The organism is Chryseobacterium camelliae (assembly GCF_030818575.1).
GTDB classification, from domain to species: Bacteria; Bacteroidota; Bacteroidia; order Flavobacteriales; family Weeksellaceae; genus Chryseobacterium; species Chryseobacterium camelliae_A.
Genome location: NZ_JAUTAL010000001.1, coordinates 3,978,947 through 4,187,050, shown reverse-complemented (window position 1 = coordinate 4,187,050; position 208,104 = coordinate 3,978,947). Strand labels below are relative to the sequence as shown.

At 40.1% G+C, this 208,104-nt stretch carries 200 protein-coding genes, 3 tRNA genes, 3 rRNA genes, 5 pseudogenes and 1 riboswitch (1 of these 212 running past the window's edge); of the genes and pseudogenes, 65 read left to right on the top strand and 146 right to left on the bottom strand.

The window, feature by feature from the left end; genetic code table 11:
- Positions 1 to 76: 76 nt before the first annotated feature.
- The 7 genes from QE404_RS19315 to QE404_RS19285 form a co-directional block, all read right to left on the bottom strand.
- Complete coding sequence (locus QE404_RS19315) at positions 77 to 403, bottom strand: VanZ family protein (RefSeq protein ID WP_307453302.1); 327 nt, start codon at positions 401 to 403, stop codon at positions 77 to 79.
- A 25-nt stretch (positions 404 to 428) separates the two neighbouring features.
- Complete coding sequence (gene gcvH, locus QE404_RS19310; RefSeq protein ID WP_307453300.1) at positions 429 to 806, bottom strand: glycine cleavage system protein GcvH; 378 nt, start codon at positions 804 to 806, stop codon at positions 429 to 431.
- 104 nt (positions 807 to 910) lie between these two features.
- Positions 911 to 7,981: a T9SS outer membrane translocon Sov/SprA gene (sov, locus tag QE404_RS19305; protein ID WP_307453298.1), complete on the bottom strand. Its 7,071-nt coding sequence runs from the start codon at positions 7,979 to 7,981 to the stop codon at positions 911 to 913.
- A gap of 6 nt (positions 7,982 to 7,987) precedes the next feature.
- Positions 7,988 to 8,572: a Holliday junction branch migration protein RuvA gene (ruvA, locus tag QE404_RS19300; RefSeq protein WP_307453296.1), complete on the bottom strand. Its 585-nt coding sequence runs from the start codon at positions 8,570 to 8,572 to the stop codon at positions 7,988 to 7,990.
- Between the two features lie 169 nt (positions 8,573 to 8,741).
- Positions 8,742 to 11,039, bottom strand: a complete 2,298-nt coding sequence (locus QE404_RS19295) for an NADP-dependent malic enzyme (RefSeq protein ID WP_307453293.1) — start codon at positions 11,037 to 11,039, stop codon at positions 8,742 to 8,744.
- Positions 11,040 to 11,055: 16 nt separating this feature from the next.
- On the bottom strand, positions 11,056 to 11,907 hold the full coding sequence (locus QE404_RS19290) for an ATPase (RefSeq protein ID WP_307453291.1): 852 nt from the start codon (positions 11,905 to 11,907) through the stop codon (positions 11,056 to 11,058).
- 84 nt (positions 11,908 to 11,991) lie between these two features.
- A complete protein-coding gene (locus QE404_RS19285) occupies positions 11,992 to 12,255 on the bottom strand; it encodes a hypothetical protein (RefSeq protein WP_100076628.1) in 264 nt (87 codons plus the stop codon).
- 230 nt (positions 12,256 to 12,485) lie between these two features.
- On the opposite strand from QE404_RS19285, the gene QE404_RS19280 reads away from it, so the two are divergent.
- The 9 genes from QE404_RS19280 to QE404_RS19240 all read left to right on the top strand — a co-directional run bounded on the left by QE404_RS19280 (position 12,486) and on the right by QE404_RS19240 (position 22,416).
- Positions 12,486 to 12,944: a GtrA family protein gene (locus QE404_RS19280; protein WP_307453288.1), complete on the top strand. Its 459-nt coding sequence runs from the start codon at positions 12,486 to 12,488 to the stop codon at positions 12,942 to 12,944.
- Positions 12,937 to 13,686, top strand: coding sequence for a lysophospholipid acyltransferase family protein (locus tag QE404_RS19275; RefSeq protein ID WP_307453286.1), 750 nt, complete (start codon positions 12,937 to 12,939; stop codon positions 13,684 to 13,686). Before QE404_RS19280 ends, QE404_RS19275 begins: the two co-directional genes overlap by 8 nt.
- 34 nt (positions 13,687 to 13,720) lie before the next feature.
- On the top strand, positions 13,721 to 15,166 hold the full coding sequence (locus QE404_RS19270; protein WP_307453284.1) for an MFS transporter: 1,446 nt from the start codon (positions 13,721 to 13,723) through the stop codon (positions 15,164 to 15,166).
- Positions 15,162 to 16,214 carry a DUF3810 domain-containing protein gene (locus QE404_RS19265; RefSeq protein ID WP_371935249.1) on the top strand — a complete coding sequence of 351 codons (1,053 nt, stop codon included), beginning with the start codon at positions 15,162 to 15,164 and terminating at the stop codon, positions 16,212 to 16,214. Before QE404_RS19270 ends, QE404_RS19265 begins: the two co-directional genes overlap by 5 nt.
- A 515-nt stretch (positions 16,215 to 16,729) precedes the next feature.
- Positions 16,730 to 18,238 carry a vitamin K epoxide reductase family protein gene (locus tag QE404_RS19260; RefSeq protein ID WP_307453280.1) on the top strand — a complete coding sequence of 503 codons (1,509 nt, stop codon included), beginning with the start codon at positions 16,730 to 16,732 and terminating at the stop codon, positions 18,236 to 18,238.
- Between the two features lie 93 nt (positions 18,239 to 18,331).
- On the top strand, positions 18,332 to 18,508 hold the full coding sequence (locus QE404_RS19255) for a bacteriocin-like protein (RefSeq protein ID WP_307453278.1): 177 nt from the start codon (positions 18,332 to 18,334) through the stop codon (positions 18,506 to 18,508).
- Positions 18,509 to 18,611: 103 nt separating this feature from the next.
- Complete coding sequence (locus QE404_RS19250; RefSeq protein WP_307453435.1) at positions 18,612 to 20,804, top strand: peptidase domain-containing ABC transporter; 2,193 nt, start codon at positions 18,612 to 18,614, stop codon at positions 20,802 to 20,804.
- 312 nt (positions 20,805 to 21,116) lie between these two features.
- The gene (locus tag QE404_RS19245; protein ID WP_307454094.1) at positions 21,117 to 21,518 is read left to right on the top strand and encodes a hypothetical protein; all 402 of its coding nucleotides are present in this window, start codon (positions 21,117 to 21,119) and stop codon (positions 21,516 to 21,518) included.
- On the top strand, positions 21,499 to 22,416 hold the full coding sequence (locus QE404_RS19240) for an HlyD family secretion protein (RefSeq protein WP_307454091.1): 918 nt from the start codon (positions 21,499 to 21,501) through the stop codon (positions 22,414 to 22,416). Before QE404_RS19245 ends, QE404_RS19240 begins: the two co-directional genes overlap by 20 nt.
- A 39-nt stretch (positions 22,417 to 22,455) precedes the next feature.
- Here QE404_RS19240 and QE404_RS19235 read toward each other — a convergent pair.
- The 8 genes from QE404_RS19235 to greA all read right to left on the bottom strand — a co-directional run bounded on the left by QE404_RS19235 (position 22,456) and on the right by greA (position 28,385).
- Positions 22,456 to 22,529, bottom strand: a tRNA-Met gene (locus QE404_RS19235).
- A 44-nt stretch (positions 22,530 to 22,573) separates the two neighbouring features.
- On the bottom strand, positions 22,574 to 22,978 hold the full coding sequence (locus QE404_RS19230; protein ID WP_307454089.1) for a TlpA family protein disulfide reductase: 405 nt from the start codon (positions 22,976 to 22,978) through the stop codon (positions 22,574 to 22,576).
- Between the two features lie 13 nt (positions 22,979 to 22,991).
- A complete protein-coding gene (locus QE404_RS19225; protein ID WP_307454086.1) occupies positions 22,992 to 23,861 on the bottom strand; it encodes a hypothetical protein in 870 nt (289 codons plus the stop codon).
- A 62-nt stretch (positions 23,862 to 23,923) separates the two neighbouring features.
- Positions 23,924 to 24,148: a signal peptidase gene (locus tag QE404_RS19220; RefSeq protein WP_307453269.1), complete on the bottom strand. Its 225-nt coding sequence runs from the start codon at positions 24,146 to 24,148 to the stop codon at positions 23,924 to 23,926.
- 4 nt (positions 24,149 to 24,152) lie between these two features.
- Positions 24,153 to 26,174 carry a T9SS type A sorting domain-containing protein gene (locus tag QE404_RS19215; RefSeq protein ID WP_307453267.1) on the bottom strand — a complete coding sequence of 674 codons (2,022 nt, stop codon included), beginning with the start codon at positions 26,172 to 26,174 and terminating at the stop codon, positions 24,153 to 24,155.
- A 79-nt stretch (positions 26,175 to 26,253) separates the two neighbouring features.
- On the bottom strand, positions 26,254 to 27,441 hold the full coding sequence (gene clpX / locus QE404_RS19210) for an ATP-dependent Clp protease ATP-binding subunit ClpX (RefSeq protein ID WP_307453265.1): 1,188 nt from the start codon (positions 27,439 to 27,441) through the stop codon (positions 26,254 to 26,256).
- A gap of 57 nt (positions 27,442 to 27,498) precedes the next feature.
- Positions 27,499 to 27,888 carry an HIT family protein gene (locus tag QE404_RS19205; protein ID WP_307453263.1) on the bottom strand — a complete coding sequence of 130 codons (390 nt, stop codon included), beginning with the start codon at positions 27,886 to 27,888 and terminating at the stop codon, positions 27,499 to 27,501.
- 26 nt (positions 27,889 to 27,914) lie between these two features.
- Positions 27,915 to 28,385, bottom strand: coding sequence for a transcription elongation factor GreA (greA, locus tag QE404_RS19200; protein WP_294207613.1), 471 nt, complete (start codon positions 28,383 to 28,385; stop codon positions 27,915 to 27,917).
- 108 nt (positions 28,386 to 28,493) lie between these two features.
- Between greA and QE404_RS19195 the strand changes: the two genes are divergently transcribed.
- Positions 28,494 to 28,946 (top strand): hypothetical protein, encoded by a 453-nt coding sequence (locus QE404_RS19195; protein WP_307453261.1) that lies wholly within the window; start codon positions 28,494 to 28,496, stop codon positions 28,944 to 28,946.
- A complete protein-coding gene (dtd, locus tag QE404_RS19190; protein ID WP_307453260.1) occupies positions 28,946 to 29,395 on the top strand; it encodes a D-aminoacyl-tRNA deacylase in 450 nt (149 codons plus the stop codon). The genes QE404_RS19195 and dtd overlap by 1 nt, the downstream gene beginning before the upstream one ends.
- 74 nt (positions 29,396 to 29,469) lie before the next feature.
- Here the strand turns inward: dtd and QE404_RS19185 are convergent, their stop codons facing one another.
- The 32 genes and pseudogenes from QE404_RS19185 to QE404_RS19030 form a co-directional block, all read right to left on the bottom strand.
- Positions 29,470 to 29,982: a hypothetical protein gene (locus QE404_RS19185; RefSeq protein WP_307453259.1), complete on the bottom strand. Its 513-nt coding sequence runs from the start codon at positions 29,980 to 29,982 to the stop codon at positions 29,470 to 29,472.
- Between the two features lie 40 nt (positions 29,983 to 30,022).
- A complete protein-coding gene (locus tag QE404_RS19180; RefSeq protein ID WP_307453256.1) occupies positions 30,023 to 30,556 on the bottom strand; it encodes a hypothetical protein in 534 nt (177 codons plus the stop codon).
- Positions 30,557 to 30,655: 99 nt separating this feature from the next.
- On the bottom strand, positions 30,656 to 32,026 hold the full coding sequence (locus tag QE404_RS19175; RefSeq protein ID WP_307453255.1) for a DUF4153 domain-containing protein: 1,371 nt from the start codon (positions 32,024 to 32,026) through the stop codon (positions 30,656 to 30,658).
- Between the two features lie 53 nt (positions 32,027 to 32,079).
- Positions 32,080 to 32,565, bottom strand: a complete 486-nt coding sequence (locus tag QE404_RS19170) for a Coq4 family protein (RefSeq protein ID WP_307453253.1) — start codon at positions 32,563 to 32,565, stop codon at positions 32,080 to 32,082.
- Positions 32,566 to 32,567: 2 nt separating this feature from the next.
- Positions 32,568 to 32,867: a hypothetical protein gene (locus QE404_RS19165; protein ID WP_307453251.1), complete on the bottom strand. Its 300-nt coding sequence runs from the start codon at positions 32,865 to 32,867 to the stop codon at positions 32,568 to 32,570.
- Positions 32,868 to 32,871: 4 nt separating this feature from the next.
- Positions 32,872 to 33,711, bottom strand: coding sequence for a metallophosphoesterase (locus QE404_RS19160; RefSeq protein WP_307453249.1), 840 nt, complete (start codon positions 33,709 to 33,711; stop codon positions 32,872 to 32,874).
- 14 nt (positions 33,712 to 33,725) lie between these two features.
- Complete coding sequence (locus QE404_RS19155) at positions 33,726 to 33,986, bottom strand: hypothetical protein (RefSeq protein ID WP_307454084.1); 261 nt, start codon at positions 33,984 to 33,986, stop codon at positions 33,726 to 33,728.
- Between the two features lie 79 nt (positions 33,987 to 34,065).
- The gene (locus QE404_RS19150; protein WP_307453245.1) at positions 34,066 to 34,359 is read right to left on the bottom strand and encodes a winged helix-turn-helix domain-containing protein; all 294 of its coding nucleotides are present in this window, start codon (positions 34,357 to 34,359) and stop codon (positions 34,066 to 34,068) included.
- A complete protein-coding gene (locus tag QE404_RS19145; protein WP_307453243.1) occupies positions 34,359 to 34,592 on the bottom strand; it encodes a hypothetical protein in 234 nt (77 codons plus the stop codon). The genes QE404_RS19150 and QE404_RS19145 overlap by 1 nt, the downstream gene beginning before the upstream one ends.
- A gap of 6 nt (positions 34,593 to 34,598) precedes the next feature.
- Positions 34,599 to 35,216 carry a hypothetical protein gene (locus QE404_RS19140; RefSeq protein WP_307453241.1) on the bottom strand — a complete coding sequence of 206 codons (618 nt, stop codon included), beginning with the start codon at positions 35,214 to 35,216 and terminating at the stop codon, positions 34,599 to 34,601.
- Positions 35,217 to 35,357: 141 nt separating this feature from the next.
- Positions 35,358 to 36,122 (bottom strand): enoyl-CoA hydratase/isomerase family protein, encoded by a 765-nt coding sequence (locus QE404_RS19135; protein WP_307453239.1) that lies wholly within the window; start codon positions 36,120 to 36,122, stop codon positions 35,358 to 35,360.
- Positions 36,123 to 36,699: 577 nt separating this feature from the next.
- Positions 36,700 to 37,401 carry an SMUG2 DNA glycosylase family protein gene (locus QE404_RS19130; RefSeq protein ID WP_307453238.1) on the bottom strand — a complete coding sequence of 234 codons (702 nt, stop codon included), beginning with the start codon at positions 37,399 to 37,401 and terminating at the stop codon, positions 36,700 to 36,702.
- A gap of 23 nt (positions 37,402 to 37,424) precedes the next feature.
- Entirely contained in the window at positions 37,425 to 38,165 is a 741-nt protein-coding gene (locus QE404_RS19125) for a DUF4241 domain-containing protein (RefSeq protein ID WP_307453236.1), read from the bottom strand.
- A 174-nt stretch (positions 38,166 to 38,339) separates the two neighbouring features.
- A complete protein-coding gene (gene paaZ, locus QE404_RS19120) occupies positions 38,340 to 40,835 on the bottom strand; it encodes a phenylacetic acid degradation bifunctional protein PaaZ (protein WP_307453235.1) in 2,496 nt (831 codons plus the stop codon).
- A 66-nt stretch (positions 40,836 to 40,901) separates the two neighbouring features.
- Positions 40,902 to 41,516, bottom strand: coding sequence for an alpha/beta hydrolase (locus QE404_RS19115; RefSeq protein WP_307454081.1), 615 nt, complete (start codon positions 41,514 to 41,516; stop codon positions 40,902 to 40,904).
- Positions 41,422 to 41,700: an alpha/beta hydrolase-fold protein gene (locus tag QE404_RS19110; RefSeq protein WP_307454122.1), complete on the bottom strand. Its 279-nt coding sequence runs from the start codon at positions 41,698 to 41,700 to the stop codon at positions 41,422 to 41,424. Before QE404_RS19110 ends, QE404_RS19115 begins: the two co-directional genes overlap by 95 nt.
- 98 nt (positions 41,701 to 41,798) lie before the next feature.
- Positions 41,799 to 42,377 carry a transposase gene (locus QE404_RS19105; protein WP_307453231.1) on the bottom strand — a complete coding sequence of 193 codons (579 nt, stop codon included), beginning with the start codon at positions 42,375 to 42,377 and terminating at the stop codon, positions 41,799 to 41,801.
- A gap of 92 nt (positions 42,378 to 42,469) precedes the next feature.
- The gene (locus QE404_RS19100) at positions 42,470 to 43,063 is read right to left on the bottom strand and encodes an acyltransferase (protein WP_307453229.1); all 594 of its coding nucleotides are present in this window, start codon (positions 43,061 to 43,063) and stop codon (positions 42,470 to 42,472) included.
- A gap of 152 nt (positions 43,064 to 43,215) precedes the next feature.
- The gene (pcaF, locus tag QE404_RS19095; protein WP_307453227.1) at positions 43,216 to 44,424 is read right to left on the bottom strand and encodes a 3-oxoadipyl-CoA thiolase; all 1,209 of its coding nucleotides are present in this window, start codon (positions 44,422 to 44,424) and stop codon (positions 43,216 to 43,218) included.
- Positions 44,421 to 45,188 (bottom strand): hypothetical protein, encoded by a 768-nt coding sequence (locus QE404_RS19090; protein ID WP_307453225.1) that lies wholly within the window; start codon positions 45,186 to 45,188, stop codon positions 44,421 to 44,423. Before QE404_RS19090 ends, pcaF begins: the two co-directional genes overlap by 4 nt.
- 7 nt (positions 45,189 to 45,195) lie before the next feature.
- Complete coding sequence (locus tag QE404_RS19085; protein ID WP_307453223.1) at positions 45,196 to 45,609, bottom strand: PaaI family thioesterase; 414 nt, start codon at positions 45,607 to 45,609, stop codon at positions 45,196 to 45,198.
- Between the two features lie 268 nt (positions 45,610 to 45,877).
- Entirely contained in the window at positions 45,878 to 46,192 is a 315-nt protein-coding gene (locus QE404_RS19080) for a hypothetical protein (protein WP_307453221.1), read from the bottom strand.
- 255 nt (positions 46,193 to 46,447) lie between these two features.
- The gene (locus tag QE404_RS19075) at positions 46,448 to 47,581 is read right to left on the bottom strand and encodes a 3-hydroxyacyl-CoA dehydrogenase NAD-binding domain-containing protein (RefSeq protein ID WP_307453219.1); all 1,134 of its coding nucleotides are present in this window, start codon (positions 47,579 to 47,581) and stop codon (positions 46,448 to 46,450) included.
- Between the two features lie 80 nt (positions 47,582 to 47,661).
- Positions 47,662 to 48,463 (bottom strand): annotated as a pseudogene (locus QE404_RS19070) (enoyl-CoA hydratase/isomerase family protein).
- Positions 48,464 to 48,583: 120 nt separating this feature from the next.
- Positions 48,584 to 49,021, bottom strand: a complete 438-nt coding sequence (paaD, locus tag QE404_RS19065) for a 1,2-phenylacetyl-CoA epoxidase subunit PaaD (RefSeq protein WP_373462513.1) — start codon at positions 49,019 to 49,021, stop codon at positions 48,584 to 48,586.
- Between the two features lie 23 nt (positions 49,022 to 49,044).
- Complete coding sequence (locus QE404_RS19060) at positions 49,045 to 49,725, bottom strand: hypothetical protein (protein WP_307453213.1); 681 nt, start codon at positions 49,723 to 49,725, stop codon at positions 49,045 to 49,047.
- An 11-nt stretch (positions 49,726 to 49,736) separates the two neighbouring features.
- Positions 49,737 to 50,486, bottom strand: a complete 750-nt coding sequence (paaC, locus tag QE404_RS19055) for a 1,2-phenylacetyl-CoA epoxidase subunit PaaC (RefSeq protein WP_307453211.1) — start codon at positions 50,484 to 50,486, stop codon at positions 49,737 to 49,739.
- 72 nt (positions 50,487 to 50,558) lie between these two features.
- Complete coding sequence (gene paaB / locus QE404_RS19050; RefSeq protein WP_027373980.1) at positions 50,559 to 50,840, bottom strand: 1,2-phenylacetyl-CoA epoxidase subunit PaaB; 282 nt, start codon at positions 50,838 to 50,840, stop codon at positions 50,559 to 50,561.
- Between the two features lie 108 nt (positions 50,841 to 50,948).
- Complete coding sequence (gene paaA, locus QE404_RS19045; protein ID WP_307453204.1) at positions 50,949 to 51,890, bottom strand: 1,2-phenylacetyl-CoA epoxidase subunit PaaA; 942 nt, start codon at positions 51,888 to 51,890, stop codon at positions 50,949 to 50,951.
- A gap of 96 nt (positions 51,891 to 51,986) precedes the next feature.
- Positions 51,987 to 53,072: a 2Fe-2S iron-sulfur cluster-binding protein gene (locus QE404_RS19040; RefSeq protein WP_294304689.1), complete on the bottom strand. Its 1,086-nt coding sequence runs from the start codon at positions 53,070 to 53,072 to the stop codon at positions 51,987 to 51,989.
- Positions 53,072 to 54,388, bottom strand: coding sequence for a phenylacetate--CoA ligase family protein (locus tag QE404_RS19035; RefSeq protein ID WP_307453434.1), 1,317 nt, complete (start codon positions 54,386 to 54,388; stop codon positions 53,072 to 53,074). The genes QE404_RS19040 and QE404_RS19035 overlap by 1 nt, the downstream gene beginning before the upstream one ends.
- Before the next feature lie 632 nt (positions 54,389 to 55,020).
- Positions 55,021 to 55,599 carry a TetR/AcrR family transcriptional regulator gene (locus QE404_RS19030; RefSeq protein ID WP_307453201.1) on the bottom strand — a complete coding sequence of 193 codons (579 nt, stop codon included), beginning with the start codon at positions 55,597 to 55,599 and terminating at the stop codon, positions 55,021 to 55,023.
- 465 nt (positions 55,600 to 56,064) lie between these two features.
- On the opposite strand from QE404_RS19030, the pseudogene clpB reads away from it, so the two are divergent.
- The 6 genes and pseudogenes from clpB (at position 56,065) to QE404_RS19000 (ending at position 62,727) form a co-directional block, all read left to right on the top strand.
- Positions 56,065 to 58,660, top strand: a pseudogene (gene clpB, locus QE404_RS19025) (ATP-dependent chaperone ClpB).
- A 252-nt stretch (positions 58,661 to 58,912) separates the two neighbouring features.
- On the top strand, positions 58,913 to 59,464 hold the full coding sequence (locus QE404_RS19020; protein WP_307453198.1) for a hypothetical protein: 552 nt from the start codon (positions 58,913 to 58,915) through the stop codon (positions 59,462 to 59,464).
- A 661-nt stretch (positions 59,465 to 60,125) separates the two neighbouring features.
- Entirely contained in the window at positions 60,126 to 60,509 is a 384-nt protein-coding gene (locus QE404_RS19015; RefSeq protein WP_307454078.1) for a sensor histidine kinase, read from the top strand.
- 127 nt (positions 60,510 to 60,636) lie between these two features.
- The gene (locus tag QE404_RS19010; protein WP_307454075.1) at positions 60,637 to 60,912 is read left to right on the top strand and encodes a sensor histidine kinase; all 276 of its coding nucleotides are present in this window, start codon (positions 60,637 to 60,639) and stop codon (positions 60,910 to 60,912) included.
- On the top strand, positions 60,909 to 61,550 hold the full coding sequence (locus tag QE404_RS19005; RefSeq protein WP_307453195.1) for a response regulator transcription factor: 642 nt from the start codon (positions 60,909 to 60,911) through the stop codon (positions 61,548 to 61,550). Before QE404_RS19010 ends, QE404_RS19005 begins: the two co-directional genes overlap by 4 nt.
- 181 nt (positions 61,551 to 61,731) lie before the next feature.
- Complete coding sequence (locus tag QE404_RS19000) at positions 61,732 to 62,727, top strand: zinc metalloprotease (RefSeq protein ID WP_307453193.1); 996 nt, start codon at positions 61,732 to 61,734, stop codon at positions 62,725 to 62,727.
- An 81-nt stretch (positions 62,728 to 62,808) separates the two neighbouring features.
- Here QE404_RS19000 and gwsS read toward each other — a convergent pair whose 3' ends face one another.
- The 4 genes from gwsS to QE404_RS18980 all read right to left on the bottom strand — a co-directional run bounded on the left by gwsS (position 62,809) and on the right by QE404_RS18980 (position 65,824).
- Entirely contained in the window at positions 62,809 to 63,255 is a 447-nt protein-coding gene (gene gwsS / locus QE404_RS18995; protein ID WP_307453432.1) for a grasp-with-spasm system SPASM domain peptide maturase, read from the bottom strand.
- 109 nt (positions 63,256 to 63,364) lie between these two features.
- Positions 63,365 to 64,240 carry a hypothetical protein gene (locus QE404_RS18990; RefSeq protein ID WP_307453192.1) on the bottom strand — a complete coding sequence of 292 codons (876 nt, stop codon included), beginning with the start codon at positions 64,238 to 64,240 and terminating at the stop codon, positions 63,365 to 63,367.
- Between the two features lie 24 nt (positions 64,241 to 64,264).
- On the bottom strand, positions 64,265 to 64,930 hold the full coding sequence (locus QE404_RS18985) for a TlpA family protein disulfide reductase (protein WP_307454072.1): 666 nt from the start codon (positions 64,928 to 64,930) through the stop codon (positions 64,265 to 64,267).
- 12 nt (positions 64,931 to 64,942) lie between these two features.
- Positions 64,943 to 65,824 (bottom strand): hypothetical protein, encoded by an 882-nt coding sequence (locus tag QE404_RS18980; RefSeq protein WP_307453188.1) that lies wholly within the window; start codon positions 65,822 to 65,824, stop codon positions 64,943 to 64,945.
- A gap of 467 nt (positions 65,825 to 66,291) precedes the next feature.
- Between QE404_RS18980 and QE404_RS18975 the strand changes: the two genes are divergently transcribed.
- The gene (locus QE404_RS18975) at positions 66,292 to 66,669 is read left to right on the top strand and encodes a helix-turn-helix transcriptional regulator (protein WP_307453187.1); all 378 of its coding nucleotides are present in this window, start codon (positions 66,292 to 66,294) and stop codon (positions 66,667 to 66,669) included.
- A gap of 51 nt (positions 66,670 to 66,720) precedes the next feature.
- Here the strand turns inward: QE404_RS18975 and QE404_RS18970 are convergent, their stop codons facing one another.
- Positions 66,721 to 68,586 carry a M1 family metallopeptidase gene (locus QE404_RS18970; RefSeq protein WP_307453185.1) on the bottom strand — a complete coding sequence of 622 codons (1,866 nt, stop codon included), beginning with the start codon at positions 68,584 to 68,586 and terminating at the stop codon, positions 66,721 to 66,723.
- 60 nt (positions 68,587 to 68,646) lie between these two features.
- On the opposite strand from QE404_RS18970, the gene QE404_RS18965 reads away from it, so the two are divergent.
- The gene (locus tag QE404_RS18965) at positions 68,647 to 69,324 is read left to right on the top strand and encodes a response regulator transcription factor (protein WP_307453184.1); all 678 of its coding nucleotides are present in this window, start codon (positions 68,647 to 68,649) and stop codon (positions 69,322 to 69,324) included.
- Between the two features lie 6 nt (positions 69,325 to 69,330).
- Here QE404_RS18965 and QE404_RS18960 read toward each other — a convergent pair whose 3' ends face one another.
- From QE404_RS18960 to QE404_RS18950, 3 genes are all read right to left on the bottom strand, one after another.
- Positions 69,331 to 70,158 (bottom strand): endonuclease/exonuclease/phosphatase family protein, encoded by an 828-nt coding sequence (locus QE404_RS18960; RefSeq protein ID WP_307453182.1) that lies wholly within the window; start codon positions 70,156 to 70,158, stop codon positions 69,331 to 69,333.
- 146 nt (positions 70,159 to 70,304) lie between these two features.
- Positions 70,305 to 72,506, bottom strand: coding sequence for a M1 family metallopeptidase (locus QE404_RS18955; RefSeq protein WP_307453180.1), 2,202 nt, complete (start codon positions 72,504 to 72,506; stop codon positions 70,305 to 70,307).
- A gap of 85 nt (positions 72,507 to 72,591) precedes the next feature.
- The gene (locus QE404_RS18950; protein ID WP_307453177.1) at positions 72,592 to 73,473 is read right to left on the bottom strand and encodes an SDR family oxidoreductase; all 882 of its coding nucleotides are present in this window, start codon (positions 73,471 to 73,473) and stop codon (positions 72,592 to 72,594) included.
- A 258-nt stretch (positions 73,474 to 73,731) separates the two neighbouring features.
- Here QE404_RS18950 and QE404_RS18945 point away from each other — a divergent pair, with 258 nt between their 5' ends.
- From QE404_RS18945 to QE404_RS18935, 3 genes and pseudogenes are all read left to right on the top strand, one after another.
- Positions 73,732 to 75,366, top strand: a complete 1,635-nt coding sequence (locus QE404_RS18945) for a DUF1800 family protein (protein WP_307453175.1) — start codon at positions 73,732 to 73,734, stop codon at positions 75,364 to 75,366.
- Between the two features lie 4 nt (positions 75,367 to 75,370).
- The gene (locus tag QE404_RS18940) at positions 75,371 to 76,990 is read left to right on the top strand and encodes a T9SS type A sorting domain-containing protein (RefSeq protein ID WP_307453174.1); all 1,620 of its coding nucleotides are present in this window, start codon (positions 75,371 to 75,373) and stop codon (positions 76,988 to 76,990) included.
- Positions 76,991 to 77,101: 111 nt separating this feature from the next.
- Positions 77,102 to 79,397, top strand: a pseudogene (locus QE404_RS18935) (GH92 family glycosyl hydrolase).
- Positions 79,398 to 79,483: 86 nt separating this feature from the next.
- Here QE404_RS18935 and QE404_RS18930 read toward each other — a convergent pair.
- Complete coding sequence (locus QE404_RS18930) at positions 79,484 to 79,849, bottom strand: winged helix-turn-helix transcriptional regulator (protein WP_307453170.1); 366 nt, start codon at positions 79,847 to 79,849, stop codon at positions 79,484 to 79,486.
- Positions 79,850 to 79,959: 110 nt separating this feature from the next.
- Between QE404_RS18930 and QE404_RS18925 the strand changes: the two genes are divergently transcribed.
- Positions 79,960 to 80,562 (top strand): FMN-dependent NADH-azoreductase, encoded by a 603-nt coding sequence (locus QE404_RS18925; protein ID WP_307453168.1) that lies wholly within the window; start codon positions 79,960 to 79,962, stop codon positions 80,560 to 80,562.
- Between the two features lie 111 nt (positions 80,563 to 80,673).
- Here QE404_RS18925 and QE404_RS18920 read toward each other — a convergent pair whose 3' ends face one another.
- A complete protein-coding gene (locus QE404_RS18920; protein ID WP_307453167.1) occupies positions 80,674 to 82,005 on the bottom strand; it encodes a dihydroorotase in 1,332 nt (443 codons plus the stop codon).
- Positions 82,006 to 82,216: 211 nt separating this feature from the next.
- Between QE404_RS18920 and QE404_RS18915 the strand changes: the two genes are divergently transcribed.
- From QE404_RS18915 to ribA, 8 genes are all read left to right on the top strand, one after another.
- A complete protein-coding gene (locus QE404_RS18915) occupies positions 82,217 to 83,641 on the top strand; it encodes a lipopolysaccharide biosynthesis protein (protein ID WP_307453165.1) in 1,425 nt (474 codons plus the stop codon).
- A gap of 117 nt (positions 83,642 to 83,758) precedes the next feature.
- Positions 83,759 to 84,775 (top strand): sugar phosphate nucleotidyltransferase, encoded by a 1,017-nt coding sequence (locus tag QE404_RS18910; RefSeq protein ID WP_307453163.1) that lies wholly within the window; start codon positions 83,759 to 83,761, stop codon positions 84,773 to 84,775.
- Positions 84,776 to 84,878: 103 nt separating this feature from the next.
- Complete coding sequence (locus QE404_RS18905) at positions 84,879 to 85,721, top strand: DUF4292 domain-containing protein (RefSeq protein ID WP_307453162.1); 843 nt, start codon at positions 84,879 to 84,881, stop codon at positions 85,719 to 85,721.
- Entirely contained in the window at positions 85,718 to 87,277 is a 1,560-nt protein-coding gene (locus tag QE404_RS18900) for a murein hydrolase activator EnvC family protein (protein ID WP_307453160.1), read from the top strand. Before QE404_RS18905 ends, QE404_RS18900 begins: the two co-directional genes overlap by 4 nt.
- Before the next feature lie 30 nt (positions 87,278 to 87,307).
- Positions 87,308 to 87,526: a twin-arginine translocase TatA/TatE family subunit gene (locus tag QE404_RS18895; RefSeq protein ID WP_307454070.1), complete on the top strand. Its 219-nt coding sequence runs from the start codon at positions 87,308 to 87,310 to the stop codon at positions 87,524 to 87,526.
- A gap of 12 nt (positions 87,527 to 87,538) precedes the next feature.
- Positions 87,539 to 88,153 carry a DUF4254 domain-containing protein gene (locus QE404_RS18890; RefSeq protein WP_307453156.1) on the top strand — a complete coding sequence of 205 codons (615 nt, stop codon included), beginning with the start codon at positions 87,539 to 87,541 and terminating at the stop codon, positions 88,151 to 88,153.
- Entirely contained in the window at positions 88,150 to 88,611 is a 462-nt protein-coding gene (locus QE404_RS18885; RefSeq protein WP_307453154.1) for a hypothetical protein, read from the top strand. Before QE404_RS18890 ends, QE404_RS18885 begins: the two co-directional genes overlap by 4 nt.
- 18 nt (positions 88,612 to 88,629) lie before the next feature.
- Positions 88,630 to 89,226 carry a GTP cyclohydrolase II gene (ribA, locus tag QE404_RS18880; RefSeq protein ID WP_307453431.1) on the top strand — a complete coding sequence of 199 codons (597 nt, stop codon included), beginning with the start codon at positions 88,630 to 88,632 and terminating at the stop codon, positions 89,224 to 89,226.
- A 95-nt stretch (positions 89,227 to 89,321) separates the two neighbouring features.
- On the opposite strand, the gene QE404_RS18875 is transcribed toward ribA, so the two are convergent.
- Positions 89,322 to 89,846 carry a hypothetical protein gene (locus QE404_RS18875; protein WP_307453152.1) on the bottom strand — a complete coding sequence of 175 codons (525 nt, stop codon included), beginning with the start codon at positions 89,844 to 89,846 and terminating at the stop codon, positions 89,322 to 89,324.
- A gap of 112 nt (positions 89,847 to 89,958) precedes the next feature.
- Here QE404_RS18875 and QE404_RS18870 point away from each other — a divergent pair, with 112 nt between their 5' ends.
- From QE404_RS18870 to QE404_RS18850, 5 genes are read left to right on the top strand one after another with little or no spacing between them, the layout of a single operon-like run.
- Positions 89,959 to 91,695: a glycoside hydrolase family 3 protein gene (locus QE404_RS18870; RefSeq protein ID WP_307453149.1), complete on the top strand. Its 1,737-nt coding sequence runs from the start codon at positions 89,959 to 89,961 to the stop codon at positions 91,693 to 91,695.
- Positions 91,696 to 91,699: 4 nt separating this feature from the next.
- Positions 91,700 to 92,848: an N-acetyl-alpha-D-glucosaminyl L-malate synthase BshA gene (bshA, locus tag QE404_RS18865; RefSeq protein ID WP_307453148.1), complete on the top strand. Its 1,149-nt coding sequence runs from the start codon at positions 91,700 to 91,702 to the stop codon at positions 92,846 to 92,848.
- Between the two features lie 26 nt (positions 92,849 to 92,874).
- Entirely contained in the window at positions 92,875 to 94,137 is a 1,263-nt protein-coding gene (locus QE404_RS18860) for a DUF2851 family protein (protein ID WP_307453146.1), read from the top strand.
- Between the two features lie 2 nt (positions 94,138 to 94,139).
- Positions 94,140 to 94,361, top strand: coding sequence for a PspC family transcriptional regulator (locus QE404_RS18855; RefSeq protein ID WP_294207438.1), 222 nt, complete (start codon positions 94,140 to 94,142; stop codon positions 94,359 to 94,361).
- A 2-nt stretch (positions 94,362 to 94,363) separates the two neighbouring features.
- Positions 94,364 to 94,876, top strand: coding sequence for a GNAT family N-acetyltransferase (locus QE404_RS18850; protein WP_307453144.1), 513 nt, complete (start codon positions 94,364 to 94,366; stop codon positions 94,874 to 94,876).
- Positions 94,877 to 95,305: 429 nt separating this feature from the next.
- Here QE404_RS18850 and rrf read toward each other — a convergent pair.
- From rrf to QE404_RS18810, 8 genes are all read right to left on the bottom strand, one after another.
- Positions 95,306 to 95,414 (bottom strand): 5S ribosomal RNA (gene rrf / locus QE404_RS18845).
- Positions 95,415 to 95,592: 178 nt separating this feature from the next.
- Positions 95,593 to 98,345: ribosomal RNA gene (locus QE404_RS18840) — 23S ribosomal RNA — on the bottom strand.
- A 206-nt stretch (positions 98,346 to 98,551) separates the two neighbouring features.
- A tRNA-Ala gene (locus QE404_RS18835) sits at positions 98,552 to 98,625 on the bottom strand.
- 98 nt (positions 98,626 to 98,723) lie between these two features.
- A tRNA-Ile gene (locus QE404_RS18830) sits at positions 98,724 to 98,797 on the bottom strand.
- Between the two features lie 273 nt (positions 98,798 to 99,070).
- Positions 99,071 to 100,587, bottom strand: a 16S ribosomal RNA gene (locus QE404_RS18825).
- Together the 16S, 23S and 5S rRNA genes with 2 tRNA genes alongside form the textbook arrangement of a ribosomal RNA operon.
- Positions 100,588 to 101,556: 969 nt before the next feature.
- Entirely contained in the window at positions 101,557 to 102,291 is a 735-nt protein-coding gene (locus QE404_RS18820) for an SIMPL domain-containing protein (protein ID WP_307453142.1), read from the bottom strand.
- Between the two features lie 72 nt (positions 102,292 to 102,363).
- Positions 102,364 to 103,149 carry a carboxypeptidase-like regulatory domain-containing protein gene (locus QE404_RS18815; RefSeq protein WP_307453140.1) on the bottom strand — a complete coding sequence of 262 codons (786 nt, stop codon included), beginning with the start codon at positions 103,147 to 103,149 and terminating at the stop codon, positions 102,364 to 102,366.
- A 3-nt stretch (positions 103,150 to 103,152) separates the two neighbouring features.
- Positions 103,153 to 103,902 (bottom strand): hypothetical protein, encoded by a 750-nt coding sequence (locus tag QE404_RS18810; protein ID WP_307453139.1) that lies wholly within the window; start codon positions 103,900 to 103,902, stop codon positions 103,153 to 103,155.
- A 185-nt stretch (positions 103,903 to 104,087) separates the two neighbouring features.
- Here QE404_RS18810 and QE404_RS18805 point away from each other — a divergent pair, with 185 nt between their 5' ends.
- A complete protein-coding gene (locus tag QE404_RS18805) occupies positions 104,088 to 107,228 on the top strand; it encodes a UvrD-helicase domain-containing protein (protein WP_307453137.1) in 3,141 nt (1,046 codons plus the stop codon).
- Between the two features lie 122 nt (positions 107,229 to 107,350).
- Here the strand turns inward: QE404_RS18805 and QE404_RS18800 are convergent, their stop codons facing one another.
- The 9 genes from QE404_RS18800 to folE form a co-directional block, all read right to left on the bottom strand.
- On the bottom strand, positions 107,351 to 107,860 hold the full coding sequence (locus QE404_RS18800; RefSeq protein WP_307453135.1) for a ferritin: 510 nt from the start codon (positions 107,858 to 107,860) through the stop codon (positions 107,351 to 107,353).
- A 132-nt stretch (positions 107,861 to 107,992) separates the two neighbouring features.
- Positions 107,993 to 108,439 (bottom strand): hypothetical protein, encoded by a 447-nt coding sequence (locus tag QE404_RS18795; RefSeq protein WP_307453133.1) that lies wholly within the window; start codon positions 108,437 to 108,439, stop codon positions 107,993 to 107,995.
- A 177-nt stretch (positions 108,440 to 108,616) separates the two neighbouring features.
- Entirely contained in the window at positions 108,617 to 109,636 is a 1,020-nt protein-coding gene (locus tag QE404_RS18790) for a hypothetical protein (RefSeq protein ID WP_307453131.1), read from the bottom strand.
- A gap of 135 nt (positions 109,637 to 109,771) precedes the next feature.
- On the bottom strand, positions 109,772 to 112,423 hold the full coding sequence (locus tag QE404_RS18785) for a 4-alpha-glucanotransferase (RefSeq protein ID WP_307454069.1): 2,652 nt from the start codon (positions 112,421 to 112,423) through the stop codon (positions 109,772 to 109,774).
- A gap of 162 nt (positions 112,424 to 112,585) precedes the next feature.
- The gene (locus QE404_RS18780) at positions 112,586 to 113,032 is read right to left on the bottom strand and encodes a T9SS type A sorting domain-containing protein (RefSeq protein ID WP_307454067.1); all 447 of its coding nucleotides are present in this window, start codon (positions 113,030 to 113,032) and stop codon (positions 112,586 to 112,588) included.
- A complete protein-coding gene (locus QE404_RS18775; RefSeq protein WP_307454065.1) occupies positions 112,965 to 113,753 on the bottom strand; it encodes a hypothetical protein in 789 nt (262 codons plus the stop codon). The genes QE404_RS18780 and QE404_RS18775 overlap by 68 nt, the downstream gene beginning before the upstream one ends.
- A 209-nt stretch (positions 113,754 to 113,962) precedes the next feature.
- Positions 113,963 to 115,441, bottom strand: a complete 1,479-nt coding sequence (gene cysS, locus QE404_RS18770; RefSeq protein ID WP_307453125.1) for a cysteine--tRNA ligase — start codon at positions 115,439 to 115,441, stop codon at positions 113,963 to 113,965.
- A gap of 98 nt (positions 115,442 to 115,539) precedes the next feature.
- Positions 115,540 to 116,016 (bottom strand): hypothetical protein, encoded by a 477-nt coding sequence (locus QE404_RS18765; protein WP_307453123.1) that lies wholly within the window; start codon positions 116,014 to 116,016, stop codon positions 115,540 to 115,542.
- A gap of 3 nt (positions 116,017 to 116,019) precedes the next feature.
- Entirely contained in the window at positions 116,020 to 116,685 is a 666-nt protein-coding gene (gene folE, locus QE404_RS18760) for a GTP cyclohydrolase I FolE (RefSeq protein WP_307453121.1), read from the bottom strand.
- Between the two features lie 100 nt (positions 116,686 to 116,785).
- Here folE and QE404_RS18755 point away from each other — a divergent pair, with 100 nt between their 5' ends.
- Both QE404_RS18755 and QE404_RS18750 read left to right on the top strand, forming a co-directional pair.
- Positions 116,786 to 117,943: a hypothetical protein gene (locus tag QE404_RS18755; protein WP_307453119.1), complete on the top strand. Its 1,158-nt coding sequence runs from the start codon at positions 116,786 to 116,788 to the stop codon at positions 117,941 to 117,943.
- 88 nt (positions 117,944 to 118,031) lie between these two features.
- On the top strand, positions 118,032 to 118,457 hold the full coding sequence (locus tag QE404_RS18750) for a hypothetical protein (RefSeq protein WP_307453118.1): 426 nt from the start codon (positions 118,032 to 118,034) through the stop codon (positions 118,455 to 118,457).
- 44 nt (positions 118,458 to 118,501) lie between these two features.
- Here the strand turns inward: QE404_RS18750 and metF are convergent, their stop codons facing one another.
- The 7 genes and pseudogenes from metF to QE404_RS18715 form a co-directional block, all read right to left on the bottom strand.
- Positions 118,502 to 119,458 (bottom strand): methylenetetrahydrofolate reductase [NAD(P)H], encoded by a 957-nt coding sequence (gene metF, locus QE404_RS18745; RefSeq protein WP_307453116.1) that lies wholly within the window; start codon positions 119,456 to 119,458, stop codon positions 118,502 to 118,504.
- A gap of 92 nt (positions 119,459 to 119,550) precedes the next feature.
- Positions 119,551 to 122,266, bottom strand: a pseudogene (locus QE404_RS18740) (vitamin B12 dependent-methionine synthase activation domain-containing protein).
- A 7-nt stretch (positions 122,267 to 122,273) separates the two neighbouring features.
- Entirely contained in the window at positions 122,274 to 123,365 is a 1,092-nt protein-coding gene (locus QE404_RS18735; protein ID WP_307453112.1) for a fatty acid desaturase family protein, read from the bottom strand.
- A 52-nt stretch (positions 123,366 to 123,417) separates the two neighbouring features.
- Positions 123,418 to 124,428, bottom strand: a complete 1,011-nt coding sequence (locus QE404_RS18730; RefSeq protein WP_307453111.1) for a homocysteine S-methyltransferase family protein — start codon at positions 124,426 to 124,428, stop codon at positions 123,418 to 123,420.
- A gap of 64 nt (positions 124,429 to 124,492) precedes the next feature.
- Positions 124,493 to 125,653, bottom strand: coding sequence for an O-succinylhomoserine sulfhydrylase (locus QE404_RS18725; RefSeq protein ID WP_307453109.1), 1,161 nt, complete (start codon positions 125,651 to 125,653; stop codon positions 124,493 to 124,495).
- Between the two features lie 123 nt (positions 125,654 to 125,776).
- Complete coding sequence (locus QE404_RS18720; protein ID WP_307453107.1) at positions 125,777 to 127,321, bottom strand: ACT domain-containing protein; 1,545 nt, start codon at positions 127,319 to 127,321, stop codon at positions 125,777 to 125,779.
- A complete protein-coding gene (locus tag QE404_RS18715; protein WP_307453106.1) occupies positions 127,318 to 128,262 on the bottom strand; it encodes an alpha/beta fold hydrolase in 945 nt (314 codons plus the stop codon). Before QE404_RS18715 ends, QE404_RS18720 begins: the two co-directional genes overlap by 4 nt.
- 59 nt (positions 128,263 to 128,321) lie before the next feature.
- A riboswitch (SAM riboswitch) is annotated at positions 128,322 to 128,428 on the bottom strand.
- Between the two features lie 183 nt (positions 128,429 to 128,611).
- Here QE404_RS18715 and QE404_RS18710 point away from each other — a divergent pair.
- Positions 128,612 to 131,227: an MGH1-like glycoside hydrolase domain-containing protein gene (locus QE404_RS18710; RefSeq protein ID WP_307454064.1), complete on the top strand. Its 2,616-nt coding sequence runs from the start codon at positions 128,612 to 128,614 to the stop codon at positions 131,225 to 131,227.
- Positions 131,228 to 131,429: 202 nt separating this feature from the next.
- A complete protein-coding gene (locus QE404_RS18705; RefSeq protein WP_307453100.1) occupies positions 131,430 to 133,124 on the top strand; it encodes a T9SS type A sorting domain-containing protein in 1,695 nt (564 codons plus the stop codon).
- A 79-nt stretch (positions 133,125 to 133,203) separates the two neighbouring features.
- On the opposite strand, the gene QE404_RS18700 is transcribed toward QE404_RS18705, so the two are convergent.
- The 7 genes from QE404_RS18700 to QE404_RS18670 form a co-directional block, all read right to left on the bottom strand.
- Positions 133,204 to 133,623, bottom strand: coding sequence for an OsmC family protein (locus QE404_RS18700; protein WP_307453098.1), 420 nt, complete (start codon positions 133,621 to 133,623; stop codon positions 133,204 to 133,206).
- Between the two features lie 61 nt (positions 133,624 to 133,684).
- Complete coding sequence (locus tag QE404_RS18695) at positions 133,685 to 135,007, bottom strand: DUF58 domain-containing protein (RefSeq protein ID WP_307454062.1); 1,323 nt, start codon at positions 135,005 to 135,007, stop codon at positions 133,685 to 133,687.
- A 128-nt stretch (positions 135,008 to 135,135) separates the two neighbouring features.
- Positions 135,136 to 136,167 (bottom strand): AAA family ATPase, encoded by a 1,032-nt coding sequence (locus QE404_RS18690; protein WP_307454060.1) that lies wholly within the window; start codon positions 136,165 to 136,167, stop codon positions 135,136 to 135,138.
- An 81-nt stretch (positions 136,168 to 136,248) separates the two neighbouring features.
- The gene (locus QE404_RS18685) at positions 136,249 to 137,412 is read right to left on the bottom strand and encodes a DUF4350 domain-containing protein (protein ID WP_307453096.1); all 1,164 of its coding nucleotides are present in this window, start codon (positions 137,410 to 137,412) and stop codon (positions 136,249 to 136,251) included.
- Positions 137,413 to 137,424: 12 nt separating this feature from the next.
- On the bottom strand, positions 137,425 to 138,222 hold the full coding sequence (locus tag QE404_RS18680) for a DUF4129 domain-containing protein (protein WP_307453095.1): 798 nt from the start codon (positions 138,220 to 138,222) through the stop codon (positions 137,425 to 137,427).
- Positions 138,215 to 139,177 (bottom strand): DUF4013 domain-containing protein, encoded by a 963-nt coding sequence (locus tag QE404_RS18675; protein WP_307453093.1) that lies wholly within the window; start codon positions 139,175 to 139,177, stop codon positions 138,215 to 138,217. Before QE404_RS18675 ends, QE404_RS18680 begins: the two co-directional genes overlap by 8 nt.
- Positions 139,161 to 140,144 (bottom strand): stage II sporulation protein M, encoded by a 984-nt coding sequence (locus tag QE404_RS18670; RefSeq protein WP_307454058.1) that lies wholly within the window; start codon positions 140,142 to 140,144, stop codon positions 139,161 to 139,163. The genes QE404_RS18675 and QE404_RS18670 overlap by 17 nt, the downstream gene beginning before the upstream one ends.
- Positions 140,145 to 140,171: 27 nt before the next feature.
- On the opposite strand from QE404_RS18670, the gene QE404_RS18665 reads away from it, so the two are divergent.
- Positions 140,172 to 140,921, top strand: a complete 750-nt coding sequence (locus QE404_RS18665) for an RDD family protein (RefSeq protein WP_307453092.1) — start codon at positions 140,172 to 140,174, stop codon at positions 140,919 to 140,921.
- A 148-nt stretch (positions 140,922 to 141,069) separates the two neighbouring features.
- Here the strand turns inward: QE404_RS18665 and QE404_RS18660 are convergent, their stop codons facing one another.
- Positions 141,070 to 141,270 (bottom strand): hypothetical protein, encoded by a 201-nt coding sequence (locus QE404_RS18660; protein ID WP_307453090.1) that lies wholly within the window; start codon positions 141,268 to 141,270, stop codon positions 141,070 to 141,072.
- A 13-nt stretch (positions 141,271 to 141,283) separates the two neighbouring features.
- On the opposite strand from QE404_RS18660, the gene QE404_RS18655 reads away from it, so the two are divergent.
- Positions 141,284 to 141,574, top strand: a complete 291-nt coding sequence (locus tag QE404_RS18655; RefSeq protein WP_307453088.1) for a GNAT family N-acetyltransferase — start codon at positions 141,284 to 141,286, stop codon at positions 141,572 to 141,574.
- On the opposite strand, the gene QE404_RS18650 is transcribed toward QE404_RS18655, so the two are convergent.
- From QE404_RS18650 to smpB, 5 genes are all read right to left on the bottom strand, one after another.
- A complete protein-coding gene (locus QE404_RS18650; RefSeq protein ID WP_307453086.1) occupies positions 141,563 to 142,534 on the bottom strand; it encodes a glycosyltransferase family protein in 972 nt (323 codons plus the stop codon). The genes QE404_RS18655 and QE404_RS18650 overlap by 12 nt on opposite strands.
- Entirely contained in the window at positions 142,531 to 143,358 is an 828-nt protein-coding gene (locus QE404_RS18645) for a UDP-2,3-diacylglucosamine diphosphatase (protein ID WP_307453084.1), read from the bottom strand. Before QE404_RS18645 ends, QE404_RS18650 begins: the two co-directional genes overlap by 4 nt.
- A 57-nt stretch (positions 143,359 to 143,415) precedes the next feature.
- On the bottom strand, positions 143,416 to 144,156 hold the full coding sequence (locus QE404_RS18640; RefSeq protein WP_307453082.1) for a YebC/PmpR family DNA-binding transcriptional regulator: 741 nt from the start codon (positions 144,154 to 144,156) through the stop codon (positions 143,416 to 143,418).
- Positions 144,157 to 144,250: 94 nt separating this feature from the next.
- Positions 144,251 to 145,735 (bottom strand): OmpA family protein, encoded by a 1,485-nt coding sequence (locus tag QE404_RS18635; RefSeq protein WP_307453080.1) that lies wholly within the window; start codon positions 145,733 to 145,735, stop codon positions 144,251 to 144,253.
- A 77-nt stretch (positions 145,736 to 145,812) separates the two neighbouring features.
- Positions 145,813 to 146,271, bottom strand: coding sequence for an SsrA-binding protein SmpB (gene smpB / locus QE404_RS18630; RefSeq protein WP_307453078.1), 459 nt, complete (start codon positions 146,269 to 146,271; stop codon positions 145,813 to 145,815).
- Positions 146,272 to 146,394: 123 nt separating this feature from the next.
- Here smpB and QE404_RS18625 point away from each other — a divergent pair, with 123 nt between their 5' ends.
- The 7 genes from QE404_RS18625 to QE404_RS18595 all read left to right on the top strand — a co-directional run bounded on the left by QE404_RS18625 (position 146,395) and on the right by QE404_RS18595 (position 156,040).
- Entirely contained in the window at positions 146,395 to 148,017 is a 1,623-nt protein-coding gene (locus tag QE404_RS18625) for an ABC-F family ATP-binding cassette domain-containing protein (protein WP_307453076.1), read from the top strand.
- 111 nt (positions 148,018 to 148,128) lie between these two features.
- Positions 148,129 to 149,505 (top strand): alpha-amylase family glycosyl hydrolase, encoded by a 1,377-nt coding sequence (locus QE404_RS18620; protein WP_307453074.1) that lies wholly within the window; start codon positions 148,129 to 148,131, stop codon positions 149,503 to 149,505.
- Between the two features lie 232 nt (positions 149,506 to 149,737).
- Positions 149,738 to 151,450 (top strand): single-stranded-DNA-specific exonuclease RecJ, encoded by a 1,713-nt coding sequence (gene recJ / locus QE404_RS18615; protein WP_307454056.1) that lies wholly within the window; start codon positions 149,738 to 149,740, stop codon positions 151,448 to 151,450.
- A gap of 75 nt (positions 151,451 to 151,525) precedes the next feature.
- Entirely contained in the window at positions 151,526 to 152,110 is a 585-nt protein-coding gene (gene nadD / locus QE404_RS18610; RefSeq protein WP_307453072.1) for a nicotinate (nicotinamide) nucleotide adenylyltransferase, read from the top strand.
- Between the two features lie 63 nt (positions 152,111 to 152,173).
- Positions 152,174 to 152,512 carry a DUF3817 domain-containing protein gene (locus QE404_RS18605; protein ID WP_307453071.1) on the top strand — a complete coding sequence of 113 codons (339 nt, stop codon included), beginning with the start codon at positions 152,174 to 152,176 and terminating at the stop codon, positions 152,510 to 152,512.
- A 343-nt stretch (positions 152,513 to 152,855) separates the two neighbouring features.
- Positions 152,856 to 155,114 carry a TonB-dependent receptor domain-containing protein gene (locus QE404_RS18600; protein ID WP_307453069.1) on the top strand — a complete coding sequence of 753 codons (2,259 nt, stop codon included), beginning with the start codon at positions 152,856 to 152,858 and terminating at the stop codon, positions 155,112 to 155,114.
- Positions 155,115 to 155,191: 77 nt separating this feature from the next.
- A complete protein-coding gene (locus tag QE404_RS18595; protein WP_307453068.1) occupies positions 155,192 to 156,040 on the top strand; it encodes an alpha/beta hydrolase in 849 nt (282 codons plus the stop codon).
- A 110-nt stretch (positions 156,041 to 156,150) separates the two neighbouring features.
- Here QE404_RS18595 and QE404_RS18590 read toward each other — a convergent pair whose 3' ends face one another.
- From QE404_RS18590 to QE404_RS18550, 9 genes are all read right to left on the bottom strand, one after another.
- Positions 156,151 to 157,905, bottom strand: a complete 1,755-nt coding sequence (locus QE404_RS18590) for a discoidin domain-containing protein (protein ID WP_307453066.1) — start codon at positions 157,903 to 157,905, stop codon at positions 156,151 to 156,153.
- Positions 157,906 to 157,932: 27 nt separating this feature from the next.
- Entirely contained in the window at positions 157,933 to 158,958 is a 1,026-nt protein-coding gene (locus QE404_RS18585; protein WP_307453062.1) for a hypothetical protein, read from the bottom strand.
- Positions 158,955 to 160,373: an NAD(P)-binding protein gene (locus QE404_RS18580; protein WP_307453060.1), complete on the bottom strand. Its 1,419-nt coding sequence runs from the start codon at positions 160,371 to 160,373 to the stop codon at positions 158,955 to 158,957. Before QE404_RS18580 ends, QE404_RS18585 begins: the two co-directional genes overlap by 4 nt.
- A gap of 148 nt (positions 160,374 to 160,521) precedes the next feature.
- The gene (locus QE404_RS18575) at positions 160,522 to 162,036 is read right to left on the bottom strand and encodes a polyamine aminopropyltransferase (protein ID WP_307453058.1); all 1,515 of its coding nucleotides are present in this window, start codon (positions 162,034 to 162,036) and stop codon (positions 160,522 to 160,524) included.
- Positions 162,029 to 162,244 (bottom strand): DUF350 domain-containing protein, encoded by a 216-nt coding sequence (locus QE404_RS18570; RefSeq protein ID WP_307453056.1) that lies wholly within the window; start codon positions 162,242 to 162,244, stop codon positions 162,029 to 162,031. Before QE404_RS18570 ends, QE404_RS18575 begins: the two co-directional genes overlap by 8 nt.
- Positions 162,245 to 162,453: 209 nt before the next feature.
- Complete coding sequence (locus QE404_RS18565) at positions 162,454 to 163,920, bottom strand: DUF4178 domain-containing protein (RefSeq protein ID WP_307453053.1); 1,467 nt, start codon at positions 163,918 to 163,920, stop codon at positions 162,454 to 162,456.
- 1 nt (position 163,921) lies between these two features.
- Positions 163,922 to 164,281: an S-adenosylmethionine decarboxylase family protein gene (locus QE404_RS18560; protein ID WP_307453052.1), complete on the bottom strand. Its 360-nt coding sequence runs from the start codon at positions 164,279 to 164,281 to the stop codon at positions 163,922 to 163,924.
- A 22-nt stretch (positions 164,282 to 164,303) separates the two neighbouring features.
- Positions 164,304 to 165,227, bottom strand: coding sequence for a citrulline utilization hydrolase CtlX (ctlX, locus tag QE404_RS18555; RefSeq protein WP_307453051.1), 924 nt, complete (start codon positions 165,225 to 165,227; stop codon positions 164,304 to 164,306).
- A 60-nt stretch (positions 165,228 to 165,287) separates the two neighbouring features.
- Positions 165,288 to 166,202 (bottom strand): dimethylarginine dimethylaminohydrolase family protein, encoded by a 915-nt coding sequence (locus tag QE404_RS18550; RefSeq protein WP_307453049.1) that lies wholly within the window; start codon positions 166,200 to 166,202, stop codon positions 165,288 to 165,290.
- 287 nt (positions 166,203 to 166,489) lie between these two features.
- Here QE404_RS18550 and QE404_RS18545 point away from each other — a divergent pair, with 287 nt between their 5' ends.
- A complete protein-coding gene (locus tag QE404_RS18545) occupies positions 166,490 to 166,657 on the top strand; it encodes a hypothetical protein (RefSeq protein WP_307453047.1) in 168 nt (55 codons plus the stop codon).
- 65 nt (positions 166,658 to 166,722) lie between these two features.
- Here QE404_RS18545 and QE404_RS18540 read toward each other — a convergent pair whose 3' ends face one another.
- A complete protein-coding gene (locus tag QE404_RS18540; RefSeq protein WP_307453045.1) occupies positions 166,723 to 168,009 on the bottom strand; it encodes a citrate synthase in 1,287 nt (428 codons plus the stop codon).
- A gap of 87 nt (positions 168,010 to 168,096) precedes the next feature.
- Positions 168,097 to 169,389, bottom strand: coding sequence for a phosphopyruvate hydratase (eno, locus tag QE404_RS18535; protein WP_307453044.1), 1,293 nt, complete (start codon positions 169,387 to 169,389; stop codon positions 168,097 to 168,099).
- 399 nt (positions 169,390 to 169,788) lie between these two features.
- On the opposite strand from eno, the gene QE404_RS18530 reads away from it, so the two are divergent.
- Positions 169,789 to 170,223: a hypothetical protein gene (locus QE404_RS18530; RefSeq protein ID WP_307453042.1), complete on the top strand. Its 435-nt coding sequence runs from the start codon at positions 169,789 to 169,791 to the stop codon at positions 170,221 to 170,223.
- Between the two features lie 79 nt (positions 170,224 to 170,302).
- On the opposite strand, the gene rplQ is transcribed toward QE404_RS18530, so the two are convergent.
- From rplQ to rplC, 28 genes are all read right to left on the bottom strand, one after another.
- Complete coding sequence (rplQ, locus tag QE404_RS18525; protein ID WP_307453040.1) at positions 170,303 to 170,827, bottom strand: 50S ribosomal protein L17; 525 nt, start codon at positions 170,825 to 170,827, stop codon at positions 170,303 to 170,305.
- A 6-nt stretch (positions 170,828 to 170,833) separates the two neighbouring features.
- Positions 170,834 to 171,829: a DNA-directed RNA polymerase subunit alpha gene (locus QE404_RS18520; RefSeq protein ID WP_307453038.1), complete on the bottom strand. Its 996-nt coding sequence runs from the start codon at positions 171,827 to 171,829 to the stop codon at positions 170,834 to 170,836.
- 33 nt (positions 171,830 to 171,862) lie between these two features.
- Positions 171,863 to 172,471: a 30S ribosomal protein S4 gene (rpsD, locus tag QE404_RS18515; RefSeq protein ID WP_100076496.1), complete on the bottom strand. Its 609-nt coding sequence runs from the start codon at positions 172,469 to 172,471 to the stop codon at positions 171,863 to 171,865.
- Between the two features lie 19 nt (positions 172,472 to 172,490).
- Complete coding sequence (gene rpsK, locus QE404_RS18510; protein WP_002983263.1) at positions 172,491 to 172,880, bottom strand: 30S ribosomal protein S11; 390 nt, start codon at positions 172,878 to 172,880, stop codon at positions 172,491 to 172,493.
- A 12-nt stretch (positions 172,881 to 172,892) separates the two neighbouring features.
- Positions 172,893 to 173,270 carry a 30S ribosomal protein S13 gene (rpsM, locus tag QE404_RS18505; RefSeq protein ID WP_040993540.1) on the bottom strand — a complete coding sequence of 126 codons (378 nt, stop codon included), beginning with the start codon at positions 173,268 to 173,270 and terminating at the stop codon, positions 172,893 to 172,895.
- 9 nt (positions 173,271 to 173,279) lie between these two features.
- On the bottom strand, positions 173,280 to 173,396 hold the full coding sequence (gene rpmJ, locus QE404_RS18500) for a 50S ribosomal protein L36 (RefSeq protein ID WP_007839480.1): 117 nt from the start codon (positions 173,394 to 173,396) through the stop codon (positions 173,280 to 173,282).
- A 59-nt stretch (positions 173,397 to 173,455) separates the two neighbouring features.
- Complete coding sequence (infA, locus tag QE404_RS18495) at positions 173,456 to 173,671, bottom strand: translation initiation factor IF-1 (protein ID WP_029297754.1); 216 nt, start codon at positions 173,669 to 173,671, stop codon at positions 173,456 to 173,458.
- Positions 173,672 to 173,674: 3 nt separating this feature from the next.
- A complete protein-coding gene (secY, locus tag QE404_RS18490) occupies positions 173,675 to 175,054 on the bottom strand; it encodes a preprotein translocase subunit SecY (protein WP_100076494.1) in 1,380 nt (459 codons plus the stop codon).
- Positions 175,055 to 175,063: 9 nt separating this feature from the next.
- Positions 175,064 to 175,513, bottom strand: coding sequence for a 50S ribosomal protein L15 (gene rplO / locus QE404_RS18485; RefSeq protein WP_307453029.1), 450 nt, complete (start codon positions 175,511 to 175,513; stop codon positions 175,064 to 175,066).
- Positions 175,514 to 175,610: 97 nt separating this feature from the next.
- Positions 175,611 to 175,787, bottom strand: coding sequence for a 50S ribosomal protein L30 (gene rpmD, locus QE404_RS18480; protein ID WP_007839493.1), 177 nt, complete (start codon positions 175,785 to 175,787; stop codon positions 175,611 to 175,613).
- An 11-nt stretch (positions 175,788 to 175,798) separates the two neighbouring features.
- Positions 175,799 to 176,320, bottom strand: a complete 522-nt coding sequence (rpsE, locus tag QE404_RS18475) for a 30S ribosomal protein S5 (protein WP_007839495.1) — start codon at positions 176,318 to 176,320, stop codon at positions 175,799 to 175,801.
- A gap of 19 nt (positions 176,321 to 176,339) precedes the next feature.
- Positions 176,340 to 176,693, bottom strand: coding sequence for a 50S ribosomal protein L18 (gene rplR / locus QE404_RS18470; RefSeq protein WP_307453027.1), 354 nt, complete (start codon positions 176,691 to 176,693; stop codon positions 176,340 to 176,342).
- A gap of 15 nt (positions 176,694 to 176,708) precedes the next feature.
- Positions 176,709 to 177,254, bottom strand: coding sequence for a 50S ribosomal protein L6 (rplF, locus tag QE404_RS18465; RefSeq protein ID WP_307453026.1), 546 nt, complete (start codon positions 177,252 to 177,254; stop codon positions 176,709 to 176,711).
- 17 nt (positions 177,255 to 177,271) lie between these two features.
- Entirely contained in the window at positions 177,272 to 177,670 is a 399-nt protein-coding gene (gene rpsH, locus QE404_RS18460; RefSeq protein ID WP_100076489.1) for a 30S ribosomal protein S8, read from the bottom strand.
- Between the two features lie 140 nt (positions 177,671 to 177,810).
- Positions 177,811 to 178,080 carry a 30S ribosomal protein S14 gene (rpsN, locus tag QE404_RS18455; protein ID WP_007839501.1) on the bottom strand — a complete coding sequence of 90 codons (270 nt, stop codon included), beginning with the start codon at positions 178,078 to 178,080 and terminating at the stop codon, positions 177,811 to 177,813.
- A 2-nt stretch (positions 178,081 to 178,082) separates the two neighbouring features.
- Positions 178,083 to 178,634 (bottom strand): 50S ribosomal protein L5, encoded by a 552-nt coding sequence (gene rplE / locus QE404_RS18450; protein ID WP_307453023.1) that lies wholly within the window; start codon positions 178,632 to 178,634, stop codon positions 178,083 to 178,085.
- A 13-nt stretch (positions 178,635 to 178,647) separates the two neighbouring features.
- On the bottom strand, positions 178,648 to 178,974 hold the full coding sequence (gene rplX, locus QE404_RS18445; protein WP_307453020.1) for a 50S ribosomal protein L24: 327 nt from the start codon (positions 178,972 to 178,974) through the stop codon (positions 178,648 to 178,650).
- Between the two features lie 20 nt (positions 178,975 to 178,994).
- Positions 178,995 to 179,363: a 50S ribosomal protein L14 gene (rplN, locus tag QE404_RS18440; RefSeq protein ID WP_002983226.1), complete on the bottom strand. Its 369-nt coding sequence runs from the start codon at positions 179,361 to 179,363 to the stop codon at positions 178,995 to 178,997.
- The gene (gene rpsQ, locus QE404_RS18435; protein WP_027381310.1) at positions 179,363 to 179,617 is read right to left on the bottom strand and encodes a 30S ribosomal protein S17; all 255 of its coding nucleotides are present in this window, start codon (positions 179,615 to 179,617) and stop codon (positions 179,363 to 179,365) included. The genes rplN and rpsQ overlap by 1 nt, the downstream gene beginning before the upstream one ends.
- 12 nt (positions 179,618 to 179,629) lie before the next feature.
- Positions 179,630 to 179,815: a 50S ribosomal protein L29 gene (gene rpmC / locus QE404_RS18430; protein WP_089793291.1), complete on the bottom strand. Its 186-nt coding sequence runs from the start codon at positions 179,813 to 179,815 to the stop codon at positions 179,630 to 179,632.
- Positions 179,816 to 179,827: 12 nt separating this feature from the next.
- Positions 179,828 to 180,253 (bottom strand): 50S ribosomal protein L16, encoded by a 426-nt coding sequence (gene rplP / locus QE404_RS18425; protein WP_002983219.1) that lies wholly within the window; start codon positions 180,251 to 180,253, stop codon positions 179,828 to 179,830.
- A 98-nt stretch (positions 180,254 to 180,351) separates the two neighbouring features.
- Positions 180,352 to 181,101 (bottom strand): 30S ribosomal protein S3, encoded by a 750-nt coding sequence (rpsC, locus tag QE404_RS18420; protein ID WP_307453015.1) that lies wholly within the window; start codon positions 181,099 to 181,101, stop codon positions 180,352 to 180,354.
- A gap of 7 nt (positions 181,102 to 181,108) precedes the next feature.
- The gene (gene rplV / locus QE404_RS18415) at positions 181,109 to 181,507 is read right to left on the bottom strand and encodes a 50S ribosomal protein L22 (RefSeq protein ID WP_307453013.1); all 399 of its coding nucleotides are present in this window, start codon (positions 181,505 to 181,507) and stop codon (positions 181,109 to 181,111) included.
- Positions 181,508 to 181,509: 2 nt separating this feature from the next.
- The gene (rpsS, locus tag QE404_RS18410; protein ID WP_002983209.1) at positions 181,510 to 181,788 is read right to left on the bottom strand and encodes a 30S ribosomal protein S19; all 279 of its coding nucleotides are present in this window, start codon (positions 181,786 to 181,788) and stop codon (positions 181,510 to 181,512) included.
- A 2-nt stretch (positions 181,789 to 181,790) separates the two neighbouring features.
- On the bottom strand, positions 181,791 to 182,612 hold the full coding sequence (rplB, locus tag QE404_RS18405) for a 50S ribosomal protein L2 (protein ID WP_072953574.1): 822 nt from the start codon (positions 182,610 to 182,612) through the stop codon (positions 181,791 to 181,793).
- A 22-nt stretch (positions 182,613 to 182,634) separates the two neighbouring features.
- Positions 182,635 to 182,925, bottom strand: coding sequence for a 50S ribosomal protein L23 (rplW, locus tag QE404_RS18400; protein ID WP_089754637.1), 291 nt, complete (start codon positions 182,923 to 182,925; stop codon positions 182,635 to 182,637).
- 3 nt (positions 182,926 to 182,928) lie between these two features.
- Complete coding sequence (gene rplD / locus QE404_RS18395) at positions 182,929 to 183,558, bottom strand: 50S ribosomal protein L4 (protein ID WP_089999871.1); 630 nt, start codon at positions 183,556 to 183,558, stop codon at positions 182,929 to 182,931.
- On the bottom strand, positions 183,549 to 184,175 hold the full coding sequence (gene rplC, locus QE404_RS18390; protein ID WP_294209721.1) for a 50S ribosomal protein L3: 627 nt from the start codon (positions 184,173 to 184,175) through the stop codon (positions 183,549 to 183,551). Before rplC ends, rplD begins: the two co-directional genes overlap by 10 nt.
- Before the next feature lie 381 nt (positions 184,176 to 184,556).
- Between rplC and QE404_RS18385 the strand changes: the two genes are divergently transcribed.
- The 3 genes from QE404_RS18385 (at position 184,557) to QE404_RS18375 (ending at position 188,711) form a co-directional block, all read left to right on the top strand.
- Positions 184,557 to 184,970 (top strand): hypothetical protein, encoded by a 414-nt coding sequence (locus QE404_RS18385; RefSeq protein WP_307453006.1) that lies wholly within the window; start codon positions 184,557 to 184,559, stop codon positions 184,968 to 184,970.
- A 174-nt stretch (positions 184,971 to 185,144) separates the two neighbouring features.
- Entirely contained in the window at positions 185,145 to 185,951 is an 807-nt protein-coding gene (locus QE404_RS18380) for a hypothetical protein (protein ID WP_307454054.1), read from the top strand.
- Positions 185,952 to 186,020: 69 nt separating this feature from the next.
- Positions 186,021 to 188,711: a hypothetical protein gene (locus tag QE404_RS18375; RefSeq protein ID WP_307453002.1), complete on the top strand. Its 2,691-nt coding sequence runs from the start codon at positions 186,021 to 186,023 to the stop codon at positions 188,709 to 188,711.
- A 14-nt stretch (positions 188,712 to 188,725) separates the two neighbouring features.
- On the opposite strand, the gene QE404_RS18370 is transcribed toward QE404_RS18375, so the two are convergent.
- From QE404_RS18370 to QE404_RS18345, 6 genes are all read right to left on the bottom strand, one after another.
- Entirely contained in the window at positions 188,726 to 189,232 is a 507-nt protein-coding gene (locus tag QE404_RS18370) for a low affinity iron permease family protein (RefSeq protein ID WP_307453000.1), read from the bottom strand.
- A 443-nt stretch (positions 189,233 to 189,675) separates the two neighbouring features.
- Positions 189,676 to 189,981, bottom strand: a complete 306-nt coding sequence (rpsJ, locus tag QE404_RS18365) for a 30S ribosomal protein S10 (RefSeq protein ID WP_002661363.1) — start codon at positions 189,979 to 189,981, stop codon at positions 189,676 to 189,678.
- An 18-nt stretch (positions 189,982 to 189,999) separates the two neighbouring features.
- Positions 190,000 to 192,117 carry an elongation factor G gene (gene fusA, locus QE404_RS18360; protein WP_307452998.1) on the bottom strand — a complete coding sequence of 706 codons (2,118 nt, stop codon included), beginning with the start codon at positions 192,115 to 192,117 and terminating at the stop codon, positions 190,000 to 190,002.
- A 6-nt stretch (positions 192,118 to 192,123) separates the two neighbouring features.
- Positions 192,124 to 192,600 carry a 30S ribosomal protein S7 gene (gene rpsG, locus QE404_RS18355; protein ID WP_307452996.1) on the bottom strand — a complete coding sequence of 159 codons (477 nt, stop codon included), beginning with the start codon at positions 192,598 to 192,600 and terminating at the stop codon, positions 192,124 to 192,126.
- A gap of 23 nt (positions 192,601 to 192,623) precedes the next feature.
- Positions 192,624 to 193,037: a 30S ribosomal protein S12 gene (rpsL, locus tag QE404_RS18350; protein ID WP_027381287.1), complete on the bottom strand. Its 414-nt coding sequence runs from the start codon at positions 193,035 to 193,037 to the stop codon at positions 192,624 to 192,626.
- Positions 193,038 to 193,126: 89 nt separating this feature from the next.
- Positions 193,127 to 194,728, bottom strand: a complete 1,602-nt coding sequence (locus QE404_RS18345) for a hypothetical protein (RefSeq protein WP_307452994.1) — start codon at positions 194,726 to 194,728, stop codon at positions 193,127 to 193,129.
- Between the two features lie 116 nt (positions 194,729 to 194,844).
- On the opposite strand from QE404_RS18345, the gene QE404_RS18340 reads away from it, so the two are divergent.
- The 3 genes from QE404_RS18340 (at position 194,845) to QE404_RS18330 (ending at position 196,972) form a co-directional block, all read left to right on the top strand.
- Positions 194,845 to 195,321, top strand: coding sequence for a Dps family protein (locus QE404_RS18340; RefSeq protein ID WP_307452991.1), 477 nt, complete (start codon positions 194,845 to 194,847; stop codon positions 195,319 to 195,321).
- 93 nt (positions 195,322 to 195,414) lie between these two features.
- Positions 195,415 to 196,593 carry a nicotinate phosphoribosyltransferase gene (pncB, locus tag QE404_RS18335; protein WP_307452989.1) on the top strand — a complete coding sequence of 393 codons (1,179 nt, stop codon included), beginning with the start codon at positions 195,415 to 195,417 and terminating at the stop codon, positions 196,591 to 196,593.
- Positions 196,594 to 196,726: 133 nt separating this feature from the next.
- A complete protein-coding gene (locus QE404_RS18330; RefSeq protein ID WP_307452988.1) occupies positions 196,727 to 196,972 on the top strand; it encodes a hypothetical protein in 246 nt (81 codons plus the stop codon).
- A gap of 77 nt (positions 196,973 to 197,049) precedes the next feature.
- On the opposite strand, the gene QE404_RS18325 is transcribed toward QE404_RS18330, so the two are convergent.
- Complete coding sequence (locus QE404_RS18325; protein WP_307452986.1) at positions 197,050 to 197,709, bottom strand: GDSL-type esterase/lipase family protein; 660 nt, start codon at positions 197,707 to 197,709, stop codon at positions 197,050 to 197,052.
- 225 nt (positions 197,710 to 197,934) lie between these two features.
- On the opposite strand from QE404_RS18325, the gene rmuC reads away from it, so the two are divergent.
- From rmuC to QE404_RS18310, 4 genes and pseudogenes are all read left to right on the top strand, one after another.
- Positions 197,935 to 199,428 (top strand): DNA recombination protein RmuC, encoded by a 1,494-nt coding sequence (gene rmuC / locus QE404_RS18320; RefSeq protein ID WP_307452984.1) that lies wholly within the window; start codon positions 197,935 to 197,937, stop codon positions 199,426 to 199,428.
- Positions 199,429 to 199,435: 7 nt separating this feature from the next.
- Positions 199,436 to 199,840 (top strand): hypothetical protein, encoded by a 405-nt coding sequence (locus tag QE404_RS18315; RefSeq protein ID WP_307452982.1) that lies wholly within the window; start codon positions 199,436 to 199,438, stop codon positions 199,838 to 199,840.
- Between the two features lie 41 nt (positions 199,841 to 199,881).
- A pseudogene (locus QE404_RS19355) lies at positions 199,882 to 200,220 on the top strand (CPBP family glutamic-type intramembrane protease); the annotation flags it as partial.
- A 26-nt stretch (positions 200,221 to 200,246) separates the two neighbouring features.
- Complete coding sequence (locus QE404_RS18310; protein WP_307452980.1) at positions 200,247 to 201,023, top strand: TrmH family RNA methyltransferase; 777 nt, start codon at positions 200,247 to 200,249, stop codon at positions 201,021 to 201,023.
- A 250-nt stretch (positions 201,024 to 201,273) separates the two neighbouring features.
- On the opposite strand, the gene QE404_RS18305 is transcribed toward QE404_RS18310, so the two are convergent.
- A complete protein-coding gene (locus QE404_RS18305; RefSeq protein WP_294209696.1) occupies positions 201,274 to 201,612 on the bottom strand; it encodes a hypothetical protein in 339 nt (112 codons plus the stop codon).
- 183 nt (positions 201,613 to 201,795) lie between these two features.
- On the opposite strand from QE404_RS18305, the gene QE404_RS18300 reads away from it, so the two are divergent.
- On the top strand, positions 201,796 to 202,959 hold the full coding sequence (locus QE404_RS18300; protein WP_307452978.1) for a hypothetical protein: 1,164 nt from the start codon (positions 201,796 to 201,798) through the stop codon (positions 202,957 to 202,959).
- Positions 202,943 to 203,527 (top strand): hypothetical protein, encoded by a 585-nt coding sequence (locus tag QE404_RS18295; protein WP_307452976.1) that lies wholly within the window; start codon positions 202,943 to 202,945, stop codon positions 203,525 to 203,527. Before QE404_RS18300 ends, QE404_RS18295 begins: the two co-directional genes overlap by 17 nt.
- Here QE404_RS18295 and QE404_RS18290 read toward each other — a convergent pair.
- Complete coding sequence (locus tag QE404_RS18290) at positions 203,476 to 204,051, bottom strand: 5-formyltetrahydrofolate cyclo-ligase (RefSeq protein ID WP_307452973.1); 576 nt, start codon at positions 204,049 to 204,051, stop codon at positions 203,476 to 203,478. The genes QE404_RS18295 and QE404_RS18290 overlap by 52 nt on opposite strands.
- A 14-nt stretch (positions 204,052 to 204,065) precedes the next feature.
- Complete coding sequence (gene trhO, locus QE404_RS18285; RefSeq protein ID WP_307452972.1) at positions 204,066 to 205,433, bottom strand: oxygen-dependent tRNA uridine(34) hydroxylase TrhO; 1,368 nt, start codon at positions 205,431 to 205,433, stop codon at positions 204,066 to 204,068.
- A gap of 384 nt (positions 205,434 to 205,817) precedes the next feature.
- On the opposite strand from trhO, the gene QE404_RS18280 reads away from it, so the two are divergent.
- Entirely contained in the window at positions 205,818 to 207,347 is a 1,530-nt protein-coding gene (locus tag QE404_RS18280) for a trypsin-like peptidase domain-containing protein (RefSeq protein ID WP_307452970.1), read from the top strand.
- A 60-nt stretch (positions 207,348 to 207,407) separates the two neighbouring features.
- On the opposite strand, the gene QE404_RS18275 is transcribed toward QE404_RS18280, so the two are convergent.
- The gene (locus tag QE404_RS18275; RefSeq protein WP_100076461.1) at positions 207,408 to 207,863 is read right to left on the bottom strand and encodes a hypothetical protein; all 456 of its coding nucleotides are present in this window, start codon (positions 207,861 to 207,863) and stop codon (positions 207,408 to 207,410) included.
- A gap of 3 nt (positions 207,864 to 207,866) precedes the next feature.
- Positions 207,867 to 208,104 carry the 3' portion of a RidA family protein gene (locus QE404_RS18270; RefSeq protein ID WP_307452966.1) on the bottom strand. Its footprint extends 143 nt past the window's final position, so only the last 238 of its 381 coding nucleotides appear in the window; its start codon lies beyond the right edge, outside the window — the gene reads right to left on this strand; it ends in the stop codon at positions 207,867 to 207,869.

Genomic DNA, 208,104 nt, shown 5'->3' with positions numbered 1-208,104 from the left:
ATCAATCATGTTTATTAGCTCAAACCAGGAAAAAAGCTACAAGGAAAAAGTAGAATAAAATAGAACCTGTCTGTAATCAAAAGAAACGTTTGATCAGGATTTTATAAACGGTATACCCTATCAGACAGCCTATGGCATCTGCCACCACATCAAGTGTTTCCATGGATCTGCCCAGTCCCATCTCTTCCTGCAGGATTTCGGTGAGGAAAGCATAGATGAGAATGATCTGAATGAAGTATGAGAACCTGATTTTAGGAAAGGCTGATATGAAACAAAAACCCAAAGCTGCAAAAATACTAAGATGCAGTACCTTATCGATGCCATTGAACATAAACCAGTACTCATGGTTTTCCTCTCCCGGCTTCAGGAGCATAAAAGTAAGAAATGCCCAATAAATGGGCAAAATCTTAATGAATATGTTTGAAATCTTATCCAATGACTTCCTGGTATTCTTCAGCAGAAAGCAATTCGGACTGATCTGCACCATCAGCTAATTCAACTTTGATGATCCATCCTTTTCCATATGGATCTGAATTCAAAAGCTCCGGCTGATCTTCCAGATCTGCATTGAATTCAATCACTTTCCCTGAAACAGGCAAGAATAAGTCTGAAACTGTTTTTACCGCTTCTACACTTCCGAAAACCGCACCTCCTTCAAGATCGTCATCCACAGTATCCACATCCACATATACGATATCTCCAAGCTCTCCCTGAGCAAAGTCGGTGATACCAATGGTCGCTACGTTACCTTCAATTTTGATCCATTCGTGATCTTTGGTGTACTTTAATTCTGATGGTGTGTTCATTTTTAATTTTATTTTGTACAAATGTATTTAAAATTCTATAAGCTTCAAATATCAGATATGAAAAATGTCTTCCGAATTGAAAGACATTTTTTATTTATTGCTTTTTAGAATCCTCCCGAATCCCCAAAAGTGAACGTAGCGGAAAGTCCTGCCCTGATCGTAGATAGCGGGAATGCCGTTGAGATCTTGTACCTTGAGGTCATCTGTTCGTAGAATATCCTCAGGTTAAGGTTTTGCGAGACATTATAATCTGCGGACAGCTTAATATTTAGCAACCGTTGTCCTCCGGTAATCTGTGAATCATCCAGGAGAATATTGGTAATGCTGGTCCGGCTGTCTCTCAGTGAGAAATCTCCTCTGATATTAAGATCGGCACCTTTGGCTTTCCCTCTGCCGCGAACATTGGTCATTCCCAGTGTGAAATTACGGATGATATATCCCACACGAACAACATATTCCGAATTGGCATCTTCGGTTAAAGTATGGTTCACCAATCCGAGGAGCAAAGTCCTCATCCTGTTATACTGTAATCCGAACTGCATATTATTCCTCATGGTAACGTCTACACCGATAAGCGGAGAGAAGTTTTCCACATAACCCACCTGGGCAAACGTAAATGGATTGATGTAATCTCCGTTGACATCGAGGCGTTCCTCCAATGGCTTGTTCAAGCTGTTGAAATAATCGATGCTTGACTGTACACCTCCGGCAGTATAGGTAGCCGTATAGCCGTGAAGCAGGTCGAATTTCGAGAACTGTCCATTGATAATAGGAATATTTCTCAGTCCTGAATAAGTAATTTTCCAGTTCGGCAATGGCAATCCTGCTTTTTTTGCATCTCCAATCTGCTTCGGAGCACTTCCTTCAACAGCAGAACGGAAAGCAGGAATCAGAACATACGCATTGGCAATACTATGCCCCTGGGTAAATCCATCCGCACCTAGGGTACCACCCATTTGCTGGGAAATAATTTTCGCATTCTGCTTGATCGACTGGTACACCGCCTGTCCATCTGTAAATGAGGTCTTCAATAGGATAACGGAGTTGGAATATGTAATCAGATCATTGGCAAAAGTGTAATCAGGATTGGCAAAGCCAGATGCATCAACATAATTGAAGCCTGTGTGGGAAAAATTCCGGTTATAGGTATGGATGCCATTCAGATCTATCCTGAAATCGCTGATCGGAACTATCTGCAAATTAGCTCTCAGTTCCCGTGTAGACATCCTTACATACGGATCTGTCATATATGGGGAATTGCTAACCCATCCGTTTTCCATAACGATACGCCTCACATCAGCCTGTGAACCCAAAAGGAAACCTACGGTAGGTCCGCCTAACGTTTGCCCGTATCCGTACCAGTTCGGTGCAGACAATATTCCGGGAAGCACGGTTCCGTTATTCTCAGAATAATTAATATCCAGCTGCCTGAATGAAGTCAGCAGGTAAGCGGCACTCTGGAAAGGGGTCAGCCTGTTTTTGAATTTATATCTTTTAAAGCTGAACTTATTCTTTTCCCATTGCTGGGTATATGCATTATTCAGGGAATCGATCTCCTGTCTCCTTTTCTGTAGCTTAGTCGAAATATTTTTGAAATACTTGAACTGCCCGAAGAACTTGGTAAAGTCTGCCGTAGCCGTAGCCTGGATAACGTTGGTATTCTGCCCTATCGATCCTAAACTTTCAGGTTTTTGCGTATCCGGGTTGACAAATGAGGTCATTACGGTACTTCTCGCGTTCCAATTGTAGGTGAACCCATAACCCAGTTCCGCATCGATGAAATCCAGGAACGGGAAATACTGGAACGGCAGCTTGTAATTCAGCTGTACCCTGTGGTTATACAACACTGGCCTTCCTGCTCTGAAAACATTTCCGAAGATCGAGGTATTATCCATCATATTCACATCCATGTTATCGTTCAGGGTTCTCATAGCGGAATTAATTTCCAGCTTTAAAGATTTCGTGAAATTAAATCCTAGACCGTATTGCCATCCAAAATAGAAGTTCCTGTTTTTGATAGCTGCAAATTCGTCAGCATAGTTCCCATTCAGGATAGCATCAATATTCCGGAATTCAAGCTCATTGTAATTCCTGTCGATCTCCGTACGGAAGGAAAACCTCGTAGGAACCGGATTGAAATTGAATTCTTTGATCCACCTCAGGTATTTGGTTGACTTGGCTGTATCGCTGATCATTTTGTTGAATGGTTTAACTACCCAAGGCTTAAAGGTATAATTGTAATCAATATATCCTCTCAGATACTGCCTGTAATTTCTCTTGGTATAAATATCCCGGTAGAAATCATCATTGTAAACAGCCGTTACGGATACATTTTCTATATCGTAGAATTTAGGTTTTCTTTGCTGGTTTACCCTTTCCTTTCTCATATTCACTACCCCAATGCTCCTCTGCTGCGTATAGGTTCTCGCCACTTTTTTCAGCTGCTCTTTATTGGCTGCCTTACTGAATTCCACATCGGTATCCAGAGGATTATATTTAGGATCTTCGATAGTCTGGGAGTAGGAATAATTCAGAGGGATTTTCACTCCTGTCTTTTCCGGAAGGAGTTTATCTACATTCACTGCTGTATTGATACTAAATGCCGACTGCGTAGACTGGTTCCTCTCCGCCGGCTTGGAATCGATGTTCCCGAAACCTACAGAAGTATAGGAAGCACTGGTATTAACTACGGCAAAGTCTCCGAGGTTGAAGTTCAGGCTGGCATTTCCAGCATATCCTCCGTCATTTTCAATCTCAGCCAGACGGATTTCATTCACCCACAAAATTCTGCTTATCGTTGTGCCGGATTCTCTGTCGTTTCCATTTCTTATACCGATCATGATGGTCGTTACATTGCCGAGACTTGGCCGCCCTTTGATATAAATCTTTTTAAAATTATCCCCTCCTCCGAACAATGGGTCCTCACGTCTTGCAGCAATTGCTGTCGGGAAGCTTTTGTCTCTCCTTATCTTTGCATCCACGAAATCCTGAATGTCTAGATCCACTTCATTTAACATCGGCCATATTTCCATTGGTGCAGTGGCGGTTTTAGGGGTAATCTGAAGGGAAGCTTCGTATTCATAGTAGTTGTCTGTAGCATCACTACCGAAACGGATGAAGAATTTAGTCTGTTTATCGATTCCGGTTACCCTGTTATCAACATCTTCCGCATGCACAAATAACTTCAGCTTCTTATACCTTCTCATGTCCAGAGTAGTATTCTTAAATACACCTCTCGCTTCTCCTGCTGGAAGGAAACGTGATTTAAGGTACAAAGAAGATTCGTTCTGCCTTTGTGCTCCTGCATTCCCGCTTAAGATCTGCCTGTCGATTCCCGGAGGCAGTACGTATGGTGGCTGGTTCAGGGCATTTTCTTCAATATTTACACTTCCGATTTCAAAATTTTCCGCATCAACCAGCTGTGTTCCTTCATTGTTTGCGGGATCAGTTCCTGAAACGGCAATATTTTTAGGATACCTTCTCCAGTCTGAACGTACCAGATCCATAGTAGCGAACCTCAGCGTAGACGTCTGGTCGAAACCTTTTAACATTAACCTTGCAAAACGAACGTTATTCAGGATAGAAGGATCATGATCACCGCCTGATCCTGCCATATTAACATTGGCAACCGGAATCCTGAACAGGAACCATTTCACCTGTGAAGTCTGCCCGTTCTGGAACTGAGCCTGAACAGTTTTCACATCCACGATATTGTTTTGGCCAAGAGCTAAACTTGACTGATCAAGATTTACAACATATTCATTATAATCTTCTGTCTGGTCCAGGTTATAATCTTTGTTGATATCTTCCGCATCCGGAGTCTGTGTGGAAACTTCCAGAGAGTTGCTCTGAGAATTACCTTCAGGCCCCCTGAAGTATTTATATCTCTGAACCAGGGATGATGCCTGTCCGCCGGTGAATTTATCTGATAAATAAAATACGAAATCATCCACTGCAGGGTCGGAAATGTTGGTTACCGGATTGATGAATGTATTGCCAAACTTAGCAGCTTCCTGATCAGATGTAAGACCGTCGTATCCTGCATCCTGTGCAGTTCTGTCAGCACCTTCACTGGAGAATGCATACAGAATAGGAGGTTGTTTTGGCTGTACCCCTAAATTGGAGTTGGTTGTAGTAGACGGAACAGATGGTGTCGGCAATCCGTTTTCATACTGCATATAACCGTCTTTAAGGATGTCTTCGGATACGTTTCCTAGCTGTAGCAAAAGTTTCGGAGCGGCTCCCAGGGTGTTCCCGTCAGCATATGGATCCATCATCCAGAATTCCACATATTCGATATTGGAATTGACAAAGTTGGATACACTGATCGGTCTCATGATCCCTGCCCAACGCTGCTGGGTAGTTTCTGTATTAGGGTTCACGTTATAAGGACCTCTTTCCTGAGGAAAGTAGGAAATATCGAAGGTATTGGTGTATGTCTGCTCACCGGCTACAAAATCCCTGTTATTGTAAATCTCAGAGAATTGCACCCTTCTGGACGCATGGTTGGAAACCGACTGTGGCGTAATACCTGCCGGAGCCCTTCCGCCCACACCCCAGAATCTCGGGTCAATATTATACCAGGATAACAGCCCTCTCCCGAAACCGTTTTCAAGGTTGTTGCTTACTCCTGCTCCCTGGAAAAGAGGATCAGACTGGTTTTTCTCCGGTTTCGAGGCCAGGCTCCAGGCTGTTGGTTCTTTTAAAGAAATTTTAGAGGTTGTCTGTTCGAAGTCGTCAATATACGACTGGTCATTGGTTCCCTTATTAATTCCCGGAAGCAGATATGCTGCTTCCATTTTAAAGTTCAGGTTGGACGGCGCTTCGGTTTTCACCAGTGGTAATTTATCGGTGAGCCTTGTCAAGAACGGCAGCTGGTTATTGTACATCAAATTGATGCCGGCCATCGTATTATTGACGGCTTCCTGCCCGTAGTTGACTTTCTGGGTCAGCGGAGATTCGGAATAATTGACTACGGTTCCCCCCAAGATAAAGTTTTCGCTGAATCTTCTTTCGAGGTTGACTCCCAAAAATCTTTTTCTCTGGGTATTGAAGGTCAGTTGGTTTTCCAATGAAATATTGATCGCCTGTCCGGACTGTTTTACCTGTTCGTTGATAATGGTCACGGTTCCCAGCATATAATCGACTGTATAGTCCACCCCTTCGGTCAGCTGCACTCCGTTGGCACTCACCTTTACAGATCCCTGAGGAACATTCACTGCGCCTAGGGAGATGCCCTGCCCTTGCGTTCCTTTGTACCGGCCTTCAAGGGTATACCGCTGGGACAGATTGCTTGCACTTGCCTGTTGTTTCTGTTGGGTATAGAGATCAGAGTAAACATACTGCGGATTGTTGCTTCCCAGTACCTGAGCCATATAGCTACCGAACGGCTGCACTTTCGTAAAGATCAGCTTACCGGTTTCCGGCCTGATGGTAATTCCATTGACAAAGTCGAAAATCCCGTCTCCTGTTTTTCCGCCATTGGTCTGCAAGTCACCGTTAAGGTTCAGGCGGTCCCAGTTAAGCAATTTCAGGAGGTTGGTATCCTGAACGGAAGTATTCGGAAGGTAATTTACTTTACCTCCGGTCTGCGCGTCCCTGTACAATACATTAAGGATGAATCCATCAGGATTTACCTGGCTTGCATCTAAGGAATAGATATTCTTCATCATCAGGTCCCACATCGGCGATGTGGTTTTTACAGTACTGTTGGACCTCAGCACTTTGGTCACCAGTACTTGGCTCTCTTCTGAGAATTCCCCGACTTTATATACCTGATTCGATCCGTTTACGGTATAAGAATAAGATACGGCAAGAAGTTGCCCGTCATTCAGCCTCTGGTTCAGGGAGATATACCCTAACTGCGGCTGAAGGATATATTCATTGGTATTAAGCCGCCTTGCTTTTTTATTGAAAATAAATTGTTCCCCGTTCTGATAAGGTTCTGTAGAGCCCGGGAAAGTCTGTCCCTGAAGAATATCCGCATAGTTTGTTCCGGCATCCCTCGTTCCCAACGTTGTGGAAACGGCCTGATAAAGTCCGCTCTGGCTATTATCCGGTAATCCTGAGGCACCTTCACCCAGATCCCTGATCCCGACGATACTCTTCTGATACGCCAGGTTACTGTTTCCCTGGTCCAAAACCCAAACTTCTAATCGGGTGATATTGATCTTGGAATTGATCTGAGGGTAATTCAGCAACGCATTATCATAACCGTTAACGAAATAGTGCCCTAAAAAGTAGTGCTGGTTATCCTCATAATCTATGGCATTCAATTTGAATGTATTCATAACGCCACCTCCCTGAACTACAATATTCCTTGCTTCACCCTGCTGCTGTGAAAGCACCACGGTTCCGTATGTTTTTCCCAGCTGAAATTCGGTTTTCACCCCGAATAACGATTGCGACCCCCTGATCAGACTGGTGGAAAGTGGCATATTCACATTCCCGAATTCCACTCTTTTAATAATTTTATCTTCGCCTCCTGCACTGGGTTTATTAACGTCATCCAGTCCTTTGGATTGCAAATCTTTCCAGCTGCCTTTGGACTGCCAAACGAGATTCATCCTGTTTTCAAAGGCAAATCCGCTCTGCGTGTCATAATTAGCTTTCAGCTGAAGGTTTTCACCTACTTTACCCAATAGTCCGAGCTGAATCCTCTGATCAATATCAAAAGTAAAGCTGGTCCTGTTCTGAGGCAGGATCAGCGGGTTGTCAATCTTCTGGTATAATCCGGCAAAATCGAAAGAGGCATATCCGGAAGGGATGATCTCAATTTTATTGCTTCCGAAAATGGTTTCAAAAAGACGGTTATTGATAGTTAACGAAGGAATAAGCCCTTTCCTTGCAGCTGCTGCCTTGTCTTTCCTGAACATGAGGCTGTAGCGGTCTGATTTTTCCTTGTAATATGCCCTGGACTGGTTGGCCAGCATAAACAGCTTATAGTCTTCCGGAGACATGGCTACAGGCGGCCCCGTGAAGGTATTGCCTATCTTAGGATAGACATAATACATCCCGGTTTTTATATCATAGTACGCCTCGTACTGGGTTGGGTCTGCCAGCTGATAATCCTTTTTAATGATTGCCGTATCACGTACCTGCTGTGCAAAGGCGCCGCCGGAAATGCATAAAAAAGATAGGAACAGGAATATTTTTAGATACTTATTCTTTGCCACCAAGTGTTAAATATTTTTTAAAATTTGTTTTACCAGTTCTTCCACGGAAACAGCTGGATTTTGTTTGATAATACGGTCTGCAATTTTCTCGCTCATTCGTTTCGGGATTCCCAAAACTTCTAATGCAGATAACGATTCTTCCTTTACTTTATTATTTGCCAGCGTAGAAATATTTTCCTCCGGATTGCTGAATTTTTGGACTTTATCCTTTAAATCCACGATAATCCTTTCAGCAGTTTTTGCCCCGATCCCCTTTGCTTTCTGGATCAGTGCACTGTTGGAAGAAAGGATGGCCGAAGCGATTTCATCCAGGCTGAGCGTAGACAATAAAATAAGGGCAGAGACAGCTCCCACTCCGTTAACGCTTATTAACAGATTAAACATCTCTTTTTCTGAACGGGTGTTAAAACCGAAAAGCAGGTGCGCATCCTCCCGGATGATCTGCTGGGTATATAGAAAAGCTTCCTGACGCAACGTCAAAGTCTGTGAGGTCATCAGGCTGATGCCGATGTAATAGCCGACTCCCTGTACATTAATTACTGCATAGGTTGGCGTAAGTTCCTGAACCAGGCCTTGTAAAGAAAATATCATTATTAATTTTTAAAACTCCCAAATATAGTAATTTAAACTAATTTATATTTTCATTTCACAAACGAATGAAATCATAAGGCTGATCCTCTCTAAAAATTGTCCTGTAAAAAAGAAAAAACTCCAAAAAAATTGGAGTTTTATATGCATTTACGAAAAATAATTAAACCATTTATTTTCCGGTTTCTTTCTTTTCCCTGCGCTGGGCATCCAGAACAGCCACCGTAGCAAGGTTTACAATTTCATCTACACTGGAACGCATCTGCAGGACATGAACCGGCTGCTTTAATCCCATGAGGATCGGGCCTATGACCTGTGCCACTTTCATCCCTCTGATGATTTTGTAGGAAAGGTTCGCACTTTCCAGGTTAGGGAAAATGAAGGTATTGGCAGGCGTGGTTCCCAGTTTTGAGAATGGATAATCGCTTAAATGGTCTGCATTCATGGCAAAATCCGGCTGGATTTCCCCATCCACAATCATTTTAGGGAATTTTTCATGCAGGATGCTTACAGCCTTGGCTACTTTTTTAGAAGTTTCTGATATGGCCGCAAAGTTTTCATATCCTAACATGGCAATTCTCGGCTCAATGGCAAAGGTCTTTACGGTAATTTCCGCCATTTTAGCAATATTCACCAGATCTTCAGCCGTAGGGTTGTCATTTATGGAAGTATCTGCAAAGAAAATAGGCTTCTTTTCAGACAGGATCATCATCATGGCAGCAATTTTATCTACGCCTTTGTCTTTTTCTATAACCTCCAGGACAGGACGAAGGACAGAAGTATAATTTTTGGAGAATCCTACGATCAATCCATCCGTATCTCCATGCCTCAGCATCAATGGTCCGAAGTAGTCTCTCTGACGCACAAACCTTTTGGCTTTATATTCGTTCATGCCTTTTCGCTGGCGCAGTTTCCAGAGTGTTTCCCTGTATTTCTTCCTGTTTTCTTTCTGGTCGTCGTCACTCGGATCGATGATCGGAACATCGAGGTCGATCCCGAACCGCTCCATCTGTTCCTTGATGTATTTTTTATTCCCTAAGAGGCTTGGATACGCAATACCTTCTTCATACAGTATCTGTGCAGCTTTAAGTACGTTGTATTCTTCGGCATTCCCCAAAGTAATTCTTTTCGGGTTAGATTTTGCGCGGTTCTGCATCATCCTTACCAGTTTTTCGTCCCTTCCCATACGGTCGAGAAGCTGGTTTTCGTATTCTTCAAAATCTTCTATGGTTTTTCCGGCAATTCCGCTCTCCACAGCTGCTTTGGCTACAGCACTCGACACTTTGGTGATGAGGCGGTTATCAAACGGCTTAGGAATGAAATACTCTCTTCCGAACTGTAAGTTCTGAAGATTATAGGCGAGAATAACCGCTTCAGGTACCGGCTCTTTTGCCAGGTTGGCGATGGCATGCACAGCTGCCAGTTTCATCGCTTCATTGATTCCCCTTGCCTGAACATCCAGGGCTCCGCGGAAAATATACGGGAACCCAAGAACATTGTTCACCTGGTTAGGGAAATCACTTCTCCCCGTAGCCATGATAACATCCTTACGGGTTTCTATTGCCACATCGTAGCCAATTTCAGGATCAGGATTGGCCAGTGCAAAGACAATCGGATTTTCACGCATGCTCCTGAGCATTTCCGGTGTCATTACGTTACCTTTGGATAAGCCTACGAAAACATCTGCATCTTTCACTGCGTCCTCTAAAGTTTCGATATCAGTCTGTGCAACGAAGTCCAGTTTTTCAGGGGTAAGATTTTCCCTTTTATGATTGATCACCCCTTTGCTGTCGCACATCAGCACGTTTTCTTTTTTGAGTCCAAGCGCGATATACAGTTTGGTACAGGCCACCGCAGCCGCTCCTGCACCATTGACCACCATTTTTACCTCATCAATATTTTTATTAGCAATTTGCAGGGAATTGATCAGCGCAGCCGCTGAAATAATAGCAGTTCCATGCTGGTCATCGTGCATCAACGGAATATCCAGTTCCTCCTTAAGCCTTTGTTCAATATAAAAGGCTTCCGGCGCTTTGATATCCTCCAGGTTGATTCCTCCGAAGGTAGGCGCAATCCCCTTCACGATTTCAATAAATTTATCCGGGTCTTTCTCATTAATCTCGATATCGAAGACATTGATATCGGCAAAAATCTTGAATAAAAGGCCTTTTCCTTCCATCACCGGCTTTGAAGCTTCCGCACCGATATCACCCAGACCAAGTACGGCGGTGCCATTGGAAATAACAGCTACCAGATTTCCTTTTCCGGTATAATCATATACTGTTTCAGGCTTATGGTGAATTTCCATACATGGCACGGCTACACCTGGAGAGTAAGCCAATGACAAATCTCTCTGGGAAGAATGCGGTTTTGAAGGAATGACCTCTATTTTTCCCTTGGGTTCTGCTTTATGATAATCTAACGCGGCCTGACTGAATTTTTTCTCGTCGCGGTTGGTTTTGTCTGACATAAGGTTCTTTATTTGATTAAAGTATATATTTAATATGGTAGTTGACCAGACTCTCGATTGGCTTCTGTACAACATGCCCCACATTCAGCTGAAGCTCGGCCGCAGCAGAACGCAAAATATTTTCGTAATAATAGGCGATGGACCCGATGAAGTTGATTTCCGCAAATTTTGATTCTTCGTAAGGAAGTACCTGGTAGTCGAAGAAATTCATCATTTCATCAAATATCATCTTCTGAAAGTAAGGGTGGTCTTTTCTTTCCGCCACAAACTTGTTGAAATTCGCTAAATAAGCATTAGGCCTGGATATATGGTACATATTTTTCAGGGCTTCGTCTATGGTAAGCTGGTAGGTTTCATCAAATTCAGCATGAAGATCCTGAGGCAGCTTCTGCATAAAAAACCTTCTTACCAGCTGTTTCCCGATTGAACTCCCGCTTCCTTCGTCGCCCATCAGGAAACCTAATGACGGAAGTTTTACTTTGATGTCTTTCCCGTCAAAATAGCAGGAATTAGACCCGGTACCGAGGATACAGGCGATGGCAGGTTTTCCGTTGTAAGCGGCATAGGCTGCAGCTTTAAGATCTTCGGCAGCCACAATCAGGGCTTTGGTAAAGAACTTTCCGAGCTCCCTTTCTATAATGGAACAATTTTCCGCTATTCCACAGCCTGAGCCGTAGAAAAAGATCTTTGTGATGGAGTTGCGTACGGCAACAAGATTGATATTGTTTTCAATTTCCGGTACAATAAGCTCGGCTGCAATATTATTGGGGTTGAAACCAATGGTTTCTGTCTTCAGAAACACTTTTTTGAAATCATCCAGAATCACCCAATCGCATTTGGTAGATCCGCCATCTACAATAGCAACCATATTTAGCATTTTATTTTAAGGATGCTAAATTATGAATTTATCTTCACATAGCTTTATAGTTAGCCGGGAGGTAAGGGATAATTATTAATGTTTTATATCAGCTTTTTGATTGTTAAAACGGATCAGCCAGTCTTCTATTTCATCTTCCAGATATGAGGTCTGAAGGATCATGGCATTGATGAAATCATCAGGAACAGGTTCACCTGCGGAGTTTTCGAGGTTCCACAATTCATTGGACATATTTTCATATTCAGAATAGACCCGCTTGAAGCGCGAATTTTCTTTTTCAAGCGCTTCAATATTTTTCTCCTGAAGCTGAAATTTCCTGTATTTATTTTGGCGTTTCATGTAAATAATATTTGGAACAAAAGGTAGTGTGCGGCAGATAGGCATTCTTATGAATTACAAGATAGAAAAAAAACATCAACCTAAAAGGCTGAAAATAAATTTATTATCAGGTTACATACTGTCGTTCTGAAAATTAAATTTAGACATATTTTTGAATCTAAAAAAAAATTTAACAACTTTTTTCAGGCTTTAACATATAGTTATATAAATTTGCATATCATATCAACAGAATGCGAGAAATACTATTACGGCAGAAACAGATATTGTTCTTTATCATTGCAGGAGGCTTAAGTGCCGTTGTGGAAATCGGAAGCTTTAAGATTTTCAGTACCTCGCTTCCTCATTTTTTTCTCAGGGAAACTAATTTTCATGGAATACATTATCCTTTAAGCAATATTTTCTCCACGAGTTGCGGTATCATCACCAATTATTTTCTGAGCATATGGTTTGTGTTTGAACGCGGAAAGCATTCCAAAAAAAAGGAGTTTGCCTACTTCATGCTCGTGTCGTTCATGTCTACGCTATTAAGCCTAGGTTTTTTCCAGGTCTTTTACAGCCTTATCTTTAAAGATAATATCAGCCTTGGGTTTTATACGCTCAGCCCTGAAATGATCAGTAAAGTGGCTGCAATCATTCTGGTGTCTGTCCTTAATTATTCTGTTAAAAAGAAAGTGATTTTTAATGGCTAAACCTGTGAGCAAAATTCTGAATTACCTCTGGAGAATATGGCTTTTCCTTATTGCGTTCGTTTTTACGATCCTGTTTGGGATTCCGGTTTATATCTTATCTTTCAATAAAAAGCATTACCGCTACGCATACTATTTTATCAGGTGCTGGAGCTACTGTATGTTTTTCGGGATGGGACTGAGGTATGAGCTCACAAAGCTTTCCCGGCAGAAACTGGATAAAAACCAGCAGTATGTTTTTATCTCCAACCATACTTCCATTATGGATATCATGCTGATGTGCATTCTATGCCCGGATCATCCGATATGCTTCGTAGGTAAAAGAGAACTGGTAAAAATCCCCATTTTCGGAACCATATATAAAAGGATCTGCGTGATGGTTGACCGCAAGAGTGCCAGAAGCCGGGCGGATGTCTACAGAAGGTGTGCTGAGAAAATGGAGGAAGGCAACAGCATTGTAATTTTCCCCGAAGGAGGTGTACCGGATGATACATCCATTATCCTCGATGAATTTAAGGACGGTGCTTTTATCCTTTCTTCAAAACATCATTCGCCTATTGTAGTCTATACCTTCATAGGATTAAAGGAAATGTTTCCATTTAAAGCTTCGGAAGGTTATCCCGGTAAGGTAAAGGTCTATTTTAACGGAATCCTTGAGCCGACCTTATCATCAAAAGAGCTCAAAATGTCTTCTTTTGAGACAATAAAAAAAACTCTTGTAGAACGTTGTATTAACAAGAAATAAAATTATATTTGTTATTAAGAAATTTTTAACAAATATGTCGAGTTATTCAAAGCAAACCAACTGGGGCCAGTTCATCCCTTTGGCTACTGTATTTTTTTTCTGGGGATTTATTGCTGCAAGTAATGATATTCTGATCCCGGTATTCAAAAAAGCATTTAACCTGTCGCAGACCGAAAGTATGTATGTCCAGATCTGTTTCTATGTGGCATATACCGTAGGTTCTTTAATCTATATGGCGATTTCCAAAGGGCTTAAACAAGACCTTGTCAATAAAATCGGATATAAGAATGGGCTTATTGTCGGCCTGCTTATATCTGCTCTGGGTACTTTGCTGTTTTATCCAGCTGCTAATCTGGGTTCTTTCCCATTGATGATTTCCGGGCTTTTCATTGTAGGGCTGGGCTTTTCACTCCAACAGATCGTGGCCAACCCGCTGGCCATTGAAGTAGGTCCTTCTGAGACAGGATCACAAAGGCTTACCATGGCAGGAGGAATCAATAACCTGGGAACCACCATCGGTCCTCTTATTGTATCTTTTGCTATCTTCGGATCTGCAACAGCAGGAAATACGGAGGCCAGCGTAGAAAGTGTCAAGATTCCTTACCTTATCCTGGGTGCTGCCTTTGTACTGGTAGCTATTATGCTTAAATTTTCATCTCTTCCATCCGTTACCCCTACTATTGAGGAGAACACGGATGATACAGTTCCCGGAGAACACAGAAAATCTGCGTTACAATATCCGCAGCTGATCATGGGGATGATCGCTATATTTGTGTACGTAGGAGTGGAAGTTTCCACGGCAAGTAACCTGCCTGCCTACATGGAGAAGGATCTTGGCTTTGATACCAAAGACGTAGCGCCATATATTTCCCTGTATTGGGCTTCCCTGATGATCGGTCGTTGGACCGGAGCTGTAGATGCGTTTGATGTAAGTGCAGGCTTTAAAAAAATCCTGAGATTTTTAGCGCCTTATCTGGCTTTCGGTGTATTTTTATTGGTTAATGCCTTGGCTAACCACGATCTTTCACCGTTCTATGTTTATGCAGCCATCATCATAGTAATGATCATTTGTGATGTCCTTAGTAAAGGAAATCCGGCCAGAATGCTGCTTATTTTCTCATCTGCCGGTATTGCAGCTCTTTTAATCGGTATGTTTACCTCCGGAATGGTTTCCGTGTACGCCTTTACCAGTGTAGGTCTATTCTGCTCTACGTTATGGCCTTGTATCTTTGCCTTAGCCATCAACGGACTGGGTAAGCACACGAACCAGGGATCGGGACTACTGATCATGATGATTATGGGTGGCGGAATTGTAAGTCTTCTGCAGGGATATGTAGCTGATTTAACGGACATCCACTCAAGCTATATTGTAGGAGTTTTATGTTTTGCGTATCTTGCGTTTTATGCCATCCGTGTAAGCGGAATCTTAAAATCGCAGGGTATTGATCTTGATAAAATTTCAAAAGGCAGTGGCCATTAAAATTAAAACAATATATAAGAAGAAGAGGTTTTGGGCAGGTATATTACTTGCCCAATTTCTTTTGTTTTTCATGTGCTCCAGGTCTGGAGGAATGATCACCTTTTTCAACAGGCTGTTTGAGCTCCAGAAGAAAATCCATCTGTCTTTGTTTTCGTGGATCCCATTTTCTGCTGGAGATCTTTTCTATATCCTGCTGGGCATAGTCATCGCTTACCTTATTATAGGTTGCCTGATAAAAAGTAAACGGCAACAATCTTTGTTGAGGATTTTGGTTCTGATTAACCTGCTGTACTTTGTTTATCAGATCTTCTGGGGGATGCTTTACTTCCAGACTCCGATCATTAAAAAACTGCCCAGCCAGAAGGAGCCCGATTACAGCAAGGCCAAAAGACTGGCCTTACGGTATCTGGAAAAATGCAGACAGACCAGGCAGGAAGTTCATGAGGACAAAAACGGCATCTTTATCGTCACGGACCTGAAAGCGATCCAGAAGGAAATTCTTAAGCAACAGACTATGCTTCCCGATTATATCTCCGGAAAGGAAGCTCCGCAGATCAATTCTTTCAAACCGAGTATCTTTAAAACTGTTATGAGCTATACCGGCATTCTTGGGTACTACAATCCATTTACTGCCGAAGCGCAATACAATTCTCAGCTCCCTTCCACATTTCTCCCTTTTACTTCTGCTCACGAAAGCTCTCATCAGCTCGGATTTGCAAGAGAACAGGAAGCCAATTTCATCGGATATCTGATAGGTACCCAAAGTGATAATAAAGAACTGCGTTACAGCACGGAATATTTTACGCTTAAAAGCCTTCTCAATTTTATTGTACAGGAAGATCCGGAGTTTGTTAAATATGTGATCCGGAATTATTCTCCTGCCATGAAGAGAGACCGGATGTATGAGAAAATGTTTGTTTGGAAGCATCAGGGCTTACTGGATGACTTTTTTGGCTTTACCAACAACCTTTTCCTTAAAAGTAATCAGCAGGAAGGTTCGGTCACATATTCTTATTTCATCGACCTTCTCCTGAACTATGAAAAATAAAAAAAGAATCGTATCAGGCGATACGATTCTAAAAACACAAATGATGAAAAAAAATTTATTACCTTGACTTGTTCCCTCATTCAAGGCGTTGTAAAAGTACAACATATTTTATAAATACAAAAACATTTACTCCCTTTTTTGTCATTTTATAAAAACTTTATGATTTTTTAAGTTTTCACAGATTTAAAAGACTTTAACTATCTCATTATAAAGCTGTAATCCATAAGTAAATTTATTTTGTCTGAGGAATTACTTTACATTTTATAGAAAAGAATCCATATTTTTTATAGCAATTATAATGTATTTTCTCTTAATGATACAATAGTACTATTAATCTCAGTGAAATTAAATTTTAAAGTCAGACTTTACTTCACCCTTGCGCCATAGAAGTACATGGCGTATCATTATCTTGATTTCAATGCATGTAGCATTTTATTTCCCGACTCATAAATCACTTCACTAAGAAAAAATTTGTTATTTCAAAACATCTGTGTATTTTAGTTGAAAATATGACTATGCAATTTGATAAACTCATTCAACACCTTAAGCTTGATAAGCAGGAATTTATTTTTCAGTTCAATTCACATCCTAATTACCCTTCTGCCCTTGCTTTCAGTGACACGCTGAACTTTATGGGTGTTAAAAACGATGCTTATGAACTGGATAAACAATACTGGGATGAGCTTCCGGATGAATTCATAGCCATAGTAGACGATTCATTTTCATTGGTCAGGAAATCAGGAAATCAGTATACCGTTTATGCAGAAAAGGTGAAAACACTGAATAAGGCAGAATTGCATGCGCGGTCTACAGACTTTATACTCTTATTTGAAAAGAATGAACATCCTGAAAGCAAGAAGGTCACCAGCCTGAAACCGTTATTATATATTGCCTCTGCCATTATTGTTCTGTACTCGGCTGTCAGCATGGCGTGGTACGAGGTCCTGTTTAATCTGGTCTCTTTAGCAGGCGTATATATTTCCCTGGAGATTTTTAACCAGAAGTTCGGGAGTACATCAACAGTAATCAGCAGCATCTGCGGGGACACTTCCGCGAGCCAGACTGTAAATTCATGCCACAAAATCATCAATCAGGACAAAACCAGTATTCTGGGCCTGAAGTTTTCAGATTTTTCCCTAATCTATTTCACTGGCCTTCTTGTGATGGGTATATTCTTACCTGCTACAGCAGTGCTTATCAAAGGGATTACTTTAGTCTCCATGATAGCAGTAGGATATTCGGTATACATACAGGCATTTGTGGAAAAAACTTACTGCCGTGTCTGCCTGATCATCATTTCTCTTTTGGTAGCTCAGCTGCTGTTGGGTTTCCTGTTCTTCGGGAATACTTATGTAGATTACAGAATGATCTTACTGTGCCTTGCTTTATGGATTGCTGTATTCTCACTGATCCTTTACCTCAACAATACGCTTAGTGAAAAAGAAAGCCTCCAGAAATCCAATTCCAAAAACCTGAGATTCAAAAGGAATTATGATCTTTTTAAAAGGGAGCTGACAGATAGCGAGAAGGTACATTTCAGCGATCAGGATACATTCTCTTTAGGGAAGAAAGATGCTAAAATTCGTATTTCAATTGTTTCCAACCCTTATTGCGGATTCTGCAAAGATGCACATACCATACTTGAAAAGCTTCTGGAGCAGTATCCTGATGAAATCTCCGCTCAGATACGCTTCAACTATTCAGCAGAGCAGAAAAATGATAAGTTTACAGGTTTAATCTCAGATTTTATGTCTATTTACAGGCAGAAGCCTGAAGCTGAATTTATCAAGGCAATGGATCTATGGTTCAAAACAAAGGATGAAAGCAAAATCAGAGCTTTTGCCGGTACTGATACGCACCCTGAGGATCTGACATCCCTTATTCGTATGTCTGCCGAAAACAGGGAAGCAGGGCTCAATTTCACTCCAATTTTCCTGATCAACGGCTACCAGTTCCCTGAGAAATATGACCGCGAAGACATTCATTACTTCATCAGCGAATTGATAGAAGACGAAGAACTATAAAGTTATCAAGTCTATCCTAAAAATCACTAACTTAGGAACAATTAAAGCGGTATCCGAAAAGCTGACAGAGTAGGAAAACTAAAACAAATTATTATGAAAAATCTAAAAAAAATGACAAGAGAAGACCTTAAAATGATTAAAGGTGGTTACAAAATGTGCTCGGATGACGGAGACTGCGGACCGGACTGGTGTTGTGCCAACGGGGCATGCAGGCTTATTTCCGGAGCAAGCCAAAGCACTTACCTTTGTACGTATTATCCGGTAGACTAAAAGCATGATATGAATTTCGGTTCATAAAGCAAAATGCATACATTAAAGAAGTTGCCGCCATATCCTGACGGCAACTTATATAAAATCAGATAGATTATTGAAGTTGAAATCTTTTCCTTTTTACCGCCAGCCAGACTCTAAAGACTGCGGCCCAACCTGCCTCCGTATTGTAAGTAAATATTATGGAAAGAGTATTTCCTTACAGCAGATCCGTAACCTTTCCGAAACGACCCGTGAAGGCAGCAGCCTGCTGGGGCTGAGTGATGCCGCTGAGGATCTCGGTTTCCGTTCTCTGGGCGTACAGATTGATTTTAAAACCCTCGTTGAAGAAGTACCGTTCCCTTGTATCGTACACTGGAACAAAAATCATTTTGTAGTCGTTTATAAAATAGACAAAAATAACAAAGTATATATTTCAGACCCGAGTTACGGGCTTATCACATATTCCCGTGAAGAGTTTATCAAACTTTGGATCGGCGAAAATGCTACAGAAGAAACCGAAGAAGGCATTGCCCTGATCCTGGAAACTACCCCTGCATTTTTTCAGACCGAATTTGACGATCATGAAAGCAAAGCCAGCTTTTCTTTCCTTTCCAAATACCTACTCAAATACAAGTCACTCGTTGGCCAGCTCGCCATAGGATTGCTTGCAGGAAGTTTGTTATCCCTGATTTTCCCCTTCCTTACCCAGAGTATTGTAGATGTGGGAATCCAAAATCAGGACCTGAATTTTATCTATCTTGTGCTTCTGGCTCAGATCATGCTTTTCATCGGAAGAATGGGTATTGAAGTCATCCGCAGCTGGATCCTCCTTCACCTGTCTGCCAGGATTAATATTTCCATTATTTCCGATTTCTTTATCAAACTGATGAAACTTCCGATCAGCTTTTTTGATACCAGGATGACCGGAGACATTATGCAGAGGATCAACGACCACCACAGGATCGAACAGCTACTGACCAGTTCTTCACTGAACACCCTGTTCTCTCTGGTCAACCTGATCATATTCAGCATTGTGCTGTTATTTTATGATTACAGGCTTTTTGCCGTTTACCTGGTAGGCGCTGTTGCTTATGTAGGGTGGATTACCTTTTTCCTTAACCGCAGAAAAGAACTCGATTACAAAAGGTTCTCTCAAGTTTCCCAGGAACAGAGCAAGGTGATAGAGCTTATCAACGGGATGCAGGAAATTAAAATGCACAATGCTGAAAAACAGAAGCGATGGGACTGGGAATTTCTTCAGGTCAAACTATTTAAGATCAGGATCAAGTCCCTTTCTTTGGAGCAATGGCAGTCGGTAGGTGGCAATTTCATCAACCAGATGAAAGATATCCTGGTAAGTTTTTTATCGGCTAAACTGGTCCTGAGTGGCAACCTGACTTTAGGGATGATGCTTTCCGTCCAATATATCATAGGACAGCTTAATAGTCCCCTTCTTCAGCTGATCGACTTTATCCGGCAGTTTCAGGATGCCAAAATCTCACTGGAAAGACTCGGGGAAATTCATGATAAAGAAGATGAAGAAAGCAAGGATGAACAGTACGTCACTGATCTTCCGCAGCAGGATATTGAAATTGAAAATATGTCTTTCCGCTATGTAGGTTCAGACCTGTATGTATTCGAAAATCTTAATCTTACTATTCCTTATCAAAAAACCACGGCTATCGTGGGAGCCAGCGGAAGCGGAAAAAGTACTTTACTGAAGCTGCTGATGAAATTTTATGAGCCTACGCAAGGTGATATCCGGTTAGGCAATACCAATCTTAAAAATATCTCTCCCCGTTTCTGGAGGGATCATTGTGGCGTCGTGATGCAGGAAGGATACGTATTCAACGATACTATTGCCAACAATATTGCGGTGGGTGAAGACTATGTGGATAAGCAAAAGCTCCGGAAAGCGGTAGAAATTGCCCATATCAAAGATTTTATTGAAGGGTTGCCATTAAGCTACAATACTAAAATCGGGAATGAAGGTCTTGGAGTAAGTGGTGGACAAAAGCAAAGGCTATTCATTGCAAGAGCGGTTTATAAGTCGCCGGAATATATTTTCTTTGATGAAGCGACTTCCGCACTGGATGCCAACAATGAAAAAATCATCATGGAAAACCTGGAACAATTCTTCAAAGGGAAAACGGCGATCGTCATTGCACACAGGCTCTCAACGGTAAAACATGCAGATAAGATTATTGTGCTGGATCAGGGCAAGGTGGTAGAAGAAGGTAGCCATACAGAACTCGTGGCTTTGAGGGGCGAATACTATCGACTGGTTAAAAATCAGCTTGAACTTGGAAATTAATTTTCGATTTGTATTTTTAAATTGTACAGTAAACCCATTCAATATTATAGATATGAAAAACCTAAGAAAAATTCAAAGGCCGAATTTAAGGACAATTTACGGTGCAGGACCTGTACCGGGCGGTCCGTGCAATTGCTTCTGTTACATCAATAACAATAAGCAGTGGAATCCGTGCAATCAATATTGCCCGGGTGGAGAAGTCATTCCGGGCGTTGAGCCGGGAAATGATCCAAAATGCGATTACAAATTACCTTTGTAATTGCATATGACCAGAAATCCTCATTCTGAGGATTTCTGTTTAATATTTTAAATATGGAAAAAGATACTTTAGATTCTATTGAACTCCGTTCCGAAAGCGTACAGGACATTCTCACACAACCTCCGCACTGGATGATCCGCTGGGGAAATACCATTATACTAATTATTTTGGTGATGGTACTTATTATGAGCTACCTCATCAAATATCCTGAATTTGTTCCGGCCCCCATTGTGGTAACGTCTCAAAATCCGCCGGAAAAGCTTGAGGCGAGGACCAATTCTAAGATAGAAAAGATATTCATTAAAAACCATAAGGAAGTCCATAAAAATGAAATCCTAATGGTTATGCAGTCAACCGCCAACTATAAAGACGTCTTGGCTCTTAAAAAGATTGTTGATTCAATTAGCCCCAGCCAGCTACAGTCATTCCCGTTAAATGGAAACCTCACATTTTAAATTAGGAGAACTTCAGGGTGACTACAACAGCTTTGCCAAAGCATTTCAGGATGAGGCATTATTTACGCGCCTGCAGCCTTATGCTCCTGAAAATCTCGCTGCCAATCAAAGTATTTCGGAATACCGCGCCAGGATTGCTACCCTTCAGCAGCAGAAAAAATTGGAACAGGCTAAATATGAACTGACCAGAAAAAGCTACCAGCGTTCACAGGACCTGTTCAACCAGGGTGTTATTTCAGCAGTGGAACTTGAAAATGAAAAGATAAAATTCATTCAGGAACAGCAAAACCTGGAAAACATCAATATCTCATTATCGCAAATGGAAGAAGGTATTTCCAACCTTAACAAGACCAAAAGCGGAACGGCCATCAGTACTGAAAAGGATAAGATCACCTATTCTTCCCAGACCCTTCAACTGTTTGAACAGTTAAGAAAGACATTAAAACAATGGGAACAGAACTACCTGATTGTTTCGTCAACCGATGGAGTGGCCAGTTTTCAGCAATTTTTCGGGGAAAACCAGTTCGTAAAGACAGGAGATGTCATCCTGACGATTCTTCCTAAAAACAAGGAGCAACTGGTAGGCAGGATGTCGGTTCCATCCGTCAACTCAGGAAAGGTAACTACCGGGGAAAAAGTACTGATTAAACTGGACAATTACCGTTTTCAGGAGTATGGGATCATCGAAGGCAGGGTACAGAATATATCCATGTCTCCGGACGACAAGGGAAACTATTATGTGGATGTTACTCTTCCTAAAGGTTTGCGCACATCGTATAACAAAACACTGCCGTTTGATAAAGAGCTACGGGGTAATGCCGAAATCGTTACCCAGGACCTGAGGCTTATCGAAAGATTCTTCTATCAAATGAGAAAACTTTTAGGATACCAGAGTTAAAAAATAAAAACCGGAACTGTATAAGTTCCGGTTTTTTTGTAGCGAAGACGGGAATTGAACCCGTGACCTCAGGGTTATGAATCCTGCGCTCTAACCAACTGAGCTACCTCGCCGTTTTGGTGGTGCAAATATAGAAAATAATTGCTTACCGCCAAAATTATTTTAGCTTAAAATAGTCCAAAACATCGCCTACATGCTCTGGTTTACTGATTATCTTATTGTTAGCATCCAAAATAAAATACGTAGGTGTTGCATGAATATTGTAGGTGTCAGCAAAACTGCTGTTCCATCCTTTAAGTTCAGAATCATTGATCCATGGGAATGCCTTGATTTTATTAGTATAAGAATCTCTGTCTACATCCAGTGAAAATCCTACTACCTGAATATTTTTGGCCTTAAGCTCATTGTATTTTTCAAGCAGTTTAGGAAGCTCATTTTCGCAGTGTGAGCAGGTAGAAGACCAGAAAACGATAATTTTCTTATCGGCTTTTACGCCGTATAATGATTTGGCAGTTGTATTAACCGGTGATTGAAATTTATAGTCAGGGAAAACAGCTCCCATTTCTACGTTGGCATTAGATTTTTAAAGTAGAAGCCAGCCTGTCGGTTATCGTGCATTTAAGGTTTTTAGCAAGATTTAGATATTTATTCTTAAGCTCAGACATGTCATAGACATCAAAAATATCAATCAGTTCGGACAAAACGGTCTGTCCCCGCGGCGTTTCAACCTTAAGGCGGTCCAGAAGCTTATCTACGGAACCGGCAACGTTGGTATTGCCTCCCGTATTCAGGTAGGCAACCAATAGAGGCCGTAGTAATGACGAGCTTTCAAGCATATCATTCGACTTATCAATAAAATTAATGATGTCTTCCTGAGATGCCTTTTTAGCATTTCCTTCGGCTATGAATTTGTCGTAGTTGGTATTATAATAATACACAAAGGGATGTTGGGACTGATCTATATCTCCCGTTTGGATGGAAAGCCTGGAGATTTCAGTCTTTAAAGCTTTGCCGAATTCAGTAGTATCCTTGTAATATTCTTTGATCTGGGTAAGCGCAGGCAGGATCAGCTGGCGTTTCTGCGCATTTTCCTGAAGCCTGCTCATCAATTCATTCGCCTCATCCTGATACTGAACATCTTTAATTTTATTCTTCTCTGTAGTGAATCTAATGTCTACGTTCTTATTTTCTGAAATGAAATTAAAGCTGTTGTTACTTGAAGGGAGATATACCTTCATCATGCCCATATAATGCTTGGGATATTTGAAAGTCCATGTGTGGTTTTTAGAGGTTTCTTTAGTCGCGATAATATCTTTAGATCCATTTAATGTATAGAGGATGGCATCTTGATCCTGAAAATCGGCAGGAGCCTGAATGGTCACTGTAAACTGTGCCTGAAAGCAGAGGCTGATGAAGACTGCTGGTAGTAGACAAATTTTTTTCATGCGGTAAAAATAAAAAAACTCCCTGATTAATAAGGGAGTTTGTTATTATTTTAATGAAATTTTTATATTTTTTGGCTCTTGTATTTTTTGGCAAAAAATACAATGAACATCAAAGCTAGAAATCCTAATGCTAACACGTACATGTCAATTGGTGCAGCCTGGGCTCCAGGTGTAACCCCTCCAACACCGTTGCCAGGGTTAGGTGGCGTACCGCCCCCCTGAGCATTGGCCCACAATGCAGCTAGAAGAAAAACAGCCGATATCAATTTATTTATTAAAGTCTTCATATTATTATTTTAAGATTTTGGTGTTAACAGTTTCTCCTTTGTCCGATACAATCTTAACTACATAAGAATTTTTCAGTGCATTATCCAGTTCGATAACAAAATCCTTAGAAGTACTTACTGCTTTTTTAGAGATAACAAGCTTGCCACTCATATCATAAACTTCAATATCTGCTTTTTTCCAGTTTGGATCAAATCTTACGATGTAATTGGTAATATCAGGATTGTAAACCACCATTGTCCTGGAAGGTTTTACTGATGTATTGTCCACTGCAAGAGCAGCATTATTAGGTGCTCCGTAGAAAAGATCAAATTCTGCATCGGAAACAGGCACTACACCACCCTGAACGGCAGCTTGAGCGGTTCCGCTCGGAGTTTTATAATAGAAGCCTATTCCTGTGGATAATTGGTGGGTGCCATTGGCAACCAGTTCTGCATTTTCTCTGATCTCAAATTTATATGATTTGATTTTTGAAAGATCGTAGTTAACCAATTTGATATTTTTCCCCTGGAAGTTATTCTCATTAGCTTCATTGATGTATAGCCAATACTGGTTGGTATAGTTATAATCATAACCTCCGGTAGGTGCTTCCTCAAAAGTTCCCAGAATACTTCCGGAAGTAGAGGAAATTTGTGTTAAGGCATTGCTTGAATGACCTGTAGTTGCGTTAGGATAAACCACATAATAGGTTCTGGCCACCTCATTACCGTTAGCATCAAGACCGATAACTCCTAATTGCTTCACCGTTGCTCCCGACGTACTTGATTTGCTGGCAGAAACACCATAATCCGTACCTGTAGCTCTGCTGAAATAATTAAATCTTCTTAAGTTGTTAAAATTCAATACCTGATTAGCTACTGTATTGTCTTTCATTTTGATAACAAAAGTACTCATAGGACGTACAACCAGATAATCCAGGTCTCCTGTTGGTACCGTTGCGGATCCTCCTGTAGAAGGCGATCCAGCAGGCAAATTGCTGGCAAAAGAGACAAATTTATAAGATGAAGCTCCACCACCGCCGTTATTGGTATTAGAGTACTGAACACCACTTACTTCAAACCTAACGGCCTGAATGTTGCTCAGGTTGATACCATCCCCGTTTGTAGCACTTTCATTAGTCGCAATCCATCTCAGATCGAGGTTAGTAAGGAATGGGTTTGAAAACTGGTAGATATTTTTACCATAATTCCCTTGCCATGCAGTTCCTCCGGCTGCGATATGGAAGCCATCCTGAACATATGACCAGTATTTTTCATTGTACTGGTTAACGTTACTCCCTCCTGTTCCGAAGCTTACATTGGCGCCTGCACCGCTTAAAGTGACAGAAGTACCGCTTGTATCAGAGTAAGGACGTCCCTTTAATGTTCTGGTTGTATTGCTCACATCCAGATTTGTTCCTCCAAGGATATAATATGCATACAAAGGTGAATCAATACCAAGTCTGTAAGTAAGATTGGTAAAGTGATTGAAAACCACATTATCATTGTTCCACTGAAGAACGTCATTTCCAGAACCCCTTACCCCCGAAAAAGTTTTACCGAGTTCTGTATTTAATGTTGACAATGTTTTTGCATAGAATGGCAGACCTACCTGTTGATAAGCACCATGATTAACTGCTCTGTACTGCTGATCTACAATCCCTGTTATATTGGACTGTGGAATCCCGGTAATGAAAAGCTGACCATAGGTATAAGAAGGCGTTGCCGTTGAAGAATTCGTATTGTAAGTAGCATAGGAAGTGGGTTCGTTGATAACGTTCACAAAGTTGTTTCCACCGTTACTTTCAGTTTTGTCCGCATTTGAAGCATCGATTGTCTTGAAAGAATCCGAAGAAGAACCTGACACCATTATATTTCCATGGTTTTCAATTCTACCGTTTCCTTTCATCTGCATGCCCCCACCGCTGTAGACCAGCGTTCCTTTACTCACATACATATTAGCGTTTGTGTCTACATGACACAATATATTCTGCGCCTGAACAGAATAACCGGCTGCTAAAAGGCCAATAGCAAATAAACTTTTTCTCATTGTATATAAATATTTGTGTGTTAATACAATATCTCAAAGGCAAAGTTATGTTTTTTTTTGATAATCTGAAAAATTTATTTTATTTATTAACAAAAATATTATCTTTAGTTAATGTAATATCCTTCTCTTCCCCAATAGAAAACATATAATCCTCAAGCACTTTTTCCGTAGTTCCTCTAAGTCCTCTGGCACCAAGTCCCTTCTCCATGGTCTCGTCAACGATTTTCTCGATGGCATCATCGGTAAATACCAGTTTTGTATCATCCATTTTGAATAGTTCCACAAACTGGTTAACGATTGAATTCTTAGGTTCCTTCATAATTCTTACCATTGTTTCCTTAGTAAGCTTATCCAGATAGGTAATAATAGGGAAACGGCCTAAAAGTTCAGGAATTAAACCGAAAGAACGAAGATCGATAGCATTGATGTTGGTTAGGATGTATTCATCCTCATCCGTTTTATTGATTTTCTCTGAGCTGAATCCTATCGCCTGTTTGTTGAGCCTTCTTTCTATGATTTCTTTAATCCCGTCAAAAGCTCCTCCTGCAATAAACAGGATATTCTGGGTATTGACCTGGATGTATTTCTGATCCGGATGCTTACGCCCACCCTGTGGCGGTACATTTACAATGCTTCCTTCCAGCAGCTTAAGCAGACCCTGTTGCACACCTTCACCGGAAACATCCCTGGTAATGCTTGGATTATCCGATTTCCTGGCTATTTTATCAATCTCATCTATAAATACAATTCCTCTTTCCGCCTTTTCAACATCGTAATCGGCAACCATAAGAAGCCTGGAAAGGATGCTTTCCACATCTTCCCCTACATACCCTGCTTCCGTAAGGATGGTAGCATCAACAATACAAAACGGCACGTTAAGCTCACGTGCAATGGTCTTAGCCAGCAGCGTTTTTCCCGTACCGGTTTCCCCGATCATAATGATATTGGACTTCTCAAGCTCTACGGACCTGTTTTCGTCCTTAGCGTGAAGAAGTCTTTTATAATGATTGTATACAGCTATGGAAAGCTGTTTTTTCGCCTGATCCTGTCCGATGACATACTCGTCCAGAAATTCTTTGATTTCCTTAGGCTTTTTAAGTTCACTGATATTTTCTGCAGGAGAAAATCCCGGACCTGCAACACTGTCTTTTACAATAGCATGAGCCTGCTCTATACAGTTTTCACAAATATAACCGTTCTGACCGGAGATCAGCATCTGTACTTCATTTCTCTTTCTGCCGCAAAAAGAACACTGGTTTGAATTCATTTTTAAATTTGGATTATATGATAAAAATCGCAAAAGTAACTTTTACGATTTTATATTTTAAGAATTAATAATTGATTTCTGAATTTCTTTATACTCCTCATCGGTAAGCTTCAGCCTAGTATTTTTGAAATTCATGTCTTCCACTGTATTCAGCGGAATAAGGTGGATGTGGGCATGGGGAACTTCCAGTCCTACCACAGCCACTCCTACTCTTACACACGGAACTGCATTTTTGATTTTTTTTGCAATTTCCTGGGTAAAACCCCAAAGGTTTTTATACTCCTCACTTTCCAGATCAAAGATCAGGTCTGTTTCTTTTTTAGGCACCACAAGGGTATGTCCTTTTACCAAAGGCATTGCATCCAGGAATGCAATAAAATTCTCATCTTCCGCAATGATGCAGGAAGGAATTTCCCTGTTAATAATCTTAGTAAATATGGTACTCATTGTATAATGATTGAATTGAAGATTGATTACAGTGTAATATCCAGCACTTCAAAAGACAGCTTGTTCCCGTTCGGCAACACGATTTCTGCAGTTTCTCCTACGGCTTTTCCCAGTAAGCCTTTGGCTATAGGTGTATTAACTGAAATTTTACCGCTTTTCAGGTCGCTTTCATTATCCGGCACCAAAGTAAATACCTGCTGCTGCTGCGTAGCGTTGTTTTTCAGCTTTACTGTAGTAAGGATAGAGACCTTTGAGGTATCGAGCTGGCTTTCGTCAATGATCTTGGAACTCGCAATAGCATCCTTAAGTTTGGAAATCCTCATTTCGAGCATTCCCTGTGCTTCTTTGGCTGCATCGTACTCTGCATTTTCAGACAGGTCTCCTTTATCTCTCGCTTCTGCAATCTGCTGGGTAATCTTCGGTCTTTCCACAGTTTCCAGTTGTTCCAGCTCAGCCTTCATTTTCTCTAGCCCCTCCTTTGTTACATAGCTTGCCATAATTTTCAAAATTTAGTTTTAGTATAAAAAAATAATCCGACATTTGCCGGACAATGTTTTTGTTGTTATAATCGTTTAAGATACAAATATATAAAAATTTAAATTGAAATGAAAAAAAGTTTCGCAATCCTTTCAATTATCACCTCACTGATATTCAACAGCTTAATGATACAATCCTGCGGCAGCCGGGAAGATACGGTAAGCTGCTTCCCGAATAATCCCATCAATGTAACCCTGAACCTGAATCTTCCCGCCTACTACGCTTTAAACCAGACGGGAAACTGGATGTACATCAATGAGCAGCAGTCTGGAACGCGTGGACTGATCGTGGTAAGAGCTTCTGATACGACATTTAAAATTTATGACAGGAATGCTCCTCACATATGCCCCGACAATAATACCACGTTGGAAGTGAAAGACAATATCAAAGTGGTTTGCCCGAAAGATAATGCGACATGGATCCTGCTCACCGGCCAGCCAACTGCCGTAGCCAATATCCCTCCTAAAACCTATCTGTATAATTATGATCCTTCCGGGAAGATTTTAAATATCTATTTTTAATGAAAGTCGTTATACAAAGAGTCTCTGAAGCCAGTGTAAAAGTAGACGGCAACATTGTAGGGTCCATTGGCCAGGGGCTGATGCTTTTGATAGGTATAGATGAGAACGATACATCAGCTGATGCCGACTGGCTGGTTCAAAAAATACTGAACCTAAGGATTTTTAGCGACGATGAAGGAAAAATGAACTTATCCGTAACGGATATATCGGGGGAGCTGCTGTGCATCAGCCAATTCACCCTGATGGCAGATTACAAGAAGGGAAACCGGCCTTCATTCATCAGGGCAGCAAGGCAGGAACAGGCTGTTCCGCTGTTCGACTATTTTAAGCAGCAAATTGCGAAATCCGGGCTTAAAACAGAAAGCGGAATCTTCGCAGCAGATATGAAGGTATCGCTGGTTAATGATGGTCCTGTTACTATCGTTATGGACTCTTCTACCAAAAACTGATTTCAATTATTCTCTACAAAAAACGTCTTTCAAAAAAATGAAAGACGTTTTCTAATAAATAAACTATTTATGCATTAATTGGCAGGCACACTGCTGAAATTAAGTGCTATTTTAAGATTCATATCGGAACTGGTCTGATTTTTCAGCTCATATACTGTCCTTACTGTAAGTCCTGAACTCTTAACCACTTCGTCCAGAAACCCGGAAGTATTAAGATCCAGATTCAGACTTGCAGCATCGGTAGAGATATTAGATCTGGAGGCAACCAATTTTTCACCCGTCCCGTTAGAGGAAATATATACTTTGATGGATTTGAGTGCGTTCAATGTACCTCCCGCCGGTGATACAACGGATACTTTAGCATCCGAAATCCTCACATCCTTTATGCTCGCATCATTATTTCCGCCAAACCATGTCTGCACATTGGATGCAGTTGCGGTAGATGATACTTCCTTATCAGCCGGTACTCCCGTAGAGATCAGTACATTGGCTGTATATGGAAAGGTATTCTGAACCAGTGACTGTACGGCCCCACAGCTTACCATCACAATAGAAGCAGCGGCGGCTGTTAACATTATATTTTTCATAATATTGAATTTTAAAAGTCTTTGCAGAAATTATACCAATTTATTCCACGCTTACTGTAAAATCTCCTTTTGTATTTCCTTCCGCCATCTGGTCTTTGCCAATGATCAGCCATACTTCTCCTTTGCCTTTGACATCGTAAGTAATCTCATTCCCGAAAGGTCCGTCATAATCACCATTTGGAAGCCTGATCTGATTAAACCGTATATTAAAATCCTTCTGGCGGGTATTGATGTTGGCCTTAATTTTAGACTGATCAAAATTACTGATCTTCAAAATCAGCTTCTGATTCTGATCTGTAAACTGCTCTCCTAATGTGAAAGGAAGTTGGGAGGCATCCATGGTCCTTGTAATTTCCCCATTCTTCACCTCTCTCATCACTCCAGTCTTAAGTACCTGTTTGGTAACCGGAGCATTATTGATGATAGAATCTTTCTTTTTTAAAGCTTGGGAATCTGCAATGGGCTGCGTACGCTCTGTTGTCAAGGAAGAATCCCGGCCTGTTGTTTCTGTTTTTTCTGCCTCCTTTTTGCAGGATAGCAGCAGCAAAGGAATCAATACGAAGTATTTTTTCATAACTGTTGTTTTTTGTAATGAATAAGGTTATATGCATGCGAAAACTGTTCCAACCTTTAGCAGAATATTGCTGTCTGAAAACACATATTTGATCTTTTCTTACCGGATGGAATCGTAGTATAATGCCCGGGAAAGCAGGCTTTCATCTTTATGCTTTTTAACCTGTTCAAGAATTTCATTTTTCAATGTCTTTTTATTGTTTCTATCAGCATATTCTAAAAGTATTTTTTCATTGAAATGAACAGACACTCTGTGAAAATCCGGATTGAAATTTTTACGCTGGACATTCTGCAGAGTGATGAAGCCACCCCAGTTGATAAAGCTGCAGACCAGAATCGTTGCGTATGCAAACCATGCCATAGTATTGAACAGGAAAATATTTTTCTTTTTTCGCTGAATTTTAATAAACATCAGGACCAGCCCTATCATGGAAAGGATAAGAAAAGCACTCACGCCCAGCCTTTTATATGTATACCCGTATTCCATTATATACTCAGCATTTTTAGCCATAGCAGAGAGAATCAGTGTAGCATTGAGCGCGATCCATATTTTAGCCAGAATTTTCAATATTCCTGCCTTCGGATCGAAATTAAAAGCAGATTTAAAATAAAACATCATTACCAGAACAGCCATGACAATGGAAAGGATAACGGCATTCACCCTTTCATGGGTTTCTTCAGAAAGCTTTACCGCCGCTTTACTCCCTTCATAGAACTGTTCATAATTATAAGTAACAATAAAAAAGATGAGAAGGATATTCAGCAACAGGAAGGAAATGACTCCGCTCATCCGTTCTGCTTCAAGGTCAAAAAACGAGTAGGTATTCTTCAGAGTTTTCTCTTCACTTTTAAAATCATTGTTCAGCCGCATATTCTGCTTATATATCAATTTTTCGACGGCATAATTCCAGTAATTGAATGCAATAAAAAATCCCAGTATGGCCATGCATAGGAACTGCCATATATCCAGGTCCCACTCATACCCGCTGTAAAGTTCAGCAAAGTGATGGCTGCCTGCCGCGTAGATCCCAAAGAAAATACTGACCAGCACCAAAGGAATCAATACAAATGCAAACATCTTTTGCCAGAATCCGGGAATAGTCTTTTCGGGAAGCCATTCATCAAAACTGAAAAAGCGGCATACCGAGGTAAAAGTATTGATCACAAAGACCGGAATAAGCAACAGAATTTTCATCCGCCTGTTTTTTGATCTGTACGATAATAGCAAAAGGGAACTTACCACTGCCAGAAATGAAGCCAGGTCACCATACCAGGCAAAAGCAATACCCGATATTACAGAGGTTGCTATGAGAACAAAGAATGTTTTCGTCTTGTTTTTTGCAGGTGTCCTGAGTAGGGTCAGCACTGAATAAATGATACAGAGGATCCCTAAATTAAGCCCTACATTTTCGTTGTAAAAAAGAACAACGAATAAGGCAGTGGTAAGAAATATATAGTGATGTGTTTTCATGTTTTTTTTATTGTATTAATGATTCAAGTTTCAATATCAGCATAGTGTAATAATCAGTGTAAAACCGCTGTATCTTTTTGGAATATGAAGTCTCTCAGGTGTTCAAAATTCTGCCACAATAAGGTCTCAAAATCCCAGTCGTAGAATTTTCTCATCCGCCGTCCCTTCTGATAAGCTTTACGGTACAGACGGATGTATTCGGGCAGGATAAAAGTTCCCAGAACAATAGCGGCCAAAAGGTGTGCATTGAGCTTCCCGTTTCCGAGGAGCAGATACTGCATCGCAATTTCATCTTCAAAACGGGTGCTGCAGCCGGTAATGAGATGGTGCACATCATGGTCCTCCATTTTGGGGATCATGCTGAAGCCATGCTTTTCGTAGAATTCTCCCAGCTTTCTTCCTAAAGAGTCTTTGTGAAACTCCAGGAGTTGCTTTTCATTGAATTGCCATTGCCTTTTTTTCCTTTTAAAATAAGTTCTGTATAATTTCTGGATCTTATTATAGATCAGCAACAGGAACCTGACACGTATTTTTTTCATAGTTAAAGAGTTATAATTGAAATTCCGATAAAGAAATATAAGATGGCAACAGGAATATTGATCAGAATGATCATAACCGCTTTCATACAGGCGCTGCGCCGGCGTACATCGATCCATGCATATACTAAAATGGCCGCAACAATCACCAGGTTGATTATTGACCCGAAAATCAGCAGCATGAATCCTCCAACTGCAAATTCATCATTTTTGCTTATTATATACCCTATCAGGCTGATATTCCCAAGGATAAAAAACAGCCAGAAAACCACTTTTCCGGTCGTTATAAAAGATTGATCGTTCATGATTTTACGTTTGGGTTAAAGTAAAAACCGTAATTTCCGGACGAACCATGAAGCGGACCTGAAAAGAATGCCCGAGAGCCCGGTTGATATATAGCATCCTTCCGTCATGAAGATCAATGACACCGGATACATACTTTTTATTCTTTACAGGAAGAACCGGAGTGATTACACCGGGAATCCTGCATTGCCCGCCATGGGTATGCCCACTTAGTATCCATCCCTGATATCCGTTCCATACGTCCAGGTCACATACATCCGGATTGTGGCACAATACAATACCGGCTTTCGACGGATCATAATGCTTCATTACCTGCATTGGGTTAAAATTGGGAGACCAAAGGTCTTCAAAGCCGATAAAATGGAGCCCACCACAGTCATGTTGGCTGTTTTTCAGGACAGTGATGCCTTTATTTTCCAATACGGTACAAATGTTTTCGGTTATACTCAGATCGCTCCAGTCTTTCCCGTAATCATGATTGCCCAATATTCCTAAGGTGGCAATCTTTCCTGAAACTGCATGCTTCATTACCTGCTCCAATGCTGAAATTTCTTCCGGCGTACCGAGGTTCACATAATCACCGGTATAAACCACAAAGTCCGGATTGTAGTTCCTGGCTTTTCCGAAGGCATCAATAAGAAAATGCCAGTCGAAGCGCTTTCCTACATGCAGATCGGAAATCTGCATCAGTATCTTTCCGTGCAAGTGATCTGGCAGGTTGTTCACAGGAAGCTTATGCTCTACAAATTCCACCCAGAAAGGTTCTACCTGCCATGAATAAAGAGCCGGCAGCATACCCGCCAGCGTAAGCGCCGAAGCTTTTTTGAGAAATGTTTTCCTTGTCATTACTTAATCGATTTTTAATTACCTGCAAGCAGACTTCCGAAAATTCCAACGGCCAACTCTGCCCATACTGCCGCTAAAGCAAAAAAGGCCAGGAAGCAGAGCGGTATTCTCAATGCTGGTTTCGCAACCTTACCGGAAATCAGGTCGATAAAACCTACAGCACTCCAGAGGATCACAGCTGCCATAAGAAAATCATATCCTGACCAGTATACTTCTGAAGATATTACATTCCCGACCAGTGGAAACCATAACAATGTGGCCGGTAAGGTGTGCAACACTGCTAAATTTGGGTTTTTTCAACATATTATTTAATTTAAAAGCACTTTGAATTACAAAGCTAAAAACTAAAAAAATTTATTTGGTTCCCAACAGTTTTTCAAGCGCATTCAGATGCTCTGTAAAAGCTTCCCTTCCTTTCTGCGTTACCCGATAGGAGGTTCTCGGCTTTTTGCCTACAAATTCTTTCTTCACTTCAATGTATTCCGATTTTTCAAGTGCACTGCTGTGGCTGGCCAGATTGCCGTCTGTAATTTCCAGCAGGCCTTTCATTTCGGAAAAATCAACCCAGTCGTTCACCATAAGCACAGACATAATGCCCAGCCTTACGCGACTTTCAAATTCCTTATTGAGTTGGTTGATATTAATCATTACATTGGTAACCTGTTAATTCTAAAATAATCATATATTGCTGCATCAATAATAACGGCTTCTTGGGTTTTCAGATTTTCAACAGCCACGAAATCATGATTCTTGAAGAATCCTGATGTCAGATATTCATTTATAATCTGATTTAAAAGAAATACTTTCCCTATCTGGTGATGCACTTTCCAGAATAGCACGGCTGCAAAAATAACAATAAAAAACAGGATGGATTTTTCCACAGGACCTTATTTATATTTTTTATGCATAATCAGTCCATAAACAATATGCAGCAGACCAAATCCAATAGTCCAGAACAGCAATCCCCACCCTAACATGAATAACGATAACAGCCCCAGAATAATCTGGCAATATCCCAGGTATTTTACATCAGTAAGTGTATAACGTTCTGCATTGACTAGGGCAATACCGTAAAAAATAAGTGTTGCCGGAGCAATCCATACAAACAAATGATGAAAGAGGAGCGCCAGGCAAAACACACCGCCTGTAAGCAATGGTACTGAAAAACTAACCAACAGCCTCCTTGTTGTAGCATCCCATATTTTCAATCCTTTCTTCCTGCTTTTGGTGGCTGTAAAAAAATATCCGCTGAGGATCGCAACCGCCAGAATAATCACAGCAACCCAGATCAATTCCCGGATCAGGGCAGGCTGGAAAATATTGCGGTCACCATCCAGGTAATCAATCCCTTCCCTTTTTAATCTGAAATATACATACACGGCTCCTGCGATCGCTGAAAGGCCGGCAAAAACTCCGGACAGCCCACTTAACGATATAAACCGTGAAGAACGCTCCATCATGGAACGGATATGAGAAAGATCTTCGTGATAATTTTTAGCATCCATAAAAAGAACTTTGAAATACAAAGTTATAATTTAATTTTAAATGGCAAAATATTTTTTTGAACTATTTACTATTCCATTTTTGTTTATGGCAATTGCACAAGATAAAAAACGCTGAACCAAAATAGTTCAGCGTTCTTATGATTACTTCGCTCTCAATCTTTCCTTAATCGCTCCGATATTTTTCTTGGCAGAATCTTCAAGAATCAGGCTTGCGCTCATGTGGATTCTTGCCGGCATCAGTTCATTGAAATGGTCTGTTCCTTCCCAGGAAACTTTTTTAATAAGTGCCAAAGCATCCTGGCTTCTGGAAGACAGGGTCTGAAGGAATTTCTCCAGCTTCGCGTCCATCTCGGCAATATTTTCTGATACGGAATGATAGATATTATGCTGTTCAGCCCATTCTGCAGACCTGAAATCAGCATCAATTGCCATAGCAGAAAACTGTGATTTACCAATCTTCCGTTCCACATAAGGTCCGATGACAAAAGGTCCTATTCCCAGATTGATTTCCGTTAATGCTAAGGCTGAATCTTTAGTAGCAAAACAGTAATCGGCACCACATGCAATGCCTACTCCCCCACCGGTTGTTTTCCCCTGAACTCTTACTACAACTATTTTTCCGCAGTTTCTCATTGCATTGAGCACTTTGGCAAAACCTCCGAAAAATTGTTTTGACTTTTCTAGTTCCTCGATCTCCAGCAGCTCATCAAAACTGGCACCTGCACAGAAAGCTTTTTCACCTTCACTTTTAATCAGGATGGCATTAACTTCTTCTTTGGCTCCTTCTTCTAAGATGGTTTGCGCCAGCTGTTCCAGTATGGCTCCGGGAAGCGAATTACTTTTAGGCGTTCCGAAAGTAATTTCCGCGATGTGGTTTTTCAGCTCTGATACTACAAATTCATTCATTTTTAATGTCTATTGGATTTTTACAAAAATACTAATTAGGCTCGCATCAGCGGTCATAATAGGCCAGAATAATTACACGATTTTTCGCTTTATCCGTATAAACACGGAAGACAATATTGAGTAATTTATACTGAATCTCGCCATTTCATCAAAGCATACCTTTGAACCGTTCATTTATACTGAATGATTATCAGGATCTGATCTGCTATTCATAGAAATGAATTTAAAAATGAACACTTTTATTTTACCCATATAATTAAGGTGTCTATCACTAACAACATGAAGTCTCCGGATATTTCCGGCGGCTTTTTTTTATTGATAATGTGCCAATTCCGGAAATACCAATATTTTAAAGTTTACATCTTAATCCATCCACATTCCGTAAAAATACGGAATGCCGAATCCGTATTTACACGCTAGGGAGATCCGTTCTGAAACATTTACTTTGTCATTAGAATAAAATGCTTCTTATACAACAAACAATAGCTTATAAACAAAACTAATAACCATGAAAACTTTATAAGCAAAGATCGGACGATAAGATTCTAATACATAAATGAGAACGTGAAGCCCCGAATTAACTTTTCGGGGCTTCACTTTTTAATGCTACGATGTATTTATCGATATAAAGCGTCTTTTCTTTGGATTTATACTGTTGGATATATCTGGGATGCTCCAGAACGGCTATACGGTCAAATAAACGTTCTTCCTGGTTGATTTTTGAAATGAATTCAGCATTCTTTTTACCCATAACAAAAACTTCTGACGTATCAACATTAAGGCTGAGATGCTTTTTTAATGAATCAATCATAAAATCTTTTACATCTCTAAAGAGTTCCCTGTCATCATAATAATTAGCGTTGACCCAGCTCCCCTTAGATTTTCTTACAATAGCCAGTGGAAAAGGCGAATTGATGTAGATGTTCTTATAAAATGCTTCGGCACCACCATATTCTGCAATCATATCATAAACGAAAACGGATGAAACTTCGTGGGTGTAAGCAGAAGTCATTTTAATTCCGCAAATACTTTCTAACCTTTTGGTATCGGTAAATGGCACTCCCGTTACTCCCGCTCCATGGCGGCTGGGATTGATTCCCAGAAGAAATTTCCGGCGGTTTGAATCGTTGTAATATTTATAATAGAACTGTTGCATGACTTCCAGCGTTTCCGGATTTTCCAGATAAGGATTCATGACCAGAAAATCATCTGGCAATACCCCATTATAATGCAGTTTTTTATTAAAGCTGATGACCTCTTCAGCAAACGTTTTCTTCATGTTCAGTTACAGTTAAAAATGACTTAGGGCTCATCATCACCGTTATCTTCCTTTTCATCACTTAGAGCAAGCTCAATATCAATAAACTGAATATAAAGTCCGCAAATACTGTTGTTTTTATCATAACCGAAGTAAACGGGATAAGTACCATCACCGAAACCCGTAGCAAACATCGGGATCTGGTAATCTGTACCCGGAATAGTCCAGTTGATCCAGTCACCATTTTGTCTCTGATGCTCGGGATGTTCCTCATAACTTTCTTTAAACAAGCCAGCAAAATAATCATCATACAGATTTGGCATATTAAGTTTATTTACAAAAGCATCAAAGGCTGGAAGTGCTTCCGAATCTGTAATGCAGGCTAGCCCGGCATCTACATGAAATCCGAAATAATCATCCTGTTGTACGCCTTCAAGGTTTTCATTCCCAATTAACGCTTCCTGATAACGGACAGGTTGGCCATCGGTGAATTTCACTCTGACGGCAGCATACCGGTTGCCCCATTCTTCGAATTTTGCAACGGCAATCGTAACCGGAAAATTTCCCTTGGGCGCATTCACAAAATAAGGTTTCTGAGTTGAATCAAGAAACACCAACGGATCTCTTACCACGATTTTGCCCGAGGGTAGAGAGACATCTCCTATTTCCAGAATTTCAACTGGCAGACCTAAAATTCCTGCTGAGGTAAAATAAGACTCCAGATCAGTAGGACAGACAAGAATATGTTTTATACTTTCCCATTGTTGCATCCATGTAGTGTTCATAACCTTATTTTATCTGATGATTATTCATTGAAAATAAGGAATAAAAATCAGGTGGTCAAAAAGCAGCGGGCTTTTAACAAAAGATTATCAAGCTTAAGGCATACTAAAATTCTATTCAAAAAAACAGCAGCCTATGATTCAGCTGCTGTATTGTACTATTGTTACATTTTTATATTATATTAATCCGAACTGCTCGAAATGATGCGTAAAATGTTTCCTGTGCATCAGTTCCCACATTTCCTTGTTCAGTTTTCCGAATACGAAATTCATGTGCTCGGCCTGTGGATCTTCTTTGTAATAGATGGTGAATTTTTTCAGGTTATCCAGGAATGACTGTTTTGCAGCATCCAGGTTTTTATGTTTCGGTTCAGGCAATGATCCATCAGCATTCAGGAACGGAGCCTGAAAATCTTTTGGCATTTTTCTGTGGTTGTACAGGGAATCCTGCCATTTTTCCAGATGCTCTTCAGGAGTGAAGCACTGATCGGCTTCCGGCTCTCCCAGACTCACCAACACCGCCTGCTCTAAATGCTCGATCATCTGCTGAGGAGACATTTTCCCCCACTGTGATGGCGTATTCTCTGTTAAACCGTTGAGGGTTTTCTGAACATTTCTTGCATTCAGGTCGATGAACGGTGATTGTTTGGCTACCAAAGTAAGAATCGTTGCTACACAAACCACTTCTTCTCTCTGGTTGACCACTTCCACCAGCCATTTCACCACTCCGGAAGGAATATTTCTTCCCTTTACCCCGCGGTTGATTTTTTCTTTGGCCGTTAAATAAACGGTAATCGTATCTCTGGCATATACCGGTTTGAAGAACGAACAGTTTTCCAGTCCGTAGTTCGCGATAACCGGCCCTTTTTTTCCGGAAACGAATAATCCTGCTGCTGCTGAAAGAATGAAGTATCCGTGGGCAACCGTTTTATCGAAAATAGTTCCTGATAAGCTCGTCGCGTCGGTGTGGGCATAGAAATGATCCCATGAAACGTTGGAGAAATTCACGATATCGGCATCGGTAACGGTTCTTCCTGCTGTTTCCAGAGAATCTCCAACCTCAACTTCTTCAAAATATTTCCGGAACGGATGCTTGTCGGAATATTTCTTTTCGGCACCCTGCTGATATACTTTGGTAATCGCGGTCAGGATATCCGGGGATCCCTGAATCGCTGTTTTCTGAAGGAAGAAATGAAGACCGTTCAGTCCGCCCATCTCCTCGCCTCCTCCTGCTCTTCCGGGGCCGCCGTGCATCAGCGTCGGAAGCGGTGAACCGTGACCGGTGCTTTCTTTGGCATTATCCCTGTTCAAAACGAAGATCCTTCCGTGCTGAGAAGCCATTTTCCATGAAGTTTCGGCGACGAATTTTTCATCGTGAGAAATAATAGACCCTACCAGACTTCCTTTTCCTCTTTTCGCCAAAGCCGCCGCTTCTTCCGCATCTTTGTACGGCATCAGCGTAGAAACCGGCCCGAAGGCTTCGACATCATGAGAAATATTTTTTTCAAAAGGTTTATCATTGAAGAACAGCTTAGGGCTCATGAATGCTCCATTTTCGTAATCGGCATCTACCAGTTCGTGCTGTCCGTCGTAAACCAGTTCCGTTTCTGTTTTCAGTAAATTTACTTTTCTTAAAACCTCGTCATACTGCTGTCTGCCAACCAAAGATCCCATTCTTGTTTCCCGGCTTAACGGGTTTCCGATTTTGGTCTGGTCCAAAGCTTTAGATAAAGCCTGCCGCACATCGCCCACCAGGTTCTCAGGAACAATGATCCTTCGGATGGCGGTACATTTCTGCCCGGCTTTGGTGGTCATTTCGTTACGGACTTCCTTGATAAACAAATCGAATTCCGGAGTGCCTGGCTTCGCTTCCAAACCTAAGATGGAACAGTTCAATGAATCCGCCTCCATATTGAAACGAACGGCATTGCCTGCCACTGATGGTAACGATTTTAATTTCCTTCCCGTTGTTGCCGATCCGGTAAACAGTACGGAATCCCCGTCCTGAATATAATCCAGAATATTTCCAGGTTCGCCGCAAACGAGTTGCACCGCCCCTTCAGGCAACAGACCGCTTTCGATCATATCCTGAAACACCGCATTGGTAAGATACGAACCGAATGGTGAAGGCTTCACGATGGAAGGAACACCCGCAAGCAATGAAGTCGACAGTTTTTCCAGCATCCCCCAAACCGGGAAGTTGTACGCGTTGATCTGTATGGAAACCCCTTCGCTTGGCGTTAAAATATGTGTTCCCTGGAAAGTTCCGTTGGCTGAAATTTTCTGTGTTTCCCCATCCACCCAGAACGGGGTGTTCGGAAGCATTCTCTTGGCCAGTCCGGAATAGGTAAAGAAAGTACCGAAACCGCCTTCGATATCCACCCAAGAATCCACATGCGTGGCTCCCGTTTTATAAGATAATTCATAATATTTTTTCTTTCTTTCGAGAAGATAAAGCGCTACTTTTTTCAGCATTTCCCCACGGTCGTAGAACGTCATGGACGAAAGATTTTTGTATCCAACGGTTCTTCCGTAATCCAGTGCCTGTTCGAAATTAAGCCCTTCCGTATCCGAAACGGCTACCTGCTCTCCTGTAACGGCATTAAATAAAGGAATTCCGGTTCCGGTTCCTTCGATCCATTCGCCGTGGATATAGTTCTTTAGTTTTTGCATATCATTTAATTTAACAATGTATCTGCTTACCACTTGTTACATTTTTACATTTATATATTGTTCTATTTATTTTTCCGGTTCCTGATAGGGAAATAGTTTCACCAACCCTTCGTACAAACTTCTGTGCAGAATGGTGGCGTGGTTATCCGTTTCCATCATCTTATATTCTATTGTCCAGTTTTTCTTTCCCGCTTTTTTCAGCACATCATACAGGTCTTCAGCATCTTTTACCATTACCGGATGTTCCCCTTTTCCGACGGAAATATAAATAAATTTCTTCGTATCCGGAATTTTAGCCAGCCATTGGTTTGCCCCTTTCAGCAGGCTTTCATCATCCCACCATAAACTCGGGCTAATGATAAAATAGTTGTTAAACAGCTCAGGTTTTTTCAGCAAAATTTCTGTCGCCAGCAATCCACCTAATGACTGTCCAAATAAATATTTATCGGTTATTTTAAATTGACTTTCGATATAAGGTTTTAATTCTTTTTCAAGAAAGCTGATGAATTGATCAGAATGTCCCGTTGTCGGATAATCCTTCTGTAGATCTTTCAAATCCGTATGAAAGGTAAAATCTCTTTTTCGATCAATATTGGCTATTCCTACCACAATTGTTTCCGGCATCGAATACATCTGATTGAAAAACTGAATCAGTCCGGTAACATGAGATAAAGTCTTCATTCATGCTTCCATCCAGCAGATAAATGACCGGATAGGATTTGGTTTTATCAAAATTCTGAGGAAGATAGATATTCAATGTTCTTTCCTCATTTAAAATTTTAGATTTAAACGTTCTGATTTCACCGATTGTTAGCGGTTTTACGTTGCTGTTCTGGGCTGAAACTATAGCTGAGAGCCCAAGCATCATCGTGCATATCAGCAGGATTTTTTTAATCATTTTACTATACTTTTTCTAAACCTAACGGGTTTTAAAAACCCGTTAGGTTTATCCTGTTTACATCGTCATTCTACATCCAAGAAATCATATTCTACATTAGACTGATGATAATTTTCAAAAATATGAACCGAATCGAAATACTGCAATATTTCATTTCGATTTAGCTTACTCTCTTTTTCTGAATTTACATAAGCCATATAAGAAGAGTACTTCCATAACGCAACTTCTGTTACAAAGCCGTGGTTAACCGGATTATTATGAATGTAATGCAACACTTTGAGCAGATATTTCTCATCAGTGATTTTTCTCCTTTTGATGGCATTCAGAAATAAAGCGCCTTTTCTCTCATACATTTTATTAAATGCTTTTGCATAAGAATTGAGAAAATTACCAAAATGCTTCATGAGGTAAGCATGTTCATCTTCTATTGGCACACCTTCAACAGCCTTGAATCGTACTAATAAATGAAAATGATTAGCCATCAAACAATAGGCATAAATATCAGCTATCGGCAATATATACTGCATTAGTTTTTTAAGGAAAAACTGATAATTGGTTTCTTCACGAAAGATAAGTTCCTTTCCGTTCACATGAGAAAAAATGTGATACACAGAATCAAACTCAAAGCTTTCGGTATTGATCATTATTCTAGTTATTTTCTATTTGGTCTTATTTGGTAAAACCTAACGGGTTTTGAAAACCCGTTAGGTTTAGCGAGGCCTAACCCTCAAGAGTTTCACTTCACATCATCCCAGATGCTGTAATCCACAACTTTTGTCGGGATCTGCTGCACATATTCCGTAAAGGGTTCACAAGGAAGAATAGCATCCTTTCCTTCTCTTGCCAATTCCTGATACAGACGGGTTCCTTCGGTTTTCCATTTGATCATTTCATCGGAAACATCACGGATGATCTTTGCCGGGCTTCCGACGATCAGCTTTCGGGCTTCGCACCTGAAGTTGGCGGGTACAAAAGCCAAAGCTCCAATTATACATTCGTCACCGATAATTGCTTTGTCCATCACTACGGCGTTCATTCCCACCAGGCAGTTTCTTCCGATATGTCCGGAATGGATGATGGCTCCGTGACCAATATGGGCCGATTCTTCCAGAATGGTTTCAATACCCGGAAAAACATGCAGCGTACAGTTTTCCTGAACATTCGCGCCGTCTTTCACGATGATTTTCCCCCAGTCGCCGCGGATCACCGCATTCGGGCCAACGTACACTTCTTCACCAATTTCCACATTCCCGATAACCACCGCCTGCGGATGAATGTAGGCAGAAGGTTTGATGATGGGCCGGATGCCGTGGTAGGAGTAGATATTCATAATTTTTTTCTTAAAAATTTAATGTAACAATGGATTAATGTACAAGTTTACCTATAGATGCTTCAACAAACTCAGCATGACATTACGCAAAATTGTTTCACGGCTACATTGTTACACTGTTACATTGATAAATTGTTATACTATTAAAAAAGTTATACTTTTTCAATCACCATTGCATAGCCCTGGCCTACACCGATACAAAGGGTACACAAGGCGTATTTTTTATTCTGTTTCTGCAATTCCATAGCGGCAGAACCAATGATCCTGGCTCCGGAAACTCCCAGTGGGTGACCGATGGCAATGGCACCTCCGTTTGGATTTACTCTGGAATCATCGTCTTTTAAACCCAATGATCTTGTTACCGCTAAAGCCTGGGCAGCAAAGGCTTCGTTCAGTTCGATGACATCCATATCATCCAGTGACAGGTTTAATCTTTTTAAAACTTTCTGAGCAGCTTCCACAGGACCGATTCCCATGATTCTCGGTTCCACACCGGCAACGGCGGAACCTAAAATTTTAGCGATCGGCTGAAGTCCGTATTTCTGTACGGCCTCTTCGCTGGCTAAAATCAATGCTGCAGCACCGTCGTTCATTCCTGAAGCATTTCCGGCGGTTACCGTTCCTCCTTCCTTTCTGAAAGCAGGGCGAAGTTTCGCCAGTCCTTCCATTGTAGAAGTCGGTTTAATAAATTCATCTTTATCGAAAACTTTAGGTTCTCCTTTCTTCTGTGGGATTTCCACCTGTACGATTTCTTCCGCCAGTCTTCCGTTTTCCTGTGCTTTGGAAGCTTTCTGCTGAGACCATAAAGCAAACTGATCCTGGTCCTCACGGCTGATCTGGTGCATATCGGCTAAGTTTTCCGCTGTTTCACCCATACCATCAACACCATACATTTCTTTCATTTTAGGATTGACAAACCTCCATCCGAAAGTGGTATCGAACATCTGGCTGTCTCTTCCGAACGCAGTACTTGGTTTCGACATCACGTACGGAGAACGCGTCATATGCTCTACGCCGCCGGCAATGTAAATTTCTCCTTCACCTGCTGCAATCGCACGGAAGGCATTGGCTACGGCAGACATTCCTGAAGCACACAACCTGTTAACTGTCTCCCCGCCGATTTTATATGGAAGTCCGGCCAACAGCAGGGCCATTCTCGCTACATTCCGGTTATCTTCCCCGGCCTGGTTGGCACATCCAAAGATCACATCCTCGATTTCCTCTACCGGAACTTCCGGATTTCTCGCGATGATCTCTTTGATGACAATGGCTGCCAGATCATCGGCTCTTACTTCTGAAAGGCCTCCGCTTAATTTCGAAATGGGAGTCCTGATATAGTCTATAATGTATACGTTGTTCATTTTTCAGCTTTTACTTTTATTTCTTTATAATCTTTTAAAAATGACAAAGTATTTTCCAAATATTTTCTCGGAGATCCTGACGCTGTATCTTTAAATCTATTTAAAACTTCATCCATTTTATCAATCTCTTCATATACTATAAATGGAAAATAATTAAGATTTAAATGTCTAATTTTACCTGATTTTAATGGAGTTTGCATTTCTATAATAAGTTTTTCAATATTAATCTCTTTATCGTTGATATACTTATCAATAGAATGATGACCAACTACCCCCATATAATTTACTTCCTCCTGCAATAGGAAAGCATCAATATAAGATTGTCCAAAAAAAATTTGTTCTTCAAAATTTGCACTAATTAATCCATGAGAGAAAGCTCCTTTTATTGCAATCTTAGTATTTATTATTCCAGCAAATAACCAATTAATAGCTTTTAAAAAAACAATAAATGATTCTGTGGAAGCATTTTTTGAAAATATGATAATCGAGTCAGAAAAAGTAATAATGCGAATTGGCTCTTTTTCAGCCTCACTATTTATAAAGTCTTTACTAAAAGAGTTTTTTAATTCAGAAATATTATTGAGAACTCCAAAAATTTCCTCGTGAGTATTTCTTAATACCATTTCCTTAAAGCCCAGAATATCGAAGAAAGCAACAAATCTATTATCTGTTATTTCCCAATTACTATCGTCTTCGTAAGAATTGATACTCGTTACAACCTCAGTTTGAGCTTTACTCAATACATTTATTGTGATATTTGCCATATTTTTTCTATAATTCCGTTACTTTTTTCCCTATTTTATACACAGTCCCTACAAATTTGGCAATCAGTTCATCGTTCTGATTCGTGATTTTGATATCGTAAATTGCTGTTTTCCGGGTTTCGTTGGCGAGGATACTTTCTGCCCTGAAAACATCGCCTTCTTTTCCGGCTTTGGTAAAATTGATGACACAGTTGAGAGCTACTGCAGCGTCACCGGAATTGTTGGATGAAAAGGCCAGTGCCGAATCCGCAAAGGCAAAGGTAACGCCTCCGTGTACCGTTTTCAGCCCGTTGATCATTTCTTTTTTAACGGGCATTTCTATTAAACAATAGTTCTCTTTAATTTCAATCAGTCTGATATTCATCCATTGGGAAAAATAGTCCTGACCGAGCATATATTCTGCAACCTGTTTGGGTGTCATTTATTCTTATTTAAATTTTTGAATTTTATCAAATCTTTCCACGTATAATCTCTGCCGTCCAAGATCAAGTAAGCTAAAAACATAAAAATGAAGTACACTATAAAGCCATATCCCCATAAACTTTTTTCATCATCCCATCCGAACTTATAAAAAAGAAGCTTGATGAGAAAAAAAACAGTAGTAAAAATGATCGCATTTACCACAGCACGCAGAAAGTTTTTCTTTGTAAATATTCTTTTAAGCATGGTTTTGGTTTAGTTTGAAGTATTTATTGATGGTTTATCTCTGCATATAATTCATCAGCCAACCGATCATAAATGTTCATGGTTTTACCCAGAATAATTTGAACGTTGGAAAGATTCTCCGTATATAAAGCATCGCTTTTATCCTGATAGGAAGCATCGAGATCGATCCCGTCTTCCTGTGCGATCCTTTTGATTAAGGCCTTATACTTTTCATTGAATTTACCCAGCAGTTCAAGTTTTTCCCGATCATCTTCGATTGAAGAAAGCTCCTGAACCAGATATTCTTTTTCAATGAGAAGCCTGGTTTCCAATTCGGCTCTGAATCTTTCTATATTCATAAACTTTAATTACTTCATTATATCTTTCCAGTAGGGCTTTTCTAAATACTGTTTTCCATCCTTATCGAACGCCCACACATTTGATATTTCTCTTAACTGAAAAAGTTCAAAATCTCCTTTGTGAATTTTAATTCTATTAATCTTCGTAATTTCCTATTAGCCTCTAATTTATTTTTCTTTTCCGTCTCTGCTGTAGTAATTCCTATTATTGGATTTTTCCTTCTTGACCTACTCATCAATAAATTAATTTCACATTTACAGTTTTCTAAGCAATGGGCTTTGCCTGTACCTTTCTTCCTGATATTCTTCGTAAAGACCTTGCAGGGTTTCAGAGATTTTCTCGTATCCGATTTGCTGTCCCCAAGCCAATAATCCTTTCGGGTAATTTACGCCTTTCTGCATAGCCAATTCAAGATCCTGATCACTGGCAATGCCTAATCTTTTGGCTTCTACCGCTTCATTGATAAGCATGGAGATGATTCTCAGGAAAATCTGCTGGTAAAGTGCCTCATCCTTTTGAGGTTCGGGTTTCGTTGATCCTTCCGCATAATCATAGAACCCTTTTCCTGTTTTTCTACCGTGAAGCTTGGCTTCGGACATTCTTTGCTGCAATAAAGACGGCTTGTATTTCGGATCGTAGAAATAATCTTTATATACCGTTGTGGTTACAGAGAAATTCACATCCACTCCGATAAGGTCCATCAGTTCAAACGGTCCCATTTTAAAATTCCCTAAAGTTCTCATGGCATCATCCACCTGTTCCGGTGTAGCGATGTTTTCTTCTACCATCCTCAGTCCTTCTCCGTAATATGGACGTGCAATCCTGTTTACGATAAATCCCGGGATATCTTTAGCGATAACCGGTGTTTTCCCCCAGTCTTTCATAAGGTTGTAGATCTTTTCCGGCAATGATTTTTCAGTCAGTAAAGATGGGATTACTTCTACCAATGGCATCAGGGGCGCAGGGTTGAAAAAGTGGATTCCGATGAAACGTTCAGGATGTTTCAGTTCCGAGCCAAGGGAGGTGATGGAAATGGATGAGGTATTAGAACCGATGATACAGGTTTCGGAAACGTGGTTTTCCAGTTCCGTGAATACCTTCGTTTTAATTTCTTTATTTTCAATGATGGCTTCGATGACCAGTTCGCAGTCTTTAAAGTCCTTCAGTTCTGTAGCGATGGAGATGTTAGATAAAATTTCAGTCATTTTCTCACCTGAAATTTTCTGTTTATCAACCAATTTGGTCAGTGTTTTTTCCAGACCGAGGGTTGCCGTTTCCACCTGTTTGGCATTCGCGTCATACACCCATACTTTGCATCCGTTTGTAGCGGCTACCTGTGCGATGCCTATTCCCATAGTTCCGGCACCGATGATTCCTACTTTTTTCATTTCGTATAATGTAAAAAGTATAATGTAAAAAGTATTTTAACTGTACGCTGTACATTTTACTTTCTACATTATACAATTTCTTATTTTCCTTTATATTCAGGTTTTCTTTTCTGTAAAAATGCGTTTACGCCTTCGATGAAATCTTCTGTTCCGGCAGCTTCCTGCTGAAGGTCGGCTTCCAGTTCCAACTGTTCTTTCAACGTGTTGTTATACGAATTGGCGAATGCTTTTTTGGTTAATTTGATGGCTGCTGTCGGCATGTTAGCCATTTTTTCCAGAATTTCCATTGACTTGGAGTTGAATTCTTCTTCAGCAAAAACCTCAGCGACCAATCCATACGATTTTGATTCTTCAGCCGATAATTTTTTTCCTGTAAAGGCTAAATAATTTGCCAATTGCCTTCCCAATAATTTCGGTAAGAAAATAGGTTCCTCCGGTATCAGGAATCAATCCGATATTGGAGAAAGCCTGGGAGAAATATGCCTTGTTATTGGCCAGTACAAAATCACAGATCAGGGCAAGCATTGCGCCGGCTCCTACTGCAGGACCATTTACCAAAGCTACTACCGGCTTTTTGCAACGGGTAAGTTCCATTACCAGTGGATTGTAATAATCGGTTACAATTTTCCGGATGATGTCGTGGTCGTGGTGTTCATTACCGGTAACAAATGCATCATCCAGATTCTGGCCTGAGCAGAACGCTCTTCCTCTTCCGGAAATGGCTACACAGCGTACGGTAGCATCATTGCTGCACTCCTGGATGAAATCCTTCAGATCTGAAAGGGATGGCTTTGTCAGCGCATTCATGGTTTCCGGCTGGTTGAGGTAAGCGATTTTCAGCTTTCCTTCAAAATGCGTCTCAATATCGAGTTGTGTGTACATAGTTTTGATTTTATGATTGGACAAATATAAAATAATGTAGCAATGGAACAATCTAGCAATGAAATAATTATAACATTGTACTGAATCTTATTGGTAAACTGCTACATTGTTACATTAATTTTAGTGGCATTTAAAATAATCAAAAGGTTCCAGGCAGTCCAGGCATTGGTAGGAAGCCTTACACAAGGTCGATCCGAACCTGCTGATTTGCTTGGTGTGTTCAGAACCACAGCGTGGACACTTTTTCGGTTTCCCGATATGATGTTCGTCGGCTCCCTTTTCAGGAGGAGTGATTCCGTAAGCCCGCAGCTTTTCCCGGGCTTCATCCGTCAGCCAATCGGTCGTCCAGATCGGAAACATTTTAGTGGTTACTTTTGTGTCCCAGCCGTTTTCCTTCATGATCTTGATGATGTCTTCCTCAATGGTAAACATGGCAGGACAGGCAGAATACGTTGGCGTAATGGTAACCTCACAGGAATTTTCCCCGGTTACTTTTGCTTCCCGTACAATACCCAGTTCCACGATGTTGATGACCGGAATTTCCGGATCAGGAACCATTTCTAATATGTCTAAAGGATCTTTCAAAACTTTTCTATAAAATACATTGAATTATTTCCCATTGTAAGGCTATCTTTATCCATAGGACTTTTCGCCATAACAATTTCACTAAAATATCCGGAAACATCATCTCCTTTCTTAAAATTATATTTAATGACAGCAGAATATTTTCCTCCTTTAAGATTATCATACACAATAGAATCAGTTTTAATTTCCTCTCTATTTTGATGAATGGTATAAATAATTTTTGCCCTTTTTGAAATTTCATCTCTCATACTGGGAGAAAAAAACTTCATAGCCAGTTCATTTTCAGTTTTATTTTTAATTATAAAAAACTTACTTACAGAAGAGTCTATTTTATTATGCTCTTTGAAGATTATTTGATTTTTAAAAACATCATTTTTATCAAAAGCGATGTAATCAATCTGAATTTCTTTAGTGTTAATTTTATTTTTCAAACTCCAAATCCCAGTTTTTGCATTCATTTTAGTATCTAAATTGCCTGTCAAAGTAAAATTATCCCATTGAGCCGTAACATGATCCGTAGAATCATTAACATACATTTTAATCTGAGTTTTATAATTTTTCAATTGAAATAATTCATTTATATCTGAAAAACTATTAATCTCTTTAACTATTTCATGCTTTTTCGAACAAGATATGAGTGATAAACTTAATAACAAAAGAATTACAATCTTCTTCATAAAACTTTGAATTACCATGTACATCCCGGATATGCTCTCTGCATATATTGCAGTTCGCAAAGCATAAATCCGAAATATTCCGTATGATATCCGGTTCTGGATTTCGGCTGCATAAAAGGGTTTGTTGGATATGCTAACCCGAAATCGGCAAAATCTTTCTGTGTGATCGCCAGAAACTCTTCATAAAGCGCATCTGCATCCGGCACTATGTTTAAAGCTACCAAATCATCCTCGCCTTCGGTTTTTGCAAACAAACCTTTGGTATATTCCCAGATATTTTCAATAGCCTTTTCCAGACGGGATCTGCTTTCTTCCGTTCCCTGAGCAAAAATTTTCATCCAGGAAGCGGCATGAGTATAATGGTATCTTACTTCTTTCAAAGATTTCTGGGCAATGGCAGAAAGTTCTTCATCCGCAGATTGGGATAAAGCTTCGTACATCAGCTTCTGATAAACTGCAAAAACATAGACTTTTAAAATCGTCTGTGCATAATCTTCGTTGGGAAGCTCAGTCCAGTGGGCATTCACATATTCATGTTCATATCTTAAAAAAGCAAGATCGTCTTCCGTTTTGCCGTTATCGATCACTCTCGAAGCGTACACATAAAAGTTGTTGGCCTGGCCTAATTCATCCAAAGCGATATTCGTTAATGCAATATCTTCTTCCAGATAAGGCCCTTCCCCACACAATGCCGACAAACGCTGCCCCATGATGAAGCTGTCGTCTGCCAGTTTTAATAAATAATTGTATAATGAATTCATTTTTCAATTTTTGTACAATGTAAAATGTCGGAATGTACAATGTACTTTTTACATCTGACATTTTACAATGGATTACATATTTTTTACATCGTTAGGGATCTCGTAGAACGTTGGGTGACGGTACAGTTTGTCGTCTGCCGGATCGAAGAACGCTTCTTTATCCACCCCTTCTGAAGTGACGATATATTTGCTCGGTACCACCCAAACGGAAGTTCCCTCCTTTCTTCTTGTATACACATCTCTGGCATTTTGTAACGCCATTTCGGCAGTCGGTGCCTGTACTACTCCTACGTGTTTGTGGGACAATCCCGGTTTAGTCTGGATAAACACTTCCCACATATCTAAATTTGCCATAATTAAATTAATTTAACAATGTATCAGTGTAACAGTTTACCAATAATAAAAGCTAAAAAGGCTCAATACACTGGTAACTGTAACTTACTACATTGGTAGACTGTTACATTATTCTATTACTTCTTTTTGTTGTTTTTCTGCAAACGCAGCTGCCGCTTCTTTTACCCAAGCATTTTCTCTCTGGGCTTTTCTTTTGGTTTCGATCCGCTTTTTGTTGCACGGTCCGTTTCCTTTCAGGATTTCCATGAATTCATCCCACGGAAGTTCCCCGAAATCGTAATGCTGTCTTTCTTCGTTCCATTTCAGATCTTTATCCGGAATGGTTAAGCCTAAGAATTCAGCCTGGGAAACCGTAACATCAACAAAACGCTGACGAAGGCTGTCGTTGCTCTCTCTTTTCACCCGGTAATTCATGGAAATTTTGGAGTTTGGCGAGCTGTCGTCATTCGGTCCGAACATCATCAGCGCCGGCCACCAAAAACGGTTCAGAGAGGCCTGGGCCATTTCTTTCTGCTGCTTGGTTCCGCGGCAAAGAGCCATCAGGATTTCGTACCCCTGTCTTTGGTGGAAGGATTCTTCTTTACAGATCTTCACCATCGCCCTGGAATAAGGGCCGTAGGAATTTCCCATCAGCATCACCTGGTTCATGATCGCAGCACCGTCTACCAGCCATCCGATCGCACCGATATCTGCCCAGCTCAACGTTGGATAGTTAAAGATGCTTGAATATTTGGCTTTCCCGGAAAGCATATCTTCATAGGTGGCATCCCTGTCGGCTCTTATGCTTCCGTCGCCCAGTGTTTCCGTTGCGGAATAAAGGTATAATCCGTGTCCGGCTTCATCCTGAACTTTGGCCAGCAAGGCCATTTTTCTTCTTAAAGAAGGTGCCCTGGAAATCCAGTTGGCTTCCGGCAGCATTCCTACAATTTCAGAATGGGCGTGCTGTGAGATCTGACGAACCAAAAGCTTCCTGTAATCATCAGGCATAACATCTTTCGGTTCTACTTTATTTTCGTCGTGTACGTATTGTACGAATTTTTCTAAGTCCATAATTAAAATTTTTAAAATTTTAAAATATAACAATGTATCAATTTAACAGTCTAGCAATTGTTGTTACATTGGTAAACTATTAGATTATTACATTAATTACACATCATAATTCAGCATCACCACGTTGGTGGTCGGGTGACACTGGCAGGTCAGCACATAGCCTCTGGCTACTTCTTCCTCGGTAAGCGCGTAATTCTTTTCCATGAAGACTTCTCCTTCCAGAACTTCGGCTTTACACGTACAGCACACTCCTCCTTTGCAGGCAAACGGCACCGGAAGATTGTCCTTTAATGCTTTATCTAAGATACTTTCTTTTTTTGAGTTAAGGTGGAATGAATACTCATCGTCATCAATGATCACCGTTACCATACTTTCGATATTGGCAATAGCCTTAAATTCATCGCTCATCTCTTCCGTATTTTCTTCATCCGGAGCAGTGAAATATTCAAACAAGACCTGGATGGCCGGTACTTTTTTATCTTTTTTCAGATAATCCGCCACACTTTTGATCATTTCCGAAGGGCCGCAGATGAAATAGGTAGCTTCCTTGACATCAATCTCAGGATGTCTTTCAAAAAGCTGTTCCAGTTTATCCGGACAGATCCTTCCTTCAAACAGTTCATCCTCATGCTTCTCGCGGCTTACCAGGTAAATGACTTTCAGCCTTCCGTTGAATTTCTGTACCAATGCTTCGATCTCCGCCTTCTTCATCACATGGTTCATGCTCCGGTTGCTGTAAAACAGATACGCATTGGAATCCGGTTCCTGATATAAACTTTCTTTGATGTTGGAAAGCACAGGACTGATCCCGCTTCCCGCAGCCAGTCCGATATAGGTTTTCACGTTGGTCGGGTGATACGAAGTATTGAAACCGCCCATTGGAGGCATTACTTCCAGCACTTCATCCATGTGAAGATGTTCATTGAAATAGCCGGAAACTTTTCCGCCTTCCAGCAGCTTAACCAATACTTCCAGCGTGTTGCTTTTTTCGCTGGGTGCATTGCAGATGGAATAAGAACGCCTTTCTTCATTTCCGTCGATCATCATACGGAAATTAAGATACTGCCCCTGCTTGAACCTGAATTTATCCTTCAGCTCCTCGGGGATTTCCACGGCTACGTTTACGGCATCCGCTGTATCTTTCTGAACCTTTACGGTTTTTAGTTTATAAAATGAATTCATTATCTTTTGAGTATTCTGTTGATTTTTCCTCCTTCGCATTTCGGCAGGCTGTCCTGAGCGTGAATCTTTACCGCTGTCGTAATGCCTACACGTTTTTTTATTTCGTTTTCTATATTTTTTCCGAATTTCCCGACAAAAGTAAGATATTCATCGGTATCATGCTGCAGTTGTGAGGTTTTTATAAAGTCATCATCAATTTCCACGTCGATATCCAGTGCTACGCACATTTGTTCTTTCTCTACCGGCGTCAGGTAATAATTAGGAACAACTCCCGGCACGTGCGAGAAGGCTTCTTCAATCTGGCTCGGATACACATTTACCCCTCTTACGATGAGCATATCATCTGCTCTTCCGAGGATCGGCTTCATTTTTACCATCGTCCGCCTTCCGTTTTCATCGTAGTACAGGCTTGTAATATCATTGGTCCAGTAACGCAGGAGCGGCATGGCTTTTTTCGTCAGTGTGGTAATCACCAGAACGCCTTCTTCTCCGAACGGAACCGGCTGCTTTGTAACCGGGTCTAAAATTTCAGGATAAAAATGGTCTTCCCAGATGTAAGAACCGCCTTTTTCCTCAAAGTCTTCCACTGAGACCCCAGGACCGATGATTTCGCTTAAACCATAAATATTTACGGCATGGACGCCCAAACGTTCTTCGATATGATGCCGGATGATTTCCGTCCATGGTTCTGAACCTAACACCGCATATTTCAGGCTGATGTCTTCCGGAGCAATGCCTCGCTTCGTCAGTTCGTCCGCAATCGTCAAAGCATAGGAAGGCGAACAGCACAGAACTTCGGGTTTGAAATCCATGATCAGGTCTACCTGCCTTGAAGTCATTCCCCCTGAAATCGGGAGGACACTCATGCCCAGCTTTTCCGCTCCGTAATGAAGTCCGAGTCCGCCGGTGAAAATACCGTATCCATAGGCATTATGCAGCTGCATTCCCGGTTGGGCTCCTGCAGCATTGAGTGATCGGGCAACCACTTCACTGAACAGCTCAACATCTTCTTTGGTATATCCCACTACCGTTGGCTTGCCTGTTGTTCCGCTGGAGCAGTGGATCCGCTGCAATTCATTCTTCGGAACAGTACATAACCCGAACGGATAGTGGTCTCTTAAATCCTGTTTGTACGTGATCGGCAGTTTAGCAATATCTTCAATGGACCGGATATCTTCTGGTGAGACTCCGGACTCCATGAATTTCCCTGCATAAAACTCCGATTTCTCATTAAGATACCGTACCAAATTAACCAGTCTTTCAGACTGTAAAGCCCTAAGCTGATCAAGCTTTAAATATTCCACTGAAAAATCCATATCAACTAAACTAACTAACATTTGTTAGGTGTAAATGTAAAAAGATTTTTTATTTCTGCCAAATTTTTATGATTTTCGTCATACGGAATATTTATTATTGAAGAGCAGGCATTTTAAAAACATAAGAAGCATGGGATTTTAAGATAGAGCTTTATACATATTTTAGAGCACATGAGAATAAATCAAAGATTTTAAAAGGTTTTGATAATGATCAATAGCAAATAGAAATTTACCATTACCTCTGTCATTCCGTAGGAATCCCGACCCAATGTTTCTAAGCTTTTCTCTAATACTATGTTTCGATTCCCACGGAATGACAAACAAACTGTTAAAGTGTTTACTTAAAAATAGAATTGAATTTAGCCTAAATTATATGTGATTATTTGTAAAAATCCGTGCGGATTTGACCAGAAAAAATTTAACCACAAAAGCAGCAAAAGATATTCATGCTGTTGGATAAAGCTTCATACAAAATGAGTAGAAGTGCACAAAAGTTTTTAAAAATCTTTGATTTTTTCTGGTATGTTATAAAAAAATTTCCAGCCTATATAAAAAAATCTCTCTGTGACTTATGTCTCAAAAATAAACGCAGAAATCTCCGTGAACTCTGTGGAAGAATGAAAAAGCCAACTTTAAACATTACGTTTTCCCAAAAGGCCAAACAGGATCTTATCCCTTATTTCATCGGTAATTTCTGTAGTGGATTCAGTGTTTCTTTTAAACCAGAAATAAGAATTGTTTAAGGTATGCAGAATAAACCTTGTCGTAAAAGACGGTGACCGGAGATCCCACTGCTCAGCTTCGTAAATATCGGAAATCAGCTGTTCCACTTCCTGCTGGTAATTTTTCCTGAGTTCTATGAATTCCGGAAGCCTCTCTTCCAGGTGCTTCCATTCATTGGAATAGATATGGGTTACATCACGGTTCTGAAGAACAACAGACAAATGTTTTTCAATAAACAGGTTGAGTTTTTCTTTCGGGGGAATATTCATGTTTTTTACCTGCTGAAGCTCATCGAAAAATTTCTGTGCAATGCCAAAACAGATCCATTCCAGGATTTCTTCTTTGGAACGGATGTGCGCATAGAGGGAAGCCGCCTTGATATTCAGCCGTGTTGCAAGATCACGTACAGAACTGCCCATATAGCCTTTCTCCTTGAAAAGCTCTACGGCAACCTCTAATATTTTCTTTTGTTTCTCTTTAAGTTCCATCAGGCAAAACGCAAAAATACTTAATTTGATTGTAAAACAGGATTTTGTAAATATGATTTTTAATAGCAGTTTCAAGTCTCATTGAACCGTACTCGATCACCATTTACAAATTATACATATTTGCCCTCCTCTCACCACAGGAATTTTAGACATACTTCATATTTTTATATTAGTATTATCTCATCACCTTGTGACGATTATTCCGGAAATTTTTAGTAAAAAACTAAGCAACCGGAAATTTTGTCAAGCATATCTCTGATTAAAATGAAAAATCCGGAAATTTTGTCCTTATTTTTTAAAAATTCAACAATTGAATGCTTTTTGCGATATAGTTTCCGAATTAAATGATTGAATACGATGGAAGGACATCAGAATTTAGGTATCATGTACTAATATTAATTCACAGGCTATGGTCTGAAATCTGATGTCTCACATCTATCATTTTTAACCAAAAAACAAACGGATATGAATTTAAACCAATATACTGTAAAATCACAGGAAGCCATCCAGGCCGCACAACAGGTAGCCATGGAGTTTGGCAACCAGAGCATTGAGCCTCAACATCTTCTTGAAGGTATTTTTCAGGTGGATGAAAATATTTCGCCGTTCTTACTGAAAAAGTCTGAAGCAGATGCTGCTTTGGTAAGAGAGCGAAACCGTGAAAACCTTGAAAAACTGCCCAAGGTACAGGGAGGGAATGTTTACCTCTCCCAATCTGCCAACAAAGTTTTGCTGGACGCCCCGAATATTGCAAAAAAAATGGGCGATGAATTTGTAACCATCGAACATTTATGGCTTTCGCTTCTTGAAACCAACTCAGAAGTTTCAAAAATGCTCAAGGATATGGGCGTTACAAGAAACCTGCTGGAAGGCGGAATTAAAGAATTAAGAAAAGGGAGTAAGGCAACTTCTGCCAGTTCGGAAGAGACTTACCAGTCCTTAAATAAATACGCAAAGAACTTTAACGAATTAGCTGCAGAAGGAAAGCTTGATCCAGTGATCGGGCGTGATGAAGAGATCAGGAGAGTACTGCAGATTCTTTCAAGAAGAACTAAAAATAACCCGATCCTGATCGGTGAACCCGGAGTAGGTAAAACCGCGATCGCCGAAGGGATTGCCCACCGGATTATCAGCGGCGACGTTCCTGAAAACCTGATGGATAAAACATTGTATTCCCTGGATATGGGAGCTTTGATCGCCGGTGCAAAATACAAAGGGGAATTTGAAGAACGATTGAAATCGGTGGTTAATGAGGTGATCAAATCCGACGGACAGATCATTCTTTTCATCGACGAAATCCATACTTTGGTTGGAGCCGGAGGTGGTGAAGGCGCAATGGATGCGGCCAACATCCTGAAACCAGCATTGGCAAGGGGTGAATTAAGAGCCATCGGTGCTACTACGTTGAATGAGTACCAGAAATATTTTGAAAAGGATAAAGCACTGGAACGACGTTTCCAGAAAGTAATGGTGGAAGAACCGGATACCGAATCGGCCATTTCCATTCTCCGAGGAATTAAGGACAAATATGAAGCCCATCATAAAGTAAGGATCAAAGACGAGGCGATCATTGCAGCCGTTGAAATGTCACAAAGATATATTTCCGACCGTTTCCTGCCGGACAAAGCGATTGACCTTATCGATGAAGCTTCCGCAAAGCTGAGAATGGAAATCAATTCCAAACCAGAAGAACTGGATGTTCTCGACCGAAAGCTAATGCAGCTGGAAATTGAGCTGGCTGCCATTTCAAGGGAAGGTAACCAGACTAAAATCGACCATTTAAAAGAAGACATTGCGAAAATTTCCGAGCAGCGAAATGAGATCAATGCTAAATGGCTGAAAGAAAAACAGAAATCTGAGGATTTAACCCAGATCAAAAAAGAGATCGAATCCCTTAAACTGGAAGCGGAAAGAGCTTCAAGAGCCGGAGATTATGCCAAAGTAGCTGAAATCCAATACGGGAAACTTCGGGAAAAAGAAGAAGAGCTTTCCAAGCTTGAACTGGAAATGCAGAACCATCAGAATGAATTGATCAAGGAAGAAGTAACTTCTGAAAACATTTCTGAAGTGATCGCAAAATGGACCGGAATTCCGGTAACCAAACTGCTACAGTCAGAAAGGGAAAAATTACTGAATCTTGAAGCAGAACTCCACCATCGAGTAGTAGGACAGGATGAAGCCATCCAGGCCGTTGCCGATGCGATCAGAAGAAACAGAGCCGGATTGAGCGACGATAAAAAACCCATTGGATCGTTCTTATTCCTGGGAACTACCGGGGTCGGAAAAACCGAATTGGCTAAAGCCTTAGCGGAGTTCTTATTTGATGATGAGAACAACATGACGAGAATTGATATGAGTGAATATCAGGAACGTCACAGTGTTTCAAGGCTTGTAGGTGCGCCTCCCGGATACGTTGGCTATGATGAAGGCGGACAGTTGACGGAAGCCGTTAGAAGAAGGCCTTATTCCGTAGTGCTGTTGGATGAAATTGAGAAAGCCCATCCGGATGTTTTCAACACCTTACTGCAGGTTTTGGATGACGGACGTCTTACTGACAATAAAGGAAGGGTAGTTAATTTCAAAAACTCAATCATCATCATGACCTCTAATCTTGGTTCGCATATCATTCAGGAGAATTTTGAAAACATTACTGATGAAAACCAGGACGAGATCGTTGAGAAAACAAAAGTTCAGGTATTTGATTTACTGAAACAGACCTTACGTCCTGAATTCCTGAACAGGATTGATGAAGTGGTACTCTTCCAGCCTTTAAGGAAAAAAGAAATCGGGAAAATTGTTCAGTACCAGTTGAGAGGGTTCAATGACATGCTTTCAAAACGCAACATCATTATGACCGCAACCCAGGATGCTGTAGATTACCTGATGAACAAAGGATATGATCCGGCCATTTGGAGCAAGGCCGCTGAAAAGAGTCATCCAGCAGGAAGTTTTAAATAAACTTTCAAGAGAGATCCTTGCAGGCAAAGTGAATGACGGAGACCGGATCACACTGGATTATTTCGAAGAAACCGGTCTGGTATTCAGGCCAACTGATTTATAAGTAGTTTTTTTTCATATATATTATTTTTGTAAGTAAGTGCTGCAGATTATATCGTCTGCCGCACTTATTTTACACCTGTATGCCTCATTGACAAATCACCTGCCCCTCCGTGAATTGCACAAGCTTCTATCCGGGAAAACACGGGTGTGATATCCGGGAAAATACCTAGTTTTTGAGATAAAAAAATTGCGACATTTGCGAAAACCGAAACTAAATAATAAACACTAAATATTAACTTTTTAAACTGACATTATGGACACAAATTCAAGTGGTCTGAATACCAATTCAGGACCTAACACACTACCTTACAATTTTATTAAAAACCTTATTGACAATTACAAGAACAATCAGCTGGTTTCAATCAACAATGACCAGAATATTGATGATGCGCATTCTGTTCATTTCGATCTGGCTGTACTGAAAAAGTTCATTGCCGATATTGAAAATGAGACAAAAAAAGTATTGCCTACAGTAACCGCCCAGCAACTTGGCGTGAGAATGTATTACGGAGCATATCCTGATACCAATCATTGGTCTATGGTAGATGGACAGTCTGTTCCTACCAATTATGCAGAAAAGCATACCGTGGTTATGGTTCCTACGCTGAAAATGCCGGACGAACAGGGACAAATCCTAAATTATGATTTTAATCCCCTGAATCCTGCTACTTATAACGCAAGTGCCAATATTACGGCAAGCTCAACTGGAACAGGATCCGGATCTGCAGATGTTTCAACGGATATATTAGCTCAAAACCATGGCGGATTGATTCCTCCGGGCCCAACTAAAGTTGAAAAATTTTAAGTTTAACTTTTTAAAGGATTTTTAAAATTACACTAATGACCGATTTCCAAAAAATAGCTTTCGATTTGATGTACTGGACAGAAGGATTAGCCGCTGTCATTGCGCTTATTTTCTACAGAAGTATCAAAAATCAGTATTGGAAATATTTTTCCCTGTATCTTGTTTTTATTTTCATTTGTGAATCAATAGGAACCTGGGCTGGGCACTTTATCACTTACAATAAAATTGCATTTTACAATTATTTTGTAATTCCGGTACAGTTTATTTTCTTTTACTGGCTGTATGCAGCGAAATCATTCAATAAAGAAAAGCTGTTTTTTGGATTATCGGCATTATACCTTATATCTTTCATCCCCAGTGAGCTTGTTTTCTTCAGAGAGAAAATCATGTTCTCACTTAATTATACATTAGGTTGCCTTATCCTCATGGTTTTAGTGATCATGGAGTACTACAAGCAGATTAATTCAGCAGATATTCTTAACTTTAATAAAAATAAAATGTTTTATATAAATTTAGGAGTAACTTTGTTTTATATTGGCACCTTACCTTTTTGGACTTTCCTGGATTTTATAGGGGAATACAGAAAGCTTTATAATATTTATTTTTCATATTTTTTAATTACAGGCGTCATTATGTATTTATTATTTTCAATTTCTTTTATATGGGGAAAACAGAGCTCGTAATTATTCTTATTCTGTTTAATACATTTTTTGTTCTTTTCGTCGTCGGCGCTATTGTCTATATCAAACAATATCAGCAGCGGAAAAAAGAGCATCTCAAAGAAATTGAAATTAAAAATGAAGTGCATAAACGGGAGCTGTTGGCCACGCAGGTAGAGATACAGCAGGCCACAATGCAGCAGATCGGGCGCGAACTCCATGATAATATCGGGCAAAAACTTACTCTGGTTAGCCTTTATACACAGCAGCTGCTTTATGAGGACAGGGTTCCCGAAGTGAGCGAAAGGATTGACCAGGTATCACAGATCATCAACCAGTCACTACAGGACCTGAGGAGCCTCTCGAAAACACTTACAGACGACTAATATCAACCAAAAGGAAATCTTAACCCTCATTCAGGAGGAAGTAGACAATACCAATGCCTTTAAAAGATGCCAGATCCATTTTGAACATAATGTGGAGCATCTTGATTTAGGGTTTGTCCATAAAAACATGCTGTTAAGGATTACCCAGGAGTTTATTCAGAACAGCCTTAAGCATTCGCGCTGTGAAAATATATCCATCCGTCTCATGACTTCAGATGCCAATCTCTGGGCACTTACCCTCCGGGATGACGGCACCGGTTTTGATACTTCCCATACGCTTTCCAATGGCATCGGACTGACCAATATGAAAAACAGGGCAGAAATTATCGGTGCAGATTTCAATCTGGAAAGCACACCTAATGAAGGGACGATCCTAACTATGACTTTAAAAAGACAACCATGAAGAAGACTATTGTACTTGTTGACGACCATATCCTTATTGCCAAAGCCCTGGAAGGCATTATCGGAAACTTTGCTGATTTTAAAGTCATCTACATTGCTGAAAACGGCAAAGACTTGATTCAAAAATTTGAGCAAAACAGCAAGATCCCTGATATTATTCTTCTGGATATCAGCATGCCGATCATGGATGGTTTTGAAACTGTACAATGGCTAAAGAAACACCATCCTGAAATAAAAGTGATGGCACTCAGTATGCAGGGAGATGATGCCAGCGTCATCCGGATGATCCGCAACGGCGCCAAAGGCTACCTGCTGAAAAACACCCACCCGAAAGACCTAGAGACCGCACTGATTAATCTGGACCGGGACGGATTTTTCTATCCGGAGTGGGCTTCCAAAATTATCATGTCTAACCTGACCGACAAAAATACACCCGAAAATACAGTAAGGATATCCGACCGGGAACGGGAGTTGTTGAGATATATCATCACCGAACTTAGCTATAAAGAGATTGCGGATAGGATGAAATGCAGTCCCAGGACCGTAGAAACCTATCGTGATCAGCTCTGTGATAAATTGGGTGTGAAAACCCGTGTAGGATTAGCAGTATTTGCTTTAAAGAATGGCTTTGCAGAATAAGTTCGAAAAGTATTGAGAGAAAAATTACCCTCCCACAAACCTCATTTCCGCCAAAAAACTTAATTACCTATTTTAAACTGTTATTGATTGAATAGTAAAAATAATTCATCAAAGACGTGATTTACTTGCGTATTAACTCCGAATATATTAATTTCATCAACACAATACAAAATATATGTTTATGAAAAAACTACTATTAGGAGCTCTAATGCTGGGCTTCATGTCTGCCTGTAACAGCGACAACATTTCAAACCAACACGAACAATCAGAAAATCTGGTTTCCTCAACCGGGGGTTCTGCGCTTCAGAGAGGCTGTGCTTCTGAAGAAATCAGAAAAGCTGCCCTTCAGAGCAGTCCAGAACTCAGGCAGCGCTTTTCAGCCTTAGAAGCCCAGACTGAAAAATTTGAAAACGATCTTAAACTGGGAAAAGTTTTATCAGACGGTAGTGTAGAAATTCCGGTAGTGGTAAATGTCCTGTACAGGACTTCCGCAGAAAACCTTTCCGACTCAAGGATTGCTGAGCAGATTGCAGTTCTGAATGCAGATTATGCAGGAACCAACAGTGATGTTTCTAAAATCCCTTCAGAATTTCAAAGTGTAAAATCCGGAGACGTGAAAGTAAGGTTCAGACTGGCCAATACCGTAAGAAAATCAACTACTAAAACAAGCTGGAGCACGAATGATGCTATGAAAAAATCTTCCAGCGGAGGAATTGACGCTACAAGCCCTTCCAATTACCTTAATATCTGGGTGGTAGGAAACATGGGGCAAATTCTGGGTTATGCCACCTTCCCTGAATCTGCAGGATTGTGGAATGACGGCGTAGTAATTGCGGCACCGTATTTCGGGAAAACCGGAGCTTCCTCGCCATTCAACCTGGGAAGAACAGCTACCCATGAGGTAGGTCATTACCTTAACCTGCGCCACATCTGGGGAGATGCCAATTGCGGAAATGACCTGGTAGCCGACACGCCTACGCAGACAGGAGCAAATTCCGGAAAACCAAGCTATCCTCTGTATAATACCTGCAGCGGCGTACAGAGATCTGTAATGTTCATGAACTACATGGATTATGTGGACGATGCCGCAATGTTCATGTTCTCTGCCGGACAAAAAGCAAGAATGCAGTCGGTAGTGGCTTCTTCAGGTTCGAGATCAGGATTAAGACTGTATTAAACAATCTTGCATATAAAAGAATAACCTTTTCATTTTGGAAAGGTTATTTTTTATTAATTTTTTTTAACTAAAAGTCATTATCTAGAAACCATATGCCTTGATTGCTTTTTGTTTCAAAGGGTTCGTACTCCATTCCTTCCATGTTCCGGTATAGGGATCATATCCGCATTTTAAAGGTTTTGAAATATCAAGCCCATCTTTCGTGTGGGTTTGTTCCGTATATGCTCTGCAATCGGTACAAACATAACGTAACTCACAATCTTTGCAGACTTCTATAGAATCTTTGGTAAGATTCCAATATTGTTTAAAGTCTTTATGGTTTACAGCCTCTTCCAAAGATATATTTTTTATATTCCCAAAATTCCGGGACATTAATGGACAGTTTTTAATATTACCGTCTGGATCTATTGATATTTTTTTATGAAGACACGAGTTATGGTTGATTGCTTCTAAAACCTTTGGAAGGTTGGTATTAAAATATTTCAAGTCCACTTTTCCACAGGAGTTAACATGTATCAGTTCCTGTATGAAGGACAGAGTAAATTTATAAGGATAAAATCCTTCTCAAGCGAAATAAGCCAACGTATAACCTCATTTGTTGTACTTTCGTGATCCTCAGAAAATTATAAGCATCATGCTAATCTTTAAAGTAATCCTTATAAATTTTTCTGCTATATTTTAAACTTGGCATTCCAATCTTCTTACGATTATTGTTCACTTTTACACTATCTGAAATGAGCATATTACTAAATGTTCCGTACTCTTGTCCTCTGCCTTCAATAAAAGCTCTCTTATCGATCATAGCAGCATAGTCATCAGGAGTGCATTCACCTGTTTTTACATAATGTAAAATTTTTTCTTTAAAATAGGGATACAATACATTATTGGTACTTGCCATATGATTTAACATGTTTCCCATAGGCATAAAAATATCATTGTTGCCCCAAAGTCCTATTTTTTGAAGTGATGGATATCCATAATGAGAAATAGTCCATGCAATTAATTGAGCATTTTTCTTATCATTAGCTGTTTGTAGTCTTTCAATATATTTAGGCATTCTAAATTCCTGATTTCTAAAAAATGCTGTAGAAAATGAATCTACCAATATTTTATTTAAGCTCTTCTTCCATTCACCTACCCGGCTCTCTACTGCAATACTATCTATTCCATATTTTTTATATAAAGTAAAAAAGTCATTATCCATTCTGTTATATTTCCAGTTAGGAGCAACTAAAGCAATTAGCTTATATAGACTTTCTTTTCCTCCAAAATCCCGATTATATTTATCAGACAGAAAAATGTAAGTTTCATATTCTTTTATAAGATATGAATTATGAGGAGGATATTTTTTAAATAATTTCTGATACATTGTAAGAGCAGTAATAGTATCATTATCTATACGATAAATACTGTCTATTTTATTGACTTTATTAAGGTAAGTGATATAATTATACCTATTTTGGCAGGAAAATATAATAAAGAAAATGATAAGGAAAAAAAAACTTTTGTTCATATCAAAATTATTGATGGGATTCGATTAGTTAGCAATTAATTTTTCCAATATTTTTTTTGTATACATTTCGTTTCCAACAGGAACAAAACTTATAAAATTACCGTCTTTATCCAATATAAAACTTGTAGGATAGGAAAACACTTCCATTTTATGTAATAAATCTTTTTGATTGGATAAGTTGATAAAATTAAACGGAGTTTTTTCCAAAAATCTCTTTACAAGGTTTTCATTGTCAAAGGTGATGGCTATAAAATTTATCTTATTTTTATATTCCTCCTGGAGTTTATTCAAATCTGGGATTTCAGCAACACACGGACTACAATTAATAAACCAACAATTCACAAAATAAGGTTTTGAGTGGTCTATATTTTTGTTAGACCTGATACTTTTAAGATTAGTGAAATCAACTTTCTTTTTAAATGTTTGTTCAGAATAAGTTTGATAATCAAAAAAATATCCTGAAGTGTTTGCAGATTTAATTTCTAAACGAGGCAAAACAAAAGTGCTGTCATTTTTCTTAAAAACCAAAGCTATACTTTCTGTAAGTTTTCCTTTTATAGAAATACTGTCTTTAAAGTTTTTATAGCCTTTTTCATCAAAAATTTTATTTCCTGCTATGCGATAATACTTATTTTGAGAGAAAACTAAAATTATGGATAAGGTAAAAAAGAGAGAAAATATATTTTTCATTTTTAATCATGCTTAGTGTTTAAAATAATCATTATGAATTTTTCTACTATGTTTCAAACTGGGCATTCCTATTTTTCTGCGGTTTTTGTTTACCCGTATACTATCCGATATAGATAAATCATTGAACGTTCCATAATCACATTCTCTGCCTTCACTGTAAGCTCTTTTATCAATAAGAGCTGCATAATCTATAGGTACACATTCGCCTGTCTTTACATACTTTAATATTTTTTCCTTAAAATATTGGTATTGTTCTTCATCTGCCATGTGATTTAAAAGATTTCCCATGGGCATAAAAATGTCGTTGTTACCTAAAAGACCTATTCTTTGAAGAGATGGAAACCCATAATTTTTGAAAGTCCATATCAACAATTTAGCATTTTTTGCATCATTTAAATTTTGTAATTTACTGTTATATATAGGTGTCCTAAATTCCTCATTCCTGAAAAATGCTATGGAAAAAGAATCTATCAATCTTTTATTTAAGCCTTTTTGCCACTCAGCAACTTTATTTTCTACTTCAATACTATCTATGCCATATTTTTTATATAGAGCAAAAAAACCTTTATCCATTCTATTATACTTCCAATTCGGAGCAACTAAAGGAATTAATTTATATAGGCTTTCTTTTCCTCCAAAATCAAAATGGTATTTGTCAGAAAGTTTTATATAATTTTGATATTCTTCAATAAGATATGAATTGTGAGGCGGGTATATTTTAAAAAGTTTTTGGTACATTTCAACAGCAGTGACGGTATCATTGTTCATACGATATATGCTATCAATTTCGTTCACTTTGTTGAGGTAAGTAATATGATTCATTTGTTGAGGTTTTCTGATATTACAGGAAAACACAAGGATAATAATAAAAAAGAAAAAAAAACTTTTTTGCATGAATTAAAATTTTAATGACAAGAGTATAAATTAACTAAGTTTACAGATAGAAGCGTAAAAATGAGGCTTTTTTAAAAGTAAAACAGCCTCATTGTAATTTAGTCTTTTAGTGCGGATTATGATGTTGTCTTTGGTATTTCAGTTCCGCAATCATCTGTTAGAGAAGTTTGACGTTGAATCCAAAAACGTTATCAACATAAGTATCTATATCAGCACAATTATAATCACTGCAAGAAGCTTTCCTTGTCACATTATTACTTGACTCTCCACCAAGTATAGAACTCAATTTTGATAATTTCTTGTTTTCTAAAGAAGAAAAATTTTTCTTCATTCCATGTAATTTTTTATCGTATTTTTTTTATTGTTTTTGCACTACTATTGATATCCCAAAAATATCATAGAGCATTGAACTAAATATCAGGTTTTTATGTGAATATACTACATTTGCTATTCATAACTATAACACAATGATCAAAACAAAACTTATTAACGTAAGAAAAGCAAAAGAATTCGCACAGGGAGCGATGGCTAGAGAATTACATATGACACAGTCTCAGTATCAAAGGAGAGAGAAAGGAGAAATTATGATTTCTGATCCTGAATGGGAGAAAATGGCTAAAATATTACATATGAATATAGAAGATATAAAGGAAGATGAACCTGGCAAAGTTGTAAATAATCTTGAAAATAATAAAGTAAATTATTTTGGAAGTAATAATTACTTTTACAATATTCCTGAGTTCATTTTAGAAAATCAACAGGATTATATCAATTTATTAAAAAAAGAAATTGAAGAACTCAAAGAGGAAAACAGGACTTTAAAAGAAAAATTAAAGGACATTTAACTAAAAAGCCGCTCTGAAAATTTCACAGCGGCTTTTGATTATTTTAATCTTTTATAGGTTCTTAGTATTATCTTCCGGAGTATAATCCATAAAAATCCCTCCGTCTATGGTTACTGATTTTATTTTTTTGCTTACAGGAACCGTAAGATAAGTCTGTTTCTCATCTTTTTCCCACAGTGCCGGAGAAAAATGCAGTTTCTCAGTTGTATTGTCAGTGTAACTGAGGATCGCATCAAAAGGAACCGCAAAACCTCCCACATTTTCAATATTGACCCTTAATAGGTCATTGCTCTGGGATACGTCTTTGATTTTAAGATCAATATAGTTGTTGGTATAAAACCAGTTTTCAAAGAACCAATTCAGGTTTTTCCCGGACCCTGTGTTCATAGAATTGAAATAATCCCAGGGAATCGGGTGTTTCCCGTTCCAGTTATTCATATAATGATGTAATGCCTTCTTGAACAATGCATCGCCGAGGTAATCTTTCAAAGCGAGATAAGAGAGCGACGCTTTTACATAAGAATTATTGCCGTAGCCGGCTCCGCTTACCTGCGTGCTCATGGTGATGATAGGCTGATCCTGTTCCGCAGAGGGATCACTGATCCACCTTTTCACTCTGAAATTTTTGTAAAACTCTTTTGCTTTTGCTTCGCCGTTTTCATCAATCCCGATCAGGTATTCCAGAGTAGTTGCCCATCCTTCGTCCATGTAAGCATACCGTGTTTCATTGATTCCCATATAGAACGGGAAATAAGTATGTGCAATTTCATGATCAGCGGTCAGTCTCGCATCCTGGAAGTCATCAGGGATACTGGTATCGTTGATCATCATTGGGTATTCCATGTCTGCATATCCCTGAACGGCAGTCATGACGTTGTAAGGATATTCCACTCCGGGCCAGTTTTTCGAAAACCAGTCCAGGTTGTACTGCATCCATTCTGTGTAATGCTCAAAATCTTTTGCACCGGACCTGTAGGCGGCCTGCACGCTGGCACGCTTGGTTTTAAGCTGAACACTGGAACCGTCCCAAACATAATGGTTGCTGACTGCAAAACAGAAATCCGGAATATGGCCGGCCCTGAATTTCCATATGTTCCATTTATTACCACGCGTGACTTTCCCGGATTTCATTTCCTTTTCATTAGCAATATGGATGACTTTATCGCTTCTTAACGAGGCCTTATATCGTTTCAGGAATTCTGGTTGCAATACTGCATCAGGATTCAGGAATTCACCGGTTGCCCAGACAACATAATTCCTGGGAACACTGATGGCAAAAGTATAATCATTAAAATCATTGTAAAATTCCTGCCGGTCCGAATGCGGAAGCATGTCCCAGCCGTTATAATCATCATAAACGGAAATTCTCGGATATGAATAGGCTACATAGAACGTTTCGGGATCTATCTGCCCTTCCCTGCCGCTCTGTACGGAAAGCGGGTATTCCCATTCAATTTTTATCTCTGCTTTGGATTTAGCCTTGATTGCTGAGTGGAGTTTCACCTTTTCTACCGTACCCCATTCATCACTGTTTACCGTATATTTTTCACCGTTGATCGTCAGTGATCTGATGTGAAGGCCTGAAGACAAAAAGTCTTTGGACACGAAGCCTGATCTCGGAGCCTGTGGCTTGTGGAGGTTATTGACGAACCGGATAGCAAGATCGTTCAGGTTATTAGGACTGTTATTGCTGTAGGCTATGGTTTCTTTTCCTGAAACCGTTTTAGAATCTGCATCCACTTTGACTTCAACATTATATACCCCTTTATTCTGCCAATAGTTTTTTCCGGGAGCGCCGGATATATCGCGGGTTCCGTTTTCATAGGCCTTCTTAATATTTCGCGGCATGTACAGCTGTTGAGCAGAGATGTGGTACCATGAAACAGCCACCAGTAAACCGGATAGAAATCGCTTCATATTGATTTTAATTTTAACTTCAAAAATAAGAAAAATGTAAGATCAAAACATGGGTTACTGATGATAATATTCTGTGGAAGAAAAAGCATAAGCAAACCCCTACAACCGGTCCTGCTCATCTGTTTTTTTAATGCTCTTTGCATTTTTTACAGACTGGTTTCCGAAGATATTGCAGGAGCCATTACAAACCAGTTTCCATACCAGATCGGGATCCTGGACATCATGATGCCGAATATGGACGGTTTTTCCCTAGCAAAAATAATTCTGAAAGTCCATCCGAAATTTCCTATCCTCTTTTTAACTGCCAAAAACCAGAAAATTGACCGTCTCACCGGACTGAAAATAGGAGCCGATGATTATATCGCAAAACCCTGCGACCCGGAAGAGCTCGTACTGCGGATCAGGAATATTCTGAAACGGACACTACCCAATACCAAAACACAGATCAGGATCGGACAGTATCATCTGGATACAGAAAAACTGCTGCTTTCGCACCCGTCTGAAAACATCCGTCTCACGATCCGGGAATTGCAGCTGCTATTGTACCTGTTGCGGTATAATCATAAAACCATAAAAAGAGATGATATCCTGGACAGCTTATGGGAAATCAATGACTATTTCACAGGAAGGAGCCTCGATGTCTTTATCAGCCGGTTGAGGAAATATTTCCAGCATGATCCCGAAATCAAAATCCAATCCCTGAGAGGAATTGGATTTGAAGTTGACTTCCCAATGTAAATCCTTTTAAAAAGAAAGTTCTGTCATTACCGGGAAATGGTCTGACGGATACAGTAGGTTTTCCCTTCTGTCATTAATATGCCTGTGGGATTTGATCTTAAATCCTTTTACAAAAATATAGTCAATTCTTTCTTTCGGAATTTCATTTACGTTGAAGCCGGTAAAGGTTCCTTTAGGACCGTAATGTTTCGTTTGGGAATGGTAATAGGTATCCTGAAGGTTTTTGGACATGATTTTGATGGGTTCTGAATCTTCAGTCAGGTTAAAATCTCCGCTTACGGTTACCGGGAGGTTTCCAGGATTGATTTCTGCAATCTTTTTTAAAATCAGTTCCGAAGATTTTACCCGTGCCACATTTCCGATATGGTCAAAGTGAAGGTTCATCGCCAAGAATTCCTTTTTCGATTTTTTATCCCTGAAAACTGCATAGGTGCAGATCCTGTTAAGGGCAGCATCCCATCCTCTGGAAGGTTTCTCAGGAGTCTCAGAAAGCCAGAAGGTTCCCGACTTCAATACCTGTAACCTTGCCGTATCATAAAAGATGGCTGAAAATTCTCCCTTTTCCTTACCGTCATCCCTTCCTACGCCTACATAATCATAGTTTTTCAGACCGGTTTTAAGATCCTTCATCTGCTCAGGAAGCGCTTCCTGTACTCCAAAATAATCCGGATGGTAATAACTGATCAAATCCAGGGCATCCTGTTTTCTTTGCGTCCATGCATTTTCCTTATCCGAATCTACCTGCAGCCTGATATTGAAGCTCATCACCTTGAGATCCTGTGAAAACATCATTGCTGCCAGCATCAGGCATACTGCTGAAAATCTGAAATTCATTTTTTTGATTTTTAAAATTGAAACAAAAATAAAGTTTCTATTTAAAAAGGAAGTTAAGAATTTCCAGGTATCATTTTAAAAGATGTTCACAAACAAAACTCCGGAATGTATTTCCGGAGTCTGATATTAATGGTGGTTTGATACTTTTATTCTTTGGTAAAGGTAAAATCCCTGCCGCCCTGTGAGAACGTAATGGTCTTCCTATCCTGGCTGAACTTAAGCGAGATCTGTGCCTGCTCGAAAGTGAAGGTATTATCTCCTGTATACTCCAGTGGAAATTCCGGCTGCCCGGTTGCCTGGGCATATAACTGGTTATTCTTCTCTGCAAAAGTAATTTTTACAGGAACCTGCTTGCTGCCGAATGTTCCGGTAAAATCTTTTATATTAATTTTTTCTACCGGCTTTGTCTGTGCAGTATCCCATGTCCATACATTATTCTTGCTGTTGGTATCCGGAATGGCCGATTCCGGGTCCAGTTTCACCTGCTCAATTTCTTTCGCAGAATCTACTTTAAAGGTCCATTCCCTGTTGCGTTTCCATACTTCAACAGGAAGTTTCACGATCTGTGTAGTCCCGTCTTTGAACTTCACCTGAACAGTTGTTGGCATCGGCAGCTGACCCAGGTTTTCCACTGTGATCTGTGCTCCGCTCTTGAAGTCTCCGTTTACATATTTTACATTTTTAACGGCCTGGTCTATTTTCCATTTGTTCATAAACCATCCTCTCCAGAACCAGTTCAGCTCCTCCCCGGAAACATTTTCCATGGTATGGAAAAAATCCCATGGCGTAGGGTGTTTAAATGCCCAACGGTCAATGTACGTCCTGAATGCCTTATCGAATTTCTCCGGGCCAAGGATCGTTTCCCTGAGGATCTGCAACCCCATTCCGGGCTTAAAGTAAGCCAGAACACCGATGCTGTTTTCCTTCATGTTATCTGGTCCTACCATGATCGGCTCAAAATTATCGTTCATGATATATCCTCCTGCCTGGGCAATATTCTTTTTCCGGTAATATTCACCTTTATTGAATGCTTCCGTAGATAATTCATTGATGAACGTATTGAATCCCTCATCCATCCAGGCAAACAATCTTTCGTTTGAGCCCACGATCATCGGGAACCAGTTGTGCCCGAACTCATGGTCGGTTACGCCCCAAAGTTCCTCACCCTTGGAATCCATATGGCAGAATACGATTCCCGGATATTCCATTCCTCCTTCATTTCCGGCAACATTGGTAGCCGCAGGATACGTGTATCCGTACCATTTGGCAGAATAGTGTTCAATGGCCGCTTTGGTATACTCTGTAGACCTTCCCCAGGCTTTTTCACCGGCACTTTCAGCAGGATAAGCCGAGATCGCCAGCGATTTCTTTCCGCCGGGAAGATTGATCCTTGCTGCATCCAGGATGAATGCTGCAGAAGACGCCCAAGCGAAGTCCCTGGCCTGGTTTATTCTGAACTTCCAGGTTTTGGTTCCGGCCGCCTGGGTTTTTCCGATTTCAGATTCAGGGCGGATCATCACCGTCTTATCACTGTACCTGGCCTGCTCCCAGCGGTTATTCTGTTCCTTAGTATAGACTTCTTTAGCATTGAGCAGCTCTCCGGAAGCAACGACATAATGGCTGGCAGGAACGGTGATGTTCGCCGTAATATCTCCGTATTCCAGATAGAATTCAGAGGCCCCCAGATAAGGCATGGTATTCCAGCCCAGCACATCATCATATACGCACATTCTCGGATACCATTGGGCTATGGTAAAGATTTTTCCGTTTTTAGTGTCCTGGATTCCCATCCTGTCGGAACCGTATTTTGGAGATTTGAATGAATATTCAATCTTTATTTTTGCCACTCCGCCTCTGGACTTTAATTCTTTCGGCAGATCGATCTGCATCCTGGTATCGGAAACAGTATAACGTACATCTTTACCATCCAGCTTAACGGATTTTATCCGGTAACCTCCGTCAAAATCTTCTCCGTGAGCACCGTTTCTGCTTCCTGATAACGGCACTATTGCATTTCCTCTGGAATCTTTTTTAAACAGATTCTGATCCAGCTGCAGCCAAAGGAATCCCAGATTATCAGGGCTGTTATTCGTATAGATGATTTCTGCCGTTCCTGTAAGTTCATCCTGGGCATCGTTAAGGGAGATGTCCAGGTTGTAGTTTACGGCATTCTGCCAATAGACATGTCCTGGCTGTCCGCTTGCCGAACGGGTCTCCGTACCGGTCTGAGGATAGAAAAACGGTTTGAATGCTTCTGTGTACTCATATTTGGGAGCTTCCTGGGCTTTTGCTGCTGTAAAGAACAGAGCAGCAAGCGAAGGAACGAGAATTCGGGATTTTAAATTCATTGAAATTATTTTTATAGCTTATGCAATAGGTTGTGGAGTATCGCAGATTGTTACAGTAGGCTGATGCTATCTTTTAAAATAAAAATCAGTTTGATTTCTTGGCCTTGATCATTGCTTCCAGGGCATCCCACATTTCCTGAGGAACATCTTCCAGCATATTGAATTCCCCTGCTCCCTGAAGCCACTCTCCTCCGTCTATAGTGACTACCTCGCCGTTCATGTAGGCAGAATAATCCGATACCAGGTATGCTGCAAGATTGGCCAGTTCCTGGTGCTCACCTACCCTTCTCAAAGGAACTTTTTTCTTCATATCGAATTTTTCCTGAAGGTCTCCCGGCAGCAGCCTGTCCCACGCTCCTTTGGTAGGAAACGGTCCCGGCGCAATGGCATTGAAACGGATGCCGTATTTGGCCCATTCTACTGCGAGAGATCTTGTCATGGCCAGTACACCTGCCTTAGCACAGGCAGAAGGTACCACATAAGCAGATCCTGTCCAGGAATATGTGGTAACAATATTAAGAACTGTTCCCTGCGTTTTTGAATCGATCCAGTGCTTTCCAATGGAAAGTGTGCAGTTTTTAGTACCCTTAAGGACAATATCGAGAATGGAGTCGAAAGCAGAGTGTGTAAGCCGTTCCGTAGGGGAAATAAAATTTCCTGCGGCATTGTTCAGCAGGATATCAATTTTGCCGAATGCTTTCAGCGCCGCTTCCTTCATAACTTCCACCTCGTCCCAGTTTCTAACGTCACAGGCCACACAAAGCACATTTCCTCCGGTCTGTTCTTCAAGTTCTGCGGCAGTGACCCGGAGTTTTTCGAGGTTTCTGGAGGTAATAACAACTTTTGCACCCAGTTCCAGGAAATATTTGGTCATGGCTTTTCCGAGACCACTTCCGCCGCCGGTTACTATAGCAACTTTATCTTTAAGGGCTCCTTCGCGGAGCATAGGCTGTGTGTACAGATTCATAACTTTATTGTTTAGATGATATGTGAATATAACTTTATATAGCGATCATGTGTTCTGTAAATGTAGTATAATTATTTGTTTCTGCTGCGGGAAAAACTATGCCTGATATATCAATCACACAAAATTGACGCACCAGCATCCACTAAAATCAAATTTTGAATATTTATCCTCTTATACATATTAAAATTTTATTAATTTTAATTAAAAAATAACACATATTCATTAAAAACATAAATTTGTTTAAAAATACTCATTGCCATGCCTAGTCTAACGCCTAAAACAAATGCGCTGGGATTTGCAAATGCCTATCATCTCCTGAGACGCACCACCTACAATATTACGAAAGCCAAAATTCTGGACTTCGCTGCGAAAACGCCACAACAGGCGCTGACAGAATTGTTTACTTTTAACAATCCGGTTCCACCCTCACCACTCAACAATGCCGGTGAGACCATTGTGCCCACAGCGGCCAATCCTACGATTACCGACAGCCAGAATACAGCCAACAGTGTAAAGAATGATCTCTACTGGTGGCTCTATTGTGCGGTAAAAGATCCTTCGGCACAGTATAAAATTGCCTATTTCCTTCACATTCTTTTTATTGCTGACGATGATGCTTCCTTCTGGACTAATTTTGATTATAAAGAGCTCTTAAGATTTCACGTCAACGGGAGCCTCAAAGATCTTGCCTTTCGGGTCACCCAGAATCCAAGAATGCTACTGTACCTCAATAACAATCTTAACCAGAATACCAGCCCCAATCAAAATTACGCACGGGAATTCCTGGAACTTTTTACGATTTTAAAAGGCCCACAGATCGCTACAGGAAACTATACCAACTATACGGAAACTGATGTGCAACAGGCAGCCAGGGTGTTGACGGGTTTTTCACTGACCTCATCCATACATCTTGACAAAAATGCAAGGCTTACTTCTGTAGATTCTGTTACCCAAATTCCCACCGGGCAGGTTAAGGTGAATACCCATGATACAGGGACCAAAACTTTTTCTGCGGCATTCGGTTCTCAGTCTATTACCGGGGGAACTACCGAAACAACAATCAAAGCAGAGCTTCAGAATTATATCAATATGATTTTTGACAAAGATGAAACGGCAAAAGCATACTGCAGAAGGATCTACCGCTATTTCGTGGGTAGGGAAATTACTTCGGCTATAGAAACAGGGATTATTGTCCCACTTGCAGCAGCGCTTAAAGCTGACAACTATAATATCATCCCTGCCATTACCACACTTCTGAAAAGCAAACATTTTTATGATGAAGAAGACAGTGTGGCCGGTGATCAGACCATCGGAAACATCATAAGAAATCCTGTTGAGCTGTACCTTCATATGTTCTCGCTGCTTAATCTTCAGATCCCGTTATATACTGCCAACCCTTCCGCGATACACAGCCTGATGGGCGTGGTGACCAATTATGCTTCCAATGCAGGAATGCCGGTTTTCAGGCCGCAATCGGTCAACGGCTACTCAGGATATTCAAGCAGCCCTAATTATGACAAAAACTGGATTACCACTTCTTCCCTCAGGATACGCTACAACAATACGATTGACTACCTGATCAACGGGCTGACTTACAACGGTTTCACCTTTAAACTATACAACGCTCCGTTTGTAAAAGACAGCGGTTATTTTTCTAATCCGGGAGATACAGATACCCTGGTTACGGAATTTCTGCAGATGATGTTTGTGGAAGTACCTACCGGTGACCGTTACAATTATTTCAAAAATGTATTCCTGAATAACCTCAGCACCATCAACTGGCTCAATGAATGGAACAACTACATCAGTACGGGGAATGCCAACAATGTGAAAATCCCTATCGACAGACTGGTAAAAGCTATGATTAAATCGCCTGAATTTCAAATAATCTAAGACCATGAACAGAAAAGATTTTTTAAAATTAGTTTCTCTCGGAGGTATAGGGGCTCCGTTCTACCTCAACGGCATGCCTTCAAGATTTATGAACCAGTTTCTGGATCTGCAGCTCAGCTGTGATACCGTTAATGACAGGGCTTTGGTTATCCTCAGGCTGGCCGGTGCCAATGACGGATTGAATACCGTGATTCCTATAAGCCAGTACAGTACGTATGCCGCACTGAGGCCAAATATTAAAATTGCCAGCACAGGAACCGGAAGCTATATTCCGCTGGACAGCACCGTCGCTTCCGGCAAGCTCGTTGGTCTGAACCCTTCGATGACCGGCTTTAAAAGCCTTTATGATTCCGGTAAACTCCTGCTCATGAACGGAGTAGGTTACCCAAACCCTAATTATTCACACTTCAGATCAGAAAACCTTATGTTTTCAGGTAAAGACGGAACCGTTAATTCTGATCTTCTGGACGGAATATTCGGCAGGTTTCTGGGGGCATTATATCCTGGCCTGGCAGGAAACCCAACCACGCTGAACCCGGATCCGCTCGCCATACAGATGGGAAACCTTAATCCATGCCTGTTCTATGAGCATACAACCGAAAAAAACATCGAGTATAACCTCACCGGATTCCAGTCCAGCATTTTCAGCACCTTAAAGCTGGCCACTTCAGAATATAATGACCTTTTGGCCTATGTGAAAGGCGTTGCAGCCAGTATGGACTCTTATTATGACCGTGTCATGCAGGTCTTTAATGCCGGAAATAATTCCGCGACAGCATATCCGAACTCTTCATTAGGAAAACAGCTTAAAACCGTTGCCCGAATGATTAAAGGGGGAAGTAAAACCAAAATTTTCCAGGTCAACCTCAGCGGATTGAATACCCACGTGAATCAGGTACAGTCAGGCAGTCCCCATCTGGGTACGCATGCCAATCTCCTGGGTGATATTGCAGGCTCCGTTGCAGCCTTCCAGGCAGACATCCAGCAGCTCGGCATTGCAGATAAGATTATGACGGTTACTTTCAGCGAATTCGGAAGACAGGTACGTGAAAATGGAAGTACAGGCACAGATCATGGTGACCTAGCCCCGTTTTTTGTCATTGGTAATGCAGCAGCGGCCGGCATTTTGGGAGATCATCCTGTATTCACCAATCAGACCAGCTTTTATTACAACCAGAACCAGAGGAGGTATGATTACCGGCAGATTTTTGCTTCATTGCTGCAGGACTGGCTGGGAGCAACCACCAGCCTGATGATTACTTCCGAACTCGATTATTACGTTACCGGCAGCCAGAAAGTGGATGTGATTACCGGAGCACAGAAAGCAAGCACAGTCTGCACCAACCTGGGAACATCAGAGGTAATTTCTGACCAGGGGATTAAGGTATATCCGGTTCCGGCAAGCCAGTATATTTACGTAGATTTTGAAAACAGAATACAACAGCATAGTGTGCAATACCAGATCCTGGATATGAGCGGAAGGATTGTGCTGCAGCAGACTGAAAAACTGGTTTCCAACCGGCTTGAGATCAATGTTTCAGCGGTTCCGGAAGGAAATTATATTTTAAAACTGAAGGCGGGAGAGGCCGAAATCGGTAAGAAAATTATTATTTCCCACCATTAATTACCTGTCTGCGGAGGTTTGAAAAGTATTTGTGCGACTTTCTTCCTTCGCAGGAATCATCATTGTTGACTATTTTTAGCTATTTTTAGCCTTTAAAAATTTTATTCACCAATGAGAAATCATAAAATTTATTTTTTTCTAATTTTTATAAATTTAATTTCAAATTATAAAGCCCAGCAATCTGAAAAGCCTGTCCGCTATGTCAATCCGCTAATCGGAACTGAAAAAATGGGGCATACCTATCCCGGTGCCACGGTTCCTTTCGGGGCTGTTCAGCTGAGTCCGGAAACCGATACTTTGTCATATGCGGTCAAGGGAAAATACAATGGTGACGTATATAAATACTGTGCAGGATACCGGTATGAAGATAAGACCATCGTTGGCTTCAGTGCCACACATTTCAGCGGAACCGGCCATTCTGATCTCGGGGATTTCCTGATCATGCCAACCACGGGGCCGCTGCAGCTGAACCCCGGAACGGCATCCCATCCCGAAAAAGGCTACCGGAGCAGGTTTTTGGCATCAGAATGAAAAAGCAGAAGCAGGCTATTACCGGGTACTGCTGGATGATGACCGTATCCTGGCCGAACTTACAGCAACAACACGAACCGGCGTTCACCGTTATACCTTCCCAAAATCTGATCAGGCCCACATTATTTTTGACCTGATGGCAGGAATTTACAACTATGACGGAAAAAACATCTGGACATACGCCCGGGTGGAAAACAATACAACCATAACGGGATACCGACAGACCAATGGCTGGGCAAGAACAAGAACGGTTTACTTTGCCATGAAATTTTCCAAGCCATTCAAATCCTACGGACAGAAAAACTACGACGGAAAACAGGTATACAACGGATTCTGGAGGAAATTTGACCAGACCAGAAACTTTCCGGAAATCGCCGGCAAAAACGTAAAGATGTATTTTGATTTCACGACCTCTGAAAATGAGCCCATCGAAATCAGGCTTGCTATTTCGCCTGCCAGCCAGGCCAACGCCCTGGAAAATCTAGAAAAGGAAACCGGAAACCTTTCTTTCGACCAGATAAAAGAACAGGCTCAGGAGCAATGGAATAAGGAGCTTGGCAAAATTGCTATCCGGGGTTCCGAGGATACCAAGATTAATTTTTACACAGCCATGTATCATACATTCATCAATCCTACCACATATATGGATGTTAACGGTGAATACAAAGGTCTGGATCAGAACACTCACAAGGCTGACACATTCACGAATTACACTACATTTTCTATCTGGGACACCTACCGGGCCCTCCATCCGTTCTTTAATATTATTCAGCCGAAAAGAAATAATGATATGGTGCAGTCTATGATGGCCCATTACCGCCAGTTTTCCATGAAGATGCTTCCGATCTGGTCGCATTATGCCAATGACAACTGGTGCATGAGCGGCTATCATAGTGTCAGCGTAGTGGCTGATGCTATCATTAAAGGCAATTATTCCGGTGATCCGCATGAGGCTTTGAAAGCATGTGTAGAAACCGCTGATAAGAGAGATTATGAAGGAATCGGATATTATATTGACAAAGGCTATATTCCTGCCGAAAAAAACGGAACCTCAGTGTCCAACACCCTGGAATACGCGTATGATGACTGGGCGATTGCGCAGCTGGCCAAGTATTTAGGAGAAAATGAAGTCTATAATCGGTTTATCAGAAGATCAGAGAACTGGAAAAACAACTTCGACAAAAGTACAGGCTTTATGCGGCCTCGATTACAGGATGGAAGCTTTAAGGCAGATTTCAATGCACTGAGTACCCACGGGCAGGGTTTTATTGAAGGAAACTCCTGGAATTACAGTTTTTTTGTTCCTCAGAATCCGGAAGAACTCATTAAAATTATGGGCGGAAAGAAAAAATTTACTTCAAGACTGGACGAGCTGTTTACCATGCACCTTCCGGACGAATTTTTCGCTGATACGGAAGATATTACCCGCGAAGGGATCATTGGTGGTTATGTCCATGGAAATGAACCGGCCCATCATGTTGCCTACCTTTATAATTGGGCTGGGCAGCCCTGGAAAACCCAGGCTCAGGTGAGACGAATTTTAACCATGCAATATAAAGCAACTCCCGACGGGCTGGGAGGCAATGATGATACAGGGCAGATGAGCGCGTGGTATATCCTAAGCTCACTGGGCTTCTATCCTGTCGCTCCGGGATCCGAGGATTATGCTCTCGGAAGCCCTGCTGTTGATTCTGCCGTTCTGAATTTAGAAAACGGAAAAACATTCAGCATCGAAGCTATAGGCCAGGGCCCGGAAAATGTATATGTAAAAAAAATCCTCCTGAATGGAAAGGAAGTGAAAAACTTCACACTCAGACATGCTGATATCATGAACGGAGGTAAGCTGAGCTTTTTTATGAGCGCCAAAGCTAAGTAATGCACAATTAGACTAAGCCAGGTAATACAATAAAAGACTGCTCTATGGCAGTCTTTTGCATGTATCAAAACTATCTTTATTAAAGCCTAAAAGGCATCTGCCTTAATATTCTGTTTATGGTTTTTTCCCCATTCCGACAGTGACATGATAACAGGTTTCAGCGTTTTGCTGTAATCTGTAGAAATGTATTCCACTAAAACCGGCGTCTGCTCACTGTGGACGATCCGTTTTACAAAACCGTTCAGTTCCAGATCTTTCAATTCGTTGGACAGGACTCTTGCAGAAATTCCGCTGATGGTCCTTTGCAGTTCATTAAAACGGACATTCCCGAATTCCTGTAATACTATGATGATTTTCAGCTTCCATTTTCCGCCGATGACATAAATGGCATCTTCAACTGCAGAAAGGTTTTCACTACAGCTTCCTCTGCAGATTGTTTCTTCATTTTCCATATATTCTATTCATAAACTAACAAAAAGGTTACTGCTAACCTATGGTATACTACTAACTTTTAATAAGCTAAAGTACATAATTTTGCTGAAGAAACTTTAATGTATAAAAAATGAAAAACATACTTCATATCAGTTCAAGTTCAAGGACTCACAATTCTTCAAGCCGGATATTGGGAAATGCCATAGAAGAAAAATTACAGAATGTTTACCCGGAACACAAGATAACAACACTGGATTTATTAAAAAATCCGTTTCCGCATTTAGGTGAAGAACAGGTAGAAGCATGGTTTATTCCCGCAGAAAGCAGAACAAATGAGCAAAATGAAGCGGTGAAACGCTCGGACGACGCTATTGCACAACTTCAGGCTTCCGATATTATTGTAATCAGTGTTCCTATTTATAATTTCGGGATCCCTTCCGTTTTAAAAGCTTATATCGACCATATAGCACGGGGAGGAATAACTTTCCGGTATTCTGAAAATGGTTTTGAAGGTTTGGTGAAAAATAAAAAAGCCTATATCGCAGTAGCAAGTGGATCTGTTTTTTCAGAAGGTGATTATCAGCCGTATGATTTTGTTGTGCCTTATTTAAAAAGCGTACTCGGCTTCATAGGAATCACTGATATCAGTATTGTCCGCGCAGAAGGCCTAAGTCTTCCTGATCTTCAGGATACAGCCCTGGAAAAAGGAATTCAAAGTATTGTAATTGGTTAATGGTGATCTTCAGGATAGAGCTGATTATAAACTTTTCTGACCATGAGCTGTACGCCTGATCCGATCTGAAAAAAAAGCAAAAAAGACTGCCACGGCAGTCTTTTTTTATTCCTAAACCTCAAAAAGCAATCGCTCCCCGAATTTCTGTTCATTAATTTTACCCTGGTCATACACCAGATTTCCATTCACAAAAGTGTGGGTTACTTTAGACTGCAGCTCCATCCCTTCAAGAGGGCTCCATCCGCAGTGATACAAAAGATTTTCTTTGGCAACCGTCCAGGAATCATGAAGATCAACCAGGACAAGGTCTGCTTTGTATCCTTCCCTTACAAAACCTCTCTTAGCAATCCTGAAAAGGATAGCCGGGTTATGGCACATTTTTTCAACAATCTTTTCAAGGGAAATCTTTCCGTTTTTATAGTTTTCAAGCATTACGGGAAGAGAATGCTGCACCAAAGGCGCTCCGGACGGGCATTTGGTATATACGTTACGCTTTTCTTCCCAGGTGTGTGGCGCATGGTCAGTAGCAATCACATCAATTCGGTCATCAAGAAGGGCTTCCCAAAGCCCGTCTTTATCTTTCTGGGTTTTTACCGCAGGATTCCATTTGATCAAGGCTCCTTTGGTTTCATAATCTTCGTTGGTAAAGGTGAGATGATGGACACATACTTCCGCTGTGATCTTTTTATCTTTCAAAGGAATATCATTCCTGAACAGTGCGGTTTCCCTGGCAGTGGATAGATGGAAAACGTGCAGCCTCGCTCCGGTTTTCTTTGCGAGCTCAATGGCTTTTGAAGATGATTTGTAACAGGCCTCTTCACTTCTGATCAGGTGATGGAACTTCACCGGGATATCCTCGCCGTATTCATCCATGTATTTCTGTGTATTGGCTTTAATTGTAGCTTCGTCCTCACAGTGAACGGCAATCAGCATTTTGGTATTGCTGAAAATGCGTTCCAGGGTTTCCGGATTGTCTACCAGCATATTGCCTGTAGAGGAACCTAAAAACAATTTGATTCCGGGAACGTTTCTGGGATCCGTTTTCAGAACTTCTTCTAGATTATCATTGGTGCCGCCCATCATGAAACCGTAATTCGCGTAGGCACTTTCTGAAGCTATGTTGTATTTATCAGCCAACAATGCCTGGGTAACAGCATTGGGCACGGTATTCGGCTGGTCTATAAAACTGGTAACACCTCCCGCTATTGCAGATCTGGATTCAGATTCAATATTGCCTTTGTGGGTAAGGCCCGGCTCACGGAAATGGACCTGGTCATCAATGACGCCAGGCAAAAGGTATTTCCCTGAACCATCAATGACCAGATCTACATCGTCATCGATCCTTTGCTCTATTTTTGAGATGATATCATTGTCTATCAGAATATCGCTCCCAAAGATTTTTCCTTCGTTAACGATTTGAACGTTTTTAATTAAGGTCTTCATTTTACTGAGAAATTAGAGATTACAGAACGGATATTAAAGTTCAGAAATAGCCATCGGCTTAAAGAACAGAGTCATTTTTCAGACCCTGTTTATTCTAACTTCTGATCGCTAAGATCCGGCCAAGAGCAAAAGTAAGGTTTATAGATGAATTTTAACAGGCCTCCTGAAAAATCAATTTGTAAATATATACATTTGCATAAAATTTCACGTTTTGAAAAAACTGCTCAACGAGACGATCATTTATGGAATCGGAGCCATCATGCCGAGAGTCATCTTGTTTATCCTTAACCCTTTATATATCGACCAGATCGACAGCAGGGATTTTGCAATATTTTCCAACCTGTATGCCCTGATTTCTTTTGTAAATATCATGCTTTCTTTTGGTTTTGAAACCGCATTTTTCCGGTTTTCATCCGAGAAGGACCAGCAGAAAACTACTTTTAATACCTCTTTCTGGTTCCTGTTTGGGCTTTCCACCATTTTCCTGCTGTCCTGCCTGCTTTTCAGCCAGCCTATCGCCGATACTTTAGAATATTCCTCGAATCCGGAATACATCCGCTGGTTTGCCTGGATTGCCTTTTTTGATAATCTCTGTGTCATTCCATTTGCATGGCTGCGCTATAACAACAAGCCTATAAAATATTCTCTTGTAAGGGTTTTGCAGTCTTTATTCCAGACTGTAATTACCATTGCACTGTTTCTTTATATCCCGCTCCATGTTTCGCAAGGATTAGGATTGAAAGAAAAAGTTTCTTTCCCGTTCTACAGCAATTTAGCAGCAAGTTTTTTAGGGTTCATCCTGCTTTTGCCGGTCATCATGAAGGTAAGGCTTCAGTTCTCTGCAGATCTCTTCAGGAAAATGATCCGGTACTCCTGGCCGGTCATGATTGCCGGGCTGGCTTTTATGGTGAACGAAAACTTTGACAAAGCCATACAGATCTGGTACATTCCGGGAGAAGATGCCGGCGCATACGGTGGCTGCTATAAACTCGCCGTACTGATGACGCTTTTTGTCACCGCTTACAGGATGGGCATTGAACCGTTCTTTTTCAAGCAGATGAATAATGAAAATGCTAAAAACACGTATGCAAAGGTAACAGAATACTTTACTTTCTTTGCTTCAACGGTTGCCATGGGAATTATTGCCAATATCTCTTGGCTGAAACAGATCCTTATTCCTAACAGCACATACTGGACAGCCGTTGACATCATCCCCATTATTGTAGTAGCCAATCTCTGTTTCGGGATCTACTATAATTTTTCCACCTGGTATAAAGTGACAGACAGGACCCGTGTAGGAACAGTGATTTCCTGGCTGGGCGCTATCATTACAATTTCACTGAATCTTGTCTTTCTGAAAAAATATGGTTTTATGGTTTCCGCCTGGGTAACATTTATAGCCTATTTCGTCATGATGGTGACGTCTTATCTGCTCGGACAAAAGTATTATCCGATTCCTTACAGGATCAAAAAAATGACTCTGTTCATTGGTCTGCTGATAGTATTCAGTTTTCTCATCATGTATATTTTCAGCTATAATTTCTGGATCGGTAACCTGATGTTCCTTGTGTATGCAGGTATTCTGATCTACAGCGAAAAAGATATGCTGCTTTCCAGGGTCAGAAAAAGAGGATAACAAAAAATGCTGTTTCACCATCCGGTTATATATCATATGCAATATATACCACTTGGAAGGTATTATTCTTATCTTTACACCAAATTAATTAGCTAAAAAAAACTTACTGTATCGTTTATGAAAATTATAGTTCCTATGGCAGGACGAGGTTCAAGATTGCGTCCCCATACATTAACGGTCCCAAAACCGCTAATCCCTATTGCAGGAAAGCCGATTGTACAGAGGCTTGTAGAAGATATTGCAAAGGTTGCCGGCGAAAAAATAGATGAAGTAGCTTTTATTATCGGTGATTTCGGAGCTGAGATTGAAAAATCGCTTATTCAGATTGCTGAGAAATTAGGAGCAAAAGGAAGCATATATTATCAGAATGACCCGCTGGGAACCGCACATGCGATTAAATGTGCCGAGCAATCAATGACCGGTGATGTTGTTATTGCCTTTGCTGATACACTCTTCCGGGCAGATTTCCAGCTGGATAAGAATTCAGATGGTGTCATCTGGGTAAAAAGTGTGGAAGATCCCTCCGCATTCGGGGTTGTGAAACTGGATAATTACGGATTCATCACTGACTTTGTAGAAAAGCCGAAAACTTACGTTTCAGACCTGGCTATTATCGGGATCTATTATTTTAACAGTGCCGAAAAACTGATGAGTGAAATCAACTATATCATGGAACATGATATTAAAAACGGCGGAGAATACCAACTGACGACGGCTTTGGAAAACCTCAGGTCTAAAGGCGCCAAATTCACTCTGGGAAAAGTAAACGACTGGATGGACTGCGGGAATAAAAATGCCACTGTAGAAACCAACAGCAAAATCCTGGCCTATGAAAAAGATGCCATGGCACACCATCCTGCTTCCGCACAGATTGAAAATTCGCTGATCATTCCGCCTTGCTTTATTGGTGAAAATGTAAAGATCTCCAATTCAAAGGTGGGTCCCGGAGTTTCTTTGGGAAACAATACAGTGGTTATTAATTCCAATATTGAAAACTCACTGATCCAGGAAAATACACAGATCAATCACGGTAACCTTTCCAACTCGATGATCGGAAATTCTGCACAGTACTTTGGTGTAGCAAGGGAAATTTCGTTGGGAGATTATTCTGTCCTGGACTTCCTGTCGAAATAACAGCAGTGCTTACTGTTTAAAGATTACCCAAACCACACAAAACATTTTGTGTGGTTTGGCGTTAATATTGCAAAGTTTTACTTTAATCTATAAAGACCCGTACATGAAAAGATGGATCCCCCTGTTATTTGTATTGTTGGCCGTATCATCCTGCAAAACCAGGAATGCTGCCCGTAAAAACACCAACATCAATGACAGTACCGCAGTATATACCCATAACGATAATCCTAAGGATGTCAATGAGCCTGTAAGGGATAAACTCACTTTCTTTGAACATGTCCTCGTTCCGCCTAAATTCGATCAGGTAAAGATCAACAGTAAAGTGAATGTGGAAACCGGAAGTTTTATTCCTACGCTTGATGCCACCATCTATATAGAAAATAACCAAAAGGTATGGATGAATCTTTCAGCGCTGTTCATTAATGTCGCCAGGGGAATTGCCACACCGGAAGGTATCAAAGGCCTGGACAGGACCAACAAATCCTATATTGATTCTGATTTTGAATACCTGAACAACTTACTGAACGTTAACTTTATAGACTACCAGGCACTCCAGCGGATTCTAATGGGAAGGACCTTTATGAAAATCAATGATTCCCAGTTCACCCTGACTAAAAATGCCCAGGGCTACAAAATGGTTTCCAATACCAACCAGAAGATTACTACCGCTGAAAAAAAACGTGAGTATAAAATCAGTTTGCAATATGATCAAAATTACGATCTTTTGAATGTAGAGCTTAAAGACGTTCTTTCGCCGGATGAATTACAAATTTCTTACAGCAACTGGGATGAGTATAACGGATTACGTTTACCAAAAAATGTTAAAATAATTATAAAAGGATCAAAAACCAGCCAGATTATGCTGGAAAATACGAAATTTGATTTTTCTAAGATGGAAACAGCTTATTCAGTTCCAGCTAATTATAAGAAAATCGAGATTAAATGATCAAAAAATTTAGCTTTTTAATAGGTATTCTGCTGTTTGGATTGCATTATGGGCAAAAGGACAAAGAACAGCTGCAGAAACAGAATGCTGAACTTAAAAAACAAATTGCACAAATAAATACGGATCTGGCGAAAACTAGAAATGAATCCAAGCTTTCGATCGCCTACCTTACCAATGTTAACAAAAAACTCGTTTTAAGAGAAAAGGTTTACAGCAATACGCAGAAAGAAAAGAGATTTATAGAAGATGATATTTACCTGCGCCAGCTGGAAATCAACCGGCAGAACAGGGAACTTGCAGTGCTCAGGAAAAACTATGCTGAAGTGCTTGTAAATGCCTATAAAAATAAGGGTGTACAGAATAAGGTGACCTTTATTCTATCTGCTAAAAATATGGGGGAAGCCATCAGAAGAGTTCAGTATCTTAAGCAGTACTCCGATTATCAGGATAAAAAAGCGGCAGAAATCACCCGTGCTGCCAATCAGATCAAAAATACCATTGCACAAAAGCAGAAATCTGTACGAGACAAAGAAATGCTTCTGGTCAACCAGCAAAAGGATTTGACTACTATTAATGCCGAAAGGGCTCAGAAGGAACAGTTGGTAGCAGAATTTAAAAAGAACGAAACCAAACTGACAGGAGAACTAAAGCAGAAACAGGCTCAGTCTAAAGCACTGGAAGGACAGATCAGAGCGATCATTGCTGAGGAAATCCGCAGGGCTAAAGCTGAGGAAGAGGCAAAAAGAAAGGCGGAAGCTGAAAAAATCCGTCTTGCAAAAATTGCAGCCGAAAGAGAAAAAGCAAGAATAGAAGCTGAAGCCAGGGCAAGAGCTGAAGCATTGGAAAGAGAGCGCCTTGCTGCTGAAGCAGAAGCAAGAAAAGCAACGGAACTGGCCGCAAGAAGAGCCGAAGAAGAGAGAAAAAGAACGGAAGAAGCTAGCAGAGCAGAGGCCAGCTCAAGAGATGAAGCAAGAAAAGTAGCGGCTAAAAAAGCTTCCGATGAAGCAGCAGCGAAGGCAAAGTTGGCATCGGATAAATTGGCAGCAGCCAGAGCAGCTGAAGCAGCGCTTGAAAAGAGAAAAGAAGACGACAAGAAAGCAGCGGAATCCAAGGCTATGACGAATTTCGGAGTTTCCACTGCAGCCGGAAATAATTTTGCGGAAAACAGAGGAAGGTTAGGTTTTCCTGTTGATAAAGGACAGATTACCCACCGATTCGGAAGGCAGCCCCATCCGGTATTCAAAAATATTGTTGAGGAAAATAATGGGATTAAAATCTCCGTTCCCGCCGGTACACGGGCCAAGTGTGTCTTCCCGGGATCAGTTTCCTCGGTATTGGCCAATAATGACGGAACCAAAACTGTCATCGTAAAACACGGAACCTATTTTACCATATATTCAAACCTAGGAAGCGTAAATGTCTCCAAAGGCCAGCAGGTTTCTGCAGGCACGCCTGTAGGGACTGTAGGACAGGATTTTGACGGATCTTATACCCTTGATTTTCAGGTATGGAGCGGAAGTACTCCGGTTGATCCGTTAGGTTGGGTTTCTTACTAAAAAAAGATTAACTTTGTAAAAAAAATTAAGATGAACACATTAACAATGTTATCCCTGTCCTGGCAGCATATACTTATCGTAGTATTAATTTTGGTTCTACTTTTCGGAGGTAAAAAGATTCCTGAATTGATGAGAGGTGTAGGTTCCGGTATTAAAGAATTTAAAGATGCAGTAAAAGAAGAAGACAAACCAGCTTCTGACAAGACTTCTTCAACGAACAACAATTCCTCTTCTACCCCTACCAACTAAGTTTCCTCATTAATGAATTTCACAGAAACTGCCTGGAACATCTTCAATACTTCTATTGAAGATTACCATGCATATGACGATGTTAACACTCTAATTAATAATACGTTCCCAAAAGACAGTTTGGAACGAATTTTGTATGCAAAGAACTGGATTGATACCGTTCAATGGCATTTGGAAGATATAATTAGAGATGAAAATATTGATCCGGCTGAAGCCCTTCAGCTAAAAAGAAGGATAGATTCCTCCAATCAGCACAGAACTGACCTTGTGGAATTTATAGACAGCTGGTTCCTGAAAAAGTATGAAAATATAATTCCTAAACCTGCGGCAAAACTTAATACGGAGACCCCGGCGTGGGCCATAGACCGTTTATCTATACTTGCTTTAAAGGTTTATCATATGTCATTAGAAGCCAACAGAGCATCGGCTTCAGACGAGCACAGAGCACAATGCCAGGCTAAACTGGATGTCCTTATGGCTCAGAAAGAAGATCTCTGCACTTCTATAGATCAGTTGCTTGCTGATATTGAGAACGGTGACGTTAAGATGAAGGTATACAAACAAATGAAGATGTATAACGATGAGAGTCTTAACCCAATCCTGTATCAAAAGGGGCAGCAAAAATGAGACGATTATTTTTTTTCGGTATAACAATAACGGCACTGACATCATCCTGTGCAACGGAAAAACTCAACTTTTCACCGTTGTCAAACAGCTTCTACAGTGATTCCAAAGGGTCTGGCTCAGACCATGGTCTTGAAAAAAGCATTGATATTAACATCCGTGATAACGTTAATGCCTCCGAAATTTCTAATATGATCTCTACTTTTCCTACTTTTAAGAATACGGCACTGGATAATGAGATTACTGCTCTTAAATACAGTCTTCAGAACTATCTTTTCGCCATTGATGCTGATAATATCACAGGAAAAAAGAAAGCGGTAAAAAACTTCGAGAAATCCTACAAAAAAGTACAGAGGCTCAGGAAAACGCTTAATGAAGATGACAATGAAGTGCTTAACCGCTACCTTGTACGTCTTAAAACCAATATTTCCGTGATCGAAGATTCTATAAAATCCAATTAAAAAACTTTACCGTTCATGATGATTAAAATACAAGCAGAAGCCAATGTTCCTACAGAATATGGCACTTTCCGTATGCTTGCCTTCTCTGAAAATGAAAATGACTGGATGCCTCATATGGCTATTATTGCTGAAAATACAGATTTCACAAAACCTGTAAACGTACGCTTTCATTCCGAATGCATCACAGGAGAAGTATTTCATTCCAAAAAATGCGAATGTGGCCAGCAGCTGGATGCTGCCATGAAATATATCCATGAGCACGGCGGAGTTATCGTTTATCTTCGCCAGGAAGGAAGAAACATAGGCATTATCAATAAGCTTAAAGCTTACTCATTGCAGGAACAGGGCTTCGATACGGTTGAGGCCAACCTTAAGCTGGGTCTTCCTGCCGATGACAGGAATTTTGCCGTAGCAATTGAAATATTGAATATCCTGGGCGTTAAAGAAGTAAATCTTCTTACAAACAATCCTGAAAAGGTAAAATATGTAACAGAAAGCAATATTCTTCTTCATTCCAGAATCCCGTTACGGATTCCGGCTAATGAGATTAGTGAGGGATATCTGAAAACAAAAAAAGATTATTTCGGTCACCTGCTGGATGACAATGATAATTAATATTAATCAAGAAGAATTAAAATATAAAGCAAAAGCTCCGGAATGTAAATTCCGGAGCTTTTTTAATTATAAAAAACTGAAAAGATATATCGTTGTTAGTTAACTTTTATTTTAACTACTTTAGATTCATCAATATGATAAAACTTGATCACGCTGTTATAATCGTTATAATCCAGCTGTGAGTTTTTACCTGCATTAGCCGGTACCAATACAATTCTGAAATTCTGATTGATCAGATATTTATTCGCTTCGGCTGAAGTCATTGTTGATTGATCAAAATTAGCCTGCGTTGTAATATCTACATTCTGAGAATTGAAGATAAAGTTATAATCCAATTCTCTGTTATTCGATAAATAAAAAGTTTTGGGTAATAACTGCCAGATGGCTGAAGAACTTGTGTTTGAGTTTATATTTCTGTATACCAATACCACATCGGTGTTCAGGATATTCAACCCCTGAGAGATGGTATATCCACCTGAACTGGAAAATGTTCCGGTAATGTCTTTCATCTGTGCGATAGTGTCATTATCCTGAGTCTGTACAGGATCATCATTATTATCGCAACTATACACAAAGAAACTGATGAAAGCCAGTAAGAATAGAGGGATTAATTTTTTCATTGCAAAAAAGTTTAATTATTATTGATATGGCATATTCAAAACATATACCAAAAAACTTAAAAACATATGTAACCTGATTTTTTAATTGTATTTTTGTTCTTATTCGATCATTATGAAGAATTCTGCAGGTACTTTATTTTTTCTTTTTTTACTGATTACTATCCGAGTATCTTCACAATACACGCCGAAAAATATCTCTAAGACAGAGATGGACAAGGCACACCAATGGGTTGATGCTACGTATCGTTCTCTTTCCCAAGATGAAAAGCTTGGACAGCTTTTTATTGTTGCTTTGTACACCAATAAAGATGAAAACCATATCAGCCAGGTAAGAAACATTGTTATCAATGATAAAATCGGAGGGCTGATCCTGATGCAGGATGATGCAGTACGGGAAATCAGCCTTGTAAATGAATTCCAACAGAAATCCAGAATCCCTCTTATGATCGGCATGGATGCAGAATGGGGTATATACCAGAGGATTGCTGCTGCTCATAAATTTCCATGGGCTATGACGTTAGGGGCTATTCAGGATAAAAGCCTGATCTATAGTATGGCTTCAAAAATAGCTGAAGACTGCCGCAGAATGGGAATAAACTGGGATTTTGCTCCGGTGGTGGATGTGAATACCAATCCAGACAATCCGATCATCGGTAACCGTAGCTTCGGCTCGGATGTTAATAATGTTATCAGTTCAGCATTGCCTTACGCGAGCGGCCTTCAGGATCATCAGGTCTTAGCCGCTATCAAACACTTTCCCGGACACGGAGATACCAGTACAGATTCCCATCTGGATCTTCCGGTGGTTTCCCATTCCTTAGAGCGGCTGAATACCGTTGAACTGGCCCCTTTTAAAGCTTTAATGAATAAGGGCATTGGCGGTGTAATGGTAGCCCATTTGTATGTTCCCAGCCTTGAATCAGGAAAAGGAATTCCGGCCTCTATTTCTAAAAGTATTGTAACGGGCATCCTGAAACAACAGTTGGGATATAAAGGCCTTATTATTACCGATGCTCTGAACATGGGTGCTGTGGCCAACAAATATAAACCTGGTGAATTGGATGCCTTAGCATTTGGGGCCGGTAATGATATTATGCTCTTTTCCCAAGGCGTTGCCGAAGGAAAAAGGCTCATTCAGAAAGCTATTGATAATGGGGAAATCCCGCAATCCCGGGTGGAGGAAAGTGTCAAGAAAATTCTCCTGACCAAATATTTCCTGGACCTTTCCCGGTACACTCCGGTGAATCCTGAAAATATCAACCATGACCTGAATAATGATTCACACAGACTACTGGTACAGAATTTATATTCTAACGCTCTTACACTTTTGAAAGACGAAAAAAAACTGCTCCCGATTGCCAGCAAGCAGGTGTATTACGTTCCGCTGGAAGAAGCTCCTTACCAGACTTTTGTGCAGGAGATGGGCTCTTCCGTCATTGTAAAAAGAGCCGATGAAATCAATTCTATTCCAGCGCATTCAACGGTTATGGTAGGATTCCATAAGGATAATTCCACCGCTTACAAACCGTACAAAATATCAGCAGAATCTAAAAGGATTTTAGCGGAGCTCAGCAAAAACCATCCGGTTATCCTAAATGTTTTCGGAAGTCCGTATGCATTGAAAGATATCGATCTTTCAAAGGTTTCCACTGTTCTGGTCTCTTATGAAAACAATGATGATTCCATGACCGCTACTGCAAGAGCTCTTAAGGGAGTGACAAAGATATCAGGTAGGCTGCCGGTATTGGTAAATGACAGGCTAGAAGCAGGCCTTGGAATAGATTTGCAGCCAACGCAACCAGTATCGGCATTCGGTAAAACTACATTTACAACATCAAAACAACTATAAATTCATGAAAATAGGCATACTTTGCTATCCCACCTACGGAGGAAGCGGAATTGTAGCTACAGAACTGGGAATGTCACTCGCCAACAAAGGCTATGAAGTACATTTCATAAGCTCTGCCCTTCCTGCCCGGCTGGATATCACTAACCCCAATATTTTTTTCCACCGGGTCAATGTTCAGACTTATCCGCTTTTTCAGTATCAGCCCTATGATATCGCATTAAGCTCCATGATCTACCGTGTGGTTAATCTGTACAAGCTGGACCTCCTGCATGCCCATTATGCCATTCCTTATGCTTATGCAGCATTTACAGCCAAGCAGATGCTCAAGGAGGATGATAATGACATTCCATTGGTAACTACGCTCCACGGGACCGATATTACCCTTGTAGGACAACATCCGAGCTATAAGCATGCTGTGGAATTTTCCATCAACCAGTCGGATGCCATTACTTCAGTTTCCGAAAGCCTGAAAAAAGATACGCTACAGTTTTTCAATATTAAAAAAGATATTCAGGTGATTACCAATTTTATTGATAATTCTGAATTTGACGGGCATTCTGATTGCCAAAGAAGCCAGTTTGCCAATCCGGATGAAAAGATACTTATCCATGTATCCAACCTGCGTCCTGTTAAGCGGATCAGTGAAGTACTCCAGATTTTCAAAAGTGTTCAGAAAAAGGTCAAATCCAGGCTGATCATTATTGGAGAAGGCCCTGATATGGAAAAAGTGAACCAGTTTCTGGAAGAAAATCCGGAACTGATTTCTAAAATCCGTCTTCTTGGTAAAGTGAATGACCTGTATAGAATTCTCCAGCTTTCAGATGTATTTTTGCTGCCATCCGAGCAGGAAAGTTTTGGATTAGCTGCCCTGGAAGCGATGGCTGCCTATACGCCGGTAATCAGCTCCAATGCTGGTGGAATTCCTGAAGTAAATATTCAGGGAGAAACAGGATATTTGGCGGAAATCGGTAATGTGGAAGCCATGAGCAACTACACCATCAAGCTGTTGAGTAATGATGACCTTTTAGCCAAAATGAAGCAAAATGCGAAAGAACAGGCCATAAAGTTTGATCTGAAAAACATTCTTCCTATCTATGAAGAAATGTATAGAACAACCATAGAAAATTTCAGAAAGGAGTTGACCAAAGCATAGCATTTTGCTATATTTGTGTTACACTCATGACGGAAAAATTACTTCAATATCTTTGGAACCATAAGGTTTTCAGACATTTTGACTTCAAGGATATTGAAGGAAATCCCGTTGATATCATCAGTTTCGGAACTTGGAATTCAGATTCCGGGCCGGATTTTCTGAATGCTAAAATTAAATTCGGGAATATTACACTCGCCGGCCATGTCGAACTGCACATTAAATCTTCAGACTGGATCTTCCACCAGCATTCCCAGGATCCTAACTATAAAAATATCATTCTGCATGCTGTCCTCCATCATGATACTGACATACAAGAGCTCAGAAACAATAATATCCCTACTCTTGAGCTTAAGAATTACATTGATGATGAGATCGTAAGGAAATATTCGCAACAACTTAACGGAAAGCAATTCATAGCCTGTGAGAATATTTTAAGTGCAAAGGATATCCCGGTAAATTTCCATGATGAAAATATACTGAAAAAGCTGCAGAAAAAGGCCGAGGAAGCTGAGGTCAGCCTGGAGCGCTACAAAAATAATTTTGAAGCAATACTATTCCATAACCTGGCTTATTCTTTCGGGCTGAAGGTAAATGCGGCTGTTTTCAGGACTATAGCTGAAAGCGTAGATTTTTCTGTCATTCAGAAGATCCGGCAGAACAGGATGCAGATGGAAGCCCTGCTGTTTGGTATTGCAGGATGGCTGGATCGGCCTAAGGATGAAATGATGCACACCTGGAGAAGAGAATTTGACTTTCTAAAGGTTAAATTTAAAATTCCTGAAATTGTATTCCGCCCAAAATTCCTGCGCTTACGTCCACCTAATTTTCCTACCATCCGTTTATCACAACTGGCCAGTCTCTACGGACAGCAGAACTTGTTTTCAAAACTGATCTTTACAGATCAGGTGAATCCCATTTATGATTTACTTTCTTCAGTAAAGGCATCAGACTACTGGGATACCCAGTTTAATTTTGCCAAACCCACAGAGATTACATATCCTAAAACACTAAGCGATGAATTTATAAACCTAATTATACTGAATACCATACTTCCGCTAAAATATATCTACAACAGATATCATCATGAAGAAACGGCAGATCAAATCCTAACATTATACCATCAGTTACCTGCTGAAAATAATTCGGTTATAGAACAGTGGAAAAAGCTAGGTGTACCGGTGCATACCGCTCTGGAAAGCCAAAGCCTTATTTTTCATTATAAAAATTATTGTGAAGAAAAAAATTGCTTAAATTGCAGTATCGGATTTAAACTGTTAAAAGGATTGTAGAAATGCTTGATAATATTCGTCATAAAATGGAAAGAGAATGGTTCGGAGTATTAACGAGGACCGGTGCTAAACTGGGCATCCCAGTCTCTAAACTCAGAGTATTTTTTATTTATTCCACTTTTGCCACTGCCGGTTTTTTTTTCCTGATCTATGTAGGACTGGCCTTTACATTATGGATTAAAGATATTTTCATTACCAGAAGACCAGGTGTTTTTGATTTATAAGTATGGAATTTTTGCATGTCACTTCTCCCGATGATTACCGGGCAAAAAAAATTTACGAATCCTATTCTTCCTCATTTCCTGAAGATGAGCGAAGAGACTGGTATAAATTTGTCAGCCTTTTCCCGCATCCCACAGTTAAAGTAATATCCGTACTGCACGAAACCGATAATGTCGGCTACCTGATTTTATGGGAGCTGAGTAATTTTGTTTTTGTGGAACACTTTGAAGTTTTCTCTGAATTCAGAAACCAGAAATTAGGCTCTAAAATCACAGATTACCTATTCAAGAACCATCCGAGGATTATCCTTGAAATTGAGCCTGAAAGCCTGGGAGAAGACGCTAAGCGGCGCTATTCTTTCTATCAGCGCAATGGCTTTAATCTTATTGATGAAATGTATGTACAGCCGAGCTACGGAGAAGGAAAAAAATCCCTCAACCTTTGGCTGCTGGCCAATTATATTCCTGCCAATGTTCAGGAAACCAAAGATGAGATTTATGATATTGTCTACCATTAGTATCTCATTGATAAAAGAGCAATCCCAGGACGGAAGTTTTGGGATTTTTTTTGTTTTAGGGTTTGAGTGAGATAGAGTTTGAGAGTCGGAGAGTGTTAGGGTCTTAGAGTTATTAGTTATGAGTTATGAGTAATAAGTAATGGGTAATAAGTATAGTGGGTGATTGTAGGATGTAGAAGAGGATTTTACTAACATCTTTCTATTTATTATTTATCTTTCTTAAATCATTCTTCTCAATTCAGGAAGTACAGACATCAATATCTATTTCTCCTGAATCCGGTTAACTACTATCTAACCTTCTCTTTAGATCATAGAGTAGAGTCCTGGTTCTTGACTCTTGATTCTTGTGTCTTGGCTCTTGGCTCTTTTGTCCTCCCTGACTTCAGGGCACAAAAAAACCTCACACATTGCTGTATGAGGTTTAAAAAAAACTGGCGGCGACCTACTCTCCCGCTTGTCGCAGTACCATCGGCGCTGGTGGGCTTAACTTCTGTGTTCGGAATGGGAACAGGTGAGCCCCACCGCTAAAACCACCCTAAAGGTTGTATATAGCTGTAGGCAGTAGGCTATAAGCATAAGGCTTACAGCATAAAGCATACTGCTTTTTATCGGTAAATTTCATCACAAAGGCAAAACCAGTAGCGCACTTATAAATACTTAAGCTAAGTTATGATAAGCATGATTGCTCATTACCTATTACTCATTACTTATGAATAGGCTATAAATCTACGGGTAATTAGTACTACTCGGCTATGCTGTTACCAACTTTACACCTGTAGCCTATCAACGTGGTCATCTCCCACGACCCTTAAAAGATGTCTCATCTTGAGGCGAGTTTCACACTTATATGCTTTCAGTGTTTATCTCTTCCAAACATAGCTACTCAGCGGTGCACCTGGCGGTACAACTGATACACCAGAGGTTTGTTCAATTCGGTCCTCTCGTACTAGAATCAAGCCCTCTCAAACATCTAACGCCCGCAATAGATAGAGACCGAACTGTCTCACGACGTTCTGAACCCAGCTCGCGTGCCACTTTAATGGGCGAACAGCCCAACCCTTGGGACCTTCTCCAGCCCCAGGATGTGACGAGCCGACATCGAGGTGCCGAACCTCCCCGTCGATGTGAGCTCATTGGGGGAGACTAGCCTGTTATCCCCGGAGTACCTTTTATCCTATGAGCGATGGCCCTTCCATACGGAACCACCGGATCACTATGTCCTGCTTTCGCACCTGATCGACTTGTTGGTCTCACAGTCAAGCACCCTTATGCCATTACACTCTACGCACGGTTACCAAGCGTGCTGAGGGTACCTTTGAAAGCCTCCGTTACTCTTTTGGAGGCGACCACCCCAGTCAAACTACCCACCACGCAATGTCCTTCTAAAAGAAGTTAGGCTCCAAGTAAGTAAAGGGTGGTATTTCAACGTTGGCTCCACAAACACTAGCGTGCCTGCTTCAAAGCCTCCCACCTATCCTACACATTACTTACTCAAAGTCAATACGAAGTTATAGTAAAGGTTCACAGGGTCTTTTCGTCCCATTGCGGGTAATCGGCATCTTCACCGATACTACAATTTCACCGAGCTCGTGGCTGAGACAGTGCCCAGATCGTTACACCATTCGTGCAGGTCGGAACTTACCCGACAAGGAATTTCGCTACCTTAGGACCGTTATAGTTACGGCCGCCGTTTACTGGGGCTTCAGTCAAACGCTTCGCTTACGCTAACGCCCTTCCTTAACCTTCCAGCACCGGGCAGGTGTCAGACCCTATACAGCATCTTTCGATTTAGCAGAGTCCTGTGTTTTTGATAAACAGTCGCCTGGGCCTCTTCACTGCGGCCAACATTGCTGTTGGCGTCTCTTCTTCCGAAGTTACGAGACTATTTTGCCTAGTTCCTTAGCCACGACTCACTCGAGCACCTTAGGATTCTCTCCTCGACCACCTGTGTCGGTTTTGGTACGGGTTGCTTCACTTCGGCTTTTCTTGGATCCAAGTTCACTACAGCAGCTTCGCCCGAAGGCTAGGCCTTGACTATTCCGTCAGTCTCCAGTAGCTACATTGAACCGTCCCCTTTTTAGTGTGAGCAAGTATGGGAATATTAACCCATTGTCCATCCACTACCCCTTTCGGGTTCGCGTTAGGTCCCGACTAACCCTCAGCTGATTAGCATGGCTGAGGAAACCTTAGTCTTTCGGTGAGGGGGTTTCTCGCCCCCTTTATCGTTACTTATGCCTACATTTTCTTTTCTATAAGCTCCACAATACCTCACGATACTGCTTCGGCGCCGATAGAATGCTCTCCTACCGATTAATTTAATTAATCCCATAGCTTCGGTAATATGCTTATGCCCGATTATTATCCATGCCGGACCGCTCGACTAGTGAGCTGTTACGCACTCTTTAAATGAATGGCTGCTTCCAAGCCAACATCCTAGCTGTCAATGCAGTCCAACCGCGTTGTTTCAACTTAGCATATATTTAGGGACCTTAGCTGTTGGTCTGGGTTCTTTCCCTTTCGGACATGGACCTTAGCACCCATGCCCTCACTGCCGTAGAACATTTATTAGCATTCGGAGTTTGTCAGGAATTGGTAGGCGATGAAACCCCCGCATCCAATCAGTAGCTCTACCTCTAATAAACTTATATACGACGCTGCACCTAAATGCATTTCGGAGAGTACGAGCTATCTCCCAGTTTGATTGGCCTTTCACCCCTACCCACAGGTCATCCGAAGACTTTTCAACGTCAACCGGTTCGGTCCTCCACTCTGTGTTACCAGAGCTTCAACCTGCCCATGGGTAGATCACAAGGTTTCGCGTCTAATCCTACTAACTATGCGCCCTATTCAGACTCGCTTTCGCTCCGGCTCCGGACCTTAAGTCCTTAACCTCGCTAGTAAAATTAACTCGTAGGCTCATTATGCAAAAGGCACGCCGTCACAGAATTAATCTGCTCCGACCGCTTGTAGGCGTACGGTTTCAGGTTCTATTTCACCCTTCTATTCGAAGTGCTTTTCACCTTTCCTTCACAGTACTTGTTCACTATCGGTCTTTCAGGAGTATTTAGCCTTGGAGGATGGTCCCCCCATATTCAGACAGGATTTCACGTGTCCCGCCATACTCATTTATCACTTATGTATGCCTTTCATATACGGGGCTATCACCCTCTATGGCTGTTCTTTCCAGAACATTCTATTAAACATATAAAAGCTTTTGGGCTAATCCGCTTTCGCTCGCCACTACTTACGGAATCTCTTCGATTTCTTTTCCTCCGGGTACTTAGATGTTTCAGTTCTCCGGGTTTGCTCCTCCTAAGAGGTGACATGTCTTCAACATGCCGGGTTGCCCCATTCGGACATCTCGGGATCAATTCGTGTGTGCCAATCCCCCGAGCTTTTCGCAGCTTACCACGTCCTTCTTCGCCTCTGAAAGCCTAGGCATCCGCCATACGCCCTTAACGATTTCTTTCCTATTTTTAGGTTACTCAAGCACTTATAAGTGCTCGGTTTTCTCTTTGTGATGTCTTTACCGTTAATGTCAATGATCTTTTTGCTTGTAATTAAGTAATCAAGTAATATGTATTAATGACGGCTCCGTCATTATGTAGAATACACATATCCTTTTATTACCCGCCTTACATTATACTCTTGTACTCACGTACTTCGTATAATCCGTGGAGAATAAGGGAGTCGAACCCTTGACCTCCTGCGTGCAAGGCAGGCGCTCTAGCCAGCTGAGCTAATTCCCCTCTAGTAGAAATTTTAAATTCTAGATTATAAATTTTAAATCAAACTTGCGTTATATTCTAAAATCTATAATTTATAATCTATAATTCCCTATAATTAGTAGTCTCGGGCAGGCTCGAACTGCCGACCTCTACATTATCAGTGTAGCGCTCTAACCAGCTGAGCTACGAGACTCTGTTATGAGTGATGATTGATCAGTAATAATTGATATTTTCATACCGCATTACCTTCTTTCATTTCTCAATCTCTTTCCCGTTACTAATTTCTAGTGGGTTTATATTTTATATAATAGGTAATTGATGGCTGATTAGTGATGTTTTCATCACTCATCGATTATCATTCATCTATTATATATAGCAACCAATAAAAAAACTAAAGCTTGAACTTTAAGTAAGTTCTTGTGTCATTAAGACACTAATTTTGTTTATCGTCCCGAAAGACGCTCTAAAATGAGATGTTCCAGCCGCACCTTCCGGTACGGCTACCTTGTTACGACTTAGCCCTAGTTACCTGTTTTACCCTAGGCAGCTCCTTTTACGGTCACCGACTTCAGGTACCCCAGACTTCCATGGCTTGACGGGCGGTGTGTACAAGGCCCGGGAACGTATTCACCGCGCCATGGCTGATGCGCGATTACTAGCGATTCCAGCTTCATAGAGTCGAGTTGCAGACTCCAATCCGAACTGAGACAGGCTTTCGAGATTCGCATCACATCGCTGTGTAGCTGCCCTCTGTACCTGCCATTGTATTACGTGTGTGGCCCAAGGCGTAAGGGCCGTGATGATTTGACGTCATCCCCACCTTCCTCTCTACTTGCGTAGGCAGTCTTACTAGAGTCCTCAACTTAATGGTAGCAACTAGTAACAGGGGTTGCGCTCGTTGCAGGACTTAACCTAACACCTCACGGCACGAGCTGACGACAACCATGCAGCACCTTGAAAATTGCCCGAAGGAAGGTCTATTTCTAAACCGATCAATTCCCATTTAAGCCTTGGTAAGGTTCCTCGCGTATCATCGAATTAAACCACATAATCCACCGCTTGTGCGGGCCCCCGTCAATTCCTTTGAGTTTCATTCTTGCGAACGTACTCCCCAGGTGGCTAACTTATCACTTTCGCTTAGTCTCTGAATCCGAAAACCCAAAAACGAGTTAGCATCGTTTACGGCGTGGACTACCAGGGTATCTAATCCTGTTCGCTCCCCACGCTTTCGTCCATCAGCGTCAGTTAAGACATAGTGACCTGCCTTCGCAATTGGTGTTCTAAGTAATATCTATGCATTTCACCGCTACACTACTTATTCCAGCCACTTCTACCTTACTCAAGACATGCAGTATCAATGGCAGTTTCACAGTTAAGCTGTGAGATTTCACCACTGACTTACACATCCGCCTACGGACCCTTTAAACCCAATAAATCCGGATAACGCTTGCACCCTCCGTATTACCGCGGCTGCTGGCACGGAGTTAGCCGGTGCTTATTCGTACAGTACCTTCAGCTACTCTCACGAGAGTAGGTTTATCCCTGTACAAAAGAAGTTTACAACCCATAGGGCCGTCGTCCTTCACGCGGGATGGCTGGATCAGGCGCTAACCCATTGTCCAATATTCCTCACTGCTGCCTCCCGTAGGAGTCTGGTCCGTGTCTCAGTACCAGTGTGGGGGATCACCCTCTCAGGCCCCCTAAAGATCATCGACTTGGTGAGCCGTTACCTCACCAACTATCTAATCTTGCGCGTGCCCATCTCTATCCACCGGAGTTTTCAATATCAATCCATGCGAATCAATATATTATGGGGTATTAATCTCCCTTTCGAAAGGCTATCCCCCAGATAAAGGCAGGTTGCACACGTGTTCCGCACCCGTACGCCGCTCTCTCTGTCCCGAAAGACAAATACCGCTCGGCTTGCATGTGTTAGGCCTCCCGCTAGCGTTCATCCTGAGCCAGGATCAAACTCTCCATTGTATGTTTGTCTTGACTCACTCAAAGTTTTTTAACGCTTTAGTTTTTTCCTTACTTGGTTGTTATATTGTATGTCAATGATCTTCATTTCTTCCGCTTTATACAAAACTACTTCTTTCTGTCAGTGTTTCATTCCGTATTTGCGAGTGCAAAAGTAAAACTTTATTTTTTAATGACCAAATGTTTTGAAAGAAATTTTAAAGTTTTTTTTCTTAACCTTAACCCGCTCTTAACACTCTATCAACCTACTCCTGCGCTCCCCGCAATTGGGGACTGCAAAGATACAAAACTTTTTATTCCCCGCAACTTTTTTCTGAAAAAGTTTTTAAAGTATAATCCGTTATACATGCACCTCTTTAAAGTAGTCCTAATAAAATGATACCGCTTATCTAAAAGCTCTTCTGCGCTACTGATCTACTCTCGTTTTCAGTGGGGCAAAGATAGAAACTACTAACTACATCTTCCAAATTTATTTAACATAAAGTTCATATTTATTTTACACTGTGGGAAAATAGAGCCCATAGAACACTGGAATACCATTACTTACAAAGAATAACATACTTATCCACATTGAGGCACTACACAGGTAATGAGTGATAAGTTATCAGTTATGAGTTATGAAAGATAAGTGATAAGCGATGAGTGATGAGTAATAGGTTGTAAGTCATAAGTAGTGGATAAGACAATGGACAAGTATTATGCACAGGTATTATGATTAAATGCCAGCAGACAATTATTAATTACTTATGAGTATAAAATAAAGAAAAGGCAATCCAGAATATTCTTAAAAGATGGAAAGTAGTAAAACTAAGAATCAATGGAAAAATAGATCCAGGAAAATAATAACTAATCAGAAAAAAGATATATCTAATATCCTACTATATACTGTAATCTAAAGAAACTATCTGTATATCCCAGCAATAAACTCGAATCACTTATCTCTTATGACTTACAACAATAGACCAAACTCAACTAATCTACTTCATATTCCAGCTTAATGGTAATGTTGGCTTCTTTTTCTTTGGAAGACGTATTGAACGTCCCGCCGTAGGAATAATCTTCATTGGAATTGGGAGCCGTAATCTGGATAACTCCTGTACTTGCTTTTTTGAGGTGCCCGAGGCTGCTTCCGGAATTTTCAGCAATTTTTTCTGCACGTTCACGGGCATCTTTGGTAGCCGCAGCAATCATTTCCTGCTTTACAGTAGCCAATTTCGTATAGAAATAGGAAGGTGAAGAAGAAGTAAACTCAATACCGCGGTTGATAATCTCTGTAATATTCCTTGACAGATTTTCGATTTTAGCTACTTCCTTACTTTCAATGGATACTTTCTGGGTCAGGTTATAACCGGAAAATTCTCCCTGCACATAATTTCCGTTGGCATCATTGTAACTCCTGAACTGCTTTTGAATATCGACAGATGAAAATACAATTTCATTCTGTTTGATCCCTTTTGAAACAAGATAATCGTTGATCACCTTTCTGTCAAGGGCAAGCTCGTCGTAAGCAGATTTTAAATCAATATTATTTTTTGAAAAGCTTCCTAACCAGGTAATCAGATCGGAAGTAAATTTTTTGGTGCCAAGTCCTGTGACGGAAATGGTATTTTCAGACTTGTTCCTGTTCTTTATCGCGCTGCCCAGAATAGCAAGCCCTATAATAAAGCCCAGTGATGCAATAGCAATAGAAATACTATTTTTATTCATAATTTGTGATCATTTATTATTGATATTGCAGCAATTTTTATTCCGTAATGAATGCTGTTGCTTTTCTTCTCATCATTCCTTCTTCCGCAGGCGTTCCATATATAAAGGAAAGGTCTCCTCCATTCGGAGCAATACCCCGGATAAATTCCTGGCTTTGACGAATGTCCGTATCTGGGGTTTTACGAGAAATGAAAATTCAATAAACTCAGAGATCCGTTCGGATGGTATCCCAGCTTTAACAAAATATTCATCTTCCACCCGGTTGCGAACCCATAGGATGTTTTCCTGTAGATCATCATACCGGTATTGACGTTTCTGCCTTCTCGCCTTTCCGCTGATCAGGTCATAGACACCCTGAACATTCAGCTGTCCTAAGAGCATTGGTAATACTACCTGTTTTACTTCTGTGGGCTTTTCTCTCATTTTTCCCACCGGCTGCGGAAGCCCTACCGATTGCTGAACAATCTCTCCTTTATTTACTTTTGTTAGAGATCTGGCATCTTTAGACAAATCACCGCTCAGAGGCTGTACTTTTACTTCTTCAATTTCTTCAGGAAGCTTAGCCATAGTGATGATCAGTTGCGAATTGACACCATCCGCCAGTACTTTTCTGGAAATCCTATCATATCCTTTCTTTACAAACCTCAGTTCATTATTGGCCGAAGCTTGTATAGAGAACCTTCCTTCCAAATTTGTAGCCGTTTTCTGATCTGTGGCCATATTGATAACCGTAACATTAGCCAGTTCCCTATCATTATCATCCCTGATGGCTCCTGTAACAGTTACCTGCTGAGAAAATATATCAATGGAAAGAAGTGTGGTAATCAAAACAAGACATCCGGTTAACAAACTTTTCATGGCTTATTTTGTGCTTTGGGGACTACGGTAGAATACAATTTTATTTAAAACAGCTCCTTTGAACCGGTTGATATCCACATCGCTGCAATATCCGTATTTCAAAATATTCCTTCTTTCAAAACCACTTTTCAGAACGTAGAGCACAAAATGCTGGATCTGGGATTTTTCAAGTTTGAGATCTGTGAAAAACTGTTCTCCCAAAGCATTTATGAGATAATTCATCAGATCTATATCATCCCATTTATCTTTTATTTTTCCTATTGTGAAAATACCTTTAGTCACAGGCTGTACGAATTCCCCGGGTCTCGGGGCCAAGATTCTTGGATCCGACTTTTTTGCCATATAGGCGTCAATTTCCCGGGTCAGTTTCTCAACTTTCTTTGGTTTATTAAGATTCTTGGAATCAATTCTAAGGTTGCCGGTGAGTCCCTGCTTTACCTCTACCTCCTGAATTAGCTCGGCAGCTCTGATAAGTGTAATGTTAACCGGTGCATGAATATTGTCTGCAGTTATCTTTCTTGAAACGCGCTCATAACCAGCCTTGATAAAGCGTAATTCGTCTCCCTGCCTCCCGGAAATCATAAAATGACCATCTCTGTTAGTCAGCACTTGTTCTTCTGTCCTGATATTGATAACAGTAACATCAGGCATTTCAGCACGGTCCTCCGTGATGATTTTACCGAAAATGTAATCCTGTGCATGGGAACTGATAAAAGAGAAAGTCAATAAGATAAGTAGTAGTTTAATTTTCACGGATCATTGTTTGATAGCACAAAACTAAAATTATTTTCAGACTAAAAAATAAGTTTAACCAGCATTAACGCGTTTTAGGATATTATTATAAATTCCCGTGCATTAAAGTGTTAAATAGGACTTGCTTATTGTTAATTTTTTTCTTAAATTATAGCTAAATTGCCTGTCCAATTTTAACACGTCACATGCAGAACTCCTATACCGTTATTAATGCTTCCGCAGGTTCAGGGAAAACCTATGCACTGGTTCAGCGTCTTCTGATGATCTGCCTCCGGTATCCTTATCAACATCAGTCGATCAGGAATATCCTGGCTCTTACGTTCACCAATAAGGCTGCCAATGAAATGAAAGAGAGGATTCTGACATGGCTTGGGAATTTCTCCTCTGAAAGGTTTGCAGATAATACCGACCTGAAAAATATCCAGAGGGCATTTGAAGAAGAAGGCCTGAAAATTACCCTAGATGAACTTCATGTACGATCTAAAAAACTTCTGGACTACGTGCTGCATAATTATTCTACTCTGAATATCGGAACAATAGACCGTTTTAATTCCAGACTGGTGAGAAGCTTTTCCTATGAATTGGGACTGGCCAAAAATTTCAATCTGGAGATTGAAGCCGAACCTTTCCTGATCGAAGCGGTAGATAAAATGCTGGACCAAATTGGAGAGAATGAAGCAATATCCAATTCTTTCATGGATTATGTTGATTACAGCCTGGAAAACAACGAGCGGATTAACCTCAACAAAAGCCTATATGATTCTGCCAAAGAATTTGTTAAGGATATCCACTATGAACACCTGAAAAGCAACCAAAGCTTTGATGACACCAGTTATGAGGATATCAAGAACAGGATCCGAAATGAAATTGTACTGAACAGAAAACAGGCTGCAGATCTTGCCGCTCAATCAATAGAATTGTTCAGGTCAAGGGATATTGATATAGAGGACTTCGCCCAGGGAAAGAATGGTCTTGGAGGCTTTTTCGTCAAAGTACTGGATTTTTACCAGCAGAAAAGACCGGGATTTCCTTTTCCCACTACACAGGAGGACTCTGTAGTGAACAATTACAGAAAGGGGGCTTCTTCAAAATCCAAAAATAAGGAGGCTGATATCCTGGACATCCTGGATCAACTGCTGGAAAACCGCATGAAGCTGATTCTCCTGTACATTGAAACGCAGAAAAAAGAGAAAATTCTTTCTGCCCTGCTTCCGTTAAAGGTCAATAAGGACATCCAGGATGAATTAAAAAAGATAGAGGAAGAAAATGACCTGGTTTTGCTTTCCAAATTCAATATCCTGATCAATGAAAACCTTCGAAATGAACCATCTGCTTTTATCTATGAAAAGGTAGGATCTCAGTTCCAGCATTATTTCTTTGATGAGTTCCAGGATACCTCGGAGCTGCAGTGGCAGAATTTCATTCCGCTGCGGGATCATAGCATCGCCACAGAAAACACATCTTTTACCCTCGTAGGAGACCCTAAGCAGAGTATTTACCGTTTCAGGGGTGGGGAAAGCAAACTCATGCTGGACATCATTAACAAAAAGGAAAATTCACCCCGCGAAGCAGACCTGATGGTGCTGAAAGACAACTGGCGGAGTGCAAAGAATATTGTAAAATTCAATAACGAACTCTACCGGTTCCACTCTGAGATCCTGGAAGAGGAACACCGGAATATTTTCGGTACGGACGCTGAACAGAACCCCAAATCATCTTTTGACGGCAGGGTAAAGGTTAATCTCATTGAAAATCTGACCAATGAAGATTTTTATAACGATACTTCGGAAAGGATGCGAAAAGATATTCAGGAATGCCTGGACAACGGCTTCAGGTTTTCTGATATCACAGTACTATGCCGGGGTAATTTTGATATATTCAGCTACTCTCAGAAGCTTGGCGGACTGAAGGTAAAGTATCGCGGCCAGGAAACCATTATCAAAACGATTTCTGAAAAAGGACTGACACTTGAGCTTTCAAATACATTAAAAGCAGTCATCGAATTCCTGAAATGGGAATCCAATCCCAAAAATCGCCCTAACCTCATCATGATGATGTACCATCTCAACAGCCTGGGAAGGATCCGGATGCCTGACTTTACACTAGAGATGAAAAAAATCCTTAGCATAGAGTCACATGAGGAAGTGGTTGCATTTCTGGAGCTTCATTATGGTATAAAACTGAAACAGGATATCCTTCCACGATTCAACCTTTATAATTATGTAGAATTCTACATCAATGAATTCTCTTTTGAGGATAGAGAAAAGGATTTTCTGTTGAATTTCCTGGAGATGCTGTTCAATTTTACGCAGAATGCAGGAGCCAGCATTAAAGAATTCCTGAAATACTGGGATGAGGAAGCTTCACAATATACGATTCAGGCATCAGAGAATATCGATGCCATACAGATCATGACCATCCACAAAGCCAAAGGCCTTGAATTCCCTGTAGTTTTTATCCCCATGATGAATAAAAACCGAGATGGAGAATTTAGCAACTGGTTTGAAACAGGCACCCATGAATCACTGAAATCCGTAAACATCAACCAGTTCAGCAAAACACTTGAAGTCTACGATGAAGAGATCCAACAATTCAACCGCCAGAATTCATATAAAAATTTCATAGACCGCCTCTGCCTGCAGTATGTAGCCACAACGCGTCCTGTGGAGCAGCTTTTTTTCTATATCCAGAAGGCCAACAAAACCTCCAACCATCTTGAGCTTCTGGATTTCCTGCAATCTAAAAATAAGGACGGAGCTGATGAATTCGACCTTTATGAAACAAGTCCTCAGATCCTGAAAAAGTATTCTGCCGATAAGACCTCAGAATTCAGGACCAGGGATATTCCCAATCTGAAAAATATCAGCGAAAAAAATACATCCATCAAAATTGCCACCCCTTCCAAAACCTACCAGGCAAGGAATGAAAAAGTGAAGATCGGTCTTTTTGCCCATGAGCTTCTGGCGAAGATTAATACTGTGAACGATATCGAGCAGGTACTTGAACGTTACCTTCTGGATGGCCAGATCACTTTAAACGAGCGGGATACCATCCGCCAAAGGCTACATGATATCATCGGTACCCACGCGGAGTTCTTCGACAGTCAGTGGGAAGTGATCAATGAAAAGGAAATTATGGTTTCTGAGAATGGTGAAAGCAGGATTTACCGTCCGGACCGCATCCTGAAAGGACCCAAAGGCTATATTATTGTTGATTTCAAGACCGGTGAACCTTCAGAGAAAGACAAAAGGCAGATTGAAAATTATAAACGGGTTCTGGAGCGCCTGGGAAGAAAGGTGATTGATACCAGACTTGTTTATCTTTAAAATATAATTCCATTTCGCTACAAAACTATCTGAATGGTGGCTGTATTGCCTCTTATATTGTATATAAAAAAGACGAATTTTACAATTCGTCTTTTTATTTTATAATCCGTTATACTTCGTATTTACGCTCCCGCTTCAGGAGAAAATACCCTTTGTGCAAGTTCCTGATCAAAAAGGTATAAAGCTGAAGGGTTATCGCATACCATCCTGATCTTCGTTACCAGTTGCGAAGCACTAGCTTCTTCCTCTACCTGTTCATTAATAAACCATTGAAGAAATGAAGTAGTTGCAAAATCTCCTTCATCATTTGCATTTTTAACGATATTGAATATGCTTTTGGTTACTCTTTTCTCATGTTCCAACGCCTTTTCAAAAATATCCGTGGCATTTTCAAATTCATGCGGCGGCTTCGGGATCTCACCGATAATGATTTCACCGCTTACATCATTAAGATAATCAAACATTTTATCGGCATGCATCAGCTCTTCTTTGCTCTGTACCCTGAAATAGTTCGCTATCCCGTCAAGGTCTCTGGCAGAAAACCACGCAGACATAGAAAGGTAATACTGGGCAGCGTACTGTTCGTGAGCAATTTGCTCATTTATTAAATTCGCGATTTTTTCACTAACCATATGTATAAATTTATGCTTCAAAATTAGGGATTAATGTCCGGATTCAAAAGTCTAAGCTGAAATTAATACAAAAAAAGGACGGAATAGATCCGTCCTCCTAACACACATTAAAAATCAAAAATTATAGAACAATCACTTCATCTCCGGAGCAGGAGGGGCGATAGGTTTCTTCATCATTCTTCTGTCCTTCATAGCCATTCTTCTCTGCTCCATCTTTTCTTTCCTGTCCGCCTGCCACTGGTCATATTGCTGAGGCGTTAAAATTCTTTTCATATCAGCATCCATCTGCGCCCTTTTGGCTTTCATATCCTCTATCCTGGCCTGACGGATTTCTTTATTTTTCTCAAAATCTGCTTTCATACCTGCTTTCTGCTTCTCATGAAGTGCTTTGATCTGAGCCACCTGTGTATCATTAAGCTTAAGGTCTTTCTGCATCTGGGCAAGGTGATCCTGCTCTCTCTGCTGCATTTTCTCTATTATTTCTGCTCTTTTTCCGGCCCTGTCCTGAGGGGTTACCTGCTGCGCCATGGCTACACTTCCTAAGCCTATGAATGCTATTGCTAAAACGATTTTTTTCATTTCTTTATTGTTAATTAATTGTTATACATCTTTTTGATTATAAATAAAAAGAGAAGTTAAACTCGAAAATCCATAAAAAATGTTAAAATTTATTACACAAAAGGTAAAACATAAAAAAAAGGACAGCTCATAAAGAAACTGCCCTTCACACCACTTAAATATAATATATGAAATTACTTAATTTTTAACCAGGCCATTCCTGAATCCTGAGCCTCCCCTGCTTTCGCTGCCTCTGTTCTGAGGTCTGGGAGCATTATCGTTTCCGGGTTGTCTGAACCCTCCATTACTTCGGAATCCTTCGTTTCTTCTCGGGGCTTCCTCTCTTCTCGGTTCACTATTTCCTCTGAAGCCGCCATTGTTTCTGAATCCGTCATCTCTTCTAGGCGCTTCTTCTCTTCTCGGTTCATTATTTCCTCTGAAACCGCCGTTATTCCTGAATCCGTCATCTCTTCTCGGGGCGTCTTCCCTCTTAAAATCATTGTTTCCGCGGAAACCACTGTTGTTCCGTACCCCATTGTTATCAGAATTCCTGAAACCACCCGAATTGCTTCTTATTCCTGAATCTGATTCGCCTCTGAAGCCGTTATTTCTTGCCCTCACTATATTGATGGTAGGATTGTCCTGACGGAATCTGTTGCGGTCTACCCTGAAAATATTAATGTTCACATTTCTGTATCTCGGCATTGGCCTGAACCTTGGAACATAATAAGTTCTTCTATAGTTCTGGAAATAAACTACCGGGTTGTATCCCTGATAATAATTATTCTGGAATACGACAAAAACCCTTGGTCCCATGATTCTTTCCAGCGCATAAAATCTGTCATAATACCATCTGTCCGGATTGTATCTGTAAAAGTTATTCCATGCTGCAAAGCTTCCATACAGGTTATTCAGCCGTATGATCTGGTCTATTTGCCATGGCGAAAGCCTGTTTTGGCGGAAGAAAACATTCCAGTTGATATTTACGACACTGTTCCTGTAATCATTATAATATCCCTGGTAGTAATCGTTCGGATAATAATCATTAGGATAATTATAGTAATAGTCATCAGGGAAATAATTTCTGTCATCATCATCGCTGTAATATCCGCCTTCATTCTGGTAATACCCGTCGTTTCCCCATCCATTATCCGGATATTGCTGGGCAGACGTTAAGGCGGCCCATCCCAAAGCAAATCCAAAAAGTATTTTTTTCATTCTTATAGTTGTTATTGGTTATAAATAGCAGAATTCTCATTCTATCTTTTTGATATGAATACAAAAAAGAAGTTAAATCTTACGATAAAACTTCTTTAAATTATTTATTAATTAATTGATAATCAAATGTAAATTTTATATTCTGCCACTATCTTTGACCCATGAGGCTATCTTTTGATTGAAGGAAGACCTTTTTTTCAGTTCTTCAATATTAAGGTGCATCCTGTACCTCCAGTAGTGAGGAAATACAGCAGGATTATTGATCCTTTCCTGGTCCATATCTGGATTTACCAGTTCAGGATCGGTAGCTAGGAACTCCTGAATCGGGAACACGGCCAGCATGGCATCCGTATACAGGTGTTGCTTCATAATCATTTCAGCTAGTTCAGGACTCAGCTCATCGGGAGCCTGTCCGTATTGCATCAGCTGCTGATTGAAATATTGCTGCGTGAGGTCCGGGTTTTCTTTCCACCATTGCCTTAAGGTAGAGCTGTCATGTGATGAAGCTGTTACCACATTAAGGTAACCCGCATTTTTAGGATTATAAAAAGGAATATTTTCAGAAGGCATACGCTGAACCTTCAGGGCTACGATAGCAAGTTCATCCATTACAGCCGGTACACATTCCGGAACCAGGCCTAAATCTTCTCCGCAGATCAGCATTTTAGTACTGTTAAGGATGACCGGAAGTTTTTCCATCGCTTTCTCATACCAAAGCCCATCCTGTCTTTTGAAGAAGTAATCCTGATACAGATCGTATACAGCTTTTTTCTCCCAATCGGATAAATAATGGTATGAATCAGTGAGGTATACATTAAATCTCGGATGATAAACGGTTGTCCCTTCCCGGTCTTCCGTTAAGAACAAAACATTGGCACAAAGGGAAATCATTGGCTGCTCAATATCACCTTGCGGATTATTTCTGAAAAAATCCGTTAGTTTCCGTTGGGTATCAAAATCTTCTTTCAGCGTGTAGGTTCCGTCATCATTTCGATTGACAAACGCTAATGCTTTACCGCTGTTTTCCCCAAAGTAATTCCAGAGGATATGATCATTAATAAATGGTTTACAGTAGCGGTCATAAGCAAACGGGATATGCCTTGACCTGAATTCTTCTTCAGTTACAGGAACAGCGGGATAGAAATATCCTAAAATTCCCTGGGTAGCAGAAATCGGCATTCTCCAGATCCGGAAGAAGCCGAGGATATGATCAATTCTCATAGCATCGAAATACTGTTCCAGTGCTTTGAACCTGTTTTTCCACCAAGTGTAATGGTCTGCTTTCATAGCTTCCCAGTTATAAGTTGGAAACTCCCAGTTCTGTCCCAGTTCTGTAAACTGATCCGGCGGTGCCCCGGCCTGGAAATCCATCCCGAAAAGCTCAGGTTCCGTCCAGGCTTCCACAGAATATCGGTAGATCCCGATCGGAAGGTCACCTTTTATGGAAATACCAAGATGATGTATATATTCAACAGCATCCTTAAGCTGGTTATGCAATTGGTACTGTACCCACGCATGAAGCATCACTGCATCATAATCTTTACTTTTAGCGGTAAAAAACTGGGCAATTTTTCCTGCAATATACTTCTTATGGGTCTTCCAGTCGTTGAAATTCGGGGTATGGTACTTGTCCCTGAGCACGCAGAATGCAGCGTAAGGATTCAGCCAGCTTTCATTGTCTTTTAAGAATTTCTTGAAATTGCGGTCCTTATAGATCTTATCTTTATGATTATTGAAAACTGCCTTTAAAAAGGTCCACTTCCCGGCAATCATTTTTTCATAATCAATCAGCGGCAGGTTGTTCAGAGCTTCCTTTTCAGTTTCGTATTCCTTCACCAGCTCTTCAGGTAAAGGAAAATCCAGATTTTTCAGTGAAATGTACTGCGGATGTAAGGCGTAAACGGAAACGGCAGCGTAAGGATAGGAATCGGTCCAGGAATAATTGGCTGTCGTATCATTGATCGGCAGTATCTGAATAATTCCAAGATGGGTCTCCTGTGCCCAGTCACCCAACTCCTTCAGATCAGAGAACTCTCCGACTCCGAAGCCGTTTTGAGTTCTTAACGCAAATACGGGAACGGCGACTCCTGCATCATGGTACATCTGGGACAGCCTGAACTTATAATAATGATTGGAAACGATGTACAGGGTATCTTTTATCCGGTTGGGCACGGTATACCGGTTCCCTCCGGATTCCATATCCACCATTTGCCGGGTTTTCCTGTCGTAGATAAAATACTTAAACTGAATCGGCTCATCTTCCGGGACCTCAACGGCAGCTTCCCAGATTCCGTAATCGGTCTGTAACAGATGAATGGCATTTTCAGGGTTCCAGCTGCCTAAAGAAGGCGTGCTTCCGAACAGAGCAATTTCCCAATCCGGATGATATAGAGGCGCTTCTATGCGGAACAGATGGGTATGTTTCTTTAATACGGAAACCTTTTCCGGAAGGAAGTTATTAAGTTTATGGTAAAGGATTTTATTGTTGAGATAGTTTTCGGGGAAATTTTTATTGTTCCATTCATCAAAAACAATAAACTCTTTGTAGTTATGCGAAAAAGTAAGGGTATGGGGAACAAATTCTTCCCTCAGTATGCTGCCGCTTTCATGTATTACGCGGTAATGATAGGTAATGGATTTTGAAAAGTAATCCACCTCACATTTCCAGGAACCGCTTTCTCCGTAATACATCGTATGGTACTGAGGCGGAGCATCCTGTTCATGAATGACCAGCTGCAGGCTTTCTCCTATTTTTGTATTGTAACCTACATTAAAATATAGTTTCATTTACATTTTTTTATAAAAATACGGTATAATCCTGAAAAATAAAATTTATTGAATATCAAATAATCATTAAAAAGCCTTTTCAGAATACTGAAAAGGCTGTTATAGCTGCTTTTGGCTCGTTAAATGCTGTAATAACAAATGTGCTGTAATTTGTTAATCAGTTTAATTCGTAACCAGAATTTTTTTGTTCAGAATTGCTTTTCCGGCTGAATCTGTAATATTGACCAGATAGGATCCGCCGATCAGATTTTTCAGATATACCTTTTCATTCAGTATTCCATCCTTAACGCCAAGGCTTTGATTAAACACATTTTTCCCTGACAGATCATAAATGGTAACAGTAACCATTCCTTTTACAGCTTTATCACTGATGCTGAGGTTAATGAAATGTTCATCCACCCTGGTAGGATAGATATCTGCACTAACAGAAGGCTGTAGCGAAGCAGCCCTGTCATGGGCAAAATACTTGCTGGCAAGGTCATAAATATGCAGGTTCTGCTCTCCCGGAAGCGGCTTTGCCTGCAGGTTTTCGAGGTCAACTTCATAGAGGCCGGCACCTTTTGCACTGGCGATGACTACTTTTCCGTTTTGAATTGACCGCAGATCCATTCACGGAATAATTTTCCGGCAGTCCGGTGATTTTTCCGATGAATTTGGCTTTCATCTCACTGGTAATGATCTTAAATACATTTCCTGAAGTGGAAAAAACATAGAAATTATGGTCTGCATCAGCGATCATATCACCTCCGAATCCTGTTTCTATTGTCGTAAAGGAGTTTTTACCATTGGCCGGATCATCTTTAACAATCCCGAGATCTGTTACGATATACCGGCTCCCCTGTCTGCTGATTTTGAGAAACTGCGTCCCGGCATTGTTCATTGCATAGATATTGCCATCATAACCGGTCGCCATTCTGGTGATATGGGAATTGATGTCACATGCAGTTACCCTTGCCACCTCATTTTCCACCAGAGTAATTTCCTTGGTTTTCGGGTTAAGGATGTAAATATTGGACGAAAACATGGGCATATAAACCAGGCTGTTATTAACATGGTCATAGGCAAGTGTCGCCATAGTAGTGGCCTGAGCGTTGCCGTACGTATTTTTATCTTCCGTTACGGTAATGCTTCTCGACTGCGAAAATACTTTTGCCGTCGCGTCTGACGTAAAAACTTTTTCTCCGGAAGTGCCATTTGCAGCATCTATAGCACGAAAATCACTGAACGTGATTGAAGGTGTATCTTTTCCGGCAAGAGCAAAGAAATCCTGCTGTGCGTGAGCCGCAGTACTTATGAACAGCAGTAAAACAGGGAATAAATGTTTTTTCATATTGTTGAATTTAGGTTCGTAAGCTATTTAGTATGCCTAAGTTACTCATTTTTAAGATTGAATCATAAAAAATCAATGAAAATAACCTTACCTGTCCGATACGTTTTTTAATGTGGTAGGTGAACATGCCTTTGCTTCAACTGGTAATCCCGCAAATAAAAAATCCCGCAGGTTCTCGCTGCGGGAAATATAATGAGTGTAATATGCTCTTAATTCAAAACGTAGGATGTGCCGTCTCTTCCGTCTTTCAGTTCAATTCCTTCAGCAAGAAGCTTATCCCTGATCTGATCGGAGAGTTCGAAATTTTTTGCTTTCCTGGCCTGGTTCCTGAGCTCTATCAGTACTTTTAACGTCTGATCCAGCTTTTCGTTATTATTTTCTTCAATGTTCTGAAGCCCAAGGACATCAAATACAAAAGCATTCAATGTAGATTTCAGGTCTTCCAGTTCTTCTGCTGAAATAGTTTCCTTACCATCGTTCAAAGCGAAAATAAATTTTACCGCTTCAAAAAGGTGGGCAATAAGAACCGGTGAATTGAAATCATCCGTCAGCGCATCATACGCCTTGCCTTTCCATTCTGAATAATTAAAGGATGAAGTACCCTGATGGACTGCTTTTTCTCTAATCTGTTCCCCGTTGATGATTTTAAGGGCTTCCATCAATCTGATGAATCCTTTTTCACTGGCTATCATGGCATCATTGGAAATGTCCAGAACACTTCTGTAATGGGCCTGCAGGAAGCAGAACCTTACAATCGACGGATGAAAAGGCTTTTCGAAGAAATCATTTTCTCCTGAAACAAGCTGCATAGGCAGGATATAGTTTCCGGTGGACTTACTCATCCTCTGCCCGTTCATGGTTAACATATTGGCATGCATCCAGTAATTTACCGGAGCGGCGTCGTTGCAGGCTTTTCCCTGGGCGATTTCGCATTCGTGGTGAGGAAATTTAAGGTCCATTCCTCCTCCGTGGATATCAAAGGTTTCTCCCAGGTATTTGGTACTCATGGCTGTACATTCCAGGTGCCATCCGGGAAAGCCTTCGCCCCACGGAGAATTCCATCGCATGATGTGTGCCGGGGAAGCTTTTTTCCAGAGGGCAAAATCCTGCGGATTTCTCTTCTCTCCCTGCCCATCCAGGTCCCGGGTATTGGCAAAGAGTTCTTCAATATTTCTTTTTGAAAGTTCGCCGTAATTCAGCCCTCTCCTGTTGTATTCCAATACATCAAAGTAAACAGAACCGTTGCTTTCATAGGCAAAGCCCCTTTCAATCAGCTTTTGGGTCAGTTCGATCTGTTCTACGATGTGACCTGTAGCTGTCGGCTCAATATTGGGTGGCAGAAGGTTGAACATCTCTAAAACCTTGTGAAAATCTACGGTATATTTCTGTACGATTTCCATTGGTTCAAGTTTTTCCAGGCGGGTTTGTTTTACAAACCTGTCGTTATTGACATCCCCGTCGTCGGTAAGGTGTCCGGCATCCGTAATATTCCTTACATACCTCACTTTATAGCCGAGGTGCTTCAGGCTTCTGTAAATAAAATCAAAGGAAAGGAAAGTCCTTACATTCCCCAGGTGTACATTGCTGTACACGGTAGGTCCGCAAACATACATCCCGACGTTTCCTTCTAAGATGGGTTTGAATATTTCTTTTTCGCCTGAAAGCGAGTTGTATATTTTTAATTGCATGTGGTTACATTGAATGATTTAATAATTTAAAGATTAGTCAAAAATAATACTATCCACAACAAATGATGGTGGCTACAAAAATTTTATCCGAAACTTTTTTAAATTGTATCATTACTTAAATTTATTACATTGGATTTTGCTAAGCAAATATCATCAATCAAAATCAGAATATTTTTATAATACTGAATTAATGTTCTATTTCCTCCAAAATCATAATATTTAACATTTTTCAGCATCAACTGAGCTAATCTTTTACTGAATTCTTTTACATCTCCAAATTCATCATATATATCATCAATATTCATTAAGGTACCCTGATTAATACTTATCTTTTCAAAAGACTTTCTAAAAAAAATATTCATTAACAGATCGTAAATCTCTACTTCCTGAACTTGAATTTCAGCTATTCCTCCTTCAAAATTATACTTTATCAAAAAAGTATCTTTGACATCAGGACGAATCTTAACTATATTTTTTTTATTACTGACAATTATAATATCCTGATAATATGATACCTGATGATTATATCTTTCAGAAAGCAATACGATATTTTTCTTTGTGATCCTTGAAATCATCTTTTAATCCAATTTCGCATGGCTTCCTACATAATGCAGGAATTCCTGACGGGTAATAGGATTGGTCCTGAAGATCCCGCTAAGTTCTGCTGTTATGGTGGAGCTTGCTGTATCCTTAATTCCCCTGCAATTTACGCAAAGATGTTTGGCATCAATGATGCAGGCTACATCTTTTGTTCCCAGAGCCTGTTTAAGGGCATCTACGATCTGCATGGTAAGCCGCTCCTGAACCTGGGGCCTTTTGGCATAGTAATCAACAATCCTGTTGATTTTCGAAAGCCCAATTACCTCTCCGTTGGAAATATAAGCGACGTGCGCTTTTCCAATGATGGGCAGAAAGTGGTGTTCGCAAAATGAATATACGGTAATATCTTTTTCCACCAGCATCTGGCGGTATTTGTATTTATTGGAAAAGGTGGAAATTCCCGGTTTATTTTCCGGCAGAAGACCTCCGAAAATCTCATTCACGTACATTTTGGCGACACGCCTAGGCGAATCTTTCAGGGAATCATCGGTCATATCAAGTCCCAAAGTTTCCATGATTTCTCCGAAGAGATGGGTAATTTTTTCAATCTTCTCGTCTGGTGATTTGTCAAAAGCATCTTCTCGTATGGGCGTATGTTCTTTTCCTGTGAAAATATCATCGTCGTTATCCGTAAAATCAACCATTTTTATTTATTTTCGACAAAAATACGGATAATATCTATTCTCGTATTTCGATTTAAATGAAAATTATATTATCTTAGAAATTCATTCGCATAAAAAAATCATGATTATTGTTGAAGAGGTACAAAATGAAAACCAAAAGAGGGAATTTCTGGAATTTCCCGCCAGGCTCTATCAAAATGACAAAAATTACATCCGCCCTTTAGACAAAGACATTGAAGATGTTTTTAATACTGAAAAAAATAAGTTTTTCAAAGACGGTGTATGCACCCGTTTCCTCTTTAAAAATAAACAGCATGAAACAGTAGGTAAGACGGCTGTTTTCATCAACCGGCAGTATCAGCAAAAGCAGCCTACGGGCGGAATTGGGTTTTTCGACTGTATCCATGATCAGCAAACCGCCAATTTCATCTTTGATTATTGCAGGAACTGGTTACAAGAAAGAGGTATTGAAGCCATGGATGGACCTATTAACTTCGGTGAACGGGATAAGTTCTGGGGCCTGCTTACCGAAGGTTTCATAGAACCTTTATACGGAATGAATTACAATTATCCATACTACAAAACACTGTTTGAGAATTACGGATTTAAAGTTTATTTTGAACAGCTTTGCTTTTCCAGGCCGGTTTTCGGTGAAGTTTCAAGGGTTTTCACAATCATGCATGCCAAACATAAGAGAAATCCTTCAATCTCAGCCATGCCGATGAAAAAAAACAACCTGGAAAAGTTCGCAAAGGATTTTACGGAAGTCTATAATAAGGCATGGGCAACCCATGGAGAAGGTAAAAAGATAGAAGAGGCTAAAATACTGAAGATGTTTAAGACCATGAAGCCAATCATCAACGAACATATTTCCTGGTTTGTCTATGAAGGAGAAAAGCCTATCGCCATGTGGATAAATATTCCTGACCTTAATCAGTGGTTTAAATACCTTAACGGCCAATTCGGTTTTTTGGAGAAATTGAAATTTGCGTGGGTAAAAAAATTCAGGAAAAACGAAAAGATGGTCGGCCTGGTTTTTGGTGTGGTACCTGAGTGGCAGAAAAAAGGAATTGAAGGTTACATGATCTGGGAGGGAACGCAGCACCTGAGAAAGCATACCGACTTTAAGATTACGGAACTTCAGTGGATTGGTGACTTCAATCCTAAAATGATCAGGATCGCTGAAAACCTGGACACCACTGTCACAAGAAAACTGGCTACCTACCGATATTTATTCGATAGGGAGAAAGAATTTGAACGGCATCCTGAACTCAATTAAAAAATACAATATGGCCATTTTATATTTGCTAATACTTTTCCTCTTTTTTATTTTGTGCATTCCTGCCATCATATTTCTCATCGCTTTTTTGGCAGCAAAAAGCAGGAAGAAAAAACAGGCAGCCCTGCTTACCGAACTGGGTATCCCGGAATATTATGCTTTTGTAAGGTATAATATAGGCAATACACAAAATCAGTTTTTCAAAATCAAAGCATTTCAGGGAAGTGGTATTATTTATGTTGAAGGGCGCGATATTAAGTTTGTAGACACTCTGCACGAGTATCCGCACACCTTTCCGATGGACCAGTCTGCGATCAAATGGGAAGACATTAATCTCGTAAACGGGCTTTTGAAGTGGTTCTCAGTTACAGATGGCAGTACAAAATACTTTTTCAATATTGAAAGCGGAATGTTTATTTTCAATATTGATTCTTCAAAGCCTACTACAAAAAGTGTTTTTGAAACGCTGATACAATATCAGATGAACTATAAAGCAAATGAATTACCTATCTAAACAAATACTCCGGATAGTATCCGGAGTATTTGTTTAGATAATGGTTAAAATAATTCTGAAGCCACATTCTTAATATTATCACTTTTTCCCATGGAATAAAAGTGCAGCACAGGAACACCATAATTCAGCAATTCCTTACACTGGCTTATCGCCCATTCAATACCGATTTGCTTCACAGCTTCATTGTTCTTTGCTTTTTCCACTTCAGTAATAAGCTCTTCCGGTAAATCTATTTTAAAGATCTGTGGCAGGACTTTCAAATGTTTTTTGGTAGCGATTGGCTTAATTCCCGGAATGATAGGTACCGTGATTCCCATTTCCCTGGCTTTGTTGACAAATTCTATGAACTTTTTATTGTCAAAAAACATTTGGGTAACAATATAATCAGCTCCGGCATCTACTTTCTGCTTCAGCCATTTAAGGTCGTAATTCATGGAAGGAGCTTCTATATGCTTTTCCGGATATCCGGCTACTCCGATGCAGAATTTATTATGCTCATCACAGGCTTGATCATCATGCAGAAACTTTCCTCTTCCCAGATCGTTGATCTGATGCACCAGATCCATGGCACTGGTATGGCCTCCTTTGGTCGGTTCAAAATACTGATGTCCTTTCATGGCATCTCCACGCAGAGCCATCACGTTATCAATACCCAGATACATACAGTCTACAAGAAGGTATTCCGTCTCTTCTTTGGTAAATCCTCCGCACAAAAGGTGCGGCACGGTATCTACATTATATTTATGCTGGATGGCAGCACAAATCCCTAAAGTCCCTGGGCGCATTCTGGTAATCCTGCGCTCCATCAGGCCGTTACCTTTATCAATATAAACATATTCTTCACGGGAAGTCGTTACATCAATAAAGGGAGGTTTAAATTCCATCAGCGGATCGATATTCCGGTACAGGTCCTCAATCCCGATTCCTTTTTGTGGCGGAACAACCTCCAGGGAAAACAATGTTTTTCCGTTTGCATTTTTTATGTGGTCTGTGATTTTCATTTTAAATGGTGAGCTACAGGCTGCAACTTTTAATTATGTATAGTTATAATTTGATTTAACAATAGATTTGGAGTTCTTAAGCATATTCGATATCAATCTGCCAGATTGGGTGACAGCCATTTCCTGGCTTCCTGAAGGCTGCATCCCCTACGTTCTGCATAATCTTTTAACTGATCCTCAGTGATTTTCCCCAGGCCAAAATATTTAGCGTGAGGACTTCCAAAATAATATCCTGAAACGGAAGCGGTAGGAAACATAGCCAGGCTTTCTGTCAGATAGACTCCAATATGCTCTTCTACTTTTAAAAGGTCCCAGATGGTATTTTTTTCCAAATGATCTGGGCATGCGGGATAACCCGGTGCCGGACGTATCCCTTTATATTTTTCGGCAATCAGTTCTTCATTGCTTAAGTTTTCCTGATTGGCATAACCCCAGTATTCCGTTCTGACTTTCTTATGTAAAAATTCTGCATATGCCTCTGCAAAGCGATCAGCCAGGGCTTTTACCATAATGGCGTTGTAATCGTCGTTGGCTTTTTCATATTCTCCTGCCAGTTCATCGGTTCCAAAACCTGTGGTTACACAAAATGCTCCTACATAATCGGTTTTCCCGGTGCTTTGCGGCGCAATGAAGTCACTCAATGCCAGATAATCCTTGCCTTTTGAGCGCTGGGCCTGCTGCCTTAATGTTAAGAATTTAGCGAGTTTCCTCTGATCTTCGTCGAAAATCAGGATATCATCCGTTTCGTTGGCATTGGCTTTAAAGATTCCAAAAATGGCTTTTGCGGTAAGCAGTTTTTCATCAAGTATCTTTTTTAAGATTACCTGTGCATCTTTAAACAGCTCTTTGGCCTGAGCTCCCACTACCTCATCCTCCAGAATTGCCGGGTATTTCCCGTGCAGGTCCCAGCTTCTGAAGAAGGGTGACCAGTCTATGAAAGGTAATAATTCTTTTAGATCCTGATCTTCAACAACGGTGATGCCCAGCTGATTCGGAGTGAAGATCTCCTCATTTTCCCAGTCGATTTTAAATTTCTTTTCTCTGGCTTCTTCAATGGAAACATAATCTTTATCTACCTGACGGTTCAGGAATTTCTCCCTGAAGTCTGAGTAATCGTTTTTTAAATCAGCCACATATTCCTTGTTCCTATCCCCCAATAATGAACTCACTACATTCACGGCTCTGGAAGCATCATTTACATGCACAACCGCATTTTTATATTTCAGGTCTATTTTTACCGCAGTGTGAGCCTTGGAAGTGGTTGCACCACCAATGAGCAGCGGAAAATTAAGGTTCTGGCGCTCCAGTTCGGAAGCGATATATACCATTTCATCAAGGCTTGGTGTAATTAAGCCGCTTAGCCCAATCACATCCACCTGATGCTCAATAGCAGCCTGAATAATTTTTTCCGCTGGAACCATAACCCCAAGATCTACGATCTCATAATTGTTACAGCCCAACACTACACTCACAATGTTTTTGCCGATGTCATGCACATCCCCCTTCACCGTTGCCATAAGTATTTTCCCGTTGGCAGGCTTTGTACCGTCTTTTTCCGCTTCAATATACGGCTGTAGATAGGCAACAGCTTTTTTCATTACCCGCGCCGATTTTACCACCTGGGGAAGGAACATTTTACCGCTTCCGAAGAGGTCCCCTACCACTCCCATCCCGGTCATCAGATTGACTTCAATAACATGAAGGGGCTTTTCAGCCTGCTGCCTGGCTTCCTCTACATCTTCTTCAATAAAACGGTCGATTCCCTTAACCAGAGCGTGGGTGATTCTTTCCTGTAAAGGATAATTCCTCCATTCTAAATCTTCGGTTTTTTCTTTTTTTACCGATTTATGTTTTTCTGAATAGTCAAGCAGCCGCTCAGTAGCGTCCTCCCGCTTATCCAGGATCACATCTTCTACCAGCTCAAGGAGTTCCTTGTTGATTTCGTCATACACTTCCAGCATGGCAGGATTTACGATCCCCATATTCATCCCTGCCTGAATGGCATGGTACAGGAAGACAGAGTGCATGGCCTCTCTTACGGTATCATTTCCGCGGAATGAAAAGGAAACATTGCTCACGCCTCCACTTACCGATGCATAAGGAAGGTTTTGACGTACCCAGCGTGTTGCTCACGCCTCCACTTACCGATGCATAAGGAAGGTTTTGACGTACCCAGCGTGTTGCTTCAATAAAATCAATCGCATTTCTGCGGTGTTCGTCCATTCCCGTAGCTACCGGGAAAATATTCAGATCGAAAATAATATCTTCAGCCGGAAAATTGAGTTGATTTACCAGAATGTCATAAGAACGTTTTGAAATTTCTATCCTCCGTTCATACGTATCCGCCTGACCTACTTCATCAAATGCCATAACAATGACTGCCGCTCCGTATCTTTTGATCGCTTTTGCCTGTTTGATAAATTCTTCTTCACCTCCTTTCAGGCTGATAGAATTAACCACACATTTTCCCTGCGCCACCTGCAGGCCCGCTTCCAGGATCTCCCATTTTGAAGAATCGACCATGATGGGGATTCTGGCAATATCCGGCTCGGAAGCTATTAAATTTAAAAATTTGACCATAGAAGCTTTGCCATCAATGAGCCCATCATCAAAATTGACATCGAGGATCTGTGCCCCTCCTTCTACCTGATGCCTGGCAATGTCCAGCGCTTCAGCAAATTTCTCTTCTTTTATTAATCGTAAGAATTTTTTTGAACCGGCAACATTGGTTCTTTCACCAACGTTGATAAAATTACTTTCCGGCGTAATAATCAAAGGCTCAAGCCCTGATAATCTTAAATATTTCATTAATATATTATTCTTCTAAAATATAATATGCGTTATTCGCATTCTGCCTCAGCAAATCTATATGCTTGCCTAGGGCAGTGGTAATCGGAAACTTTTTGTAAGCCAATCCGTGCTGTTTTGAAAAAGCTTCTATTTCTTCCGTAATTTCGTTATAGTACATATAACTGTAATTCGGAAACAGATGATGGGCAACATGGAAATTGAAATTGCCCAAAATATTCCTGATGAACCAGTTATTGTTAGTCAGGTCATTGGTTACTTCCAACTGATGACGCAACCAGCTGAACGGAAGTCCGTTTTTTTCATCCAATTTCGGAAAAGCATTATCCGGCAGAGGATGCAAAGGCAATAATACAAAGAGCGCAAAAATACTCGCTGCAATCACCTGTAAAAACCAAGCTCCCAACGCCAGTCCTATAGATACCTTAAAAAACAGAACAGGAACTCCAATCTGATAAAAAAAGTAAAACAGCTTATAGGCAATCATTTTCACTTTCTCTTTTACGGGAATCGAGCCCTGAGTTTTCAAAATAACCCTATCGTTATCGAAAAAATCCCGGAAATCCCTTATGAACATCCAGTTAAACAGGTATAAAGGATATACCAGGAAGAAGAACTTATGCTGATATTTCTGGATACCTTTTGCCTTGATCCACGGAACTATCAGGAGAAGCCCGCTCTGCTCAATATCCGTATCCCAACCGTCTACATTTGGATAGGCATGATGGCTGGAAATGTGCCTCTTCTTCCAGATATATGAATTGGCTCCTACAAAATCAAAGATCTGCAACACTGCTGAGTTCAGCTTTTTGTTTTTAAAAATGTTATTGTGGGCGGCTTCATGAATGAGATTCAGGTAAATCAATACCAGAGAAATCCCCATCAGTACAAAACTCAGAATGTAGATCCACCGTCTTTCCGCATTCAGCAGTGCCAATGCATACAGACCAAAATAGACCAAAGGCAGAATAATGGCTTTGATCTGAATATATAAGTCTCTGTTTTCAGGAATGGTTTCTACTCTCTGGTTCACTTTCTTTCTTAGTTCGCTAAACAATTTTGCATCATCTGAATCTTTTAAATAAATAGGCTTTTCCATAATATTGTTTGATGTAATTAACGATTATATCGCTAAATCCATCCAACAAAAATCATACAAAACGCTCTACTTTCCTGGGTGCATATGCCTTCACCATTTCAGCAATGGCATGGATATGATCCGGTGTGGTACCGCAACATCCGCCAATGATATTAATGAGTTGTTTTTCAACATATTCCCTGATTTGTTCAGCCATAAATTCAGGTGATTCGTCGTATTGCCCAAAAGCATTTGGCAAGCCTGCATTCGGATATGCTGAAACATAAAATTCTGAATTGTGAGCCAGCGTTTCAAGGTAAGGGGTGAGCTGATTGGCTCCCAAAGCACAGTTGAAACCTACACTCAGCAAGTTCAGATGAGAAACAGAGATCAGAAATGCTTCTGCCGTCTGCCCGCTCAACGTCCTTCCGGAAGCATCGGTAATGGTTCCGGATACCATGATCGGAATACTCAGATTCCTTTCGTCCTGGATTTCATCAATAGCAAACAATGCTGCTTTGGCGTTCAATGTATCAAAAATGGTTTCAACCAGCAAAATATCTGAGCCTCCATCCAAAAGTGCTTCACACTGTTGTTTATAGGCAACCCTAAGCTCTTCAAAAGTAATCGCCCTGTAGCCTGGATCATTTACATCAGGACTCAGACTTGCCGTTCTGTTGGTGGGCCCGATGGCACCTGCGACAAATCTCGGCTTCTCAGGGTTTTTGGCCGTATATTCATCACATGCTTTTCTGGCTATTCTGGCTGATTCATAGTTCAACTCATACACCAGATCTTCCATGTGATAATCCGCCATTGCAATGGTGGTCCCGGAAAATGTGTTGGTCTCAATAATATCCGCACCGGCTTCCAGATACTTTTTGTGAACCTCTTCTATGGCCTGGGATTGAGTAAGGGATAACAAATCATTATTCCCTTTTACCGGATGTTCCCAGTCTTTGAATCTTTCACCGCGGTAATCTTCTTCCTCAAATTTATACCGCTGAAGCATGGTTCCCATAGCTCCGTCGAGAATGAGGATTCTCTCTGATAGCGCTTTATACAGTTGTTCTGAATTTTTCATTTTGTTTTTTTGCATTTTATTCCATAGCATTGTCAAGATTTTAAACCCTGAAAGGCTTCAGTAATTAAATCAATGCCTGCCTTAAATCGTCAATAATATCATCCACATGCTCCAGGCCTACAGAACATCGGACTAAACCTGCTGTAATTCCAACTTCATTTCTTTCCTCATCCGTTAATTTCGAGTGCGTTGTGGAGGCCGGATGGGTTACAATCGTTCTCGTATCCCCTAAATTGGCAGAAAGCGAACACATCCTGATTTTGTTTAAAAAGTTCCTGCCGCCTTCAATACCGCCTTTAATTTCAAATGCAACAATATTCCCTCCCAGCTTCATCTGTTTTTTTGCCGTTTCATAGCCCGGATGGGATGGCAGGAAGGGATATTTTACCAGTTCCACATTCGGATGCCCCTCCAGGAATTCAGCTACCTTTAAGGCATTTTCACAATGTTTTTCAACACGTATAGCTAAGGTCTCCAGGCTTTTGGACAATACCCATGCATTAAAAGGAGACATGGCAGGACCTGTATTTCTGGCAAACAGATAGATTTCACGGATAAGATCTTCCCTACCAACAGCTACTCCACCTAAAACACGCCCCTGACCATCGATCAGTTTTGTTGCAGAATGAACTACGATGTCCGCTCCATATTTTATCGGCTGCTGTAAATAAGGGGTAGCAAAACAGTTATCCACAATGAAAATCAGATTATGTTTTTTAGCAATCTGCCCGAAAAATTCTAAGTCGAGGACTTCAATAGCCGGGTTGGTGGGCGTTTCAAGATACAGAACTTTGGTATTGGGCTGTATATATTGTTCCACATTCTGTGCGTCGTCTGCTTTGAAATAGGTGGTTTCAATATTCCACTTCGGAAAATACTTGGTGAATAAGGTATGGGTGGAACCAAATACCGACTGGCAGCTGACAATATGGTCGCCAGCATTCAGCAAAGCAGCAAAAGTGGAATAGATAGCAGCCATTCCTGTAGCAAAAGCATATCCTGCTTCCGCTCCTTCCATTTTGGCAATCTTCTCTGTAAATTCCGTAACATTCGGGTTTGAAAAGCGGCTATACAGGTTTTTACTCTTCTCTTCTGCGAAACTGGCCCGCATATCTTCCGCATCTTCAAACACAAAACTTGATGTTAAGAAAAGCGGTGTTGAATGCTCGTCAAACTGGGTTCTTTCCGTCTGGGAACGTATGGCTAATGTTTCAAAATTTTCCATAATATATTTGATTTACCAATGAATAGTTTAGCAATATAAATAATGTGTTGGCACGCCTTAGCATAATCCTGGCCATTAATATTGGTAAACCGTTACACTGTTATATGTTACATTAATTATTATTTATTTTGTTTCACTTACTCTCAAAATATCTCCGAACACCCCTCTTGCCGTTACCTGAGCTCCGGCACCGGCGCCCATGATGACAATAGGATTTTCGCCATAACTTTCGGTATAGATTTCAAAAATAGAATCTGATCCTTTCAGCTGTCCCAGTGCGGAAGTAGCCGGCACGGAGACCAATTGTACATCCAGCTCACCTTTATCCTTCTGCAGGTCACCATGAAGATCCCCTACATACCTCAGCACATAGCCTTCCTCCTGGTTTTCTTTGATTTTTTGGTATTCATCATCCAGTTCTTCCAGCCGGGAAAGAAACTCTTCCCTGGAAACTGAAAGCAAAGGGTCCGGAACCAGATTCTGGATTCTGATGTCTTTAAATTCATTAATGAGATCTAATTCTCTTGCCAGAATAAGGAGTTTTCTCGCCACATCGTTTCCGGAAAGGTCCTCTCTTGGGTCCGGCTCTGTATATCCTTTCTCCAATGCTTCGCTGATGATAGTAGAAAACCGATCATTTCGCAAAGAAAAATTATTGAATACATAGCTCAGCGTTCCTGAAAAGACTCCTTTAATCCTGGTAATATTTTCTCCTGAAAGATGAAGAAGCTTTATAGTGTCAATTAACGGCAGGCCTGCACCCACATTGGTTTCATACAGGTAGCGCCTGTTATTTTTGTTCAGGGTATATCTCAGTCTTCTGTATTCTTCAATCGGCAGCGTATTGAAAATCTTATTGGAAGAAACCAGGTCAAAACCATTTTCTGCCAGTATATGATAGTTCTTTACAAATTCTTTACTGGCCGTATTATCTACAACAATAAGGTTTTCAAGCTGATTTTCTTTAGAGAAGCTAATCAATTCTTTTACATCGGAAGGATGTTGCGCAGTAAGAACCTCATCATTCCAGTTATGGTCAAATCCTTTTTTATTGAATGCTATTTTTTTTGAGTTGGCTACGGCTACCACTTTAAGGTCGATCTTTTTTCTTCTCCTGATTTCTTCTGAAGATTCAAGAACCTGCTGTATCAAGGTTTTTCCTACGTTTCCATGACCAATGATGGCCAGATGTACCGTTTTCGGTTTTTTTGAAATTTCGGATTCGATAATATTTTTTGCCTTTTCATCCTGCGAAGAAGTCACCACGATATTCACTCTCTTCTCTGCCGCAATCTGGTTGAGCAGTAAAGGGAATACATTATTTCTGGCCAGTTCAGACAGTACTTTATTAAAATCATCCGCCACAAAGCCAAGTACCGAAACATTGTTGATGCTGTAGATCTGGGAAACCTTTCCGGATTTCCTTTCTGCTTCAAATTCATCAATCAGGCAGTTCACAGCTTTTTCAGAGTCATTTTCGTGAACCAGAATGGATAAACCGTTTTCTATGGCCTGCTGAGAAATGATCCCTACACTGATCCTCGCCAGGGTCAGCGCTTTAAAAATACGTCCGTCTATTCCGATTTCACCCAGAAAATCTTCTCCTTCAAATTTAATGATAGACCTGTTTTTCAGAAATTTTATTTCGTTGGCATTATAATTCTTCATCGCTCCAAAATATTTTTAATGATCGTTTGTAATTGTTGATATTCCATTAGAAAGGCATCGTGCCCGTGAACTGACTGTATTTCATGGTAACAGACTTCCTGATTTTGATCCCTGAGTTTTTCAAAGCACAGCCGGATTTCCGATGCCGGGAAAAACAAATCGGTATCCACAGCAATAAAATGGATCTGTGCCCTGATTTGTCCAAGCCCGGCTTCATCAGCATTGATGTTCATCAGGAGATGGTTCATCAGCTTATAAGACCTTAAACTAAATCTCTCGTTCAGGGCATTTCCATGGTACAGCAGCCAGTCTTCAGATTCGAGCCGCTGCTTTTCATGATTATAGCGGTTCCTGAACCTATTGTTTAAGGATTCCGGCGTCCTGTAACATAGCATAGCATGGATTCGTGCTTTCTGCAAAGGCTGGTCATCCTGGTTCAGCAAAAATTTCTGTACCAGGCATTGTGCATGGAGCCAATCATGCGTCCTGTAATCGCATGCAATAGGAATGAAAATATCTGTCAGCTTAGGTTTCAGCACCAGCATTTCCCAACCGATCCCCCCTCCCAGAGAACCCCCAATGATGGCATACAGGTGGTTAATCCTGAGGAAATCCAGACCCTGTAAAAAAATCTTCGCTATATCCGCAGGAGTAAAGTCTTCATAACCTTCCACCGAATAACCATCATATCCGTTCCCCGGAATATTAAAACAGAGCACCGTATATGCATTGGTATCAATCACCTGGTTTTCGCCAATCAGCTGTTTCCACCATCCATCTTCACCGGCAACATTCGAATTACCGGTAAGGGCATGGTTGACCAGAATAACAGGTGCCGAAAACAGGTCTTTCCCGAAAAGCTGATAGCTTAACGGAATAGTATATTCCTTTTGGGAAGATGTCTGATAAGAAAGGTTTATATGTGAAAGTTCTGATTTCAATTCTATTATAGTTTAATATCATTGAAAATGCCACAGGAAATGGCTGAAAGAACTTCAGTAAGTTATCTGTCCAAAATTATTTGGTAGAACGTAGCACCTTCATTGCTTGCGCAAAGGGTTGCTAAGGCATCACAGGGTCTAGTCCCTCAGCCTTTCTTGATAACATTTTCAATATTTAAATGAACGTGGTGCAAAGATAGCTTTTTTATTTCATATCATCAAAAAAATATTTTTTTTCAGAAAAAGCCCCTGTTAAAAGTAACCTTAACGGAACGTTAACCATTTATTCAGATAGAAACAATTGGAATTATTTTTCAAAAAAACTAACTTCGTAAGGTAAAATGATCATATGATTGCTGAAAAACAAAGATTAGAGGATATCAACTGGAAAAATTGGGGGCCCTATGTAAGCAACCGGCAATGGGGCAATGTAAGGGAAGATTATAGTCCTAACGGAAATGCATGGCACTTTGCCAACCATAATAATGCCGAAAGCTATGCGTATCGCTGGGGTGAAGAAGGCATTGCAGGAATCTCCGATACTAAACAGCTTTTATGCTTTTCCCTGTCTTTCTGGAACAAAAAGGATAAGATGGTCAAAGAGCGCTTTTTTGGGCTGAGCAACCCCCAGGGCAATCATGGCGAAGATATCAAGGAAATATTTTATTATCTGGATAATACGCCTACACACAGTTATATGAAGATGGTATACAAATATCCCATCAACGAATTTCCTTATGACGATATTCTCTCCGAAAATGCGAGACGAAATAAAAAACAGCCTGAATATGAGGTTTTTGATACAGGCGTGTTTGATCAGGATGAATACTTTGATATTTTCATTGAATACTGTAAGGCTGATTACCACGATATCCTCGTAAGGGTTACAGTATGCAACAGAAGCGGCCAGGACGCTCCTATCGTCGTGATTCCTACAGCATGGTTCAGAAACAACTGGAAATGGGGCTACAATGATTACAAAGGCCAGATGACAGCTTCACACGAAGGCTGCATCGATGTTGACCATGATAGTATAGACATAAAAAAGATCTATTCCCGAAATATCAATGCAGAAAGTGTCTTTTGCGAAAATGAAACCAATACACCTAAACTGCAGGGAATTGAGGCTTCTGAAAAGGAGTATTATAAAGATGGAATCAATAATTACATCATTCATAAAACTCCTACTGTAAACCCTGAAAAAAGGGGTACAAAAGCGGCTTTACTGGTGGATGAAACCATCAACGCAGGAGAATTCAAGACCTTTGATTTCAGGCTGTCTCCGCAAGACCTCGATGATCCTTTCCAAGATTTTGAGGAAATTTTCGCAGCGAGAATTGCCGAAGCGGATGAATTCTATCATGAAATCCAAAATGATGTAGAAGATAAAGATGAACGGAATGTACAGCGCCAGGCTTTTGCCGGCCTGCTTTGGAACAAACAGTTTTACCATTACAATGTAGGCAAATGGCTCAAAGGAGATCCTAACTATGATGCCCCGAGGGACTTCAACAATTACGTGAGGAATACCGAATGGAACCATCTCCATAATAAAGATATCATTTCCATGCCTGATAAATGGGAATATCCCTGGTATGCGACATGGGATCTTGCCTTTCACTGTGTGCCATACGCCCTTATTGATGCTGAATTTGCCAAAGGACAACTTCTTCTGCTTACCAAAGAATGGTATATGCATCCAAACGGGCAGCTTCCTGCCTATGAGTGGAACCTCAGTGATGTAAATCCTCCTGTTCATGCATGGTCTTGTTTCAGGGTTTTTAAAATTGATGAAAAGCAAAACGGGAAACCAGACCTGCTGTTTCTTGAAAAAGTATTCCAGAAACTTCTTTTAAACTTTACCTGGTGGGTAAACCGGAAAGATAAAAACGGAAAGAATATTTTCGGAGGAGGATTTCTCGGATTGGATAATATCGGTGCCTTTGACCGTAATATGGTCCTAAAGGACGGCCAACATCTTGAGCAGGCGGACGGAACCAGCTGGATGGCAATGTACGCACTGAATATGATGCGTATTGCCATGGAGCTTGCCCAGTATTACAAGGTTTACGAAGACATGGCCATCAAATTTTTTGAGCATTACCTTTACATTGCTGAAGCCATGGAAAATCTGGGTGACGGTACTAAAGGGCTATGGAATGAAGAGGACGGATTTTTCTATGATGTGCTGCAGCTTGGAAACGGGGAAAGCGTTTCACTGAAGCTGAGAAGCATCGTAGGACTTATCCCTCTGTTTGCGGTAGAAGTCATAGAACATAAATTACTGGAAAACATGCCTAATTTCCGGGAAAGGATGGATTGGGTACTGAAGAATAAACCGGAACTGACGAAACTTGTCTCGCATTGGGATGAGGAAGGCCAGGGAAGGAAGCATCTCATGAGCATCCTCCGTAAAAACAGGCTTACCAAAGTTCTCGACCGTATGCTGGATGAAAAGGAATTCCTGAGTACTTATGGAATCCGCGCCATGTCCAAAGTATATGAAGAAAAACCTTTTGTCTTTTCGGTACACGGGACAGAAAACGTAGTATACTATACTCCTGCGGAAAGCGATAGCCGTATGTTCGGCGGCAACAGTAACTGGAGAGGCCCGATCTGGTTTCCAATCAATTTCCTTATTGTGGAAAGCCTGCAACGTTTCCATTATTATTATGGCAGCAGCCTTAAAGTGGAATTCCCAACAGGAAGCGGAGAGAAAAAAGACCTTGACGAAGTTGCTCAGAACATCAGCAACAGGCTATGTTCCATCTTCCTGAAAGATGATCAGGGGCAGCGCCCGTTCAACGGATGCAATACTAAGTTTAATCATGATGAACATTTCAAAGATTATATCATGTTCTTTGAATATTTCCATGGGGACAATGGCCGAGGTGTGGGGGCCTCTCATCAGACAGGATGGACAGCCACCGTTGCCAAACTTCTGAAACCAAGGCTTTCTGTTTAAATTACTTAAAAATATATTATCAATATTAAAGCTGGCTTAAAAATTTAAGCCAGCTTCTTTTTATGCCTTAAACAAGTGTACAATAAACACTAAACAACAACAAGATCAATAGTGCAAATTTTTAATATTAATTTTAAAATAATATTGAATTATTTTTAATAAATACCTAAATTAGCACAATAATTTAAAAAATAAATCTTCTATGAAAGGAAAACTATTCCCTATTGTAGGCATTGCGCTTTCAAGCCTTGCCTTCACCTCTGCCCATGCACAACAATATCAGGCTGTAACCTTAAGCGGTTTCAATGCTGATGTTATTGCTAACGGTGTAGGATCTTCTACTGTTTCTACCAACAGCGATGTGGATGGTGTTAACTACGCATTCGTTTCCAAGGATTTCCAGCTGACAGCTTCCAGCACAGCACTTACTTACGGACTTCCCACAAATGGACTGATTAACTCCGCAGCTGCATCACCAGCAGGATTAAGCTATCAGCTGGCTTCTTACAGCGCAAATAACTCATTGAGATTACAGAGCGTTGGTGATAATGGGACCTTAACCTTCACTACACCCAAAGCGGCTGTAAACCTGTATATGCTGGCTACCTCCGGAAGTGGGGCAAGTACAGTAGATGTAGTGGTTAATTTTTCTGATGCCACTACACAGACTTTTTCTGCGATCAATGTTTCAGACTGGTATGGGGGAAGCAATTTTGCCATTCAGGGGATCGGAAGGATTAAAAAGACGACAGATGGTTTAGAAGCTGACACATCCAATCCAAGACTTTATCAGATTCCTTTGGCCATCAGTGCAGCAAATCAATCAAAAACCATTCAGAGCGTTAAAGTAACGAAAGTAGGACCGGCAGCCGGTACTTCTGTAGGGAACATTCCTAACATTTTTGCTTTTTCGGCTGATGTGTATAACTCCTGCCCAATGCCTACGAATGTTACTTCAACAACAACAATGAATAGCGCGACAGTAAGCTGGACTGCTCCTTCAAGTGCCCCTGCTTCAGGATACCAGTACTATCTGAGCACTTCTTCTACACCTCCTACATCAACTGCTATCATTACAGGAAGCACAGCAGCAGGTGTTACCTCAGCTACATTAAACAACTTAACTACGGGACAGACCTATTATTTCTGGGTACGCTCAAATTGCGGGTCAACACAGAGCTACTGGGTAATGACACAGTTTACTCCGGGCCAAATAACTGCCACTTATACCGCAGGGGATATCAATACTCTGTATGCCAGCAGTTCTTCTATAACAGCTACGTCAACTACTACCTGTCCTGGAGCTCTCACCATCAGTGTTCCTTCAGGTTATAAAATTAAGGCGACCGATGTGTCTTATACCATGTCAACTGTATCTAACGGATACATGTCTGAACAGAGAAGTATTCTGGCATGTACAACCAATAGCACAACAGAAACATCTGTAACATCAGGTTCGGGAAGTTCTACAGGAACTTATTCCTATAATAGAACAGGGCTTACACTAGCCAATAACCTTACCGGAAATGTTAATTTTGAACTGAGAGCGTGGAGAACTTACGGAGGTTCAGGATGTAGTGCAGATTATAATAAAGTAGACAATAATACTTTTAAAATCACTGTAACTCTTCAACCATTACAATTGGCCACCAGCGAAGTTAAAGCATCTGCCAAAGAGCGTATCGCCTATCCTAACCCATTTGTGGATGCGGTTACCATTGAGAAAGCCAATGATGTAAGATCAGCAACCATTACTGACCTTTCCGGCATCACAGTGAGAACCATAGAAAAACCGGCTTCTACCCTGCATCTGGGAGATCTGAAAACCGGTGTTTACATCCTGACTTTAACCATGAAGGACGGGTCTGTAAAAAGCTCAAAAATGATCAAGAAATAGGAAACTGTACAATATACACAGTAAAGAACGCGGGCCATTACATGGCCCGCGTTCTGTTTTTATCGTTATAAAAGATCCATTACACTTTCGCTCCGTTTACAAATACTTCATAGCTGATATCCACATTCGGCTCAAGGGTTTTGGAAACCGAACAGTATTTTTCAAATGATAATTCTGCTGCCTTAAGGGCTTTTTTAGGATCAATTGTTCCTTCCAGCATGAATTTAACCAGGATGGATTTAAAAGGCTTTGCATCTTCAACTACTACCCGCTCTCCTTCTACTTCAGCAGTAAAGCCGGTAATTTCCTGCCTCTGTTTCTTCAGAATGGAAACCACATCGATACCGCTGCAGCCTGCCACAGCCATTAACAAGCTTTCCATAGGGGATACTCCCTTAGCTCCCGGCTGCGTTGTATTATCCAGAAGGATTGAATTGCCTTGCGCATTGGTGCACTGGAATAAATAGTCATCATTAATTCTATTGAGTGTTATTTTCATTGTTTGATTTTTTAAGATAATGGAAGAGGAATTTTTTCCCGTTGATGTACTATCGGCAAAATTACAAAATTCCCCTCGCTTTTATCTCAAGATATTTGTTGATGACATCAACATTCAGGTTTTCAGGCAAAGTATACACTGTATAAATTCCATATTTGCGAAGCTCCTGAATAATAAGTTTCTTTTCAAACTCAAACTTTTCGGCTACAATTTCATCGTATATTTCCTGCATGCTTTCAGGATTGCCGTTCAGTAACGTCTGCATTTCCCCATTTTTGAAGAAGACTACTACCAGAAGATGGTTCCGGGCAATTCCCCTGAGGTATTTCATCTGTCGGTTCAGGCCATCGAGCGTTTCAAAATTGGTAAAAAGCAGGATCAGGCTTCTTTGGTTCAGCGTGTATTTTACGTCCTGGTAAAGACGGCTGAAATCACTTTCAAAAAAGTCTGTCTTAATGTTGTACAATGCCTCTGAAATTTTCCTTAGCTGCCCGGATTTATTGTCTGCCGCAATTTTATTTTCCGTCTTCTTGGAAAAGGTCATCATTCCCGCCCGGTCCCCTTTTTTAAGAATAATATGCGAAAGAGCCATAGTTGCGTTAATAGAATAATCCAGCAGGCTCAGTCCTCTAAACGGCATCTTCATGGTTCGTCCGGTATCAATCAGCATAAATATCCGCTGGGACTTTTCATCCTGAAACTGATTGACCATCAATCGGTTGGTCTTTGATGTGGCTTTCCAGTTAATGGTCCTGATATCATCCCCGGGAACATATTCCTTGATCTGCTCAAATTCCATAGTGTGCCCGAGCTTCCTTATCCTTTTGATCCCGCCCAACAAAAACTCACTTTGCAGAGCCATCAGTTCATACTTCCTGAGGTGGATGAATGACGGATAAGAAGGCAGCAATGCATCTTTCTGGAATGTAAACCTTCTGGAAATAAAGCCTACCGGGGAAGAAACATAAATATTCAGGTTTCCGAAACTGTACTCTCCTCTTTCCTTTGGCTCCAGAATATACTGGAAATAACTGTTCCTGCCACGCTCAATCTGCTTTTCAATGAGGAAATCCCTTTTCTGGAATTGAAACGGGATCTCATCAATTACCCGTACATTAAGTGTAAAATTATAGTTGTTCCTGATGTCTACTTTCACGGGATTTTCATCTCCATTGGACAATTTTTCCGGAAGGATTCTCTGTGCAGAAATTCCGTTCTTTTCATTAAACAGCAAGAGGTATTCTACCATAGCAGCCAGAAAACTGAGTAAAAGGACAGCATGTGCCAACCACATTAAAAACGGAAAGAAAAATGCAAAAACATACAGGATGCCCACTCCGATGAGTGCGAAAAAAAAGCGTGTATTGATATAAAGGTTTTTCATTTTTCAGATGTCAGCTTGCAGGCTGCAAATCATAAATTAAACTAAATAATGCGGTTATTACGAAACGGAGGAAGTGTCTTCAACAGCCTGATTTCCAGTGTCCGGATCAACTTGAACCCGCTTCCAAATTATCTCGGAATTTCAATTCCTTCCAAAATCTGCCTGATGATTTCATCGGCCGTAAGCCCCTCCATTTCCCTTTCCGGCGAAACAATAACCCTATGCCTTAAAACGGCGTAACTTGCCTCCTTAATGTCTTCCGGGGTTACAAAATCCCGTCCCCTTAAAGCTGCAAAGGCTTTTGAAGCAGTAAGCAATGCCAAACTGGCTCTAGGTGATGCTCCAAGATACAGGAACTGATTCTCCCTGGTATTAACAATAATTCTGGCGATATATTCTATCAGCTGGGATTCAACAATAATTTCCTTTACGAGTTTCTGATAGTTTTTCAGCTGCCCGGCTGAAATGACACGGTTTACCGCTTCGGTCTTGTCTTCAGCCTTATTTTCATGCTGATTCCTGATGATTTCAATTTCCTGTTTCAGATCCGGATAACTGACATTAATTTTAAACAGGAAACGGTCCAGCTGTGCTTCCGGAAGCCTGTATGTACCCTCATGTTCAATAGGGTTCTGCGTGGCTACCACGAGGAATGGCTCTTCCATCGGATAACGAATGCCATCCATTGTAATCTGCCTCTCTTCCATGACTTCAAAAAGGGCTGCCTGGGTTTTTGCCGGAGACCTGTTGATCTCATCAATCAGGATAAAATTGGAAAAAACAGGTCCTTGTTTAAACTCAAATTCAGAGGTTTTTACGTTGAATACAGACGTCCCCAAAATATCGGAAGGCATAAGATCCGGGGTAAACTGAATTCTGCTGAATCCTACATCAATCGTTCTAGCCAACAGCTTTGCCGTAATGGTTTTGGCTACTCCAGGAACGCCTTCAATAAGTACATGCCCGTTTGACAACAGCGCAGCCAAAAGATGTTCAATCATATTCTCCTGACCTACGATGACCTTTGAAATTTCATGTTTTACCTTTTCAAGGCTGGCCCGAAGCTCAATCATATCAATCCTTGTCTCAAACTGATTTTCATTGTTATCCGGCAGAGCAGGCTGCCCAGGTTCCGGATTCAGGTTTTCAATATTGTCCATATGATATTTTTTTCTGCAGTCTGTATAATCTGTTCAGCCATCATGCCTTGCTATACATTCTCACTGCTATTGTTATATTATTTATGATTTTAAAATTTTATCCAGAAGTGCATTCATTTTTACGAGATCTTCCCTCATAACAGCAGCATAAGGATCCTGTCCTTTTTTAATCAACTCAACTGCTTCCTGAATCATTTCCAAAGGTTTCCCGGTCTTCAGCTGGAGTTTTTTTATAAATTCCTCATCAAGATGCTGGGTATCGATCAGAAGGTCCATCCGTACTTTATTCAGGAAATACTGCGCCTTTTTACCCATCATATCATGAAAATCACCTTCCTGCAAATAAAGGTTCCCAATGCTCCTGATAAAATCAACAGAAGTATTCTTCAAAGGCTCGATTACCGGCACGATCCGTTGTTTCCTTTTTGCATTAAAGAAAATGAACAAAAGCATTCCGCCCAGAAATACCCACCAGGCATATTTCAATGCGGGATTAGAAAAGATAAACCGCATAAAAAACCTGGATTGACCTCCGGTAGTACTTTCCACAAACCAAACGGTTTCACGGTTTTTGAGATAAGACAATACGTCTTCCGCATATCTTGTATTACCCTTTTTCAAGAGGTAATAATTTGTTAAAAAAAGTGGTTCAGAGTGGACATAAATATTCCCCTTCCCGAATCTTGTCTTGATAAAGTTAGCCTGATCTGAATTGTTCTTTTCAACGGTTTTTCCGAGTACTTCAACACCTGGTTTTATATAAGTAAAACCTTTTCCGGAAGGAAACTTGTCCAGTTTTATAAAGTCATTCTGATAAGCCTTATCAGTAAGTTTCAGTACGTTCTGGTCTTCAAAAGACAGCTGTGAGTCATAAAAACCTATACTGTCAGATATTTCCTTGGGCATTTCACTTACAATCAGCATAGCATCAGACCCTGCATTGACCTGGTTCAGGATTGACTTCCATGATTCTGAATCTACCGTTCGTTCGATAATCAGGATATTATGCCCCTCCTTTTTATGTTCATGGTAATAATCGTACGGAGTTTCATCTATTTTTTTCAGATCATTTCCAAACAACTCATTTGCTTCTTCGCTGAATACAAAAAGCCCGAACGGTGATTTTTCATTGACATCAAAGTTCTTACGCCAGTCTGTTGTTTCTTTCTTATTCACTTCAAACAATGCCAGGATCACCATGATAATGATGAAAACAACAGCATATATTTTGAAAGTTTTATTCATGTGGAGATAAGGTTACGGATTAAATGACTGATATTGTTTTTTGAACTTCATATAGCTTTCCTCATCAATGTTGAATTCCCCGTACCAGACGTAGTCAAAAATATACGAAAGATTAAAAAAATCATTCTTGATATGAGGCGCTTTAAGCTCTGAGACATAATCTTTATTGGTCTTTTCGGGATTCCATACAACCAGTTTTTTATCACTCAGTTTTTTCAGGACAAAAAGAAACTGATACCTTACTGCCGAGCGGAAATCACCAGCCCTTTCAAAACCGGCAATGCTTTCAGGAAAGTTGATTTCATGAATATTTTCATGCAGCTCTTCCTGGCTGATGTGCAGATTGCGGTTTTTCTTACTGAAGAAAAAATTCCCGTTTTTCCCCAGGATATACCGGATTATGAAATATAGCAGCAGACCCACCAGGATAATGGCAAAAAGCCGTATCAGGATACTGGCTGTATTGGCAGAGCCCGAAAGAACCTTCTGTCCGAAGATTCCCTGCAGGATACGGTCGATTTTCCTCAGCAGCTTCTGTAAGAATGATTCCCTTGGTTCTGTAGTGGAATAATCGAATTCAGCCCCCTTATATCTTTTCGGGATATTATTACGGAATTTTTTAGGATAGAGCGTATTCTCCGTTACAGGATTTTTACTGAGAATGGAATCTGCACGGTTCATATTCCTGTAATGCCCGGTATTCAAAGAATCCACATAGGCCTCCGCAGCCGGAGGCATACTGTCCTGTTCCTGAGCAGAAATGTACCCCGATAGAAAACAAATTATCAAACCAATCAGAACTTTATTCATGAGTACCAATGGTTTCAATCTCCGCAAGCTCCTTCTGCTGGTGCAGATCCGTTCTACTGTCATAATACATCAGGCCAGAATTTACATACTGCATATTCATCAGCAGTAAAGACATTATAAGCGATATTCCATAGATCATGAAAAATAGCATGCCCAGTCCGCTTCCTAAAGGGTTCTGCTCAAATTCAGCACTGGAAGTGGTAGTGGTTAATTTTATAAAAAACAGGACCATAGGTATAGCGCTAAAAATACTGATCAAAATCTGGCAGATGATCGCCATAATCAGTGTTGAACCCCAATATTTCCAATACGGGGAGTTTTCTCTTCCATTACGGTAAGAAAACTGTGACCGTATAGCATAGCTTAAACTTTCAAAAAAACTCTTGTTGCTGTTGAAATAATCATAGCATAAAAAGTTAATGATATTAATGAGTGTCGGTACAATAAAAAGCAACAGGATCAATCCTATAAAGATCAGTACTAAAACATACGATAACATAAAGATAATAGCAGCTATGGGAAATACTAAAAAATTTAACCCTACATAGAGTACCAGAACTTTTTTAATATTATTTTTAAAATCTGCTATGATGTCGTCAGTACTTACTTTTTCCTGTCCCTCAGATACTCTTTTCATATAAAATACAGGAAAAAGGAAATTGATGGTCATCAATGCTGTTGAAAGGACTAAGAGGACAATCCCGATCACTATGAATAAACCCAGGTTATTCTGGAAATAGTTTTCAAAATAATAGCTCTGGCCGCTGATATTTGATCCGAATATTACCCCGAAGAATTCCCGGAAACCGAAAATGATGAGAATAACCATCAGAATAAGCAACAGGCCATTCAGAAGTATATAATTCTGGAAATAGTTTCTTCCGTAATGTTTGAAAAAACTGAAGGTATCGCTGATAAAGGATCCGAAATCTCTTTTTTTATAAAACTGCATCATGGATCTGGTGATTAATTTTTTTGTTGACTATAGCAGGATAAACAAAGTAATAAAAGCCTATGATGGATAATGATCCAAAAATGATGATCAGGTTCAGAAACAAAGGCATCTCAAGCGCGTGCCTGGTAACATATCCTTCGATAATTCCTGCACACACTGTAAAAGGTATTGTACTTAAAAATATTTTAAATGAATCTCTGAAGCCGTTTTTAAAAGACTGGAACCGGGAAAAAGTCCTCGGAAAAAGAATGGATGCTCCGAGAATAAGGCCGCACATGGCCTCCACTACCATGGAAAAAATCTCGAAGACCCCATGGAGCCAGATTCCCCGTGCACTGTCTTTCAGAGCACCGTAATCATAAAAGAAATATTGAAAGGATCCTAGCATTACACTGTTTGAAAGCAGATAATAAAGCGTTCCTATTCCAGCAAAAATTCCATAGATATATAACTTCGCTCCTACACCGATGTTATTAAAGATGATTCCGGTTGTACTCCCCCATGTAGATCCGGTCTGGTATATCCCTACAGCATTGCCTTTTTTAATATTTTCTATGGTTTCATTTACGTAGCCTTCTCCAAGGATGATATTGACAAAATCTTTATCGTATATGGAGGATATTACACCGATCAGGGTAAAAAGAATAAAAAAAAGGAAGGCGTACAATAGGTACCTCCTATACCGGTATACCAGCAAGGGCACTTCAGTACCGAAAAAATAGGTAATCCTGTTCTGCTCCACTCTCCGGGTCTTATAGATCTTTTGAAAGATCTGTGAAGAAAGATGATTCAGATATACTGTAGTGTTGCTTTTAGGATAATATGTCTGGGCAAAAGAAAGATCGTTGATCAGGTTGATGTACAGTGATGAGAGGTCATCAGGATTTTTTTTGACTTTCCCCTGAATAACCTGTTCAATTCCCAACCATTTTTCTTTATTTTGTTTGATGAAATAAACTTCTCTCATAATTGTAAGGCTAAAATAATAAAAATTATGTCTCAAATTGCGATTAATACCTCACAAAATGTAAATATTAATTTCAACATTGCCAGTGTTGGAGAAAGGATGCTAGCCTTCATTATCGACCTGCTGATCAAAGTGGCGTATGTCATCGTTGTCCTTTATCTTTTCTTCGGTATTCTTGATCTGGGACGCCTGCTGGCCGGGATGGACCGCTGGTCCGTCATAGCCATTTATATTGCCCTTACCTTCCCGGTATACATTTATCCTGTGATCCTGGAAAGCTTAATGGAAGGGCAAACGCCGGGCAAAAAAGTCATGAAGATCCGCGTGGTAAAAATCGACGGATACCAGGCGGGATTCGGGGATTATATGATCCGCTGGGTTTTCCGGATTATTGATACTTCTTTCGCAGGAGTCATTGGGCTGATCTCGATGATTGTATCCAAAAATAATCAGCGACTGGGTGATATGGCTTCAGGAACAGCCGTTATCTCCTTAAAAAACAGCATCAATATTTCCCATACGATCCTCGAGAACCTGAATGAAGATTATATTCCTTCATTCCCCCAGGTAATTGCCTTAAGTGATAACGATATGAGGATTATCAAAGATAACTTTATGAAAGCCATACGGACCGATGACCGGCATGTCATCAATAGGCTTTCTGAAAAAATCAAAAGCATTCTGAAACTGGATATTGATCACTCCAAGATGACCGAAAGACAGTTTATTAATGTCATCATCAAAGATTATAATTATTATACAGGAAGGGACAGCTGAGGAAGAAAGTGGATGGTCAATTTTGCTTTGCAAGTGAATGGTGAATTTTTCCCTGAATCAAAATTGAAAAGCGCAACGAATGACCATTGATGTATTCACAATCTCTTGTCAATAATGAATTTCGCTCAACAAGTGATTAGAGAATAATTTACCGGCAGCAAAAATTGACAAGTGCAGCGAATTGACCATTGACGCATTCACAATCATCTGTCAATAATAAATTTTGCTCAGCAAATGAATGGTGAATAACTTCCTGACAGCAAAGATTGTCAAGCGCAGCGGATTGACTATTGACCATTAAAAATTCATCACATGCCACTTTTCCCGGTGCAGTTTTTGTACTTTCCATGAAAAATAAAGATATGAGGACCGAAAATAATAAATCAGGCAATGGCGGTGTAATCACCCTCAATAATGATATTAAAGAAGTTGGAAGGCTCACTTATACCATATTTCCGGAACAGAACAGGCTGGTTATTTCATTTGTACTTGTTCATCCTGAATTTGAAGGGAGAGGAATGGGTAAATTCCTGGTAGAAGAAGCCATCAAATTCGCCCGTGAAAATAAGTGGAAAGTATATCCGCACTGTTCCTATGCAAGAGCAGTAATGAGAAGGATGCATGATGTAGAAGATATTTTTTTACCTGCGTAATACTTCCCTTAAAAGTATTTCTTCTATATCATCGGGATAATCCACTTGATAATGAAAATCTGAAGCCACCCAGTCTCTTATCTCCTGTTCTTTTAATATTGTAGAATTAGGAATTCCCATTTTGTCCAGTGCACAGGCATTGCATGCCTGCTCATATTGGTTCTGGATAGGGATGACAAATAGTTTCTTATCCATGAAAAGCGCTTCTGCAGGAGTCTCGAAGCCAGCATTGCATAAAATGCCGTTGCAACCTTCAAAGCATTGTAAATATTGGTGTTCATCTATTGGGAACACTTCAACATTTTCTTTAACAAAAGATTGACTGGCATATCTTGAAAACACTTTCCATTGTACGGGTATATTGTGCAGGACACGGATAATGTTCTCATCGGAAAAGCTGGGAAGGTAAACCAAGTAATATCCTTTCTTATCAGGAAGTAGATTCCTGATTTTCTTTCTAATTACAGGCTTTTTGATATTAATATGATACGGTTCAAAATGAAATCCTATCCCCTTTTTAAAAGGAGCATAATATTTCAGGACCAGTTCTCCGAAAAAATCTTTTTTTTCAGGTTTAGGAGTTTCCTTAAAACTCATGGAAGCCTGATGGCTGAGCCCAACCATAGGAAGTCCTTTCAGCCTACAGATCCAGCTGGTTAATGGCTCGAAATCGTTGATGATGAGATCATACCCCGAAAGGTCCAATGACCTGATCACTTGAGCCGCTTTCAGAAAATTATTCTGTGTAAGCGTTTTAAAATAGGATAAACCTCCGGTCTTGTTATATAGCAATGAGATCCCACTGTACCGGAAATTAATTTCAAAGTCTGCTTTTAGCTGTGACTGATGTCCGCTGATCAGTGTATCTACAGACGCATATTTTTTGAGAATAGGGACAATTTCCTGTGCCCTTGCCATATGCCCGTTGCCGGTACCCTGAAATGCATAAAGGATTTTCATAAGGAAAAGCTGGTTACAATTTTCATCAGATCTGCACTATTGATATCCTGGATCTCATCATGCGAATCGTCCTTGAGAAGATGTTTATGTTCATCATAATGGAAAATCTCCCATGTTCCGTCATTGTACTCCAAAGCAGAGAGATTCTCTATCCAGTCCCCGGAATTAAGATAAGTACACGAACCTTTCTTATTGGTCACTTCACGCATCTGGGGTTGATGGATATGCCCGCAGATCACATAGTCATAATGATTATCTATTGCCAGTTCTGAGGCAGTAAGCTCAAAATCCCCAATGTACTTAACTGCTTTTTTTACGTTGTTTTTGATTTTTTTGGAAAATGAATACTTTTCCTTCCCCATCCTTTCGAGAAACCAGTTAACGATATTGTTGATGACAATCAGCAGATCATAGCCTTTTCCTCCAAGCTTGGCAATCCATTTAGAATGCTGTACTGAAGCATCAAAGACATCACCATGGAAAATCCAGGTCTTTTTATGGTTGATGGTGAGGCATAGCTTATTGCATACTTTAAGTTTGCCTAATTCGAAGTCTGTGAATTTCCGGAACATTTCATCATGGTTTCCGGTAATATAGTATACATTTGTGCTTTTAGTAGCCAGTGAAAGTATTTTTTTAATGACTTTCAGATGTGGCTTAGGGAAGTAAGACTTTTTGAACTGCCAGATATCAATAATATCTCCATTTAAGACCAGCGTTCCGGGCTGAACGGAATTAAGATACCTTAGTAGCTCTTTAGCCTTACATCCATAAGTTCCCAAATGAACATCCGATATAACAACCAATTCAACGTTTCTTTTCATACTGATACAAAGAAACTAATTGAAAATTAACTGTATATGAATGCTATATTATATTTTTTACAAAGAGCTCATCATATCTTCTGTGATCTCCATATTATGGTATACGTTCTGTACATCATCATCTTCCTCAAAACGTTCCAGCATTTTCATATTCGCCTTGAACTGATCTTCTGTCACTTCTTTGGTATTGTTCGGGATTCTTTGCAGTTCTGCGCTTTTCGCCTCGATGCCCAGTTCATCCAGCTTATGGGATAGAGATCCGAAATCTTCAAAGGCGGTAGTAATCATCACTTCCTCTTCATCCTTTTCAACATCTTCAGCCCCGCCGTCGATCATTTCCATCTCAAAATCATCCCAGTCCATTTTAATCTGAGCGAGATCGATTGTAAAGATTCCCTTTCTGTCGAAGATGAATGCAAGCTCCCCATTCTTTCCAAGGTTACCGTCGAATTTATTGAAAACAGCCCTGACGTTCGCTACTGTTCTGGTTGTATTGTTAGTGGTACATTCAACAAAAAATGCAACTCCACCCTGTCCGTATCCTTCATAAGTTACCTCCTCGTAATTTTCAGCATCTGCACCGCTGGCTTTTTTGATCGCCCGTTCTACGTTATCTTTAGGCATATTGGCCCCTTTCGCATTCTGGATACATCTCCTCAGGGCAGGATTAGATTCAGGGTCAGGACCTCCTGCTTTTACTGCCAGAGCAATATCTTTGCCTATTTTGGAAAATGTCTTGGCCATCTTGTCCCAGCGGGCCATTTTAGAAGCTTTTCTATACTCAAATGCTCTTCCCATTTCTATATTATAATTTTCAACAAAAATAACTAAAAGTCCATGAAAAAAAAATACCTCCAAAAATTTGGAGGTATTTATTATTCAGAAAAATTAATTATTTTCTTTTTTTAACTACTTTTTTCTTAGTAGTTTTTTTAGCTGGTGCTTTTTTAACCGGAGCATCTTCATAATCTTTCTTCTTCATTGTACTCCATTGAGCATCATCTTCGATAGCAGTTACCACTACTTTTCTGTCTACTTGTCTTTCAGCGTCTGATGCTGTTGCAGGAACAGTAGCTTTAGCTTTACCAACACCTACAGATTTAAGAGCGTTTGGATCTACACCTCTAGCATCTAGGGCAGCAACTACAGCAGCAGCTCTTTCTCTAGAAAGTTTCAGGTTATAAACCTCAGAACCTTTAGCATCTGTTCTACCTTCTAATAAGTAGTGACCTCCGTCAGTTTTGATGATCTCAGCTGCTTTATCCAATGCTGGTTTAGATTCAGGCTTGATGGTAGCTTTGTTGAAATCGAAGTAAACACTTCTGAAGTTCTCTTCAACCTGAGTAGCAGTTACGCTCTTAGGCTTAGGACAACCGTTGTATTCTGGTAATCCAGGAACTGTAGGACAAGCATCATCTTTATCAAGGATACCGTCACCGTCTGTATCTGGCCAAGGACAACCGTTGTTTTCTGCAGGACCTGCAACTGTAGGACAAGCATCATCTTTATCGATTACACCGTCACCATCTGTATCTGGCCAAGGACAACCGTTGTTTTCAACTGGACCAGCTACATCTGGACATTGATCGTCTTTATCTGGAACTCCATCGCCATCAGTATCAGGACATCCTTGGAATTCTGGTAATCCTGGGGTATCAGGACATAAGTCATCTTTATCTAAAATACCATCCTTATCTCTGTCTCTGTTTCCGAATCTGAATAATAGGGAAGCAGAAGCCTGCCAGAAGTTAGCAACGTTAGATTTGTCACCAGGAGTGGATACATAATCTCCCTGAACACCTAAACCGAAGTTTTTAGTTACCCAGAAGTTAGCTCCTGCACCTGTAGAAACTGTAAAGAAGTTTGCTTTACCGTTTTCGTTACCATTTTCACCGTTTGCAACATACTCACCATTAGCATCCGTTCTAGGGAATGAAAGTGCAGTGTAGTCATGTCTCAGGTAGTTTGCACCAACTCTTAAGTAAGGATCAAACCAAGATTCTTCGTTCCAAAGGATACCGGCTGCTTTAGCCTGTAAACCAAGACCTGTCATAAGGAAGAATTCTTTCCCCATATTGAATCTCTTGTTCTCAACGTTCCCTACGGAAGTCTGCCAGTCTACTACAAAACCTTTAGCAACGTTTCTTGCTACGGTAAGTTTAGATAGCGGAGGTGTAATAGAGAAGTTGTTCACATTGAACATTGTCTTCGTAAGATTGTTAGCAGAAAACGTATTACTGAAGTTGTTTCTCTGCGCCATATGGTTTTCCGCATGAGCACCAACCCCGATCAACCACGGATTGTTGGTAGTCTGTGCGAATACAGTAGAGGCAACAGTAAGCGCCAATGCTGAAATTCCTAATTTTAGATTTTTCATAGAATTAAATGATTAAATAATTGATAATGCAAAATAAATATAATTTTTCTTTATACACAAAGTTTTTCAGCTGAATTTTAACTTTTCTTTAATACTCTGTCGAGGTTACGTTTATTTTCTCTATCTTTTATACTTTCCCTTTTATCATAGAGTTTTTTACCCCTTCCCAGCGCAATTAACACCTTTGCTTTTCCTCTGTCGTTGATATATAACTTGAGAGGTATTATGGTGTTTCCTGCATCTTTCAGTTTTTTTTCAAGCTTCTGTAATTCTTTTTTGTGCAACAGCAATTTCCGTTCCCTTTTTGTTTTGTGGTTGTAAAAAGTGCCTAATTTATATTCATCGATCATCATGTTAATGATGTACAACTCCCCTTCTATAAACTGACAGAAGGATTCTGCAATGGATGCTTTGGAAGACCGTAAAGATTTTATTTCCGTACCGGTTAAAACCATTCCTGCTTCCATTTCCTCAAGGATTTCATACTCGAAACGGGCTCTTCTGTTGACTATATTGACTGTCTTTTCAATCTTCATGATCCTAAAAAATTTCTTTAATGAAATATATGAAAAATACGGCTCATTTAAAAACTTGACTATTACATTATTACGATTTACCCAAATTCTTTTCGTATTTTTGCGCCAAATTTACAAAACTATATGTTAACAGTATCTAACTTATCTTTACAATTCGGGAAAAGAGTTCTCTTTGATGAAGTAAACATCATGTTTACCAAAGGAAACTGCTACGGGATTATCGGAGCAAATGGTGCAGGAAAATCTACATTCCTTAAAATATTAACGGGAAAGCAGGACCCGACTACAGGACATGTATCGCTGGAGCCGGGAAAAAGGATGTCAGTACTGGAACAGGATCACTTTGCCTATGACCAGTACAATGTTCTGGAAGCGGTTCTGAGAGGAAATAAGAAATTATTTGAGATAAAAGAGGAAATGGATGCCTTATACGCCAAAGAGGATTTCTCTGATGAAGACGGAATCAAAGCTGGCGAGCTGGGTGTGATCTATGATGAAATGGGCGGATGGACCGCTGAATCTGATGCACAGACCATGCTTTCCAATGTGGGCATCAAAGATGATATGCATTGGCAGATGATGAGTGAGCTGGAGAATAAGGACAAAGTAAAAGTCCTTCTCGCACAGGCACTTTTCGGGAATCCGGATGTACTGATCCTGGATGAGCCTACCAATGACCTGGACATCGAAACCATCTCGTGGCTGGAGGATTTCCTTGCCGATTATGAAAACACGGTCATTGTTGTATCCCACGACCGTCACTTCCTGGATACCGTATGTACCCACATCGGTGACCTTGATTATGCAAAACTGAATCTTTACACGGGTAACTACTCTTTCTGGTACCAGGCTTCCCAGCTGGCAACCAAGCAGAGAGCACAGGCCAATAAAAAAGCGGAAGAAAAGAAGAAGGAACTTCAGGATTTCATCGCACGATTCAGCTCTAACGTAGCGAAAGCAAAACAGGCTACCGCTAGAAAGAAAATGATCGATAAACTGAATATTGATGATATCAAACCTACTTCCAGAAGGTATCCTGCCATTATTTTCGAAATGGAAAGAGAAGCGGGAGATCAGATTTTGGACGTTAAAGGCCTTGAAAAAACAAAAGACGGAGAATTGTTATTCTCAAACGTCGATCTGAACCTTAAAAAAGGGGATAAGGTTGCGGTTTTGTCTAAAAATTCATTGGCGATCACAGAATTTTTTGAAATCCTGGCAGGAAACACTGAAGCAGACAAAGGAAGCGTTGCCTGGGGAGTTACCACTACTCAGTCTCACATGCCTTTAGACAACACGAATTTCTTTCAGGAAGATTTAAGCCTGGTAGACTGGCTAAGACAATTCACGAAAAACGATGAAGAACGTCATGAGGAATTTATGAGAGGATTCCTGGGTAGAATGCTTTTCTCAGGGGATGAAGCTTTGAAATCATGTAAAGTACTTTCCGGGGGTGAAAAAATGAGGTGTATGTTCAGCAGGATGATGCTTCAGAAAGCCAATGTTCTTTTACTGGACGAACCTACCAACCACCTGGACCTTGAAAGTATCACGACCCTGAACAACTCATTGTCCAACTTCAAAGGAAACCTTTTACTGGCCTCTCATGACCACGAAATGTTGTCTACAGTCTGTAACAGGATCATTGAACTGACGCCTAAAGGAATCATCGACAGGGAAATGACCTATGATGAATACCTTGCTGATAAAAAAGTAAAAGAACTGAAGGAAAAGATGTATTCTTAATCCTGAATTCTTGAAATGTACAGAAACCTCAAAAATATTTTTGAGGTTTTTTTATGTCTTATGTCGCGATCTTATGTATTTCTTTTGTTTATCTTAGAATAAAATTAAAGTATGAAAAACATATTGCTGCTGATCATCTTTACTATGTTTTCCGGGGGTGTACATGCCCAGGAAAATGATGTCCGTTACCAGCCAAAACCCTATGTTGAAATCAGGCATCCTGAATGGTCAAAGAATGCAACGATTTATGAAGTCAACATCAGGCAATATACGCCGGAAGGAACTTTCAAAGCCTTTGAAAAACATCTTCCCCGCTTAAAAAAAATGGGGGTTGATATCATCTGGCTGATGCCGGTGCATCCGATAGGAGAACTTAACCGCAAAGGTAAACTGGGCAGCTACTATTCTGTGAAGGACTTTAAAGGGATCAATCCTGATTTCGGCAGTTTGGATGATTTTAAAAACCTGGTCCGCAAAATACACAGCATGGGAATGCACGTTATCATCGATTGGGTGGGGAATCATTCTGCATGGGACAATCCCCTGACCAAAGAGCATCCTGACTGGTACACGAAAACGAGGGAGGGAAAGTTCCAGCCTACACCATGGTACGACTGGGATGACGTGATTGATTTTGATTACAATAATCCTGCTTTCAGAAAGTATATGACTGATGCGCTCAAATATTGGGTCTCTGAAACCGATATAGATGGTTTCCGCTGCGATGTTGCCGGATTTATCCCTGTTGACTTCTGGGAAAATGCCAGAACGGAGCTGGATCAGCTAAAACCTGTTTTCATGCTTGCAGAATGGGAATCCAGGGATCTTTATAAAAAATCTTTTGATATGACATATTCGTGGACGCTTTGGGATAAACTGAAGCTGGCCACTGTTGAGAAGAAGGGCGCTCCGGCTCTGTTTGAATATATGGCCCATGATGTCAACAGCTTCCCTTATGACTCCTACCGGATGACCTTTACCGATAATCATGATAAAAATTCCTGGGAAGGCAACCAGTTTTCCAATTTCGGGAACGGGCTTGAAGCAGCCATGGTCCTTTGTAGCACCGTCAACGGAATGCCTCTGGTGTACAGCGGACAGGAAGCGGGGCTAGACAGGAGCCTTGCTTTTTTTGACAAGGATCCTATCGGCTGGAAAGAACATCGATTTGCCGGCATTTATGAAACCTTATTCAAACTCAAACACAGCAATCAGGCGCTGTGGAATGGCCGTTGGGGCGGCGAAATGGAAAGGGTTCATAATGACAATATGAATAACATACTGTCATTCTACAGAGAGAAAAACGGAGATGCGGTAATGACCATTATTAATTTCTCCGATAAAGATGCAGAGGTTAAGCTGGACACCCAATATTTTAAAAATACTTATAAAGAACTGTTTTCGGGTACACCTTATATGATTTCAGAAAATAAAACCCCAATGAAACTGAAGGCTTGGGAATACAGGGTTTTAGTTAAAACTAAATAGGCAGGAATCATATCAGGCTCCTATGAAAAATTGTTTAAGCAAATTATATTTCCTTAAGTGTGGCGAATGAGTTTGTATTAAAATAGTTGACCTTTACAACGGTTAATTATTTAGGTTATCAGCCCACAAAAAAATTGATGTATTGTCTTAACCTGATTAAAAAAGAGCCTCTGGCAGGCAACATGGGCTTTTAAAAAAATGAAAGCAAAAAAAATTTCCCTATTTTTGTGAAATGAGTCAAAAATGGATTTACAAGCCTGAACCCGATGAGGAAATCGTGGATGGACTAAGTTCGTCACTTGGTTTTGGAACTTTTGAATCTAAACTTCTCGTACTGAGAGGAATTGACAATTATCAAAAGGCCAGAGAATTTTTCAAACCGAATTTAAACGACATCCACAACCCTTTCCTGATGGCAGATATGCAAAAAGCGGTTGAACGCATTGCTAACGCCATTGAAAACGGAGAAAAAATACTGATTTACGGAGATTATGATGTGGACGGAACCACTGCCGTGGCCCTGATGTATCTTTACCTCAGCAAAATTGTCCAGAAAAAATACCTGGATTATTATATTCCGGACAGGAATTCTGAAGGATACGGTATTTCAACGGAAGGTATTGATTTCGCCCGCGACAACGGATTTTCTTTGATCATTGCGCTGGACTGCGGGATCAAGGCCATTGACATGATTAATTATGCAAAAGAAGCAGGAATTGATTTCATCATTTGCGACCATCACCTTCCGGGAGAAGAAATTCCTGATGCCGTTGCCGTTCTTGATCCTAAACGGGCAGACTGCCGGTATCCTTTTAAGGAACTTTCAGGATGCGGGGTCGGCTTCAAACTCTGCCAGGGATTGAATACCATTTACAGGATTCCTGAAGCCGAATTATTTGAACTGACTGATCTTCTAGCCATTTCCATCGCTGCTGATATCGTATCGATGACCGGTGAAAACCGTGTATTGGCTAAAATGGGCCTTAAGACACTGAGGAAAACACGTAATCTAGGTTTGAGACTGCTGATTCCGGATGATAAACTTTCTCATTTTGAGATCTCCAATATTGTTTTTGAAATTGCCCCTAAAATCAATGCTGCCGGAAGGATTTCGCATGGTAAGGCTGCTGTTGAGCTCATGGTTTCGGATAACCTGAAACACGCCCATCAGATCGTTAATGATATCATGGACCTGAATGATGAAAGGCGCGAGCTGGATATGAATTCTACCCTGTCTGCGCTGAACCAGATCATCGAATCCCAGCAGGAAAGCCGGCTTACAACTATTGTTTACCATCCTGAATGGAACAAGGGCGTTATCGGTATCGTAGCCTCAAGGCTGATTGAAACGTATTACCGTCCTACACTGGTTTTCACAGACGGAAACAATGGAGAAATGGTTGCTTCCGCACGATCCGTTGCCGACTTTGATGTGCACGAAGCCCTGGACCTGTGCTCCGAATACTTCCTGAAATTCGGCGGACATCATGCTGCTGCAGGACTTTCTATGGAAAAGGAAAAATTTGAGGCATTCAAAGAAAAATTTGAACGCATTGTATCAGAAAAGATCAAAGATCACCAGAAAGAGCCATCAATAACCATAGATTCGGAAATCCACATCGATGAAATCAACCGGGAGTTCATTAATTTCCACAGGAAACTGGCGCCTTTCGGCCCTCATAATATGAAGCCTATCCTGGCTTTAACCAAGCAGAAGGTTTCCGGATATATCAAAACGATGGGGAAAGACAATAATCACCTGAAGTTTTATATCAAACAGGAATCTACCGGAAGGAGTATTGAATGCGTAGGCTTCAAGCTGGGACAGTTTGCCGATGACTTCAGGACTAAAAGTTTCGACCTTGCTTTTACACTGGAAGAAAACCACTGGAAAGGCAATGTGACACATTACCTTAACATCAAGGATGTAAAATTCAGTGATTAAATATAAATTCAATACGTTTCAACCGCTGTATCAGCTAATAACCGTTTTTTGCTGGTACAGTCCATCATAAAACCCATGAAAAAAATCGGTTTGTTTTTCGGATCATTCAATCCTATCCATATAGGCCACCTGATCCTGGCTAATTATATCCTGGAAAATTCTGATATGGATGAGCTGTGGTTTGTGGTAAGCCCTCAGAATCCTTTTAAAGATAAAAAAACCCTGCTCAGCGACCACAACAGGCTTGACATGGTTCAGCTTGCGGTAAAGAACTATCCGAATATGCGGGCTTCCAATATAGAGTTCTCTTTACCGAAGCCCAGCTATACTGTTGATACGCTAACCTACCTTCATGAAAAATATCCTGAGCACTCTTTCAGCCTGATTATGGGTGAAGATAACCTCGGCAGCCTCCACAAATGGAAAAATGCGGATCTCCTGGTGGAAAATCACCACATTATCGTGTATCCAAGAGTATTTGAAGGAGCAAAAAAAGAATCCGTATACGGCAACCACACCAATATTTCAATGATTAAAGCTCCTGTGATCGAACTTTCTGCTACGGAAATCCGGGCCATGATTCGGGAGGGTAAAAATGTGAGGCCGATGCTGCCGCCGGAAGTCTTCGAATATTTGGACGGAAGCAGTTTTTATAAGTAATTTTGCAATGAAAAGGTTTGAGCGGATATCGCTCCGGCTCTTCAAGACCTTAATCATTCAATTATGAATTTCATAGAAAAATTTTTTTCAAAATATCCCAAAGAAAAACTGATTAAATGGTTCAAGCAGATTTGTCTTGCGGAAGCAATCTCATGGTTTTTCTTATTTACTGCCATGACCTGGATCCGTATAGATCCCAACGGAGTAGTTCCCATCATTTACATCAGTACCATCGGCAGTATTCATGGGCTCTTTTTCTCACTGTACCTTCTGTTTTTACCTTCGATAAGAAAAATATATCTCTGGGATGATGAAGACAGTGTTTTTTCACTAATTGCAGCATTCTTTCCGTTTGCAACGATCTGGATTGATAAAAGCCTGGCTAGATTTGACAGAGAATAAAACAAAAAAGGACTAACAAGGTCCTTTTTTTTATGAAAACATCTCAAATACTCTCTGAAGATGTTCTGTTGCTATGACTTTTAATCAACTTCCAGCACTCTTCTCTTGATCAATTATAAAATTATTTATCTCTCAATGTAATATTTTTTCATGTAAGATTGTCTTTTCAATACAGAATTGACAAGCATCAACTTTTAATTAAAATTTTAACAACTGATAATCAATTCATTAAATATAAAGCAAAAATATTTTAAGTACTTTGTATTGCATGATACTAAAATTAATATATATCTTTGCAATGTTAGATAATAAAAAATACAAGCTATTAAATAAATTTATAATCATGAAAACGACCATTCTCATTGCTGCTATATTCTTCACCGGTTTTACTTTTGCCCAGGAGAAAAAAACCGATTCTGTAAAAACAAAGTCTATTGATGAAGTAACCATCACCAAACAGGTATTTAAAAAGCAAAGCGACCGCTTTGTTTATGATGTAGCTGCTTCGCCAGTATCCAAAGGCAACACGACTTTTGACCTTCTGAAACAGATGCCTCTGCTTTCTACCACAGATGATAAAACATTAAAGATTGCCGGAAAGAACAATGCTCTGATTTACATCAACGGAAGAAAGACCAATATGGATGCAGAGTCCCTGGTACAGTTCCTTAAAAACACACCGGCTGAGAATATTCAGAAGATTGAAGTGATTACCGTTCCGGGGAGTGAATATCAGGTGGAATCCTCTGACGGCATCATCAATATCATTCTGAAGAAGAGAATGAGCGACGGAACCAGCGGAACCATGAGAATGTCCAACAGCCAGAATAAATACAACGCAAGCCAGGCCAGCTTTTCCGTAAATTACCGTAAAGATAAGCTGGGCATCAGCTCAAGCCTCAGCGGAGGAGAAAACATTAACCCACAGGCTTACATACTGAAAAACGGAACAGGCAATATCAGGAATGAATCTGTAGGAAACATTGATGACCCGAATAAAAATATCGGTGGCTACCTGAATGTTGATTATCAGCTGAACGATAAAAGCAATCTGGCTCTTTCATGGAATTCCTGGGCCAACAAAAGTTATAATTCCACCATCGACCTTTTAAACACCATTACCCAGTACAGCAACGGAAACCTGATTTCCACCAATTACACCCGTACAAAAAATAAGGAGGATGCACGCAATTACAACAATTCTGTGAACCTTAACTATGAACTGAAACTGGATTCACTGGGCAGTAAGCTTAATGTGAATGCAGCATACCTCAACTACAAGCGGTTCCAGTACTCCGATAACAAGACCATGCTGCCCGGTACTGCAAATGACTTTTCACTGATCAGTAAAAAAATCATCCAGAATATTCCGCAGCTCATCAATAATTTTTCCGGAACGGTAGATTACATCCAGAAATTCAAACATGATTTTACCTTCTCTGCCGGTGGTAATTTCAACAAGACCAAAACAGATAACGATACCCGGAATACCACTTTCAGTTACAGCTATAATGATGACGATACATTACTGAATACACAGACAAAGGAAGATCCGAATCACTTTATTTATGATGAAAACATTTATGGCCTTTACGTGACCTTCGAAAAGAAATTTTCTGATAAGTTTTCCGGAAAAGCCGGTGCCCGATATGAAATTACCAGCAGCCTCGGGACTTCGGATAATGCAAAACAGCCGGAATACCAAAAAATTAAACGCAACTACCAGAACCTGCTCCCTTACCTGAGTTTCAACTATGCCATCAATGATAAAAACAATCTTTCCTATTCATTTTCGAGCAGAATGAGAAGACCAAGTTTCTGGGAGCTGAATCCGGTAAAAAACATCATCACCGAAAACAATTATACCCAAAACAATCCTTTTGTAAAAGCAGCCTCTACCTATAATCAGGAGCTGACCTATATGTATAAGAATTCTTATTTCCTGATCTTAAACCACTCGCTGTTTAAAGATGTTATCACACAGGTTCCTTTGCAAAGGACGTATATGGAAAACAATATTGAAAAAGTACAGCTGGCCTATATCAGGACCAATTTCGGGACCAAGCAGGAAATGTCTGCAATGGCCGGAATTCAGAAAACATTCTTTAAAGGCTACCTTACTACGAACTTCAACGCAGGGTTCCAGCATAACATCAATAACGGGACACTCAATATTGATCCTACTACAGGTCAGGTATTCGATACCTATACCAATAAAACCAAATCTACGAGCTTAATGATACAGACGAATAACACGATCCGGCTGGATAAGAACAAATCCTGGTTCCTCGGCGTGAACTACTTTTTCGTAGACCGCCAGCAAATAGAGCTTGGATTGCTTAAAAATCTCATGAGCCTTGATATCAGTATCAAAAAAACCTGGAACGACTGGACCTTTGCCTTAAACCTTGAGGATGTACTACGCACCAATATTATAGTAATAGAAGACACACAGGCTAACGGGAACTATAATTACATCCGTAATGACCAGTACAACAGGGGGGGTACATTCAGCATCACCTATAACTTCGGAAATAAAAAGGTGAAGAAAGTACGGGACATCGAAGGAGCTTCCGATGCCATCAAGAGCAGAACACGGTAAGAATTATCATTCTTCATATCAATTATTTTGTTATGACCTGTCGGTGAATTCCGGCAGGTTTTGTTATCTTTAAGAGTATGGAAAGAAATATCATTTTTATGATCGGATTTGTTCTGGCAGCTTTTCAAATCAGTTGTAAGGACAACAAGATAACACCGGGTAGTGATGCCTCATTTATAAAAAAAGAGAATGTTCTGTATGATGAAAACAGGAATCCGGAACTTACCATGGATCTGTATATTCCGGAAGAGCACTCTCATAAAGACAGAGATGTATTTATAATCATCCATGGCGGTGGCTGGCGTGGCGGCAATAAGTCTGAGCTGACATTTTTCACACTGTCCATGATGCAGAAATTTCCGCATTCAGTTTTTGCCAATATCAATTACAGGCTTGCCTCAACATCAAGGTATGCATTGCCTAATCAGATTGAAGATATCAGAAGTGCGATGCACTACCTGGAGAAGACATTGAAGTTCCAGCCAAGGTTGATCCTTCTTGGAAACAGTGCGGGAGGCCATCTTTCCATGCTGTATGCCTACAAGTTTGATCGCAATAAAAAAGTAAAAGCAGTTATCAATATTGTCGGCCCTGCTGATCTGTCTGATCCGGGTTTTAAACGCTATGATGATTATTCCTTTCTTAAAAGCCATCTTGTGGATCCAAAATATACCTCTGCATCACAGATGATATTTGCCAGTCCTATAGCATGGATCAACAATCATTCTGCTCCTACCCTTTCCTATTACGGAATCAACGACCAGGTAGTTCCTGTTACGCAAAAATCCATCCTGGATTCTGCTCTTAGCAAAAATAAAGTTCTCCATGAGTCCTATGAATTTACCGGAGGCCACTCGGATTGGTACCAGAATGAGAATGGAAAATTCCTAATCGGGAAGATAGAGGATTTTTTGAAGAAACTTTAAGTTAGATTCATACTAAATATTACCAGGCAGAACAGAATCTTATAAAAGAAAACCATCACTTTTGGCGATGGTTTATAAGTTTGACTCTATTTTCCGGTCAATAATATTACTTATTCCGATTTCACAATCTCCGTACGCTCGGAAATCCCATTGGCGTTGAATGCTTCAATCTGGAAATAATAGGCATCGGTACGGTCAGCACCGGTAAAGAAATATTCATTTTTTCCGTACACCATGATGCTTCCATACATTTTATCCGGGGATTTGCCCCAATAGATTACATAGCCGTCTGCATCAGGATTTTGCTGCCATTTCATCCAGATGCTTCTCCGCTCTCCGTATTTTTTCGGGTCTGCCCGGAGAGGAACAAAATTATGTACTTTAGCCGGAACTGCACCAGATCCTTTTCCAAAAACCCTGAATCCGCTTAATGCAAATTTTCCGGTTGGCATTTTCAGGTTTTCCATTTTCAGGTACCGGGCCTGTACTGGCTTTTCGAGCTCTACATAATCATGCGGGATATCTTTTGTATTTTTGCTTTTATCCACAATGACCTTCCATTTTCTTCCGTCATCGGAACCGTAGATTTTATACTGATGCATCTTTCCAAATGTCTTGCCCATAAATTCTGCATCCTGATCAGCATAGTTAATCTGAATCGCATTGATGGTGGAAATTTCTCCCAAATCCGTCTGAAACCATTCCCCTTTATCACCCGTTTTTGCACTCCAGTAGGTTTTTATATCTTCATCCACAGCATAATTGGGTTGGTAGCCTCCTAAAGTAGATGATACCTGCACCGGCTTATTGTAGTTCAATAACATCCAACCTGCAAATAATCCTTTAGAAAAATCCTTTCCTTGAGCATATTGCGGCAGGAAAGTAGGATAATCGCCGTAGGCCGTATTGCAATACATCACATCATCCTTGTCGAATCCTGCCGGCCAGATGCCCAGCCTTCTTTCAAAATTATTTTTCGTAGATATAAAAATGGTTGAAATATGCCACCAGTTTTTATAGTTGTCCTCAAAGGTGGCTCCATGCCCCGCTCCTCTGGCAAAACCTCCGGGTTTATAGGAAAACGGATTGTGCTGCTGATATTCAAATCCCTCCAGAGGATTCTTGCTGACATACACCCCATCCGAATAGCCGCTGAATTCGGTAGCGGGGGCACCATACTGCATATAGTATTTGCCGTTGTGTTTCGTCATCCATGCTCCCTCTACAAATGGCTGCAGGAATACATTGTCGTTATATTCCCCGAATCTTTCCCATCCATGGTCTTCAGGTTTTAATTTCACGATGGGTTTTACAAAACCTTCAGACTGCAAAGTTTTTACTTTCACTTCTGTTCCTAACAAAGGCCATTCATTACTGGATCCCCAATACAGATACAGCTTGTTTTTATCTTCGTCATAATGGAAAGCAGGATCCCAGGCTCCTACTTTTAAAGTATCAACAGCGATTTTCCAATCGTCTTTGGTAGGATTCGTACTTTTCCAGATCGGGAAATCCTGTTCCCAGGTAGAACCGAAAACATATAAAGTATCCTTCATTTTCCACACCGCGGGAGCATTAAGGTCGTGGATGTATTTATTATCCCTCAGGAATTTCCTTTTTACGAATTTCCAGTCCAGCATATCATCACTGTACCAGTAGCCTTCCTGATTGGTAGAAAACAGGAAGAGTTTACTTTTAAAATTGACAATCACCGGATCTGCAGTAGCCCGATGTTTTCCCTGTTTTGAAAATACTTCGAAAGGAGTGTAACCATAATCGATATTGATGGGGTTACAAAATGTTTTTTGCTGGGCACTAATAAACATGCTTAACAAAACCATTAAAGAAAAAAAGTATTTATACATCCTCATTGTTTTACGTTGAACACAAATTTAGACAACTTTTTTCGGTTTTTTCCATATAAATCCATCCAACAAATAATGGGTAAGCTGAGGAACAGCAAGTAAAGGAACCAAAAATGGGAAAAGATATCCCAAAGAAATCAATCCGAAAGAAATGTGTTCTTTCCAGACCAGCACTTCCCAAAGAAGTTCTTCGAAAAAAGCACATCCTATGATAATTAGGATAAAGAGAATAATCCCAAAAGATCTTTTAAATAGAGAAAGCCTGTGGGTTCGTGGAATTTCTTTCTGATATATTTCCCTTATATAGATTAAAGCAATGTAAGGTACTCCATGCGAGATTACATTAAGAAGAGTGAATATCACATCACTATTAAAATATATGATACCAAAATACCAGGACAGATAAGTTCCTGTAATTAAAGCTATTTTAGGAATATTCCAACAGCCTTTATTGATACTGCTCTTAACAGTTGTAAATATCCATAAGAGTAAAATGCTATTGTATAGGCCTGTAAAATAGGGCAGGACTCCTGATAAATTTTTAAACCAATGGAATTCATTTGAAACGAACCAGTTGAATGCTCTGGGAGTGCTAAACCAATATAACATTGGATAGATGGTTGCCGCATAGACAGCTATACCATCTATTTTTTTGTTCCAGCCTGCCGGTTCAAACCGGGCATAGATCCGCATAAAACCATATTGCTGTCTGATGAAATGAAATACGGCAATTAATGCAAGGCCCGACCAGAATATAAGGCTCCCGAACTGATAAAGCAATATCCCCAATAGCCAGCTCAATAACGGCATTCCCCAATACAAAAGCCTTCTTCTCCGAACCTCTTCTTTATTGAAATACGTTTTAAACAAGGTAGAATACACATGCGCAACATCTACAAATACAATTAGTAAAAGCCAGGTATAAAATGAATAGTAACTTTCAAGCTCCTGAATTGATTTCTGGAAGAGAAAAATAACCAGCAATATAAGGAAAGGTGGTGAAAGAATCATCCAGCTATCCGTTTTAGCATTATGGATCCAGGGTTGTTTCATAGCATTTCCTGGGCTGCTCGGAGGCCCTGGTAGAAAGATTCTTCAAAAATAGAAATTCCGGAGAGATCACTGTGGGCAAAAAATACTTTTCCTTCCAAAGGTTTCCTTGCCTCACGGGTATGAGTACCAAAAATCTGACCGGGAACAGGGGCAATCATCGCGTGACCTATTTTGTGAAACTGCATTTCGATAACAAATTTCTCAATCTCCGGATGGGCTTTTTTAAGGTCTTCCAATACAAGATTTTTCAGCTCTGCATCCTTCATAGAATACAATTTTTTCCTTGCTTTCCTACAATCCGCTGTGGAAAAACTTCTGTAATAAGTAATGACTTTTCCTCCCATAATCTGTTCCACACTTTGGTGCTGATCATAAATATACCCTAATCCCTCTGAACCATAAATCACATTATCCCAGGCCAATTCATTATCACCTCCGAATTCATTTTTCAGTATAATTGTTGTCAATAACCATGGAACATAATGGAAAGAGGGGTTCTGCTTCTTATTTAGGATCCTGCTATTTACAAACTGAGGTGTTGCCATCAGTACTTTTTCAGCCACAATTTTTTTTGTTTTTTGCTGAGTGCTGTCAAAACTCAAAACCTCAACAGAACCTTCGTTTATTTTTATATCATAAACTAAATGCCCAATTAAATGTTTTCCCTTTGTATAGCGTGATAAATGTTCTGCAAGCCTGGCATTTCCTTCAGGCCAGGTAAAAACCTGTTCTTTGTACCCTTTACTCCAGTTATTCTTTCGCCCTGCAAAATAATGTATTCCAGCCCAGGCTGAAACATAATCAATCCCTAAACCGTAATCATCCCTACATGAGTAATCAAGCAGCCAAAGCAATTCTTCTGACTTGAAGCCTTCATTTTCCAGATAATCCCTAAAGTAAATTGTTTCGAGCTTCATCGGATCGGGTTCTTTTGACGAATCTTCCAGTGGAATAGCGAACCAATATTTACCTTCAGCATCTTTTTTGGTCCGGTAGTTATCCATCATGCTGAAAAAACGATTGATCTCATTTTTTACAGCCTGAGAAAGTCCAGATTGCGGTACAAGATCATTCTGCCAAATATTTTTGTAAAAAAGCCTTTCCTGCTGTGGAAAAGTCATCTGGTATTCATCTAATACCGGCTCACCCTGGTCATCATCACTCTGATAAATTCCACATTCTTTCAGGAATTGAATGATTTCTGTATTTTCTTTATTAGGCAAAGGAAGATAGTGGGCACCTAACGGGAATTTTGAATATTCGTTTTGTCCATTGGAAGAATTACCTCCTAAATGATTTTCCATTTCCAAAAGCATGTATTCATCCTGGCCGTTCTGATGAAAAAACCTGCATGCTGAAAGTCCTGATATGCCACCTCCTACGATAAGATAACGAATATAGATTTCTTCTGACACTGCCGGAAAATCTTTAGCCCAAAGCCGATGTCCCAAAATATGATTGGTTCCAGTGATTTTTAATAATAGTGATTTTGCCTTTGTACTGCAATACTGCAGAAAAGGAAGCATAAGACTGCCAAAGAAAATGATCCTCAGAAAGCTTTTCCTACTGTACTTTACCCCATTCTTCATCAAAATAACGTACTAATATCTGATTATCTAAACGATTGACTTCTATATCATCAGCTTTCATATCTTTGGTGAAGTATGTCCATTGATGAAAGTTATAATCATAAAATTTAAGATTAGGAAGCTTCCTATATAACTTTTGGTTTAAAGGCTTAAATGATGCTAATGTAAATCCCCATTCACCGAATGAAGGAACATAGGTATGATAGGCATCAGTAAAAGGAAATACCTGATGAACCGTTTTTTCAATGCACCAGAAAGATTTTGGTGCAAAGTAGGGAGAAGTGGTCTGTATAACAATTTTGGTATCCGGAGTGGTCAGTTTTTCAAGTTCTTTGTAAAACTGTTGTGAGTAAAGTTTTCCCAAGCTATAATTGGAAGGATCCGGAAAATCTATTATGATCACATCCCATTTCTGCTTGTTCTCCTTCACCCAGATATAAGCATCTTTATTAATGATAGCCACTTTTGGATCTGATAATGAATTCTGATTCAGCCTTCGCATCGTTTCATTATTTTTAAAAAAACTTGTCATTTGCTCATCCAGATCCACCAGCGTGATATGTCTTACATCTCTGTATTTTAAAAGTTCGCGAACGGCAAATCCGTCACCTCCACCCAGAACCAGAATATTGCGAATGTTTCGGGCCATAGATAATGCAGGATGCACCAACGCTTCGTGATATCTGTATTCATCAGTAGATGAAAATTGCAGATTATTATTCAGGTAAAGCCTGAATTCTCTGTTGTTCCGGGTCAGAACAATTCTCTGATACGGGGAACTTTTCGTAAATATTATATTCTCACCATACAGCTTTTCCTCTGAATAAGATAAAAGTCTATCTGAAAAAATGAACAATACAAGCAATAAAAGGAAAGCGCCAATGGCTTTAAATTTTAAGGAAACCGGACTAGAAAGTTCTCTCTTCAGATAAAAACATAAAAATATAGCAATAGAAATATTGATTAGCCCAAAAAACAAAGGTGTTTTTACAATTCCCAGATGAGGAATGAGCACCAAAGGAAACAGGATCGAGGCCAGCAATGCTCCGATATAATCGAAAGCGAAAACGTTGGATACCAAGTCTTTAAACTGCACCCTATCTTTGAGAATATTCATAAGAAGCGGGATTTCTACTCCTACCAGACATCCCGTACAAAAAACAAATAGGTATAAGACTCCTTCAAAATGAGAAAGTGTATTGAAAAGAATAAATAAAACCACAGCACTGATCCCACCAACAATACCTACCAGGATTTCAATCTCCACAAATTTATCAATAAGATTTCCCTTAATGTATTTGGAAAGATAAGAGCCCACGCCCATTGAGAAGAGATATACTCCAATTATGAATGAAAACTGTTTCACGGAATCTCCTAGCAGATAACTTGCCAATGCACCGGCCACCAATTCATAAATAAGACCGCAGGTAGCAATCACAAATACGGAAAACAGCAGTAATAATTCCAAAGGAATCCTGTTCTTATCCATGAATAGCAGCACTTATAATGATGGAAATACCTATGATGAACGCACCGAAAATAATGGCCAAGGCCACATTTTTATTGTGCGCAATCTCATACCATGTTTTTTCCGGAGTCAGTTTTTCAATAATAAAATAACACACCAGCAGTATGGCAATTCCTAAAAAGGAATATAGTACTGAGTTGATAATAGGTAAAAAATAAATTTGCTCCATAACTATTTATTTGTGATAATATCTTGATCCATAAAAGCCAGCCCTGGAAGAATGGCCTCTAACTGTACCGTCACGGTAATGTTCTGTTTTAGCACAGTCGCATAATTGATTCCCACTAAATGTGAGATATACGAACAAGCTTAGGAAAAAGGCTCCTATAGTACATAACAGCCAGTTCTCTTTGATGTATTGAGCTATCTTTTTCATTATTATGATTCTGGATATGGTGAATTAGAGCTGTTTTTCCATTTATATTTTTCAAATGTTCTTCTTCCGAAAAAACATATAATGACAAATGTTACAATAAGCATGAGCACGATTCCGAAATTCCAAAAAGAAACAGGAAGCCATTTTGCAGTAACCTTTACAGAACGATTCGTATCATTTACAGAGCTTGTAGAAATCAAATTGGCATTAAGCAATGAGTCAATATTTTTTTTATAAAAAGTTTCATGAGTGAGTTTGCCTATAGTTGAAGAAGAATCTTTAGCTAAAATATCAGCATTTGAAAAAGTCATCTTTTCCAGGGAATTATTATCTGTAACTGTAATAATTCCATATTCATTCCTTCTTAAAGACAATTTATTATCTGATGTCGTAAAGCCTGCAGGCAAAGACGACTCGATAGGTTCTTGCCTTTCTGCCGAAATCAGGAAATGGTATCTTCCCGGTGCTATGCCACAGAAATTAAACTCTTCGTTTTTACCACCTTCACTCCAGCTTTCACCATCTTCATATCCGTGATATTCTTCGATATCTTTAGATGTATAGATGATTTCATTGTTTCCTTCGTTTACTAGGCTCAATCCCACACTTGCCCATGAATTATCAACTTCAGAAAAAAGATATACTTTAAGAGGTGCAGAACCCCCTTTCAGGTGAAAAGTTTTACTGACCAATTCTTTCTCTTTTACATCCTTAAAACTGATGTTCTGTTCAAATATTATTTCATTCGACCTGGTAGCCACCACATAAAACTGGATAAAACAAATGAACAGGGCAAAAAACGCAAAAATATTAATGCACTGCCTGAAATTGATATAGAACGGCTGAACTATTCCTATTCCAGAATAATTGGGAAGTGAAGAGATTTTAAATGCTTTTTTTACCCGAAATCTTGAAATATGCTTTCCGGAAAAAAATTCATTGCTGCTTCCCGATTGTTCATGAGAAATCATATTTACCCCATTCACATATTCTTTATAAGTAGCAATCGCAAAATAAAGCCGCTGATCAAATATTCCGGCAGCTGCGTGAATATGGCATTGCGTGGTTTCGTACCATCTATATTTGCGGCCGGACCATTCAGCTATTTTTCTGCTGCTATCTTTTTTGATCTCTGTAAGTTGAATCGGGTGAAGGAATACCCAATGCCCATCACTTTCACTCAGAAAGGCATCTTTTCCTTCACGGTCTTTTAAATAGTATTCACGCCAATAAACGTTTAATCCATATTTACGGATAATTATTCCGGTAACTATATATTCTACTCCATCCATAGCTCCTTTCTGGCCTATTTCCAATACCACCGCCATAATAGGTTTTGTCACTACTTTGGTAGGAATATTTTTTTGTATATCAATAATATTGGAGCATGACCTACAGATGTATTCCACTGCATCAAAGGTAACCTCATACCTGTTTTCTGTTTTGCAGACAGGGCAGATGTAATGCATATTATCTGTAAATTTTATGTTTATGAATGGTTACTCCATTAAAATATGCCGTCACCAGATCGGCAATCCTTTCTACTTTTTCAGTATTATCCTGAATATAATTACAGAGAAAAACATCAAATGTAAGCTGCTTAAACTCAGGCCATGTATGAATACATAAATGAGATTCCTTGAGGCAAACTGCTGATGTGAAGCTTTTATTGTCAAAAATGTGATTGGTTATACCTACGATCTCCGCTCCGTTTTCCGGTACTAATTTACGGATGAATTCGAGGAAGCTGTTGCTGTCTAATAACAATTCTTCTGACTCTGTTTCCAAGGTCAGAAGAATATGTAATCCTTTGCTTGATAATGATTTCAAAGAAATATTTTTCGCAAATATATTATTTTTTCGGCAGGAATACCTCGGCCAGCATGCATCTTGCGCTGCCTCCTCCGTTCACTTCAATGGTATGTAAATCTGCATAAATGATTTCACAGTATTTTTCAATCGCTGAAACCTGATCCGGGCTTAAGGACCTGTAGGCAGTTTCGCTCATAACAAGAAATTTTTGTCCATCCGTATTTTGTACCTGAAGCATATTTCCGGCAAACTGGTGCATCTGGTCTTCTGAGATTTCGATGATTTCCTTCCCTGAATTTTTAATGGTTTCTGAAACTTTAGCCCTTTCCATTTCATCATCGATACAATCCAGGCAGATCACCACAAACCGGTCTGCGACACACATCATTACGTTGGTATGATAAATCGGTAGCCTTTCGGAGCCTACCGTCTGATAAGAATGGAATACCACCGGCGTAAAGCCATATTTCGCACAGAATTCCCTGAAGAGGGCTTCATCAAGCCTCAGGGAAACAGAGCCATAGGCAATTTTATGGTCATGATCAAAAATCATACTTCCGGTTCCTTCCAGATAATGCCCCTGGATTTCAGGGAAAGACCAATCATCGATTTCAGTCACCTGGAATCCCTGGCTTTTAATGCTTTCGATAATGTCTTCTCGCCTTTCCACTCTTCTGTTGGTTGCGAACATCGGATACAGGACAACTTTTCCGTCCCGGTGGAAACTTACCCAGTTATTTGGAAAGATGGAATCGGGCGTATGGGGATCTGCCGTATCCTGTATGGCAATTACATTGATTCCCTTGTTCCTGAGCTTTTCAGCAAAAGTCCTGAATTCAGCCAATGCCTTTTCCTGGATATCCAATTCTTTCTGCTCTACCTGAAAATAGTTATTTTCTGCCGTTTCCGCATTGAAACCGAAGGCAATCGGTTCTATCATGAGTACAGTATCTGTTGTCTGCATTTTTTTGATTTAAAAATTGAAAAATTGAGAGATTAAAAGATTGACTCTCGTTTTATTACATCACTCTCTCACCAATGGCATCGTGGAACATCTCAGTAATCCCCCCATTTTTGAAATCTCACGGTAAGGGATTTCTTCCACAGTCATTCCCCATTCGTTTCTGAGGTAGTCATTCATTCGGGTAAAAGACTGATCGGAAACCACTACATCAGGCGCGATGGAAAAGATATTCGGAAACATCTCAAACATCTCTTCATCATTAATATGGAAGCAGTTTTCTTCACCGAAGATATCAATGATCAAACGGTAATCGCTTTCATCCACAAATCCGTTTTTATAAATGATGCATTTGTCCTCTCCTACCGGATTAAATGTACAGTCCAGATGTAAAATGCCCTCATAAGGGATCTTATCATTCTTCTTAAGTTCAAGGTCAATAATCCTTTTCTTGGGAAAGTATTCTTTCAGGATTTCGATGGCATATTCGTTGGTTCTTGCCGTTTTATAGCTTCGGTAATCTTCACTGAAGCAGGTACCGATAAAAAGGAAATCATCCCATACAATGACGTCACCACCCTCGATGTGAGCCGTTTCCGGAAGGTTGATGATTTTCCTCCAGGCCACTTTTTCAAAAACTTTCTGGTAAGCATCCTGCTCATCTGCCCGGTCTGCAATCACATTGGAGATAATCATCTTATCATCAATCACAAATGCCACATCCCTTGCAAATACCTGATTGTAGTTTTCTATAATACTCGGGCGCAATACTTCAACACCATATTTTTTGAGTACAGCCTCAAAAGCATTCATTTCGCTGATGATATCCTGTTCTTTGGGATATATATTATTTTGGATGGAATAGTAGGATTTAGCATCATAGCTTTCGTCCAGACCAGGGACTGGTCCCATTGAATTGGGCTGACCTAAAACAACAGATTTCAGCCTCCCCGTTTCATTTTTTATATTCAGTTTCATAAAGATTTTATGCAAAATACAAATATAAGTAAAGGGCCGAACCCACAAAACTTTTGTATTTTACCGGCATTTCAATGATTTATCCTGTAAAATATATCTACATAGTTTTTACTTCGGCGAATTCTTCAATAAGTATTGTTTTCCCCTTCCATATCAGGAGTTTCCAGATATTTTTAATAATAATCTTCATAGCATAAAATAAAAAAAATTTCATATTGATTATTTTCATATATTAGTGATATAGTTCAAAGAGAATTATTTTTTCATTAACATCAAAACCAAAAGCTATGAACAGAAAAAACCAAGTGCTTAAAAATGCACAGAAATTAGACAGAACACATCAGAAATCCATTTTAGGTGGTGTAGCAGCAGCACCGGGAAGACGTTGCTGCGAATATGATGACGCAACAGGGCAATGTACGGTCTGGACTTGTACGAAATGTTATTGTCCTTAAATAAAATTTTAGCAAAAAAAAGAAGGCTGTCCGTTGGGCAGCCTTTCTTGTATATGATAAGAATATTATCTGTTAGCAATATCGATGTAATCTCTTTTCTGAGACCCCTGATATACCTGTCTCGGTCTTCCGATAGGATCTCCTTTCAGCCTCATTTCTTTCCATTGGGCAATCCATCCCGGTAATCTTCCTAATGCAAACATTACGGTAAACATTTCTGTAGGGATTCCCAATGCTCTGTAGATAATTCCGGAATAGAAGTCTACGTTAGGATATAGTTTTCTTTCAACGAAGTATTCGTCTTCAAGCGCAACTTTTTCTAATTGCATTGCAATATCCAGAGCTTTGTCCTGGATACCCAGCGCATTCAGAATATCATCTGCCGCTTTTTTGATGATTTTTGCTCTAGGATCGAAGTTCTTGTATACTCTGTGACCAAAGCCCATCAGACGGAAGCTGTCATTTTTATCTTTTGCTTTAGCAACCCATTTGTTAACATCGCCACCATCTTTCTCAATCAGCTCAAGCATTTCAATCACAGCCTGGTTGGCACCACCGTGAAGTGGTCCCCAAAGCGCAGAAACCCCTGAAGCGATGGAAGCAAAAAGACCTGTGTGGGCAGAACCTACCATTCTTACTGTTGAAGTAGAACAGTTCTGTTCGTGATCTGCATGAAGGATCAACAGTTTATCCAATGCGTCCACAACAACCGGATTCACTTCAAACTCCTGGTTAGGAAGCCTGAAAGCCATTTTGTAGAAGTTCTCCACATAGTTCAGGCTGTTATCTCCGTGATTAAGAGGCAATCCCTGAGTTTTTCTGTATGTCCATGCACACAGGTGAGCAAACTTGGCAATCAATAGTTCGGCAGCATGATCCATTTCCTCTTTAGAGTTTACATTTACCGCTTTAGGGTTAAAAGCAGTCAATGCAGAAGTCATGGAAGAAAGAACTCCCATAGGGTGTGCAGAGCGTGGGAAAGCATCAATAATCTTCTTCATTTCCTCTGCAACCGAATTATATTTTTTGATATTGTTTTCAAAAGCAGTGTACTGATCCTTGGTTGGCAATTCACCTTGGAGTAACAGGTACATTACTTCTGTAAAGTTAGATTTTTCAGCAATCTGCTCAATAGGATATCCTCTGTAAAACAGCTCTCCCTGATCTCCGTCTAAATAAGTGATTTCGCTGATGGTGGCTCCGGTGTTCTTATATCCCAGATCCAATGTGATCAGACCGGTTTGGTCTCTTAATTTTGAAATATCAATTCCTCTGTCCCCGATAGTACTATCCACGATGGGATATTCATATGAATTACCAGCGTAATTCAATATTACTTTGTTGTCTGACATTATTTATTTTTTTTCTAAATATACTACTTATTACAAAATACGGCAAACAAAAAATTTCGCTTGCCGTCATTTATAAATTCGATCTGTTTATCTTTTGATTTTAAAAGCATCCAGTCCGGGGAACACTGCTGTTTCACCTAAAGCCTCTTCAATTCTCAGCAATTGGTTGTATTTCGCCATCCTGTCTGATCTCGAAGCAGATCCTGTTTTGATCTGTCCGCAGTTCATTGCAACCGCAAGGTCTGCAATGGTTGAATCTTCCGTTTCACCGGATCTGTGGGACATTACGGAAGTGAACTTGTTGTGCTGAGCCATCTGTACGGCAGCCATTGTTTCAGAAAGGGACCCGATCTGGTTTACCTTAACCAAAATGGAGTTTGCAATTCCTTCGTTTACTCCTCTTGACAATCTTTCCACATTGGTTACGAATAAATCGTCACCTACAAGCTGTACTCGGTCACCGATCTTATCTGTCAGCATTTTCCACCCTTCCCAATCGTTTTCCTGCATACCGTCTTCAATAGAAATGATCGGGTATTTTGCAGCCAGTTCAGCTAAATAAGAAACCTGTTCGCTGCTTGAGAATTGTGCTGCATCCGCGGTCTGGAATTTTCTGTAGTCATAGATTCCGTCTTTATAGAATTCGGAAGCGGCACAGTCAAGAGCTAACATAATATCGTCTCCCGGCTTGTATCCTGCTTTCTCGATCGCCTGAAGCAAAGTATCCAAAGCATCTTCTGTTCCTGAGAATGTTGGTGCAAATCCACCTTCATCACCTACTGCGGTAGATAAACCTCTTGAGTGAAGAATGGATTTAAGGTTGTGGAAGATCTCAGTCCCTTTTCTCAGTGCATGAGAGAAGGAATCTGCTTTTACCGGCATGATCATGAATTCCTGGAATGCGATTGGCGCATCTGAGTGGGATCCTCCGTTGATGACATTCATCATAGGAACCGGCAGTGTATTGGCATTTACTCCTCCTACATATTTGTATAATGGCATTCTAAGCTCAGTTGCAGCAGCTTTAGCAGCAGCTAATGATACTCCAAGAATTGCATTAGCTCCAAGGTTTCCTTTGTTCTTGGATCCGTCCAGGTCGATCATGATCTGGTCAAGAAGATTCTGATCAAAAACAGGAAGGCCTACCAATTCAGGAGCAATGATTTCTCTTACATTTTCTACAGCTTTAGAAACCCCTTTTCCCATCCATTCCGAACCGCCGTCACGCAGTTCTACCGCTTCATGTTCTCCGGTAGATGCTCCGGAAGGTACTGCAGCACGACCCATCGCACCGCTTTCTGTGAATACATCTACTTCTATTGTAGGATTTCCTCTTGAATCCAAAATTTGTCTCGCTTCTATGTAAGAAATGTAACTCATTGTTCTATTTTTTATAGTTCGGACAAATTTAGTGAATTTTTAAATTTTCGGGTTATTTCAGGGCCTATTTATGGAATATTGTAAGTTAAATTTTAGTTAATTTTAAAATAGATGTACTTATGAGTATAAGTAAAAGTACTAAACATTATGTATATTCTGCATCTGATCCTGGAATTGTACCATGTGAAATTTCGTACAGGGCTGATCCAATATAATATTGTTCCGCATTAATGTATTACAGACTGCCTATCATTATTGTAAACCTGTACTTATGAAAGCGATAGAGTCTTATCCGGATAACATTTAGATTTAGCTATGCTTCCATTGTTTTGTTTTCAGATTTTACTAAATTTAATAAAAATTCCCGGACATTAATTATTCACTTTAATAATAGATAACATGAAAAAAAGATTAACCGTAGCTGCTGCTGCCATAGCATTAGTATTAACCAGTTGCAAAAAGAATGAAAGCGGTAATAAGAGCATCATTAAAGAAGACAGCTCAACGACCGTCATTACGGATAACAATGGTAAAATAGATTCTGCCACAGTGAGTTCTTCAACCCTGGAAGTTGACGGCAAAAAAGATGAAAAAACCAATTTTGTATATAAAGCGACTGATGGAACGCTTGTAAAGGTAGTATTTGAAAATAATCCTAAGGAAAGTACGGTAGCCATCACCAGCAATAAAAAAACATTTACCCTAAAGAAGACTGAAACGAAAGGCGATGAGACCATATACAAAAAGGATGACATGACCGCCAGGGTAAAAGGAGACAGCCTTCATCTGGAACAGGGAAATAATATCATTGAGCTGAAGAAAACAAAAATATAAATGTCCATGGATCAGACAGCATACTAAAACAAAAACCATCCGCAATACGGATGGTTTTTTATATCTGAAAAGAATATTATTATTCTTCAGTCTTCTCTTCTGTAGAATCAGCAGCTTCAGCCGTTGGCTCAGCAGCTTTTTCTTCTACTACAGGAGCTTCAGCAGCTACAGTTTCTTTTTTAGCTGTAGATGATCTTCTGCTTCTTCTTGTTGTCTTCTTCTCTTCCGCATTAGGATTGTAAAGCTCATTGAAGTCTACCAGCTCAATAAGGGCAGTATCCGCAGCATCACCAGGTCTGAAACCAGTTTTGATGATCCTTGTATATCCACCGTTTCTTTCAGCGATTTTAGGAGCTACTGATCTGAATAGTTCAGTAACAGCCTCTTTATTCTGAAGATATGAAAAAACAATTCTTCTGTTGTGTGTAGTATCTTCTTTTGCTTTTGTTAATAGGGGCTCAACATATACTCTTAAAGCTTTTGCTTTAGCTACAGTAGTGTTGATTCTTTTATGCTCAATTAGAGAACAAGCCATATTAGAAAGTAAAGCACTTCTGTGAGAAGCCGTTCTTCCTAAGTGATTGAATTTTTTACCGTGTCTCATTATTAATTATTTATCAGCGTCTAACTTATATTTTGCAACGTCGAAACCGAAGTTTAGACCTTTTGAATGCACTAATTCTTCTAGTTCTGTCAAAGATTTTTTACCAAAATTTCTGAATTTCATCAAATCAGACTTACTGTAAGAAACCAGTTCTCCAAGAGTTTCTACTTCTGCAGCCTTCAGGCAGTTCAGGGCTCTTACGGAAAGATCCATGTCTGCGAGTTTAGACTTAAGAAGCTGTCTTGTGTGAAGTGTTTCTTCATCGTACTGGATGGATGCTTTTACGGCTTCGGTTTCAAGCGTGATTCTCTCATCGGAGAACAGCATGAAGTGATAAATTAATATCTTGGAAGCTTCAGTCAAAGCATTCTGAGGACTGATGGAACCATCAGTTTCGATATCTAATACAAGTTTTTCGTAGTCTGTTTTTTGCTCTACACGATAATTTTCAATGCTGTACTGTACTTTCTTGATAGGCGTGAAAATAGAGTCAATAGCGATGGTACCTACCGGCGCGTTATTTGACTTATTCTGTTCTGAAGGAACATACCCTCTTCCTTGTTCTATATTGAAAGTAATTTCGAAAGTTACATCACTGTTTAGGTTACAAATCACTAAATCCGGGTTAAGCACCTCAAATCCGTTGATTGACTTCCCTAAATCTCCAGCAGTAATAACCGTCTGACCTGAAACCTTAGCAACTACCTGCTCGTTGGCCTGGCTTTCTGCTGCAGCTTTTAATCTTACCTGCTTAAGGTTAAGAATAATTTCGGTAACGTCTTCGATTACTCCTGGAATAGTTGAAAATTCGTGCTCTACACCTTCTATTTTGATAGATGAAATAGCATATCCTTCCAGAGAAGAAAGCAACACTCTTCTCAAAGCATTACCGATTGTAAGCCCGAAACCTGGTTCTAAAGGTCTGAATTCGAATTGACCTTTAAATTCATCAGAGTTAAGTAAAATTACTTTATCGGGTTTTATGAATTGTAAAATTGCCATATTATTGGGTTGAGCAAAAATTTGATTAAAAAATTATTTAGAGTAAAGTTCGACGATAAGCTGTTCCTTGATATCCTCCGGAATCTGGATTCTTTCAGGAGCAGAAACGAAGGTACCTTCCTTCTTCTCATCGTTGAATTGTAACCACTCATAATTTGACTTGGAAGCTAATGAATTCACAACCACTTCAAGAGACTTGGATTTTTCTCTTACTGCGATTACGTCACCTGCTTTAACCAAATAAGAAGGGATGTTCAGAATCTCACCGTTTACAGTAATGTGTCTGTGAGAAACCAATTGTCTTGCAGCAGATCTTGTTTTAGCAAAACCGAATCTGTACACTACATTGTCTAATCTGGATTCGCAAAGCTGCAAAAGAACTTCACCGGTAACCCCTTTGCTTCTGTGTGCTTTTTCAAACAGGTTAGCAAATTGTCTTTCCAGGATCCCGTATGTATATTTAGCCTTTTGCTTTTCAGCTAACTGAACTGCGTATTCAGATTTCTTAGCACCTCTTCTTTTGTTAGGACCGTGTTGTCCCGGTGGTTGGTTTTTTCTTTTTTCGAAGTTTTTGTCGTCTCCGTAGATTGCAGCACCAAACTTTCTCGCAATCTTAGTCTTAGGACCAATATATCTTGCCATAATGGATAAATTCTAAAAATTAAACTCTTCTTCTTTTTGGTGGTCTACATCCATTGTGCGGCATAGGCGTCACATCAATGATTTCGCTAACTTCAATTCCTGAATTGTGGATTGATCTGATTGCAGATTCTCTACCTGCACCCGGACCTTTCACAAACACCTTTACTCTTCTTAAACCAGCTTCGTGAGCTACAGCAGAGCAATTTTCAGCTGCCATTTGAGCAGCAAATGGAGTATTCTTTTTAGAACCTCTGAAACCCATTTTACCGGCAGAAGCCCAAGAGATAACCTCTCCGTTTTTATTTGTTAAAGAAATGATGATGTTATTGAAAGAAGCCTGAATATGCGCTTCACCAATAGCTTCAACTTTTACTTTTCTTTTTTTAACTACTTTAGTTTGTTTTGCCATAATTCCTAACGATTATTTACTAGCTTTTTTCTTGTTAGCAACAGTTTTTCTCTTTCCTTTTCGGGTTCTAGAGTTGTTTTTCGTTCTCTGGCCTCTTAAAGGTAATCCTAGTCTGTGACGTATTCCTCGTTGGCATCCTATGTCCATCAATCGCTTGATGTTCAATTGCACTTCAGATCTTAATTCTCCTTCTACTTTGATGTTTTCAGAGATATAAGTTCTGATGGCAGCCAATTCATCGTCATTCCATTCGTTGACTTTCTTGTCTTCGCTGATACCGGCAGCTTTAAGGATTTCAGAAGAAGTACTTCTTCCTACTCCGTAGATGTAAGTTAAACCGATAACACCTCTTTTGTTTTTTGGTAAATCAATACCTGCAATTCTCGCCATAATTTAATGTTAGCCTTGTCTTTGTTTAAATTTTGGGTTCTTCTTGTTGATTACAAACAATACACCTTTTCTGCGTACGATTTTGCAATCAGCACTTCTTTTTTTAATTGATGCTCTAACTTTCATTTGATCGTATTTATTTTTCAATAATAGCCAAATGGAACAACATTCCATTTGGCAATCATTTAGTATCTGAATGTGATTCTCCCTTTGGATAAATCGTAAGGAGACATTTCTAGTTTCACCTTATCACCAGGTAAAAGTTTAATATAATGCATTCTCATTTTACCGGAAATATGAGCAATAAGTACATGCCCATTCTCCAGCTCTACACGGAACTGGGCGTTGGAAAGTGCTTCCGTAATAACGCCGTCTTGTTCAATATGTTTTTGTTTCGCCATAAATTAATATCCAGTGGTTCTTGACAATTTAGACTGCATTAGGCCATCATAGTGATGGTTCAGCAGATAAGTGTTAATCTGTTGAACGGTATCTAAAATTACGCCCACCATAATTAACAGTGATGTACCACCGAAAAATAGGGCAAAGGCGTCTGTCTGAACAAAGCTTCCATGTACAATTGCTGGAAGGACTGCAAAGATAGACAAAAATATTGCACCCGGCAAGGTAATTTTTGATAAAATGTCATCTAAATAGTCAGCGGTCTCTTTACCGGGTCTTACCTTCGGTACCAAACCTCCGTTTCTCTTCAGATCATCAGCCATCTGGTTTACCGGGATGGTAATCGCAGTATAGAAGAATGAAAAGATAATAATCAATAGCGCAAACAGCACATTGTACTGCCAGCTGAAAACATTTTTGAAACCTGCAAGAAAAGTATTGGACTCGTCCACTTTGGTTAATAACCCCGGTACGAACATCAATGCCTGGGCAAAGATGATCGGCATAACTCCGGCAGCGTTTACTTTGAGTGGAATCCACTGTCTTGCTCCCTGCATAAGATTTCTGTTAACACCTCCTCTTGCTTGAGCTCTGCTTACATACTGGATCGGAATCTTCCTTACGGCCACGGATAGTACCACAGCCAAAAGAACCACAATCATCCAGAATAATACTTCAATAAGGATCATGATAGATCCCATTCCTCCTTTTCCGTTCTGAACCGCCATCTCCTGTACAAATGCTTCCGGAAGCCTGGACAAGATTCCTACCATAATCAGGATGGAAATACCATTCCCGATTCCTTTGTCGGTAATCTTTTCACCAAGCCACATGGCAAATACTGAACCGCCCACCAGGATTACAATACTTGGCAGCCAGAACATAATGGAAGTTGGCTCTACATAATATGCAGACTGGAACTGAGTATACGGTAAGAATAATTGAGTAATAGAAGTTAAGTAAGAAGGGGCCTGTACGAGACAAACTCCGATTGTTAACCATCTTGTTATCTGATTCAATGTATTTCTACCTGACTCTCCATCTTTCTGAAGCTTCTGAAGATAGGGAATAGCCATCCCCATCAACTGAACAATAATAGAAGCAGAAATATAAGGCATGATCCCTAACGCCATTACGGAAGCATGGCTGAAAGCTCCCCCCGTAAACGACGAAAGCAAGCCAAGGAGACCTGCTCCTTGCTTGTTACCGCCCTGACTTTTATAATGCTCTAAGAGATCTCCCACTTCTGCAAGGTTAATTGCAGGAAGGGAGATATAAGATGCGAATCTATACACAAGGATAATCCCCAGAGTAAAGAGAATTTTCTCTCTTAATTCTTTAAGACTCCAAATATTTTTAAGTGTTTGTATAAATTCTTTCATTAGTAATAATTATAAGGTAATTGCTTTTCCACCTGCCTTAGTGATAAGCTCTTCAGCAGATTTAGTGAATTTGTCAGCAGAAATTGAAACCGCAGATTTCAATTCTCCTCTCCCCATAATTTTCACTAATTCATTTTTAGAAGCCAATCCGTTTTCTATCAAAACTTCTTTCGTGATGTCACCTGTAATAGATTTGTTCTCGATTAAAGTCTGGATAGAATCCAGGTTGATGGCTCTGAATTCTTTTCTGTTTACGTTTTTGAAACCGAATTTAGGTAATCTTCTCTGTAAAGGCATCTGACCACCTTCGAAACCGATCTTCTGAGAATAACCGGCTCTTGATTTTTGTCCTTTGTGACCTTTTGTAGAAGTACCTCCTTTTCCACTACCTTGTCCTCTACCAATTCTTTTTGAATTGAAAGTTGATCCTGCAGCTGGCTTTATGTTATTTAAATTCATTTTTTTATTGATTTAAAGATTAAATAATTTAAAGATTAAAAAAATTCCGGCTAATATAGAAAGAAAATTTCAATCTTTTAATCTTTCAATTTTTTAATTATTTCTGAACTTCAAGTAAATGACTAACTGCAGCTATCATTCCTAGGATAGAAGGAGTAGCTTCATGTTCTACAACTTGGTGAAGTTTCTTAAATCCTAATGCTTCAAGCGTTCTCTTTTGGGTTTTTGTTCTTCCAATAGCGCTTCTTACTTGCTTTACTTTGATTGTTGCCATTGTTTTATATATTAACCGTTAAACACTTTAGTTAGGGAAACTCCTCTCATTCTTGCGATTTCTTCAGGTCTTCTGATATCCAATAACGCTTTGAAAGTAGCTTTCACCACGTTGTGAGGGTTAGAAGATCCTTTAGATTTTGAAAGGATATCGTGGATACCGGCAGACTCCAATACCGCTCTTACCGCACCACCGGCGATAAGCCCTGTACCGTGAGAAGCAGGTCTAAGGAAGATATCCGCACCACCGTATCTTGCTGTAGTCTGGTGAGGGATGGTATGGTTCATTACAGGAACTTTCACAAGGTTTTTCTTTGCATCTTCAACAGCCTTAGCGATTGCAGAAGCTACCTCTTTAGATTTTCCTAATCCGTAACCGATAACCCCTTCTTCGTTTCCTACTACAACGATAGCAGAAAATCCGAAAGCTCTACCTCCTTTGGTTACTTTTGTTACTCTGTTAACAGCTACGAGACGATCTTTAAGTTCTAATCCTCCCGGTTTTACTCTTTCTATATTATCTAGTCCTAACATATTTTCCGAAATTTAATGATTAGAATTTAAGTCCACCTTCTCTCGCACCGTCAGCAAGAGCCTTAACTCTTCCATGGTATACGAATCCGTTTCTGTCGAATACAATATTTTCAATTCCTGCAGCAAGGGCTTTGGCAGCGATAGCCTTACCTACAGCAGCAGAAACGTCACTTTTAGTACCGTTAGCTTCTACTCCTTTCTCTCTGGAAGAAGCTGAAACTAAAGTTTTACCACTTTTATCGTCGATTAACTGAGCGTAAATTTCCTTATTACTTTTGTATACAGATAATCTTGGCAATTCAGAAGAACCGGAGATTTTTCCTCTTACTCTTCTTTTGATTCTTATTCTTTTTTCTACTTTACTTAATGCCATAATACTTATAATTTATTAAGCAGATTTACCAGCTTTACGTCTAACATTTTCACCAACGAATCTTACACCTTTTCCTTTGTACGGTTCAGGCTTTCTGAATGATCTGATTTTCGCAGCTACCATTCCAAGAAGTTGCTTATCGTAAGACGTTAAAGTAATAATTGGATTTTTACCTTTTTCAGTCAATGTATCTACTTTTACTTCACCTGGAAGTTCCAGTACGATACCGTGAGAGAATCCTAAAGCCAACTCAAGTTTTTGTCCTGAGTGAGAAGCTCTGTATCCTACCCCTACTAGTTCCAGTTTCTTTTCGAAACCTTCTGATACACCAACAATCATGTTGTTGATCAACGCTCTGTATAAACCGTGAAGCGCTTTGTGTTGCTTAGACTCAGATGGTCTGTTCACTGTAAGTTCACCATCTTTCTGTTCTAAAGTAATTCCTGCAGTAAGCTCCTGAGAAAGTTCTCCTTTAGGGCCTTTAGCTGTTACTACACCGTTGTTTTCAGTGATGGTAACTCCTGCTGGAATTGTTATAATTGCTTTACCAATTCTTGACATTTTCCTGTGATTAAAAATTAATAAACATAGCAGATTACTTCACCGCCTACTTTTTCTTCTCTGGCTTTCTTATCAGTCATTACTCCTTTAGAAGTAGAGATGATAGCTACACCTAAACCGTTCAGTACTCTTGGAAGTTCCGTAGAACCTTTGTACTGTCTCAAACCTGGTCTTGAAGCTCTCTGAATAGACTTAATTGCAGGCTTGCTGGTTTGTTTGTCGTACTTTAAAGCGATTTTGATCGTTCCCTGAACAGCGCTATCCTCAAACTTATAGTTTAAGATATACCCCTGATCAAATAAGATCTTAGTAATCTCCTTTTTGATTTTCGATGCAGGAATTTCCACCACTTTGTGGCCTGCGCTTTGTGCGTTCCTTACTCTTGTTAGGAAATCTGAAATTGGATCTGTTACCATTTTTCTTTTTTAAATTATTGGTTGAAGACAATCAGTTTTGCAAAGACTTGAAGAGTAAAATATCAGACTTCAGAATGTCTTAGGTCTGATATTTTTATCTTTAGTATCTGAACAACTTAATTGTCCGGATTATTGTGTGATTACCAACTGGCTTTTTTAACTCCCGGGATCAATCCGTTGTTGGCCATTTCTCTGAATGTTACTCTGGAAATACCAAACGTTCTCATGTATCCTCTTGGTCTACCTGTCAGTTTACATCTGTTGTGTAATCTTACAGGAGAAGCATTTTTAGGTAACTTCTGAAGGGCTTCATAATCACCAGCTTCTTTTAAAGCTTTTCTTTTGTCAGCGTACTTAGCAACAAGTGCTTCTCTTTTGCGCTCACGCGCTTTCATTGATTCTTTAGCCATTCTTAGTTCTTTTTAAATGGTAAACCGAAATGAGTTAATAATGCTTTAGCTTCTTTATCTGTTTTCGCAGTAGTAACGAAAGTGATGTCCATCCCCTGGATTTTTTTCACTTTGTCAATTACGATCTCAGGGAAGATGATCTGCTCAGTGATCCCTAAGTTATAGTTTCCTCTACCATCGAAACCGTCAGCTTTGATACCAGAGAAATCTCTGATTCGCGGCAATGCAGAAGAAGTAAGTCTGTCTAAGAATTCATACATTCTGTTGGCTCTTAAAGTAACTTTAGCACCTACAGGCATCCCTTTTCTTAATTTGAATGCAGCCTCATCTTTCTTAGAGATGGTACCAACTGCCTTCTGACCAGTGATGTTTGTTAATTCTTCTACAGCATAATCAATAATTTTCTTATCTGCAGTAGCATCACCTAAACCTTGTGACACAACGATCTTCTCTAACTTAGGCACTTGCATTACTGACTTGTACCCAAATTCTTCCATCATTGCAGGAACAATGGTTTCTTTGTATGCTTTCTTGGGTCTTGCTATATATTCCATGTGTTCTTAAAAATTATAAAGTTTCACCCGTTTTCTTATTGATTCTTGCCTTCTTATCTCCTTCGATTTTGTAACCTACTTTGATAGCTTTTCCGTCTTTACCAACTAAAGCTACGTTTGAGATATGAATAGAAGCTTCTCTTTCAACGATTCCTCCTTGAGGGTTAGAAGCTGAAGGCTTAACGTGTTTTTTAACGATGTTAAGTCCTGCCACAACAACTCTTGGGTCTTTTCCTTCTTTTTTGATCACTTCAATAACTTCACCAGTCTTACCTTTGATTTCTTTTCTACCGGTAGTAATGATTACGTTATCTCCTCTTTTTATTTTTAACTTTGACATTTTCTTTAAAAATTTTAAAATTAAAGTACTTCAGGAGCTAATGAAATGATTTTCATATATTCTTTGTCTCTCAACTCACGGGCAACCGGTCCGAAAACACGGGTTCCTCTCATTTCTCCTGCTGCGTTTAGCAATACACAAGCGTTATCGTCGAATTTGATGTATGAACCATCTTTTCTTCTTACTGCTTTTTTAGTTCTTACTACGACAGCTTTAGATACCTGACCTTTTTTAGCGTTTCCGGATGGTGTAGAATCCTTGATCGTAACTACGATTTTATCACCAACTGAAGCATATCTTCTTCTGGTTCCTCCCAGAACTCTGATCACCAATACTTCTTTAGCACCTGTGTTATCAGCAACTTTTAATCTTGATTCTGTTTGTAACATTACTTAGCTTTTTCAATGATTCTTACTAATCTCCATCTCTTGTTCTTGCTCAAAGGTCTGGTTTCCTGGATCAGAACCGTATCTCCTTCGTTGCACTCGTTGTTCTCATCGTGTGCGGTATATTTTTTCGTTTTCAAAACGAATTTACCGTACATCGGGTGTTTCATTCTCATCGTTTCACTAACAACAATGGTCTTTTCCATTTTATTGCTGGAAACCACTCCGATTCTTTCTTTTCTTAAATTTCTATCCATTGTAAAATGAAATTATTGTTTGTTAGTTAACTCTGTATTTAGTCTGGCGATTGTCTTTCTCAAATCTCTGATTTGAATCGGGTTTTCAACTGGGCTGATAGCGTGAGCCAATTTCAGTTTAGAATATTGAGCTTTTGCTTCAGTTAATTGAGCTTGAATATCACCCGCGCTTAAATTTTTAATATCAGCTTTTTTCATTGCATTCAAAGATTAAAGAGGTTTAACAAAATCGTTAGCAACTATGAATTTGGTAACTACCGGTAATTTCTGTGCTGCAAGTCTAAGGGCTTCTTTCGCTACTTCGTAAGGAACACCTCCCACTTCAAACATAATTTTACCTGGTTTCACTACAGCTACCCAATATTCAACGGCACCTTTACCTTTACCCATCCTTACTTCGGCTGGTTTCTTAGTAATCGGCTTATCCGGGAATATTTTAATCCACAGCTGTCCTTCTCTCTTCATATATCTTGTCGCAGCAATACGCGCAGCTTCAATTTGTCTTGCGGTAATCCAAGCACCTTCTGTAGCCTTGATCCCGAAAGTTCCATAAGCAAGTTGACTACCTCTCTGGGCATTCCCCTTCATCTTCATCTTATGAACTCTACGGAACTTGGTTCTTTTTGGTTGTAACATAATTTCTAAATTTTAGATTTTAGATTTTAGATTTTAGATTTTTTTTAATTTTAAAAAAGTAACGGTAATTTAAAATTCAAAATTTCTAATCTAAAATTTTAATTATTATTGTTATTGTTGTTATTCTTTCTAGGCCTTCTGTTATCTCTGTCTCCGCCTCTGTTTCTGTCTCCTGAAGGGCCTCCTTTCTTCTGCTGTCCCACTAATGGAGAAAGCTCTCTCTTACCATATACTTCGCCTTTCATGATCCATACCTTCACACCCAGTCTACCGTAAGTAGTGTGTGCTTCAGCCCAGTGATAATCGATATCAGCTCTGAAAGTAGACAATGGGATTCTTCCTTCTTTGAAAGATTCGCTTCTTGCCATTTCAGCTCCGTTCAATCTTCCGGAAATCTGAACTTTGATTCCTTCAGCGCCCATTCTCATGGTGCTTGCCATAGCCATCTTAACTGCTCTTCTGTAAGAAATCCTGTTTTCGATCTGCTTGGCGATGCTGTCCGCTACCAATACTGCATCAAGTTCAGGTCTTTTGATTTCGAAGATGTTGATCTGAATATCCTTACCTGTAAGTTTTTTCAGCTCTTCTTTCAGTTTATCAACTTCCTGGCCTCCTTTACCGATGATAAGTCCCGGTCTTGCAGTAGTAATGGTTACGGTTACTAATTTTAATGTTCTTTCAATATAAATTTTTGAAATACCACCTTTAGATAATCTTGCTTCAAGGTATCTTCTGATTTTGTAGTCTTCAGCGATTCTGTCTCCATAATCGTTTCCGCCAAACCAGTTAGAATCCCATCCTCTGATGATCCCTAATCTGTTACCAATTGGATTTGTCTTCTGTCCCATACCTTGATTAATTTTCTTTATTACCTAAGATTAATGTAACGTGGTTAGATCTCTTTCTGATTCTGTACCCTCTACCTTGCGGAGCCGGTCTCAGTCTCTTCAATTGTCTTGCACTATCCACGAATATTTCTTTTACGATAAGGTTGGCTTCCTCGATGTCTGCACCTTCGTTTTTAGTCTGCCAGTTGGCCATAGCAGAAAGAAGTAATTTTTCTAATTTGTTAGAAGCTTCTTTCTTAGAATATTTTAGGATATAAAGTGCTCTGTCTACCTGCTCACCTCTGATGATATCAGCAACGAGTCTCATTTTTCTAGGAGAAGACGGGCAGTTGTTTAATGAAGCTTTAACAACGTCTTTGTTAGCTTCTTTTCTTGCGATTGCGCTATCTTGTTTTCTTGATCCCATGATTATCTGCTTCCTTTGTTTTTGTTACCACCATGACCTCTGAAAGATCTTGTTGGAGAAAATTCGCCTAACTTGTGACCTACCATGTTTTCTGTAACATAAACAGGGATAAAAGATTTCCCGTTGTGCACAGCGATGGTTTGTCCTACGAAGTCCGGAGAGATCATCGATGCTCTAGACCAAGTTTTGATAACTGTCTTCTTACCAGACTCTATATTTGCCTGAACCTTCTTATCTAAAGTATGATGAATGAACGGTCCTTTTTTAAGTGATCTTGCCATAATTATTTTCTTTTAGATACGATGTAACGGTTAGACACTTTGTTTTTCTTTCTAGTTTTGTAACCTTTAGACGGCTTACCGTTTCTAGATCTTGGGTGACCTCCAGAAGAACGTCCTTCACCACCACCCATCGGGTGATCTACAGGGTTCATTACTACCGCTCTTGTTCTTGGTCTTCTACCTAACCATCTGCTTCTACCAGCCTTACCGGATACCGTTAACTGGTGATCTGAGTTGGAAACGGAACCAATCATAGCCATACATTCAGTAAGGATCATTCTGGATTCTCCTGAAGGCAATTTGATGATCGCATATTTTCCGTCTCTTGAAGTTAACTGAGCTGAAGAACCTGCACTTCTTGCCAAGATAGCCCCTTGTCCAGGCTTCATCTCAACACAAGAAATCACAGTACCCAATGGAATGTTTTTCAATTTCATTGCGTTACCTACGTTAGGTTCTACGCTTTCTCCTGAAACTACTTTCTGATCTACTTTGATACCGTTTGGAGCGATGATGTATCTCTTCTCTCCGTCTGCGTACTCTAATAAAGCGATAAATGCAGTTCTGTTTGGATCGTATTCTACAGATTTTACTGTTGCTTCAACGTTTGCTTTGTTTCTTTTGAAGTCAATAATTCTGTATTTCTTTTTGTGTCCACCTCCGGTGTAACGCATGGTCATTTTACCTGTTTGGTTACGTCCACCTGACTTTTTAATACCAACGGTTAGAGACTTCTCTGGTTTGTTGGTAGTAATTTCCTCAAAATTGTTTACAATTCTGAATCTCTGTCCCGGGGTGATAGGTTTTAATTTTCTAACAGACATTACTATTATTTATAATTAACAATTAATTTACGGCAAAAATATCGATAACCTCCCCTTCAGCAAGTTTGATTACCGCTTTTTTCAATTTGTTCGTCTTTCCAACCTGAAGACCTTTTTTAGTGTATTTTGAAGAAACCTTCGGAGCATAAATCATTGTGTTAACGTCTGCTACTTTTACACCATAAGCTGCTTCTACAGCTTTTTTAATCTGGATTTTATTCGCCTTAGTATCTACTAAGAAAGAATAAGAACCTCTTAAATCTGTAAGGTAATTAGCCTTTTCTGAAATAACTGGTTTAATGATAACTGACATGATTTATTTCTTTAAATTTTCCTGGAATTTTTCAACTGCACCTTCAAAGAATACGATCTCACCTGCATTTACCAAGTCGTAAGAACTGATCTCGTTGAAGTTCATTACTTTGGTTTTAGGTAAGTTTCTTGAAGATAAATACACATTCTTGTTAGCTTCAGGAAGAACGAATAAAGACTTTTTACCGTTAAGTTCCAATGCATTTAATACATTGATGAAATCTTTAGTCTTAGGAGCGTTAAGGCTCAGATCTTCTAAAACTCTGATGCTGTTATCTCTCATTTTCTGAGATAAAACAGATTTTTTAGCCAATCTCTTAAGAGCTTTGTTCAATTTGAATCTGTAGTCTCTTGGTTTTGGACCGAATACTCTACCTCCACCTCTGAATACAGGAGACTTGATATCCCCGTATCTTGCAGAACCAGATCCTTTTTGCTTCTTAAGTTTTTTGGTAGAAGCAGTAATTTCGCTTCTTTCTTTTGCTTTATGAGTTCCTTGTCTCTGTGCGGCAAGGTACTGTTTAACTTCTAAGTAAACCGCGTGCTGATTTGGCTCAATTCCGAATACTGTTTCGTCTAGAGTTACTTTTCTTCCGGTCTCTTTTCCTGATGTATTTAATACTACTAGTTCCATTTTCTGATAATTACATAAGAATTTTTAGCTCCCGGAACAGCACCTTTTACTACTAAAAGATTTTGTTCTTGATCCACTTTTAATACCTGAAGGTTTTGTACAGTTACCTGCTTACCTCCCATTCTTCCAGCCATTCTCATCCCTTTGAATACTCTTGAAGGGTCTGAACCAGCACCGATAGAACCTGGAGCTCTAAGTCTGTTGTGCTGACCATGAGTTGCCTGCATTACACCTCCAAATCCGTGTCTTTTAACAACACCCTGGAAGCCTTTACCTTTAGAAGTTCCTGTTACGTCAACAAACTCGCCTTCAGCGAATAAATCAACTTTTACTTCCTCTCCTACTTTTACTTCATCAACGAATTCTCTGTAGAATTCTACTAATTTAGCTTTAGGAGCAGAACCAGCCTTTTTAAAATGACCAGCTAACGCTTTACCAACGTTCTTCTCACTCTTGTCATCGAAACCCAACTGAACAGCCTTATAACCGTCCTTTTCAAGGGTTCTGACCTGTAAAACCGAGCATGGACCAGCTTGAATAACTGTACAAGGAATGTTTTTCCCGTCTTCGTTAAACAAAGATGTCATACCGATTTTTTTACCAATAATACCTGACATTGTTTATATTATAATAAAATTTATCCTTTATTTATCATCATTTTCAGGAGGTCTGAAGTAATTTCTACGTCTGATGTAGGCATACTACGCCCCTAAAATGAGTGTGCAAATTTATGGATAATTTTCAAACTGGCAAATTTTTACTATAAAATATTTTGATTTTTAATGATTTAGAAGATTGGAGCCTCATTAAAATTAACGGAATGAAAAAAGTATTTGGAAATCTAAATGGTGAGGGTAAACGGCTTTTAAAATTTCCGGTTACCTTTATTCTTTTTCCTGTCCCTGAAAAGCACATGATGTCATTCCAGTGAGCAACAGTTCAGGCAATATTTTTAACATACTACGGTGCAATTTTTGATGTGTTTGCTAAAAAAAATTATGAAACATTTTCTGGGTATCGTACTAGTATGCATCTGTATGATGTCTTATGCGCAGTCTAAGGCGCCTTTTACTGGGAAAAGGGACTTTGTCATTGAAGATGGAACCAATGGCTCCGGAACCCCGGCTTACTATCTTGATGTAAAAAGCAATGGGAATGTATATTTCGGTTTCATCCAGGTTAACCAGGCAGACGGAAAAGAAACAAAAGAAGAGGTTAACGCCGGGAAATACAACCCGAAGGTCATGAAAGTCCACTTCAAAACTTACAACGAAACTTTTTACGTAAAATTCGATAAGGATACTATTTACCTTACCGATGAAAAGGGAACGGTTAAAAAATCGGATGGCTGTTGTCCTGTTTCAGAACAGGCCAAACTGAATTGTCCATGCTCAGGCAAACTTTATCGCTGATGAAGGTATCAAGGTTTTGGTGGCTCATTGCCTTAATCATCATTTCCTGCTCTGAGAAAGAAAGCCATCCTTATACTTTTTATTACTGGAAAAACAAAGCTTGCCCTGAATTCTGATGAACAAAAAGCTCTAAACAATGCTGATTCACCTTATCTCTATACAAGGTTTTTTGATGTGGATAAAACAGCAGGAAATATTCAGCCTGTAGGCATCTTAACGAAAGATAAGAGCTTCGTCACCCGTAAGAAGATAGTTCCGGTTGTATTTATAACCAACAGGACATTTCTGCATATCCCCAGGGACGGCATTTCCCTGCTCGCGAAAAATATCAACCGCCTGATCCAAGACAAAATTGCAGAATATCATCTGGACACTGCTCCTGAAATTCAGGTTGATTGTGACTGGACCTCCGGGACACGCGATGATTATTTTGCTTTCCTGAAGGAGCTGAAGCAGATTTCCGGTAAAACAATCACCTGTACGCTTAGGCTCCATCAGGTAAAAGACAAAAAGAAGACCGGTATACCACCCGTACAGAAAGTTTACCTTATGTGCTACTCCACGTCTTCACCGCTGGAAAACTCAGGTAAAAATTCGATCCTTGATGTCAATACCCTGAAAAATTACCTTTCAGATATTGATCATTACCCAATCCGGAATATCGAAGCAGCCCTTCCTATCTATTCATGGGGAATTGTGACCAATCACCTGAAAAAGCATAAGCTGATTAACGGACTTTCCATAAAAGACCTAGACAAGAGCCAGTTTAAAAGGATTTCTGAAAACGAAATAGAGATTGAACAGGACGGATTCTATTTTGGCAGTTACCTGAGCAAAGGTTTCAGGATCAAAGTAGAAGAGATTTCACATGATCAGCTCCGGGACGTTGTCCGCTTCCTGGAAAAGAAAATCCCTAATTTTGCAATTGTTTATTATCAGCTGGACCATAGATTTGTCCAAGGACAAAATTTTAATTTTTAAGCTTTATTAAGCCTTGTCAAGGTTTAAAACCCTGAATAGGCTGCTATCAACCAAAACACTATTTATCAAATGAGAAAATATTTTCTTTCACTTGCTGCCGTATCCCTTTTCTATACCTATTCTCAGGCCTGTGCATGGTCTGATCCTGATTACGAATATTTCAATCTTTTTACGCAGAGCATCATTAAGGATAAATCTTACCTGCCTTTTCTGCACAGCTATTCAACAAGGTTCTATGCTGATTTCAAGCCTTCTGAAATCCCCGATGAAAACATTGATGCCTGGAAGAGATTCTTTAACAACCAGTTTTCTTATGCAGAGACCGATTATCTGGTGAATAAGATGAGCATCAATGATCTTAATGCGCTGAAAAAAGGCAATACTACTAATCCGCTGCTGATCAAAGCCGGCCCAGGATTCTACCGGAAATACAGCGAAGCGGTAGATTACCTGATTGAAGCCAAATATCTGGAGCCTTACATGCGGATCAAATATGTGGCTAATCCGAACGCCTTTTTTTACAGCGGGCCGCAAAACACTCTAAATGCGACCAGCCTGGATTATCAGAAAACCATTTCCGCTCTGACTTCCCTGTACAATACTGCCCGCAATCCTGAGATCAAACAGCGGTACGGATATCAGCTGGTTCGCTTTAACCATTACACCCGGAATTACGATGCTGCTGTACATGCCTTCAAAACCTATGTACAGCCTATCCAACTAAAGGGAGCGCCTTACATTATGGCTTTGGATCAGCTTGCCGGAGCCCAGCGTGGACTTGGGCAGGACAGTGAAGCAAACTGGAACTTCTTTCAGGTATTCAAAGACAGCAGGAGCCGTAAAGAATCCGCATTTGTATCCATGAAACTTTCGGATACGGCCGCCTTCAACAATATGCTGAAAAGGGCGCAGACTGATGAAGATAAAAATATGGCGTATTTTCTTCTGGGCTACGATGAGTTCACGAATCCGATTCCGGTAATGGAAAAGATGTACGCAATCAACCCTGATTCCGAAATCCTGAAAGTGATGGCTGTAAGAAGCATCAATGAACTCGAAAGAAGCTACCTTCCCATCTATTATTATGATAATAGTAATACGATCACTCAGACGGATTCTGCAGATAACCCGGCAAAAGCCAGCACTTCGACTACGTCAGTAACCGAAAAGAAAGAGCTTTCATTCTGGCAGAAAGTTGTCAGGTTCTTTAAAAATCTTTTCAGCAGTCCGAAAAAAGGCGATTCAGATACAGCAACCGAAGAGGATGACGAGAAACTGCTGAATAATCCTAACAGGATCCCATTGTTCACCAAGAACAATTATTATTATGATGAACAGAAAAAGGATTTTCTGGAAGACCTGGAAAAGTTCACTGATAAAGTGAAAGAGAAAACCGCCGACGAATACTGGCAGATCGCCGATGCTTATCTGAAGTTTCTGAAAAAAGATTACAAAGCAAGCACCGAGATCCTCCAGTCTATCAAAACCTCTAACCCCGAATATAAGGAACAGATCCAAAGGATGAAGCTGCTGAATGATATTGTTTCACAACCAAGGATTGATGCAGATTACGAAGATCATCTGATGAAAAACTATGCTGCCTATTTTAAAGATCAGCCCGACCAGAAAAAAGACAGTACATCAAATGCTGATTATTATATTCCCAGTCCTTCAACAAAAGATTTTCTGAAAGATGTCCTGGCGAACCGGTATTTCCTTCAGGGAGAAGACGCCAAATCTTTCCTGATAAGCAATAAACTTTCTGATCTGCAATATGGTCCGGACCTGAATCTGGTAAAAAATGTTGAAGCTTTTTACCGCAAACCTCAGAAAACCGAATTTGAACAGCAAATTATTGCTGAAAATTTGGATGATGTGGGAAATATTGACGCTTTTTTCGCTTTAATCTATGGTGACCATGCGATGAAACTGGGAGATTTCGCTAATGCCAAGTCGTATTATGTGAAAGCGCAGAACTTTTCGGGCATCCCAAGGAAGGATTGGAGTGATCAGGCCAATACCATAGTTCCGATGAAGTATGCTACCGGTGCGTACAATGGATTTAGTAATATTCCCGATCTGGTGTTCGGACATAATGTCTGGGTAAGCTATACCAGCAGCCCGGCAGAAAGTATGGAAAAAGAAGATTATTCCGCATTCCCTTTCATCAAGCCTTCCATGAACAAACTCGAGCTCGCCGATGCACTGCTCCGGCTTAAACAGGCAGGAAATAGCAAGGGAGCGAAGGCGGCAAAGGCCAACCAGCTGATTGGAAACCTGCTTTATAATACATCAATACTGGGGTATTACAGACAGCTATTCGTGATGGACCTCGATAATACCAATGGGGGAAAATATGATTTCCAGAATCAGAAAAGGAAAATAACCTATCAGTACTATTATAAAAATTTCCCTAGCCTGTCTTATCTGGAGCCAGACAATTTTGACCTTAGTATCGGATATTACAATAAAGCTCTTAGCCTTTCAACAGACAGGGAGCAGAAAACCAGGATCTTGTTTCAAATGGCCAGTGCAGAGCAGGGTAAATACTATCAGTATGAAGCCAACAGCAATGTAAATATAGATTATTCAGATCCGAAATGGTCTGAAAAGCAAGATGCCCACCAGAACCAACTTGATGACATCAAGAATCAGAGATACAGAACTTATTTTACGGTCCTGAGAAACCAATATGCAGATACGCAGACTGCACAGAAGCTTATGGGAAGCTGCTCCTATCTTGATTATTTTATGAAATAAATGAAAAAAAGGGATCAAAATGATTCCTTTTTTTCTTGTTGTGCCTGTTGTTTCAGCCATTCGTCATGCTTTTTCCTGAACAGTTCATCTTTATGGTCCTGATTCCTTTGTGCAGCATCGATAGAGTGTGAGGCGTGGATATCTTCATCCTCTTCGGCAAAATCAGCAAGCTTCTCATAATAGCAATGCAGCTGATCCAGTTCCTTTTCTGTGAGGTCTTCAATGTCTACAATCCTGTTGCTCGCTTTTTCATTGGCAGCGATAAGCTCATTCAATTTGATCTGTATTGCCTTGGAATCTTTATTCTGGGCTTTCTGAATTAAAAATACCATCAGGAATGTGATGATTGTCGTTCCAGTATTGATCACCAGCTGCCACGTTTCAGAATACTTGAAAATGGGGCCTGAAGCTCCCCAGATGATAACGATTAAAGTAGCTGCAATAAAAGCGGAAGAACTGCCTGTGAATTTTGTTGCCCAGTTTGAAAATCTTTCAAAAATATTTTTATTTGAACCATTCATTACATTAAAGTTATACCATCGAAGCAGCAAAAACTCCGCCGAAGAGCTATTTTTAAGGTTATTTTAAGGGAATCAGTTTCCACAGTTTCGCTTGGTGTATTCTTCCTGTTTCTGCTGTGCAAAACCCTTAAGGAGATACTTGCCTGTTGCAGGTCTTGGTAATCCGATAACTTTCAACGAGTGCCAACCTGAAGTTACCTTTATCTTCATAGATTTATGAATACCGTTGCAAGCAGTCCCATGAATTTAGAAGGGCCTTTATTCAGTCCGATTTGTTCGGTAAACTATATGTCCAGTTCTATATTTAAATATAGCTATAGCCTTCTGTGTTTGTAAAATTTGAGATTTCAGTGTTGATGTCCAACACCAAAAACATTTATAAAATAAAAATCCGCTCCTTTTCAGGAACGGATTTTATATAATCACGGCTTAAGTGCACGTTATCACACTTTAATTTCAACATCTACACCGCTTGGTAACTCTAATTTCATTAGAGCATCCACCGTTTTAGAAGAAGAAGAATAGATATCCATCAATCTCTTGTGAGCAGAAAGCTGGAACTGTTCTCTTGCTTTTTTGTTTACGTGCGGAGACCTCAATACAGTGAAGATTCTCTTGTTGGTTGGCAATGGAATCGGACCGTTTACCACAGCACCGGTAGCCTTTACCGTTTTTACGATTTTCTCAGCAGACTTATCTACCAAATTGTAATCGTAAGACTTAAGTTTTATTCTGATTCTTTGTGACATTTTAATCTAATTTAAATATTAACCTTTAGCTTTAGCGATTACTTCTTCAGCAACATTGGTCGGAGCCGGCTCGTATTTTTCGAATTCCATAGAAGACGTAGCTCTACCTGAAGATAAGGTTCTTAATGAAGTTACGTATCCGAACATTTCAGAAAGAGGAACGAAAGCTTTGATTACTTTAGCGTTGTTTCTGTCGTCCATACCGTTCACAGTACCTCTTCTTCTGTTAAGGTCACCTACGATATCCCCCATGTATTCTTCCGGAGTTACTACTTCAAGCTTCATGATAGGTTCCATGATTACTGCTTTAGCAGCTCTACCAGCTTCTTTGAATCCCATCTTAGCGGCTAATTCGAAAGATAGCTGATCGGAGTCAACCGCGTGGAAAGATCCGTCCTTAAGGGTAATTTTCATTGCCTCAACTTCGAAACCTGCCAACGGACCGTTCTTCATAGATTCCTTGAATCCTTTTTCAACCGCAGGGATAAATTCTCTTGGAATATTACCACCTTTGATTTCGTTGATGAATTCAAGACCTGTTTTACCTTCGTCTGCAGGACCGATTTCGAATACGATATCTGCGAACTTACCTCTACCTCCGGATTGCTTTTTGTAAACCTCCCTGTGGCTAGCTGTTTTGGTAAGAGCTTCTTTGTACTCAACCTGAGGCTGCCCCTGGTTAACTTCTACTTTGAACTCTCTTCTCATACGGTCAACGATGATATCCAGGTGAAGCTCACCCATACCGGAAATGATCGTTTGTCCTGATGCCTCGTCAGTTTTAACCTGGAATGTAGGATCTTCTTCAGCAAGTTTTGCTAGAGCGTTACCCATTTTATCCTGGTCAGCTTTCGTTTTAGGCTCAACAGCGATACCGATTACCGGATCCGGGAAGATCATAGATTCAAGAACGATAGGGTTCTTTTCATCAGATAGGGTATCTCCTGTTTTAATATCTTTAAATCCTACTGCTGCACCGATATCTCCTGCTTCAATAAATTCTACAGGGTTTTGCTTATTCGCGTGCATCTGATAGATTCTGGAAATTCTTTCCTTGTTTCCTGATCTTGTGTTCAGGATATAAGAACCTGCATCAAGTCTTCCTGAATAAGCTCTGAAGAATGCCAGTCTACCTACGAACGGATCAGTGGCAATCTTGAATGCTAATGCAGAGAAAGGCTCTTTTACATCCGGCTTTCTTGTGATTTCAGCATCCGTATCAGGGTTTGTACCTTTGATATCGTCTTTATCCAGTGGAGAAGGAAGATATTTACAAACCGCATCCAGCATGAACTGAACTCCTTTGTTTTTGAAAGAAGAACCACAAGTCATAGGAATGATGGATAAATCGATGGTAGCTTTTCTTAATGCTTCGTTGATTTCGTCTTCAGAAATTGAATCCGGATCTTCAAAGAATTTCTCCATCAGAGTTTCATCATAGTCTGCTACTGCTTCTACTAACTTCTCTCTGTATTCAAGAACTTCATCTTTCATGTCATCAGGAATCGGAACTACCTCGAAAGTAGCACCCTGTCCTGCATCATCCCAGATGATCGCTCTGTTTTTGATTAAGTCTACAACACCTTTGAAATCTTCTTCAGCACCGATTGGTAAAACGATTGGAACTGCATTGGATCCTAACATTTCTTTTACTTGTTTTACAACGTTCAAGAAGTCAGCACCCTGTCTGTCCATTTTGTTTACGAATCCCATTCTCGCTACTTTGTAGTTGTCAGCAAGTCTCCAGTTGGTTTCAGACTGAGGTTCTACACCGTCTACGGCAGAGAATAAGAATACAAGACCATCCAATACCCTTAGAGATCTGTTTACCTCTACAGTGAAGTCAACGTGTCCCGGTGTATCGATGATATTGAAATGGTAAGGTTTTGTTTCAGGCAAAGTTTTTCCCTGATCTGTTGGGAAGTTCCAAGAACAAGTAGTTGCAGCAGAAGTAATGGTGATACCTCTTTCTGCTTCCTGCTCCATCCAGTCCATTGTAGCGGCACCTTCGTGAACCTCACCGATTTTGTGGGTTTTACCCGTATAGAATAAAATTCTTTCTGTAGTGGTCGTCTTACCGGCATCAATGTGAGCGGCAATACCAATATTTCTAGTAAATTTAAGATCTCTTCCCATTTCAGATTAGAATTTGAAGTGTGAGAAAGCTTTGTTTGCTTCCGCCATTTTGTGAGTATCGGATTTCTTTTTGTAAGCAGCACCTTCTTCTCTTGAAGCAGCTAAGATTTCAGCAGAAAGCTTAAGTGCCATAGATTTATCATTTCTTGCTCTTGCATACTTGATTAACCATTTCATTGCCATAGAAATTTTTCTGTCAGCTCTGATTGGCATTGGAATCTGGAAGTTAGCTCCTCCTACTCTTCTTGAACGCACTTCTACGTGAGGCATTACATTGGTAAGGGCATCTTTCCAGATTTCAAGGGCAGTCTTTTCGTTCTCCCCTTTTTTGTTTTCTACGATTTCTAATGCATCATAGAATATTTTGAATGCGATTGACTTCTTACCGTCAAGCATCAAGTTGTTTACGAATCTAGTCACCAATTGATCATTAAACTGAGGATCTGGTAACAACGGTCTTTTTTTCGCTTTTGTCTTTCTCATTGTTTCTGTACCTTATTTAATGATTATTTTTTCTTTCCTTTAGCTGGTGCAGCTGGTGCCTGACCTGGTTTAGGTCTCTTAGCTCCGTACTTAGATCTTCTCTGTGTTCTTCCATTTACACCTGCAGTGTCTAATGCACCTCTTACGATGTGGTAACGTACTCCCGGTAGGTCTTTCACCCTTCCGCCTCTTACCAATACTATCGAGTGCTCCTGAAGATTATGTCCTTCGCCCGGGATGTAGGCGTTAACTTCTTTACCGTTAGAAAGTCTTACCCTTGCAACTTTTCTTAGTGCAGAGTTAGGTTTCTTCGGTGTAGTAGTATATACTCTCGTACATACACCACGTCTTTGTGGACAAGAATCAAGGGCAGCCGATTTGCTCTTCTTGGCAAGCGTGGCTCTTCCTTTTCTTACTAATTGTTGAATAGTAGGCATTTAATTGCTTTTTATTTTAGGGTGCAAAAATATGAATAATTTTTTAACCTACAAGCAGTTATGTATAAATTTACTTTAATAATTAAAAATTATTTAATCTTCCTAACGTTCTCATCCATAAGAAGTACCTGTACATTTTTATTCCATGGAAACTGCCTGATGCGCTCCTGCAGAAGAGAAAACCGATGCGGATCTATGCTGTAGACCGAAACCTCAGCTCTTGCCGCGGTTATTTTATGGCTGATCTTTATGACCGCTGCTTTTTTCCAGTTTTCGGGAATATGGCCCTGAAGCCATTCATCATATACAATAGCCAGATCATAATGGTTATCATAACCATACCGGATCAGGAAGTTCTTAAACGTTTCATCAAACTGCCTTTTGTTTTCATTAAAAGGAATTGTTTCTTTTGAACCGAGCCCCGCAATGTCCAGGAGATGGATATCGGTATAATAAGAAATGGCACCGATATCATTGGCAATGATTTTAGAAGTATTATAATAGGTATGCAGAAATCTGGCAGACTGTACCTGCTGTTCATAAATATTTTTGCCGCCATTAATCAGCATCAGATGGGCATATCCTGTTTTGTATACCAGCAACACTACATTACCCAACACCAATAATGCTATAAGTTTTTGATTTCTGAAATCCCTGAAAAATCCTTTGAGCTCAGGAATCAGCAGCATGGAGAAACCAACCAGCAGGTAGGCTTCATAACGGAATACCCCTTTCAGGTCTGCAAAAAGGGTGTGACAGATCATTAGCAGAGAAAGGGCAATAAGAAGGAAACGTCCGGAAAGGATTTCTTTCATTTTTTTGTTTCTCATATCCTTTATAATGATTACAATAACCAATATAATGGGAAGAAATCCTGTCTTATAGAAACTAATGTTGCAGAGGAAGTTATCCACCAGCATTGTTTTAAGCTGTACAAAAAGCCCGGAGTCAAAACTCAGCTTGGTTCCTTTGACCAGTATTGAATTGGGGAAAAAGTGTCCGTCCTGACGATAATTCCACACACAAAAAATAAGAACAGGAATAAAGCCAGCCATAATCACCGCTACAGACTGCTTCCATTTCCCTGACAATGCAAAAAGAAAACTGAGAATAGCAAAGTAAAACATGCTTTCAAACCTTACTACCCCCATCAGCATCAGGCTTCCGTAAAATCCCAAAGTCCTGTAGGGATTATGATGCGGATTGCAGAAACAGAAAATATTAATGATCAGTAATAATACATGGAATATATGTTCCATCCCAGACATTACCTGCAGATGCAGGACGGCAAAGAGAACAGTGAAGAGCGTTACGATAACGACAGTCTTCACCTGACTAAAAAACCTGGTAAACCATGAATTTAAGAAAAAGATGACTCCTGCAAAGCAGACTGCATTAAAATACAGGGGAATCTGATCATTATTACCCAATGCAGAGATGAACCGGCTGATCAGATAAGTAAACATCGGTGAAGACGATGTGGACGAAAATGCATACCTCGTAATCCCCCAAACTTTATGGAAGGCAAAATTTTTAGCTATAGCCAGATGGATATAGGCATCGTCAATCAGATAAATATAATGACCGTCTGTTTTTGTCAGCGTATTTAAATAATAGCCCATGCATATGGCAGCACATACCACAAAAGAAATCAGAAAACTTTTTGCACCTTTTGGGAAGGATAGGAACATTTTTTGAATGAATATTAAAATCTCAAAGATAAGCATCATCAATTACTTTTATCACAGGTATTGAAATCTGTTTGTTAAATTTGTACATCATAATAAACTGCTAAATATAACATCCTATGAAAAACGCAAGCATTATCGGATTAAATGAAACCGACTGTAAGCAAATCGCAGAAAAACTAAATACACTTCTGGCTAACTATTCCGTATTTTATCAGAATACCAGAGGTTCACACTGGAACATTAAAGGGGATCAATTCTTTACTCTTCATCCTAAATTTGAAGAATTATACAACAGCCTGGTCCTTAAAATCGATGAAATAGCAGAAAGGATCCTGACCCTGGGTGCTACTCCTGCTCACAATTATTCTGATTACCTGAAGGTATCTACCATCAAAGAAAGCACGGACGTAAGCGATGCTACCGTAAGCGTGCAGAACATTCTGAATTCATTTAAGGTAGTTATCGACCTGCAAAGAGAACTGCTGGATATCACAGAAAAAGCAGGTGATGAAGGAACCAATTCCCAGATGAGCGACTATATCACAGAACAGGAAAAAGAAGTTTGGATGTACAACTCTTATCTTGGTAAATAATCATCCTTACATCAGCAAAAAATTAAAAAAATCACCTTACATTTAAGGTGGTTTTATTTTTAATACCTATATTTGCGTATAAATTACACAATAATGAATGACGTACGATTGAATTCTATCCTGGATAATGATTTCTATAAAATCACCATGCAGAATGCCGTGGTAAAATTATTTCCCGGCTCCATAGTAAAATACGAGTTTATCAACCGTGGCAAACACCAGTTCCCGGAAGGCTTTGATCATGCTTTAAGAGAGGCCGTAAATAAGATGGCTGAACTTAAACTTACGAAAGAAGAAAAGAAATATATGGCAAGGACCTGTCCTTATATTGATCTTCCGTACCTGGATTTCCTTGAAGGGTATCACTATGATCCTTCTGAGGTCAAAATCCACCAGGAAGGAAGCGAACTTTCTGTGATTGTGGAAGGACTCTGGTACAGGACTATCCTCTGGGAAGTACCTTTGCTGGCACTTATCAGCGAACTGCATTATGAAATGAACCATATGGAAAGGGATTCCAATGAGGTGGTGATGAACAGAACGATTGAGAAAGCCGATTCCCTGGCGAGACTGGGAGTGACTTTTGCAGAATTCGGCACCCGAAGGAGGCATTCCTACAAAGTGCAGAACCTTGTGATGGAAGCTTTAACGCAGAAAAAGGAGTCTACGTTCATCGGAAGTTCCAACGTACATTTCGCCATGAAATATGGGGTCAAACCTATCGGTACCCATGCCCATGAATGGTTCATGTTCCATGCGGCCGAATATGGTTTCAAAACAGCTAACGATCTGGCCCTGGAACATTGGGTGGATGTATACCGAGGAGATCTCGGAGTAGCACTTTCGGATACCTACACCACAGATGTTTTCTTCCAGCAGTTTGATAAAAAATTTGCCAAGCTATTCGACGGAGTACGCCATGACAGCGGGGATCCTCTGGAGTTTGCCGATAAAACCATCGCCCATTACCAGAAGCATGGAATTAATCCTTTATTTAAATACATTATTTTCTCTGATGCCCTGAACCTTGAAAAGGTAGAGGAAATTACAAATTACTGCAGAGGGAAAATCGGGATTTCCTTCGGAATAGGAACCAACCTGACGAATGACGTGGGTTTAAAACCTATGAACATCGTTATGAAACTGATCGGCGTTCAGGCTCCGAACCAGGAATGGATCCCAACGGTAAAGCTGTCTGATGAACACGGAAAATATACCGGTGATCCTAAAATGATTGAACTCGCGAAAGAATTCCTGAGAATTAAAGAATAAATTCAAATTAATTCATACTTCTATAAAAGTGATGTAATGCAGAGCCTTTTTTCGTAAATTAGCTGTAATTCGTCAGCATTGCTTATGGTAAGAATGTCTGTATGAACCGATAATAACCAATATACAGTATTTTATGAAAAAAACTAACTTGACCAAACTTTCAAGGCAATCATTGAAAGAAATCTCCGGAGGTGGTGGAGACCTCTACCCTGCATTGGAATGTTATTCAGACATGGAATGCCGCGGCCACGGCGAAGCTCTGATCATGTGCCCGGACGGAACATCTTCTATGACTAATTACAGCTGTATCGGAGGAGAATGCTTGCTGAATACGGGATTTTGTAACCCGGCAGAACCGGTTCCCGTCCCGGGATCCTGAAACAGATAATAATATTAAAGTGAGCCCTATAGCTCACTTTTTTTATAAATCTATTGTATGACGTTCCCAGTCCTGATTCAGATTTTACTTAATTTTTGCATCAGTATGGCTTCCATCTTTTCGTATCCTTTTGCAGTAGGGTGAATTTCATCTTCCGTGTAAATTTGATCCAGTCCGTTTCTTGAATCTTTCATTTGGGAATGGTAATCCACATAAGGAATATGGTTCTTCTCCGCATAGTTTTTGATTATTTTGTTCAGGGCGATCACCTTCTCTGCCGGATGCATGTCTTTTCTCCAGCCGAAGTTGTAAGCCGGAAGCACAGAACAGAGAACAACCTTGATCTGATTGGCTTTTGCCAGTTCCGCCATAGAAACTATATTTCCGAAAACCTTGTCTAAAGAAATCGGCCCCTGATTTTCTGCAATATCATTGGTTCCGGCAAGAATAATGACACGCTTAGGTTTTAACTGAATCACATCCTCTCTGAACCTTAAAAGCATCTGAGAGGTTACCTGTCCGCTGATTCCTCTTCCTACGAAATTATTCTTTTTAAAGAAATCCGGATCAGTTGAGAACCATCCTTCCGTAATGGAATCCCCCATCAGGACAGAATTAGGCGTTAGCTTTTTGGCTATGATCTCCTGGTTTTGTTTTTCGTATTTTGCATAATTGGCAAAATCCTGCGCGGACAGCAGTGCCGAAAAAATAATAGCAGTAATGGTTAAGAATTTCATTGAATTTTATTTATATTTTGATCTAATGAAATAACGAAAATTTAATTAATCACGCAAATAATGTTTAGTGAAACGGCCGGGAAACCGGCATCCATTTCCCTGTAAACCTGTTCATCAGTTTTAAATTCATTACCGAGATCATTACCTCGCTACAAGTTTGCTGATCAGGTAAAAATTACGGTTTCCCGTAAAACGAATCAATGATTCTTTTTGTAATTTTGGGCTATGGAGATGACCTATTTGATTATCGGATGTATAGCCGGAGTAATAATCGGCGTAATCATTGCCTACTTTGCCCTGAAATCGTCTATGGTTTCACGAAGTTCGTATGATGAGCTGAATAGTTTACACATTAAAAGCCATTCTGACCTGGAAAATTCCCAGCAGAAAATACAGGAACTGGTTCAGAATGCCAACACGGAAAAAGAACTGATTCAGCAGCAGTCTGATTTAATGAGTGACCTGAAAAACGAACTGGCCAAAATTTCCGCCGAGTATGCCTCGTTGAATACCCAGTTTCAGGAGCAGAAGCAGGCAGGCCTGAAACAGGCTTCCCAGATTGAAAGTTTACTGACTGAAAAGCAGAATATCTATGCTAAAAATTCTGAGCTTTCGGCCATCAATGAAAGCCTGCAACAGTCCCTGGAAAGCCAGAAAAAAGAAATCATGAAAATCCAGGAAGAAGCCAAGCTCCAGTTTGAAAACCTGGCGAGTAAAATCCTGGAGGAGAAGACTGAAAAATTCACACTTCTCAACCAGAATAACCTGAAAACCATCCTTGAGCCTTTTCAGGAAAAGATCAATGACCTTAAGAACCGCGTGAACGAAGCATATGAGAAAGAAAACAAGGAACGGTTTTCATTGGCGGAAAAGGTAAAGGAGCTGGCAGAACTGAACCAGCAGATCTCGGAAGACGCTAAAAAACTGACCCGTGCGCTTAAGGGAGAAAGCAAAACCCAGGGGAATTGGGGCGAGATGATCCTGGAGAGCATCCTTGAAAAATCCGGCTTAACGAAAGGACAGGAATACTTCCTTGAGCATGAGCTCCGGGATGAGGACAATAAAGCACTCTTCTCAGAATTTTCCGGTAAAAAAATGAGGCCGGATGCCGTGGTAAAATACCCGGATGAAAGAAACGTCATTATAGATTCCAAAGTCTCCCTTACAGCATTTACTGAACTTGTGGATGAAACGGATCACGATATATACATCATCAAGCTGAACCAGCACTTGTCATCCATTAAGAACCATATTCAGCAGCTGAGCCAGAAAGCCTATGATGATTATGGAAAATCACTTGATTTCGTGATGATGTTCATCCCAAGTGAACCGGCTTACATTGCTGCAATGCAGGCAGACCAGAACCTTTGGAATTATGCTTATGACAGAAGGATCCTGCTGCTTAACCCAAGCAACCTGATCACTTCCCTGAAACTGATAGCCGACCTCTGGAAGCGTGAATACCAGAACAGGAACTCGATGGAGATCGCTGAAAGAGGCGCCAAGCTGTACGACAAATTTGTCGGGTTTATTGAGAACCTTGAAAAAGTAGGCAAGAACCTTGATCTTGCCAAGAACTTTTACAATGATGCCTACAAACAGCTTTCCACAGGAAATGATAATCTGGTGATTCAGACCCAGAAGCTGAAATCACTGGGTATTAAAAATAAAAAGGAATTACCGCAAAGCCTTATTGATAACAGTAATTTAATAGAATAATAAAACTATGAAAAAGCAAGTCATCATCATCTTAATAAGCCTTGTATTATTCATGGCCTCACTTCCTTTCACGGCAGTGTATTCAGGTAATAACGAAATAGGGGGATTGACATGCCTTCTTCTTGGCTGGGCAGAACCAGAGCGTGGAGGAATTGCATGGTTTGCCAATCCTATTTTTTTTATTTCGGCTTTCTTTCTGCTTTTTAGGCTGGCTAAAATATCAGCAGTGTTAAGTCTTATTGCAGTCGTACTTACGTTCTGCTACTTATCCGTAGGTGAAATCACGATTGATGAAGCCGGTTATCGATATCCTATAACCAGCTACGGAATCGGGTACTACCTTTGGATTGCAAGTTGTATTAGCCTTTTTATAGGCAGCCTGATTCTTTTAAAACCTAAAAAAGAAGTCTAGGTAGATTTCAAATATAGTTTAAGAGATGTTCTCCTTTACAGTATATCCTTATCCTAAATCTGCTGTTTGCCCAGGTCCATGATACTACCGAACTTATTGAGATATTTCTCATTACATTTTTAGGATCAGCACTATTTTCATGGGTTTACATTGAGACCGATTTTAATTTATGGACAGCTATTTTTCTTCATTTCTTTATGAATGTATACTGGGAGATTTTTAATGTCGCAGAAAATGTTTCAGGGAATTTGTACGGAAACGTGTTTAAAGCTTTGTCTGTCTTATTGATTATCGCACTTATCATCTACAGAAAACAGAGAGGCAAGACTACATTTCAAATTACAGTCAAAAACCTTTTCATTAAAACGGAACTGTCCTAATCACATATTTTCCATAATTTTGCAGCATGCTCATAGAAAGTTTACAAAACGATAAGATAAAAAATATATCCCGTCTGCTTACCGACAACCGGTTCCGCAAAAAATCAGGGCTTTTTACTGTGGAAGGCCAGCAGGAAAATGATCGTGCTATACGATACGCTTATGAACCTGCAGAATTTTTCATCTGTGAATCGATTTTCAAAGGGAATATTCCTCAAAACGGGAAAATCCATTATGTAAGTGATAAAGTCTATGAGAAAATTGCTTACCGGGGAACTTCAGAAGGAATTATCGGCGTTTACAAAACTAAAGAACTTCCGCTGTCTTCATTTATACCCGGCACACAATCTACCGTGATTGTTGTTGAAGGTATTGAAAAACCCGGCAATCTGGGCGCGATCCTGAGAAGCTGTGAAGCATTCGGCATTGATGCATTGATCGTGACCGATGGAAAAACGGATTTTTACAACCCCAATGTCATCCGTTCCAGTGTCGGCTGCCTGTTCGGCATGCAGGTATTCCAGGCCGGAAATGCTGAAGTTCTGGAATTTTTGCAGGACAATGGCTTCAATCTATATACTACCCTGATGGATGAAACAGCAGAAGATATTTATACCAGGAATTTCACCCAGAAATCCGCCGTTCTTTTTGGCACCGAACATTCTGGTTTAAGCGATTTCTGGATCGGGAAAGGACAGAATACACTGATCCCGATGGCCGGAAGTATTGATTCACTGAACCTCAGCAATGCTGTTGCCATTACCTGCTATGAAGCCTTAAGGCAAAAGAAGCAACAGCCTTAGAAATAGATATACATTGGTTGACAGGTGAATATATTAATTCCAGTATAAAACAGGATAATGGTATAATATTGATCTGATTCAAATTATGTGTCTTTAAATATCATACAATCAGTAAAAGCATCATCAGTAAACAGTGATCCAAGGAATATTCTGAACTCATATGCTAGCATGAAAAATTAATTGATAAGTAATGAACATAAAAAAACCGCTTCACAGGGTGAAGCGGTTCTTATTATTAGTATGGTACTAATTATTTTTTAGCAGCGTCTACAGCATTTTTAGCGTCTTTTGCAGCATCTTTAGCAGCATCAGCAGCTCCTTTAGCAGCTTCACCAGCGTTCTTAGCAGCATCTTTAGCAGCGTCAGCACCAGCAGCAGTAGTAGCAGAAGCAGCATCTTTAGTAGCGTCTACAGTAGCAGAAGCAGCAGAATCAACAACAGTAGCAGCAGAATCAGCTACAACAGCAGCAGAATCAGCAGTAGCTACAGCAGCAGAATCAGCAGTGTTTCCAGTTTCAGTAGATTCAGTTTTTTTACAAGCAACTAAAGAGATTGCAGCGATAGCAGCTACGAATAATGACTTTTTCATAATAAATTAAATTTAATTTTGTTAATATTGTTTTTAAAAACTTTTTCTCTGTTCGGTTATTTGAACAAGACAAAGGTAGAGCAGTTATCAAACTTGTTTAGGAAAAATAATTGTAATACCTTTGTAAAACAGTTTTACAAATTAATACTACTGATAATCAATAAATTAATTATATTTAACGGATTGACTGATTTAGACCTACTACATTTTGAGCAGCTGAAAAAAGAGGTTCAGGCTCAATATCTGAAAGAATACACCCCTTCTCATGATGATATTTCAAAGTGGAAAGGGATTGATATCATATATTTTCAGGAAGACTTGCGCAAAAAAGCCAAAGGGAACATCAGCGAGAAGTCTTTTTACACCTATTTCAAAAACTCACCTGTAACAAAGCTGCCCAGGATAGACATGCTTAATTTATTGAGTATTTATGCGGGTTATGACTCCTGGTACGAGTTTAAAAAACAACATCTTTTTGCCGGTGAGCTGCTACAGCAGGATGAGGAAATCAACGAGGAGGAAATACAGGAATTGGAAAATTTCACATATTCAAGTCCGGAACTTCAAAAAGAAGATCATAATGCTGAAAAAGCAGTCCGGAAACAACCCGAAAATCCCGATTTACAAAAAAGTAGTTCTGAAAATCAAACACTTAACAGTAAAGCAACAATTACCTCTTCTTCTTCACCAACGGTTGTTTCTCAAGAGAAGAATTTCTTCAGAAAGAATGCATGGATTATGGTAACAGCTGTTTTAGTTACGATTTCAGGAGTATTAGGTTTCAAAGATGAACTTTTTTCTAAAAATTACACATTCTGCTTTACCGATGCGGACAGGGGTGTCAATGTGATCAATACACTTGAAATTAAGGTCATCAAAGAAAACGAATCGCCCATGCTGTATAAGATCAAGCCCGGAGAATGTTTTGAGTATTCTACAAAGGACAAAATCCTTAAAATGCAAATCAGTGCTCCTTTCTACGAGACTCTAGATGTCAACAGGAATCTGGAGACCGCCCCTGATAAGGAAATGATCGAGCTGAAGCCTGATGACTATAAAATGGCCGTTAATTACTTCTCTGTAAAGGATGCCAACGGAAACCCTGAACTCCTGAAACAGAAACGGAAACAGCTGGAGAACCTCATCAGCGACCATGCCATCATTTACCAGGTATACGACAATGCAACCTACGGTATCGAAACCCTCGACAAACAGAAATACATTACCCTGGTCACCACTCCAACCACCTCGCTGAAGAATTTGAGTGTGATCGAGATGAAAAAAGACAAAGGAAAAATAGTATCCATCAAATTTAAAATTGCAAGTACAAATGAAAATAAACAATAACTTTTTACTTTTTGCAATATTAGTCTGCTCCCTGATTGCCTGTAACAAGAAAACAACAGAGGTGAGCGACCTTGATAAGCTGCGAAACAGCAACAATAAAGCCAGCTATCCGGCAGTACAGATGGACAGCGCTCAGGCCATCAATTTCATTACCAGACAAAAGGTACAGGAACTGCTGGATCTTTCCACGTTGTACCTATCCGGAAACAGGAAGACTGAAATCGACAGTGTCATCTATTCCCAGATGCAAAGTTATTTCCATAAACCGGACAGCCTTACTTTCAACAGGCTTTTCCGCGAGTTGGACAGCATGAAGGTAAAAACAGCAAAGGTGATCAACCTGGAAGTGTATAAAGATTATTACAAGGAGGATACGCTGGATTTTGCCCGTTTCAATGTGGAATACTTTGATGATAAAAACAGGTCTTTGGGAAACTTTGAAAAGAATGCCCAGTATATTCTGGTTTCCAAGCCGATCCAGTTTAAGAAGGAATTTAAATTTTACTTCCTGAATTTCTATTCACCACCGCTTAAAAAGGACAGCACTTCCGTAGGCGTTACCAAATAATCCAGAGGAATATCATATTCCCAGACATCTTCTATCAGCTCATCGGGATTAAAGTAATTGATCCCGATTTTTTTGGATTCCCCGGAAAGGCTGCTGAACAGGCTATCATAAAAGCCTTTTCCATATCCTACCCTATTCCCCTTATTATCCGCGTACAACAGCGGGGTAATAATATAGTCAAAATGAGAAAATCCGGCATCCTGATCAGAAACCGGTTCAGAAATCCCCCAATGATTAACTGCAAAAACAGTTTCCTCTGTTATTTCTACGGAGATCATCCTGGTGCCGTCCACCTTAGGAACAAAAACACGGATGCCCCTGCTTAGGCAATAATCAATAAACGGTTGGGTATCTATTTCCCTGAACTTTCTGATCGGAATAAAAATATGTACCGACTGCCCGGGAAGGGGATTGAAATAAGCTGTAAAATTCATGAAGACAGCTTCAGATAACAGGAAAGCCTCATCAATTGATAAGGCTTGTCTTTTCTGCATATATTTTTTCCTGAGTTCTGCTTTAAGCATCACAATTCTGCATTTTAAGTGTTCAGGATCTTGTATAATTTATCCGATAAACGAACTCTGAACGGAAGTTCAAAAGTGATCTGATCACCCGCTACCGCGGTATCGCTGAAATTTCCATTTACAAAAATCTGAGTAACGCTTACTTCCTGGTCGCCCGTTGTAGGTCCTGAAATCAAGATCTTGTCTCCTACTGACAGTCCGTCGTTTTCAATTAAAAACTGGGCAATTTTTGACTTTGAATAATAATGTTCGGCTTTTCCGATCAATGTCTTTTTAACCTTAATTTTCTGACGGATGTCTTTCGTTTCAGCTTTTGCTGCTTTAGCCAGGGTCTGTGTTGAACGCTCTCCGGAATGTTTGAATTTGAGCGCTTCCGATTTTCCTTTCCTGAAAACTTTATTGCCTACCTGAAGTCCTTTTCTTAAAGCAACCTGTTGCTCCCATGGCAGGTGAATCGTTTCCAGGCATTCTGTGGAACAGCAGTTTTCCATGGCCGCCTTACACTCATCACACTGGATGAATAATAAATGGCAGGCGTCATTCGCACAGTTCGTATGATTGTCACATGGTTTACCACATTGGTGGCACTGGGCAATGATATCATCCGTAATACGCTCTCCCAGGCGATGATCAAATACAAAATTCTTACCGATGAATTTGCTCGGGATACCTTCTTCTTTAATCTGGCGTGTGTATTCAATGATACCCCCTTCCAGCTGGTACACATTTTTAAAACCCTGATGTTTAAAATAGGCACTCGCTTTTTCACAACGGATTCCGCCGGTACAGTACATGAGCAGGTTCTTATCTTCTTTGAAATCCTGTAACTGGTCGTTGATGATCGGCAGGCTTTCCCGGAAATTTTCCACATCAGGTGTGATGGCGCCTTCAAAGTGTCCTACTTCGCTTTCATAATGGTTTCTGAAATCCACAACAATGGTGTTGGGATCTTCCAGCAGTTCATTAAACTCCTTAGCCTTTAGATGGACTCCCTTGTTTGTCACATCAAAGGTTTCGTCATTCAGCCCGTCGGCAACAATCTTATTTCTTACTTTTATGGTGAGCTTCAGGAAAGAATGGTTATCCTGTTCTACCGCAACATTCAGGCGGATGCCTTTCATGAAATCATATGCTTCCAGTGTATTGCGAAATGCTTCAAACTGATCTGCAGGAACACTCATCTGAGCATTGATTCCTTCGTGTGCAACATAAATACGGCCCAATGCATCAAGGGCATTCCAGGCTATAAATAATTCGTCGCGAAATTTTTTGGGATCTTGAATTTTGGCATACGCATAGAAAGACAATGTAAGGCGTTCCTTACCGGCTTCATCAATAAGCTGAGCTCTTTCTTCTGCGCTTAAGGTGTTATACAGTTGCATGCTATAAACGGTTTAAGTGAGAAAAAAATTTTTGCAAAGATAACCATTTTAATGAATTTCTCCTATTCCATAAAATTTCATTCCGTGAAATATCAATTCAAGCCCTAACTTAACGGGGCCATCTAAAATTCCGTTCCGGATTTAACCTTCAACACGAATTCAGTATCCAACAATAGCAATATGACATTTTGTCCTTAATAATATTTTAAGATTTGTTAATGCTAATTCCCAAATTATGACAAAATGCATAAAGCTTTCCTATTCCCGTTAAATTTTAGTTAAAAATGAAACATTGCATGCCAAGTGCATACTTATTTAGCATTAAATTTGTTTTAGATTAAAATGAAAAATCAGTATCATAAAATAACAAAGAAAGATATACAAATGAAGAGTACTTTAAAAAAACTATTACCATTTGCTGTAGTAGGTGTTTTATCAGGAGCCACTACGGTGGGCACATTACAATTTTTAGATCATAAGTCCAATACGGAGGATCAGTCTTATTTTACCAAGTCTGCCAATACCTCGTTTGTCGGCATGAATACGGCAGCTGTAGGCGATGACTTCGTAAAGGCTGCCAAAACAACCGTTCCGGCTGTGGTAACTATCAAAAACTACCAGAATAGGTCAACAAGCAGGGCATCTGAACAGGATCTGTTTGACTTTTTCTTTGGGGATCCTTTCGGAGGCAGAGGACAGCAGAGGCAGAGACAGCAACAGCAGGTTCCGGACAATATGCCATCAGGAATGGGATCAGGGGTGATCATCTCGCCGGACGGATATATCATTTCCAATAACCACGTGGTAGCCGGAGCCAACAAACTGGAAGTTGTATTAAGCAATAAAAAATCATACATCGCCACTTTGGTGGGCACAGATCCTAATACGGACATTTCCCTTCTTAAAATCGAAGAAAAAGGACTTCCTTATCTGAACTTTGCCAATTCTGATAATATTGAAGTGGGCCAATGGGTACTGGCTGTAGGAAACCCGCTCGGACTTAATTCAACGGTTACCGCCGGAATCATTTCTGCTAAAGGAAGAGGGATCGGAATTTTAGGTTCACAGGGCAAAGCCGCAAATCCTATTGAGAGCTTCATCCAGACCGATGCGGCCATTAATCCGGGTAACTCAGGAGGTGCATTGGTGAATACCAACGGAGACCTGATCGGGATCAACTCGGCAATCCAGTCTACAACAGGATATTATCAGGGGTACGGATTTGCCGTTCCGTCTAACCTGGCCAGAAAAATTATTGAAGACATTAAGAAATTCGGTATCGTACAGAGAGGATTCCTGGGGGTAACTTCTTTAGACCTTTCCGATGAAATGCAGGTAGCGGCTTACAACAAGCAGAAAAAAACCAATATTAAAGCAGGTTCCGGAGTGTTTGTAACCGGTTTCGGAGAAAACAGCGGGGCTGAAGATGCAGGTCTTAAAGCCGGAGACATCATCACTAAAGTTGACAGTTTCCCGATCACAGATTTCTCTGACCTTTCAGTATCCATCGGAAGCAAACGCCCTGGGGACAAGGTAATGGTCACCTACCTGAGAAATGGTAAGGAATACACCACTACAGTAACACTGAAAGACCAGAAAGGCGGCACTTCTACCAGAACGAAAGCGGACCTCAGCGTGACGGAAAAGATCGGAGCTGAATTCGATAATCTTAGTGACCGTTTCAAAACAGACTATGGACTGAACAGCGGTGTGGTTGCCAAAAACGTTATGGAAGGAGGTGAAATGGCGAAGATCGGGATTGTAGATAATTACATCATTGTAGAAATCAACGGTAAGCCGGTAAACTCGCAGAAAGACGTGGAAAAAATACTGGATAAGTACCAGGGTAATGTACAGGTAAAATTTGTGGATGAATACGGAAGGATCTATACGAAAGGATTCAAAATGCCATAAGATCATCAATTCAAACAACTCACTTTTATACCAGAAAACGCTGCAAATTGCAGCGTTTTCTTATTGTCGTTTGATGATCTTTTCAGCGAGCATCCTTCTTTTTTTCTTTTCGTAGATGACTTCCACTATTTTTCCGCCGATCCATGAAAATGGAAAAAACGTCAGAAAAATGGAAATCTTGTAAAATGTAGGATGATAAGGAAAAACAATAACATCCAGCATAGCGATGAACAGCATGATGAAACCGATAAGAATAGCATAGGCAACCTTCGCATATTTGACGATGATGGCTGTTGCCACACCTCCGATGGTAGTACCCAAACCTGAAATAAACAGCAGGAAGCCGAAAAATGCGTCTTCGCCCTGCATGCTTTCAAGAAAATGCTGCCAGTGTTCAAAGGGAGCAAATGCATCAAAAGTAACCCATTGCGGAAACACCCTTATTCCAAGGGTAATGGTAAGCGCTGCTATGCCAAGGCCTACCAGAATCGCAAATGTATTTCTTATAAAGCTCATGAATTAATCCTGATGGGCAATCATAGAGATTTCAATATCCACATTTTTAGGAAGGCATGAAACCTGTACTGTTTCTCTTGCGGGATAGCTGTCTGCATCAAGGTAAGAAGCATAAATATCATTCATTACAGCGAAATCATCCATGCTTTTAAGGAAAATAGTAGCTTTTACCACATTTTTAAAAGTCATTCCGGCTTCTGTAAGAATGGCCTCCAGGTTTTTCATAACCTGATGCGTTTCT

What these genes read in the sequence shown, in the direction of transcription:
- QE404_RS19205 (WP_307453263.1), bottom strand. Translation starts at nt 27,888, where the DNA reads ATGAGTACCATATTTACTAAGATTATTAACAGGGAAATTCCTTCCTGC.
- QE404_RS19275 (WP_307453286.1), top strand. Translation starts at nt 12,937, where the DNA reads ATGGCTAAACCTGTGAGCAAAATTCTGAATTACCTCTGGAGAATATGG.
- QE404_RS18640 (WP_307453082.1), bottom strand. Translation starts at nt 144,156, where the DNA reads ATGGGAAGAGCATTTGAGTATAGAAAAGCTTCTAAAATGGCCCGCTGG.
- QE404_RS18275 (WP_100076461.1), bottom strand. Translation starts at nt 207,863, where the DNA reads ATGAGCTTTATAAGAAATACATTTGCGATTCTGGTAGGCCTTGGCATA.
- QE404_RS18385 (WP_307453006.1), top strand. Translation starts at nt 184,557, where the DNA reads ATGAAACATTTTCTGGGTATCGTACTAGTATGCATCTGTATGATGTCT.
- QE404_RS19185 (WP_307453259.1), bottom strand. Translation starts at nt 29,982, where the DNA reads ATGAAAAATATAATGTTAACAGCCGCCGCTGCTTCTATTGTGATGGTA.
- QE404_RS18570 (WP_307453056.1), bottom strand. Translation starts at nt 162,244, where the DNA reads ATGGAGCAAATTTATTTTTTACCTATTATCAACTCAGTACTATATTCC.
- rpmC (WP_089793291.1), bottom strand. Translation starts at nt 179,815, where the DNA reads ATGAAAAAAGCTGATATTAAAAATTTAAGCGCGGGTGATATTCAAGCT.
- QE404_RS19035 (WP_307453434.1), bottom strand. Translation starts at nt 54,388, where the DNA reads ATGGATTTTTCAGTGGAATATTTAAAGCTTGATCAGCTTAGGGCTTTA.
- QE404_RS19020 (WP_307453198.1), top strand. Translation starts at nt 58,913, where the DNA reads ATGGACACAAATTCAAGTGGTCTGAATACCAATTCAGGACCTAACACA.
- QE404_RS18955 (WP_307453180.1), bottom strand. Translation starts at nt 72,506, where the DNA reads ATGAATTTAAAATCCCGAATTCTCGTTCCTTCGCTTGCTGCTCTGTTC.
- QE404_RS19245 (WP_307454094.1), top strand. Translation starts at nt 21,117, where the DNA reads ATGGAAAAAGATACTTTAGATTCTATTGAACTCCGTTCCGAAAGCGTA.
- QE404_RS18590 (WP_307453066.1), bottom strand. Translation starts at nt 157,905, where the DNA reads ATGTATAAATACTTTTTTTCTTTAATGGTTTTGTTAAGCATGTTTATT.
- QE404_RS18735 (WP_307453112.1), bottom strand. Translation starts at nt 123,365, where the DNA reads ATGGAAAAGCCTATTTATTTAAAAGATTCAGATGATGCAAAATTGTTT.
- QE404_RS19175 (WP_307453255.1), bottom strand. Translation starts at nt 32,026, where the DNA reads ATGAAAACACATCACTATATATTTCTTACCACTGCCTTATTCGTTGTT.
- QE404_RS18970 (WP_307453185.1), bottom strand. Translation starts at nt 68,586, where the DNA reads ATGAAGCGATTTCTATCCGGTTTACTGGTGGCTGTTTCATGGTACCAC.
- rpsK (WP_002983263.1), bottom strand. Translation starts at nt 172,880, where the DNA reads ATGGCAAAACAAACTAAAGTAGTTAAAAAAAGAAAAGTAAAAGTTGAA.
- rpmJ (WP_007839480.1), bottom strand. Translation starts at nt 173,396, where the DNA reads ATGAAAGTTAGAGCATCAATTAAAAAAAGAAGTGCTGATTGCAAAATC.
- QE404_RS19075 (WP_307453219.1), bottom strand. Translation starts at nt 47,581, where the DNA reads ATGAAAAAAGTAGGAATCATCGGTGCCGGAACTATGGGAATAGGCATC.
- QE404_RS18655 (WP_307453088.1), top strand. Translation starts at nt 141,284, where the DNA reads ATGAGGACCGAAAATAATAAATCAGGCAATGGCGGTGTAATCACCCTC.
- QE404_RS19280 (WP_307453288.1), top strand. Translation starts at nt 12,486, where the DNA reads ATGCGAGAAATACTATTACGGCAGAAACAGATATTGTTCTTTATCATT.
- QE404_RS18645 (WP_307453084.1), bottom strand. Translation starts at nt 143,358, where the DNA reads ATGAAAAGAAACGTTGAATTGGTTGTTATATCGGATGTTCATTTGGGA.
- QE404_RS18930 (WP_307453170.1), bottom strand. Translation starts at nt 79,849, where the DNA reads ATGGAAAATGAAGAAACAATCTGCAGAGGAAGCTGTAGTGAAAACCTT.
- QE404_RS18925 (WP_307453168.1), top strand. Translation starts at nt 79,960, where the DNA reads ATGAAAAACATACTTCATATCAGTTCAAGTTCAAGGACTCACAATTCT.
- rmuC (WP_307452984.1), top strand. Translation starts at nt 197,935, where the DNA reads ATGGAGATGACCTATTTGATTATCGGATGTATAGCCGGAGTAATAATC.
- pncB (WP_307452989.1), top strand. Translation starts at nt 195,415, where the DNA reads ATGAATGACGTACGATTGAATTCTATCCTGGATAATGATTTCTATAAA.
- rplW (WP_089754637.1), bottom strand. Translation starts at nt 182,925, where the DNA reads ATGTCAGTTATCATTAAACCAGTTATTTCAGAAAAGGCTAATTACCTT.
- smpB (WP_307453078.1), bottom strand. Translation starts at nt 146,271, where the DNA reads ATGAAGATTGAAAAGACAGTCAATATAGTCAACAGAAGAGCCCGTTTC.
- QE404_RS18625 (WP_307453076.1), top strand. Translation starts at nt 146,395, where the DNA reads ATGTTAACAGTATCTAACTTATCTTTACAATTCGGGAAAAGAGTTCTC.
- QE404_RS18620 (WP_307453074.1), top strand. Translation starts at nt 148,129, where the DNA reads ATGAAAAACATATTGCTGCTGATCATCTTTACTATGTTTTCCGGGGGT.
- infA (WP_029297754.1), bottom strand. Translation starts at nt 173,671, where the DNA reads ATGGCGAAACAAAAACATATTGAACAAGACGGCGTTATTACGGAAGCA.
- QE404_RS18820 (WP_307453142.1), bottom strand. Translation starts at nt 102,291, where the DNA reads ATGAATAAAAATAGTATTTCTATTGCTATTGCATCACTGGGCTTTATT.
- rplD (WP_089999871.1), bottom strand. Translation starts at nt 183,558, where the DNA reads ATGGAACTAGTAGTATTAAATACATCAGGAAAAGAGACCGGAAGAAAA.
- QE404_RS19220 (WP_307453269.1), bottom strand. Translation starts at nt 24,148, where the DNA reads ATGAAGACTTTAATAAATAAATTGATATCGGCTGTTTTTCTTCTAGCT.
- QE404_RS18520 (WP_307453038.1), bottom strand. Translation starts at nt 171,829, where the DNA reads ATGGCAATTTTACAATTCATAAAACCCGATAAAGTAATTTTACTTAAC.
- QE404_RS19215 (WP_307453267.1), bottom strand. Translation starts at nt 26,174, where the DNA reads ATGAGAAAAAGTTTATTTGCTATTGGCCTTTTAGCAGCCGGTTATTCT.
- QE404_RS19090 (WP_307453225.1), bottom strand. Translation starts at nt 45,188, where the DNA reads ATGGCAAATATCACAATAAATGTATTGAGTAAAGCTCAAACTGAGGTT.
- rpsS (WP_002983209.1), bottom strand. Translation starts at nt 181,788, where the DNA reads ATGGCAAGATCACTTAAAAAAGGACCGTTCATTCATCATACTTTAGAT.
- QE404_RS19290 (WP_307453291.1), bottom strand. Translation starts at nt 11,907, where the DNA reads ATGGTTGCTATTGTAGATGGCGGATCTACCAAATGCGATTGGGTGATT.
- QE404_RS18540 (WP_307453045.1), bottom strand. Translation starts at nt 168,009, where the DNA reads ATGTCAGACAACAAAGTAATATTGAATTACGCTGGTAATTCATATGAA.
- QE404_RS18575 (WP_307453058.1), bottom strand. Translation starts at nt 162,036, where the DNA reads ATGGATAAGAACAGGATTCCTTTGGAATTATTACTGCTGTTTTCCGTA.
- QE404_RS19230 (WP_307454089.1), bottom strand. Translation starts at nt 22,978, where the DNA reads ATGGGAGCTGTTTTCCCTGACTATAAATTTCAATCACCGGTTAATACA.
- QE404_RS18345 (WP_307452994.1), bottom strand. Translation starts at nt 194,728, where the DNA reads ATGTTCCTATCCTTCCCAAAAGGTGCAAAAAGTTTTCTGATTTCTTTT.
- QE404_RS18965 (WP_307453184.1), top strand. Translation starts at nt 68,647, where the DNA reads ATGATAATATTCTGTGGAAGAAAAAGCATAAGCAAACCCCTACAACCG.
- rpsC (WP_307453015.1), bottom strand. Translation starts at nt 181,101, where the DNA reads ATGGGACAGAAGACAAATCCAATTGGTAACAGATTAGGGATCATCAGA.
- QE404_RS18920 (WP_307453167.1), bottom strand. Translation starts at nt 82,005, where the DNA reads ATGAAGACCTTAATTAAAAACGTTCAAATCGTTAACGAAGGAAAAATC.
- rpsG (WP_307452996.1), bottom strand. Translation starts at nt 192,600, where the DNA reads ATGAGAAAGACAAAAGCGAAAAAAAGACCGTTGTTACCAGATCCTCAG.
- QE404_RS18595 (WP_307453068.1), top strand. Translation starts at nt 155,192, where the DNA reads ATGGAAAGAAATATCATTTTTATGATCGGATTTGTTCTGGCAGCTTTT.
- QE404_RS18290 (WP_307452973.1), bottom strand. Translation starts at nt 204,051, where the DNA reads ATGCTTAAAGCAGAACTCAGGAAAAAATATATGCAGAAAAGACAAGCC.
- QE404_RS19015 (WP_307454078.1), top strand. Translation starts at nt 60,126, where the DNA reads ATGGGGAAAACAGAGCTCGTAATTATTCTTATTCTGTTTAATACATTT.
- rplQ (WP_307453040.1), bottom strand. Translation starts at nt 170,827, where the DNA reads ATGAGACACGGTAAAAAATTCAATCACTTAGGAAGAACGGCTTCTCAC.
- rpsE (WP_007839495.1), bottom strand. Translation starts at nt 176,320, where the DNA reads ATGTTAGGACTAGATAATATAGAAAGAGTAAAACCGGGAGGATTAGAA.
- QE404_RS18790 (WP_307453131.1), bottom strand. Translation starts at nt 109,636, where the DNA reads ATGAAAAAAATACTTTTTGGATTTGCTTTGGGATGGGCCGCCTTAACG.
- rplV (WP_307453013.1), bottom strand. Translation starts at nt 181,507, where the DNA reads ATGGGATCAAGAAAACAAGATAGCGCAATCGCAAGAAAAGAAGCTAAC.
- paaA (WP_307453204.1), bottom strand. Translation starts at nt 51,890, where the DNA reads ATGGACTTAGAAAAATTCGTACAATACGTACACGACGAAAATAAAGTA.
- QE404_RS18730 (WP_307453111.1), bottom strand. Translation starts at nt 124,428, where the DNA reads ATGAAAAATTCAGAACAACTGTATAAAGCGCTATCAGAGAGAATCCTC.
- cysS (WP_307453125.1), bottom strand. Translation starts at nt 115,441, where the DNA reads ATGCAATTAAAAATATACAACTCGCTTTCAGGCGAAAAAGAAATATTC.
- QE404_RS18885 (WP_307453154.1), top strand. Translation starts at nt 88,150, where the DNA reads ATGAGACGATTATTTTTTTTCGGTATAACAATAACGGCACTGACATCA.
- rpmD (WP_007839493.1), bottom strand. Translation starts at nt 175,787, where the DNA reads ATGGCAACAATCAAAGTAAAGCAAGTAAGAAGCGCTATTGGAAGAACA.
- QE404_RS18895 (WP_307454070.1), top strand. Translation starts at nt 87,308, where the DNA reads ATGAACACATTAACAATGTTATCCCTGTCCTGGCAGCATATACTTATC.
- QE404_RS19195 (WP_307453261.1), top strand. Translation starts at nt 28,494, where the DNA reads ATGAAAAAAAGTTTCGCAATCCTTTCAATTATCACCTCACTGATATTC.
- QE404_RS18315 (WP_307452982.1), top strand. Translation starts at nt 199,436, where the DNA reads ATGAAAAAGCAAGTCATCATCATCTTAATAAGCCTTGTATTATTCATG.
- QE404_RS19180 (WP_307453256.1), bottom strand. Translation starts at nt 30,556, where the DNA reads ATGAAAAAATACTTCGTATTGATTCCTTTGCTGCTGCTATCCTGCAAA.
- QE404_RS18670 (WP_307454058.1), bottom strand. Translation starts at nt 140,144, where the DNA reads ATGAGAGAAGTTTATTTCATCAAACAAAATAAAGAAAAATGGTTGGGA.
- QE404_RS18785 (WP_307454069.1), bottom strand. Translation starts at nt 112,423, where the DNA reads ATGAAACTATATTTTAATGTAGGTTACAATACAAAAATAGGAGAAAGC.
- rpsH (WP_100076489.1), bottom strand. Translation starts at nt 177,670, where the DNA reads ATGGTAACAGATCCAATTTCAGATTTCCTAACAAGAGTAAGGAACGCA.
- rplP (WP_002983219.1), bottom strand. Translation starts at nt 180,253, where the DNA reads ATGTTACAACCAAAAAGAACCAAGTTCCGTAGAGTTCATAAGATGAAG.
- QE404_RS18660 (WP_307453090.1), bottom strand. Translation starts at nt 141,270, where the DNA reads ATGGAAAGTACAAAAACTGCACCGGGAAAAGTGGCATGTGATGAATTT.
- QE404_RS19150 (WP_307453245.1), bottom strand. Translation starts at nt 34,359, where the DNA reads ATGATTAATATCAACCAACTCAATAAGGAATTTGAAAGTCGCGTAAGG.
- QE404_RS18860 (WP_307453146.1), top strand. Translation starts at nt 92,875, where the DNA reads ATGACGGAAAAATTACTTCAATATCTTTGGAACCATAAGGTTTTCAGA.
- paaZ (WP_307453235.1), bottom strand. Translation starts at nt 40,835, where the DNA reads ATGCAAAAACTAAAGAACTATATCCACGGCGAATGGATCGAAGGAACC.
- QE404_RS19030 (WP_307453201.1), bottom strand. Translation starts at nt 55,599, where the DNA reads ATGGAACTTAAAGAGAAACAAAAGAAAATATTAGAGGTTGCCGTAGAG.
- QE404_RS18980 (WP_307453188.1), bottom strand. Translation starts at nt 65,824, where the DNA reads ATGCAAAAAAGTTTTTTTTTCTTTTTTATTATTATCCTTGTGTTTTCC.
- rplC (WP_294209721.1), bottom strand. Translation starts at nt 184,175, where the DNA reads ATGTCAGGTATTATTGGTAAAAAAATCGGTATGACATCTTTGTTTAAC.
- bshA (WP_307453148.1), top strand. Translation starts at nt 91,700, where the DNA reads ATGAAAATAGGCATACTTTGCTATCCCACCTACGGAGGAAGCGGAATT.
- QE404_RS19040 (WP_294304689.1), bottom strand. Translation starts at nt 53,072, where the DNA reads ATGAATTCATTTTATAAACTAAAAACCGTAAAGGTTCAGAAAGATACA.
- QE404_RS18990 (WP_307453192.1), bottom strand. Translation starts at nt 64,240, where the DNA reads ATGAACAAAAGTTTTTTTTTCCTTATCATTTTCTTTATTATATTTTCC.
- eno (WP_307453044.1), bottom strand. Translation starts at nt 169,389, where the DNA reads ATGAGTTACATTTCTTACATAGAAGCGAGACAAATTTTGGATTCAAGA.
- QE404_RS18305 (WP_294209696.1), bottom strand. Translation starts at nt 201,612, where the DNA reads ATGAAAAAGTCATTATTCGTAGCTGCTATCGCTGCAATCTCTTTAGTT.
- QE404_RS19085 (WP_307453223.1), bottom strand. Translation starts at nt 45,609, where the DNA reads ATGACACCCAAACAGGTTGCAGAATATATGCTCGGTCAGGACTATTTT.
- QE404_RS18605 (WP_307453071.1), top strand. Translation starts at nt 152,174, where the DNA reads ATGAATTTCATAGAAAAATTTTTTTCAAAATATCCCAAAGAAAAACTG.
- QE404_RS19115 (WP_307454081.1), bottom strand. Translation starts at nt 41,516, where the DNA reads ATGAAGACTTTATCTCATGTTACCGGACTGATTCAGTTTTTCAATCAG.
- QE404_RS18780 (WP_307454067.1), bottom strand. Translation starts at nt 113,032, where the DNA reads ATGGATCTGCGGTCAATTCAAAACGGAAAAGTAGTCATCGCCAGTGCA.
- QE404_RS19000 (WP_307453193.1), top strand. Translation starts at nt 61,732, where the DNA reads ATGAAAAAACTACTATTAGGAGCTCTAATGCTGGGCTTCATGTCTGCC.
- QE404_RS18700 (WP_307453098.1), bottom strand. Translation starts at nt 133,623, where the DNA reads ATGAAAATAACACTCAATAGAATTAATGATGACTATTTATTCCAGTGC.
- QE404_RS18890 (WP_307453156.1), top strand. Translation starts at nt 87,539, where the DNA reads ATGAATTTCACAGAAACTGCCTGGAACATCTTCAATACTTCTATTGAA.
- QE404_RS18550 (WP_307453049.1), bottom strand. Translation starts at nt 166,202, where the DNA reads ATGAAACTGAATATAAAAAATGAAACGGGGAGGCTGAAATCTGTTGTT.
- QE404_RS18680 (WP_307453095.1), bottom strand. Translation starts at nt 138,222, where the DNA reads ATGAATAAAGTTCTGATTGGTTTGATAATTTGTTTTCTATCGGGGTAC.
- QE404_RS18800 (WP_307453135.1), bottom strand. Translation starts at nt 107,860, where the DNA reads ATGGTTAGTGAAAAAATCGCGAATTTAATAAATGAGCAAATTGCTCAC.
- QE404_RS18720 (WP_307453107.1), bottom strand. Translation starts at nt 127,321, where the DNA reads ATGAAGAATTATAATGCCAACGAAATAAAATTTCTGAAAAACAGGTCT.
- paaC (WP_307453211.1), bottom strand. Translation starts at nt 50,486, where the DNA reads ATGAATTCATTATACAATTATTTATTAAAACTGGCAGACGACAGCTTC.
- QE404_RS18325 (WP_307452986.1), bottom strand. Translation starts at nt 197,709, where the DNA reads ATGAAATTCTTAACCATTACTGCTATTATTTTTTCGGCACTGCTGTCC.
- QE404_RS18690 (WP_307454060.1), bottom strand. Translation starts at nt 136,167, where the DNA reads ATGGACAATATTGAAAACCTGAATCCGGAACCTGGGCAGCCTGCTCTG.
- rpsD (WP_100076496.1), bottom strand. Translation starts at nt 172,471, where the DNA reads ATGGCAAGATATATTGGTCCTAAGACTAAGATTGCGAGAAAGTTTGGT.
- QE404_RS18905 (WP_307453162.1), top strand. Translation starts at nt 84,879, where the DNA reads ATGAAAAGATGGATCCCCCTGTTATTTGTATTGTTGGCCGTATCATCC.
- ctlX (WP_307453051.1), bottom strand. Translation starts at nt 165,227, where the DNA reads ATGCAGACAACAGATACTGTACTCATGATAGAACCGATTGCCTTCGGT.
- QE404_RS18295 (WP_307452976.1), top strand. Translation starts at nt 202,943, where the DNA reads ATGAAAATAAACAATAACTTTTTACTTTTTGCAATATTAGTCTGCTCC.
- QE404_RS19010 (WP_307454075.1), top strand. Translation starts at nt 60,637, where the DNA reads ATGCTGTTAAGGATTACCCAGGAGTTTATTCAGAACAGCCTTAAGCAT.
- rplB (WP_072953574.1), bottom strand. Translation starts at nt 182,612, where the DNA reads ATGTCTGTTAGAAAATTAAAACCTATCACCCCGGGACAGAGATTCAGA.
- QE404_RS18870 (WP_307453149.1), top strand. Translation starts at nt 89,959, where the DNA reads ATGAAGAATTCTGCAGGTACTTTATTTTTTCTTTTTTTACTGATTACT.
- QE404_RS19260 (WP_307453280.1), top strand. Translation starts at nt 16,730, where the DNA reads ATGCAATTTGATAAACTCATTCAACACCTTAAGCTTGATAAGCAGGAA.
- QE404_RS18705 (WP_307453100.1), top strand. Translation starts at nt 131,430, where the DNA reads ATGAAAGGAAAACTATTCCCTATTGTAGGCATTGCGCTTTCAAGCCTT.
- rplE (WP_307453023.1), bottom strand. Translation starts at nt 178,634, where the DNA reads ATGGAATATATAGCAAGACCCAAGAAAGCATACAAAGAAACCATTGTT.
- QE404_RS19100 (WP_307453229.1), bottom strand. Translation starts at nt 43,063, where the DNA reads ATGAATATCTACTCCTACCACGGCATCCGGCCCATCATCAAACCTTCT.
- recJ (WP_307454056.1), top strand. Translation starts at nt 149,738, where the DNA reads ATGAGTCAAAAATGGATTTACAAGCCTGAACCCGATGAGGAAATCGTG.
- paaD (WP_373462513.1), bottom strand. Translation starts at nt 49,021, where the DNA reads ATGGTTCCTGATCCGGAAATTCCGGTCATCAACATCGTGGAACTGGGT.
- secY (WP_100076494.1), bottom strand. Translation starts at nt 175,054, where the DNA reads ATGAAAGAATTTATACAAACACTTAAAAATATTTGGAGTCTTAAAGAA.
- gcvH (WP_307453300.1), bottom strand. Translation starts at nt 806, where the DNA reads ATGAACACACCATCAGAATTAAAGTACACCAAAGATCACGAATGGATC.
- QE404_RS18375 (WP_307453002.1), top strand. Translation starts at nt 186,021, where the DNA reads ATGAGAAAATATTTTCTTTCACTTGCTGCCGTATCCCTTTTCTATACC.
- QE404_RS19060 (WP_307453213.1), bottom strand. Translation starts at nt 49,725, where the DNA reads ATGAAGAAGATTGTAATTCTTTTGTTATTAAGTTTATCACTCATATCT.
- QE404_RS19240 (WP_307454091.1), top strand. Translation starts at nt 21,499, where the DNA reads ATGGAAACCTCACATTTTAAATTAGGAGAACTTCAGGGTGACTACAAC.
- QE404_RS19165 (WP_307453251.1), bottom strand. Translation starts at nt 32,867, where the DNA reads ATGAACGATCAATCTTTTATAACGACCGGAAAAGTGGTTTTCTGGCTG.
- QE404_RS19160 (WP_307453249.1), bottom strand. Translation starts at nt 33,711, where the DNA reads ATGACAAGGAAAACATTTCTCAAAAAAGCTTCGGCGCTTACGCTGGCG.
- QE404_RS18565 (WP_307453053.1), bottom strand. Translation starts at nt 163,920, where the DNA reads ATGCATTACATCTGCCCTGTCTGCAAAACAGAAAACAGGTATGAGGTT.
- QE404_RS18795 (WP_307453133.1), bottom strand. Translation starts at nt 108,439, where the DNA reads ATGAAAAAAATCGTTTTAGCAATAGCATTCATAGGCTTAGGAAGTGTA.
- ruvA (WP_307453296.1), bottom strand. Translation starts at nt 8,572, where the DNA reads ATGATATTTTCTTTACAAGGCCTGGTTCAGGAACTTACGCCAACCTAT.
- rpsM (WP_040993540.1), bottom strand. Translation starts at nt 173,270, where the DNA reads ATGGCGAGAATTGCAGGTATTGATTTACCAAAAAACAAAAGAGGTGTT.
- QE404_RS18960 (WP_307453182.1), bottom strand. Translation starts at nt 70,158, where the DNA reads ATGAATTTCAGATTTTCAGCAGTATGCCTGATGCTGGCAGCAATGATG.
- rplN (WP_002983226.1), bottom strand. Translation starts at nt 179,363, where the DNA reads ATGTTACAAACAGAATCAAGATTAAAAGTTGCTGATAACACAGGTGCT.
- QE404_RS19225 (WP_307454086.1), bottom strand. Translation starts at nt 23,861, where the DNA reads ATGAAAAAAATTTGTCTACTACCAGCAGTCTTCATCAGCCTCTGCTTT.
- rplO (WP_307453029.1), bottom strand. Translation starts at nt 175,513, where the DNA reads ATGAATTTAAATAACATAAAGCCAGCTGCAGGATCAACTTTCAATTCA.
- QE404_RS18340 (WP_307452991.1), top strand. Translation starts at nt 194,845, where the DNA reads ATGAAAAACGCAAGCATTATCGGATTAAATGAAACCGACTGTAAGCAA.
- dtd (WP_307453260.1), top strand. Translation starts at nt 28,946, where the DNA reads ATGAAAGTCGTTATACAAAGAGTCTCTGAAGCCAGTGTAAAAGTAGAC.
- QE404_RS18755 (WP_307453119.1), top strand. Translation starts at nt 116,786, where the DNA reads ATGATTATTGTTGAAGAGGTACAAAATGAAAACCAAAAGAGGGAATTT.
- QE404_RS18910 (WP_307453163.1), top strand. Translation starts at nt 83,759, where the DNA reads ATGAAAATTATAGTTCCTATGGCAGGACGAGGTTCAAGATTGCGTCCC.
- QE404_RS18775 (WP_307454065.1), bottom strand. Translation starts at nt 113,753, where the DNA reads ATGAAAAAACATTTATTCCCTGTTTTACTGCTGTTCATAAGTACTGCG.
- QE404_RS18635 (WP_307453080.1), bottom strand. Translation starts at nt 145,735, where the DNA reads ATGAAAAATCTAAAATTAGGAATTTCAGCATTGGCGCTTACTGTTGCC.
- QE404_RS18650 (WP_307453086.1), bottom strand. Translation starts at nt 142,534, where the DNA reads ATGAAAATCCTTTATGCATTTCAGGGTACCGGCAACGGGCATATGGCA.
- QE404_RS18855 (WP_294207438.1), top strand. Translation starts at nt 94,140, where the DNA reads ATGCTTGATAATATTCGTCATAAAATGGAAAGAGAATGGTTCGGAGTA.
- QE404_RS18545 (WP_307453047.1), top strand. Translation starts at nt 166,490, where the DNA reads ATGAACAGAAAAAACCAAGTGCTTAAAAATGCACAGAAATTAGACAGA.
- QE404_RS18805 (WP_307453137.1), top strand. Translation starts at nt 104,088, where the DNA reads ATGCAGAACTCCTATACCGTTATTAATGCTTCCGCAGGTTCAGGGAAA.
- nadD (WP_307453072.1), top strand. Translation starts at nt 151,526, where the DNA reads ATGAAAAAAATCGGTTTGTTTTTCGGATCATTCAATCCTATCCATATA.
- trhO (WP_307452972.1), bottom strand. Translation starts at nt 205,433, where the DNA reads ATGCAACTGTATAACACCTTAAGCGCAGAAGAAAGAGCTCAGCTTATT.
- QE404_RS18695 (WP_307454062.1), bottom strand. Translation starts at nt 135,007, where the DNA reads ATGAAAAACCTTTATATCAATACACGCTTTTTTTTCGCACTCATCGGA.
- QE404_RS19295 (WP_307453293.1), bottom strand. Translation starts at nt 11,039, where the DNA reads ATGTCAGACAAAACCAACCGCGACGAGAAAAAATTCAGTCAGGCCGCG.
- metF (WP_307453116.1), bottom strand. Translation starts at nt 119,458, where the DNA reads ATGAAAATCACAGACCACATAAAAAATGCAAACGGAAAAACATTGTTT.
- rplX (WP_307453020.1), bottom strand. Translation starts at nt 178,974, where the DNA reads ATGTCAAAGTTAAAAATAAAAAGAGGAGATAACGTAATCATTACTACC.
- QE404_RS18900 (WP_307453160.1), top strand. Translation starts at nt 85,718, where the DNA reads ATGATCAAAAAATTTAGCTTTTTAATAGGTATTCTGCTGTTTGGATTG.
- QE404_RS19125 (WP_307453236.1), bottom strand. Translation starts at nt 38,165, where the DNA reads ATGAACACTACATGGATGCAACAATGGGAAAGTATAAAACATATTCTT.
- QE404_RS18330 (WP_307452988.1), top strand. Translation starts at nt 196,727, where the DNA reads ATGAAAAAAACTAACTTGACCAAACTTTCAAGGCAATCATTGAAAGAA.
- rplF (WP_307453026.1), bottom strand. Translation starts at nt 177,254, where the DNA reads ATGTCAAGAATTGGTAAAGCAATTATAACAATTCCAGCAGGAGTTACC.
- ribA (WP_307453431.1), top strand. Translation starts at nt 88,630, where the DNA reads ATGATTAAAATACAAGCAGAAGCCAATGTTCCTACAGAATATGGCACT.
- QE404_RS19170 (WP_307453253.1), bottom strand. Translation starts at nt 32,565, where the DNA reads ATGAAAAAAATACGTGTCAGGTTCCTGTTGCTGATCTATAATAAGATC.
- QE404_RS19080 (WP_307453221.1), bottom strand. Translation starts at nt 46,192, where the DNA reads ATGAATATAGAAAGATTCAGAGCCGAATTGGAAACCAGGCTTCTCATT.
- QE404_RS18370 (WP_307453000.1), bottom strand. Translation starts at nt 189,232, where the DNA reads ATGAATGGTTCAAATAAAAATATTTTTGAAAGATTTTCAAACTGGGCA.
- QE404_RS18675 (WP_307453093.1), bottom strand. Translation starts at nt 139,177, where the DNA reads ATGATGCAGTTTTATAAAAAAAGAGATTTCGGATCCTTTATCAGCGAT.
- QE404_RS18985 (WP_307454072.1), bottom strand. Translation starts at nt 64,930, where the DNA reads ATGAAAAATATATTTTCTCTCTTTTTTACCTTATCCATAATTTTAGTT.
- QE404_RS18710 (WP_307454064.1), top strand. Translation starts at nt 128,612, where the DNA reads ATGATTGCTGAAAAACAAAGATTAGAGGATATCAACTGGAAAAATTGG.
- QE404_RS18950 (WP_307453177.1), bottom strand. Translation starts at nt 73,473, where the DNA reads ATGAATCTGTACACACAGCCTATGCTCCGCGAAGGAGCCCTTAAAGAT.
- QE404_RS19135 (WP_307453239.1), bottom strand. Translation starts at nt 36,122, where the DNA reads ATGAATGAATTTGTAGTATCAGAGCTGAAAAACCACATCGCGGAAATT.
- QE404_RS18310 (WP_307452980.1), top strand. Translation starts at nt 200,247, where the DNA reads ATGCTCATAGAAAGTTTACAAAACGATAAGATAAAAAATATATCCCGT.
- QE404_RS18685 (WP_307453096.1), bottom strand. Translation starts at nt 137,412, where the DNA reads ATGAATAAAACTTTCAAAATATATGCTGTTGTTTTCATCATTATCATG.
- QE404_RS19130 (WP_307453238.1), bottom strand. Translation starts at nt 37,401, where the DNA reads ATGAAGAAAACGTTTGCTGAAGAGGTCATCAGCTTTAATAAAAAACTG.
- QE404_RS18530 (WP_307453042.1), top strand. Translation starts at nt 169,789, where the DNA reads ATGAAAAAAAGATTAACCGTAGCTGCTGCTGCCATAGCATTAGTATTA.
- QE404_RS18875 (WP_307453152.1), bottom strand. Translation starts at nt 89,846, where the DNA reads ATGAAAAAATTAATCCCTCTATTCTTACTGGCTTTCATCAGTTTCTTT.
- rpsQ (WP_027381310.1), bottom strand. Translation starts at nt 179,617, where the DNA reads ATGGATAGAAATTTAAGAAAAGAAAGAATCGGAGTGGTTTCCAGCAAT.
- paaB (WP_027373980.1), bottom strand. Translation starts at nt 50,840, where the DNA reads ATGGCAAATTTAGATATGTGGGAAGTGTTTATCCAGACTAAACCGGGA.
- QE404_RS18725 (WP_307453109.1), bottom strand. Translation starts at nt 125,653, where the DNA reads ATGGAAAATTTTGAAACATTAGCCATACGTTCCCAGACGGAAAGAACC.
- greA (WP_294207613.1), bottom strand. Translation starts at nt 28,385, where the DNA reads ATGGCAAGCTATGTAACAAAGGAGGGGCTAGAGAAAATGAAGGCTGAG.
- QE404_RS18940 (WP_307453174.1), top strand. Translation starts at nt 75,371, where the DNA reads ATGAACAGAAAAGATTTTTTAAAATTAGTTTCTCTCGGAGGTATAGGG.
- QE404_RS18765 (WP_307453123.1), bottom strand. Translation starts at nt 116,016, where the DNA reads ATGATTTCAAGGATCACAAAGAAAAATATCGTATTGCTTTCTGAAAGA.
- folE (WP_307453121.1), bottom strand. Translation starts at nt 116,685, where the DNA reads ATGGTTGATTTTACGGATAACGACGATGATATTTTCACAGGAAAAGAA.
- pcaF (WP_307453227.1), bottom strand. Translation starts at nt 44,424, where the DNA reads ATGAACAACGTATACATTATAGACTATATCAGGACTCCCATTTCGAAA.
- QE404_RS18280 (WP_307452970.1), top strand. Translation starts at nt 205,818, where the DNA reads ATGAAGAGTACTTTAAAAAAACTATTACCATTTGCTGTAGTAGGTGTT.
- QE404_RS18585 (WP_307453062.1), bottom strand. Translation starts at nt 158,958, where the DNA reads ATGAAACAACCCTGGATCCATAATGCTAAAACGGATAGCTGGATGATT.
- QE404_RS19285 (WP_100076628.1), bottom strand. Translation starts at nt 12,255, where the DNA reads ATGAAACGCCAAAATAAATACAGGAAATTTCAGCTTCAGGAGAAAAAT.
- rpsL (WP_027381287.1), bottom strand. Translation starts at nt 193,037, where the DNA reads ATGCCTACTATTCAACAATTAGTAAGAAAAGGAAGAGCCACGCTTGCC.
- QE404_RS18975 (WP_307453187.1), top strand. Translation starts at nt 66,292, where the DNA reads ATGATCAAAACAAAACTTATTAACGTAAGAAAAGCAAAAGAATTCGCA.
- fusA (WP_307452998.1), bottom strand. Translation starts at nt 192,117, where the DNA reads ATGGGAAGAGATCTTAAATTTACTAGAAATATTGGTATTGCCGCTCAC.
- QE404_RS18665 (WP_307453092.1), top strand. Translation starts at nt 140,172, where the DNA reads ATGTCTCAAATTGCGATTAATACCTCACAAAATGTAAATATTAATTTC.
- QE404_RS18815 (WP_307453140.1), bottom strand. Translation starts at nt 103,149, where the DNA reads ATGAAAAGTTTGTTAACCGGATGTCTTGTTTTGATTACCACACTTCTT.
- QE404_RS19110 (WP_307454122.1), bottom strand. Translation starts at nt 41,700, where the DNA reads ATGCTTGGGCTCTCAGCTATAGTTTCAGCCCAGAACAGCAACGTAAAA.
- clpX (WP_307453265.1), bottom strand. Translation starts at nt 27,441, where the DNA reads ATGAATTCAAACCAGTGTTCTTTTTGCGGCAGAAAGAGAAATGAAGTA.
- QE404_RS19270 (WP_307453284.1), top strand. Translation starts at nt 13,721, where the DNA reads ATGTCGAGTTATTCAAAGCAAACCAACTGGGGCCAGTTCATCCCTTTG.
- QE404_RS19255 (WP_307453278.1), top strand. Translation starts at nt 18,332, where the DNA reads ATGAAAAATCTAAAAAAAATGACAAGAGAAGACCTTAAAATGATTAAA.
- QE404_RS19140 (WP_307453241.1), bottom strand. Translation starts at nt 35,216, where the DNA reads ATGGATGCTAAAAATTATCACGAAGATCTTTCTCATATCCGTTCCATG.
- QE404_RS19005 (WP_307453195.1), top strand. Translation starts at nt 60,909, where the DNA reads ATGAAGAAGACTATTGTACTTGTTGACGACCATATCCTTATTGCCAAA.
- QE404_RS19105 (WP_307453231.1), bottom strand. Translation starts at nt 42,377, where the DNA reads ATGATCAATACCGAAAGCTTTGAGTTTGATTCTGTGTATCACATTTTT.
- QE404_RS18600 (WP_307453069.1), top strand. Translation starts at nt 152,856, where the DNA reads ATGAAAACGACCATTCTCATTGCTGCTATATTCTTCACCGGTTTTACT.
- QE404_RS18945 (WP_307453175.1), top strand. Translation starts at nt 73,732, where the DNA reads ATGCCTAGTCTAACGCCTAAAACAAATGCGCTGGGATTTGCAAATGCC.
- rplR (WP_307453027.1), bottom strand. Translation starts at nt 176,693, where the DNA reads ATGGCATTAAGTAAAGTAGAAAAAAGAATAAGAATCAAAAGAAGAGTA.
- rpsJ (WP_002661363.1), bottom strand. Translation starts at nt 189,981, where the DNA reads ATGTCACAAAGAATCAGAATAAAACTTAAGTCTTACGATTACAATTTG.
- QE404_RS18850 (WP_307453144.1), top strand. Translation starts at nt 94,364, where the DNA reads ATGGAATTTTTGCATGTCACTTCTCCCGATGATTACCGGGCAAAAAAA.
- rpsN (WP_007839501.1), bottom strand. Translation starts at nt 178,080, where the DNA reads ATGGCTAAAGAATCAATGAAAGCGCGTGAGCGCAAAAGAGAAGCACTT.